The following is a 229,288-nucleotide window of genomic DNA, read 5'->3' as shown; positions in this document are numbered from 1 at the left end:
TGAAGGATCAGTAGATTCTGTACATTCAACCGTTGCATCAGCAGGAATCGTTAATGTTGGCGCAGTGGTATCAACTACAGATATGGTTTGTGTATCAGACACCGAATTTCCACAGTCATCAGTAGCAGTCCATGTTCTTGTGATTGTTTGTGTATTTCCACACGCATCAACAGCTGAATCAGTAAAAGTTACTGTTACATTTCCGCAGGTATCAGTAGCTGTTGCATTACCAGTAGCTGAAGGATCAGTAGATTCTGTACATTCAACCGTTGCATCAGCAGGAATCGTTAATGTTGGCGCAGTGGTATCAACTATAGATATGGTTTGTGTATCAGAAACCGTATTTCCACAGTCGTCCGTAGCAGTCCATGTTCTTGTAATTGTTTGTGTATTTCCACACGCATCAATAACTGAATCAGTAAATGTTACTGTAGCATTTCCGCAAGTGTCAGTAGCTATGGCATTACCAGTATCAGCTGGATCAGTAGATTCTGTACATTCAACCGTTGCATCAGCAGGAATCGTTAATGTTGGCGCAGTGGTATCAACTATAGATATGGTTTGTGTATCAGAAACCGTATTTCCACAGTCGTCCGTAGCAGTCCATGTTCTTGTAATTGTTTGTGTATTTCCACACGCATCAATAACTGAATCAGTAAATGTTACTGTAGCATTTCCGCAAGTGTCAGTAGCTATAGCATTACCAGTATCAGCTGGATCAGTAGATTCTGTACATTCAACTGTTGTATCAGCAGGAATCGTTAATGTTGGCGCATTTGTATCTCTAACTGTAATAATTTGTGTATCAGACACCGAATTCCCACAATCATCAGTAGCAGTCCAAGTTCTTGTAATTGTTTGTGTATTTCCACACGCATCAACAGCTGAATCAGTAAATGTTACTGTAGTATTTCCGCAAGTGTCAGTAGCTGTTGCGTTACCAGTAGCTGAAGGATCAGTAGTTTCTGTACATTCAACCGTTACATTAGCAGGAATCGTTAATGTTGGCGCAGTGGTATCAACTACAGATATGGTTTGTGTATCAGAAACCGTATTTCCACAATCATCAGTAGCAGTCCAAGTTCTTGTCATTGTTTGTGTATTTCCACATGCATCAACAGCTGAATCAGTAAATGTTACAGTAGCGTTTCCACAAGTGTCAGTAGCTGTTGCGTTACCAGTAGCTGAAGGATCAGTAGTTTCTGTACATTCAACCGTAGCATCAGCAGGAATGGTTAGTGTAGGAACTGTTGTATCTTCAATAGTGATTGTTTGTATATCAGACACAGAATTTCCACAATCATCAGTAGCCGTCCATGTTCTTGTGATGACTTCTGTGTTTCCGCAAGCATCAACAGATGTATCAGAATATGTTACAGTTACATTTCCGCAAGTGTCAATAGCTGTTGCGTTACCAGTATCAGCTGGGTCAGTAGATTCTGTACATTCAACCGTAGCATCAGCAGGAATGGTTAGTGTAGGAACTGTTGTATCTTCAATAGTGATTGTTTGTATATCAGACACAGAATTTCCACAATCATCAGTAGCCGTCCATGTTCTTGTGATGACTTCTGTGTTTCCGCAAGCATCAACAGATGCATCAGAATATGTTACAGTTACATTTCCGCAGGAATCAGTAGCAGTGGCTTCACCTGTATTAGGAGGCGTTGTATCTTCACCACACTCTCTTATTTTATTTGGAGGAATAATCAATGTTGGAGCAGTGGTATCAACAACACTAATGGTTTGTGTATCTGAAGCTGCATTACCACAATCATCAGTAGCTGTCCAGGTTCTTGTAATGGTCATTGTGTTTCCGCAAGCAGCATCAACAGCATCATCAAATGTTATTGTTACATTTCCGCAAGAATCAGTAGCAGTTGCATTACCAGTATCGGCAGGATCTGTACTTTCGGTACATTCTACAGAAACATCACTAGGAAGAGTAAGTGTAGGTGCTACAGTATCAGTAACTGTTATTGTTTGTGTATCTGAAGTAGCATTTCCACAAGTATCAGTAGCAGTCCATGTTCGAGTAATGATTTTACTATCACCACAATTAGTCACAGTTACATCAGTAAAAGTGATATCAACATTACCACAATTATCAGTTCCAGTGGCATAGCCAGTAGCTGAAGGTGCTATGTTTCCATTTTGAGAGCACTCAATAGTTACATCTTCAGGAACAACAATTGTAGGTGCTGAAGTGTCTATTATTGTTATAGTTTGAACATCAGAGACTGAATTATCACACTCATCAGTTAAAGTCCATGTTCTTGTAATTGTGTACTGATTATCGCAGCTTCCTGATGTAATTGTATCCACATATGTTGCTTGAAAATCTGGTGATGTTGAAGATGAAGTGCATCCATCACTTTCATCGGTTACATCTCCAACAACTTGCAAATCGTTTACATTCTGATCACATTGAATAGTAATATCAGCAGGTACCGTAAAAGAAGGAGCTGTAGTATCCTGAACATTAATAATTAAGGTTCTAATGGTTTCATTACCACATTCGTCAGTAGCTGTCCATGTTCTTTCTAAGGTATAATTGTTTTCACAATCACCATCAGTTCTTATTTCTTCAAATGTTACAGTTGCACTACCACATTCGTCAGTAGCTGTCAACGTTTCCGCAGGTTCTAAATCAGTACATTCTACTGTTATTTCATCAGTTGTGGTTTCTGGATTCGTATAGTTAGAAATACACGAGAATTCTATACTGTGTTGTCTTCCTGATCCTGAAACGTTATCTCTTCTTGCTTCAATACCTAATCTAAACATATACGAAGAGGCATTAATGTTTCTTGTTGTGATATTAGCTTCTGGGTTTACATTAGTAACTCCTGGATATTCAGATGTTCCAGCGGTAGCTACAATCCATTCTCCTTCCTCAGTAACAGTAAGGTCTGTTGGGTCGTTCACAGTGTAACTTGTTGAGAATTGTGTCCAGTTAACCTCACCAAAATTTGAATTACCATCAATATCATTGAAGTTGGTATAAAATTCTGGTAAACTCACAGGTGTTGATGTATTAGCTTGTACAAAATCAATTCTATATTCTGTGTAAGCACGGTCACCAGATGTTACAATATTAAATGCTGTTCTGGGTTTTAAGGCATTAGGATCAGTTCCATTATTATCATCTAAGACAGGAACTGTTGTGTTTACAGTTGCTACTATTGTAAGTAGTGCATCGATATCAGTTGATACATCGCTAAATCTAAAAGTTTCCCCTTCTAGAAAGGTTGAATTATTACCATCACCGGTTTCTTCTTGATAATTGTTAAATGATAATATTGGTACATTGACACATGAGGATATATCATTATTTGCATCAGAAGGAAAACCAACTAAACTAGGACCAACAGTATCTTCGATAGTAAATGTAGCTGTAGTACTTGTTGCATTTCCACAGTCATCAGTTGCTGTAAAGGTTACAGTAGCTGATCCAGTTTCACCACAACCATCTGATAGTTGTGTAAAATCGTTTGTCCATGTTACATCTCCGCAGTTATCAACAGCAAATGCATTTGCATTAGTTGTTAACCAATTGTCTAGAGCAGTCTGGCTGTCTTCATTACATTGAACTGTAAGATCAAGTGCAGCAGCATCTAATGTAGGAGGTGTAGTATCTTCAACAAAAATGTTTTGAACATATTCTTTAGTATCACCACAGGCATCAGTAAAGGTCCAAGTATTAGTATAAGAACCATTACTTGGGCAATTAGGATCTACATTAAACGTTCCAGATGTTTTAGTAATGGTCACATTACACTTATCCACTTCTGGTTCTAAATTTTGTGCGTTATTAAGAGCAGATGAATTAGAACACTCAACAGTAACATCTAATTCACCAGGAGCAGTTAGCCAATTAATTTCTGGTTGTACAACATCGATTTCCAATGGAAGTAGATCGCCTTGGTTACAATCTTTGATTGAAGCAGAACTCAGGGTTGTTTGTTGATTAGGATTTTCAACGCCATTATAAGTTGCTATGAATTGTAATTCAAAATTTAAATCACAATTAGTTTCAAGAAAATAGCATTCATCTTTTATTTCGAGTTCGAACTCTACATCTGTTAAATTTCCACCTACATTGAACATGCCATCTTCAAAGCTGAAAACCAGTTCGTTGGTATTAGTGTCAAAAGTGTAGCTAACACCAGTTGGTAAATTATTAGCAATGACATTACCAATTTGATCAGGAAGTACTGATGATACGGTAAGATTTACGGCATCATCATTTCCTCGATTAAACATATCGAAATTAAACCCTAAGACTTCTCCAGGAACAGCAGGATTATTCCCTGATTCTAAAATTAGGTCAATAGGCGCCAAGTCTGGAGCCCATACTTCAACAGAAAATCCTAAAAGATATAATCCATAGGTTTCTTGATTTGATGTAAGCCTGAATGTTGCAGAGGTTTGGTTATTATCTATAATTGATGTTCCTGGGTTATCAAGTGGAAATATAGCAGCATCAAAACCAAGTGTATTAGTACTTGCTGGGTTTCTATCTGTAAAATTATTATTACCATTACTTGGTCCAACTGTAATTCTACTATTAAAAAAGTTATTCGCATCTCTTAGAGGTGCAGTAATATCAACAAAATTACCAGCTACATTTTGAATTTGCAGCATATCACCAGATAGGTCTTGGTCTCCTTCCAAAGCACCAATAATAACATCGGCTTCGACGTTACCAACAGGTACCGTTTGAAAACCATCAAAAACAATATCAAAATTGTTTGTTGATTGCGTTACTTGAGCATAACCGTCAAAAAGACTAATATTTTTGGATGGAAGTTTCGGACTCTCGTAAACAAAAACGATTTGCCATCCACCAGAGGTTCCGATAGTTGTTTGATCATGACCAGTAAGTCCGCCAGATTTTGCTTCTACATTAGCCACCTGATATTTACCATAAACATTATTTAAATTTTGTACTTGAGTAGTAATATCTTTAAAGCAGATATAGGGATCATTATCAATATGGACAGCTCTATCTCTTCCTCTGTAAATCACATCATCTGCAGTTAGAGTAGTATAGGTTGTTTCACCTGGAAGCATGAGTTTTATATCATTGTAATTCCAGTTAGGTTGATTTTCAGAATTGATATCATTTGTAGGTTCTCTATCTGCAGCAGCCCAATATAAATATACTTTCAACATTGACAAGCAGGCAAGTTGAGGCTCTGGGTTAGAAAAGTTTGCACTACTGGAATTGAATGTGGTATTATCATTATCGATATCCACATACACATTGTCGTTGAAATTGTGATTGCCTTGATTACCGTTGTAATCTGTGGTTGCAGTTCGCGATAGCATATTATTAGCAATCATTGATACATCACCTTTTACGTTTTCACTAAAACGAGGCTCAAATGTATCCAATACTTGTGCATTGGTGAAATAACCAAAGCAAAGCACAAGCAGTACAATAACAGTGTTCTTGGTATTATGATTAATAGCAGTTTTCATAAATACGTATTTAGTTTATAATTAACTATGACTAGTTAAACTTTGTAGGATCTGGGATTAATGGTTTTATATACAGCTTATTACTAGATAACAGACAAGCTACAAGTCTAATGTTACCAGTTTTATTTTCTATCATAAATTGTAACACATGTTGTGTGTAAGTATCTAATGCACTTAGACCAACAAGTATTACCTTAGTAATTCTTTTCATAGTATATTATTTAAACTATAATTGTTTCGCTATGCGATGTTTAAAAAAAATAAATATTTCTGAAAGGGTTTTTGTAGGCCTTGATCAGATAAATATATTTTAGTGAGGGAAGAACATTGGTAACCAATGCTTGGTAAATGGATATATTAATATATTTTTGATTTGGGGTCATTAAACATTAATTTAACTTAACAAATGAACTGATAACTAATACGTTTGACAAATATAAATGATAAAGAGGGCAAAATACTCGTTAAAACGGAATTATGCAACATTTTATCGATAAAAAATGCATTTAATCGAATATATATATGAAAACACTAATACTCGTTAGACACGCAAAATCATCATGGGAATTTGATGTGAGTGATAAAGAAAGACCATTAAAAAAAAGAGGATTTAATGATGCACACTTGGTTTCTAATGCATTTAAAGATAAAGTTTTAGCTCCTGATATGGTGTTTTCAAGCCCTGCAAATCGAGCGCTTTCAACTTGTAAGATTTTTTTGAAAAATTTAGAGGTCTCCACTGAAAAATTGTCTATTGTAGAGGATCTTTATGATTTTGGAGGTGAAAGTGTTATTAATTTCCTCAAAAATTTAAGTGAAAATTATAAAAATGTTATGATTTTTGGACATAATCATGCTTTCACATCTATTTGCAATATATTTGGTGATAAATTTATTGATAACCTACCCACAAGTGGTTTGGTAGTTATAGATTTTGATATTGAATCATGGTCAGTTATTGGAAGTGGAACTACAAGATTGACAATTTTCCCAAGAGATTTAAAACAATGACAAAAGACAAGAATAGTTATATAAATAGAGAGCTAAGCTGGCTTCAATTTAATGAGCGAGTGTTACAAGAAGCTGCAGATGAAAGTGTTCCTTTAATTGAACGCTTTCGTTTTTTAGGAATTTTTTCAAATAATCTGGATGAATTCTTCAAAGTGCGATATGCCACTATAAAACGAATTGATGAAGCGGGAAAAGGAGGTAAAAGTCAATTAGGAATAAAGGCAGCAGATCTTCTTGAAATTATTACTCAGGTTGTAATTAAACAGCAAACTAAAAGTTTGGATATCTTAAGTAATATCCAGAAAAAGCTTGAAGATGAGAACATATTTATTATCAATGAAACTCAAGTTGATGAAGACCTGCATCCATTCATAAAAAATTATTATTTGCAACAGGTAAGTCCGGCTTTAGTAACCATCATACTTAATGATCATGTAGAATTACCATTGCTAAAAGATAGCGCTGCCTATTTAGCTGTAAAAATGGAGTTAACTACTGGAGATAAGCAATTTGCATTAATAGAAATACCTAAATCAATGGATCGTTTTGTTGTGCTTCCAGAGAAAGATGGTAAGAATTTTATAATGATTCTTGATGACTTACTACGATATTGTTTGAATGATATTTTTAACATTTTTAACTACACAAGTATTACTGCCAATATGATAAAAATTACCAGAGATGGTGAATTGGATTTTGATAGTGATCTCAGTAAGAGTTTTATTGAAAAAATATCTGATAGTGTAAAAGATCGCCAAATTGGAGATCCTGTGCGTTTTGTTTATGATAAAACAATTGATCTTGAAACTCTTGAGTATCTCATGAGTAAAATGGGTATTGATTCAAAAGATAGTGTGATTCCAGGTGGTAGATATCATAACAGACGAGATTATATGGGGTTTCCAAGTTTGGGAAGAACAGATCTATTGTATGACAAAATAACACCATTACAAATTAAAGGGTTGAGTTTGGAAAACAGTATTTTTAATACCATCGCCAAGCAAGACTATTTACTACATACGCCATATCAAACCTTCTCTTATGTAGTGAAGTTTTTACGTGAAGCCGCTCTGGATCCACAAGTAAAAACCATTAAGATTACCATTTATCGATTGGCTCAGATCTCACACATAGCAAGTTCTTTGATTAATGCTGCTAAGAATGGAAAAAAAGTAACTGTTGTTATTGAGCTTAGAGCACGTTTTGACGAACAGGCAAATATTGATTATGCTGAGCAAATGCAGGATGAAGGTGTTGACATGTTATTTGGTGTATCTGGATTAAAAGTTCACAGTAAAATTTGTCTGGTTGAGCGTGAAGAGGATAACATGATTAGACGTTACGGATTTGTGAGTACTGGTAACTTTAATGAATCTACAGCTAAAATTTATACAGACTTTACATTATTTACAGCAAACCAAAAAATACTAAAAGACCTTAATAAGGTATTTGGTTTCTTTCATACTAACTATCGTATACATCGTTATAAGCATATCATAACTTCTCCGCATTACACAAAATCAAAACTATTCACTTTGATTGATACTGAAATCGAAAATGTAAAGAGTGGAAAACCAGCATTTATTAAACTCAAATTGAATAGTATTTCCAGTTACAAAATGATCGATAAGCTTTATGAAGCGAGTAGAGCAGGAGTGAAAATTCAAATGATTGTAAGAGGTATATGTTGTCTGGTGCCTGGAATTAAAGGTATGAGTGAAAATATTGAAGTCATTAGTATCATTGATAAATTCCTAGAGCATACCCGATTATTTGTCTTCTGCAATGATAATGATCCTAAGGTTTATATATCTTCAGCAGACTGGATGACAAGAAATATTGAAAATAGAGTAGAAGTCAGTTGCCCTATTTATCAGGAGAATATCAAGCAAGAATTACTAGATATTTTTGATATTTGCTGGAATGACAATGTTAAAGCCAGAGTAATTGACAAAACCCAGAGTAATGAATATAAAAGAAATAATAATCCTAAAATAAGAGCACAATTTGCTCTATATGATTATTTTAAAGAAAAACTGAATTCTTAACATGCTAACCATAAAAAAATATGCAGCAATAGATATTGGCTCTAACGCTGTACGACTACTAATATCCAATATCATAGAACAAAAAGGACATCCAGTTAAGTTTAAAAAAAGCTCTTTAGTTCGTGTTCCTATCAGACTTGGATCTGATGTGTTTTTAAATGGTGAAATTTCCGAAGAAAACAAAAAGCGCATGTTAGATACTATGACAGCGTTTAATCTACTCATGAAGTCACATAAAGTAGTCACCTACAAAGCATGTGCTACCTCTGCCATGAGAGAAGCTGATAATGGTGTTGAGATTGCAGATTTAATTTCGAAGACAGCTAATATACATATAGACATTATTGATGGAGAGGAAGAAGCTGCTATTATTGCAGCCACTGATCTTCATTCCTATATAAAAGAGGATAAAACGTATTTATATGTTGATGTAGGAGGAGGAAGTACTGAGTTTTCTGTATTTCACCACGGAAAAACTGTAGCCTCAAGATCGTTTAAAATTGGGACAGTAAGATTATTGAATGACATTGTTAAGAAAGAAACCTGGTCAGATCTTGAACATTGGATAAAAGCGAACACTAAAGGTTATGATAAAGTAGACCTTATAGGTTCTGGAGGTAACATTAATAAGATATTTAAAATATCTGGCAAAGCGTTGGGTAAACCTTTAACCTATTTTTATTTAACGACCTATTACAATAAACTACAGACGTATTCTTACGAAGAGCGTATTACAGAATTAGAGCTTAATCAAGATAGAGCAGATGTTATTATTCCTGCAACACGCATCTATTTATCAGCTATGAAATGGAGTGGAGCCAAAGATATTTATGTTCCAAAAATTGGATTATCCGATGGTATTATTAAAAGTGTTTATTACAATACAGTTTCAAGTGTAAATATCTAATCATTAGTGATTTCGGCGTATTTTTAAGCCTAATAGCTAATATTTATTTCGTATTTTTAATTTTCATTATATATTAGCCAACTCAAATTTATACTATAAACAAGTGTGATTTATATACTAATTTCTCTGAAACGAGAACCCTAATACAATCTTTATGAAATCAACAGTACTTACTTTTTTATTTATTGCTTTTACAACACTATCTTTTTCGCAAGAGGTGAGTTATGGTGTTAGAGGCGGTCTTAATATTTCTAATCTGGATTTTGATCCTGATGCTACTTTTACAAATCAACATAGAAATGGTTTCGCTTTTGGAGGATTTGTAGATTATGGAATTACAGAAAACTTTTCTGCTTATTTAGAAATTCAATATTCTGCTGAAGGAGGTAAAGCCGACGAATTAAGAGCAGATTACATTCAATTGCCAATCATGGCGCGTTTTGCAATTGGTGATAAGTTTACTCTAGGAGTTGGGCCTATGGCTAGTTTAAAAACATGGAAAAATCAAGACGGTTTTTCTACGTTTACATTTTCCGGAGTTGGCGGTGTTGAATATATGATAAATGATGAATTGTTTATTGATGCTCGTGTACACTACGGATTAAGCAATATTCTAGATAAGGACTTAACTGATCTTGAAGCTCAGAATACAACCTTCCAATTTGGATTCGGGATTAAGATTTAATAAACAAACTACAAATTATAAAAAAAGCCTTATCAAATAATGATAAGGCTTTTTTTATGCGCTTTGTTTTATTCTTTGATGAATTTTATAGTTTCAGAACTTTTAGCTTTATTAAAAACTTTTAGAAAGTATAAACCAGATTTAAGTTGTGAAATATCTATCTGATCAGTATTGAGGTTTCCGCTTGCAATTAGTTGCCCAGTAATAGAAAATAATTCATAAGTATGCTCAGTCAAAAGTGATTGTGAGCTTATGAGATTGATAGTATTGTTTACCGGATTTTCTTTTAATTGAATTTGAAATGGTTGAGCATAATTATCATCAATAGAAAGCACTTGTCTACCATAAACAGCTACATTTCCGTTGGAAAGATTAGTAATCACTAGTGACATATCATCGCCTGTGCCAGTTATCTCATAGTTGAGTTCTGTTATCTCGCTCGTTGATAGCACAGAATTAAAATATAAATTTTCAAAATTATTTTCTTCAACTGTATCACATGGATCTCCAAGTGTTGTTCCAAAGAACGCTATGTTGAATGTCTGTTGAGGATTATAGTAGTAATCGCCAACATAACCTGTACAAATGGCAAAACCGTCAAAATGTAAGCCAGAATTATTAATGGAAGTGTCAAAATTTATAGTGGCTGCCGAAAGACCAGGATTGAATATTTGATTTGAATTTACTACTAAATAATGTAAAAACCAATCCCCTAACATATCAGGGGTTTGTTGGATTCTATTAAACGTAGCATAATTAGAGTTATCGGTATTTGTTAGCTGTAAAATCGCATTATTTCCTGTGCCTGTGATTTGATAGCTAAGTGTGGTTTCATTAACAAAACCTAGTACATCATCGATGTAGGATGATGAAAATGCATCGGTATTATCATCATCGCAAAAATTAAGTGTGGTTGAAAAATCTAACTTGGTAATGGTATTGTTGTCTCCTGCAATATAACTTCCAAAAAAATCATTGCAGCTTAAACCTGTATATTCAAGTCCTGTAGATGTACTATTTGTTGTAAATGAAATTTTTGGTTGACCATCACCATATTGCGCATTATATCTATTCAAACCTCCAACGTTAGTTGCAGTTAAATACCATGTGGTTTGTAGTTCGTTTACTGGTGGTGTTATTGGTTGCTCTCCAAATACTAATACCTCACCAATGGTATTGGTTAATGTGAGTGTTGAACCATCTGGTGATAGGTCATAACTAAACGGACCATTATCATTATTTCCTAACACAGAAAAATATAAGGGCTCATAAGTATTGTCATCACAAACCTCTAAAGTTTGATAGTCCACAAATATTCTGAATTCATTTTCGTTGGTCCAATACACATTATGTGCTCCAAACAATTCATTACAGCCTCCAAAGGCATTCACATCAAAAAGTTCAAATAAGATAGTTGACCCAGTTCCTAAATTTAGTGTTGGTAATATGTCTGTTGATACATTGACAATGCCATCGATAGTCTCCACGCTATGAGAATACCATGTCTTATCAAAGATGGTAGTTGTAGGAGCTTCCTTTCCATACACTATAAAGTCACCATTTGCGTTGATCAATGTGAGTTCTTGGTCTAATCCTTCTCCAGAGATTGCATATGTAATACTTTTACTTGTGCCAGAGCCGTCTGGCGACAATATATCTCTTGTTTTGCTCCAGTAATAGTCAACAACGTTATTACCATCACATGACGCAGATTCGCCTAATAAAATAAATGATATTGTATTATTGTCGAAAGCCGTATAGTCTCCAAAAAAGAAGCCGCATCCTGAATTACCATTGTATTCGTAAGTGCAATAAGGCGATAAGTTATCCATGAATTGAATAAATAAATCACCAAAATAGTTGTCATGTTGTGCACCGTCTGTGTTGATATGTTGTAAATACCACGTATCAATTAAGTTGGTCTCTATTGATGGGTTTTGCTGGGTGAAATAGCCAGTAACTTCAGTAGGAACATCATCAATAATTACAACATAATTAAGCTCTAAAGTGGTAATATTACCATTTTGAGTAATCTCATAAGAGATAGTTTTATTTTCATCTATCTCGCCGTCTAAAAGATTGTGTGTGGCAATTTCAAACCCTTGGTTGTCGTCTAAACAAACCTCTGGATTCCAGAAATCTCCGGTAATATCAAACGAATTATCAGTAAGGGATGCCAAATAAGGTATTCCATTTACACTACCGCAAAAACCGTCTAAATACATCATATTTGCTTCAGAACAAAATTTTAGATTAATACTGTAAGTCGGATTTTCCAACAATACATCATAATTAAAGATAGACTCCATCACCCAATCACCATTCAGTTCTTCTTGAGCTTGAGAATTGAAGACGCATAATAAAAATAAAACCGGTAAGTACAAATATTTCATAGTGAACATATAACTCACTACAATGTAAGAAATTTAACCATGAATTGTTTCTTTTTTACTCAAATCTTTCATAATGTCTGCTTCAAAATCAAGGAGTTGCTGCCATTTTTTATTCACCTCTTGTCTGTCGCCATATTGTCTAGCAAATCCTAAAAACATGGTGTAATGGTTAGCTTCACTTACCATGAGTTTTCTATAAAACTCAGCCAGTTCTTTATCTTTTAATTCTTCAGATAACAATCTAAAACGTTCACAGCTTCTAGCTTCAATCAAAGCTGCATATAATAAGCGGTGCACAAGTTGTGTTGTCCTGCTTCCGCCTTTAGGAAAGAATTTCAGGAGTTGTATGACATACTCATCTTTACGATCACGACCAAGCACCCAGCCTCTGGCAATGATCTTATCGTGTACCATTTTAAAATGACTAATCTCTTCCTTGACAAGTGCAGTCATTTCTCTTACTAGATCTGTGTATTCAGGGAAGCTTACAATTAGAGATATAGCAGTACTTGTGGCTTTTTGCTCGCAATAAGCATGATCTGTAAGAATCTCTTCAATGTTCTTTTCGACGATATTGACCCATCGAGGATCTGTAGGTAATTTTAATCCTAACATATTAACTATGATCTTCAATTAATGTTAAACGTTCATTTCCCAGTTGGTCAATTCGTATTTCGTAAAGTTTATAGGTTTCATCTTTTGGATTGATGAATGAAATGCCTAAAGATAACGTCTTCGTACTGGATAATTCCTCATTGACCCAAACATGTTCAAGTGTTGCGTTGGTCCAAAATTTATCTGAATTTAACCGACTAAAATTTGCTGCGGAAATATGAGAATTATAGATGACTTTATCTGCTATAGAAACTAAAATATCAGATTCAAAAGTACGATGAAATTGGGATGTTTTTTTAAGTTGTTTTGTAGATGTATTCATAAAGATTCCACGATCCATTGATGAGTAATTCTTTATGTTTACATGGAACGTATTGGAGATGATGGAATCTGTTTTTATTTCTGTATAACTTTCAGGATAGTAATTAGTTGCATTGTTAGACTTAATATTTTTGTTGAATTGAATAATTGCTTTTTCTAATCGATCTTTTTTACTTGTTCTAGAGTCACAAGACATAAAGATGAGTGTTAGAATACACGGAATTATAAACCATACTTTTTTCATCATAAATCTATTAAATATCTAAGCCAAATGTTTTTCTTAAGACTTCAATATTAGCATTTTTTTCTTTTAATTTTTCATACTTCTCCTGAGTTGTAAACGCATATTTTTTTGAAATCTCTTCATTGACTTTAATGTCGAGTTTTAAATCAAAATTTTGAAGTGATTTTCTAACAAATTCCATCAAAGGATATTGGGCTCGCTCAAGCTCTACTTTTAGTGTTTCATTAGGAAATGCTAATTGAATATCTGTTCCATTTAATTTTGGTTTATCCATTTCTAATATAGAGGCCATAATTTTTTCACCTTTTTTATGAAGTTGAGCAATGTAGGCGTTCCATGTGTCATGAAATTGCTCTTCAGTAAACTCCTCGGTAGGAAGATCATCAACATCTATAATCACTTCCATTTGCTTGATTTGATGCTCTTTTTTTGCTCTAATACTTTTTAGTGAGAGTCCAGATGTGCGTTGGTCTTTCTTCAGATCTAGTACAGGTCGAGGAGGTTCAGCTGTTATAGGAGTATCTATAACTTCTTTTTCTAGTTCTTTTGTATCAGGTTGTGCTTCCTGTATAGATGGTTTTGAAGTAGTTGTCTTCGGAATTTCAACAGGAATAGGAGTGATGCCTTTTGCTTCGAAGTAAGATGGTGGAATTATGTAATGTTTACTGTTTTTTTTTTCTCCATCAAAAGTGATAGAGGCAAGCTGCATGAGGCATAATTCAACCAATAAGCGTTGATTTTTACTGCTTTTATACTTTAAATCACAGTCGTTAGCCAGTTGAATCCCTTTTATAAGGAAATCATGCGGTGCTTTTTTCGACTGTTCCTGATATTTGAGTTTAGTGTCTTCACCAACTTCGAGCAATTCAATAGTTTTTTCATTTTTACAGACTAGAAGATCTCTAAAATGCGATGCTAGTCCAGCAATATAATGATGACCATCAAATCCTTTTGATAAGGTATGATTGAATTGTATGAGTAGTTCCGGAATCTTATTTTCTAATATAAGATCTGTGCTCTTAAAGTAAGTGTCATAATCCAGGACATTCAAGTTTTCAGTTACGGCCTGTCTTGTGAGTTCTTTTCCTGAAAAGCTAACCACACGGTCAAATATGGATAATGCGTCACGCATAGCGCCATCTGCTTTTTGTGCTATAATATGTAATGCATCATCCTCAGCAATAACACCTTGCTCTTCAGCTATATATTTTAAATACGCTTTCGCGTCTTTTACTGTAATTCTTTTAAAATCAAATATTTGACAACGTGATAATATTGTTGGAATGATTTTATGTTTTTCAGTAGTTGCGAGTATGAATATACAATGTTTTGGAGGTTCTTCTAAAGTCTTTAAAAATGCATTAAATGCCGCTTGAGACAGCATATGTACCTCATCAATGATATAGACTTTGTATTTTCCAACTTGAGGCGGAATTCTAACCTGATCGGTGAGACTTCTAATATCATCAACAGAATTATTTGAGGCAGCATCCAATTCGAAGATGTTAAACGCAAAATCTTCATCTTCAGTTTCACTACCATCACTATTAATCATCTTTGCTAAGATACGTGCACATGTGGTTTTACCAACACCACGCGGACCAGTAAATAAGAGGGCTTGAGCTAAATGATTATTCTCAATAGCATTTAATAAGGTATTTGTAATAGCTTGCTGACCAACAACATCCTTAAACGTTTGTGGTCTGTATTTTCGTGCTGATACTACAAAGTGTTCCATCAAATACTGAATTTCATTTAGTATTTTTCAATACCGAATATAACTTTAACAAAGTTAAAAATTAAGCATAAAAATAGGAATTATGAAGCTTGAATTTAAAAGGAGTTATTAACAATTAATTGTACTTTTGCCACAAGTAGATCGCCTTATCGCTGTCTCGATTTGTCGGGATGGAGGAAAGTCCGAACACCAGAGTGCAATCATAGTGGCTAACGGCCATCCACCGCAAGGTGAGGAAAAGTGCAACAGAAAGAATGTACAGGTTAAGCTGTAGTGAAATCAGGTAAACTCTATGAGGTGCAATGTCATGTATACTAACGCTTGAGCGCTGCACGTGCGATGTTAGAGGGTAGACAGCTAAAGTTTGCTGGTAACAGTAAACGTAGATAAATGATAAGGATTAAAGCTTTCGGGCTTTGATACAGAATTCGGCTTACAGATTTGCTTAAACATACAAAACCCTTTACATATCAAGATGTAAAGGGTTTGTTGTTTAATGATTTTCTTATACTAAGGTTAATTTTTAAACTTCTCCTAGTTTTTAGTTAGTAGGAGCAGGAATATAGCTTAGATCTGGACGTATCTCAGCCTCAACCTGATCGTATCTAAGTGCTAATTTAATGACATTGAACATTGTAGCCTGACCTTCATCTCCCATAGCGTCTCTATTGGCTAAACCACCTTGAGCGATTTCAATATCATCTTTACCTGCCACTGAAACCATAAAATAACTTTCTTCGCTACCAAATCCGCTGTGATAGACTTCATATCCATTTTTGATATTTTTAGCTTTAAATAGTGCTTTAACATTTGCCATAGCTTCTCTCATGGCTTTTCCGTCTTTTGGAGCATAGTAAATAAAATGATATTCGCGATGATTCTTACCTTCAGTGCTGTAGCCCTCAGGCATATAAGATAAATCATCAATACGATGTATAACTGAGTCACTATGCGAGTCATAACATTTGTTCATTTTCCCGAACATCTCGCCCAAAGCATCTTCTCCCATTTTCTCAGAAAGATTGCCCATAGGGTCCTTATCCAGATCTGCCATGTTATTGATTGGAGTTACGTAGACATAACGGCCATCCTCAACACTTATGGCGGTCCAACTTGCATCTTTAATACCGTGTTTTACACATTGATCTTTCAGGTTTTTAGCTTGTTCTTCATATTCAGGCATCATGTCAAATTTGACATTGTCTGTATGCACAGCAAACATGGTTGGTGCGTCTTGTGCATTTACAAAATTTAGTGCGAAAACTACAGCGCACATAATTACTAATCTTTGTTTAAGATTTTTCATAATTAATTGGTTTTTAGTTAATATGTTGATTGCATTAATAGCCGTTATCAACCATACTAAAAAGGATAGCACTGTAGAAGAGAGGATAAGCTATAGGTTAAATATGGGAGGATACCCAGAGTTGAAGACCTTCAAGTTAACGAAAAACTTTGATTAGGATTTATACTACAAAGAAATAGAGGAATGTTGTAAGATTTGAGGTGTTATTTACTAGTTTAGCAAATCAGGTATATTTACTCAAAAAAACTAAACATATTACCGCCGTAGCCTTTTGAGTGGGAATAGTGTTCAAGGTCTGATAGGTCAGTATGTTTGGAGTGTTCAACAATGAGTAATCCATCATTTTCTAATCTGTTATGATTAAATACCAGCTGTGGAATTTTAGCAAATTCTTCTTTTGGGAAATCGTAAGGAGGATCAGCAAAGATGATGGTATACTGCTGCTGTGTTTTTTCTAAGAATTTAAAAACATCACTCTTGATTGTGGAGATAGGCATATCAAAGCTTTCAGAGGTTTCATTTATAAATCTTATGCAACCGTAATTTTCGTCAACTGCAGTAATATGCTCTGTACCACGAGATGCAAACTCATAACTTATATTTCCTGTTCCTGAAAAGAGGTCTAAAACTGAAATATCATCGAAATAGTATTGGTTATTCAAAATATTGAATAAAGACTCTTTTGCCATATCAGTAGTAGGTCTTACGGGAAGCTTTTTAGGAGCAGTGATACGACGACCTTTATATAAACCTGAGATGATTCGCATTAATTGAAGCTATTTAAAATAATGAAATTATTATGACCTGTGTCTTTTGTTTCTTTCGTATCGTTATTGAAACTATAATTTGGAATTATAAAATCAACAAATCTAATATACTTGTAAACAATGGTGAACAATTCGTCATCTTTTTCAATGCGACCGGATAGTACTGTTTTTAGAGTTTCAGTATTTAAATTTAATTGTTCGACAGTGAATAATATATAATAGATGAAATCTTCTTTAGTTGAATAATCAAAAGTATTATAAAACACTAATTTATGGTCTTTAAGACAAATGATTTCAAAAGTAGAAGTATTAACATTGATATGCATTTTGGTAGCACTGTCATTGGTATTAAGCTGAAGAACAGACTCTATAAGTACAGTTGAAGAGTGTTTATAATCAAAACTACCAAACGTATCAAAAATATAATTGTTGATATTCACTAAGGGTACGTATACATTCATACTTTCGTTGGCAGGAAGCGTATCGTAGCTTATGTAATCGGTCTTTAAAATCTTGGCATTGAACTTTAAATAGTCTGCTAAATTGTTTTCATCAAATAGATCTTTGGGAACAAGGCATGATAATTCGTTTTGGTAAATACAGACTACCGAATCAAAATTTTGTTCAAAATCAGAGTTTGATTCAATAATGACTTTTAAATTATTTAACAATTCAAAAGGCGTTGCTTTTTTTTCAAGATGTACATGCTTAAGTAGTTCAATAGTGTTGGTAGAACGATTAAGAATACAAAAAGAAAGTCCATTCAAACTAATTTGAATGGACAGTGCTTTTATGCTATTTGGTTTCAAAGGTTTAGTCTTTGCTTAGGTTTTTAGGCCAGTTACCTTTTGTATATGGCTCTTCCATTGAACCTACTTTGATTGTTGGTCCATTTACTTCATCTACTGAAACAACCTCTTTTTCTTTAGCTACTAGGTTGACATCTTGATCCCATAAGATAAGTGCTTTATCTACAGAGGCCTCAAACACAGGAATGTTTCCTTCTTCTAATCTACCAGCTTGTAATTTAAACTTAGTACCTTCTTTTGCATATGGAACATTCATCATAGACTTGTATCTGGCATCTGCTCCAAAGAGTGAATCTTTAACAGGAACAAAACCTAATGTGTCTATTACAACAATATCTTTAGTCATTTCTACACCACCAAAACGACGTGTTAATTCTTCATCAATAATTGTAGAATCTTTACGTTGTGTAATGGTAAATTTAGCAGTGTCAATAAACTTAACTAAATTGTCAAAACTTCCTGTAAATTCACCTGTAACTGTTCTGTGAGCTAATTCTGCATCTCTAATGTCTACTAATTTGGCAATAACAGTATCGTATCGCTCATTTTTTAGCTTATTAAATTTGATTTCGCCATATACAGACATGAACGTGATGTATCCTAAAAAGACGATTAAAGCCCATAATACTAAATTTAATAATGGCTTTAGTTTTTTAGGCACATACTTATCAATTAACCAAACAATACCAATTGTAAGTAAAATAAGGCCTACAACTACAAGAATTACATTTAACATAGTTAGTTTTTTTTATTTTGTTAAGGAGTTACGCAAATCTACAATTTTTTTTTGTTCGTTAAAATAATGTAGCTAAAAAACAATCAAAGGTGAAAGATATAAAATTACTTTCATATTATACAACAAATTTTGTAATGTAAAGAGATATAAAGCTAGCGCATTAAACCTTATATTGCGTTTTTAATTGTATCTCAGTTATATAGATGAACGCATCAGATTTCTATAAATTATTAATTCAAAAGTTTGCATTTGAACCTACTACCAAACAACGCATTGCACTTGAACAACTTTCTCAGTTTATATTTAATGATTCTCCCAATGCTTTATATCTTTTAAAAGGTTTTGCTGGAACTGGTAAAACGAGCATTATTGGGACTTTGGTCTCAAATTTATGGGAAACAAAAAAAAGTGCTGTATTGATGGCTCCAACAGGTAGAGCTGCAAAAGTAATTTCTAATTATTCAAAAAAAGAAGCGTTTACAATCCATAAGAAAATTTATTTTCCGAAGAAAGATAGAGGTGGAGGTGTTAAATTTGTATTGCAACCCAATAAGCATAGAAATACAATTTTTATTGTTGACGAAGCTTCTATGATTCCTGACATTCCTGCCGATTCTAAAAACTTTGAAAGTACATCATTGCTAGATGACCTCATGCAGTATGTGTATTCCGGACATAAATGTAAACTGTTATTAATAGGTGATAAAGCACAATTGCCTCCTGTAAAAGCCGATTTGTCTCCAGCGCTAAACCAAGATAAACTAGACTTAAATTATAATAAGATAGTGACTTCTATTGAGCTTGATGAAGTTGTAAGACAAAATATGGATTCTGGAATTTTGATCAACGCTACTCGCATTAGAGAAGTTTTAGAAAACGAATTCTTTGAGTCTTTTAAATTTGACCTTAAAGGTTTTGATGATATAATTAGACTGATAGATGGTCATGAAATTATGGATGCCATAAACGATTCTTACAGTGCTCACGGACATGAAGAAACTGCTATAATTGTGAGAAGTAATAAACGTGCTAACCTTTACAATCAACAAATAAGAAATAGAATAATATTCAATGAAAATGAACTTACAGTTGGTGATTTTTTAATGGTGGTGAAGAATAATTATTTCTGGATCAAGCCAACTACAGAAGCTGGCTTCATAGCAAATGGTGATATCATTCAGGTATTGGAGATTTTTTCTATAACATCGCTTTATGGTTTTCGCTTTGCTGAAGTTAAAGTTCAAATGGTAGATTATCCTAAAATGCGATCTTTTGAGACCGTTTTACTTTTAGATACCATAGAAGCTGAGACACCATCGCTTACTTACGACGATAGCAATCGTCTGTATCAGGAGGTGCAAAAAGATTATGAAGACGAAACTTCTAACTATAAGAAATTCTTAAAGATTAAGAACAATAAGCATTTCAATGCGCTTCAGGTTAAATTTTCATATGCAATCACTTGTCATAAGTCGCAAGGAGGACAATGGCATACCATTTTCGTAGAGCAACCTTACTTGCCTAATGGAATTGATCGGGATTATATGAGATGGCTTTATACAGCTGTGACAAGAGCAAAAGACAAATTATATCTTATTGGTTTTAAAGATGAATTTTTTGAAGAAGACTAATTTTTTATATCATTTTCAAGGTTTATAAAAAGATTAAAAAAGTACGACCTAAAGTCCTCTAAAAGTTTTATTTTTGATATTCAACCTAATTGGTCAAATGAAGATAATCTCAATGATTCCTGCACGATACAGTGCGTCACGTTTTCCAGGAAAGCTCATGCAGAATTTAGCAGGAAAATCAGTCATTCTACGTACTTACGAAGCAACAATTGCAACAGAGTTATTTGATGATGTGTATGTTGTTACCGACAGCAAAATCATTTATGATGAAATCACATCGCATGGTGGCAAAGCCATTATGAGTAAAAAAGAACATGAATCAGGAAGTGATCGTATAGCTGAGGCTGTACAAGATTTGGATGTGGATATCGTTGTTAATGTACAAGGAGACGAACCATTTACAGAACGCGACAGTTTGGAAAAGGTGTTGGAGGTGTTTAGAGATGATTCTGAAAAGCAAATAGATTTAGCGTCACTCATGGTTGAAATTCATGATTGGGATGAAATAAATAACCCAAATACTGTAAAAGTCATAGTTGACCAGAATAATTTTGCTTTGTACTTTTCTAGAAGTCCAATTCCATTTCCAAGAGATAAACAAGCAGGAGCTCGCTATTTTAAGCACAAAGGTATTTATGCTTTTAGAAAAGAAGCTTTATTGGATTTCTATAAGCTTCCAATGCAATTCATTGAAGCTACAGAAAAAATTGAATGTATTCGCTATTTAGAATATGGAAAGCGAATTAAAATGGTTGAAACTACTGTTGAAGGTGTAGAAATTGATACACCTGAAGACCTCGAACGCGCAAAAAAACTCTGGAAATAACGTGAATAACGACTACCAACATATAAAAGTTATAGGTTTTGATGCAGATGATACACTCTGGGTGAATGAAACCTATTTTAGAGAGGCCGAATTGGAGTTTGCAAAATTATTGTCAGCTTATGAGACAGCCAACAAGATTGATCAAGAGCTATTTAAAAAGGAAATGGAGAATCTTCCATTGTATGGTTACGGAATCAAAGGTTTTGTGCTGTCAATGGTTGAAATGGCTATAGAGTTATCTAACAATGAAGTGTCTAGTCAAACCATATCTAAAATTCTCAATATAGGTAAGAATATGCTCAATAAACCTGTTGAATTATTGGATGGTGTAGAAGATATATTGAAGACACTTTCTAAGACATATCGTTTAATTCTTGTGACTAAAGGCGATCTTCTTGATCAGGAGCGCAAACTCGAAAAGTCAAATCTAACCTCTTATTTTCATCACATTGAAGTTTTGAGTGATAAGCAGGAGTCTAATTACTCAAAATTATTAAACCATTTGGATATCAATCCGTCAGAGTTTTTGATGGTTGGAAATTCATTGAAGTCTGATATATTACCATTAGTTAATATTGGAGCTAAAGCAGTACATGTTCCTTTTCATACCACATGGTTACACGAACAGGTTAATGATCATGAGGCTCAAAAAAAAGATTATAAGACGATAACTAGTTTGTTAGATTTAAAAACGATTTTAAATTAATGGAGATAATCGATTTAGATACATGGAAACGCAAACCTCATTATGACCATTTTCGGTCATTGAAAGATCCGTATTTTGGTGTTACTATTCCATTTGATGTCAGTAAAGCTTATAGATTTGCTAAGTCAAATGCCATATCTTTCTTCGGAAAGTATCTCCATGATTGTATGAAGGCAATTAATGATGTAGATGAATTTAAATTGAGAATAGAAGGTGAAGAGGTCATTAAATATAATACAATTAATGCTTCTGCTACCCTAATGAGATCTGATAAAACATTCGGATTTTCATATATTGAGTTTGATATGGATTTGAAGCAATTTTTAATCAATATAGATTTAGAGAAAAATAGAATTGAACATTCAAATGCATTATATCCAGAGCGTAATGATTTGGAGTGCATACATTGTTCAGCGCTACCTTGGGTGAATTTTTCAGGACACAAAGAACCTGTTTCAGGAGAAATTGAGTCCGTGCCTAAATTAGCGTTTAGTAAAATTGAACATCAACCCGATGGAAACATAGTGATGAATGTGTCTTTACATGTTAATCATGCTTTGGTTGATGGCTATCACGTTGGATTATTTTCCGAAAAATTCCAACATTATTTAAATAACTAAAGATAAATCCAACTATGTTTTTATTTTTGTTACACGAAGACAAGTAAATGAGTTATAAGAATTATCCAATGGTGTCCAGAGTTGTTTTTGGGCGAGGAAGCTTTGATCAGTTGGGAGATATTATTTCTCCTAAGCGCTTAAATAGAAAAGCACCATTTATATTTTTGGTTGATGACGTATTCAAAGGAAATGCCTGGTTAAGCTCCAGAATTCCAATAGCATACGATGATCAACTATTATTTATATCTGCCGATAATGAACCAAAGACGTCACAAGTTGATGAGTTGGTTGAGAAAATTATATTAACTCATAAAGACAGACCTTCTGGTATTATTGGAATAGGAGGTGGTACCATTTTAGATTTAGCTAAAGCAGTAGCTATAATGCTAACAAATGAAGGAGAAGCCAAAGATTACCAAGGATGGGATCTGGTTAAGACTCCTGCAATTTATCATGTAGGCATTCCAACAATATCAGGTACAGGTGCAGAGGTGTCTAGAACAACTGTTTTGACTGGTCCTGAGAAAAAATTAGGAATTAATTCTGATTACACACCATTTGATCAGGTTATTCTTGATCCGGAGCTCACTAAAGATGTTCCTAAAGATCAGTGGTTTTACACAGGAATGGATTGCTTTATTCATTGTATAGAATCTCTTAATGGCACGTATTTAAATGCATTTAGCCAAAGCTATGGTGAGAAAGCTTTTGAACTTTGTAAAGAAATATTCTTGGATGGCTCTCTTTCCGAAGAAGAATCTCAAGATAAATTGATGATGGCTTCTTGGCACGGAGGAATGAGTATTGCGTATTCTCAAGTAGGAGTAGCGCATGCAATGAGTTATGGCTTGTCTTATCTTCTTGGTACGAAGCATGGAATTGGTAACTGTATTGTTTTTGATCATCTCGAAGAATTTTATCCAGAAGGTGTTAAATTCTTCAAAGCAATGAAGAAAAAGCATAAAATTAAATTACCCCAAGGCTTGTGTGCAGATCTACATGATGATGAATTTGATATAATGATTGATGTGGCTTTAAGTCTTGTGCCTCTATGGGAAAATGCGATTGGTAAAAACTGGAAACAGGTGATTACCAGAGACGTGCTTAAAACACTATACCAAAAAATGTAATATGCAATGGTTAGCTAGATTTATCTATTTTAAACTATTGGGCTGGAAGGTTACAGGTAATGTCAATTTCTCCAAAGACACCATAAAAAAAGCTGTTATCATTGCTGTACCTCACACAAGTTGGCATGACTTTTTTATAGGAATATTACTTCGGAAAGTAGTTAATTTGAAAACAAATTTTGTTGGTAAAAAGGAACTCTTTAAATGGCCGTTTGGCTATTATTTTAGAGCAGTTGGTGGTGCACCATTAGATCGAACATCAGGGCAAAATAAAGTAGAAGCTATTGCTAAGCTTTTTGAAGATAAAGACGAATTTAGATTGACATTGGCTCCTGAAGGTACACGTAAAAAGGTTGAAGAGTGGAGAACAGGGTTTTATTATATAGCTAAAGCTGCACAAGTCCCAATCATTATGTTCACATTAGATTTTAAGAACAAGCAAAACCACGTCTCAGAACCATTTTATCCAACAGATGATGTTGAGTCTGACTTTGCTCACATGACCGCTTTTTATAAAGATGTGGTTGGTAAACGACCAGAATACTCTTAAGTTCTATCTATTAATCGGTATTCAAATTTTAGTCTGCTCCAACCCTAATTAATTACTAAATCTTTATTGTCTACTAATCTTTTAGTCCTAATAAGTTGTGTTGCACAACAGATTTTGGCACACATTTTGATTTAATTAGAATGTAATCAAAACTGAAACATAAAGTAAACTATTAGTCCCTAAAAAGAAACAGGATTTGATTATACAAAAGCTACTTGAGCCCTAAATAAGTAGCTTTTTTGTGTTGTAAACTACTTTCGTATTTGGTAAGTAAATTATTGGTTTGATATCTTAGTTTATTTTTGAAATAACGAGTTCTGCCAATCATAAACCCTTTTATTCCCATAGCTTGTCTAGCCCATTTGTGAAGATTAAAATGATCAGTATGCTTAATGATTTTTCCATCTTTAAATTCAAAATCTGCTTGGATTTTATTGTGAACTTTTCGTCCAGTTTTACTGAAGGTGTAGAATGCTTCCCATTTTGCTGATCCTTTATCAGAATTGGCTTCAATTTCAGAGTATATAATCTTAAAGTCTTTGTCTTTTTGAGAATCGCAGAGCATACGCCACATGTTTCCGGCACGTTTTCCTTTTAAAACTCCAAAAGCTGGGTCTTCAAAAACAATATCGTCGTGATAGCAAGAACACATAATCTCTGCATCCAAATCACCAAATGCTTTGTAGAAGGTTTCTATGAGTTTATCCATGTCTTAAAGTTAGTAAATAATACTTTAGAAAAGGTGAAACTATTATTACTAATGGTCATTTGTTTTTGCAAAAAGTTTTTGTAGGTAATTATTAAAGTACATAACTAATGCTAAGCTTAGATGATATACAGCAACTATGGTATGAAATGATGTTTTGTAATTAGATAAAAACCCATTTAACAACGCTGTAATTAAATGAAAAGCGACTAGGATAAATAGGGCAGTTCTTGATTTAAATTCCCAAATAAAGAAAATTAAGAACCCTTGAAATAATAATCTACCTATTTGAATTGGTAATCGTTCAGCACCAACTTTATTAAAAACTAAAATCATGAAAAGCAATTCGACAAAAACAGAAATACCAATTGCTATAAATAAAACGGATCTACCTTTCAATTAATACATGCTTTTTACCTTCTTGAGCTTCTGCACCCAAATAGACAAGCCTTTCTTATGTTTTTCAATGTTATTAATCACATCTTTTACCAAAGGATTGCTTTCATCAACATTTGAGAAAAACTGCATGTTGTTTTCCAGTTGATTGATCTCTCCTTTTATTTCTGAAATTTTCTTTCTAATAAAATTTTGCTCATTATCTAGAAGGCGAGTATCATTAGGTTTTGATAAATTCTCAAGTTTATTTTCAAACTTGATCATCTCTAATTTCTCTTTATCCATGTCTAACTTACCAAATAAGTTATCAAGTGCTTTATTGAATTTACCGTCTATATAACGTTTGTTTTGCGGAACGTGACCAATTGCTTTCCAAGCAGAAATTCTTTCTTTAATGGTTTCAATATCTTTCTCAGGCTTGCCAGATAGCTCAAGTGCATTTACTTCTTGTAGAAGAGCAGTTTTCTGTTCATATGCTGCCATCAATTCCTTGTTGGCTTCATTGCGTTCAGCGTGAAGTCTGTCAAAATATGCGTTACATGCACCTTTGAATTCTTTCCATATCTTATCGCTGTCTTTTCTTGGAACATGACCAATCTTTTTCCAATCGCTTTGGATTTTCTTCATTAGCGGAGTCGTCGCTTCAAAATCTTCATTGTCTTTGTTGTCAAGTGCAATTTGGATTAATGCTTTTTTCTTTTCAAGATTGTCGTATTGATCTTTCTTTAGATTCTTGTAAAAGTTGTTTTTGTTTCTATTAAAGACTCTAACAGCTCCTTTAAATTTTGACCAAGTGGCTTCATTGACTTTTTGAGGTACTTTTCCAGCATTAAAAAACTCTTCTCTTAAAGCTTCAATCGTTTTAATTTTCTTTTGCCATGATTGATGAGAATTACCTGTATCTGCAGCAACTGCTTCAATTTTTATTATAATTCCTTCTTTGAGTTCAAGGTTTTTTTCACGCGCCTTGTCTAAATCTGCATAATAGGCCTGACGCTTATCGTGAATGGTTTTTGTAGCATTACTAAAACGTTCCCAGATGTCATCACGATGTTCTCTGGCAACAGGGCCAAGATCTTCTTTCCATAATTTATGGAGTACTTGAAGTTCTCTGAATGATCGGTTAATGTTATCATCTTTAGCTAATTCTTCAGCACGTTCAATGATTTTTGTTTTTTGTTCCAGGTTGTGTTTGAAATCCATGTCACGCAGATCACGATTTAGATGCAATACGTCGTAAAAAATTTCTACATGGTGATGGTATGAATTCCAAGCGTTGTTATAGCGATCTCTGGGAATAGGTCCAGCATTTCGCCATTGTTCCTGCAAATCTTTAAATTGCTTATATGTGGTATTTATGTTTTCTTCCGCGTTTACAAGACCTTTAATCTCTTCAATGATTTGTAAACGTTTTTCCAGATTCGCTTTTAAATTGTTCTCACGTTCCTTGTAATAAGCATTGAGATTATTTCTATAAGACTTAAATGCATTATTGAATCGCTTTTTTACTGGAGATGCATAATAGAAATCTATTTCATTTCCACCTTCACTAAGAAATTCTTCCTTTTTTTCATCCAGTAAGGCGTCAAATTTTGAGTTAAACTCAGATTTGATCTCTTCAACTTGTGATTTGATATTTTGGATCTTGTGATTTTCTATCAATTGCTCAAACTCGATTGTGAGTTGCTCCATTGACATAGAATGGTAGTCTTTAGACTCTAATTCGTGACGCTCGGCATTGGCTTCATCTTCAGCATCTTCGGCATTTGACTCTTCAATTTCTTCAACATGCGCATCAGTTGCCTTTGTTTGTTCTTCAGATGCTGTTACAGTGTCTTCCGCATCAGCTTCGGTAGCTTCAGTATTATCAGTTGCTGCTGCTGTTTCAGACACTTCTGTTTCTGTAGACTCATTAGTTTCTTCTAAAACTTCTTCAGCTGTGGTGTCTACCTCTTTAGATTTTTGAGATGAGTTTGTAGCGTCTATTTCAATCTTTCCGTCTGCATCTTGCAGGTTTTCCTTCTCTGACATCTTTCAATGTGTTTAATGTTAAAAGGCTAATATACTAACAAGCGACTGATTTACAAAAAAGAACTTCTCAAATGACCTTTAAAAAGTTGAATTCCAAATTTCCCAGGCTTTTTCGGCTTGATATACTAGCATTTGGTAACCATTACTAATCTGAGCATTTTGGCGCTTTCCTTGTGCTAGAAATTTTGTTTCTTTCGGGTTGTAGATTAAATCGTAGAGTAGGTGTTGATCTGTAATTGCAGTATATGGAATATCTGGACAGGCTTCTATATCTGGATGTGTGCCAACTGGAGAGCAATTGATTATGAGTTTGTAAGTATTGATATCGTCAGCTGTTAAACTATCATACGTAAACTTTGCATGTTCTTTTTTTGTTCTCGAAACATAATCAAATTTTATGTTTAGCTTTTTAAGCGTGTAGGCTATAGCTTTTGAGGCGCCTCCTGTACCAAGAATTAATGCTTTTTTGTGATGTTTTTTCAGATAGGGTTTGATAGATTTTTTGAAACCGTAACAATCTGTATTATAGCCTCTCAATCGTCCTTTATTGTCAAAAGTTATAGTGTTTACAGCACCAATTTTTTTGGCCTTTTTGTCCAGAGAATCTAAAAAGGGAATGATTTGTTCCTTGTATGGAATGGTTACATTGAGGCCTACAATATCAGGATTGTTTCTAATGAGATTTGGAAATTCTGAAATAGCTTCCATATCAAAATTCTCATAGGTGAATGCTAATCGTTCTTCCTCAAATTTCTTAGTAAAGTAACCTGCAGAAAACGAATACGATATATCTTTTCCTAATAAACCTAATCTAGACATTATTTGATTTTATTTGTGCGTTGACCATACCACTCTAATGCCAGAACAACTAGTATACCAAGGGCAACATATCCAATAGCGATATAGGTTTCGGTATTAAACTCTGGTAAAAAGCGTTCATAATTGGAAATGATTTTTTCTCCTCTGGAATCCAATAAAAAAGAACCGTCTTCCTGTGTTTTATATAGTGTTCGTTTCCAAGGCCAAACCACACCTAACGAACCAATAATAAAACCAATTATTGAAGCTATGGTAATACTTTTATAATGATGTAATACATAATTAAGTACATGTGAGAATGTAACCAGACCAGTAACAGATCCTAAAGTGAACATTCCTAACACTTTTAGTAGTCGCATTCTTATTTCATTTTCAACGAAACTGAAATCACCAGTAAAAATTTCAGCAAAGGTATCGTATAAGGCATTGACAGAATCTACGAGTAATAATACATAGTTACCGAGTAGAATGAGAATAAAGGAGCCCGAAAATCCAGGTAATGTCATTCCTGAAACACTTATAATTCCACAAAAGAACACAAAAATTAAGTTGTCATTTTCTGTAGCTGGATCCAGAAAACTTATGCCAACTCCTAGAATGATTCCAACAGCTAGTGATATAATACTCTTGGTATTCCAGTCTTTAAAATCTTTATTAATGTAGTAGATTGAGCCTAATATCATTCCGAAGAATAAACTCCAAACATACAGTTCATAATTTTTAAGGAAGTAGTCTAAAATCTTTGAGACACTGAAGTAGCTTACAATCATTCCGAAGAACAAAAGCACTAAAAACTTACCATTAATATATTGATAGAAGCTTTTAAATCTACCGTTGAAAAGCAACTTAAAGGCTGTTTTGTTAACACGTTGCAACGAATAGATGAATTCTTCATAAAATCCTGCAACAAAAGCAACAACACCACCAGACACTCCAGGGACTTTATTGGCAGCTCCCATTCCGAGTCCTTTAATAATTAGGAAAATTCTATCTTTAAGAGTTCTGGTGCTTTGCATTTAATTAGTGTTTTGTACCAATTTTTTCAAGAATAAAAATGGTTAAAAAGCCTAAAGTCATTAATAAAATCGCGTACCAAATTTGAGAATCACCAGCATAAGACGATGACCAAATACTTTCTTCTAAAACGGTTTTATAGGTTTCAAAATCATTGGTTTGTTGTTGGTAAATGGAAAGCGTACCTACATCTGAAATCTTACTAAACTCTTCTACTGTACCAGTATCACTGTTCAATACTGAAATGGTTTTTTTCCAAGGCCAAACTTTATTTAAAGAACCAATTATAAATCCAGTTAGTAATGCTAAAGTAGTATTGTAATAGTTTTTAAATAGCCACTTTAAAACGCGACTGAAACTCAACAATCCAACAAGTGCTCCAATTATGAAAATCATTATTTTTTTGACATCAAAATCGTGTAGCGCATCACTTAAGGTTTTATACGCACCTAAAATGACTAAGATGAAAGAACCGGAAATCCCAGGTAAAATCATTGCGCAAATAGCGATTGCTCCTGCTATGAATAAGAAATAAGGATTGTCATTAGCACCTAACGAAGGTAAGGTAGAAACATAGAACGCTACAAGTGCACCAATAATTATAGCTGTAAATGTGCCAATATTCCACCGTTTTATTTGTTTTCCTACAAAAAATATACTGGCAATGATAAGACCAAAAAAGAACGACCAAATTAGGATAGGATGTTGCTCAAGTAGATACTTTGCAATACGCATAAAAACTACAAAGCTAATCCCGATACCAGATAGCAGTGCTAATAAGAAGTTCCCATTCAATTGTGTCCAAAACGCTTTAAAGCCTTCTTTTCGTAGTGTTTTCAGAAGAGATAAATCCACACTTCCAATTGTGGAAATGAGCTCTTCATAAATACCAGAAATAAGCGCAATAGTACCACCAGATACGCCAGGTACAGCATCAGCAGCTCCCATAGCAGCTCCTTTCAGTGTTAAAAAAATATAATCCTTGAGTTTTCTTTGCATTCTATGTTTTGATAATCTGGGTAAAGGTATGAAACATACACGAGTATTTTCTTACTTAAAAAGAATGATTTTTTTGCGAAATGCTAAGCAACGGACTTATTTTTTTGCCTCAGATATGATTTGCTTAACAGAAGGTTTCAAGAGTACATTTGGAAACAACTCTTCAATAATGAACTCATATTCTTTGTTAAGCAATAAGGCATTCTTCAAGTGGTAATGACCTTTTTGACTTTCATGAAGCGTAAAGTGTAAACCCGCTAAACGGAATTCAATCTCTGCTGTTTCCGGATAAAATTCTGCAGCTTGAATAAGATTAATGACTGAGGCATCATATTCACCTAAAGCTATCAAGATATCTGCTCTAGATAGCCATGTTTGTAGCTCATAATTCCCTAGGTCTAATGCTTTTTTATAACCACGTTCTGCTTCCTCCAGAAAATTTAATCTATGATTGATTTGTGCGTATAATTTCCAGTATACTACATTTTCCCCATCAATATTAATAGCTTTATTGATATAAAAAAGTGCTTTTTGATAATTTTGCTTCTTGTTGTAGAACTTGGTGATTGCAATCCAGCCTTTATCCAATAAAGGATCCTCATGTACGGTTTTATAAAAATACTGTACTGCTAAATCTTCATTACCTAGCTTCTCATAACAAAATCCGATTCTAAGTAATGCAAATGAAGTCGGTTCATCTAGTGCCAGCGTGATTTTATAATTTTCAATAGCTTCTGTATATTGCTTCTTCTTTTCTAGAACTTTTCCTTTTTCAAGGTATGCACCAACAAAGCTATCATCAGAAATGATGGCGAAATCAAAAGCAGCTAATGCCTTATCATATGCTTTTGTAGTAAAATATTGGCGACCTAATTGATGCCAGGCTACTTCGCAATATGGATTCTTGTCTAAATAGGTGTTAAGAAAATTAATTGCGTCTTCGTTTTCATCTAAGAAGTCATAACAATAGATCACATTGTATAGCGCAGAATAGTCTTCCATGTCAATTTCAAGACATTTTTTGAAATAAATTCTGGCGTTATTAAACTGATCTAGAAACAGGTATTCCATTCCAATAAGAGCGTATAAATCACCTATACCTTCATCGTCACTAGCTAAATCTAAGGCAATAAGTAAAGTGTTTACCGCTTTTTCATGCATATCCTGTTTGGACAGTACGTTTGCTTTTTGAATAAATATCTCTTCGTTATTCGGTTCTAGTGTATGTAACTTGTCTAATATTTTGTCGGCTTCTTCAAACTTGTTTTCTAAAACATAAATCTCTGTTTGAAATAATTTCAGATTAATAGAGGAAGGGTGTTGCTCAAGACCTAATTTAACAGCCTTTTTAGCCAAAGCTATTTTACCTGTCTCCAGGTAATGATGTATTATATTTTCGAATTCTGCAGAATCAAAGAACAAAACGTTGTTAGTTTTGAGCATTGATTCAAATCGTGTAAGCGAAATTTTATTGTTGTCCTCAGGTAGACCAAACTCCATAAGCAAATAGCGTTGTTCGTTTAAATAAAAGTACTCTTATCGACTAAAAATTTTGATTTTTTAGTTTATTGTTTTCAACAAAATAATTAACACTTGGAGTATAAATTAACATAGTGCAGTTATACGTCTTGTAAATCAGATCATTAACACTTTGGTTGTATTGCATAAACTATGCCGAAATAGAATCTAAAACCTGAGTTATAATCTTACATCCTTTAATAATTTCATCATTTGAAATAGTCAAAGGCGGCGTAATTCGGATTGCACATGGTTCAAAAAGTAGCCAAAACAAGATTAATCCTTCATCTTGACACTTCATAATGACCTCATTTGTGATATCAGGAGAGTTGGTGATAGCAGCTAACATTAAACCTCTTCCTCTAATTTCAGAAATTAAAGGATGTTGTAGATGCTTACGAATGAGTTGCTCTTTTTCTAATGTTTTAGCTATCAAATTACTTTCAGTGATTTCCTTTAAAGTAGCATGAGCAGCAGCAGCAATAACTGGGTGACCACCAAAGGTGGTAATATGACCTAGCTTAGGATTGTCTTGAAGTAAGTTCATATATTCAGCAGAGGATGTAAAGGCACCTATAGGCATTCCGCCACCCAGACCTTTACCAGTAACAAGAATATCAGGAATACAATTATAATGTTCAAAACCAAAGAGTTTACCAGTTCGTCCAATACCGGGTTGTATCTCGTCTAAGATCAATAGTGCTCCTACAGCGTCGCACTTAGCTCTAACGTTTTCTAAATAACCATTGACAGGCTCTATAAAACCAGCACCACCTTGTATGGTCTCTAAGATGACAGCTGCTGTTTTACTAGTTATGTGTGACAGATCGTTTTGGTCATTGAACTTGATAAATCGCACATCGGGAATTAGTGGTCTAAACACTTGCTTTCGTTCTTCAAAGCCCATGACACTCAATGCTCCCATTGTATTACCATGATAGGCATGATGAGCTGCTATGATTTCACTTCTTCCTGTCACACGTCTTGCTAATTTAATAGCACCATCTATTGCCTCAGTCCCTGAGTTAGTCAGGTATGTTTTTTGTAGTGATTCAGGTAGGTGAGAAGCTAATAGTCTAGTGAGTTTTACAGCAGGTTCCTGAATGTATTCTCCATAAACCATTACGTGTAAATAACGATCTAATTGGTCTTTAATCGCACGAACTACTTTTGGGTGTTTATGGCCAAGACTGCACGCAGAAACACCTGCAACAAAATCTAAATATGATTTTTGATTTGAATCGTAAATATAAGTCCCTTCAGCATGTGAAATCGTCATTCCTAAAGGGTGAGGTGTAGTTTGAGCTTGATATTTGAAGAAATCTTCTTTCATCAATTATCTTTTGTTTTAATCAAAGGTTTTATCTCTTGTAAAGGCTTAACATCCTTTTTCTCTTTTGGTTTTTTCTCTTCAACTGATATTCGCCTAGCAGCTTTATTGATCTTATCCTTGTCAACTTTTTCAGCTGCGTCAACACGTTTCAACAGTGCGTCATCTATAAACTCCTCGTCTTCCACATAAGGATCTAAGCCTTTTATCTTTGGAAGGACTAGAGGAGGATCATCGCTAAACAAATCTTCTACACTTTTGGGTTGTTCATCACCTCGCCAATCAAAACCACGAAATTTTCTAGCATTTTTCGGAAACTGGGATTCGGGATAAATATCGCCATCCACTTGATTGATAAGCGTTACAATCTTGTAAGGGCCATCAAACTGAAGATTAATGCTTCCAGATTTTGATTTATTAATACCAATTAGAGAGTCCTCATCATTTCTGGTGTAGAAAATGATTTCAGCATTTTTAATGATATCTACATTGTAGAGTTCATTATCTTTAAATAATCCTATTAATTTCTGACCTTTAATTTGATTAAAGCCATCGCCTAAGGAATCTTTACTTATGAGAAACGCATTATCAAACACCTTAAGTGAATCGAGTTCTTCTTTTTCAACGTTTGAGATCAGGTGAATTGAATCTCCTGTCATTTGATTTCCTAAATTCCAGAGGACTGGTCTGCGCTTTACTGAAAAATCATCACCTGTATTGAAACGTTTCAGATTGATCAATTGTGTAAGGCCTGTTTTGTGATCGGCGTGAATAGAGTCGGCTTTTCCGCTCATATCACTCTTATACATTTTTGCATTGAAATAGGCTCTGGTAATGCGATGTTCAGGTTTACCAGTAACCATTAAAGTATCGGCATGTATGTATATTGAATCGTTTTCCTGAACAGTTATCGCTAATGCGCGTTTGGTGATAAAGACTGAATCTTTAGCTCTAAATACTTCGGCGTAATGTCCTTTAACAATGCTTTTATTAATAGTATCTGTAACTTTAATGTTATTGGTGGCAGAGGCAAAACTTCGTGTTCTGTCAAAATACATACTATCACCTATAACCTCACGATTGTTATAATTGATTTTAGAATTTTTGAGAAAGTAACCAGTATCGTTATTAGTATTGTAGAATCCGCGTTCACAGTAAATCTTACTCGAGTCTCCTACTATGGTTGAAGGACCATACATGTAGGCATGTCCGCTTTCTGAATAAAAATCTAACTGATTGGTATTTAAAGTGTATTCAGGATTTACCAACACAACATCTTTTAAGAATCGGTATTTACTTGTATCCATGTAATAACGACCAATCTGACTGGTGATGGTTCCGGATGAGTCTCTAACGACCTTTCCTTTACTTTTATAATAGGCTTGTTGTGTTACTCTGTTAAAAAAAAGCGTATCTGTGGTTAATGTAGATTGTGGTTCGGTAAGTACAACATCTCCTGCTGCAAAGGCTAATTGCGTGATTCCACTATACTCCACATATTTGGACGTCATATTAATGGTATCGCCTTGTTGCATTCTAACATTATTGAACGCTTCAATAAAATCTTCTTTTTGGTAATAAATCGCTTTATCACACCACATATCAACACCTTCATGTACAATATGAATTTGAGATTGATCACTTCTAACAAAGGTAACTACGTTTGGACCTGAAAGCGTGTCTTTGACTGTAAACCCAGAATATTCAATGAAAATTTTCTTGGGTTCTTGAGAATAGGAGCGTACTGCTGAAAAACAACACAGAATAATAAGAATATATCTAAAAACTAGATTCAAGGTAACATGTTTTGCTCCAAAAATAACTATTATCTCTTGGTAATAGTATGCCTTAACAGATTTTTAATAGATGCGATCTTTGACTACCTATTGATGGTCTGAGTTCTATCTGGACCAACAGAAACAATAGTGATAGGTATTTCTAGTTCTTTCTCAAGAAACTCAATGTACTCATTTAGTTCTTTTGGAAACTGAGATACCTCTCGCATTTTTGTTAGATCTTCCTTCCAGCCTTTAAATTCTGTATAGATAGGAGTGACGTTTTCGTCTTCAATATTAAACGGTAAGTGTGTGATAGTTTCACCTTTGTATTTGTATGCAGTACACACTTTTAAAGTTTTAAAGCCAGAAAGCACGTCGCCTTTCATCATACTTAATTGTGTAACACCATTAACCTGACATGCATATTTGAGAGCAACAAGATCTAACCATCCACAACGTCTTGGGCGACCAGTAACTGCACCAAACTCATGACCAATTCGTGCCATTTCTGCACCTGTTTCGTCAAATAATTCAGTAGGAAATGGACCAGAACCAACACGAGTAGTATAGGCTTTGAAAATCCCGAAGACTTCACCAATCTTGTTAGGAGCAACACCCAAACCTGTACAGGCTCCAGAGGCTGTTGTGTTAGAGGATGTCACAAACGGATAGGTTCCGAAGTCAATATCTAACAGCGATCCCTGAGCACCTTCGGCTAAAATTGGTTTTCCGTTTTTTAAAGCTTGGTTTAAATATTCTTCGCTATCAATAAACTGTAATTCTTTAAGGCGTTCTACAGCTGCAAAGAATTCATCTTCCATTTCTTTAAGATCATATTGGATATCTACATTGTAGAATCCTATCATGGCCTCATGTTTATTAGCAAGTGTTCTGTATTTTTCTTTCCAGTTGTCTAATTCAAGATCTCCTATTCTAATTCCGTTACGACCAGTTTTATCCATGTATGTTGGTCCGATACCTTTTAAAGTAGAACCAATTTTAGCTTTCCCTTTAGAAGTTTCAGAAGCTGCATCTAACAAACGATGGGTTGGTAAAATAACATGGGCTTTTCTAGATATGATTAATTTTGACTTATAATCCAAATCAAATTTATCTAAGCCATCTAATTCCTGAACAAATACCACAGGATCAATAACAACACCGTTACCAATGACATTTATTGAATCATCGTGAAAAATTCCTGAAGGAATAGTTCTCAATACGTGTTTAATACCATCAAATTCTAGTGTGTGTCCTGCATTTGGACCACCTTGAAAACGTGCAATAATGTTGTATTTGGAGGTGAGTACATCAACAATTTTTCCTTTGCCTTCGTCGCCCCATTGTAATCCTAGTAGTAAATCTACTGCCATTGTATAAAATTAGTTAGTTGGTTTGTTCTTAGTTCCGTAAAAGTAGAGTGAGTGATTAGAAATAGAAATATCAAAGACTTCTTCAATAGTTTTTTTGATCGATTGGATTCGAGGATCACAAAATTCGATGACTTCACCTGTATCTGTTAAGATAACATGATCATGTTGTTTATCGAAGTATGATTTTTCATAATGTGCCTGGTTTTGACCAAATTGATGTTTTCTTACCAATGCACATTCCATTAAGATTTCAATCGTATTATAAAGTGTAGCACGACTTACACGATAGTTTTTATTTTTCATTTTAATATAGAGAGATTCTATATCAAAGTGTTCTTCACTATCATAGATTTCTTGAAGAATAGCATAGCGCTCAGGTGTTTTTCTGTGCCCTTTTTCTTCCAGAAACTGTGTAAATACATTTTTTACAATTTCCTGATGACTCTGTTCAATTTCTTTATTCATAATTCCGCCACAAATTTACACAATTTTTACACTCTGGTTACCTTATCGATACCATTAATTTTTTTAAGATTATCAATAAGTTTTTTCAGCATGTTATTATTAGTTACGACTACATTGATTTTACCCGTAAATACACCATCATCAGACTCAAAACTAATACTTTTCATATTCACATGCATGTTTGATGAAATCACTTCTGTAATATTATTGACCAACCCTAAATTATCTATACCTGAAAGCTTGATCTGTGTTGCAAATTCTTGTTGTGTTGAGTCAATCCATTTTGCCAGCATGATTCGGTAGGCATAGTTAGACTGTAAGCTTAGAGCATTTGGGCAATTCTTTTTATGAACTTTGATGCCATCATTAATAGTTAGAAAACCAAATACAGGATCTCCTGGAATAGGATTGCAGCATTCAGATAATTTATAGTCTAATTTCTGCTCTTCTTTACCAAAAACAAGCTGATCATATTTGGAAGTAATCTCATCCTTATTGATATCTGGAGCAACCGACGGTTTACGAATCTTATTCTTAATATAACTCATAAACATGTTGCTTCGAGAAGATGCATATTCTTTGAGCATTTTGTTGTCTATAGTACCAATTCCAATACGATAAAAAAGATCCAAACTGGTTTTTAGTTTGAAATGATTGACCATTTCATTTACTGTTTTTTCATCCAGTGTAATTTTAAGCTGTTTTAGCTTACGTCTTAGAATTTCTTTTCCATCTTCGGCAACTTCTTTTTTCTCTGCTTTAAGCGACGATTTTATTTTGCTTCTCGCTCGAGCTGTTGTAGCATAATCTAACCAGTTTCGATTTGGTTTTACGTTATCTGACGTTAGAATTTCAACTTGGTCGCCACTTTGCAATTCATGACTCAGTGGCACAAGCTTACCATTGACTTTGGCGCCTCTGGTTTTCATTCCAACTTCGGTATGTACACTAAATGCAAAATCTAATGGTGTGGCACCTTTAGGTAATGATTTAAGATCTCCTTTAGGTGAGAATACGAATATTTCTTTTGAATAGAGGTTGAGTTTAAATTGTTCAACGAAATCTACAGCATTGGTCTCATTACTTTCCAGAGCTTCCTGAAGTTTATCAATCCATGTGTCTAGAGCATCTTCAGCATTTCCTTGTTTATATTTATAGTGTGCTGCATAACCTTTTTCTGCAATTTCATTCATACGTTCACTTCGAATCTGAACTTCGACCCATCGATTCTTAGGTCCCATAACTGTAATATGAAGTGCTTCATAGCCAGTAGATTTAGGAGATGATATCCAATCTCTCAATCGGGTAGGATTAGGAATAAAATTATCAGTTACAATGGAATAAATTTTCCAGGCAATAAACTTTTCATTTTTGAAATCTGATTTATAGATAATCCGAACAGCAAACTTATCGTAGATCTCTTCAAAATCAACCCCTTGTTTTAGAATCTTCTTTCGTATGGAGTAAATTGATTTTGGACGTCCTTTAATCTCATAATTGAGCCCTTCTTTGTCTAAAGATTCTTTGACTGCTTTAGAAAATGTTTTGATGTACTGGTCCTGTTCTTCTTTACTTTCCTGCATTTTTTCAGCAAGATCATTGTAAACTTCAGGTTCGGTATATTTTAATCCGAGATCCTCTAATTCGGTTTTGATATTATACAAGCCTATTCGATGTGCCAGAGGTGCATAAATGTATAAGGTTTCCGAAGCAATTTTCTCTTGCTTATCACGACGCATGGAATCCATGGTTTGCATATTGTGAAGACGATCGGCAATTTTGATAATGATTACACGTACATCATCATTAAGCGTCAATAACATTTTTCTGAAATTCTCTGCTTGTGTCGATACATCTGCATCTTTACTAAGTGAGGAAATTTTTGTCAATCCGTCAACTATACGCGCCACAGTTTCACCAAATAAACGTTCAATATCATCTTTGGTGTAATCGGGATTATCTTCAACAACATCATGAAGTAGTGCAGCAGCTATACATGTGGCATCCAATCCAATTTCGCTAGCTACAATTTTAGCTACAGCAATAGGATGGAAGATGTAAGCTTCTCCAGATTTTCTGCGTTGACCGTTATGTGCATCTACAGCAACTTCAAACGCTTGGCGAATGAGTTTTTTGTCTTCTTTTGTAAGCGTTTGATAACTTACTTTTAAAAGCTCTTTGTAGGCTTTGGCAATCTCTGCATTTTCTTTTTCAATCTCTACTTCAGTCATAGAACTAAAGTATGAATAAGAAATTTAATGTGCAACGGGTTTATTTTAAAAATTAAATAGTTTTTTTGCTTAGAAACAGTAATGCTCTATTTGGTCATTTCCTTTGTGGTTGAATGCTAATTTTTAATGAGGTAGAACTTGATAGTGTTATTGCAAACCGATTATTGGACTATAATTTTTTTTATCAACCTCATAGTTTCGTTTTCTAGTGTAATAAAATAAATAGCAGGACTTAAATTGATTGCTAATGTGCTACCATTAAAATTACGGATAGTTTTGATACTTCGACCTTGAATGTCAACGATTGAAACTTTATCAAAGTAGACATAAGAATTAAAACGAATTACATTATTTACTACAGGGTTAATTAATTTTAGGGTATTTAGATTCAGGATATTAGTTGATAGCGAGGCTATGCAGTTTTCTGACATAGTATTATTGTTTTCAATGATAGTCTGAGGCGTCAAGTCTTGTCCAATAAATCCAGAATAATCAGCAGGATATTTTTCTGCTCTAAACACCGAATTTTCACTATTGGATATTTGATCAAACTGGTTAAAGATAGAAGTGCCGTTTCCTGTTGGATTTTTATAGACCCATGACAACTGACCAGTTTTAGTGATTTCTGCAAATTGGCCTTTTGAGGTTTGACTTATAAGTAGATTGCCATTTGGTAAGCTTTGTACGCCACTTTTTTTAAATTGATAAAACGTTTCTCCCAAAATTGACCCAGACCAAGACCAATCAAAATCTTGCGGATTAAAAACCGTATTTGAAAGGGTGTAACTTCCGTTATTAATTTCGGGTACCAACAAATTAATAGAACTAGATCCCAAGGAACCATCTCCTCCATTATTAAATACAGAAATCTTTCCTTGATCTAGATATCCTGAGTCAACCCATTTTGCATCATGTTGAGCAAATAGTTTTTGATCTGCCGCAGTCCCTCGCTTATAAACTCTTGGGTTTCCCCATCGCCATAAAATATCTCCTCCAAGATTAGAGTTACCTCCATTATGACCAGAAGCTTCAGAGGTTGTTGTACTGTGATCTATAATGTAAATTTCATTTAAACTCCTTGACGACAAAAGAATTTGATCTAAAGAAGCATTGTAATCAATACTATTTATATGAGTGTAATCGTTATTTTGAGTGGTATTATGTATGTAATTTAAATCGATTAATTCTGGATGTTCATTCACGATGCCATAATTGGGTTTTGTATTATCATAGTCTTGTATGAGATGGTCTATGAATTTCCATTCCCAAACAATATTTGCACTATCGAATCCTGAAGGTTCGAGTTCAATAACCTTATCTAATCTAAAAATTGCACCATTACTTGAAGGTACTTTACCTAAGGAGATCATTTCCGCTTCAGTATAGTTGTCGGAAACTATACATAAAACATTACCATTTGGCAAAGGTTCTATATCATGATGCTGATTACTAATACCGTTGGATTCTAAATTGAAAGTCCATATAATAGTATTGTTCCAATCCCGAATTTCGATATTATCAACTCCAGCTCTTAAAAGATTTCCATTTTCAAGAAGGTAACAGGTAAGACCAGGTGTTTCGTTAAAATCCCACTGATTAATTGTTTGTCCGCAATTGTCAATTAAGTATACGCTATTATTTTTTTCAGGTGAAAAGAGGGTATAGCCATCATAGGCTGTGTCATCATAAAACTTAAGCCCAATACTAGGTACTTGTGAGGACGCACATATCGAGTATAATAGGATCAAGATGAATAGTAGATGTTTCATTCAATGAAGTTTGATACAATATACAAACCAATACATAGACAACAAAAAACTGGAGGTAAGCTTTTGTGAAATTTTGATATCCTTATATGTCGATTAATGAGCCCAAATTATGATGATTGATTCATAGGGATTTAAATGCATAAAAGCTAATAAATTTGAATTTCGGCTGTATTAATTATAGAAATACTTGTACATCCAATAAGGTTTATTCGTTTTTGGATCGATTCGAATCTTTGCCTTTATAAGTCCATTATTATAATAGCTTGATCTCATAATAACCGTAGGAATATTATTGCGCGCATAGGTTGTTGATATCGTTTTACCATTTCTATATTGAAATGTTTCAGAGATGACTTCCAAATCACTATACCTGTAACGCTTAGCCAATTTTCCATTTTTGTAATAGATGTTATGAATGGTATAGCCTTTAGCTTTTTCGATTTGATCTGAAATATCCTCACCATAATATTGGTGATAAATAGCCACACTGAGGTAAGGCTTTTTATAGCGCTTATGGAAACCAATGGAGTCTGCCTCTTTCCTTATGCGTCCTTCTTTGGTATACCAATAGTATGTTACACGTTGTTGTTTCTCATTATTATCTAATGATGTAGTTTTAATCAATTGCTGTTTTTCATTGTATTCATAAATGGTTTTAAGGTATTTTTTGTCCTCTGAAGAGATATACTGTTTTAAAAGATTGCCTGATGAATCATATTCATAAGTTTCGATAAAATTCAAACTAATAGTACCAGTTGTACTCTTCTTATAATACTTTTTACTAGTTATCTTACCGTTTTCATATGAATAAAAGATAGAATCTTTATCAATTAATTCACAGTTACCTCTTTTATTATTTCTTTTGGTATCACAGGCATTAAGCTCGTATATTAATTGGTCATACTCGTCAAGTTGATAGCTAACAGCCGAATAATATAAATATGAAGGATTGTGAGACATGATCACTTCGTGCGATTCGAAGCCAGAAACTATTCTGTTGTTATGATCAACATCCATACGACTCCTCAATGTGCTGTCTTTTTTTATCCTGCCATTTTTTTTGAATTCATACTCATAAGTTTCAATAGTATTGATATGATATGTTTTTAACATTGTATAATCCCAGTTGCCACCTGCTGTAAATTGCTCTTGCGCATTCGAATTTAAGACTAGAAAGATGGTGAATAGGTAGAGTAGTGGTCTCATTGGTTAGCATTTAATACGTCTAATAATTGACCTAAAATACATCCAATGAAATCTAAATGAAATCTATAATGAGTGAACCTATGGTTTGAATTAGTAAAATGGAATTAATTACTATTTCTTTTGCTTTGAGAGTTTTTTATTCATTCTATATTCAATAATTAACTAGTTCAAAAAATTTTCAATTATCTAGCACTGAATAATTCATAATATGCTCTATCAGCGTTTATTACTAATTGGTTTCTAGAATGAAGGATCTTTACTTTTGGTAGTTTAACTTTTATATAATAGTTTATTATGTAAGTATTATTCTTTCTGCCTACAACCGCCTCATCAATATCAGCAATATGGACATAAGTTCCATTAATTGTAATGCCCTTCAACATACTTCTAAGAGCATTCGTGTAATTCGCATTTGTTGATTCTAATACGATCCATAAATACTTATCATTGGTTCTAATAGGCTTGGACCTTTTCAAGCTTGAGTATACACCGACTATTTTTGTAAATAGATACTCCTTTGCAGGATTTTTATTGACAGTTTCTTTAGTAACAACAGTCTCTTTTTTAATATTAGTTTTTGGAGCATTACGTATAGAGGAGTCAATGTTTTGAGTTGCTACAGTTGGTTTAGTTTTTTCAACCTTTGTAGAATCAAATTGAATTTCTTGTTTTTTTAATAGCAACGAATCTTTAGTTTTGACAAGATCATTTTTACGATTTATGATGTTTAAACCTTCTTTTTTCTTGTTAATGGAATCAAACTCAAGTTTTAGTTTAATTATTTCAGATGTCTTTGTGTCATTTTTCTCGAATAAATTAAGCAAAGAATCTATTCTTTTGAAGTCTTGTTTTAGCCTTTTAAGGCTATCTAGCTTTTTTTCATTAGAGTTAAAGTCATCTTCAAGACTGATAATGAAACGCTCTTGCTTGGCGATTTGGTTGGAAACATAAAAATAGTTGAAGGTAAGGCCAATTAAGTAAAGCAATAAGGCAACGTACCACAATGTTCTTTTATTCATCTTTATCACTATTCAACATTCCTGTAAGCCTACCTTGTATATTGGAAGTTACAACTTTAATCTCACTGAATTCCTTATAGAATTCTGTCCTGTGATCTGCTAAATCTTTACTAATTTCCTTGGTAATGTTAGTATTTTCTGAAATTTGTTCTTTCATATTAAGGAAAGTAACAAAGTGTACAGTGACAATTGAAACAATAGTAATCAAGCTGATTAAAAATTGTGGTTTTGAAGTAATACGAAGGTTTTCAATATCTAGTGGCTTATTTTTTTTACCCATTTTTTTGTCTTTAGTTTACCAAGCTTGAATAAATATAATAATTATATCATTGAAATTAGTTTTTATCGATATAACTACTTAATTATTAGATAACTTACATTAAAGTTCTCTGATTCATTAAAATTATTTTTTCAGATTCTCAACCCTCTGTTTGAGTGTAGGATGCGAGTAATGTGCAAACACATAAGCAGGATGTGGTGTCAAATTACTCAGACTATTTTTTGACAGCTTCTTTAATGAGGATATCATAGGTTCAGCTTTATACGTTTGCTTTGCATAATTATCGGCTTGATATTCAAAGGCTCGTGAAACATAATTCATTACCAATCCAGTAATTTCTGAAATAGGAGAGTAGAGCAAACCAAAGGCTATCAGTCCAACATGAAAACTAGGAATATCCACACCAAGAGCATTGGAGAGTAAAGGGTTGCTTATAAAGATGGAAAGAATATATAAAGTGAGTCCTGTGAGTGCTATTGAGGTTATAAGGTTGAAGATGATATGATTCTTTTTGTAATGACCAACTTCATGTGCCAAAACAGCAACAATTTCTTCTTCATCAAGATCTTGTATTAAAGTATCAAAAAGTGTGACACGTTTTTCACTGCCAAAACCAGAAAAATAGGCATTTGCTTTAGTGCTTCGTTTTGAACCATCGATGACAAAAATTTTGTTCAAATTGAAACCTACAGACTTAGCATACTCTGAAATCTTATCACGTAAACTTCCATCTTCCAATGGTGTTTGTTTATTAAATAGTGGTACAATTAGTTTAGCATAAAACATGTTTACAATTATGGTGAAGAGTGCGATAACTCCCCAAGCATAGAGCCAAAATTGTTCTTGGGTTTGCTCATAAATCCAGATGATAATTGTAAGTAATCCGCCACCAATAATAGCCATCATAAGTAGTCCCTTGATCTTATCAAGTATGAATGTTCTTTTAGTGGTTTTATTGAAGCCAAATCTGTCCTCAATCACAAATGTCTTGTAATAGCTAAAAGGAGTGGATACGATATCACTTCCCAGCATAATGATTCCGAAGAAGATCAAAGCAATTATAATGGGTTGCTCACTGTAACTTCTGGCAATGTTATCGAAATATTCAAATCCATCCAGAAATAGAAAACCTAAAGTCAACAAGATGGAAAATAATGAACTTAAAATTCCAAAACTATAATTAGTTTTTTTATACGCTTGAGATTTGATATAGTCTTCTTTATCATAAACATCATCAAGTTCAATTGGAATAGGATCATCATAATGTTTAGCATTTAGAGCGTCTAATATTTTGTCTATGATAAAGTTTAAAACAATAATAGATACAATGATGTAGAATAGGGTTGTTGCTGACATATATTATTTGAAATTACGCTGACGTTTTGCCTCAAACACAAGTATTCCAGCAGCTACAGAAACATTCATGCTATCAATGTCACCTTGCATTGGAATGACAATGTTTTGGGTCGAATTCTCTAACCATTCATGACTTAATCCAGTAGCTTCGGTACCAACAATTATAGCGGAAGCTCTGGTAAAATCTTGAGTGTGATATGCTACAGAAGCTTGTAATGCAGCACAATACATCGATACACCTTGTTGATTTAAAAATTGAATAATATCACTTGTAGATCCCATGGCAATTTGGTTGGTAAATACACAACCTACACTAGATCTGATAATATTTGAATTATAAAGATCACCTTTCGGGTTAGCAATGATTACAGCATCCACATTTGCAGCATCAGCGGTTCTAAGAATGGCACCAATATTACCTGGTTTTTCAGGAGCTTCAGCTACAAGGATAAGCGGATTTCCTTTCGGAAATTTTAAATCTTCAATGTTATGCGTTTTGCTTTTTACAATGGCAATAACACCTTCAGTAGTATCACGATAGGCTAATTTTTGAAATACTTCTTTTGAGATCTCAATAGGTTCTGCACCTGACGTTAATAAATGTTGAAGTTGATCTTCAGAAATTAATTCCGAATAATACAAAATGGTTTTAATCTCATAGTTTGCCTTAATAGCTAAAGACAGTTCGCGCTGACCTTCAATAATAAACAGACCTGATTTTTTTCGCTCACGAGATTTTTCCTTTAAAACAATAATTTGCTTTACCAATGGGTTTTGTGTACTCGTAATTTCTTTATGATGCATTAACTAGATATTCGGTATATTTGAATGATTACAAATTTAAGCTTTTATAGCTCAATTGCAATGTGTTAAATCAGAATGAATTCTCTCTTGAGGTAGGAAAATTCTAAATTGACTTGTTATACTATTGATATCAACCTATTGACAATTAACTTTTAAGGTGGTCGTCAATAACGCTACTAATCAAACTATTTTTTTATGAAAGTAAAATTACTATTTCCGCTATTTGCCCTTCTCTTTTCATTAACCACATTTGCTCAAACCATCAATACACAAATAACTCCTTTTGAGGCTTGTGATTTTAACAATGATGGCACAGAACCATTTGATCTAGAGCTTAAAGATGCCGAGATATTAAATGGTCTAAGTCCGAATGACTATGAAATCACCTATCATCTTACATTACAAGATGCAAATAATAATATGAGTCAGTTGCCAAGTCCTTTTAATAATGTTTCAAATCCTCAAACAATCTATGTAAGAGTGTTTGAAAATTCAACAGGTAATTTGGAAATCACAAACTTTGATCTTGTTTTAAATCCAACTCCAGTTGCAGTTTCAAATGAGGCTATAGTTTGTGATGACGAAGTTAATGATGGTATGACTACCTTTGATTTAACACAGTTTGATTTACAATTCATTATGGCAGAGGCTGATTTAACGGTTCAATACCATTTGACATTGGCAGATGCTGAAAATAACACAAACCCAATAGCTAATCCAGAATCGTTTACCAACACAATTCCATACTTTCAAGAGATCTATGTAAGAATTTATAATGTGGCAACAGATTGCTTTACAGCAGGATTTAATACTGTTTTGTATCTTAATGTTGTTGAACAAATAGACATTACTACACCTTCAACTTATGTTGTTTGTGATGATAATGATGATGGTTTTGGTTTTTTCGATTTGAGTACTAAAACATCCGAAATATTAGGAGGAAATCAAAACCCTTCAATTCTTGTAACTTATCATGAAACTCAGACAGATGCAGATCTAGGATCTAATATTTTAGATCCAATTTACACTAATACTACAGCCTTTAATCAAACACTTTTTGTACGAGTAGCTTCAGTATTTGAAGATTGTTATCAAACAACAACTTTAGACTTAGTAGTTGATCCAAATTGTCTTTCGGTATCTCCTTCTGAAATCACGTTTTGTACAGATGATCCAAATTTTGTTGGCGATGTTGACTTAACGTCTCAAAACGAAGAGATTGTGAATGGTCAGGATGTATCAGGATTTAATTTTAGTTATTATTTTACACAAAGTGATGCTGAAAATCAAAGTAATCCGATTACTAACCCAACAGCTTTTCAAACAGGTATTGACCTGCAAACGATTTACGTTTTAGTTGAAGAAATTGGCACTACTAATAGTGTTGTAACCACTTTGGAAATTGCTGGAGGTTTAAATCCAATCATCGCTTTCAATGGTCCTTATACGATATGTGGCGGACAAGAGATTGTGTTAACACCTTTTGTTAATGATGCTAGTGGTCAATATACGTATCTGTGGAGTACAGGAGATACATTCCCAGAAATAGTAGTCTTTACTGGTGGAACATATACAGTCACAGTTATGGATCCAAATACAGGTTGTTCAACTACAATATCTGTTGATGTTATCGAAAGTGATTCACCATTAGTAGAATCACCGGCAGATCTTACAAGCTGTGATTCAAATCCAACCTTTGATCTTACATCTACTATTGATGGGATTCTATTAGGAAATGATCCGCTCAACTTTGAGGTTTCCTTTCATACAGATTTTAATCAAGCCTTTAATGGTGTTAATCCAATTACAAATGCAAGTTCATATACACCAAATAGTTCACCAGAAACTATATACGTGAGAATAGGAAGCCTTGATAGTTTCTGTTTTTCAATGGTTGATTTTAATTTGATAAGCGAAAATTGTCCAATTGATGTGGTTTGTGGCCAGGAACCTGTTAATAATACCTATTGTTATGAACTCAATGATGCAACGCAATATACCTTTACAAGTTCTGATGGATCGCAACTGCAAGTAGTATTTAATGCAGGGCAAGTTGAAAATAATTGGGATGAATTGTATGTGATAGATTCAGATGGAACCACTAACTTAAATCCTGAGGCTACCACTTATGGAAATGATGGAGATCTCACTGGATTGACATTCACTTCATCTGGAGATACTCTAACCATATATGTAGACTCTGATGAGGTGTTTGCGTGCGCTAATCAAAATTACATACCTATTGACTATGATGTGAGCTGTGTAGATCCAAATGCTTTACCAAATTGCACATCGGTTTTAACATCTCCTGAAAATGGGGAAGACAATGTCAACGAAAATACTGACCTTACCTGGACACCTTCATCAGGAGTGGTAGACGGTTATAAACTATCCGTTGGAATCACACCTGGAGGAACAGAACTTCTCGATGCTGTAGATGTTGGTGATGTGCTAACGTATGATCTTGGAACACTTGATTTTGAAGTTACTTACTATGTCACTATCGTTCCTTATAATTCTAATGGAGATGCAATAGAATGTAACGAAGAAAGTTTTACAACTAGAGTCAATCCAAATCAAACAGTAAATTGTGAGGATGGTGTTCTCAATACAACGTACTGCTACGGAAATAATGATGACACCGAGTTTAGTTTTCAAAGTAGTGACGGACAACCATTAACCATAATTTTTAACGCTGGAGCTACAGAAGTTAATTTTGATGAAATATCTATTATTGATTCTGACGGATCATTATTGAATCCTAACTTACCTTATGGTAATTCAGGAAGTTTTACTGGATTGACCTACACATCTTCAGGAAGCACTTTAACTGTGGCTTTTGATACAGATGGTTCAATAAGCTGTCAGTCAGGTAGTAGTTGTTGTACCGAACAATTTGACTTTGATGTATTCTGTGCCTCAACTGTTGGATTTATTCAGGTGAATGCTTTTGTTGATTTTAATACGAATTCTGTATTTGATACCAACGAGCCTAATTTCTATAACGGATATTTTACCTATGAAGTTAATAACGATGGAATGATAAATACTGTAAACTCTTCAACGGGTAGTTTTCAGATCATTAGTACTAATGAAACTGATTCTTATGATATCACATTCAATTTATATGATGAGTCTGAAGCGTGTTATGATATCACTACACTAAGTTTTGATGATGTTAGTGTTTTAACAGGTGAAACGGTAACTCTTGATTTTCCAGTTGTTGAAGAACAAAGTTGTGAAGACCTTGCTGTATATCTTATCAATAATTGGACACCACCAAGACCTGGTTTTACACATAATAACTACCTGTATTTGGAGAATCTTGGGTTTACAACCATTGCCTCTGGTACAGTAGAGTTTACAATTGATCCGCTTTTAGTACTTAATAATACATTTAGTGTTAATCCTGCATACACCATTACCAATACACCAACAGGATTTACAGTCGATTTTGTAAACCTCCAACCTGGAGATCAGGAGAGCATTGGTATTTCTATTTTTTGTCCAGCGTCAGTAGATCTAGGGGAGATTGTTACCAATACAGCAGCATATATAACAGATAGTAATGATCTTGTTGCTAGTAATAATTATTCAACACTGTCAGAAATCGTTGTTGGGTCATGGGATCCGAATGATAAGATGGAAGCTCACGGACCAAGAATCGTATTTGATGATTTTGCAGCATCTGATGAATGGTTATACTACACGATCCGTTTTCAAAACCTGGGAACTTTTCCAGCAACCTTTGTACGAATAGAAGATGCTTTAGATGATCAGTTAGATGAAACAACATTCCAAATGTTACGCTCAAGTCATGACTATGTGGTGACAAGAACTGATAATGATCTGGAGTGGTTCTTTGATAATATTAATTTGCCAGCAGAACAGGATGATGCAGATGGAAGTCAAGGTTTTGTGTATTTCAGAATACAACCTAAAGCTGGTTATGCTATAGGAGATATTATTCCAAATACAGCATCGATTTATTTCGATTTTAATGCACCAGTAATTACAAACAGATTTGATAGCGAATTTGTAGAAGAAAGCTTATCGGTTTCAGAGGTGGATCTAACATCATTCAATATGTATCCTAATCCAGCTAAAGATCAAGTGACTATTGAGCTAAATACTAATACCTTCGGAAATGTAACAGTTCATGTTTACGACCTACAAGGTAAATTGATTATTGATAATCTAATTTCAGAAGATAACACGATGATTATGGATGTTTCAGATTTACATAATGGTATGTATTTCGTGAAGCTGAATACAAACAATAAGACCTTAGTGAAAAAACTTATTATCGAATAGTCCAAATTTTTAAATGTAGTTGCATATGAAGCCTCAGATTTATTCTGAGGCTTTTTTTTGTAAACTATTGGCATTACCTTCGTCTAAGCATAAAATCAAAACTTATAACTAATGAAACTCAAAACTGCACTCGTATGTTTACTCGTTGTTTTTTCGTCTTGCAAAGAGGATAAATCAACAACAACTGTTGAATCTGTTGATTACTCCAAAGAAGAACTAGATGTCACTACTAGTGTATACCCTGAAACAATTACCAAGGTTTTTGATGCCCATGGAGGAATTGATACTTGGAAAAAAATGCAAACTTTAAAGTTTACTATTAAAAAAGAATCTGGTGATGAGGTAACAACTACTGATCTTTACAACCGAAGCTCACACATTGATATGCCTAATCATATCATTGGCTATAATGGTGATAAAGTTTGGTTGTTTAATAAGGGCGAAGCAGAATACAAGAACAACCCTAGATTTTATTATAATCTCATGTTTTATTTCTATGCTATGCCGTTTATTTTAGCTGATGACGGTATCATTTACGAAGATGTAGAGCCATTAGTTTTTGAAGGCAACTCTTATCCTGGAATCAAAATTTCATATGAAAGTGGCGTAGGAGAATCTCCTGAAGATGAATATATTTTATATTACGATTCTGAAACTAATGAAATGGCATGGTTAGGCTATACTGTGACTTATTTTTCAAAAGAGAAGAGTAAAGAATTTCACTTTATAAAATATAGCGATTGGCAAACGGTAAACGGACTTAAATTGCCTAAAACCTTAACTTGGTATAATTATGAAAATAATATGCCAACCACGAAACGAAACGATCTTGAATTTGCAGATATTGTGCTTTCTAAGGAAAAAACAAAAGCAAGACTTTTTGATACACCAGATGAAGCTATCATTGTAGAGTAGTGTAGAAGAGAATAAAAATAAAAAAGACCTGTTATACATTGTACAACAGGTCTTTTGATATTCATATATCAAAAATTAATCCTGATTCTCATACTTTTCAGAGTAGCGTTTCCACAGTTTAGTTTGATGGGTTTCCAAACTTATGAGTCTACCATCAATAAAAGCATGCGTGATGATATTCGTTCTCATGTCTAATGCATCGCCTTCACTAATAAAGAGAGTGGCGCTTTTACCAACTTCCAGTGATCCATAAGCATCATCAATACCTAAAATCTTAGCAGGATTCAAAGTAATTAATTGTAGCGCCTGTTCTTTAGTTAAACCATAAGCCACAGTTGTTCCTGCATAGAATGGAAGGTTACGGGAATTCATACGTTCCATTTGTCCGCTGGTTTCCAGAGCTACAGTAACACCACTATTGTGAAGTAGCTTAGCTAATTTAAACGGCATATCGTAATCATCATCGGTTCGACCTGGACGTGAATGTACACGTTGTAGTAATACTGGGATATCATTTTTATTAAGCATATCGGCAACTTTATATGCTTCATAACCACCAACAATAACCATTGATTTTACATTATGCGATTTGGCAAAATTTACCGCATCAATAATTCCTTTTTCATTACCTACATTGATGTATAAAGTTTTACTACCATCAAATAATCCGTTTGTCGCTTCATATGGCAAATTTACAGTTGATCTGTCACCTTGCATATAGGCCTTTGTTGCATTAAAACAATCACTAATCTCATTCACTTGAGCATCATAGTTTTTATTGGGTTTTGATGCAGGATCTTCTCCTAGCCACCATCGTCCTCTTACAAATGGACTTGGCCAACTCATATGGATGCCGTCGTCTTCTTTAATGACTGCATCTTCCCAGTTCCAGGCATCAAACTGTACAACAGATGAGGTTCCTGCTATCCGTCCGCCTCTTGGTGTGATCTGTCCTATCAGCACACCATTTGGACGCATAGATTCTACAATCTTTGACTCAGCATTATAAGCAATTAAACTTCGTACGTGAGGCAACCATGATCCTAATTCTCTATCGTCATTAGTAGCTCTTACAGCACCAATTTCAACAAGACCTAATGTAGAGTTTGGTACAATAAACCCTGGATAAACATGTTTTCCACGAGCGTCAATTACATCCATTTTAGAACCATCAACTTTTACTGTAGTCCCATCTAATACCTGAGTGAGTTTTCCGTCTTCAAAAATGATCAAACTGTTAGTAATAACAGTACCATCACCAATGTGTGCAGTCGCTCCTGTAATGGCAATAGCTTTGCTTTGCTTTGGAGCAGGTGTTTGTTGTGCAAATCCTAAATACAAACTTAGAAGCGCAACAATTAATGTTATGTGTATATGTTTCATTGTCATAGTTTTAATGTTGTTGGTGATCTAAGTAGTCACAATGCATTTGTTCTTTTTCTTTCTTCTTGATTGGCTGTGTTTTCAAGCCTTTATTCTTGGCTTTCATCATCTGGTTGATCAATTCACTTTTCTCCTTTTTGATCTGAGCACGTAGCATTTCATCTCGTTTGATATCAAAATAGGTCACACCTTCAATAATTGTTTTTTCTGCTTTGGCATAGATTGACATTGGATGGTCAGACCATAGCACGACATCGGCATCTTTTCCAACTTTTATACTTCCAACGCGATCATCAATATGTAATAACTTGGCAGGATTTAGTGTTACAAATTTCCAGGCCTCTTCTTCACTGACACCACCATATTTAACCGATTTAGCAGCTTCCTGATTTAAACGTCTTGACATTTCGCTGTCATCACTATTAATAGCTACAGTAACACCAGCATTGTGCATGATTGCTGCATTATACGGAATAGCATCATTAACCTCGTATTTGTAAGCCCACCAATCACTAAAGGTTGATCCGCCCACACCATGTTCAGCCATCTTATCTGCAACTTTATAACCTTCTAAAATATGTGTGAATGTGTTCACTCTGAAATCAAATTTTTCAGCAACTTTCATCAACATATTGATCTCACTTTGTACATAGGAGTGACAAGAGATAAAACGTTCTTTATTGAGAATTTCAGCTAATACTTCCATTTCAATATCTTTTCTGTAAGGTTTTCCGCTTTTCTTAGCTTCGTCATACGCTTTGGCGCGATTGAAATAATCCATATACAATTGCTCAACACCCATTCGGGATTGTGGAAACCTAGCAAAACTTGACCAGTTGGATTGTTTTACATTTTCTCCGAGAGCGAATTTTATAAATTTCGGACTATCATTATAAATGAGATTATCTGCAGATTCTCCCCATTTTAATTTGATAATTGCTGAACGTCCGCCAATTGGATTTGCCGAACCGTGTAGTATTTGAATAGAGGTAACACCTCCTGCAAGATTTCTGTAAATCCCTATATCTTCTTCGTCAATCACATCTTCTATACTCACTTCAGCAGAAGAGTTATGTCCTCCTTCATTAATGGAAGCAGCAGCAATATGTGAATGCTCATCAATAACACCAGCAGTTAAATGCTTACCTGTAGCATCAATAACTGTAGCACTGCCATCGGATAGATTTGAACCTATTTTAGCAATCTTTCCGTTCTTGATCAGGACGTCAGTATTTTCCATGATGCCGTCATCCTCATTGGTCCAAACTGTAGCATTTTTAAAGAGTAAAGTTTCTGCTTGCGGAAGTTTATCAAAACCATAAGCCATATTTGGATAGGTAATAGGAACTGTTTCTTTAGCAGATTTCTGAGTCGCTTCTTTTTTATCATCAGCTGATGTTTTATCATCTTTTTTAACTGTTTTTGAAGCATAGAAGGTCATTTCATTGCCATCTGGAAATACAGCTTTACCATTTAAAGCATTCGGATTGGTAACATTGGCTACCAATCTGATAAATTTCTGCTCTGTCGAATCTTTTGTCGTCATAGAAATATGTACCCAATCATCAGCATAAGCCACTTTCGATCCACGAGTTTTGTTATCACTTGTAATTTCAGATTTCAGTTTACTCAATGATCCTTTTAAGGTCATCTTATAGGCTTCACCAGCAAGTGTAAATTCGTAATCACCTCGTATATCAGTAATATTCATGTCTTCAAGAACAGTCTTTTGTCCCTGAACCCAGTTTTCATAAAGCGTCGTTTTTTTGTCAAATATGTCTCCTGAAGTAATCAGAAAATTAGCATAAGCACCTTTTTGAAGTGAGCCAATTTCCGAAGATTTTCCAAGAACTTCAGCTGGAATTGTTGTCAACGCTTCTAAAGCTTTCTCTTTTGAAAGTCCGTATTCTATAGCTTTCATCACATTAGACATAAACATCTTAGGCGATTTAAGATCGTGTGTTGTAAAAGCAAATCTCACACCATTTTCAGCGAGTACTTTTGGGTTAGAAGGCTCTTGATTCCATGCTCTCATATCACTCAGCGCGAGAGATCGGCTTAAATATGCATTTTCTACATCATAGGCATTCTGAAAGTTTACAGGAATTAGATAAGTTGCATTAGTGGCTTTAACATCCTTGATGCGTTCATACTCATCGCCACCACCAAGAATGACAAATTGGATTCCGAATAGATCTCCAATTTTATCAGCACGAAGCGCATTGGCTCTACTACCAGCTCCAAAGATCTGAACCAGATTTTTATTAGCATTCAAAGCTTCCAATGACAGGTCTCTGGTTTTACTATTGCCTTTGGCATACCAGTCTGCATCATAATGCATTTGTTTTAATAAAGCAATACTACCCATAATTGAACCAGGATACGATTGTCTCGAGGTCACACTTTTACTAAAGGAAAAGTATTGACCAGAATTAGGATTAAGGATACGCATCGAATTATCAGCTTCAGAATTTAGTGCAACTAAAGTTCCGGTTCCTCTAATGATACCATTTTCAATATGTGTGTTCACAACACCAAATCCAGCTTTTATCAAATCTTTAGCCGATTTTGAATCAAAGTTGAATTTTTCGATGGCCTTGTTTTCTGGCATTACATGGTCATTCCAGTAGTAACCAGTTCGGCTTGGTCCATATTGCGGACCGTTACCTCCTCTGACGCGTTCAGGTTTCTTTACGCCAAAGGTAGAGTACGCATCAATAAATGAAGGATAAATACTCTTACCATCTAGGTCAACTACAGTTGAGTTTTTAGGAATACTTACCGTTTTTCCTGAAGCTATAATTTTGCCATCTTTAATCAATAAAGTACCATTCTCAATGACTTGAGTCGGTGTGACGTAAATTTTAGCATTCGTAAAAGCGTGGTAATTGGTGTTGGAGGTTTTTACACCATCGTTCTTGGGGAAATAGTCTTGTGCAAATAATGCAAAACTGCAAAAGCAAAGCGCTATTGCAAACTTTATTCTATTCATATAAAAAGGTTGATTGTTAATTCCTTCTAAAGATAAAAATTAAGAGAGTAAGTCTTACTAAAAATGAAAGTTTTAACGTTTACTCAATCGGATGCGTTTTATGGTAATTGACCAAAAGTGCTACAACATAACTGTAACTTTCCATGCCACCAGCTTGATTATTAGACTTTAAAAAGTTATTGTATGTGGCTTTGAATAAGGGTTCGGTCGGATTTTGATAAGCATCCCAGAAATCTCTAACCTCACGATAATTTAATAATACGCCTTTATTTACTGTTTCTATAAGTGTGTCGTACATCTTAGGATCTCGTTTGTAAGTTTCATGCAGACAATGACGTAGCGCAAAGGCATAGCCGGAATAATTAAAATAACGATCGGGATGATGCATAGCAGCCATACTACCAATAAAATTGGCTTCATTTTCGGCAGCATATCCTAATTGATGCGCAACTTCATGGCTTCCAGTGGTTGGAAACTTAAAGGTTGGGATCAAGCCATCAATTTGGGCTTCATTAGTAAACGGATTTAAATACCCCGAAAATCCCATATAAGTCAATGGTAAACTATAAATAGAACGTTTGATACTTCTGGGTTCATATGCTAAGTAAGGAAACACTTCCGATAACGCATCATAACCATCTGGTACCATTTTTAGAACTTGAGCTTTGGAGTAGGGCATGATGACTTTAGCCGAATCATGGTCAGCAACATCCTTATGGATTGTATTTACCTTAGTTATTAGCTGCTTTGTAAGGTCTATTAATTCTTCAGTGGAGTAGTCGTTTTCTATTTTCAACGACTCGTGTAGAGGCAATCGATAATAGTTAAAAGCCCAAAGGACATGAAACGCAAAATAGCCCACAGAAATAGCTGAAAGCACATCCAAAAGCCATTGCTTTGTGGTTTTGATCATGCGTCTTCTATTGGTAAAAAGCCATCTTAGAATGTACACTATCAATAAGGTGTAAAGCACATCACCAACAGAAAATGGCAACCAGCCAAACGCATATCGCATCCCTTTTGAGATCCAGATGTAGATACCATGGCTGTAGACTGATTCCACAAAATTTGGAAAATAGGCAAGGACCTTCAGTAGAATGATCTGAGGAATAATAGATAAGGCGATGATGAGCTTTTTATGTTTCAGCATGACTCAAAAATACTAATTTTTAGAACCCAAACCTCAGGATTGTTTGCCGATTTGGTGACCTGCTTTTCGTTATATCTTTTTGTGTGTTCTCGATACAATGCTTCCTGCGTCGCATCACTCAAACTGACACAAAAAGGATGCCACTTCAATCAGGAGTAGTGAGAGTGGTTCTTGTTTTTTTGTTTGCTTATCAGATTAATCACATCATGATCTTTTCAAAAACACTAAAAGAACGTACCTTTGTTAAACTAAAAAAATAAGATAATGAGCTCAGAAATAAGACAACTGGAACCTAAAGAACTCTGGAATAAATTTGCCGATCTAAATGCTGTTCCTAGACCTTCAAAAAAAGAAGAACGTGTGATTAAATTCATGAAAGATTTTGGTGCTGGTTTAGGTTTAGATACTATAGAAGATGAAGTTGGTAACGTGATTATCAAAAAACCTGCGACTGCTGGTATGGAAGATCGAAAAACCATCGTCATGCAATCGCATTTGGATATGGTACACCAAAAAAATAACGATACGGTTTTCGATTTTGATACCCAAGGTATCGATATGTATGTGGATGGCGATTGGGTAAAAGCCAAAGGTACTACGTTGGGAGCCGATAACGGACTAGGAGTTGCAACCATCATGGCTATTTTAGAAAGTAAAACTATTCCACATCCTGCTATTGAAGCTTTATTTACTATTGATGAAGAGACAGGTATGACTGGTGCTATGGGACTCAAAGGCGGATTGCTTAAAGGGGAGATCCTTTTAAACCTTGATACTGAAGAAGACGACGAAATTGGAGTAGGTTGTGCAGGTGGTGTGGATGTCACTGCCACAAGAACGTATGAGCAGGAGGAGACTCCAGAATTTAAAATCGGATATAAAATTAGTGTTAAAGGTTTACAAGGTGGACATTCCGGAATGCAAATCCATGAAGGACTCGGTAATGCCAATAAAATCATGAACCGCTTGTTATTTGATGGTTTTGAAAATTTCGGATTACGTATTTCAGACATTGATGGTGGAAGTTTACGTAATGCCATTCCCAGAGAGAGCAATGCTACAGTGGCTATTGATGCTATTCATGAGGACGCATTTGTGTCTGAAATGAACGCTCTTGCTAATGAGATCAAATTAGAATTCAAAACGATGGAGCCTGAATTGGTGATTGAGGTATCTAAAACAGAGACACCAACACATATCATGAATCTTGGTGTACAAGAAGGACTTACCAGAGCAATTTATGCGGCTTTAAATGGTGTGTATCGTATGAGTCCTGATATTCCAGAACTTGTAGAGACCTCAAACAATATTGCGCGTGTCATCGTTAAAGATGGAGATATCAAGATTGCGTGTTTAACGCGTAGTTCTGTTGAGAGTTCTAAATGGGACCTTGCCAATGCATTACGTGCTACTTTTGAATTAACAGGATGTGAGGTTGAGTTTTCTGGTGATTATCCAGGATGGAAACCTAATATGGATTCTGATATATTAAAGGTGATGGTTCCGCTATACAAACAATTAAACAATGGTGAAGAACCACATGTGGCTGCTTGTCACGCTGGATTAGAATGTGGAATTTTAGGGACTAATTATCCGGAAATGGATATGATTAGTTTTGGACCGAATATCAAAGGAGCACATTCACCTGATGAGCGCGCTCAGATTTCTTCGGCTGAAAAGTATTGGACCTTTGTTCTTGAGATTCTAAAACATATTCCGAAGACATAGATAACAGATTATCTGTCATTCAAAAAGCGCTTAGCGACTGAAGAATCTAATAAAAAAAGCCTTTCATTACGAAAGGCTTTTTTATGTTTTATAATAGCGACTTACTCTTTAATTTCAGTCATTTCCAAAATAAAAGTAAGATCGGTGTTTGGTCGTATACCACCACGTCCACGCTCGCCATACGCTAAGTGAGATGGTAAATAAAAGAATGCTTTTTCACCAGCACTCATAGACGCTATAGCTTCTTTAAACCCAGAAATCATTTGAGCATCAGGTTGAATAGGCATTTCTGATGCACCATACATTCCTGCATCTTCACGACGCTCATCGTACATGTCGTACTTTTTAGCAACTTCAGATCGATTACTATCAAATAAACGACCATCGGTAAAATAGCCTTCATAGATAATCATAGCACGATCACCAGTTTTGGCTTTTGCTCCAGTACCTTTAGTAATCACATATTTTTTAAGACCAGAAGGCATGGTTGTTGCCTTAGAGGCATAGTCATCTAATGATGGTTTTAATTCAGCTGCAGCCTTAGCAATGGTTTCTTCGCGCTTAATTCGTTTTTCTTCAGCAGCAAAACGCGCATCTTCTAAAAGGTCTTCGATGTTCTGTTCTACATTTGGTAATTCATCTTCAAATACTTTAGGTGCATTGAACGATTTTGCAGCCGATCCTTTTCTGATGATGTTGACTTTAGTCATGTACACATTCTCTAAAGGTTTGTTGCTGCCACGTTGTACAGGCACATTTGATATAGAATCCTGTACATCGATACCTTTTACCAATTCACCAAATACCGAATGACAACTCACTCTTGGTTGGTCACATGGTTTTAAATTTCCGTCGGCATCAAAAGCATCTCCTCTTGGATAAGGAGCCTCAGTGATGAAGAATTGTGTGCCATTAGTGTTGACTCCTCCAGAATTTGCCATAGAAAGAATTCCAGGTTTATCGTGTTTCAATTCAGGATCGAAATCGGCTGTAAAGCGATAACCTGCATTTCCACTACCAGTGGCCGTGTGGTCTCCACCCTGAATCATAAACTTATTCATGACGCGATGAAAGGTCAAACTATCATAAAATGGTTTTCCTTTGAATTCATCGGCAACCATTGGGTGATTTCCTTCAGCAAGTGCGACAAAGTTGGCAACTGTTACAGGTACTTTTTCGAAAAATAACTTAGCAATCATAGTGTCTTTAGACGTGATGATTTCTGCGTAGAGTCCGTCCTCAAGATCAGGATATTCTTCCTTACAAGATGTTGCTGATACTATCAAGCATAGCATTAAAATTTGGAGTGTTCTGCTTATCAATTTCATTGTGTATTGATTTCTTTTTGTTAATTAGTGATTTTTATTATTCGTTGTTTTTGATACTGTTTACGGTGACTCTACACATCAATGGGATGTTCGTTCCAATGCGGTTATTGTCACCATAGTAGCCATAAGCTTTTTGAGATGGAAATAAGAATGTTGCAGATTCGGTAGGCTTCATCAGTTTTAAGCCTTCTCGTAATCCCGTAAAAATTTCTTCCTGATCCATAGCATAGGTTTGAGGTCCTAACTCTTGCTGCGAGTAGATCACATTTCCGTTGAGATCTTTAACATCGTAATCAAAGTTGATGACATCTCCAAAGCCAGCAGTAATGGTATCGATTTCTACTTTCGTGTGGTAGTAATACCAAAATCCGCTTTCGGAAGCCACATAGTCATACTCAGGATTCTGACTCATGATGTCTTCAATACGTTTGCGTTCTCGTTCGTTGAGTTTTTTATTTCGTTCGGCAGATTCTTTAATAAACGAACCTGATTGTACCTGCTCTGGTTTACGAGCTTCAGGTGATTTGCAGCTCGCTACTAGTAGGAGTAAAATAATTAATTTTGATACTATCTTCATTATGCTTTGAGGTCTTGTTCGTATTGAGGCAAGATACTAATAAATTTTTCAATGGTATCCTTCATATTCATATCACTTTTTCCACCTGCAGCATTGGTATGACCTCCACCACTAAAATGCTGACGTGATAATTCATTTACCGAAAAATCACCTTTACTACGCAAAGAGATCTTAATAATATTTTCCTGTTGATTTTCAATAAAAATAGCGGCAAATACAATGCCTTTTAAGGATAAACCATAGTTGACAAAACCTTCAGTATCTCCTTTTTTGAAATTAAAGGTATTGAGTTCCTCTTGTGATAAAGTGATATAGGCAGTGCGATATTCTGGAATGACCTTTAAATTACTCAAGGCTCTTCCTAGTAGTTGCAAACGTTCGTAACTATTGGTGTCGTATATATTATTATGAATATCAGAATTACGAGCCCCTTTTTCAATCAACTGTCCGATAATTTGGTGTGTAGCACTGGTGGTTGACGGAAAACGGAACGATCCAGTATCTGTCATGATCCCAACGTAGAGACAGGTTGCAATATCACTATCGATCTTATCTACATCACCCAACATTTCAATGAAATTATAAACCATTTCACAGGTAGATGACATCGTAGCATCAGAGTACATATAGGTCGCATAGTCATCTGGCTGCTGATGATGATCGATCATGATCTTAATGCCTTCGGAAGCAGACACAGCAGCTTCCATATGTCCAATACGTCCAAGCGAATTGAAATCTAAGGTAAATATAATATCGGCATCGTTGATGTATGAATCACTGTCGTCTTTTTGTGTCTCATATTTCAGAATAGAAGATTCATCTGGCATCCATTTTAAAAACTCAGGATAGTCATTAGGTGCAATGACCATGACGTTATGCTGTCCTTTTTTGAGATAATGGTATAAGCCTAATGTAGACCCAATCGCGTCTCCATCTGGATTTTTATGTGGAATGATAACAATGGCTTTAGGTGAATTTAAAAGCGCTTTTATGCTATTAATGTCGTCTGTATTCATAGTCAGCGAAGATACAATTTTTTAATATTGGATTATACTGAATTTTTAAAGAAATGTATTACTTTTGCACCGAATTTAAAAAATACAAATGGCAACAAATAGAACATTTACCATGCTTAAGCCAGATTCTGTTGAAAAAGGGAATATTGGTGCAATACTAGAAAAAATTACAGCTTCAGGTTTTAGAATCGTAGCAATGAAACTCACACAAATGACGACTGCTGATGCTCAGGCATTCTACGCTATCCATAAAGAAAGACCTTTCTTTGGAGAGTTAGTAGAGTACATGACTAGAGGACCTATTGTAGCGGCGATCTTAGAAAAAGATAACGCTGTAGAAGATTTTAGAACCTTAATTGGTGCGACTAATCCTGCGGAAGCTGCTGAAGGAACGATCAGAAAATTATACGCAGCATCTATTGGAGAAAACGCTGTTCACGGAAGTGATAGTGATGAGAATGCTGCTATTGAAGGTGCATTCCATTTCTCAGGAAGAGAGATGTTTTAAGCAACCAAAAGCTTATACACTATAAAAAAGCGCAACTTTTGTTTGCGCTTTTTTGGTTTCCTTTAGATATTTACAATGTATGACTATGAAACGCATTTTATATTGTTTATTGATTTTTCCCATCGTACTGTCTGCTCAAATTAATGAGAGCGACACGCTTAAGGTTAAAGCTAATTTATCGATTACTGGATTCTTTCAATCTGGAAATGTGGAAACTGTAATTTTTAGAGCGAAATCGGATATTAGTGTTAAACCCTGGAAAAAATGGGTGTTTAAAACCAATAATTCTTACGTCTATCAGGAGTTTGGAAAGGAAAAAGCCGATGAGGATATCTTGAGTCTGAACTTTTTATATTTCAATCCTGAACGGAAATTATATCCTCTGGCACTCGGATTTGTGAGTACCAATTTCAGACGTAACATTGATGTGCGCTACCTTTTTGGTGGAGGAATAAGTTATCAGGTGTTTAGTAAAAACAAGAACTGGTTGAAACTCTCGCTGACTGGTGAATACGAGCAAACCCATTTTGCTACCTTCGATTTTAATATTGACGAGTATGATGGCAACGAATCCATCAACACCTTACGAAGTACACTTTGGCTCAATGGGAAATATCACCTTTTTAAAGACAAGCTCATTGTAACGCATGAGAGTTATGTTCAGCCGTCTTTAGAGAATAGTAATAATTATAGATGGCGTGCCGATCTTGGTTTAGAACTCCCTGTATGGACATTTTTAAATTTTAAAATCAATTACCTATATACTTTTGAAAGCATCGTGATTGAAGGTCAGAAACGTGAAGATCAGTTTTTAACTTTGGGCTTTACGTTGAAAAGTTATTGATAGTTGCTTTTGTTTTTTTCTGAATACTGTAATGATTACTTTTAAGATCTAAAACCTAAGGATGCAATTTACCTACCACGATACCAACCATACAGAACAGCATATTGACTTACCAATAACAACTGATCAATTTAACACCGTAAAGCTTGAGGTTGAAGGCTCTCGTTTGGACGATATTGATTACTGGTGGGCGTTTTGGGCCATACGCGATTCGCTATTCAAACAATTGCACTTTGATATTCATGCAGCCGAGATCAAAGCCTTTATCAAACGTTTACAGCTCAACCAGTTTGATTTTACAGATCCTAATGCTGACAATACAGTGAAAGTCGTAGATGTGTATTACAACGTCTATTACTGGGATATGGTGTTTGTGGCTGGTGAACCTGGGATTGGCTTGTATGACGGAATCACAAAAGACCGATTAGAACTCCACTTAGAGTTTGATGTAGATGAATTTGAACATCTGCTGGAGCAATTGCTCGATGCGTTTGGTGTTATAGATTATGAGGAATATCAAGAGGAAGATGACCTGGCGACTTTTGAATTGAGTGCCGACGCACTCTTTGTGGAGCTGTTTCGTGAGTGTTGGGCAGACGTTAAAGCCGACACCAAGTCTGATATGATTGGGATGCTGTTTCAAGCGACTGGCATTGGAGACACGACCGACTTAGATACACACGAGGCTGTGGACCAAACTGAAGACGGCTATCGTGAGTATTTGAAGGGTAGAGGGGTGGAGTTGTGAAATTCAAGAAGTCATATACAAGCTAAGAAATTATATCATAAATTGTATTTCCAAGACTTTCAATAAAGTTCACACTTCTAACTGTGTCATTATGAGTAATAGGCTGGAGATTTCCAGTCGACAAATCAAAATCTCCCTCATGAACAATTTGATTTCGTCTTAAGATTATATTTTTTAATTCAGTTTTTAAGTCGTTTTGATTTCTTCCCATTCTGTTAGCTATTACTTGCCATTTGTGTGTTTCCAACCAGATTAAGCTTAATGCTTCATTTATTTTTTCGGGTTCTTGAAATGATAAATGTTTATGTTTACTTGCTATAATCTCTTCAAATATGTATTCTGACGGAGGTATTGTTGCATAATTTATTCGATCGGTTTCATTAATTGTGAAGCTATAGTTTTTATAGGAATTTGTTTTAGACCGCAAACCATTATAAGTTTGTCGCATTCCTATTCTTACCAAATCATGTATAAGTCGATCAAAACTTGAAATTACGTAGACTATTTCACTCCTCAACAAATCTGAAACATCATCCCTTATAAATCCTTGATTTGCAATTAAATGCAGGTAAATACTATCTACGTTTCGAATTCTTATTATTCCAGAATCAAATAACTGTTTAGCTCGTAACATTTTCTTTGATTTCTTCTATTTTGCTTGCAAATTGAATAAACATTTCATCATACTCTGTTCTTTTTCCTATCATTTGTACTAATACAGTACCAGATTTTTCAATTTGATCGTCTGAAAGTGCGTAAACTGGAACTCCAAACTTATGCGATTGTGGTAACAAACTTTGAAAATCAGGAATTTCTGCTAAACAGTAGTTTTCTGGAATTACTGTCTGAGTATAAAGATCATCTTCTAATAGCATATTATACCTTCTTAATTCTGGAGCTAATTCATTTCGAACTACCGCAAGTATCTCATCCATATTATTACGATAAGGAGCTGAAGGTTTTCCACTTCTAATATTGAATCTTTGGATAACTACACCACTAAATTTTGGATTATGGGTTGGAAATGGATAAGAAGAGTTAGCAAAAGATATTCGCATTTGTTGAGAGGCCTGATACCATCTTGGCAGAACATCAGAGAGTGTTCGTACAGCCATTAAAGAAAAAGGATCTGGATTGGTAGGTACTATAAACAAATCCGATATCGAAAAGAAATTTTGATTGATAGCGCTTAGACCAGGGTTTAAATCAATTAGTACATATTCAATATCGTGATGTTCACAACATTTCTCAATTAATGCGTTAAATGCTCCAGGTAAATTTTGCATTGTGGCAAATGCATTATTCGATGTTTGAGAAAAACTTAGTGCTGGTTCTAACTCTGTTAAATTTGGGTGTCCAGGTAATAGAAATAGATTTTCATTATTTGGAACTTCATAGCAATCAAATGATTGAATTGGCTCAGGCTTTCCTTGAAATGCTGAGTTTACTCCATGCATTAGATTTTTATTCTTGGTAGCGTCATCAATGTAGTACTCTTCGAATAATTCCTGCATTATCAAACCTGAAAGATTACATTGTGGATCAGCATCAACTAGTAAAACTCTACTACCTCTTTCAGCTAATTTCCATCCAAGATGAAATGTAGTAGTAGTTTTACTTACTCCTCCTTTATGATTAAAAAATACTATTCTCATTATTTGAATATTTTAAAAATTACTAAAACATATTTCCTAGACCTGATTGAATTTCAATAAACCATATCTACAATCCGACAATATCACAAAATTCTAAACACCAAACAATACGTATATCTACGTATTTTTAATCCTTTTTTACCAGTACACTCAATTGCTTGCCTAACAAGGCCGAGATGCCTGCTGCGAGTCCGCCAATTACTCCTGTTACTGTGATGAGGGTGTATTCACTACCGCCTAAGGTTAAGAGATTGGAGATTTTACGCGATAAGGTAAAGTCGTTTTGCGCAGCACCAACATAAGCATACAGCGTCCAAAACACAAAAATGGCTAGAAACGGCACAAAGAAGACTGCAAATTTTTTCAGGCTAAAAAAGAGACTGGATACAAAACCTGCTACCATCACAGACCACCATGGCAAGAACTGTGCTAAAATTAAAGCGACTATGATTGTGACTACGAAATTTATAATTTGATCTTTACGTTTCATTATTGTGCTGGTGTTAAGGTTTGTGTGGATAGAATAGCGTCTGTAGTTTCGGCATTTTGCATGAATAGCAATTCGTGATACTTGCCCACAGCCCAATCGTCTATAAAATTATCGTAGTATTTACTACCTGGATTTCCAGATTGACCACCTGGATAAATCCCTAAGGCTTTTGGTGGAGAGCTCATTTCAACAATCATTCGCCATGAGGGTCCGTGATTATCGGTCATCGCATTCACGGTATTGCCGTCGCCACCAATAGGTAGATCAAATCGTGAAAATGCTGGTAAGGCCTGAAGCAGGTGACCAACATAGGTCCCTTTATACGCTTGGTAGTTATACTCGCCATTCTCAGCTTTCCAGTCTAGCAATGATTTTGCTGCATCCTTAAAACTCAGTAAAAACAAATCCTGAGCGGTTTCTTGTTCTGGTGTGTCTACAATATCCATAAATTCGTTGGTAGGATCATTGGTCAACATATAAATAGTTTGGTAAGTAAACGGTCGGTCTAAGGCCATATCATCGACTTTATATTCGTCCCAAACACTCATATATAATTTTGGCCACCAGTTTCGCCAGATGCTAGGAGCGAGCTTGTCAATATCACTATTAAAATCCCAATCTTTAATCTGGTTATAGACTTCAAGTTCCTCAGGAGTAAGACCAGAGGTATCCATCGTTTCAAACACATAGGGCAATAATTCCGAAGCTTTTAAATTAAAGGTTTTGTTCTGTAAGGTTTTAAAGTCTTCTACCGAAAACTGATGTTTAGCTCTAAAGAAATCATTAATAATACGACTGCGATAGGTGTCGTATCCATCATTAAACACATAGAACGGATAGCTTTCATCAACAGGATGCTGATTTGCAGAACTCACAAAACCACGTTCAGGATTCTTAGTATGCGGATTGTATTCCTGCGGAATAAAACTCTGCCAATCGTGATCAGGATTAGAGCCATCCATTAAGAATTTCCCTTGACCTTCCCATTTATTTGGAATCAAGCCTTGAATCCATAAAGCAATATCGCCTTCATGAGAGGCAAATACAAAATTTTGAGCAGGTGCCACAAAATGGGTGAGTGCTTTGCGATAATCTTCATAAGTCTTAGAACGGTTGAGTTCTAAAAAAGTACGTTGGGTATTGCCACCTATATGACCAATCCATTTCATAGCATAACCTGAGAGTTCACTATCACTTCTAAAATTATGATCGTAAGTTACTGGTCCGTGATGCGTATAAATCACAGTATCCATAATTGTTTTAGCATCTTTGATTTTAATTTCTTCAATTCGGGCTGTGGTGTTTTTCCATTGTCCGTCATACTTATACTGTGCTCTGGTATCATCTTTAAATTCAATTTTATACCAATCTAAAAGATCACGTGTAGCATTGGTCACACCCCAAGACACATCATTGTTAAATCCGGAGATGATGCCTAAGGCACCAGGCAAAGTCGCTCCCATGGCCGAGTGCTCAGGAGTTCCTAATTGCATAACATACCAGATGGAAGGGAGGTTCAAACTCAAATGCGGATCGTTAGCTAACATTGGGTGACCAGAAACCGATTTCGATCCTGAGACTGCCCAGTTATTACTTCCGTTATTAGGATGTGGTTTTTCCATAGTTTCGGTTACCGAAATCGTATCTGTAGGTAATTCACCAGCAGGTGTTTTGGTTTGTTCCACATCGATAAAACTCCAGTCGGTCTCTTTTGGAATGATAGGGTCGACGATATCAAAATAATCAGGATAAAGCATATCGAAACGCTCTTTTCCGAAGAGTTGCAGCGCATTGGTATATTCTAAATCATGCTCTCTACTCGCTAACATCTTGGTCATATACATAAGAAGTAACGTGGTTTTTTCAACGCTCCAAGCTTCAGGTTTATAATCGAGTAATTTGTATTCCACAGGAAGCGATTTGTCGTCTAGAGAATTGATGTAACTGTTCACACCATCGCTATATGCTTGTATGTAACGCATGGTTTCAGGATCTTCTTGTACTTTCGCTAGATTCTGTTCGGCACCATACACCATACCTAATCGTCGTTGAGCACGATCATAATTGACAGCACCTTCGCCAATAATCTCAGATAAGCGTCCAGCTGCGGCATAGGTTTGAAATTCCAATTGCCAAAGTCTATGTTTTGCAGTGACATACCCTTGCGCTTTATAGAGGTCTTCATCGTTTTGCGCAAAGATATGCGGAATCAAATGTTCGTCGTAATGAATGGTCACAGGTGCTGATAATCCGTCAATTGCAATGTCTCCAGAAATGGATTCGGGAGTGTCATTTTGCCAGACGCCATTGACTGGATCCAGAAATTTTCCGATAGGAGGAATGGACCCAAATTTTGTGTTTAACGCATAAAAAACAACTAAGGTAAGGACCAAAGTTATGATGAGTTTGAAATATTTCATATGGTTGGAACTTTAAGAGCTTGAATTTACTGAATTATTTCGAGAGTTAAAACAATGGTTCAGCTTTCAAAACTAATAATTCGATAAGATCGTTTTGATAATATTTGAATCGGTCTGGAATAGCGAGTACTTTTATTTTTTTTCTGAAATGAGAGCCTCCATTTTCAGTAATTATTTTCCGATGCTTTTCTTCCATTACAATCACTAAGTCAGCCCATTCCATCAAGTCTTCAGTTAATGGCTGTGTACCTTCTTTATGACATATTTTGTGATTTGTTTCAGTAGAATCAAAGTTGTATGATGAGAATTTTTCTGAAAAATAATCTGATGCAGTTTTAGAACGTTGTTTGTTGGCTGAGCAAACAAAGAGAATGTTTTTTATCTAGTATATCTTACCTTAAAACCAACTTTTTAATCACTTCCTTACCAACAGATTCGTTGAGCATATCGATGATTTTTTGTTTTCCGTAGCTCAATTCTTCACGGAGTACACTAGAACTAAGCGAGACATACAGCGTGTCTTTGTCTAACTTGATATCTGTGGTGTAGTTATTAACGCCATTTCCCATCATTTTGGTCCATGCATCTCTCACGTCAACCTTATCTAAGCCTTTTTGTAGCTTATTGGTATCAACAAATTCTTTGAGGATATCGCTTATTGGTAAATGATCATTTTGTCGTTTTGCCATTAGTCTAATTCTAAAGGTTGGTAGCGTTTATAAAGATACACATCTTTATTGGTATTATTAATAATGAGTAATTGCGTTTCGTTGGCATTTAAAACCGTTTCTTTCCAATTTGCATAAGGCGTTTCGTAATAGATATTTAGGCTATCATTCTCTATTTTTATTCGGAACGATTCTGCATCCTTAGAGGTTTCGAACTTACCAGTAAGATTAGGTTTAAGCTTCTTTCTGAAACCTGTTAGGCTGTCTGTGACTTCAATATAATCGATAGTGTCATTATAATTGTAATCGCGTTTTGTACCATCGCTAAGTGTGACTTCATCAATTTCCCAGTAGCCTTCAATATGTGTTACAAATGTTGTAGGATCTGGTGAGCAGCTGGTAAAACTCATCAAAAGGAATACGAGTATAAATGGTCTCATAGTTTAAATATTTTATAAGATTGGTGAATTTGCTTCACGACATCTTCAGTACGCTCAGCATGTGTATCACTAATGAATAGTTGTCCGAAATCGTCATTATCCACCAAACTGATAATCTGAGCCACTCGGTTTTCATCCAGTTTGTCAAAAATATCATCCAGTAATAATAAGGGTGTGACACCACTTTGTTGTTTGATAAAATCGAATTGAGCGAGTTTCAGTGCAATCAAAAACGATTTCTGTTGGCCCTGACTTCCGAATTTTTTAATCGGGTAAGTTTCAATTTGGAAATTAAGGTCATCCTTATGAATACCAACACTGGTGTATTGTAATGCCTTGTCTTTATTAATGACTTTGGCCAATAGCGAATTTAAATCATCATCAAATAGATCACTTTTATAGACTAAGTTAACCTCTTCATTGCCGTTACTAATAGCCTGATAGCGAGCTTTAAAAATAGGAATAAAGACTTTTAGAAATTCATCACGTGTTTTGAAAATCTCGGTTCCGTAGGTGTGTAATTGCTCGTTATAGACCTCTAAGGTTTGTGCATTAAAGGTATTATTAAGTGCAAAATATTTGAGTAAGGCATTACGCTGAGATAATACTTTATTGTAACTGATCAGGTTATTAAGGTAAGTTTTATCGCTTTGAGAGATGACACTGTCAATAAACTTTCGTCTGGTATCACTACCTTCAATAATCAGGTCACGATCAGCAGGAGAGATGATGACTAGAGGAATAAATCCAATATGATCACTAAATTTTTCGTAGGCTTTGGCGTTGCGCTTGATCATTTTCTTTTGTCCGCGTTTTAACGAAACAACGATCTTTTCGGTTTTATCGTTTTTGGTGAAAATACCATCCACCACAAAGAAGTCTTCGTTGTGCTTAATATTTTGCGTCGCTACAGGATTAAAGTAACTTTTTCCGAAGGATAAATGATAGATAGCGTCTAGCGCATTGGTTTTACCAACACCGTTAGAACCGACAAAACAGTTAATTTTAGCATCAAATTCAAAATCCTGACTTTCAAAATTTTTGTAATTAACTAAGCTTAACGTGTTTAAAATCATAAAACTAATAGAGAATATTGGTATTTGGTCGTGTTTATTGTAACAGGAAGTAAAAATAACAAATAATTTACCTTTTAAATCCCAATAAAAATTTTATTTTTGCGGGCACAAATACAGAATTATGGCAACATATAAGAAAAGAGGATATAAGCCGAAGCCAATTAAGGAAAAAGGCGAAAAGATAGACGTTTTAGAACAAGACTCAACAACAGCTGAAGTATTTAATACTTTAGATGAAAGTGCTAACAAAGCAGAGGATTGGGTTGCTAAGAATCAGAAAGGGATTTTTGTTGTTGTAGGATTAGCAGCATTGATTGTTCTTGGGTACTTAGGATACAACAAATACATTGCAGAGCCAAAGGCTGAAGAAGCAATGAATGAGATGTACACTGCACAAAAGTATTTTGATGAAGCTGTAAACGCAGCGACAGGAAAAGATTCTTTATATAATCTGGCTCTTAAAGGAGGAGAAGGTAAATTTGGTATGGTAGAAATTGCAGACCAATACAGTGGAACACCTGCTGGAAATTTAGCAAACTACTATGCTGGTATGGCGTATTTAAATACTAAAGATTACACAAATGCTGTAAAGTATTTAAGTGGTTTTAGTAGTGATGACAATGCCTTAAGTCCGATTGCTAAAGGAGGTTTAGGAGATGCTTTCGTTCAGTTAGAGCAATTACCTGAAGCCTTAGAATATTACGAGCAAGCAATTAAAGCTGCTGGTGATAATAGCTATACAGCACCTTTATATTTATTTAAAGCAGCCAATGTAGCACAGACTTTAGGTAACTCAGAAAAAGCCTTAGAGTATTACAAACGAATTAAATCTGATTTTTCATTATCAGATCAAGCTACAAATATTGAGACATTTATTGGTAGAGCAGAAGCTAGCAAATAATTAATTAATTTGAAGCATTATGGCAACTGCAAATCATAATCTATCAAACTACGATAAAGACACGATCCCAAACGCGAAGAATTTTCGGTTTGGGATTGTTGTTTCTGAATGGAATGACACTATTACAAATGGTCTTTTTCAAGGCGCTTACGATGCACTAATTGACTGTGGTGCTTTACCTAATAACATTCTGAAATGGGATGTGCCTGGAAGTTTTGAACTTATCTATGGTTGTAAGCATATGATTAAGCATCAAGTAGATGCAGTAATTGCTATTGGATGTGTGATACAAGGAGAAACCAAACACTTCGATTTTGTTTGTGAAGGTGTTACTCAAGGCATCAAAGATCTAAATGTCAATAGCGAAACACCTGTTATTTTCTGTGTGTTAACAGACAATACCATGCAGCAATCTATTGACCGTTCAGGAGGAAAGCATGGTAATAAAGGCACTGAAGCTGCTATAGCTGCTATCAAAATGGCTGATCTACGTCGAAACAAATAGCCATTGTATTTGCTTTTAAAATTTCCGAAGAAACTACTATTTGTTAACAATTTTTAGGACTTAAAAGGTCTATTTTCCTAGTAAATTCTGTACTTTTGAAATATAACATGAGTATATTCGATAGGTTTTAAATATGCTCAGAGACTAGATGAGTATTGAGTTTGTTTCAACAGCGTAAAAATAAACGCTTTAATTACATACCAAGACATCTTAAAGACACTCAAAAAGACGACGATCTTAAGTCGCACTGGGAATCTGTAAGAGGTCAAGGGAAGCATAAAAAACGGCGAACCATTTCGCTTCCTGTGCTTTTAGTAGTTTTAGGTATGATAATTGCACTATGGTTTATTTTAACTCACTACGAAAAATCATAGCATTATGGGAATTTTAAATACAAGAAAAAACAAGCGTTACAATTACCAGCCTCGTTATTACAAGGGAGAAGGTAATCCTTTTGAACTCAAGCATAAGTTTGACGATTTTCGAGTTACAGCAGGTGATAATAAGGGATTGAAAACAAAGCTCAACAATGCTGTTGAAGATTACAAATACAATAGTGACAAGAGTGGCGCTAATCGACGTGTGCTAATCATTATTGGTGTTTTAATTCTAGTCTTTTTGTTCATCATAGATTTCGACCTATCCATATTTTCTATTAATCGCTAATGTCAGACATCATTCAATTGTTACCAGATCATGTTGCTAATCAAATTGCAGCAGGTGAAGTTGTACAACGACCAGCTTCGGTTGTTAAAGAATTATTAGAAAACGCTATAGATGCAGGCGCTAGTTCTATAAAATTAATCATTAAAGATGCAGGTAAAACCTTAATTCAGGTCATAGACGATGGCAAGGGGATGAGTGTTACTGATGCACGACTCAGTTTTGAACGTCATGCGACGTCTAAAATACGTTCTGCGGAAGACCTGTTCAGTATAAATACAAAAGGGTTTCGAGGTGAAGCCCTAGCGAGTATTGCTGCTATTGCGCATGTGGAGTTAAAAACTAAGCAAGAGCAAGATGAGCTTGGAACGCTCATAGAGATTGAAGGTAGTACGATCAAAAATCAAGAGATGACTGTGACGCCTAAAGGCACCTCACTGTCAGTTAAAAACTTATTCTTTAATATTCCGGCACGACGTAACTTTTTAAAATCGAATACTGTAGAGCTTAGGCATATCATTGATGAATTTCATCGTGTAGCTTTGGCACATCCAGATATAACATTTGCTATGTTTCACAATGGAAGTGAGAATTTTAATCTTCCAGTGAGTAATTACAGACAACGAGTGGTTAATATTTTTGGAGGAAAAACCAATGAAAAACTAGTTCCTGTAGAAGAAGAAACCGAAGTACTTAAAATTTCCGGATTTGTTGGTAAACCCGAATTTGCAAAGCGCACTAAAAGCGAACAATTCTTTTTTGTCAATAACCGTTTTATAAAAAGTGCTTATTTAAATCATGCTATCAATTCAGCCTATGAAGGTTTGATTAAGGATGGAAGCCATCCAAGTTATTTTTTGAATTTAACGGTAGATCCTAAAACTATTGATATCAACATACATCCTACAAAAACCGAAATTAAGTTTGATGATGAACACACGCTATATGCTATTTTGCGTTCCTCTGTAAAACATAGTTTAGGACAATTTAATATTGCGCCAGTTTTGGATTTTGAGCGTGATAATAATTTGGATACGCCTTACGATTATAAAAACAAGCATGCCTCAACTCCTACAGTAGAAGTAGATCGAAGTTTTAATCCGTTTCAAGAGGATAAATCTGTGTCCAAATCTGCTGGCTCATCCTCAACATCTTACAGAAAGGAGCCAGCTGGGCAATGGGAAAGTTTATATGTAGGATTAGAATCGAAAGGCACCAAGACAGAACGAAACTTTAGTGAAGTAGAATATGAGAGTCAGCCAGAACACACATCGCTATTTACAGAAGACAAGCAAGTAGAGTCTGCGCAAACCACATATCAGCTGCATAATAAATATATCATTAGCACTATAAAATCGGGTATGATGATCTTGGATCAGCATCGAGCGCATCAACGTATTCTATACGAAGGGTTTTTAAAGCATCTAACAGTAAAAGAAGCTGTAAGTCAGCAATTACTATTTCCATTGACACTGGAGTTTTCTTCCACTGAAATGGAGCTTTTACAGCAGTTAAAAGAAGATTTAGAACATACTGGATTTATATTTTCCTCGTTTAAGGATAAAGCCATTGAGATCACAGGTGTTCCTGTAAATGTTCCAGAAAGCGAAGTCTCTATTATTTTGGAGCAATTGATTAGTGATGTAGAACAAGAAGTACCAGACAGTAATTTTAGTGCGACTGACCTTTTAGCGAAGTCGATGGCTAAAAGTCTTGCGATTAAAACAGGGCAATCATTAACGCCATTAGAACAAGAACATTTGGTCAATAGTTTGTTTGCGTGTAAAGAGCCATCAGTTTCACCTACAAATAGAGTTACATTCATCACGATGAGTGTTGATGATTTTGATAAAAAATTCGTGTAAAGATTATGATGAGAATAACTGATACGGTAAAACATATTATCATCCTAAATGTCATATTTTGGATTGGAACCATTGTTATAGGTCAATATGGAGATGTATTTACAGATCTATTTGCTATGCATTTTCCAATGAATGATAGTTTTAAACCATGGCAAATTTTTACGCACATGTTCATGCACGCTTCTTATGTCGGCATGAATGGAGGTGCATCGATATTTATATTTCACATTCTCTTTAATATGTTAGGAGTCTGGATGTTCGGGTCGCCATTAGAACAAATGTGGGGAAGAAATAAATTCTTGATCTTTTATTTCTCATGCGGTCTTGGTGCGACAATCTTACCACTTGCTATCGATTATTATAACTTTTATACCATCACAAGTTCTTTAATTGATAGTGGGAAATATACTATGGATTCTATTACTGGTATTTTAAATGAAGGGAAATTCTATGTTGAATGGAATACTATTGTTGGAGAAGAAAAGGTCTCAACATTGAATAGCTTATTTAATGGTCCGAGTCTTGGTGCATCGGGAGCACTAATGGGTTTATTAGTTGCTTTCGGAATGTCTTTTCCAAATAGCTCATTGATGCTAATCTTTTTACCTATACCTATAAAAGCAAAATATTTTATTCCATTATTATTAGGCTATGAGATTATATCTGGATTTACTGGTGGAAGTTCAATGTTTGGATTTAACATAGGACATTGGGCTCACGTTGGTGGAGCATTAACAGGATTCTTAATTTTTAGCTATTGGAAAAAAACACAGTTTAATAAAAACCGTTGGGATCGATGACATCGTTAACACACGACATTAAAGACAAGCTAAAACATTTAAACGTTTTTGAAAAAATTATAGCACTTAATGTTTTAGTATTTTTCATTGGTTGGTTGCTAACCGTAATACGACGTATTCCACGAGCTTACTCACTTGAGTGGTTGGAACTTCCTAATAACTTTTCAAGTTTTATTGTTAAACCATGGTCGATTATAACTTATGGTTTTACACATTATGGGCTTTTTCATCTGTTATTTAACATGTTGGTTCTTTATTTTATATCGAGAACTATGGTTAATTTATTTCCGAGAAAACAATCTTTAAATATCTATTTCTTAGGTATAATCATTGGTGGTTTTGCCTATTTACTACTTCATAGTGTATTCCCATCTATATTTACTAATAATGTTGGTCCCTTAGTTGGTGCTTCCGCAGGTGTTAATGCTTTACTTATTTTTATTTGTGCTTACATGCCTTACAGAGAAGCTCAGTTTTTTACTGTAAAGATCAAGCTTTGGTATATTGGTGTTGCTATTGTTGTGTTTGATCTATTAGGATTTTTTACAGGTGCTAACCAAGGCGGTAGAGTAGCTCATTTAGGTGGTAGTTTACTAGGTTATATCTACGCTACTCAATTATTAAAAGGTAAAGACATTGGTGTTGGATTTGGAAAATTTATGGATAGTATTGCTAATCTGTTTAAACCGAAATCGACACTAAAGACCGTTCATAAAAATAAAAAGAAACCTTTTGCTGGTCATAATAAAGAGGAGTTTAATGAGTTTAATAATCAGAAAAAAGTCGACCTTATCTTAGATAAAATTAGTAAAAGCGGTTATGATAGTTTAACCAAAGAAGAAAAATCATTTTTATTTAAAGCTGGTAAGGATTAAAACGCATGCGCAAACTTAAAGGTTTAGAGAAGCTTATAGTTGTTATCAATTCATTGATGGCATTTGCGCTACTGTTATCTTATGTCTTACCTTATATGGAACCTAAAAAGTTCGCATTCTTATCTGTACTTAGTTTAGCGGTTCCAACTCTTATTATCATAAACATTCTATTTTTTATTTATTGGCTAACTAAAGTGAGACGACAACTTTTAATCTCTCTGGTGGTTCTGGTCATTGGTTATAACTATGTATTCTCACTCTACAAGTTTTCATCCTCTAAAAATGTTAACGATAGTGAAAACTTAACTGTAATGAATTATAATGTCAGACTCTTTAATGTGTTTGACTGGATTGACGACCCAAATCTAAAAGCTAAAATTTCTGATTTTATTTCTGAGAAAAAGCCTGATGTATTGTGTATGCAGGAATACCGACCAGATCAGTCCGTTAAGCTGGATGGTTATTATAAATACGAAGAGCTTTCGGGTCAGAAAGTACAGAACGGACAAGCGATATTCACTAAATTTCCGATCATTAATTCTGGTTCTATAGAATTTCCGAATACATCTAATAACGCCATATTTGCTGATATTATTAGAAATAGTGATACGATACGAATTTACAATGTTCACTTGCAGTCATCTGGAATTGATCCCACAGTTGAAAGGTTGTCTAAGGAAAACTCTGAGAATTTATTCAAACGTGTGAGCTCTACGTTTAAATTGCAGCAATCGCAAACCGAGTTATTTCTTAAGCATAAATCTAAATGTCACTACCCAATGATTATCTGTGGTGATTTTAATAATACAGCATATTCTTATGTGTACAAGGAAATTAAAGGCGATTTAAAAGATGCCTTTGTGCAAGCTGGTAACGGATTTGGACGTACTTATGATTTTAAGTTTTTTCCGGTTCGAATTGATTTTATTCTGGTGGATGAAGGTTTTGAGATTAATGCCTTTAAAACTTTTGATGTTAAATATTCTGACCATTATCCTATACTGTCCAAGGTAAAACTCAGGTGATCACATCATTAAGCAATCGACCTGATCTGCTATGATATGAATCACTAATCCCAAACCAATAAGTCGAATTCTTTTAAAAAAAGTTAAGAGGATATAAATGCCTACAGCATAGTAGGAGTGAAGTGGATGAAAATTGATACTACATCTATTAGAATCAAACATTGGATTGGCCAGTAAATGATCAAGATCAATAAGGAATCCGCAGAGCATAATCAAATACGCTGTTTTCCAATTCGAATTAAAAAATATAAGCGCAACAATTAAGGGCAGAAAAACATGGATGCCATAATGAACGAGAGATTGAGTCATTATAGATTTAGTTTTTGTGAAGTGAGGTATAATTCGGTGTTTGGTCCTTCATTAAACAATAGATCTAAAATACTCAAATTAGACAAAAACCCATGTTTGTCGTGAAATACTTGAGCGTAAGAATCAAAATGCTGCTCAACTTCTTTTCTACAGTTTGCAAGTCCTCTGGCATCAATCACTCCCTCAGGCTTTAATTCAAAACTTTCAGTTTTAGAATAATTGAAAGGCAACTGTAAACAGTCAAATATAAGCTCTAAACACTTAAAGTTAAAGTCCACAATTGTATGCGTATCCATTTCAAAAAGTGGCATAAGATCATCAATATAAAACTCAAAAAATGGAGAGGTACGATAGGCAGATTCTAATGACTTTAAATGTTGTGTTTGCCAATTTTCGGTATTAAATATTTGAACATCTACAGATCGTTGTCTGTTTTTCTGAGAATAGACAACAGGCACATTGAGGTCTAGTTTTCCATTAGCTCCATATATAGAGGTACGATTTCTATAGGTTTGCTTTTGATAATTATCACATACTTCAAATACAATATGATCTGCTTGTAGCATTGCTACAAAATGAGCAATATTTGGAAAATAGGTAGGATGAATTAATAGGTTCATCAGTTATTTGTCAAAAATAGTTTAAGCGTTTTTGCGCTTTCTCCATTTATTAAAACCAAACCAAGCTAAAAGCAAGACAACAAATGGAATTAAATAAGACGTCGCTGTACCTGTTCCGCTAACAGTGGTAAACCAACGTTCCCATCTTGGATTTTTTAATCCATCCCAACTCATCCATATAAAAACAGGTTTTCCAACCACATGGTCAAATGGCACATAGCCCCAACCTCTGGAGTCTACTGAGTTATTTCTATTATCTCCCATCATCCAGTAATAATCTTGTTTGAAGGTATAAGATGTTGCTGGTTGACCATTAATAATAATTTGACTTCCATTAGTCGTTAGGGTATTGCTTTCATATTCTGAAATTAAACGCTTATACAACGGAAGGACTTCCATATTGAGTTCAATTGTTTCTCCTTCTTTCGGAATGTAAATTGGACCAAAGTTATCATAGTTCCATGGAAACTGTGGAGCTCTAGGAAAGACATTACCATCAATATTTTTAGGGTTAGCCTGTCTTGTGATATTTTCGAAATTAGGATGGTTTTTCGCCTGCTGAATGGCTTCATCGGAGGCGTGAACCAGAAGTCGGGTCTCTGACGCCATACCAAAATCGGTAATATCATAGCGTTTGAGAGCGTTCATTATTTGTGCACCAGAATAGTTGCCTTTAAGATCAATGCTATAAAGAAACTGAAGTTTGGAGCGATCAGGCATTTGACTTTTTTCTCCATTGATGAAAACATGTCCATCTATGATTTCGAGTGAATCACCAGGAATAGCAACACAACGTTTCACCAAGTTGGTCTTTTTGTCAATTGGCTTATAATAATTACGATCTGGTGTGAAATCGTTCATATCGAGCAACGTATCGGCAGGCTGATTAAAGACTACAATATCATTACGTTCAATGCTTTCAAAGCCAGGTAGCCTCATATATGGTAATTGTAACTTATTTTTTAAAGACGTTTTATTCTCTTCAAGTCTGTCATTATATAAATACGACTTGACCTTTAATATAGGAATTGTATCATGTACCATAGGAGCAGCAACTGTTGACATTGGTACTCTGGCTCCATAATGAAACTTACTTACAAATAGAAAATCACCAACCAGTAGCGATTTCTCTAACGACGAACTAGGTATGGTGAACGGTTGAATAAAATAGGTATGTACAATAGTGGCAGCAACAATTGCAAATAGGATAGAAGACGTCCAATCTCCAGAACTCGATTTAGGGTTGATGTCTCTGTTCTCAACATACGTTACATCAGCAACGTAATTGAGATAATAATTATAAAACCCAAGAGTTACAACTGCTAGGAACGTGTCTAAGTATTCATTCTTTCCAAAGCTTCGTGCTGTTTCTACCCAAACAACAGGCAACATGATCAAGTTAACAATAGGAACAAATAATAGGATGGTCCACCACCATTGACGATTAATGATTTTCATTAATATCACAGCATTATAAACCGGAATAAACGCTTCCCAAGCTTGTCGGCCAGCCTTTACATATAATTTCCATGTACCCAGACCATGAATGATCTGTATAATTAGAATAAAAATTAACCACTGAGTAATTGTCATATCTATGTTTTGAATTTTTTTATTGGTTGAAAAAGTATATAAAACGTAACATTATCTTAAAACATTAACTAATATTTAAGTCATCAGTCATTAATATTTAAGACGTCTTTCATCGTAAACACACCTTTTTTATTATAAATATATTCTGCTGCAATCACAGCACCCAAAGCAAAACCTTGTCTACTGTGTGCTGTATGTTTTATCTGAATGCTATCGACTTCAGAATCATAATTAACTTCATGAGTTCCAGGCACATTTTCAATTCGCTTTGCTAAAATACCAATCTCATTTTGTTTTGGCGACTCTAATGTCCAGTTTTTATAATCTGTTTGATCTATAATACCTTGAGCGAGAGTTATTGCTGTACCGCTAGGAGCGTCAAGTTTTTGTGTGTGATGAATCTCTTCGATACTCGTTTTATATTGTGGGAGTCCTTTTAAAAGTTTAGCCAGTGTCTTATTTAATTCAAAAAATATATTAACACCTAAACTAAAATTTGATGCATACAAAAATGTACCATTTTTAGATTTGCATAGCGATACTATATCATCGTATTGGTCTAACCATCCTGTTGTGCCTGACACCACTGGGACATTATGCTCTAAGCAGTTTGAAATATTATTTACGGCAGAATTAGGTAAGCTAAAATCTATGGCTACATCAATATGTTCAAGTGTATAACTTTCCGTTGCACTAGAAACTTTCAATACAATATCGTGACCACGTTCAACAGCAATTGCTTCAATTGCTTTACCCATTTTTCCGTAGCCTAAAAGTGCAATTTTCATAGTTTAAAATCTAAAATTGAGAGTAACACCAAGATCTGAAGTATTTTCCATTTGGTTATACTTAAAATGAGGACGTAATGATAAGTCTTCATCAACATTAAATTGAAGTAAGTGAGCGTCTACATTAGCATCAATGATATTTAAAGCATACATACCAATAGCTATAAGTAATGACAGCTCTTTATTTCGTCTTAGTTGTTGTTGCGCTCTTATGAGTCCGTCATCTGATACATTAGGAAACGGATCGCCTTCAGAACCTTGAGTAAAACCAGCTAAACGTCTTTTATAAGCGTCTCTGTACAGATTATAATCCTTATCATTTTGAATGTACAAATAAGTAGGTATTCCTATGGCTATATATACCAGAGGAATTTTCCAATATTTCTTATTATATGCTTGTCCGAGTCCTGGAAGAATAGCAGAATAAAAAGCAGCTTTTGAAGGCGCGAGTACATTTAAAGGCTCTCTTTTTGTGTTGATAGAATCTTTAACAACTATTAAATCGGTATCAACTTTTTGCGGTTTTTTATCATCTTGAGCAAATGAAAAACAACAGAAAAGGAGAGAAATTAAGGAGCTATAAACTAATTTATTTAGCACTTTGAACTAATTTTTTTATACGATTGAAATCTTCTTCCGAATGGAATGGGATCGTAATTTGACCTTTACCATTCTTAGATACTTTAACGCCAATTTTATGTCCAAAGTATTCTGAAAATTCCTTTATGCCTTTTTTAACAAATTTAGGTAGTTCCTGAGGTTTAGAGTCTGTTTTTGTTGTAGGGTTGTTATAATTTTTTACGAGTTGTTCTGTTGCTCTAACAGATAATTTATCAGTAATAATCTTTTCATAAATATCCAATTGAACATTTTGATCCTCAATAGTAATGATGGCACGACCATGACCCATGGAAATAAATCCGTCACGCATTCCTGTTTGGATAATTGGATCTAATTTTAATAAACGTAAATAGTTGGCAATTGTTGAACGTTTTTTACCAACACGTTCACTCATTTGCTCTTGGGTTAAATTGATCTCATCAATTAAGCGTCGATATGAAAGTGCTATTTCAATTGGATCTAAATCCTGTCGTTGAATATTTTCAACCAATGCCATTTCTAATGACTCTTGGTCATTGGCTATTCTGATATAAGCCGGAATGGTTTGTAAGCCAATTAATTTAGATGCTCTAAAACGGCGTTCACCAGAGACCAACTGAAACTTATTAAACTCAAGTTTTCTAACTGTTATGGGCTGAATAACACCTAGTTCTTTAATAGATGACGCTAATTCTCTTAGAGTTTCTTCGTTAAAATTAGTTCGAGGTTGAAATGGATTAATCTCAATTGCATCAATATCTAATTCTACAATATTACCTATGATTGTGTCTGCATTTTTATCCTTAGCAGAATTGATATCATTAGAAGGATCTTTCAGCAACGCAGATAACCCTCTACCTAAAGCCTGTTTTTTTGTTGCCTTCGCCATTATGAGTTCTTATTAATAATTTCTTTCGCCAAACTTAAATAATTTGTAGCTCCTTTACTACTCACATCATATTTAATGATGCTTTCACCATAACTAGGCGCTTCACCTAGTCTAACATTTCGTTGTATTATAGTTTCAAAGACCATATCACTAAAATGCTTTTGAACTTCTTCTACAACCTGATTTGATAAACGCAAACGCTGATCAAACATTGTGAGGAGCATGCCTTCAATATCTAAGTTGGTATTATGGATTTTTTGAACACTTTTTACAGTATTCAATAGTTTTCCTAAACCTTCTAACGCAAAATATTCGCATTGGATTGGAATGATCACAGCATCAGATGCTGTTAATGCATTCAATGTCAATAATCCCAAAGAAGGCGCGCAGTCTATCAAAATATAATCATAAGACGATTTCAGGTGCGTTATTGCCTTTTTCAGCATATACTCACGTTCATCTTTATCTACAAGTTCAATTTCAATAGCAACTAAATCGATATGTGCAGGTATGATATCTACATTTGGAGAATCAGTTTCTACAATAGATTCTTCAGCCGAAGCTGTGTGCTCTAATAATTGGTAGGTTCCAACTTCAACTTGTTCAACATCTATGCCTAGTCCGGAAGTCGCGTTTGCTTGCGGATCTGCATCTATAAGCAATACTTTCTTTTCTAAAACACCTAAAGATGCCGCTAAGTTGACAGATGTTGTTGTTTTGCCAACACCACCTTTTTGATTGGCAATTGCAATGATTTTACCCATTAAATGATTTGGTTTTAATAAGCTCAAAAATACAATTTATTATGGGTTTATGAAATGGAAGTTGTTAACAGTAGTATAAAAAAAAGCAGCTTGTGATAGCTGCTTTTTTTATTCTTAATCTCATTTTACTCCTCTTCAGGTAATAAAATTGCTTTGAGGTAGCCTTCTTGTAAATATTTTTTGGCAACCTTGTGTACATCATCGGTTGTTACAGCATTGATGTTTGCCTCATAATTCACAACATTATTGATATCTGACTTGTTGAAATCGACATTTCTAATGGTAGACATCCAAAAACGATTTTGTTCTAATTGTTCTTTTCTGGTCAATAGTAAAGCCTTTTTTACCTTGTCTAAATCTTTGGCTTCAGGGCCATTATCAATAATTTTTTGAAGCTCAGCGATAGATGCAGAAGCTAATTTTTCAGCATTTTCAGGTGCACAAGGGAAGGAAATACTAAAGCTATAGCTTCCATATGGTGTTTTTCTAATAGAACCTCTGGCTCCAGCACCATAAACGCCACCTTCTTCCTCTCGCAACTTCTCAATAAGTTTAATGCTCAAGATTTCACCTAAAATATTCATTGCTCTGGCTTCTTTAACATCATACGTTGCTTCACCACTGTAGATAAGGTTGACCTGACTTTTTGGTTCAGTACCTTTATTGAATATGAATTCTTTATTTGCATACTCAGGCCTGAATGCAGGAACCTTATACATTTCTTTTGATGCGTTTCCAGGTAGAGATGCAATGTAAGTCTCTGCAAAATCTTTTAGTTGCTCTTCGTCAATATTACCAACAAAGTAGAAGTTGAAATCGCCTGCATTTGCAAAACGCTCTTTAAACTTTTCATAGGCAAGATCATAATTAGCTTTATCTAGAGCTTCTTCGGTAGGGAAACCGGTATATCTTGGATTGCCTTTGTTTATATATTCACCTAAAGCAATAGAAAATGACACGTTAGGGTTTGACATGATGTTACCTAAAAATGCTTTTTGCTTACTGATAAATGACTGAAAAGCTTCAGGATCTTTGTCTAATTTGGTGAAATACAAATGTATAATCTGAAACATTGTCTCCAAATCCTTTGGTGATGCAGATCCTCGCATACCTTCGTCTAAACTTCCAATATAAGGTCTTACACGTGCTATTTTACCTGACATCATTTTGGTCATGTCATTCTTGGTAAGTCCATCTATTCCAGCTTCGAATAAACCACCATTTGCACTAGCTGTTTGTTTTAAAACGTCATCAGCATATAATGAGGTTCCTCCATAACTAAAAGCTTCAAAAAGAATTTCGTCATTCTTAAAGTCTGTTTTTTTGAAGGTTACTTTTGCACCATTACTTAGGGTCATGGTTGTTGTTTCATTAAGCTGCCCTTTATTATTTACTTCTACGTTAGTAATACTTCCTTTAGCAGGTTTGTTGGCCATCATTTCAGAACGAACAGCCTCATCTTCATAATCTTTTATATCACTTTTCTTAACTGCGTCTAGCAAATCAATTACCTCTTTTTCAGTAACTTTCTTAAGTCCATCTTTTTTAGGACCTGTAAGTACTACTAAGCGATTGTCATCATGTAAAAATTCATTGATAAGTCCGTTAACTTCATCAAGCTTAATTTTAGGAAGTTCAGATTGTGCATAGTTGTATGACCATTCGATCCCAGGAACTGGACTTTCCTGTAGGAAATTTTGAATGTAAGCGCCAACAATTCTGTTAGATTCTCTTTTGTCTCTATTTTTGTAAGAACGTTCAATTCTAGCCAAATAGTCTTTTTTGGCACGCTCTAATTCAGAGGCTTTAAATCCGTAACGCTTGACACGTTCATTTTCTTCAAGAAGTGTTTTAAGTGCTTCCAATTGACCAGTTTCATTGGTTTGAGCAACAGATTGATATGCATCTTTATTTCCTATAATTCCACCATGATATGAAAATCCATAAATGAAAGGCGGGTTAGGCTTGTTGCTATATTCACTTAGTCTGTTGTTAATCATTTGAGTAAACAGGCCTTCAACCATATTATCTCTGTAGTCTTTAACCGTTTTAGTCTTTTTAGACTTGCCTTTATCTTTGTAATAAATTTGAACTTGACTACCTGTAGCTTCTTCATCCCATTCTACAGCTACAAACGTACCTTCATGATTTTCAGATCCAAATTCCTCTCTTGGTTTTGGATTGTCAGGATTTTTAAGTCCGCTAAAATTGTCTTTTATTTTTTTCTCAAGAGTTTCAACATCTAGATCGCCAACAGCAATAACAGCCATGAGGTTAGGACGATACCAATCTTTCTGAAAGTTTCTAAGACTTTCATATTTAAAGTTCTCCAGATTTTCTTTAGTTCCGATAGGTAAGCGATCAGCATATTTAGAATTATATGCAATTTTGTCTAAATATTTAGATTGCATTCTAGTTGCAGCACCTAGACGTGTTCTGTATTCTTCAATAACAACACCGCGTTCTTCATCGATGTCTTCAGCAGTTAATAATGCTCCGCCAGCCCAATCTTGTAAGATTTGAAAGCCTTTGTCTAATTTTTCAGGGTCGTCACTTGGTATTGGAAGAATGTAAACTGTTTGATCAAATCCAGTGTAAGCATTTAAGTCGGCACCAAATTCAACACCAATACTTTGCAGGTAATCAACTAATTCATTTTTCTTAAAGTTAGTTGTACCATTAAAATTCATGTGTTCCATAAAGTGGGCTAAACCTCTTTGATCCTCAGTTTCTAATATGGAACCCGCTTTAATAGCTAGACGTAATTCTACTTTGTCTTCTGGTTTTCCATTATTTTGGATGTAATAGGTGAGTCCGTTACTAAGGACACCTGTTTTGACCTCAGGAGTCATTGGAATGGCCTCTGAAGGCGAAATTTCTTTCTTCTCCATGGTAGTTTCCTGTGCAAAGGAGACTACAGATAAAAAGAATATCATTAAAAGGCTTAAGATATTCGTTTTTGATGGTTTGTAATTCATGTGTTTAGAGTTTAATTGATTTAAAAAATGTGATATTGTAAATATAACTAAGTTTTTAGTTGAAATTGAATATAATTGTACTAAATTTCCTATGTATTTTTCGAAGATAGGAAACAAGTGTTTGATTAGGAGAAGTTTAACAGGTTTTAACGCTTTGTTGTAGTGGAAGAAGGTTATTATTAATTACAAGCTTTCAGAAATCAGCTGTTTGATGTTTGGTTTTAAATCTTCATAGACCACAGCGCTATTTGGATCCTTCAAATTATAAACAATGTAATATGAGTTAACAGCTTTATTTTTGTTTTTAAAGCTTACCTCATGGGTTTGTCCGTTTGCTTCATATTCAAAGAGATGAACATAAAATACAGAGGTTTTATTTGGCCTAATGCGCTCACTAAATTTCAACTCACCTTTTACTATCATTCCATTGTGAAGAATATCGATGATCTTCTTTTTCTTAGCATCCCATTTAATTACACTCAAAATGAACAATAGTTGGAACACAATTGCCATTCCTTTCCAAAAGAAACCTTCAGTTTTTAAAAACTTAGGCTGTGCACTAAATAGGTCTATATCAATAGCAATAAAAACGATTACTACAATATAAATCAAATAATTACGTCTATTGATTGCTTTGGTAATCTTTGTTCTATCTGTAATTCTAATGTTTCCTATTCTCAATATGGTAGTGTTTAATGCTGCTTTAAAAATTGGTTTAATTCTTTTTTGTGAGTATTGTATTTGAAAAGAGATCATGCATTCCGATGTCGTTTCCAAACATATAGGATAGCCAATCTAGGGGAAAAAGTCTTGAAATTGAACGGATTAGTATGCTTATGACATGAGGTTTAGAGCCGTCTTTGTTAACTACTTTTGTCTTTGTAATTAGTTTACCTAGAGTTTGAGATGTAAGGGCTTCAAACAAAAAATAGTAGAGAAACATAATAGCAGATAACAGAAAAACATTTAAATATCCAGTATTAGTGAATAGACTGACAATAATCCACAAGATATAGATTACTAAAATATCAATAATGTAATTGGATAGTCTTGTAGATTTATCAATATGTTTCAAATAAACGTATTTAATTAAAGGTAATATTAGTCTTTAGGTACTCTAGGAATAACAAAAGATATCAATTGATCGTCAATTGTTGCACCAACATAGCCATACCCTTTCTGATAATAAAAAGTAAAGGTTCCATTTTTAAATGTAGATTTTAAAACCAAAAGACCTTCATAGTTACAAACAGGAGTGTCTAATGTGCCATCTAAAGCTATAATTTCGTATGTACTGAGCTTATCAGCAGTTTGCCAAGTTTGTCCAACCTTTGTATTAGCAGTAAGTCTTACCGTATCTTCCTTACAGCAATCTTCATACTGATAAATGACTCCGTCATCCGCTCTTAAGAACATATCTTGAGAAGATCCGTTTTACCATGATTGATTATACTGAACATATTCTACGCCATCTATGGTTTTCATTCCCATTTTCTTTTCAGCATAATAGGTGTTTTCCCATACCACATATTTAGTGCCTCTGTGCAAAGTAAAGTAAGGAGCTTCAGGATCACCACCACAAAAGGTTTGACCTTCAGATTGTGAGAATGACATGGATGTAATAAACCAGAAAGCTAAAATGATTTTTTTACGCATGAGATTGAATTTATGCCAATAAAAATACAATTATTTAGGAGTTTCAGAAATTAATAGAGTATAGATTAAGAAATACTTTTTGTAATAAAAGTCTTAAATAGATATGTATTCAAAATACAAATAATTCTAGTTTTAAATAAAAGTTGTATCCAATCTTCATTTTGTTAAATTATTCGTAATGACAAAATGTCTTAAATTTATGTTAATTGTCAGTAAATATAGATTGGCATAATTTTTACAATAAAAAAAGAGTCCGCTGAACTGGAAATTCTGGACTCTTAATTATGATTAAACGGTTTCAATAGAAGTAGATACCGTTTTTGTTTGAGTTACAAATGTATTCTATTTTTTTTCTCTTACAAATTTTCGTGATTTCTTCTCGGTTTAACTCTCAATACCGATTGTGAAAATTTGGGGTTATTTAAAGATTAATAGCATGAGTTTTAAAAAATCAGATTACTTAAGTAGCGTTTTAGAAACGCACAGAATGACACACATTGAGTCATTAGTTGACAAGTTTAAAATTAAAAGAACAGAAATTAAGGAAAAGCTAGAGCAGAATTATGAAGATAAAATTTACTCTCCATTTAATTCTGGCTCTTGGAAAAAGCATACGGCTATAAACTCTAAGTTTGATTTAGATATAGTTGTGCCATTTAAAAGAAACTCATTTTCTACTATAACGGATATGTTTGACGATCTATATGATTTTTTAAAGGAAGAGTATAGAGGTGTTGCTGAGGTAAGGCCACAGAAAGTATCAGTTGGTATTCGTTTTTATACCGATGATGATGGAGATATAGTTGAAATAGATGTAGTTCCTGGCAGAGAGCTTAGTAAAGATGATTATCCAGAAACTTCTAGGCTTAATCTGAATATAAATACTTATGATGGTAACTATATTCAAACAAATATTGAAGCTCAAATAGAAAATATCAAGGGAAAGTCTGATGCTAGACAGATAATAAGGTTGCTTAAAATTTGGAAACAACAAAAATCTAGAGATGTTAAGTCATTTTTTATGGAACTTATTGTTATTAAAGCTTTTGACAACAAACTAATTACTGGTAATCTTTGGAATAAGCTTAAGACTGTTTTGGAGTACATAAGTGATGAGATAACTAGAGAAAACTTTACACTTAAGGATCCTGGAAATTCAAATAATGATATAGCTGATACTTTAGGTTGGTACCAAAAACAATCTTTGAAAAATGATTTTGATTACATTTTGTCTGATGTTGATAAAAAGGATGAGAATTTAAAAAAGCATTTCAAAGAGAATGAAAATTTTAAAGAGGAGGAGGATAAATCAGGCTCAGGTGGTTATAGAGTTGGTGATACATCAAAAGCAATTATTCCACCTAGTAATCATTTTGGGTAATGTCGAATAAAGCACTAATTGTTAATGACATATTTACGCAATTTTCTGAAGATCTTAAAATAACAGAACATTTTCAGTTTTCAGGTGATGAACTCCAAGGTGAAATAGAAGTTTTATGTAATTCTAAACCTAATATTAAGTTTAAGGTTCAAATTAATAATATTTATCCTCTTAAGAATGGTGATTTAGAGACTATACGTTTTGTAAATAAAGAATTGTTAAAATATTCTCATCTAAACAAAGACGGTTCTATATGTTTTACCTCTTTAACAAGTCCAACTTTAGAATATAAATTGGAGTGTGATGTTAAAGCTATGCTAGAGTGGGTTGATAAGTATTATATTCAAGAACTAGATGACGGACATTTTGAGTATCTATTGCATAATAGCATAGATATGAATAGTGTTTTTTTATTCAGTGATTTAGATAAACATCTTGATTATAATGATTTTGGATTAGCGTTCTATTCTAAACATTCCCAATCCGATATTAAAAAGACGTATTTATTGCAAGGGTTAAAGAGTAGATTGAATAATGAAAAGGCCAGTTTCAATTGGAGTAGTGGATATAACAATCCAGCGCAAATTTTCAAAGGATTATATTACATATCGAATAGTAGTCCAACAAGCTTAAGAAATTTTGCATTTGAAAATTGGCAAGATTTTGAGCAAACTTTAAGACCTGAATTTTTAAAACTTTTAAATGACATAAGGCGTCATATTGATAAGAAATATTTACTAGATGGTAAGTATATTATACTTTTTTATGGTTATCCAATGCCGAACGGAAGATTCAATTTTGAATCAATAAAAATTAATGTTTCTGAAATACCACTAATAAAAAACGGCTATATAGATCAGGAAATAATATGGGCAAAAACTGTAGATTCATCATATGATATTTTTTTTGGTAGAGGAAAGTTAAGTGATGATTTTACAGACAAAAAGATTATGATTCTTGGTGTAGGTGCACTTGGTAGTATTCTAGCAGAGGCCATGGTTAGAGGAGGATGCAGGCAAATTACGATTGTAGATGCAGACATGAAAGAAGTTGGGAATATATGTAGATCAAATTATAATTTTTTGAGTGGAGAAAAGCTTAAGGTAGATGAATTGAGGTTTAATTTAATGAGTATATCGCCTTTTGTTGAAATAGCTTGTCTACCTAATTTTTTATTGCCGAGTAATTTGTCGGATAAAAAAAACGGTAAGGATGATACTGCTGGATTTTTAAATGACTATGATTATGTTTTTAATTGTACAGCAAGTAATGATGTCAGTATTATTATAGATAGACTAGAATTGATGACTAATGTAACCTCAATTTCAATTTCAAATCATGCTAACGAGTTATTTTGCTATATAGGGAGTAAAAATATATATAACACAACATCAGAAGTTTTCAGCAAAATTAAACAAGACATGAGTGATGTTTTTAATCCACAAGGTTGTTGGTCACCTACTTTTAAAGCTTCTTATCATAATATTAGTGCTCTAGTCAATTTTGCATTGAGTAACATTGATTATAAACTAAAAACAGGAAAAATATTGACATCGTTTTTACTAGAGGTAGACAAGAGTGATAATTATACTATTAAACTTAAAGATTGATTATGAGTAGTGTAGTAAATGAAGAATTAGGCTTGAAAATTGATTATGATGAAAATGTAATTAATCAATTAACTGAAATAGCTTTAAAGCATTATCCCAATGAGATAGGAGGATTCATATTAGGAAAATATGCTGAAGAAAATAAAAAAGCAATAATAATAGAATGTGTTGTTGCAACTAATTATAAAAATTCACCTATCTCATTTAAACATAAAGTAGATTACGAAACTAAAGAGTTTTTTGTCAGAAAATTTAATGAAGATAACTTACATTATATAGGCGAATGGCATACTCATCCTGATTCTAACTCCAGATATAGCAGTACAGATTTTAATGCTTTACAAAGAGTAGCTAACAATAATACTTCGAATATAGAGAATCCAATTCTATTAATTCTTGGCTTTAGTAAAAAAGGGTTAAATGATTACAGTTTTTATGTAATAGAAAAAAATAAAATATCAAAATATGGGTAACAATAATAAAATAGATATGAAGAATCTCTTCTTGGGTTTACAAAAATCTATGAAAGAAGATTTAGAGCTGATAAGAGAAAATGTGCCACATGAGCCAACCAAGGGTGATGGCTCAGAGAATGTGTGGATTGGATTTTTTGAAAAGTATTTACCTAAAAGGTATTCTGTAGCAAAAGCTATTATAATAGATTTTGAAGGAAATAGAAGTGATGCAATGGATATTGTTATTTTTGATAAGCAATACACACCATTCATATTAAATAAAAAAGGCGTTATTTATTTGCCTGTAGAAAGTGTATATGCCGTGTTTGAAGCAAAACAAGATATTAGTAAGTTTAATTTAGAATATGCTGCTGACAAAATTGAAAGTGTTAGAGTATTGAAACAAACCTCTGCACCAATTGTAGCCAGAGGTATCTCAAAGAAAGCGGCTAAATTATTTGAAATTATGGGAGGGATTTTGTGTCTTGAAAATACTTGGGCTGATTCAATAGAAAACTCTAAGCCATTTAGTGATTGTTATAGTAATTTAAATGGGTTGAAAAAGGTAAACATTGGCTGTGTGTTAAATGATAAATCATTTGTTCTAGATAAAAAAACATTGAAGTATAGCACAAGCAACGAATCACTAATTTTCTTTTTTCTAAAATTTGTATTGGAACTTCAAAAACTAGGAACAGTTAGGGCAATTGACTTGAATAAATATATTAGTCAATTGGACTCCCAAAATTAGTCAATTAGAATATCCAAGATCTTAATGGCTGCGTCACTAATTTTTGTGCCAGGTCCAAAAACAGCAACAGCTCCAGCATCAAATAAATATTGATAATCCTGTTTCGGAATAACACCACCAACGATCACCATGATATCTTCACGACCATAATTTTTTAGTTCTTCTATTACTTGAGGTACAAGTGTCTTGTGTCCTGCTGCTAAGGAAGATACACCTAAAATATGAACATCATTTTCAACAGCTTGTTTTGCCGCTTCTTTTGGTGTTTGGAACAACGGACCAATATCAACATCAAAACCAACATCGGCATAACCAGTAGCGACAACTTTTGCGCCACGATCATGACCATCTTGTCCCATTTTTGCAATCATTATTCGAGGTCTTCGACCATCTTGTTCAGCAAATTGATCTGCTAATTCTCTAGCTTTTTTAAAGCTTTCGTCATCTTTGATTTCCTTACTATACACGCCTGAAAATGATTTAATTTGTGCTTTATATCGTCCAAATTCAGCTTCTAATGCATCACTGATCTCACCTAGAGTTGCACGTTCTCGAGCTGCATTTACAGCTAAAGCTAATAAATTTTCATGACCAGTTCGTGCTGCATCTGTCAATTTTGAAAGTGCGCTTTGAACAGCATCATTATCTCTGGTAGCTTTTATGTGTTTAATTCGCTTAATTTGTCCGTTTCTTACCGTTTGATTATCAACCTCTAAGGTTGTAATTGGGTCTTCTTCTTCCAATCGGTATTTATTAACGCCAACTATGATATCCTGACCAGAATCGATTCTTGCTTGTTTTCGAGCGGCAGCTTCTTCTATTCGCAATTTTGGAATTCCTGCTTCAATAGCTTTTGTCATTCCGCCAAGTTCTTCAACTTCTTGAATCAGCGTCCAGGCTTTTTGTGCAATGTCATGAGTTAGCTTTTCTACGTAATAGCTTCCAGCCCATGGATCAACAGTTTTAGTTATTCCGGTTTCCTCCTGTAAAAATATTTGTGTGTTTCTCGCTATTCTAGCAGAAAAGTCTGTTGGGAGTGCAATAGCTTCATCTAAGGCATTAGTATGTAAGCTCTGTGTGCCACCAAATGCTGCAGCGGCAGCTTCTACAGTTGTACGAGCCACATTATTGAAAGGATCTTGCTCAGTTAAACTCCAACCAGAAGTTTGGCAGTGAGTTCTTAAGGCAAGTGACTTCTGATTTTTTGGATTGAATTGACTAACTATCTTAGCCCATAACATACGAGCAGCACGCATTTTAGCGATTTCCATAAAGTGATTCATACCTATGGCCCAGAAAAAAGACAAGCGAGGTGCAAAAGTGTCAATGTCCATACCAGTTTCAAGTCCTTTTTTGATGTACTCCAATCCGTCAGCTAAGGTGTAGGCTAATTCAATATCACAGGTTGCACCAGCTTCCTGCATATGGTATCCTGAAATACTTATACTATTGAACTTAGGCATGTTCTTACTCGTATATTCAAAAATATCTGAAATGATCTTCATTGAAGGTGTAGGAGGATAGATGTAAGTATTACGCACCATAAACTCCTTAAGAATATCATTTTGAATGGTTCCTGCTAATTGCTCTGGCGATACACCTTGTTCTTCCGCAGCAACAATATAAAACGCCATGATGGGTAATACAGCGCCATTCATAGTCATTGACACTGACATTTTATCTAGTGGAATTTGGTCAAAGAGAATTTTCATGTCTTCAACCGAATCTATGGCCACACCAGCTTTTCCAACATCTCCAACAACCCGTTCATGATCTGAATCGTAACCTCTATGTGTAGCAAGGTCAAAGGCAACCGATAAGCCTTTTTGCCCTGCAGCTAAATTCCTTCTGTAAAAGGCATTACTATCCTCAGCAGTGGAAAATCCAGCATATTGACGAATGGTCCATGGTCTGCGAACATACATAGTTGAATATGGTCCACGAAGGTTAGGTGCTATTCCTGCAACAAAGTTTAAATGTTCAAGGTTTTCAATATCAGCTTTGGAATAGGATGATTTCAGAATGATGTCTTCAGCCGTTTTAAATTGACTGTCTGCTTCTGATTTCTTTTTATAAGCTTTTGAAGCTAAGGATAGGTGTTGTATATCTTTACGCATTATTTTACGACTATTTTTTCAATGAATGAATTATAGTTTTTATTAGTATTTGAAAATATACTAACAGAAAAGGTCTTATAGTTTGACGATATGAGATACATCGTGTTGTAATGATTATAAGCTTCTCCATCAGATATTTTATATGCTGCTTTAAATACTTTGGTTGTTGAACTTCCAGAATATCCAGCATTTAATTTTTCGCAATTCATGTTCAGAACCTCTGCATAACCACTACATGAGTTAGACATAACTCCTAATAAATAGGAGGACTCTTCCTTAGTGAAATTTATGTACTCACCCATTTTTACACCAATCAATGTTGATGATGCAACGTCTTTGAAGTAGTACATGTTTCCTTTTGAGTACTTCAAAAAATTAAAGCGTTTTCTTTCTATTCGCTTTTCTTCGGAATCTGGCATCTTTTCAATTAAAGCGTCATATTCATCTTCAGAAAATTCTCTAAAATATGCTGGCAAAAAAAGATTGATATTATCTTCTTTTAACGCAAAGTATTCTCCTGGCACGTTATCACTTTTCTTGGTTTCAGTGGTTTCATTACAAGAAATAAAGCTAGCTAATAAGAATAATATTGCAATCTGTAATCTCATTTATTAATGGTTATGATCATCATGTGATGAATGTTCTTCGGGCTTTTTAGCTTGTTCTGCATTTGCAGATTTCAGACTTAAATCCGTTTCATAAAATTTTCCGTAGAATAAATCTAAAGCCACATAAGTAGCAAGATATTTATCGTCTTTCATATCAAAAGTCTTGCGTCTCAATTGTCCGCCAAACATTCTCATACTCATGCTATTGGTTTGAATTAATGCATTAAATGTTTTTCTAAGAGGTTCATCTTTTATGTTTTTACCAATACATTCGAAAATAGGATGATTGAAATTGACTTTACTGCCATCTGGATTAGTAGTCCAAAGGTTTTGGTCTTGTTTTAGTGCTTCAAGAATGGTCTTAGAATGCTCAGACACCATTTTAGAATAATCAATTTTATTAGCAATGGCCTGACTAACAAACAAACTGTAAGCACGAGAATACACAGCCTGATCTGGTGTGTAATACTTTAGTATATCATCTTCAAATGATAGTAAAGCCTCTTGAAATAGAGCTGTATCTGTGTTTTCACAATTAAGTATACTTTGTTGTGAATATCTATAATCATCAAAGGTTACTTTTTGTTGTTCTTCTTTACAATTAAAAAGACATATACATAATGTCAATACTGCTAATTTTAATTTCATAATTAGTTTGATTTTATTCAGATTTAAGTCGTTCTTGTTCTAAGGTTTCAGCGAGTCGTTTCTCAACAATTGGAGCAATTAATGTTTTTACAGGGTTGTGTTTTACAAAAGGATACAGCTCCAAGTCATCTTTCATTTTGTCTTGGGGATTTGGATGCTTATTTGTACCTAATAAGACAAAATCACCTGCATCAAACTGCTTTTGTTCTTTATCAGCACTTTCTTTGATTTTCTTTTGAATAGTTCCTTCTTTAAGTTGAGCAAGAAAACCACCATTGGCTTCTATAAGTTTAAACACCTCTAGAGCTTTTTCACTTAATTGAGTAGTTAAGCTTTCAATGTAGTAGGCACCATCGGCTGGGTTGTCTACTTTGTCAAAATAACTCTCTTTTTTAAGAATTAGTAATTGGTTTCGTGAAATACGATTACCAAACTCATTGTCTTTATGATAAATTTCGTCATAAGGCATATTGGTAATTACATTGGCACCACCTAGAATAGCACTCATACATTCTGTTGTTGTTCTGAGCATATTCGTGTTATAATCGTAGATGGTTTTATTTCGCTTTGTGGGAATTGCGTGAATTTCACATTCTGGATTTATATCAAACTCTAATGCCAAGGTATGATATAGTGATCTTAACGCTCTAAGTTTAGCTATTTCAAAAAAGTAATTGGTTCCAACGGAAACATTAAAAACAACCTTTAGGCTTTCCTTTTCATTAATAATATTGTCGAAATGATTTAAATATTCAGTCAGATGCGCTAAAGCATAGGCTAGTTGTTGTACCATGTTGGCACCTGCATTTTGATAGGTGCTAGTATCAATTGAAATTGTATTTGTTTGCTTTACAATGGTTTCAAAGCGTGAGTGATCTTCATTTAAATTATGGTACCAATTACCTGTTTTTACAAGATGACCTATAATATCTACATTAATATTAGTGTTGTCTAGAGAAGAAATGGTCTGCACATAATCAGGAGATAAAAATTCTAACTTTAAGCGGATTGGAGTAGCAGAGAGGTCGATGTTTTTTAGAAGTTGCTCTACAGAAATATCTTTGGATGGAATTATAAATTCAATAACTTCTGCACCTCTGGAAATAGCATCAATCGCTTTAGTGTTGGACATTTCTGTATTGGCTACAAAAATTGACTGACAAATTTTAAATTGACTGGCTTTTGAGTTAGATATAAACGGTTGTTGTTCTACTTCATCTGAATGATAAAATGGTTTAACGTCAATTCCTTCATTGGTATGCCATATCAATGTGTCATTATAATCTGCGCCTTTAAGATCGGCTTGAATTTTTTGCTTCCATTGTTTTGAAGAAACTTCAGAAAAATCATTAAATAGTTTTTTACTCATCTTTTTTCTCTAGTTTAAGGCTGTCTTCGTATTCTATAATATAAATGTCTTCATTATCTTTCTTCATGTAATATTTTTCTCGGGCTAGTTTCTCGATACCATCTTCGGTACTAAGTTCCTTTATTGCTTTTTTATCTTTTTCGATTTCTTTTTTATAATACTCTTTTTCAGCCTCTAGATCGCTGATATCATTATTCAATTCATTATGAATGAGCAATGAATTAGAATCTATAAACAACATCCAGAAAGCAAAAACGATGAATACTATTACGAATATGTTCTTAAAGTATTTGAGCATTAGCTTATGAGTTTTTCGTTGATAATGGTTTTAACTATATCAACAGCAACAGTATTGTATTTATTGTTTGGTATGATGATGTCTGCATACTCTTTCATGGGTTCTATAAATTGTTGATGCATAGGTTTTAAAGTGGTTTGATATCTGCTTAATACTTCATCAATATCACGCCCTCGCTCAGATATATCACGTTTTAGTCGTCTAATCAGGCGTTCGTCACTATCAGCATGTACAAAGATTTTGATATCGAACATTTCTCTAAGTTCTGGATTGGTTAGAATCAAAATTCCTTCAACAATCATTACTTTTCTTGGGTTGGTCTTAATGGTGTCTCCAGTTCGGTTATGCTTAACAAACGAATATACTGGTTGATATATTGGTAATCCTTGTTTTAAATCTTTTAAATGCGCTTCTAATAATTCGAAATCTATAGATCGTGGATGATCAAAATTGATCTTTACTCGTTCTTCATAACTCAAATGCGAAGTGTCTTTATAGTAAGAATCTTGAGAAATAACACCAACTTCTCCTTCAGGTAATTCGTTAAGTATTTGATTTACAACCGTTGTTTTTCCACAACCTGTACCTCCTGCAATTCCAATTATAAGCATAAATAGTGATTGATTTTTAGTAAAACAAATTTAATAAATATGCTAGAACATTAACGTTCAATTTTTGAAACTTCTTCCTCAGTTATTAACTTATCATTAGAATTGCCCCAGCTATTGGTAATATAGTTCATGACATCTGCTATTTCATCATCTTCTAGTCCAAGTGGCGCCATAACATTATTATAAATTTCACCATTAACTGTAATTTCACCAGATTGCCCATATTTGATAGATTTGATGCTTTCTTCTCGATTATTCATAAGGTAATCAGATTTAGCGAGAGGAGGGAAGGCTTTAGGAACTCCCTTGCCGTTAGGCAAGTGACAAGTGACACAAAAATCTGTATAAATAATTTTACCACGCTCCATGCTGGCTTTTAGTTCTGAACTTTGATTAATAGAAGTTTCTTCAGAATTTTTAAGTTCTGTTATGTCTTTGTTTTTTTCTGAACGATTACATGAGATTAACAACAATGTAATGATAAGGTATCCTAAGCTTTTTTTCATTTTTTACCTTTGATGAGTTTTACAATTCCTAAATTTTCTATACCTACATATATAAAGCCATCCGGACCTTGATTTACAGATCGAACACGTCCGAGTCCATCGAGTAGCCGTTCCTCCTTAACAATTTTTCCATCTTTAATGTAGCAATTATCCAAGTATTGGAATTTGAGTGAGCCTACTAATAAATTACCTTTCCAGCCTTTATATTTGTCGCTTGAAATAAATGCCATTCCACTTGGAGCGATAGATGGCACCCAATAATGTAGTGGCTGCTCCATGCCTTTACGAGCGGTTTCATCTGTAATTTTAGTACCAATATAATTTATACCATAGGTAATTACTGGCCAGCCGTAGTTTCTACCTGACTTTATAATATTGATTTCATCACCTCCTTTCGGACCATGTTCATGGGTCCAAATCTCACGTGTCTCAGGGTGGATAGCCATTCCTTGCGGATTTCTATGTCCGAAAGAATAGATAGCAGTTTTTGCGTTTTCATCATTAACAAACGGATTGTCTGAAGGAATAGTCCCGTCATCATGTAATCGGTACACTTTGCCGCCATCTCGAGTAATATCCTGCGGATTAACATCTCGATTACCTCGTTCTCCAATAGTGAAGTAGAGATAACCTTCGTCATCAAACTCAATTCTTGAGCCAAAATGCTGTCCTCTGGTAGTATTTGGAGTAGCTTTGTATAAAACTTCAGAATCTACTAAAGTGTTATTTTTTAGTTGTGCTCGCATTAGCGCTGTATGACCGCCTTTTCCTTCTCCTTCGGAAGAGGCATAGGTAAGATAAATCCAACCATTTGTCTTGTAATCTGGATGTAATTTGACATCCAACAAACCTCCTTGTCCGCGATTGTAGACTTTAGGGACACCTTTTACAGAAGTTTTATTTCCATTTTTAAAGTGAATGATTTCACCTTCTTTCTCATTGATTAGCATAGAGCCATCTGGAAGAAACGCGAAACCCCAAGGGTTAGATAGCTCAGGAACAACAAGTTCGTAGGAGTGTTCATTGTTGATAGGATTTTTGTCTTGTGCACATGCAATAAGACCTAAAAAACTGAATATAAATACAGAATGCCTTAGAAATTTCATCAAAATAAATTTTATGCTTAAATTTAATAATAAAAGTTGTCAATTTTTAAAGAAAAAATATATATTTGCACCTCGAATTTTGAGAGAAATTAGTAACTCAAATTGAGATAACCAATTTCGGGGTGTAGCGTAGCCCGGTTATCGCGCCGCGTTTGGGACGCGGAGGTCGCAGGTTCGAATCCTGCCACCCCGACTAGTTCTTTGCAACTTAAGTGAATAAGAACATTTATTAGGGCTCTTAGCTCAGCTGGATAGAGCACCTCCCTTCTAAGGAGGCGGTCGAAGGTTCGAATCCTTCAGGGCTCACTTAAAGCTTCGTCAGTATTGGCGAGGCTTTTTTGTTTCAAATAACATTGTATTTTATGTGTCATACATATATTTTATTTTCTGAGACTATTGATACTTATTATGTAGGTTATACTTGTGATGATTTGATTGAGCGACTACGAAAACATAATACAAATCATAAGGGTTATACAGGAAGAGCCAATGACTGGAAGGTTGTTTACTCTGAAACATTTGTAAGCAAGACAGAAGCTTATAAAAGAGAGCGTGAAATAAAAAGTAAAAAGTCAAGGGTATATATAAAATGGCTTATAGATAGAGTATAGAGCATTCCGCAATTCTGCGGAACGGTCGAAGTGCTTGCGCCGATTTAATTCGGCATTCGAATCCTTCAGGGCTCACTTAAAGCTTCGTCAGTAATGGCGAGGCTTTTTTGTTTTAAATAACATTGTATTTTATGTGTCATACATATATTTTATTTTCTGAGACTATTGATACTTATTATGTAGGTTATACTTGTGATGATTTGATTGAGCGACTACGAAAACATAATACAAATCATAAGGGTTATACAGGAAGAGCCAATGACTGGAAGGTTGTTTACTCTGAAACATTTGTAAGCAAGACAGAAGCTTATAAAAGAGAGCGTGAAATAAAAAGTAAAAAGTCAAGGGTATATATAAAATGGCTTATAGATAGAGTATAGAGCATTCCGCAATTCTGCGGAACGGTCTAAGTGCTTGTGCCGATTTAATTCGGCATTCGAATCCTTCAGGGCTCACTTAAAGCTTCGTCAGTAATGGCGAGGCTTTTTTGTTTCAAATAACATTGTATTTTATAACATATTGATACAATAAAGTATATTTTGATTCTAGGTGTTGTAATTGCATTTTTATCTAAAAGTATTTATTATCAATTACTTAGATGTGTATTTCGTCGATGTTTCATAAAGAAATATGCATTTCATCGATTATATTTTACATTTAAACGATAAAATAGTTTGTTTTATTCATTTTTAGAATTACCTTTGTACCATAATTTTCATTAAACCCCAAATCGATGAAAAACCTACTTAAAAACGCAATTGCTTGTGCAATTGTGATAACTACGTGTTTTAGCTGTTCTGTTGAATCAATAGAAGAGCAACAATTACTCGACAATCAAATCGCACAAGATCCTTGTGCAGATCAGGATCCTCAAGCTAGGATTACTAACAATGGAACTATTGCTGTGACTTTGCAAATTGCTACTATAGATGGTACGATTTTGCATACTGTTCAAGATCTAGCTCCTGGAAATACTTCAAGCTATTTATCTTTTGCTTCTGGTGATATCATATTTAATGTAATTAAGAATACTACTGGAGTAAGTGATAATAAAGTTGTATTTGCTATGGATCAGTGTATGAGTTATGACATGGAAATCGATTCAAACAACGATTTATTACCAAATACGCCTGTTAATCTTTAAGGAACTTTATAGCAAACAATTACTATTTTTTCGTTGAAATTATTTGTCGTAAAGAACAGGTATGTATTACCTCCATCTTTAATGCGGTATTTTTTTCGAAGTTGTTGAACTGTTTCAGGGAAGTTTCTGGTAGTTACATTAGCTTTTGAGATATTCAAGACCTTTAGGTTCTTTTTATTATAATCAATTACCGATTTAACCTCAAAAGATCGACCTGGGAATTCAATGAGGTTCTCACTGGTATACAAATGTGAGTGCTGATGTAGTTTTGATAATTTTAAACTTTCAGATACGCTGTTAAATCCTCCAGATTTAAGAATTGCAGCATTAGGCTCATACAAATAATTTTGTGGAGACCCATATGTCACTTTGGCTATGGCCTCTGTATTTAGTTGAAAAGAGAAGACATTCTTTTTGTTTTCCATAATATTAACGGTTTTGACAATGACATCATTGTTAAAACCGTTTTCTAATATCCATAATAGCTCTTTTACTTCATTTTTTATAGCGACAATATGTATCTCTTTTACATATTTTAATTCATTCAATCCAACTGTTAGATCTAGTAATGGCGATGTTTTTACAGCAATGTTATGACTATACCTGAAGAGGTCTTCTAAATGACTCGGAACATCTGGTAAGCAATCTTTTAAAAAGAATACTTTTCCTTTGCTATCGTGTCTTCGTGAAGGGTCAATATAGATCCAATCATAAGTGTGATCATGAGAGGATAAATACTTTAAACCATCCTCAGTGATAGTATGTATATTAGTAACACCTAAATATTTGTAGTTGTGTTTTACAATTGAAGATAAGGTTTCATTGATCTCACAATGTGTTACATTTTTAAATTGTTTAGAAAAGTAGTAGCAATCTACACCAAATCCTCCTGTAATATCAATTATTGAGTTTCCAGACAGGAGTTGAGATTTATGTAAGGCTGCTAATTCAGACGATGTTTGTTCAATATTTAGTTTATTTGGGTAATAGATATTCTCAGTACCAAACCAGGTTGGTAATTTTTTTTTAGATTTTAATTTGGCTTCAATTTGCTCAATAAGTTCTTTAGTGCTTACCTGTTCAAAATCAGTGCCTTTGAGTAATAGCTTTGAAACCTCGCTATCAAGATTTTTATTGATAAACGCCTGGATTTCAATATTTAAAATTTCAGAATTCAAAATAGAACTAAAGACCTTGAGTTAGTTTTTTTACAACTTTGTTTTCAGATAAGAACTCTTTCAGAATCACTTTTATGGCTGTATAACTAGGGACAGCGACAATCATGCCTACCACACCAAAAAGAAGTCCAGCTATAATAATCACTAAGAAAATTTCCAAAGGATGTGATTTCACACTTTTTGAGAAAATAAATGGCTGACTGAAGAAATTATCGACCAATTGAGCAATTACAATAATGATTAATGTGTAGATGACATTTGGTAAGATCACCTCATTGAGACTATCTCCAAGATTATTGGTCATTACCAATAAGAGCATCAAAACTCCACCAATTAATGGTCCTAAATACGGAATAAGATTAATCAGAGCGCAAAGAAAAGCGATTACTACAGCGTTTTTCACTCCAATAATAAGTAAACCTATAGTGTATATGACAAACAGTATGAGAATTTGAAAGAATAATCCAACAAAATATCTAGAAAGTAAATCAGAGATTTTAGAAAATGAACGTTTTAGTCTGGTTTCTTTTTCATTGGGAACAAAGGTTAAAATACCTTGCTGAAACAGATTGCTGTCTTTTAAAAAGAAAAATGTAATGAATAAAACAGACATTAAACCAATACTGAAATTTCCTAAGCCAGACGCAATACTGTTTAGAAAATTTGGAATAATACTATAGTCTAAACTCGATAGCACCTTGGAGTCTTTTATAGCTTGTTCGGCATCTATATGATTTAGCTCTAAATAGCTAATACCTGCTCTGTAAAGCTCTTCTATGTTAGTTTTAAGTTGATCAATATCTAGTAGCGAAAGATTTTGACCCTGTTCTACCAACAAAGGAATTAATAAGCTTATAATACCTACAAATATGCCTACAAGAAAAACCATAGTTACCACTACAGCAATTATGTTTTTAAATTTTAAGCGCCTTCTCAGGAAAATGATAATTGGTCTGCCAATAAGTGAGATTACAGCAGCTATGACTATGTACACTATAACTGACTGTATCTTATATAAAAAATATAATACTAAAGCTACAGCGACTATAACACCTACAGCTCTAAGTATTCCATTGGCAATGGTTCTTGAATTCATTTGATTGATTTTACTCTATAAATATATTACTCTATAAATATATTACTCTATAAATATATAAAGACTTTATTTAAGTTGCTTAGTCATCTCGTACAAAGCTACACTTGTGGCTTGTACAACATTCATACTGCTGTTTTGACCATACATATCAATATGAATGATTTCATCGCAAAGGCCTAATATATCCTCTGATATTCCAAAATTTTCATCACCTATAATTAAAGCTAATGATTGATTCTTCGGAAATGTATACAACTTCAATGGCTTGCTGTTTGTTGTTATTTCAAGCGCTATCACAAAATACCCTTGTGATTTTAATTTATTGACGACGTCAAAACTAGATTCTGAAATACTATAATTCACAACCTTTTCAGTTGCTCTTGAAGTTTTAGTCATTTTTCGACCAAGTGGAATGTGTTTTCCACAAAAAATAAGTTCTGAAACACCAAAAGCATCTGCAGTTCTAAATAAGCTCCCAACATTAGGAGCATTGTTAACATTTTCGCAAACCAAAGTAATGGGAAAAGTTCGTTTATTGAAATTAGTAGAGTAGTGGTCGAGTTGCACTATTTAAATTGAATTAGTAGCAATTAGAATCGTTAATACATTATTTCCGCTAAGGTTGAAAATCATATTTTTAATCAGTTCTCAAAAGCATATTTAACAATATTAGCTCCCATTTTAAAGGCTTTCTCTCTTACATCTTCAGGATCGTTATGTACTTCAGGATCTTCCCAGCCATCACCAAGATCACTTTCAAAAGTAAATAGAAGTACCAATCGGCTTTCATAGAAAATCCCTAAAGCTTGTGGTCGCTTACCATCGTGTTCATGGATTTTTGGTAAGCCTTGCGGAAACTTAAACGCTGTATTAAATATCTCGTGATCTTTTGGCAATTCAATGAGTTCCAGATTGGGAAATACTTTTTTAAGTTCTTTTTTGATATAGGGCTCCATTCCATAGTTATCATCTATATGTAAAAAACCACCAGACGTTAGATATTTCCTCAGATTTTCAGCATCTTCATCTGAAAAAAACACATTGCCATGTCCAGTCATATGAAGCATTGGGAATTGAAAAATATCAATACTGCCAACTTCTACTACTTGAGGTTTGGTGTTCATTTTGGTCTTAATAGTGGCATTACAATAATTGATAAGGTTGGGTAAGGCAGTCGGATTACTATACCAATCTCCACCTCCTTTATATTTTACAATAGCCAGATCTTGAGCTATGCCAACAAAACCTGTTAAAGTTATCACAAGCGTGATTGCTAGTGTAAGCTGTTTAAAATATTTCGAACTAAACCTCATAGCTCAAAAATATAAAATAAGTATTATGAAACATATCGTTTTAACGTTATTTATGATCCCATTATTTTTTTCTTCGGAAACGATAGACACTTATCCTCCAGTTATTGTCCTAGAACTCTTTACATCACAAGGTTGTTCTAGTTGTCCGCCAGCTGATGAATTGTTAACACAGATTCAAAACAGAGACTCAGATACACCAGTGATTGCGATGTCTTATCATGTAGATTATTGGAACTATATTGGCTGGAAAGATCCCTTTAGTAAAGAAGTTTTTAGTAATAAACAGCGTTTGTACAGTCAGAAATTTAATAGTAGCTCCATTTACACACCACAAATTGTTATTAATGGTAAAGCGCATTTTGTAGGATCAAATTCCAGAGAAATGGATGTTAAGCTAAAACAGCATGCAAAAATATCAGCAGAAAACAAAATTGAAATTGCTAATCTGGATAAGAATGGTAATGAGGTTCGTTTTGATTATAATGTTATGGGACGGATTTCAAACAAGTTGTTACGAACTGTTTTAGTAGTTGAAGAGCGTATCACTAAAATACCAAGAGGAGAGAATCGTAACCGTACTTTAAAAAACTCCAATATTGTTGTGGCAGAGGATATTTCAGAGCTTCAAAACTCTAAAGGACATCAAAGTATTGCGATACCAAATATTGTAAATGATAAAGACGAACTCAAATTAATTTTTGTTATCCAAAATTCTGATTTAGATATAGTTGGTGCTAATCAAGTGAAGTTATAATTCATTAATAAAAGCCACAGAATGACACGCAACTATAGCTGCTGTTTCTGTCCGTAACCGTGTATCTCCAAGTACTACAGGTGTAAAATTATGTTGAAGTGCTTTTTGTATTTCTTGTGTGCTAAAATCACCTTCCGGACCTATAAGAATAGTAGTATCTGTATGAGGTTTTAATTCTTGTTTTAACGATTTTTTATCTGAATCCTCACAATGTGCAATAAACAGTTGTCCTTGATGTTCCTGATTTAAAAAGTTATCAAAGGATATAGCGTCATTAAGTTTTGGTAAATAGCAATTGAGAGATTGTTTCATAGCAGACTGCAAGATTTTCTGAAAGCGGTCCGCTTTTATTACACGACGCTCACTATTATCACAAAAAACAGGCGTAATCATGTCTATGCCTATTTCAGTAGCTTTTTCTAAGAACCACTCATATCTGTCATTCATTTTCGTTGGTGCTACAGCTAAATGCAGTGTATAGGTCTTTTTCGGCTTTAGTATAGAGGTTTTAATTACTGCAATACAATTTTTGATATCAGCTAAAGTGATTTCAGCAGTAAATAACCATCCTTTACCATTAGTGATATGAAGTATGTCTCCAACAGATTTACGTAACACCTTTACGATATGTCGACTTTCCTCTTTAGAAAACCGTATTTCAGAATTGTTTTCTGTAAGATCTTGATTAAAAAACAGTTGCATTATCGTCGTCTTGGTTCGGTCACTTTTAAGACTTTGGCTTCCTCTATAAGTTTTTTGCCTTGGGTCATAAGCACCACATAATAGGCCTTTTTCTCTGGAATATCAACAGTAAATATATCGTTTACACTATAGGTGCCATCTAAAATTTGCTTTTCAAGTTCTGGATGTAAATCGCCATAAGTAAACCAACCAAGATCACCACCTTGCTTTGCTGTATGATCCATAGAGTATAATTTGGCAAGATCTGTAAATCTATAGCCTTGATTATATTTTGAGATCACACTCTTTCGGATTTTATTGATCTCGTCTGTAGTCATTTTATTTCCGTCTAAATACACACAACTTGCTCTGTAATAAGGGATTTCATATTTTTCAATCACCTTATAAAAGGTTTTTTGAGGTGCGTCTTTAAAATACTTTTTTGCTCCAACTCTCATTTTTAGGATGTCAGATGCCATTTTAGTTTTGTGTTTCTCTTCATTGAACACTATCACTTTTCCTTTGGCTGTTTTATTCTTTTCAAAGAAGAGGTTGACATCGTCTAGTGTTTGAATAGAATCTAATGACTTTTCAAAATCATCTTGAGCTGTAGCGATTAGGCTAAATAAAAATAGCATACTAGATAGCAATACTTTAAGCATAGTAAGGTTGTTTTATAATTTGCTTCAAAAATAAAGCTCTGATGCAAGTATAAAACACTTGCACAATGAAGTTTTTAAGAATTAATTGTTTATAACTATTATGAGTGCTTATTTTACTGCAATCATGCTAATCTCAACATTGACAAATTTTGGCAAGTTGGCAACTTCTACAGTTTCGCGTGCAGGTGCTGTGTCAACGTCAAAATACTTGGCATAGACAGAATTGATCTTAGAAAAATTATTCATATCACTAATAAAAATAGAGCTTTTAATTACATGCTCAAAAGTCATATCAGCAGCAGCAAGAACAGCTTTCAAATTTTTCATCACCTGCTCAGTTTCCATAGTAATAGAATCTAAGACAAGCTCACCTGTCTTTACATCGATAGCGATTTGCCCAGAAGTGTACAAGGTGTTTCCTGAAAGAATTGCTTGATTGTATGGGCCAATAGGAGCAGGAGCATTAGGTGTGTTAATGATAGTTTTCATGATCATGTACTGTTATAGTTGTTGGTCGCGTTGTCTACGCTTATCGTATTTAAGATCTTTTAGTAAGCTTGATTTAATACCAATAAAGAAATTCCATGAGTTAAATGGTCCGAAGGGAACCCAAGAGAAATTCATACGCCAACTCAGTAGATCACGTTCAAATCTAAATTGTGTTTGTGTAAACCCTTTGTTTGCAAAATCATAACCTGAAGAGACGCCAACAGACCATCGAGGCGATAGTTCTACATCTCCAGAAAACATTAACGAGTTGTTAGAAATGGCATTCTGTCTTGCGGAATTGGTATAATTCACAGCATAGGCCAACCTCAGATTCCATGGGATTTTATAATTATAAAATTCGGAAGATGTGTCCTCTGAATCTTTTTTGTCATCATCAGTCAGACGCTGATCTGCAAAATCCTGAGGCCTACCAAATAAATCATCGGCTCGACCACCACTTCTAAGCGACTCCTGAATACCTGCATCTTGTTGGTCATCATCTGTACCACCACTTCCATCAAAAGTTTTATTGGAGAGGGAGTAACTAATGTTCAATGACGCAGAGGTTAGTCTGAATAAACTTCCACCATTATCTATATTAAAGGTATTGATCTTACGATTATTATTATCTAATGCATAAGGATCGAGTACCATTCCGAAGTTAACATTCATCTTATCTTTTAAGAGAGTTGTTCCTCCAGATACTCGCAACGGACTCCACTGCAAGGAGTCGCCAGCAAAATTATAAGAAGTAGAAAAGTTAAGGTTGTTCAGTAGTTTGATCTTCTTTGGTTCGGTAGCAGTACTATCTTTGTCTCGTACTTTAGCTTCAAAGTTGTTTCCTAAAGAAATACCCATAGAACTGGAAAATGTTCGGTTTGGCACTCCAAAAAGCGAGCCTTCAAATCGTGTGTACACCTCTCGTTCTGCCTCACCTGTTGTTGTTCCATCTGCGTTAACAATCTCAAAGGTGTCATAATATTCATCAAATGCTGGATTGATATTATAGCTAATTGACGGACGCATGACATGGCGTATTTTTTGAATTTTTCGACCTTTACCTTTTTTGTCTAAATCGAACATTCCATAGATAGTTGTTCCAATACTTGTGCTGAAATTATAAGTAAAAAAACGATCGAAGTTTGTTAATTCTTCGGTTACTATCTGTTCAGTATCTTCGTCGTAAAACCTATTGATTGTATTGAACGTCCAATTCTCTTCTAAATTAGCATTGGCACTCATACTGAAGTATCTGAAAACTTTAAAATTCGTAGATACAGGAATTGAATGTAAAGCACCTATTTGTGCATCTTCGAACATTTCAGATTTAAAGAAGAACTCGTCAGTTGTTTGAATTCTGTTTTCGCCTCTCACATTGTATTGAAGGTTAATATTTTGAATAATACCTTTTTTGGCACCTAATTTTGGAGCAAACGGAAATACTCGACCTACACTTGCTTGAATAGTAGGTAAAGTCATATTAATTTGTTGTGTATTCGTGTTTTGCGAATGTGTTGCTGTTACATTCATATTCACCTGTGGTTCTCCTTGAAAGGTTTTAGAGTAGGAGATAGAAGACGCTAAGGTGTTATTTTGTGTATTTGCTAAATTTAATTGATTGATCGATTGTCTAAAATACTGACTACTACCAAGGTTTACAGAAGCAGAAAATCGAGAACTTGGATTAGATTTTCCATCTTGACTATGCGACCACCTAATATTATATATTGTTGATTTTGCAAAATCAGGAAAGCCACGTTCACTGTTGATTAGGTTTTCATATCTAAAACTCAGATTACCTCTAAACTTATAACGAAGTGCATAGTTGCTTTCTAATCTTAGACCATAACTACCATTGGTATAATAATCACCCAAAACGGCAAGATCTACATAGTCGCTAATGGCAAAATAATAACCTCCATTTTGCAAAAAGTAACCTCTGTCGTTTCCTAGATCCTGTCCAGGTGTAGGAACAATAACACCAGAGGTTTGTTTTTTGGTCATAGGAAAATAAGCAAACGGTAAACCAATAGGTACAGGTACGTCATAAATGAATAGGTTTGTCAATCCGGTTACTACTTTTTTGTTAGGAACCACTTTAGCTTTACGCATTAAAAAATAATATTCAGGATCCTCTCTGTTTTCTGAAGTTGTAAATTTTCCTCTTTCTATAAATAGAATGGAATCATTCTCCATTTTAGTTTTTTCAGCATCAATCCAACCACCACTTTGTTCTGTTCGGGAATTAAAAACAAGTGCTTTTTTAGTTTCTGTATTAAAAATAATAGAATCAGGTTCTATAACACTTTGACCTTGGGTAAATACAGGTGCTTGAGAATACACACCAGAGCTATCTTTTAAACGTCCAGCATAAACCAGGTTTTTACTGTGATCAATAACTATGATACCAGCTTTGATGTTCATGTCTGTATAATTGACCTCTGCTTCATTAAACAACGTGGTACGATTCTCTCGCTGGTTGAGTCTAACATAGTCTTTGGCCTTGTAATTTACAATATCTGTTAGGAGCTCTTTTTTCTTAGGAACCGAATCTTGCCTGACACTATCAACCTCTTTATTGTTTTGTGGTGCAGCCAATACAGAATCTATAGAAATAACCTTTGTTTCTTTAGCAGGTTCTGGTTTAATAGGCTCTTTTGGTTTTGGAATTTCCTGAGCAAAGCAAAACATGTTAATAAACATGGTAAAACTTAGGGTGAAAAGTATGTGTAAGCTTTTTGTACGCAATGCTTTTAAATGTATTTTTGCTAAAGTATGGCTCGGTTTTTGAATTGCCAAAATTACATATATTTTTTATGATTAATTTATAATTCAATTAATTTATCAAAAGTATTCAGAGCTCATAAAACCTAGATGTTTGGATACTTAAAATAAACCCGGTTGATAAAACGTTAAACACATATGAAAACGACACCTCATTATATATTCGTATTGATAGGCTTGTTAATTACCAGTTTTTTAACATCTGCCCACGCATTTCAAAAAGAGGACGACAGATTTACAGTGGTCTTAGACGCTGGTCACGGAGGAAAAGATCCAGGCAGACCTACTAAATATGGGTACAAAGAAAAGAACATTGCACTTAAGTTAGTGCTAGCTGTTGGTGCTGAGCTAGAAAAGCATAACGACATTAAAGTTATTTATACCAGAAAAACAGATGTGTTTCTAGAATTGCACGAGCGTGCAGCGATTGCAAATAAAGCAGATGCAGATCTGTTCATCTCTATACATTGTAATGCGCACAATTCACAAGCTTATGGGACAGAAACTTATGTGTTAGCTACCAGAGCTAATAATAAGAATATTGAAATTGCCAAACGCGAGAATGAAGTAATCTTCTTAGAGGCAGATTACGAACAACATTATGAAGGCTTTGATCCTAATTCTCCTGAATCTTTAATCTCACTTAGTTTGCTTCAAGAAGAATACTTAGATCAAAGTATCAGACTTGCTCGTAATATTGAAGATAATTTTAAAGGAAAAATCAAACGAAAAAGTAGAGGTGTGAAACAAGCTGGCTTTTGGGTTTTACATAATACCTATATGCCTAGTGTATTGATCGAAACTGGGTTTATTACAAATAAGAGAGAAGGCGATTATCTCAATTCTAAAAAGGGACAGAGAGATATTACAAAGTCTATTGTAAATGCTATTGAAGATTATAAAACAGAATTAGAACTCAATATCGGTATGGATGTTTACAAGTCAGATAATGATACTACTGATATTGCAACATCTACTGACGAATCACAAATTGTTGAAAATGTAGTCTTTAAGGTGCAAATTGCTTCCAGTTCAAAAGCCCTTGAACCTAAGTCTTATAATTTTAAAGGTTTATCAGATATATCCAGAGAGAAAACAGGTTCTAAGTATAAGTACTACTATGGTTATACTTCAAATTACACTGAAATCAAACAGCTTCAACAAATCGCAAAATCTAAAGGTTATAGCGACTGTTTTGTAGTGGCTTACAAAAATGGAAATAAAATAGATGTTTCCGAAGCTTTAAAATCTACTTCCAATTAGAAAGGTTCTTTATATAATTATTGCTAATTTTGTTTTAACCCAAAATTGAAAAATTTGAAAATCTCAAGAGAAGTAAAAACAGCGGTACTCGTACTTTCGGGTATTATATTATTGATATTTCTATTCAATTATCTCAAAGGTGAAAATCTGTTTGAGTCACAAGACACCTATTATACAGAGTTTGATTACAATGCACTTAGCAAATCCTCACCTGTTACGGTTAGAGGAAATACCGTTGGTAAAATAAAAGGTATTAAATATAATTTTGACACAGGTAAAACAAGAATCGAGTTTACTGTAGATGAGCAATTAAAATTCTCCAAAGAAAGTACAGTTCGTTTATACGAAACAGGACTTATGGGTGGTAACGCTCTTGCTATAATAGTTAGCAATGAAGGTGAACAAGCAACCTCTGGTGATTACCTTAAATCTGAAGTAGAGGAAGGGCTAGTATCGAGTTTGAGTAAGAATTTCTCAGGTGTAGGTAGTGAGTTAGGAACCACATTGAAAGCTGCAGATACATTGCTTGTCAATTTAAATAATCTTGTTGCAGACGAATCTGAAGATGGATTAAAGAACGCCATTAAGGAACTCAATTCAACAATGAAATCTTTCAAGTCTGTAGCATATTCTATCAACAGCTTAGTCAGTAAAAATGATGACAAGTTAGCTGCTGTACTTACAAATTTCGATTCTATTTCTAAAGATTTATCGGTTGTAACCAGTGATTTAAAAACGATAGATTTTTCGCAAATGGTTGATAAGCTTGATCAAACATTAACCTCTGTTAATACATTGATGGCAACAGTCAATGGTGGAGAAGGTACAATTGGTAAGCTATTAAAAGATGAAGGTCTATATGATAATTTAGAAGCAGCTTCTAAAGAAATGGAAGAATTAATCAGAGATATTAAGTTACATCCTGCCCGTTACAGACGTATTCTGTCGAAAAAGGAGATACCATATACACCACCAAAAGAAGAAGACCAAAATAATTAAATTCTAGTATGGAATATTTACCACAAATAGTATTTGCTATTGCGCTAATTATTGGCGTAGGATATTTTGCAAGAAATGTAAAAAGAATAAAGCGCAATATTAATCTTGGTCGAGATGAAGATGTTAGTGATAATAAATCACAGCGTTGGAAGAACATGACAATGATTGCCTTGGGTCAGAGTAAGATGGTAAAACGTCCTATAGCAGGAATTTTACACGTTATTGTTTACGTAGGTTTCGTCATCATTAATATTGAAGTTCTTGAAATTATCATTGATGGTCTTACAGGGAAACACCGTATTTTTTCTTCGGCAGGTACCATTTATGATGTATTAATTGCATCTTTTGAAATCCTAGCATTTTTAGTTTTAGTAGCTGTAATTGTATTCTGGCTTCGAAGAAATGTAATCAAATTAAAGCGATTCCTAAGTTCAGAAATGAAAGGTTGGCCTAAAAATGATGGTAATATCATTTTATATTTTGAGGTTGTATTAATGTGTTTGTTCTTAACTATGAATGCCACAGATTTACAATTGCAACTCAATGGTGCAGAGGGATATGCTAACGCAGGTTCTTTTCCTGTAAGTCAATATTTGTTACCATTGTTTGACGGTTTGTCGAACGCAACATTAATCGCCATTGAACGTTCTGCCTGGTGGTTACACATTTTGGGTATTCTGGTGTTTTTAAACTATCTGTACTTTTCTAAACATTTACACATCCTATTGGCATTTCCTAACACTTACTACGGAAATTTAAAACCTAAAGGACAATTTGGTAATCTGGAAGAGGTTACTAACGAAGTAAAAATGATGATGGATCCTAACGTTGATCCTTTTGCTGCGCCACCAGAAGGTGCTGAAGCTGCTGTTCCTGCTAAGTTTGGAGCAAGTGATGTTCAGGATCTGAGTTGGGTTAACTTAATGAATGCCTATTCATGTACGGAATGCGGACGCTGTACAAGTGAGTGTCCTGCAAATCAAACTGGTAAAAAATTATCACCTCGAAAAATCATGATGGATACTCGTGATCGCTTGGAGGAAGTTGGTAAAAATATAGATGCAAATAAAGGTGAATTTAAAGACGATGGTAAACAGCTTTTAGGTGATTATATCACTAACGAAGAGCTTTGGGCTTGCACCAGTTGTAATGCATGTGTAGAGGCTTGTCCAATCAGTATTGATCCTTTAAATATTATTATGCAAATGCGTCAGTATTTAGTGATGGAACAAAGTGCTGCGCCAATGGAACTTAATAATATGATGACCAATATTGAAAATAATGGAGCGCCTTGGCCATACAATCAAATGGATCGTTTAAACTGGAAAAATGAGTAGTTATGAGTATTTTTCTTCGGAAATATCAACTCATGTTATCATTAATACTGTGTTTAAATACTGTGTTGCACGCACAATCTTATAAAAAGGATTCATTACAGATTAAATCATATACTCTCATTGAATATGCAAACAATGAAGTAAAACGTATAGAGCTCTTAAAAGTGATGTGTGATTATTGCACTGATATTCAAAAAGAGGCTATTGGTAAAGAAGCTGTCCGCAGATCTTATCTAGAACGCTTTGATCCAAAGAATAGATTAAAAAAAGGCAAGAAAAAACTTGCAATTTATATAAGAGTTGCAAAAAAAGATCTTGCAGCTATAAAAGAAGATTAAGATTAATTCATGCAACTTTAATAAGTAGTATGCTATTATTAACCTGTTAAGAACATAAGAAAAAATATATGAGCGATTTACTCAAAGTGCCAACCATGGCAGAATTTATGGCTGCAGGCAAACAACCCGAAGTTTTATTTTGGGTAGGTTGTGCTGGAAGCTTTGATGATAGAGCAAAAAAAATCACAAAAGCTTTTGTAAAATTATTAAACAAATCTAACGTTGAGTTTGCTGTTTTAGGAACGGAAGAAAGCTGTACTGGTGATCCGGCAAAGCGTGCTGGAAATGAATTTTTATTTCAAATGCAGGCAGTAACTAATATTGAGGTGATGAACGCTTATGAGATAAAGAAAATCGTTACAGCGTGTCCGCATTGTTTCAATACCATAAAGAACGAATATCCTGGTTTAGGTGGTACCTATGAAGTGATGCATCATACACAATTCTTAAAGTCTCTACTCAATGATGGTCGCCTTACTATTGAAGGCGGTGAATATAAAGGTAAACGTATCACATTTCACGATCCTTGTTATTTAGGGCGTGCAAATAACGTCTACGAAGCACCAAGAGACCTTATAAGAAAATTAGATGCCGAACTGGTTGAAATGAAAAGCTGTAAATCTCGTGGCTTATGCTGTGGAGCCGGAGGTGCGCAAATGTTCAAAGATGCTGAGCCTGGAAATAAGGAAGTCAATATTGAAAGAACAGAACAGGCATTGGAAACAAAACCAGAGATCATAGCTGCTGGTTGTCCGTTTTGTAATACGATGATGACCGATGGTGTTAAGAATAAAGAAAAAGAGGGACAAATAGCTGTTATGGACATAGCAGAACTCATCGCTAACGCACAAGATCTATAAATGGCTGAAATTAATAAAAAGCGAATTCTTACTGCTGCCTTTGTAGGTGGCACAATATTTTCTTTAGTTGTAATTCTTTTAGACTGGCTATTGGGTCGTGGGTTTTCATGGCCAAGATTATCATTCTATTTCATTTTTGGCGTTGTGATGTATGGGTTTTTAACCTATCGGAATTTTAAAAAGCAAAACAAGAAATAAACTTGCACAATAGTAATGACACCAATGGCTAAAGTCATTTTGAAAGCTGCAATGATCAATGGGTTGATTTGGTCTGCAGTATTACTGTTGCTAACGTATTTAAAAAACGGTATCATTTATACTAATTATTTGCCTTTGTGGTTTCCTTTTTTTGCAATTACAGGAGCACTTCGTAAATGGTATATGATTACAAAAAGCAATAAAGAATAGATGTTCTCTAATCAAATCATCAATATAGAAGCATTACCTAATGTTGATACTGCAACGCTTAAGCCTATTTCTAAAACATATTTGAAGGTAATTATTTTAAATAAGTTAATGCTATGTGTTGTTGTTCTTGCCATATTAACTGCAGCTAAGTTCTTTGTGACCAAAGCGATAGTTCAAGAGCGTTTTTGGTTTATATTCTTGTTAGTTCTTGGGTTATGGCTAATCAATTTGATCATAACAATTTTGGCGTTTAAAAAGCGGAAATATGCGATTAGAGAGCACGATGTCATCTATGCAAAAGGATTATTGGTAAACTCCATTACAACAGTTCCTATCTCAAGAATTCAGCATATCGAAGAATCGAGGAGTTGGTTGGCAAGACAGTTTGGTCTTGCAACACTTAATCTATATACTGCAGGAGAGTCTGGTAGCGATCTGAATATTAGTGGTTTGCCACATGATGATGCAAGGCAAGTTAACGATTTTATAAGCGCAAAGATCAATGCAAATAGCTGATTTTTCTCAACCCATCAGACAATCTGCAAAAGGAATCATTGTCATTTTTGCATTTAATACCTTCAAATTCTTTAAACGCTTTTTTGTTCTTTTTTTGGCATTCGGACTCTCATTAATGCGAAAAAAGATGCTGTTTAATATCAGTGCGTTAAACTTACTCCTAATTGTTATTGGTATTTTGATCTTGCTTCTGGTTTTTGCAATTCTCAAATACTTAAATTTTAAATTTCATCTCAGTAAAGATGATTTTTATTTGTCTACAGGCATCATAAATAAAGATCAGACCATTATTCCGAAGTCAAAAATTCAAAATGTATACATCAAGCAAAATTTTCTTCAGCAAATCATTAATGTTGTATCGCTAAATATCGAAACTGCTGGAGATAATAAATCTGAAATTGAGATCAGTGCATTAGACAAAGCAACAGCACTGCAATTAAAGAGAGAATTATTTCAAAAAACTCAAATCTCAGAAAATTCAGTACAAGATAATGTTGAAACTAAAAGAGATGTATTTTTTAAAGTATCACCTAAACGCTTGATTTTAGAAGGGATTTCACAAAATCACCTACGAAGTTTTACCATCATCGCATCTTTTGTGTTTGGTTTGTATTATGAATTTAAGGACTACATCAAGACCTACAGGTTAAAAGAACGCTTGGATACTTTTATTGACCTTAGTGAAGATACTATCGTGAATATAATGCTTACCAATCTTTTTATTGTCATTTTAGCGATCTTATTTTCTTTGTTGTTTTCAATCCTAAAAACGTTTATCACAAATTTCGGACTAGAAGTTGTTGAGAATAGAAAAACCATAGAGATCAATAAAGGATTGTTTAATAAAGTATCACTTAGTTTAACGCCTTCAAGAATTCAAAATATTGTTATTAAGACCAATCGTGTTAAGCAATATTTTGGTTTACATACCATGCAAGTAAAACAGGCTATGGTCAATGTGAAGCAACGCAAGAATTTTGTGATAATTGCTTTAGAAAAAGCTCAGGTTCGTCATTTAATAAATAAATTAATTACCAATTATTCTGAAGATACAGTACCTTACAAACCATTGCTTTTTTACAGGCGTGTACTAGCATTACGTGTGTTATTGTTAGCAATTCTTCTAAATATCATTACGTTTTTTATCTTCGGAAATGGGATATGGTGGATTAACTTGGTCTTGATACCTATTGCTGCCTTGTATAGTTATTTTGGCTATAAAAAAGCATTTTATAAAATAGATGATAACTTTATAACTATTGGGAGTGGTGTTATTGAAACCACATTGAACATATTAGAGATTCATAAAATACAATCGGTTAGTTTAAAACAAAACATATTTCAGAAACGCAAACAAATTGCATCTTTAGAAATCGCAACAGCATCTAAGTCGGTTAAGATTCCATATATAGCATTAAAGCAGGCAAAATACATCTATAACTTCTTGTTATTTAAAGTTGAATCACAGGATAGAGATTGGATGTAAAAGTGTATTTTTGTAACATGAAAAAGGAAAGATTATCATTAAAAACATCTCTAATGATAGGATTCATCAATGGAGTGATTTTTGCAAGTTTTATGGCTGTCTTTGATTATTTTGATGACTCATCATTTTCCTTGCTGAAATTTGCAGTAAATTTCCTGTTTTTTGGGGCTGTAATGGCTATGCTTTTTAGATACAAATACACAAAAGAATAATATAATATTATGCTTGTTAATTTTAATACCCTCCCAGAAGAATCACGCGTTTGGATTTACCAGGCTAACCGATCATTTACCGAGGCTGAACTTTCAGAAATAAAAGAAAGACTTGATATATTTATCACCAATTGGACAGCTCATGGAAGCGATCTTCAAGCTGGTTATACCATTGAATATAAAAGATTTATAGTAATAGGTTTAAATCAAAACTTAAATATTGCAACTGGATGTAGTATTGATGCATCTGTACATTTTATTCAGCAATTGGAAAAGGATTATAATGTTGATCTCATGGATAAGATGAACGTCTCTTTCAAGCAAGGGGAGTATGTAGCGCATAAATCATTATTAGACTTCAAGAAAATGGCAAAGGATAAAGCTGTGTCAAAAAATACTATTGTTTTTAATAATTTAGTGACCAATATTGCAGAATTCAAAGAGAACTGGGAAGTTCCTGTAAGTGAGAGTTGGCACAGTAGATTTTTAAAATAAGATAAGTTCCTTTTTAACATGACTCACGAAATTTTTTTACTGAATATATCCGGACAAGACAAACCCGGATTAACCTCTAGTTTAACAAATGTCTTGTCAGATTATGGTGCTAAAGTATTAGACATCGGACAAGCAAATATTCATGACACCCTATCTCTAGGGTTTATGTTTGAAATTGAATCTGGTGAGAAATCGGCTGATGTTTTAAAAGATTTGCTTTTTAAATCTCATGAGCTTGGTGTTACAGCTAAATTTACTCCTATCTCAATTGAGGATTATGAAAGCTGGGTAAAACTTCAAGGTAAAGACCGCTACATCATTACTATTTTAGGAGAAAAATTATCTGCTGAACAAATATCTAAAGTAACCAATGTCATTTCTGAAAAGAATTTGAATATTGATGCCATTAAACGACTTACAGGTCGTACCTCTCTTGTTAGAGAAGAAGAATATCCACGTGCTTGTATTCAATTGTCCATACGAGGTAAAATTGATTGTAAAGCTGATTTTACTGAACGATTTATGCAAATCTCCAGAGATTTAGATGTTGACATTGCGTTTCAGGAAGACAATATTTTTAGAAGAAATCGTCGTTTGGTTTGTTTTGACATGGATTCTACACTTATTCAGGCTGAAGTTATTGATCAATTGGCAGAATTAGCTGGTGTTGGAGCAGAAGTAAAGGCGATTACTGAATCTGCCATGCAAGGTGAAATAGATTTTAAAGAGAGTTTTAAAAAGCGAATGAAACTCTTAAAAGGTCTTAAAGAGGAGGTGCTTCAGGAGGTTGCAGTAAATTTGCCTATAACTAAAGGCGCAAAGCGATTAATCGACACTTTGAGAGGTTACGGATTTAAAACAGCTATTCTATCTGGTGGATTTACATATTTTGGTGAATATTTAAAGAAAGAACTAGGCATGGATTATGTCTATGCTAACCAACTCGAAATAGTTGATGGTGTTTTAACAGGTGGATATCTTGGAGATATAGTTGATGGTAATAAAAAAGCCGAATACCTTAAGGATATAGCTAATAAGGAAGGCATCGATATCAGCCAGACTATTGCTGTTGGAGATGGTGCAAACGATTTGCCAATGCTAAATCTAGCAGGTTTAGGTATTGCATTTCATGCAAAACCAACTGTAAAAGACAATGCACAAAACTCAATCTCCAGTATTGGATTGGACGGTGTATTATATCTGCTGGGTTATCATGATAGACACATAGACTTAATAGATTAAATCAATTATATGACCATTTTAGAACAATTAGCCTATCATGAAAACGACCAACTTGAAGAATGGTTGGATCTGGATGATAAAACACAAAAACGATTTCACAAAGACCTGATAAAGTTTGCAAAGTCAAATCCTGATGAATTTAAAAACTATTGCATCAATACTATTCCTACAGAGTTTTCTAGTCTGAGCATAGTATACACAGCACTTACTGAATATTCAACAGCTTGGAACGATTTTTTGTTTGAAGAAATTAAACGCGTCGTTACATTAGCGAAAAACAATAAGATCAAAGCAGAATATCTGGAGGTTCTGGAAGATATTGAATGTGAAGATATTTACTCTAAAGACGAAGATATCTATATTGAGATCATCAACTTTTTGATAGCACAGCTAAGCACATCTAATGACAAAGCTTTCAACCTTCATCTTTTAGAGATCATTGATTGGTATTTGATAGAGTACGATGAAGAGGCAGATGATATCGCTGAAGTTTCGGTCTGGATCAGTAGTCTCAGAAATATTGCAAACAATTCAACGCATTCCAGCGTTAGAGAAGCAGCTACGGAAGCTATGGGGAATTTAGATGAAAGCATAACATCGTCTTCTGGATCGCTTCTGGATAAGATTAAGTCATTTTTTTTCAATTAAGCTGTTGTTTACAACCTTCTTTATAAATCTATCTTAAAGTCTTTTTTTTCTAAGAACTAAAGTACTATTTTGGCATAGTTTTTAGTTCTATATCTGTTAGTCATGGAGCTCATTTAAAACACACATAGTTTATGCGATATATTTTGTCCCTCATTTGTTTACTTACCACTACACTACCTATATATTCACAGGAAGCCGGTCATCCTTTGGCACATTCAGATCTTGAAGCTCAGAAAAAATGGGTAGATAGTGTCTATAGTGTAATGTCAATTGAAGAGAAGGTCGGACAATTATTCATGGTTAGAGCGTTTTCAAATAATAAAAAGGATAATGAAAAGCAGATCGCTAACCTAATCAATAACTATCACATTGGTGGATTGATTTTTTCAACAGGTGGACCTGTGCGCCAAGCAAAATTAAATAATTTATACCAGGCCATTTCAAAAACACCATTATTGATTGGTATGGATGCAGAATGGGGATTGAGCATGCGATTAGATTCAACCTATGCTTTTCCATGGAATATGACCCTAGGAGCTATCAACGACAATACACTTTTAGAACGAACAGGGTATCATATAGGAGAACATTGCAAACGTATTGGTGTGCATTTTAATTTTGCGCCAGTGGTAGATATTAATACTAATCCGAAAAACCCAATTATTGGTAATCGCTCATTTGGTGAAGATCGTGATAATGTAACAGCTAAGGCCTCGGCGTTTATGAAAGGGATGCAAGATGCAGGAGTTTTGGCAAACGCTAAGCATTTCCCTGGACATGGTGATACTGATAGCGACTCACACAAAACATTACCTACAATCAATTTCAATAAAAAACGAATTGATTCTATAGAATTATATCCATATCGTCAATTGATCAAAGAAGGACTGTCCAGTATCATGGTAGCACATTTGAATGTGCCTAGTTTAGAGCCACGTTCTGGATTTCCATCATCGTTATCAAAACACATTGTTACAGATATTTTAAAGGACACACTAGGGTTTAAAGGTTTAATTTTTACAGATGCCTTGGAAATGAAAGGTGTATCAAATTATAGTACACCTGGCGAAATAGATCTTGCAGCATTTCAAGCAGGAAATGATGTGCTTTTAATTTCAGAAGATGTTCCAAAAGCAATAGCTAAGATCATCGAAGCATATAATAAAAAGGACATATCTGAAGACCGTCTTGCTCATTCGGTAAAAAAGATATTGATGGCCAAATTCAAGGTTGGATTAGATAAGTATCAACCTATCGGAATATCTACATTAGTCAGTGATCTCAATCGATTAGAAGACGATTTGCTTTATGAGGAGTTGATGGAGCATTCGTTTACTGTTCTAAAAAATAAATCCAGCTTATTACCTCTGCGAAATTTAGAGACAAAAAAAATAGCTTATGTCGAATTAGGAGATAGCAGTGGTTCTACGTTCTATAATGAGTTAAAAAAGTACACTAAAGTTCATAAAGTAAAAGCTGGAAAATTAGACGAACTGATTACAAAACTTCAAAATTACAATACGGTTGTCGTCGGATTTCACAAAAAGAATGATAACCCTTGGCAAGGTTACAAATTCAAGAATAAGGAATTGGTTTGGTTGCAAGAAATAGCAAGAACCAATACTGTGGTTCTGGATGTCTTTGCCATGCCTTACTCGCTTATAGACTTGTCTAGTATAGAAAACATTGAAGCCATTGTTATGAGCTATCAGAATAGCGATATTGCCCAGCAAAAATCTGCTCAAGCTATATTTGGAGCAATACCTGCTAAAGGTCATATTCCAGTGTCTCTAGGAGAACACTTTAAAGTTGGTGATGGGATTGACTACAATGCATTGTTTTCTTTAAGTTATGGACTACCAGAACGTGTTGGTATGAGCTCTAAGCTATTGGCTAGAGTGGATTCGGTGGCGCAACACGCAGTTGACCAAAAAATGACACCAGGAATTCAATTGTTAATTGCAAGAAAAGGAAAGGTGATTTACAATAAAAACTTTGGAAAGCACACCTATAAAGGAAAAGAAAAAGTAAAGTTTGAAGATATTTATGATGTTGCCTCGCTAACAAAGATTTTGGCAACACTCCCTCTATTAATGGAATTAGAGGAAAAGAAAGCGTTGTCTTTAAATACCAAGTTGTCCAGAATTCTTCCTGAATATTTAGACTCTAACAAAAAGAACATCACGATTAAACAGATGCTTTCCCATTATGCGCAATTGCGTCCTTGGGTACCTTTCTATGTGGCTACATTAGATTCGGTAACTAAAAAACCACTATCTAAATATTACAGACGTGCTAAAACGCCAAGATTTAGTATCAAGGTTGCAGATCAAATGTATTTGCGTCATGATTATCCAGATTCGATACAAAAGGTCATAAAAGAAACAGAACTCTTGTCTACGTTACGCTATCGCTACAGTGATTTGCCATATTATATTCTAAAAAAATATATCGAAGGTTACTATAATAAACCACTTGACAAATTAACTCAGGAACATTTTTATCAGTCGCTAGGTGCTAATTACACAACGTATAATCCGTCGACAAAATTTAGCGATAAAAATATCATACCAACTGAAATTGATGAATATTTTCGTTATCAGGAAGTACATGGTTATGTCCATGATATGGGAGCTGCCATGCAAAATGGAGTAGGTGGTCACGCTGGAGTTTTTAGTAATGCCAATGATGTGGCAAAAATAATGCAGATGTATCTTCAGAAAGGATACTATGGAGGTAAACGTTATTTACAACCCGAAACTATAGAGAAATTTAATACCTGTCATTTTTGTCATAAAAATGTAAGGAGAGGGATTGGTTTCGACAAACCACAACTAGGAGACGAAGGACCAACTTGTGGATGTATATCTATGACTAGTTTTGGTCATTCCGGATTTACAGGAACTTATGCTTGGGCAGATCCAGAGGAAGAGATTGTTTATATTTTCCTGGCTAACAGAACGTATCCAAAGGCTGGAAAGAATTTATTGTTACGTGAAAATATAAGAACTGAAATACAACGTTTAATTTATGAGGCTATTATTCAAGATGAAATTGATGATAGCCTAGCTGAAACCAGAGATTAAAGACATATATATGCGAATAGGAATTGTTTGTTACCCAACATTTGGAGGTAGTGGAGTTGTAGCCACTGAGTTAGGATTAGAATTATCCAAACGTGGCCACGAAATTCATTTTATTACTTACAGTCAGCCTGTACGCTTAGAGCTCTTAAGTCATAATGTACATTATCACGAAGTTAATGTGCCAGAATATCCTTTATTTCACTATCAACCTTATGAATTGGCGCTATCCAGTAAGTTGGTAGATATGGTAAAGCTTCATAAAATTGAAGTGCTTCATGTGCATTACGCTATTCCTCATGCTTATGCAGCATATATGGCTAAAAAAATGTTGCAGGAGGAAGGTATTTATGTGCCTATTGTGACCACACTTCATGGAACAGATATTACGCTTGTTGGAAGTCATCCATTCTATAAAACTGCAGTAACGTTTAGTATCAATAAATCTGATGCTGTTACGTCTGTCTCTCAAAGTTTGAAAGATGATACGTTGCGTTTATTTGACATTAAAAAGGATATCCATGTGGTTCCAAATTTTATTGATCTTGAGCGTCATGAACCAAATTTCACCGATTGTCAGCGTGCCATGATGGCTAATGATGAAGAGCGAATTATCACTCATATCAGTAATTTCAGAGAGGTCAAACAGATTCCAGATGTGATTAAGATATTTTACAATATTCAGAAGGAAATACCTGCCAAATTGATGATGGTTGGTGAAGGTCCCGAACGCGAACCTGCTGAGCTATTGTGTGAGGAATTAGGGATCACTGATAAGGTGATTTTCTTCGGAAATAGTAATGAAATTGATAAGATCCTCTGCTTTAGTGATTTGTTCTTGCTACCATCACTAACAGAAAGTTTCGGATTATCAGCTCTGGAAGCTATGGCATCGGGAGTTCCAGTAATATCTAGTAATACAGGAGGCATTCCAGAGGTCAATGTGCATGGTGTTTCAGGATTTTTGAGTGATATCAATGATGTTGATGATATGACTAAAAACGCACTGTATATACTAACAGATACTGATCGCTTAGCCCAATTTAAATCAAGTGCGAAACAAACCTCTACTAATTTTGATATTCATACAATCGTACCTCAATATGAAGCTATTTATGAAGACACCTTGAAGAAGTGTTTGATATTGTAAGCTCAATCTCTTTTATTATGCATACAACCCACTAACATATGTTTTAGTTAAAATATAACATATGTTTGGATTGCATTAAAATTATATCGATATTTGGTATGATTAATTCATCCTACTTATGTCATTCCAACGTATTCAAGAAAAACTTAAAATTTTAGCAGATGCTGCTAAATATGATGTGTCCTGCTCTTCGAGCGGAAGTAACAGATCCAATACCAATAAAGGTCTTGGTGATGCTACAGGAATGGGAATTTGTCATTCGTATACTGAAGATGGTCGCTGTGTCTCGTTACTTAAAATATTACTAACCAATTATTGTATTTTTGACTGTGCCTATTGCGTTACGCGTAAAAGTAATGATATTAAGCGTGCTGCATTTAAAGTGCAGGAAGTAGTAGATCTTACGATCAATTTTTATCGTAGAAATTATATTGAAGGTTTATTTCTTAGTTCAGGGATTTTTAAAAGTGCAGACTATACTATGGAACGCCTTGTAGCTGTAGCAAAAAAACTCAGATTAGAAGAGAACTTCAATGGTTATATTCATTTAAAATCCATTCCTGGTGCTTCAGATGAGCTTATGCGAGAAGCTGGTTTATACGCAGATCGTTTGAGTGTTAATATCGAAATCCCAACAAGAGCTGGTCTTAAAAAGTTAGCACCAGACAAAAATCGTGAAGACTTTTTAAAGCCAATGAAAAAAGTTAAACAGGAGATCATTCAGTACAAGGCAGAAAAGAAGATCATTAAAAGTACGCCAAAGTATGCGCCTGCTGGTCAAAGTACGCAAATGATTATTGGTGCTAGTGGAGAGAATGATTTTCAAATCATGCAAACTTCAAATTATTTTTATAAAAGTTTCAATTTGAAACGTGTGTATTATTCGGGATATGTTCCTATTAGTTATGATGAACGTTTACCGCAAATTGGCAGTGCTGTGCCTATGTTGAGAGAAAACAGATTGTATCAAACGGATTGGTTGATGCGTTTTTACGGATTTGACGTTAGTGAAATCCTTAATCAACAACATCAAAACTTAGATCTTGATATCGACCCTAAATTAAGTTGGGCACTTCGTAACCTGCATGAGTTTCCTGTAGATGTCAATACAGCTGATAAGCGCATGTTGGCCAGAATACCAGGACTCGGTATGAGATCTGTACATAAAATATTGAATGCGCGTCGTTTTAGACGTCTCAATTGGGACCATCTTAAAAAAATCGGTATTGCTTTAAACAGAGCACAATATTTTCTGGTTTGTGATAGCAACCAATTTGAACGACGTGACCTAACAGCAGAAAAAATTAAAGGACTCATCTTGCAGAATTCTAAAAGTAAATACACAAAAACCTTGAGTAACCAATTAAGTTTATTTGGATAGATGAAAGAGAAGAATATTATATATGATGGTAGTTTCGAAGGGTTTCTAAGTGCTGTATTCTATGTTTTTGAGCATAAGTTTGACGTTGTTAATATTCAAAATAATACATCAGTACAGAATGGATTATTTACCCAAAATGAAACAATACCAACTGAAACTATCAAAGCAAACCGAGTATGGAAAGGCTTAACATCTAAGTTGTCAGCTTCTGCATGCAATACTATCTATTACGCGTTTCTGAGTGAAAAACTCGGTGCGGAACAGATACTACTGGACTATATCAAATATGCGTTTTCTAATACACGAAAAATAGATAAGGATTTTTCACATCCTTCCGTTTTAAAAACATCACAAATAGCTAAAATGGTAGGACGAGAAAAACATCGTATGGAAGCTTTTGTTCGTTTTAGATTGACAAAAGATGCCATCTATTTCGCCAGTATTGAACCAGATTTCAATGTTTTACCATTACTTATTAAACATTTTAAAAACCGTTATGCAGATCAGAAGTGGATCATTTATGATATCAAGCGACACTATGGATTATACTATGACCTGAACACTGTAGATACTATTAATATTGAGTTTCCGACACATTTCGATTTTACAAAAACAGATGACAATTATTTTTCCGATCAGGAATTTGAATTTCAGAAGCTATGGCAGGACTATTTTAAAAGCACCAATATAGAATCTCGTAAAAACATGAAGCTACATATCAGACACGTGCCTAAGCGTTACTGGAAGTATTTAAGCGAAAAGCAACCCAATTAATTTTGCCACCAAACCAAAAAGCATTTACTCAATTCCTGACGCTCATTTTTCATCCAAAACAAAGGTGATTGTTGTTGTTCTAAAAATGCATTAACATCACTTCGGAAATCGTTAAAACTCAACCAATCCACCTTATGATGAGGCTCTAAAAACCAATCTAATTTCATTGGTATATAAAACTGACTATCCCTAAAGTCTTTCAATTGTGTGTTGGTAATGAAGAATCCGCATACACATCTCTCATCTAAAAGATTAAAAGAGACTTCCTGTTGATAAGGCACAAAGAGTTGTGCTTTAAATAGCACCTGTTGTTCAACAGAAATGGTATTGACACCAAACTTTTCTAGGTTTGCTTTACATGCGTTAGAATAGAGTAGTGGCAATTGTTTTTCTTTAAGTTTATTGAGTTTTTCAATCAGACTATCTTTTCGGTTTGGACCAATCCATTGCTCTAATTCAGATGAGCCTAAAGTATCATCATAAACATAAAACTTATACACGATTTCAAGATGAATAGGACTATGACTTACTCTGATTAAAGCATCCAGTTCGCCCAGAGTCTGTTTATCTTTTTGAATTTGAATGTTTTCAGCTAATAATTCTGCAGTATCACTAGTCTCAATTTGATTAAAGACAAACTGTTCTGCCAATTGTCCTAAGCGCAACTGCTTATCCAATTTCCGAAGAAATTGAGGATTGGATGCAACAGGTAAATGACATTGTTTGAGCTTAAAAACCCTATCGTTCATCCATAAGAAATGGGTTTTACAATAGGCTTGATATAGCAACTGAAGATGTTGATGAGATAAGTTCATATAACATCGAAATTACGAATAATAACAATACCTTTGCAGGCAATTATAATTGACATGGAACAAACATTTTACGATTTAGGAATATCTAAACCTTTGATAAAAGGGTTAAAAGAACTCAACATAAAAATACCGACTCAAATTCAGGAGGAAGCTATTCCTGTGTTGTTAAATAACGACACTGATTTTATTGGATTAGCACAAACCGGAACAGGTAAAACTGCAGCTTATGGCTTACCTATTTTGCAACAAATTGATCCTAAAAAAAATCATGTACAAGCTTTAATCCTTGCACCTACACGAGAATTGGTGCAACAAATTCAGAAGCAATTGTTCAAGTTTACCAAATATTGCGATGATAAGATCTTTGCTGAAGGTGTTTATGGAGGCGAGAAGATGGATATTCAGTTAAAACGACTACAGCGAACTACACATATTATTGTTGCCACACCTGGGCGTTTATTAGATTTTATAGAGCGTGGTGAAGTTAATATCAAACAGATAGACACCTTAGTGCTTGATGAAGCTGATGAGATGTTGAGTATGGGTTTTAAACAAGATCTCAATAAGATTCTAAAATATACTACAGGAACAAGACATACATGGTTGTTCTCAGCAACTATGCCTGAAGACATTCAAAAGATTATCAGAACGTATATGTCGGCAGATGCTGTTAAAGTTGAGATAGACAAAAACAGTCTGGTCAATGCCAATATATCACATCATTACATTGTTACTTCAATCAAAGAGAAGGTAAACATTATCACTCGTTTATTAGACAGCTATAACAATGATCGTGGCATTATCTTTTGCCGAACTAAAGCAGGAACCGTTCAGCTTGCAGAAAAACTCAAGAACGAAGGGTTTTCTGTTGATGCACTACAAGGCGACATGCAACAGAAAGAACGCGATAAGGTTATGCGTGCGTTTAAAAATGAATCTTTGCAGTATTTGGTGTCTACAGATGTTTCAGCCAGAGGAATCGATGTAAATAATTTAGCCTTTGTCATTCATCATCAGTTACCAGATCAGTTGGAGTATTATACACACAGAAGTGGAAGGACAGCTAGAGCAGGAAAGACAGGTGCTTCAATTGCTTTAATTATTTCTGGTGAAGAACAGGATATTCAAAAGCTACAAAAAGACTTAGATATCAAGTTTAAGCAAATGACGTTATAGTTAGGCTACATTACAAGTATTAGTTTATATATTTCAGAAATATCACTATACTTAATTCCGTTTCTTCAGATGTTAATATAAGTATAAGATTTTAAGTCTCTTTTGTGATTGATTTGTGTTCAGCTTATCTTTACACTATGAGACGTGAAGATTACAAAATACATATTATTGGAGCAGGAGTTAGTGGATTAATAGCAGCTAAAACATTAGAAGAAAATGGTTACAAGCCAGTAATTATTGATGCTTCAGATCGTGTTGGAGGTCGTGTAAAAACAGATGTTATTGACGGGTTTCAATTAGATTATGGGTTTCAGGTGTTATTGGATGCGTATCCTTTAGCACAAAAGCATTTAGACCTCAAAGCCTTGGAATTACAAAAATTTTTACCTGGTGCTGCTATTTTTAGTGAAGGCAAAATGCAAGTCATAGGAGATCCGCTTCGTAATCTTTCTTTGCTAGTTCCAACATTAACTGCTTCTGTAGGAAACTTTAGTGATAAGCTAAAGGTGTTAAAACTCAACAGAGCATTAAAAAAGAAAAGTATCTCTTCTATCTTTACTTCGGAAGAAACCACAACTCTAAACTATTTACAAGCTAGAGGATTTAGTTCACAAATGATTAATGATTTTTTTAAGCCTTTTTTCTCAGGTATTTTTTTAGAGCCAGACCTCGCCACATCAAGCAGAATGTTCGAGTTTGTCTATAAAATGTTTGGTGAAGGTCATGCAACGCTCCCAAAAAGTGGGATAGAAGCAGTACCAAAGCAGCTGCAATCACAATTGAGCGCCACAACATTCCTGTTCAACACTAAAATAAAGACTGTTAGTGACGATCATATACTTACAGAAGATGGTAAACGCATTGACACACACTTTACAATTATTGCAACCGAAGCTTCTAGTTTAATACGTAATCTAAATCAAACCAATACTTGGAAATCGTGTGATAATATTTACTTTAAAGTTGATAAGCGCTCTATTTTCAAGCCTTTAATCGGACTAATAGCAGATGGTGATGCATTGATTAATAATCTATTTTTTTGCAATAGTTTAGCTACATCGAGTACATCAGATCAAGAATTGTTATCGGTTACTGTGGTAAAAGATCATGAGTATGACGAATCAGAATTAATTGAACTCGTTCAAGAGGAGCTCCAAACACTATGTAATATTAACGATACTACATTTTTGAAGCGTTACAAAATACCAAAAGCATTACCAGAATTAGATAACTTACAACAGGATTGTTCACCAACTGAAACACAATTAAAACCAACAGTTTTTTTAGCTGGAGATCAAATGCTGAATGGATCTTTAAATGCAGCTATGCGATCTGGTGAGCGAGCGGCTGAGGGTTTAATTCTTGCACTTGAGGATGGACTTAAAGTTGATAATCTAACTTCAGAGTATATTTAATATGTTAAATGACAATGATTTATGAGAATAAAATGGTATCTTTTATGAACAAAAATTAAGCTTATGAAAACTAAAATGATAGCTTTGTGCCTTGTTGGTTTTTTCATGCTTGCATGTAGTTCTTCCAACACCAAAGCCACTCCAGAACAAATACAGGCCTTAGACGAATTAGTAGCCTCTCAATCTTTTATGATTGAATCTGAATGGGCAGTACCACAAACGTCAAGCAGTTTGATTGCGCTTCAGAATTCAGGAATATTAGCTCCTGGAGATAATGCTGGTCGAGTTAGCCTTATTGGAAACCCTAATTTTTTAAAACTCAAAGGAGACGCTATTGATTCTAAGTTGCCATATTTTGGTGAGCGTCAAATGGTCAACAGACGAAATGATAACGGAAGTATCGAATTTGAAGATACCATCAAAAATATTGAGATTGAGCAGCATAAAAACAGTAGTTATACTATAAAATTTGACGCCAAAAGTCATAACGAAAATTATAATGTCATAATTCGTCTCTATCCTAATCTAAGAAGTGAAATGCTCCTCAAAGGTGCTAAGCGTTTTCCTATTCGATATACAGGATATGTAAGTAAAATTCCTGAATAAAAACATGATTTGCACTTAAGACCTATTCGTTTACTAAACTTATCTGTGTGTCACATTTCGGACAAATACATTGTATTGCTTTTAAAAAGTTTACGGCTTCAATTTCAATAAAGTTTAAGCAGATTGGACAAGGGATGCTATTTTTCATTGCTATTATGTTTTGATTTCTATGCAAAATATAACAGACAAACGAGTTATTTAAGGGTGAAAATACCTGATTAAGAGTAGTTCTATGTTTTTTTCTAGTAAGGTAATTTGTATGTAATCACATTTCACATATATCAGTTTTAAGTTTTACGGTTTTGAAACGCTCCCAAATATCATGATCAAAGCTTTGTGGTGATAATCTAAATATTATTACCGAGGAGTCTGAATCCTTGCAGTAATTTACGTTTACAAGAACATTAAGTGTCATCATATCTTCGGAATTAAATGAGTCATAGACTCTTATTTTTCCTTTGAAATCAGTGTCTTCACCCTCGGTTTTGATAAAGAGAGCTGTTGTTTCAGGCACTTGAAAATTTTTCTTTTTATTAACAGCTCCCATTAAACCATCGTAATATAATTTGATATTGGTTTCTAAACCTTCAGCAGTTTGTGTTTCAATAGTTTTGACATGCCAAGCAAAGGTATAACACCAAAAATCTTCATGCTCCGTTTTTCGCCAATCCTTAGCAAACCTTAGATCTTCATAACCCTCATATTTAATTTCAGGAGCAAAACTAATAGGGAACTTAATGATTTCTTTTAGCCAGATTTCATCAGCTTGAAATGCTTCATAATCATGTTTCTCTTGTGTATAGGCTCCTGAGCAACAAAATAGAACTGCGATAACAATGATTACTTTTTTCATTTTTCAAGTGGTTTTAATTTCAATGTAACTTCAAATCCAATAGCATCTGAGATAGCACCATCTCTAAGTTTGCTATTGTAATTCACTCCCCAACGCATTCTATCAATTTTGAATCTGGTTGTCATTTGCTTTTTTTCAAAATCAACTTCAGCTTGAAAGTCTATTGGCAAGGTAATACCTTTTATAGTGAGATCTGCAAAAACTTTCATATGAGTACTATCGTGATACTTCACACGAGTGATGACAAGTTTTGCTTCAGGAAATTGTGCCACATCAAAGAAATCAGGATCTTTTAAGTGGTTTACAAGGCTTTCATTTGCATCTGCTTTTTCAATATCCTCACATGAAATTGAAGTCATGTCAATAATAAATTTACCACCACTAATAACATCATTGGTCTTTATAAAATGTCCCTTTTTAAAACTAATAGCTCCATGATGTCCTCCAAAATAAAAGGTGTACTCACCAGACCATTTTACTTCACTTTTTTTTGTGTCTATTTCAAGATGTTCCTGCGCATGACTGAGAGTTATTGAGCATACAGTCATAATAACTAATAAAATACGTAATTTCATGTGTTTATATTTATGATTAATATGAAGGCAAAACTATTTGTAGCTCAAGTAAAAAGTGTCAAAAAACTGTAAAAGAAGTGTCAACAGTTGTAAAAAGTCATAGAATTGTATGTTATTTACAAAAATTATGAGCAAGAAAAAGATTTATTTATACAGCATATTATTAATTGTGGTATGCATGGCGTGGTTGTTTTCTAATTCAGAGGAAAAAGATGACGCCTTTTCTGAACGTACAAAAATCTCATTACGAGAAGTTGGCAATCAATTATTATTAAGTAATCAGGATTCTACATCATTGATTTTGCCAATCATTGAGTTAAATAAATCGAAATACGAATTATCATTTGATAAACCGCTTTCATTTGAACCGAACAGCTTAGTTAGCATCATTGATAGTACGTTTACTAAAACAGACCTTCCCAGACACTATCTTGTAGAAGTGCTTCAATGTACAGATCAACAAGTTGCTTATAGCTATCAAATGAGTGTCGATAAGGAGCGTACTATTATTCCTTGTGCTGGTCGATCGTTACCAGAATCTTGTTATACCATCGAGGTCAAATTCAATAAGCGAGTCGCATCAGTTTTAAACAGGCAAACACTGGTATTTATTTTCTTTTTTATTTGTGCAGCATTTTTAATTCAGTTTTTGTTGAGTAGAACACATCAAAATTCAACACCAGAGTCTCATAATAGTAATGACTATACATCTATAGGTCGATTTCAGTTTTATCCTGAACAAAACAAACTGGTTAGAGAAGCTGAAGTGATTAGTTTATCTAAAAAAGAGTGTGAATTACTGGAAATCTTTGTTGCACATCCAAATCAGATTATAAAGCGAGATGAACTCACCAAAAAAGTATGGGAAGACAATGGTGTATTTGTAGGTAGAAGTTTAGATACCTATATTTCAAAACTTCGGAAAAAACTCAAAGACGATGAAGCTATTAAACTAACAAACGTCCATGGTGTAGGTTATAAACTAGAGGTTGAATAAATCCTAATTTCTGTTATTACCATTGTTTTTATACTTTCTGTAGCTGGTTCCTTTTGTACAGGCACAATTGCTTGCATTTTGCATAAAATCTAATCCTATAGTAATTGAATGAGTACCTGAATTAAACCCAGATAAATCATTAATAGTCAGTTGATAAGAATATGCAAAATACAATCTGTTTTTCATAATTCCTGCCATAGGCCCAACATTTAATGGTTTTAACAACTGATCATTTAAAAAGCGGTAGGAACCACCAATCCAATAGTAATCTCCATCTCTGTTAAACTTTCGATATTTGAAATTAATATCAGTTGCAGAACGTTTATCACTATTAAATAACTGGTAAAATACTGAAGGTTCAAATTCAACATTTTTATTACGCTTACTCTGAATAACATACCCAGAATATATCTGATAGTTTAAAAGTTTACTTGGCTCAAGCTCAATACCTGTAAAATTATCGATGTCTTTATCTAAAAAGTTATTCATATTAAAACTAGCATAAAATCTGTTCCATCGGTATAGAAAACCAACATCAAAGTTGTTGTTTGAAATAGCTCTATCATCTGTTATACTAGGATCTACAATTGGTGTTCCCTCGCCATTTTCGAAATTCTCAATATCGATTCTGAAACTATTGATATTGTATGATAATCCGAAAGACAAGTACTGCTTTGATTTGTAATCTAAAATGATATGGTGAGCGTAAGAGAACTTAATTCCTTTTTGTCGAGTATTACCGTTTCTATCATTATAAGCTGAGATTCCAACACCAGATTGATTTGCAATTCGGAAATCGGCATACAACGCCTGATTGTCAGGTGCATTTTTTATACCTACCCATTGGGTCAATCCGTTAGCTCTAATTTTAAAATTATCACCAATACCAGCAAAAGTAGGAGAGACGATAAAATCATTGTCGGCTAAATACTGGGTCCAAACAGGTAAATTTAATTCTTGTCCGTAACCATACGAAGCGATTAAAAAAAGTATATATAGTGTTATTTTTTTCATTTGAATAATTTTAAATTCTTCAGATCCTATTACCTGTAAAGTGTGAAATGTCCAACATATTCCTTATTTAAAATGGTACTATTTGGTCTTACAACATACCAATAATCACCTGTTGGAAGCTCGGTTCCATTATATCGACCATCCCAATATTCACCAACACGATAAGTAGCTACTTTTCGTCCATAGCGATCAAAAATATCAAACGTAAGATTTGGGTAATCCTCCACACAACCTGGAGCCCATGTATCGGTAACGCCATCACCATTTGGTGTAAAATAATTTGGAATACAAGGTCCTAAAATCTCAATTTCGATAACAGCTAAAGCTTCACAGCCTGCACTATCTGTAACAGTAATAGTATATGTACCTTCTTCGGTAACTACAAACACACTTGTGGTTCCGTAATCTTCACCATTCATAGTAAATTGATAATCGCCAGTACCTCCAGATGCATTAGCAATAATTTCACCTGGTGCTTCACCTTCATTCAATATTAAGTCAACAGGAACGTAATCACCAATATCAAAGAACTCAGTTGTTTGTATACAACCATTGGTATGTCTAACATCAATGTAGTGGTCTGTACCTGGAGCTACATCTGTAAATATGTTGCTCATTTGGTATGGGCCGCCATCTAAAGAATAATCTAATTGTGTTAGGTCTGTAATACTATCATCTACAGTTACTGTAACTGTATTGGTTAGAGAATTATCAACACATAGAAACTCAATCTCAACCATTGGGTCGATAAACACTGACTCTGGGAATGTAATGTTCCATTCAGATTCACAACCTTGAGCATCACGAACAAAAACAGTATGATCACCACCACCTAGTCCAGTAAAATCAAATACTGTTTGGTTTGCAGATCCTGTGGTATATGGTCCATCATAATTATCTAAACTCACACTGTATGGTAAATTTCCACCTGAAATGTCAATACTGAATTCACCATTTCCTTCACCTTCACAAGTTTCTTCAAAAATCGAATCAGGGACAATGGTTAAGATAACTTGTATTGGATCATTAATTGTAAAACTAAAAGTGACATAACAACCTAATATATCCTGAACAATAACATCGTAATTTCCAGGTGCAAGATTTTCAAACACATTGGTTTCAAAAAACTGATCCAATTGAGGTGATATGGCATATTTAATAATACCAGTACCTCCAGTAGCAGTGATCTCTAATCTACCATCATCATTTCCACTACAAGTTACATCATTGACTGTAAATTCCACTTCTAAAGGTGCTGTTGGCTCAGTTATAGTAATTGGTGCAGTTGCTGTTTCACAATCGCCACTTTCAACATGTACTACATAAGTTCCTGCTACTAATTCTGTAAATACACCAGGACTATTTTGAGTTGCAGGAATTGTATTTCCTGAAGTATCTTCTAGGGTATATATGTAATTACCTAATCCTCCTTGTGCTGTTGCCATTATAGTTCCGTTATTATCACCAGCACAATTAATGGTTGGATCAGTTGATTCTAAATTGATTACTAATTCAGGAAGTGGATCAATTGTTATTTCATTTGATACATTAGCCGCACAGCCGTTGGCATCTCTTACATAATATTGATATGTACCAGCAGCTACGGAAAAGGTGATTGATGAATTGAATGTTCCTAAAACAGTAGAAAAAGTACTGTCATTACTATAGGAATACTGACCAGTTCCACCAGTTGCACTCAATGTTAGTGTAGATTCTGTTAAACATGTTTGAGTAGTTGTAGTCACCAAACTTGCTTGAATTGGGGTTGGTTCCGTAATTACAATAGTTGCTGAATTCAATACACATTCATTACCATCGCTAACTGTTACAGAATATGTTCCAGCGCCAAGGTTTCCAAAAATATTTGAAGTTTGAGGTCCAGATGTACTTGGAGTAGGTAAAATTGTATTTAAAGTGTAAGTGTAATCTGTACCTTGTCCGCCAGTCGTATTTGTTATTGTGATAGACGCGTCCTGATCACCAAAACAAGCCAGAGTTGTCACACTTGGTGTAAATGTTGCGTTAATTGGATTAGGTTCTATTAACGTAATATTGGTAGATGCTACACAACCTTCGGCATCAATAACATTTACAGTATAATTACCAGCTGACAAATCAGTAAAGACATTATTTGGAGAATAAGCTACTGTTGATGCACCAGTCAATTCATATTGATAATCTCCCCAACCACCACTGGCAACTGCTGTAATAGTTCCTTGACTATTATCGCATGTCACATTTGATGTTTCAGTCGCTATGAGTGATAGCGTTTCTGAAGGCGATGAAATGATCACACCAGATGTTGCAGAACAAAATGGATTTTCAGTTTCAGTAATGACTACTGTAAAACTTCCAGCTTGCATTCCCGTAACTGTAAAAGGGTTAGTTGATGTATTGGCATTAACTACACCAGTTACTGATGTTCCCAAATTGTCAAACACTTCATAAGTATAAGCACCTGAATATCCACTGACATTAATTTCAAATGAACCAGAATTATCACCAAAACAAGTCACAGCCGTTGAAGTAGTAGTAAACGTTGGAGGTGTAGCTTCAGGTACAGAAATAGTAACTTCTTCTGTACAAGACGTCACTGTATCAGTAATTGTAATTGTATAGATTCCAGATGGAACACTAGAGTATACATTCCCTGTTAAACTTATAGACGCTGGATTTGGACTAATACTGTATGCATAAGATCCTGAACCATTTGTGCCATTGACTGTAATTTGTCCATCATCATTATTACAAGATGGTTCAGAGCTAATATCAGCAGTTATTTCTACAGGAGCAGGAATATCTATTGATACTAAATTTCCACAGCCATTAGCATCTTGAATTTCAATAGTATGTGTTCCAGAAAATAAATTATATATCGCAAATGGAGCTGTTAAGGTTTGAGGAGCGCCACCATCTATACTATAGCTATAAGGAGCTATACCAGGTGTGTCCAGAGTAACATCTATTTCAAAATCTCCTTCGGAAACTGTACATAAATTATTAACAGTTGCCGAAATTACAGGTGTTGGGTCCATTGGGACAATAACCACAGGACTTGATACAACACATCCATAGGCATCGAGCACATGAACATAATAGTTACCAGAATCTACATTGAACGTACTCGCAGAAGCCCATGATGGGTCATTCTCTAAAGGAGCAGTTGGAGTTGTAGTGATTTGGTATAAATAAGGTGCTGTACCATTTTCACCCACTGCACTTATAAGTCCGGAACCAGCATTACAATTTGCATTTTGATTAATAGAAACAAGCAAGTTTAATGCAATAGCAGACTCGGTTATATTGAAAGGCGCTGTGACAACACCACAACCTGAATTTGCTCCAGAAGTTTCACTAATTGAAACAAAATAGTTACCAAACGGTAAAGGCCCTAAGTCTGTTACTGTAAGTGATCCATTAGCTGGAACTGTGCCAGAGCCTGTAACACCAGTTGACGCTAAAGTTAATGTGTCAAATATTTCATAGTCAACGTTTACAGCAGAGCCATAAACACTATTGACAGTAAAAGACACATTACCATCTGCACTTCCTGTACAGGTAATATTATTTGAACTAACCGCACTTAATGTTAGTGTTGAGTTTGTTGGAATTGGAGTAGTAGCTGGTTCATAATAACTACAATTTGTAGATGCATCATACACAATAAATGTATATGTAACACCTGATGTTAAACCAGTAAACGTTGCGGTTTCACTACCAGGAGAATCCTCTGGAATCCATGATCCTGGAGGATTTGGATATACTGAAATTGGTCCTTGATAAATACTGAAGAAGAACGGCCCTGAACTTGTCAATGTAGAACCAATACTAACTACAGCTTCACCACCTGTAAGACAGTCCACTGTTGATGTAATCGTAATATCCAAGTCGGTAGGAGGTGATGCAACCAATACATCCTGTTCTAAAACTGAACATCCATTGGCATCGACTACATTAATCTCATATAAACCGAAATCTACAACATCAAAACTCACCGAAGTTGATCCTGTTGCATTAATTTCAGAATTTGAATATCCATTAGTACCTGTTACAAAGTAGTTATAAGGCGCTGTTCCTCCTGTTACTGAATTTATAATAACAGAACCTTGAGAAATCCCTCCTGGTCCACAAGTAATATCAACAGTTGCATAATCCACAACAATAGGATCTGGCTCATTTATGGTAATTGTATCTGTAGCTGTACAAGAATTTGCATCAGTAATAGAAATAGTGTATGTACCTGCTGGCAAGCCTGAAGTCTGAGTACCATAGTCCGTACCTGTAGTATCATTATTGACATTAATAACAAATGGAGGCGTACCAACAGTATTGTCAATAGTAATATCTATTGCACCATTAGAGTCTCCATTACAAAGGATATCTTGTGTTTGAGTAATCACACTTAAGTCAGGTAATGAAATTGGAGATACTGTGATTTCGCTAGTTTCCGCAGTACAACCGTTAGCATCAGTGATTTGGAACTGGTATGTTCCAGCAGTTCCAGTTGTATATGTAAATGTTGAACCTGTAGAACCTAGTGTTGTAAATGTTCCGCCATTTATAGATACTGCATAGGTGTATGGCGCCGGACCAGTAATTGTTCCTGAGATTACAGCATCTGGAGTTGCTGTACAGTTAAGATTTTCTGTCAATACAGCATTAACCGTTGGTGTAGGAATAGGATCTATAGTATATGATTCGCTATAAATACAGTTGTTAGCATCTCGAACCTGAAATGTATATGTTCCTGGCTCTAGACCAGTAAACACATTTGAAGTTTGATAAGGTGTTGCATTTATAGTTGGAGCAATAATTTGATACTCCAAAGTTCCGGTACCACCAGTTACTCCTGAAATAGTTACTGTAGTTGTATTTGTAGGACATGTTATTGGCGAATTATCAAAAGTAAGGTCAGTAGGTGGGTTTAAAGCATCTATGGTAACATCATTAGTAATGAATGTACAATCATTTGCATCTTGTATGGTTATAGTGTAAGTCCCAGCAGTCAAACCAGTAAATACATTACTAACTTGAAAGTTTACACCATCAATACTATAAGTGTAAGGTGCATCACCACCAGAAACTCCAGTAACAGTAATAGTTCCGTTATCAGTACAAGTATATGGCGCTGATAATTCTGCAGTACCTGAAATGGCATTATTTGCAATTATTGATATGGTTTGTGGGTTAGTTGTACATACAGAAGATCCAAGTGAATATTGAACAACCACATCATAATCACCTTCTGTAAGTCCGGTAAATACAGATGAATTGACAAATGTTGCCCCTCCATCAATACTATATTCTAAGCTACTACCATTTGTGGCAGTCACATTGATACTAATTATTCCCGAATCTGTGGCATCTGCACAAGCGATATCAGTTGCTGACACATTAAAATCTGGTTCTGGAATCGCATCTACCACTATAGATGTACTTGCACTACAGTTGTTAGAATCTACAACTGTAACATCATAAGTTCCAGGTGTTGTTACAACTATCTCAGGAACTGTTTGAAAATCTGTTGAGCCATTCACAAAATAGAAATAAGGAGGTGTTCCACCAACAGGATAGACAGTAATTTCTCCTTCAGTACATGTTAATGGAACTGTAATAGCTGCAGTAACTGTTAATAATGGTGGTTCAACAATGATAACATCTTCAGAATAGAAACACCCATTTTCTGTTTCTACAGTAGCTGTATAAGTTCCTGGGTTTAAATTATCAAAACTATACGTATTTTCTAGTATTGGACCAACGCTATTGACTAAGGTGCCACCTTCAAACAATGAAAACGAATATTGCGGATCTACATCATTAGCCGCTAATTGGATGCTTCCTAATTCACCATGGCAGAGAGGTTGAATGATTGTTGATGTCACTGTGAAATCCCGATCTCTAATCTGAACATCCGGAACAGTAAATACACATGGATTTGTGGGTACATCAATTTGTCTGATGTAAACAGTGTAAGTTCCAGGTGTATTAACTGTAAAAACATTACTTGTTTGATAGGTATTGTCATCTAAGCTATACTCATAGCCAGAAGGCACATCATTTACGGTAATACTTCCTGGTGTTGTACAAATAATGTCTGTTGCTATTACAGTTGGATTTAATAAGTTCTGGTAAACATTAAAATAGAACTGAACAAAGCAACCACCAGAAAAGTTGATAGTTAATCTGAACTGCCCCGAAGTATTTGCTAGAAAATCTGCACCAGTTCCAACTTCGTTCCAAACACATGAATCATCCTCATTTGCACAATCTGGATCTGTTACTGCTGCACAGCTGGATTCGTCAAGTTGTTCCCAAATAATTGAAGTTGCACTAGATATATTAGTTTGAATGAATCTTGAATCGTTAGCACCACATAGGAATATATTTGGTAATAGTTTTCCATCGTTAGGACAGGTAACTACTTCATCAGCGTAAGGAATCACAGGGTTTTCTATATCTCCACCAAATACTTCAACAACATATTGCTGTTCTATAGACTGACAAGGTGCTATAGCGGTGTTGAATGAATAATAGGTGCCTGTATTTGTTACTGTTATTGTTTGTGTTGTTCCAATAACAGGCGTTCCTGACGGATTTGTAGACCACGAATATGAATCGTAGCCATCTGCTGCAGTAAGATCAACACTATCTCCACAAAGGATAATCTCTTCTATAAATTCACAATCAAGATCAGCTAAAAAGTTAGTAGCTTGAGGTGATAACAGGCATCCAGTATTACTATTTAAACTAGGATCATCTGTAATTTGAAATGTCGGATTAAAAAAACCGTTATATGTCGCATATGCCTGATTATTGATAATATTTGAACAAGCGTCTGCCAATTCACCACAGGAGTCTACTACCTGTACTTCAATACGAATTTCATAAACCGGATCATTCTCCTCAACCAGAGAATTATCGATATTAAAAATGATTTCTCTTGTAGTTGGGTTATAACTTGCTACGGTAACTCCAGGTGGTAATACAAGATCGTCAGGGTAGTTAAAAATAATATTTATTGGAAGTATATCTCTAATTTGGAAATTAGTCGCATTGTCATTTCCCGTATTTTGAAAACCAATAACATAATTCAGTGAAGCACCAAGATCTACGGTTTGTCCTCCTATATCATTTCCAGCATCATCCTCTACAATTTTAGTAAGCACAATATTAGGTTCAATAATTTCAACAGCAAAAGCAAAGAAATATGGGAAATAGGTGTCACCACTAGTCTCTAGTCTGATAACTCCTGAAGTTGCATCATTAGCAATAACAGAGTTTCCTGGATTAGGAATAGCAATTGTACCAGTATCAAAACCTAGTGTATTGGTACTATTTGGGACTCTATTGTCTACTGGTGTTGCATCCAATCGTGTTACCGAACTATTAAAAAAATTGGCTACTGGCCGATCTGCTGTAGATAAACTCACACCGTTTAACCTTAAGCGGTCTCCTAAAATCGGGCTATCACCTTCAAGTGTAGCGAAAGCAAAATTTGCTCTAACAGGAGCAGGAGCAGGGACTGTTCTAAATCCGTCAACAAGAATGTCTAAATTTGGATTATTTCCAGGTACACTAATGGCACTAAACCCATCAAAACTAGTAATAGATTTACCAGGTAATGTAGGGTCTTCATAAACTATAAAAAGAGACCAACCTGCTGATTGTCCGGTTCCGTTATAAGGATCGAAATTAGCTGTTTCACCTAAACCTGAAGAGACATTTGCCACTGTATAAGTTCCTAAATCTGTACCAGAACCAAACGCAGTTACAATATCAGTAACATCAGCAAAACATGCATAAGAAAAACTATCACCACCATCAACAGTTGTTCCATTAGCATCATAGATAATAGTTCCTGTGATATCATTATAACCTCCAACTGGCCCTTTGAGTTTTACATTAGTAATTGGTTCATTACCTGGATTAACGGCTCCCCAATATAAACCTGCATAAATAATTCTATAACAATTAGGATTTGGAATTTCTAAGTCAGCACTTGATGAACTAAATGTAGATGCATCACCATCAATATCAATATAAGTCATATTGACATTGTGATTATAAACCGAATTATCATTAAATGCATTATTATCTGGCCCAAGAATATTATTACCAATAAGGACTATATCTCCTTTTAGATCCTCATTAAACCTAGGGGTGAAGGGTTCGTAATTTTGTGCATAGGATTGAAAACCTATGAACAATAATATAATAATTGTAAGTCTAGAAAATGTAGGTTTTTTCATGATACTCATTTTTTGTATTCCAGTTCTTCCATGGGCAGTGGGTGAATAGGAATGGGGCCTAATTACTTATTTAATTCTCTATTTTAACGAGGGACATATTTTTATTATACGGTCTGTTTCCTTTTGCTTTTAAAGCCTCATTGGCTGATTCAACACTATCAGTCTTCTCATAATAAATGTAATATTTACTAGTATTGACATCATAGAAGAAGTCAACATCTGTACGACCTGATGCTACTACTTTAGTCACGAAATCATTTCGTTTATCAATATCACTATGGACTGCCAAAATCAGATAATATCCGTTATCAATGTTTTTGACATTCTTTAAAATTTGAATATTACCACTTTGTTCTTCCCCAAAATCAAAATCTTCCGATTGTAATGTCTGGCTAGATAAAGTTGTTGTTTGCTTAATGTTTTCTAGTGTTGCTCTATCCTGTGCATAGCGTTCTTCCTCATTATCAAAGGCAGCACGTTTGATTCGTCTTCTTCGTTCAAATTCGGTAGCAACTCTAATATCTTCCAATCTGGTGTCTAATCTCGTTATTGCTTCAGTTGCATCAATTTGTTCTGACTCTAAACGTTTAATGGCCTTTTGATAATAGAGGTATACTTCATCGTTAGTAATTGTATCAGCATCAAAATTGTCTTCATATAATTTCTTAAGTTCTTCAATTTTCTCGCTTCTAATCTTTATGGTTTTATCTAAATCAGATTTAATAGCATTAAGTCTATTGTTTTCCTCTGTAATACTTTTGAATGCTTTTGGTTTTACAGTGATACCTTGTTCACTCAAGTCATTTTCCTCTTTTAAATCTTTAAGGTCTTGATTCTTGATTTCAACTATTTCATTTAATTTCTCTAATAATTCATTCTGAGTAGATTTAGTCGCTTCAGTCTGTTGCGCAAGTGCATACATAGATTTACCTAATTCGTCTTTAGGATTTGTAATCAGTTCTGCTTTAGCGTCAGCCTCTTCTTTAGCTTTCTGTTCTGCTAATCGTTTAGCTTGTGCTTCAGCCTCTTCTTTAGCCTTTTGCTCTGCTAATAGTTTGGCTTGTGCTTCAGCCTCTTCTTTAGCCTTCTGTTCTGCTAATAGTTTAGCTTGTGCATCAGCCTCTTCTTTAGCCTTTTGCGCTGCTAATCGTTTGGCTTGTGCTTCAGCCTCTTCTTTAGCCTTTTGCGCTGCTAATCGTTTGGCTTGTGCTTCAGCCTCTTCTTTAGCCTTTTGCGCTGCTAATCGTTTAGCTTGTGCATCAGCTTCTTCTTTAGCTTTCTGTTCTGCTAATAGTTTAGCTTGTGCATCCGCTTCCTCTTTAGCTTTCTGTTCTGCTAGTAATCTAGCTTTAGCATCCGCCTCTTCCTTAGCTTTTTGTTCTTCTTGTAGTCTAGCTTTGGCATCCGCTTCTTCCTTAGCTTTTTGTTCTTCTTGTAGTCTAGCTTTGGCATCCGCTTCTTCCTTAGCTTTCTGTTCTGCTAGTAGTTTAGCCTGTGTATCAGCTTCTTGTTGGGCTTTTCTCTCTGCGGAAGCTTTTCGATTAGCTTCTGCTGTAGCTTTTGAAATTTTTGATACAGGTTGTTTCCTTTTTTCGGTTGAAATCAGTCCACTAACTTCATCACCACCACTGTAGATATAATTCTCTCTGTTTTTAAATCTGAATGCCAGAGTAAACTCATGTGACGATCCAAAATTAGTTAGATCACCAATGGCTCTTTCATAATTATATTCAAGTGCTATTTGTGATGTAATATTAATTCCAATACCACCAGAAGCTCCAAACACAGAATTATAACCTACTTGAGCCCAGATTCCTTTTGGTACAGTAAGCATTGCAATGGCAGAAATAATAGTTTCATCTTTTTTGAATTCTGATCTTATTAATCCTGAAAACTTAGCTTCATCAAAGAACCCTCTGTTGTTCATGTATCCTGTATACATAATGTGAGCCTGTATACTTTGTTCTGGATTTTCTTCTATTAGAGTAGAGGATTCGAAATTATACAGTGCCAAATTATTGATAGACACTCCAAAATCCAGAAACACCGTTCCGTAGTTAATTCCCGGACTGATAGTCAACAAGAAATTTTCAGGAACATTCTGTAATGAAGGATCATCAAAATTTGTAATAACATTACCTGTGTTTACTCCACTTTTATAAGCGCCAACATTTAGTCCGAAAGTCAAGTTACTATCTCGATCTAGTTGCGCATTATAGGCAAAATTCAATACACCTCCAAAGGTTGTTAACACTCCGTAATTTTGCTGAAATAGTCCTAATCCAGCTCCTATATTTTCACTAAATCGACCTGAATAACTTGCCAAATAGGTGAGTGGTGCATCTTCAAATTGCACCCATTCTCTTTTATTAAAAATACTGATGTATTTATTTTGCTCTCTAACAAAACTAAATGTAGGGTTAATGGCATATCTGTTAAATGTTAGTGAATTTCTTACTGGAAGGCTAAGCGAAACCACTCCATCATCTTCTTGAGAATAGAACATCTGTATATAACAGATACATAATACTAAAACCAATAGATGTGTTTTCATATTATTTCACTATTGTTATTGAGCCTTTTTTTGTTTCATTATCTGCCGTTGTGATCACATAATAAAACACTTGATTTATGCTTGTTAGATTTAGGTCATTTTCTGGCCAATTATTAAGATAATCGTTGGTTTGTAACACTATTTTACCTCTATTAGTCATAATCATAACCTCCGTATTTGTACCACTAACATATTTCGTAGGTATTACCCAAGTATCATTAATGCTATCGCCATTTGGGCTAATTACATTGGGTATCTTTTCAACATCTGGAAAGGGATCTAAAGCTTCATTAATTTCAAAGAGAAATTCTCTAGAACCTGTACATCCACTTGTTTCATTAACTATAACTTTATAACTACCAAATTCTGTTGCCTCATAACTATTTTCATTAGCACCAGAAATAAGCATGTTATCTATATACCATTCGTACTCTGGATTGTTAGCAGTTGTTGTGACTAGAACAGATAAAGTTTCTCCTTCTTCTATTGTATTTACCTCGGAAACATTGATACTTCCTTCAAATAATTCGCTCTCCAGTTCAATGGATCCTGAGGCTGAACAATCTCCTAAATCAACTTGCACAGCATAGATTCCAGATTCACTGGTTTGCAGCATTTGATTTGTAGCATCTGGAATGGCTATACCATCTTTAAACCACTGGTAGCTATTACCTCCCAAAGTACTCAATGTTGTAGCTCCTTGAGCTGGACAAAATGGATTTCCTAAGCTAGATGAAATACCAGCATTAGCTTCTCCCGATGAGACTTCACTTATGGTAACACGATTTGAAAATGAATTCGAAGTACATGTTCCGTAGTTTGTTTCTACAAAATAGGTTCCTTCTTCACTGACTGTTAATGTATTTCCTTCAGCAACAAAAACTGAAGTTGTCTGTCCAGTTTCTTTATACCAATTAAAAGTAAGAGAAGGGTAGTTAAGAGGAGAATCATTAGATCCTGTACCAGGATTATCAATAGTCAAAAGATAACTTCCTCCAGTGCAATAAGCAGCAGTTGAAACTAGATTATTGATTGTAAATGGCGTATCTTGAATTTTATAATATGCAGCAAAAGAGCTTGATCCAGAACTTGTTGCTACTGGTGAACTACTCTTTATCCGAATTCTATAATTTTCTCCAGCAGTATCAGTTGGTAAAGAAAAATCTATAGTTGCTGGCGATACTGTTATAGTACCTGGACTAGAGGTATATATTACTGTTGCTTCTGAAAAATCACCTTCAGCATCAGACAGTTCTACAGAAAATTGATTAGACGCTCCTAAAGCAGTATCTGGAGAAAAAACGAATGTTGCACTAAATGTATTAAAGGATTCACTTGCACAAGCTTGACTAAACCCTAAATTTGGTGCACCAATGACTATTTGAGCGTTTGCATTTTCTTGCAAAACAAGAACAAAAAGAACAAGTCCAATAAGGGATTTATATGCTAATTTAGTGTAGTACATTTGGTTTGGGGCGTAAAGTTTTATCCTATAAGCAATTTGTTTTTAATGTGTTGATTAATAGCTTAGATATTGAGTTGATCATATATTTTAATCATCTTCTATATCATTTGAAGCAATAATTCTATTAATTCTAAGTCTGTAGTCTGGTCGCTTTGTACTTGCCGAATTAATAAATGTTTCAGAATCTGGACCTTTAGAGTAAACATTGTCAAAGGCTCTATTGCCATACCAATTTTCTAAATCTTCGTTGTTAGGGTTGTCTTTTACAAAGATGTTTCCCTTACAATTATTAAAGTATGTTCTTGTGAATTTGATTTTTTCCAGATTTTCGCTATTGATTTTCACGTTGTAATCGAAAATAACTGCGGGATTAAAACCAGAGATCACACTTTTATCAATATTAAAAGATACGTCTTGTCCAATATAAATCGCCTCGTTTACTAAACCTACTTTTATATCATGGTTAAGATTATCACTCAGGTTTATTAATGTTAAATTTTCGGCATTAACGGAAGTTTGGTTCTTTGAAAAATCAGCTTCATCTTTAGAATCATGACTTAAAACATACATGCATCTCGATATTTCAGCTCCAGATACGTAAGGAGATCTTATTGCTAGAGAGTTATTTATTTTACATTGTGTTCCATAGTTGAACTCATAATCATTGATACTAGATTTATAAGATACTAGCTTATCTAAAATTATATCGCCACCTAATACATTGAATGAATTTCCCTCGCAATAGCTTACCATTATGTTTTCAAGAATAGTTTGTTGACCAACTCCTGCTAAGGTTAACCCATTAAAATAACCATAATCCTTAGTTCTTTTTCCTGCATATTCAATTCTAACGTAACGTAACACTCCAGAATAACTGTACGGATTATCTCCACCATAGCTTATACTATTGGCATTAGATGGACGTAGCCCGTAATTTAGAGAACTTTCATTTCCAAATTTATTTGTTGGAGCATCTCCTAATATAAAGAGTCCTCCCCAATCACCTGGCTTTTTTACACTTCTACTAGAAGTAAATATAATTGGGTCTGTATGAGTACCATCAGCAATGATTTTAGATCCATTACTAATTGTGAGTGAAGCCTTCGTTTTAAAATCACCAATGATAACTGTTCCTGGTTCGATTGTGAGGGTTGTACTATCAGTAACAAACACATCACCTAATAACAAATAAACATCTCTCTTATACAATTTTGTATCAGTAGTGATATTACCTGTCAAGATTTGAGTTGGTTTGTTATATTCAACTTTATTTGGTCTGAATTCAGTCCAAGGATTTAGCCAATTGTTATAACCAGTAATTCCTTTTTCTTGCTGAGCAAAAGCATTGCTGTACACTAATAAAAAGAAGAGTGTAATTTGAGTAATTTTTTTCATAGTGGTTAAATTCGTTTGTTTAGATTAGTGGGTGCTAACATAATAGACCAAACATATAAATAATACTTATGAAATGCAAAAAAAAACGACGAAATGCATTATTTGATACTAAATTGAGTATTTTTCCTACAAAATTATGATTTTACATGCACTATCACCTTGGAATTAAAATAACTTCCAATAAATCAGCACCTTAAATCTGACCATTATCTATAAAAAAAACCTCAACATTATTTGTTGAAGTTTTTGAGTTTTTAGATTTATTATTGAGTACTAATCAGTTTTATAATCATTATAGGTATGTAATGATTTTAGAGTTTCTTCATAAAATAAAATTGCAGCAATTAAATCGCGAGTATCAGAATAGGGCAGTATGGATCTTTGAAATTCAACTGTACTATCAAAATATTTAATAGATGCATCTCGATTCGCTTCTAATGCTTTTTTATTTTCTTTAGTTTCTGGAATACCTAAAGATGACATGGTAACACCTGGTTTAGTAGCAAAAGCGATATTTGGTAGAATATTAACTATGACTTCTATACGTTCAATATATAATGATAGTAATTCTCCTTTGCTCATTCTACTTAATTCATCATGACTATGGTATTTTGCAATGCTAACTTTTCCAGCAATAATACTGATAGGTGCATTCTTTTTTTGAGCGAATCCCAAGCTTGTCATAAGAAAAAATATGGCAATAATTAAAGTAGGTTTTGTCTTCATTTTTATGGATTTTAGTTAATCAAGGACAAGCAAATCTATACAAATTATTAAAAAAAACAACTTTATTTTAACTTTTTTTCCAAACTTTTTTATCGTATGAAATGCACATTTCTTGGATAAACTGCGTATTTAGTGGATAAAACGCAAATTTTTACGACGAATTACTTTCGTGGTTTTTCAGTAATTGGTTTAAATAAAACAGTGCTTTTTTATCAATTTTTTACTGTTTTAAGTCTTACTGAAATCTCCTTACTTAAATTTTTATGTACTCTATAAAAGTATATGTGGATCTTCAAATGATATCTGTACATTCTATTTGAATATTCATGACCATAATGAATAGAATTAATTCACATTTTATTACTGATGATAAACTAAAGGCATCATAATTAAATAGATAACAGGTATACATTTCATCGATATATTTTGCGTCGAGATACATTTCAACGTAAAATTTGAGCATTGATACGATTTTTCATGATTTTCGGTATAATTCAATGAATTTTGGATATCTCAATAATACTTAACCTATGAAAAACTGTATTTTAATTTTTAGCCTTATCTGTTTAATGAGTCTAAGCCACAAAGGTTTTGCTCAGGATTCATCAGATGCTTCAGTACAGCTAGCAGATAATTATTTAGAACGTAGTCCATTATATGATTATGGAGACCTTCAATTAAATAATACCTTCACCATCCCAGATTACGAAACCAAAACTAACAAGCTTAAAATTTCAGGAACCATATATGAAAGTGATGGTGTAACTCCTGCTAAGGATGTTATTTTGTATATAGATCAAGCAGACGAGCATGGTGATTTTGATTTAAGAGAAGATAATGACAAACGTTATGTTCATCACAGAGGATGGATCAAGACCAATGCTGATGGCCAATACACTTTTTATACTTTTATTCCTGGTAATGATAGACGTTACAATCAGTTACAACAACTCTTTCCTATAATAAAAGAGCCTTCTAAACCAGAATATGAAATTGGCTCATTTCTTTTTGATGATGATCCATTATTATCAAAGCTTTGTCGTAAAAGAATGGCAAAAAAAGGAGATCCAAGCAGGATTCTTAAGCCTGTAAAGAAAGATGGAGTTTTTGTAGTTCAAAAGGATATTGTTCTCAATTCTACAAATAGCAACACTAAATAAGTACTAGTTATTTTTCAATTAACAGTTTTTGACCAACTCGTAATACAGAACTTCGTTTAATTGCATTGGTTTTACAAAGCGATGATATAGAGACACTATTTCGTCTTGATATTCGTGAAAGCGTATCTCCAGGCTTTACAACATAAATAGATTGTTGTTTAATCAGACTTGCAAGTGCGTCTTCTTCAGTTAAAAAGGTTTTGATTTTACTTTGACGTTTAGAGTTGTGCGCAATAGGTCGCGTCCATTTTCTTGTAACCCAAAGTTCTTGAGATCTTATCTTATTATGATTATTAAATTCAAACAGATATTCAGGATTTATAGACACTCCTTTGTAATTAACAACAAGATGAAGATGACTACCTCTGGCATTACCAGATACACCACCTTTACCTATGTATTGTCCGCGAGTAACCGTATCATTCTCTTTTACACCATAAACTGATAAATGTGCATACACAGTTTCAAGTCCGTTAAAATGTCTAACAACAACGGTTTTTCCATGACCTCTACTATATCTGGACATTCTAACTATACCATCAAACATAGAAAACAAACTGTCTCCAGTAACCAAGTCGATATCAATACCCTTATGCGGACGTCCTCTTCGCCATCCGTAACGAGAGGTAACTACTTTGTTTTTACTAATAGGAGAGAAGTAAGTAGAATCTTTAAACTCTAACTTTAAGGGAAATTCTAGTTCTACATCTTTATATGGATTATAGACCGTATGATCCCAAAATTCAGCTTTGATATCAATAGGAATAACACTATCTATTGTTTCAGATGTTTCTACTTTGATAGAGTCTTTAGCAGTTTCGATCTTAAATTCTGAAAGATCTAAAAGCAACTGTTCTGGGTCTTTTTGAGCAAAAGCACTAAAACACACACAGATCACAAGACAATTAATAAATAATCTCATAGGTAAAAATAAGTACTGCTTTTTTTTGATGGCCGAATTTAAATATTTTAAACGTTTAATTGTGTTAATGTATTGTTAGAGTTATCAACTAAATCAATAATGATCAAATCTACTATAGTTCATTTCATAAAATACTTGAGTTAAAAAAACATTTAAAAAAGATTCAAAACCAAACTTTTGTCATGTTTTAAGACTCAAATGAGTCGTATCTTTAATGGAGTAAAATTCAAGGAAACTTCTAACCAAGACGTCTCAAGATATATGAATCTGCAACATATAAATATCATTTTCTTCATAGGGTATTTAGTAGTGTTCAATGATTCAACAGACAATAAAACAATTCAATCATATGAAAGTATTTGACAATAAACACATTAAAAATGTAGCTTTTGTCGGAACCCATCGTTCTGGTAAAACTACATTATCTGAAACCATGCTATACGAAGCTGGACTAATTAACAGACGCGGCTCTGTAGAGCAGCAAAATACAGTATCTGATTATCATGAATTTGAGCACCAACGTGGTGCTTCTGTATTTGCAACCCCTTTACATACCGAATGGCGTAACTACAAAATCAATATTATTGATACACCTGGTTTAGACGATTTCATTGGCGAAATCATGTCATCCATTAGAGTTGCCGATACTATAGTAACGGTTATCAACGCTAAACATGGTGCTGATATCGGAACAGAAATTATTTGGAATTATGTCGACAAATATCATAAACCAACACTCTTCGTTATCAATAAAATTGATAGTGAAAAAGCTAATTTTGAACATAGTGTCAATAGCTTAAAAGAGCTTGTTGGAAATAATACTGTTCTTATTCAATATCCAAAAGTAATCGATGGTGCACAATGTATAATTGATGTTCTTAAAATGAAATGTTACAAATTTGGTCCTGAAGGTGGCAAACCAGAAAAACTAGCCATTCCTGAAAATGAATTAGATTATGCCAATCATTTGCATAATGAACTTGTAGAAAAGGCAGCAGAGAATGATGAAGAGCTAATGGAACTGTATTTTGATAAAGGCACTTTAAATGAAGATGAATTACGCCAAGGAATCAAACTTGGTATGCTTAATCATGATGTATTTCCGGTATTCTGCGTATCTGCTCTAAAAGACATGGGTACTGGACGATTGATGGGCTTTATTGATAATGTAGCACCAGCTGCTGCAGATCTTAAACCTGAGCAAACTATTGAAGGAGATATGATAGCACCAAAAGTAGATGGCGATACAAGTCTTTTTATTTTTAAAACCATTTATCAGCCTAATTTAGGATTGCTTACTTTTTTCAAAGTAATGTCTGGAGAGGTCAATGTTAATGATAAACTCTTTAACACAAGAACAGGAGAATCTGAAACATTGAACCAATTATATATCATGGATGGTAAGGAAAAGCATAGCGTTCAAAAGCTAACTGTTGGAGATATTGGTGCGACAACCAAATTAAAATATACCGAAACTAATGATACATTAGCGACTAAGGCAGAAGCAGGAACCATAAAACCTATCAAATTTCCACAGCCTAGATTGGTAAAATCTATAACAGCTGAAACCAATACAGAAGAAGAAAAACTAAGTGATGCACTAAAGCGTATTCACAGTCAGGATCTTACTGTTGATTTAAATTACAATTCTGAAACGAAACAAACATTGGTTGGTACTCAGGGTGAATTGCATTTAGCTACACTGAAATGGCTATTAGAACACGTTTATGATGTGAAAGCTAATTTTGAAAACCCTAAGATTTCCTACAGAGAAACTATTCAACGTAGTGCTACGGCAAACTACAGACATAAAAAACAAAGTGGTGGATCTGGACAATTCGGACAAGTACATCTAAAAGTAGAACCTTACTATGAAGGTATGCCAGAACCTGAAGGGTTTTCTCTAAGAGGCAAAGAAGTGGTAGATCTTCCTTGGGAAGGTAAACTGGTATTCTATAATTGTATCGTTGGAGGTGTTATCGATCAACGGTATCTGCCTTCAATTATGAAAGGTATTTTAGAAGTGATGGAATCTGGTCCATTAACCGACTCCTATATTAGAGATGTTAGAGTGATGGTTTACGACGGAAAAATGCATGCGGTAGATTCTAATGACATTTCATTTAAAATTGCAGGATCGCACGCGTTCAAAGAGGCGTTTTTAAATGCAAATCCAAAATTATTGGAGCCAACTGAACAAATGACACTTCGTGTTCCTGAAACCATGGTTGGTAATGTGATGACTGAGTTACAAAGTAGACGTGCTATCATTCAAGGTATCGAAACCGAAGCGCATTATCAAATATTGAAATGTATAATTCCTAGTGCAGAACTTTCTGATTTTTCTAGTCAGTTGCGTTCGGTTACTCAAGGTCGTGCTACTTATACTACCAAATTTGATGGTTATGCACCAGTACCTAACCACATTCAAAAAGAACTTATAAAAAAAGAACAAGTATTAACCGTATAAAATTAAAGATATGCAAAGCAAAATAATGTATTTAAGCGATTTAAAGTTTAATATCGAAACTTGGAAACGCGAGTTACAATTCCATTTTAATGAAATGGATACGTTTGAAGAAAAATTAGAGGAAATAGCTAAACGCGATCAAGATCCAATGGTCATGGTGAAGCTAGAGGTCTTTCAAAATCGAATTATGATTGAAAAAGATGCCATCTCAAAATTAAAACATCGTTGCCGTAATAAATTGGCAAATTTGATCAATGTTGATATCAATGAGAATATTAATGGTCGTTTCCAAAACGAACAACACACACTTAAAGAAGATATGCGTACTTACATAAAATTGCATTATGACCTTAAAGAGGAAATGATGGATTTTTTCTTAGAAGTATTGTAACTAATTCTTCCAACTAACAACAAACTAAATCAGTGAAACCACAAGCTATAATGGCTTGTGGTTTTTTATTTAAAGTTCTCTAAAAATTAATACTACGAATGACTAACAATGTAAAGGTTCAGAACTATTTGAATTGGCAGATTAAGCTAAAATACTCTCATGTCCAGAATCTCTAACGAACAAGCAACTGCTGTTAGTCTTTTCAGACATGTTTTTGATGAAATCATATGGTAAGGTATCTTGCATTCCAAAGATATTAAGATCGGCTGATGGCGCTTGAGTTACAATGTCGTTAAAGCTACCAACATAGACTTCGGTTAACGTTTGTGGTAAACGAGCCAAACTAATTAAGGAATGTAAAAACTTAATAGCATTGTGCTCTTCATTCTTATCTTCAACCACTGTAATTAACCTAATTCGTGCATTCCAATTGAGTTTTAGCTTATAAGCTACTAAAATGGACAAGTCTAAATTCCCAATATCCAATCCTCCAAATTCCCAGTTTCCTTTGCGATCACTTACCCAGACATTGATAGTGTTTCGTTGACCTAATAAAGCTGTAGTGTGAAGATTAAACAAAAGAATACCAATTTCCAAACGTATAGATTCCTTCATTACTGGCTTTAATTCATTATCATAATCATCATGATCCTGTAAATTCAAAAACATGATATTAGGTCTGAAAAACGCACCTTGTAAGGCTTGACTTCCGTAGTTAATTCCGTTGGCAAATTGATCGGTATGAATAACAGTCGACGAGGAGAATACTCCTTTTTTTCTGAATGACTTGGAAATTTCTTCAAGTTTGTCAGACAAATTATTATGTTCAGAATATGGTTCTATACCTAAAAGTTTTATAGAGCCTTTCGGGTTGGCGATACTTCTTAAAAATTCAAACGATCCTCTCAAACCATTCACATCTCGTACTGGAACCATAAGATTTGCTTTCCATGCACGTTGTTGCATTTTTTTCATTCCCCAGGTATGTTTGGCTGCCCATTCAGCAAACGAGACAAATAATCCTGATCGTACATCTTCAAAAGGAGTTTCCAGATTTTGACGTGATAAATACCAGTAAACCATCAATACAATGGCAATGGAAATCAGACTTACTGACGGATTGATGATAAACATGGCAAATATGGACGATATCAATCCAAACCATGGTACCCATTTATGGATTTTAAAAACCGGACGATAACTTATGAGTCCGAGTCGCTGTTCAATAATCACCACAATATTAATCATGGCATACGTTATAAGGAAAAAGAGCGTAACTAAAGGAGCTACTGCGTTTAAATTTCGAAGTAATAAAGTAAAAAATATCAAAACACCTGTAACCATCATTGCATTACGAGGTTGACCATTACTACTAGTACCAGACAGAATATTAGAGTAGGGAAGCACCTTGTGTTCTCCCATGGCATATAATATGCGTGATGATCCAACAATAGAAGCTAAAGCAGAAGAAAATGTTGCACCCAAAATACCTGCAATAATCAATGGTCCAAAATAGGCTTTATCAACCATGACATAATAATTGGTAAGAAGCTCTTGTTCTGTAGCACTCCTTGAGATCCAAAAGGCAAGAAGCATATAAATGATAAAACTCACGCCAATGGCCCAGAGCGTTCCTTTTGGTATGCTTTGCTTTGGGTCTTTCAGTTCACCAGACATATTAGCACCAGCCATAATACCAGTAGCTGCGGGAAAAAACACAGCGAATACGATCCAGAAATTACTACCACTAAAACCGTTTTCTATAGATCCCTTAAATGATCCCCAACTTAGAGAGTCACTCAATGGTTCTTGCATGGATCCATCGTAGGCAGCTACAACGATAGACACCAGAGAAAGTACAATGACACCCATAATCAAAAATTGAGTTTTTATGGCAAGATTTGCACTGATATAGGCAATTGTAAATAGCGATGCAAATACGATTAGATCCACAAGAAAAGCATTATGTTCTGGAAATATTCCTAACCAACCTTCTCTAAAACCAAAAATGTACATGGTGACTGCCAATCCTTGTGACACATATCTTGGAATTCCTAGACTACCACCAACTTCAAGTCCTAAAGCTTGAGACACAATGGCGTAGGCTCCACCAGCTCCAATACGAATGTTAGTAGTAATTGCCGACATAGAAAGTGCTGTACAAAGCGTAATTAAAAAAGAAATTAAAATAATGAGCCAAGCACCTAGTAAACCAGCATTACCAACGACCCAACCTAGACGTAAATACATGATAACTCCAAGTATGGTTAGCAAGGTTGGTGTAAATACACCTCCAAAGGTGCCAAATTTCTTGATGGTTTTTGGTTGATTACTCATGAAATTGATTTGCTGTTAGCCAGCATTAAGGTACTAATTATCTTGAAATTGGAAACAATAATTTTAGAGTTATGAAGTATTGTAAAAAAAATTTCAGGAGTTTTTAAACTTTGGTTGTTTTATATTTGAATCTAAACACCAATAATTATTATGAAAAAAGTCTTTTTAATTTTGCTAACCGTAACACTTTTCAATTGCTCGTCTGATGATTACAACAATGATGAAACTCAAACCATTCCAGAAGCTACGATTCTAGGTAGATGGGTATTGATGGGATTTGAAGACACCATACGCTATGAATTTACCGAAACCAAGCGCTTTTCAATTTATAGTGTTGATGGCACGTTTCCAACACTTGAAGAATTTAATCAACAAAACCCACAATTGACTGGTCATGATTGGTACTATGAAGGTGATAAAATCACTGTAGATCTTAACTTCGGGAATTTATCAACCTTAACTCCTGAATTCACTTGTGATAACTATGTTGTACGATGGTTAAATGATGATGGTGAGACCCATAGTGTTTATTACAGAGAGAACTTTGATGTCTCTGGTTGCTCAGACCTTGAATAGTCAATACATACTTACAGAACTCACAGGCGCTACAATGTTATATTGTAGCGCTTTTTTTTTTGTAACAAGTATTAGATAGGAGTTGTCATTTAATTTTTACTCTAACGGAATTATCATTTCGTCAGTATTTATCGCCTGGTTTACAGACATTAGCACTCTAATCATAATGTATATAAGAAATGAAAAAAAAGTATAAGATCCTGAAATGGACTCTAGGAGTAGTTGCAACAATAATCATTTTATTGGTCTCATTAGGATTTTGGATTAAGAGTTTAGTGCCTCCAAAAGATACGGCTATAGAAGCTAGTCAAGTTCAAAATTTAGCCTATGTAACTCAAAATGTTCCAGAACTAAGAGGAAAGATATTAGCAGTAGTTACTAGTACTGAGATTATGGGTAATACTGAAAAAGTTACAGGCTATGAATTGACTGAATTAGCAAGAGCATATTATGTGTTTAAAGCCAATGGTTTTGATGTTGACGTTGCTAGTCCTTTAGGTGGAGAAGCTCCTGTTGTTTTAGACGATGAAGATATGGGTGTTTATGATTATGCATTTCTAAATGATGCAGAAGCTCAACAAAAAACATTACATACGCTACAATTAAAAGACGTCAGCCCAGAAGATTATGAGGCCGTTTATTTTGTTGGCGGAAAAGGTGCCATGTTTGATTTTCCTGATAATACAAGTATACAATCTATAGTGAAGTCTTACTATGAAAATGGGAAAGTAATTGCTGCGGTATGTCATGGTCCAGCTGCACTTGTTAATGTAACTTTAAATAATGGCAAGCCACTAGTAGCTGATAAAACAATAAGTAGTTTCACCAATCAAGAGGAGTTATTACTTATCCCAGATGCCGACACTGTTTTTCCATTTTTATTACAAGATAAATTGGTTGAGCAAGGTGCAAATTTCAATGAAGGTGCTATGTACCTAGAACACATGAGTCATGACAATAATTTAATTACTGGACAAAACCCATGGTCTGTTTGGGTATTAGCAGAAACTGTAATCAAACAATTAGGTTATGAGCCCAAACATAGACCTATTACTAGTGAAGAACACGCTGTAAGCATATTAATAACTTATGAAAACAAAGGCAAAGCTGCTGCAAAACAGCATATAGAAAACATCATGCTCAATAAAAAAGAATCTGTAAGCAGATTACTTATTGCTAAACATGGAATTTTGGGTATCATGAAAGGAGATTTAAAACAATTTTCTAACGTATTGGACTTAGCATCTTACGCTAAAAAACTTGAGCAGGAAGAATAAATAATATCCTTAAATTTGAAGAAAATAAGTTAATTGGATTTATCAGATATACTCCTTATTATCATAAGTAGTGCAGGACTTCTTCACGGAATACTCTTCGCTACTTATTTGTGTTTTTTTAAAAAGAAACGAAAGCATACCAATATTTTTCTAGGACTTATGCTCTATTTTATGGCATTTAGGATAGGAAAGTCCGTTCTTCTAAACTTTGGTAGTGATTTGGAACCGATTTTTATTTTTGCTGGACTCTCTTTTTTATTGCTCATAGGACCTTTACTTAGGTGGTATTTACTAGCAATGACAAAACCCAATTTCAATTTACCCAAGTATTATCTTATTGAATTAATACCGTTCTTAATCATTTTTATACTGAGCTTTTTTGTTACCAAAATTTGGTTTGAAAGTAACAGTAAAGAAGTTATTATTGTATTTGCCAGCGTCATTATTTTCATTTATTTGCATTTAGCAACATATATATATTTATCATGGCGTGTGTTGCATTTTAATAAAAAAACATACAAAACAATATTATTAACTAAGTCACAAAAAGCTGTCTTTAGTTGGTTGCAATTACTCATCATTGGTTTTATACTGATTTGGATCTCTTACTGTTTAAATATCATTGAAGATACCATTCCATATGTTGTTGGTCCAATTGTGTATTCAATAGTGATATATTTTTTAAGCTATAAGGCCTTTGAATTAAAGATTTTGGATCTAGATGGGACCATATTTAAAAAAAGTGATGATGCAATTTTGTTTGAGCAAATATCTAAGTTAATTATTGAAAACAAACTCTATCTGGATGCACAATTAACTTTGTCTGGTCTGGCGCAGAGCCTTGGAAAGAGCACACAAAAAACCTCCGAAATCATTAACCAATATGCCCGACAAAATTTTAATGATTTTATCAATTATTATCGGATACAGGATGCTAAACAATTACTTGTAAAAGATGCTGTCCAGAATTACACAATTGCCTCTGTAGCTTTTGATGTTGGCTTTAGCAGTTTATCATCCTTTAACAGTGCCTTTAAGAAGTTTGAAAAAACTACGCCTTCAGCATTTAGAAAAAATGCATTATAAAACGCCGTATTACTGATTTATGTCATAGTATTCTTGCCTAATTAGTCTTAATTTAATAGACTAAATTCTGAAATTATGACAACTCAAAAACACTTCCATAGCTCCTTAAATTATATATATCCATTTATCATTTTTCTATTAGTATTCTCCTTCGGAAATGCACAAGTAGAGGAACAGGAATTTGTAAATAGCAATAAACCTGAAACCGAATTGCCACCAGATATTTTATGGGAAATTAAAGCTGTACGTCCTGAAGCAACTTTAAAAATTAAAGGTATAGATAGTGATGGTCATGTGTATGACGTAGTAGCAATTCAAAACTCTGAAGATACCAGTGTCTTAAATGTAAAAGTTCTTGACGATGATAAACGACTACCTGTTAAACTCATTGTAAAAGGTAAAGAACCGTACTATCCATTAAAGGCGATAAAAGAGGATGGCAGTCTCATTGCAATCAAGGCGGTGACACAATATGGGGATATTTTACCTGTAAAAGGGATAAGTAAAACTGGTAATATCATTCATATACGTGCTATAGATGATGGAATATATTATGACCTTATTGCAATATCACCCGACGGACAAGAAAATAGTATCAAAGGCTTAAAAATGCTCGACACCAGAGTAGAAACAATCATTCATGGTGTGAAAGTTTTTGCACATGTAAAATCTTTACAGCAGGATTGAGATCAAACTAGAATCAACATATACATTTCCGAAGAATTCTCACAAAATTAAACATTATTAGCGCATATGGATTCAAAATCAACGCTTATGGCTTGAACGCCTTCAAAAATATATTTTCTATGTATTTGTGTGGTTTATAAAGTTACTTTCCATAATTATTAATTAGAAATACTATTTTTAAGTTCATAATTAAAATCGTTAATTAGCTAAAAATATACCTGTTTGTTTTTCATGGAAGAAGTTATTACAGTGTATCCATAAACCCTTTATTTAGTTCATGAAAAATATCAAATCATCTGTTTTTATTTTAGTCTTAACTATGTTCTTTTCAATAGCTAGTTTCGCTCAGGAAGAAGCAGTAATAGATAGTTTAGAAAATGTCTTACGCCATCACAAAAAGAACGACACTACCAAGGTTAACTTATTAAACACACTTGCCTACGGTTATTCTAGTCGGGATATCAATAAATCTGATGAAAAAGTTCAAGAAGCTTACGATCTGGCCAAGGAACTTAATTTTAAAGCTGGTGAAGCAGAAAGCTTATTGAGGTTTGGTCATAATTATATAAAGAAAGCAGAACTGGAAGAGGCTGAAGTGTTTGCACTCAAAGCACTTACATTGTGTGAGGACATAAACGATCAGGACTGTATTAACTCATCTTACATCTGTCTGGCTGAAATAGCATATTATGAAAGTGATAATGATAAAGCTAAGGACTACTACGAAAAATTAGTAGCTATTTTCATTAAAGATGGAGATTCATTAAGTCAAGCAGATATGCTAAATAATTTAGGAATTCTTAGCTACAGAGAAGGAGATTTTGACGCGGCACTTAATTCGTTAAAAAAAGCATATACAATACGAGAAAAATTGGGTTATGAAAAATTAAGTTTAGGTACATTAAACAATATTGGAGCTATTTGCCTTAACCAGGGAAGGTATACTGAAGCTTTGAAATATTTTAATAAATGTTTGAGTATATATAGAGACGATAAAAACAAACGAGGGATAGCACAAGCTACTTATAATATGAGTGCTGTTTATTATGAATTGAAACAATATGATAAAACACTAAGTTATTTAGATGAAGCGTTAGACATATATAATGAATTGAAGGATAGGCGTCAGATAGCCAGTAGTTTGGTTAATAAAGGAGCTGTTTATGCCGATTTAAAAGAATTTACTAAAGCTCTAGACTACATGACGGAGTCTTTGAAGATATGTAATGAAATTAATCACATACCTGAGTTAAGTGCTGGTCATTTTCAACTTGGAGATTTGCGCCTTTTAATGGAACAACCTAATACAGCTTTAGAACATTATAAAACCTGTTTAGAGTTAGCTGAAACTATAGAGGATTTAGTTCTTGTTTGTCAGGCTCATGTTGGCTTGGCAAGAACTTATGTTTTACTTGAAAATTATCCTAGCGCCTTAGATCATGCACTCAAAGGAAAAAAAATAGCAGATGATTTAGAGCTTTTAGGACAACAAAAATTAGTATCAGAGACTCTAGCAACTATTTATAGTAATACTGGGGATTATAAAAAAGCATTTGAAAGTCATCAAGAGTTTAAGATAGTTAATGATAGTCTTTTTAATAAAGAGAACATTGAGAAAATCACACAATTAGAATACGAATATAAGTACAGGCAACAGTTAGACTCTTTGAGTATTAATGAATTGAGGCTCACTAAGACAATAAAAACTACCTCACAAGATTTAGAAAAATCACAACGGAATTACTTGTGGGCTACTATTGGTATATTGTTGCTTTCAATTCTATTAGGTGCTTTCTTTTTTTATCAGAAATTAAAAAATGCAAAGTCGAAAACACAAAATGCTTTAATGGAGCAAAAATTATTGCGTTCTCAAATGACACCACATTTTATCTTTAATTCATTGTCGGTATTACAAGGGATGATTTTAAACAAGGAAGAAAAGAAGTCGGTTAATTACCTATCAAAATTTTCAAAATTATTGCGCATTACATTAGAAAATTCCAGAGATAAAACGGTTTCATTATCTCAAGAACTCACAGCAGTTCAAGAGTATTTAACACTTCAAAATTTAGAAAACGAAGCCTATAAATGTACTATTCTAGTTGACGATTCTATAGATGTTGAGCTGTTTGAAATTCCTCCAATGTTGATTCAACCCTTTGTTGAAAATGCCATTGAACATGCGTTTGAAGACCAAAAAGAAGATCGAAAAATCGATATTCGCTTAATGTATTCTGATAAAAATTTAATCTGCACCATTGCAGATAATGGTGTGGGTATTAATTTTAAAACGGAAAACACAAATAACAACAAGAATTCTTTAGCAACTAGAATTACTTCAGAACGTTTAAGAGTGCTTTCTAAAGATTTTAATATGAAAGGTTCAGTAACAATTGAGGATCGAAAAAAATTCAACGAACAAGGAACATTAGTCACTTTAGTTATTCCGCATAAATTAATTGAAAGTTAATGAAAACACTACTAGTCGAAGACAAAGCTTATATTAGAAAAGGACTCCTTAATCTATTGCAATTAATTGATACTGATGTTGAAGTTATAGGTGAATGCGAGTCTGTTAAAGAGGCTGTGGTTGTGGCAAATGCGTGTAAGCCTGATTTGATTTTTCTGGATATTAATCTTGCTGATGGAAATGCGTTTGATGTTATTGATCAAACTCAAAATCTCGAATACAAAATTATATTTATCACTGCCTACGAAGAATACGCACTTCAGGCCTTAAAAATTGGAGCAGTGGACTATCTTCTAAAACCCGTAGATATAAATGATCTTGAAATGGCGTTACAGAAAGTTAAAAACACGCCTATTTCAGAACAAAAACAACAAATAAACACGGCAAAAGCGGTTTGGAATAATGAAGATTCGAAACTCATACTATCGCTTCACGACAGCTTTCAGTTTATTGATTTGAATGAATTGATGTATTGCGAATCAGATAAAGGATATACGTCATTTTATTGTAGTGATGGAAAGAAGCACGTTGTTTCAAAAACAATTAAAGTATTTGAAGCACAACTCACAGCATCTAATTTTACACGTCCGCACCAATCGTTTATGGTGAACTTAAAATTTATAGATAAATACGACAAGTCTGGAGTCATTCATTTAAAAAATGGAAAGAAAATTCCTGTGTCTTCACGTAAAAAAGATCAATTCGTAACGTCTTTTTTGAATAGAAATATAGATTAAACATCAAAAGCAACTTGTTTAGCTTTTCTCTTTTTGCAGATATTTCCTAAAGTATCACGCTTATTTATTTATACCTATAGAAAATAGGTTTCCTGTTTTTTTCTTCTCTGTTACCATATACATTTATCCCTATAACAGATAAATATTATGAAAAACAAGACTCCAAAATTACCTAACGTAGCTTTTCTATTTATAATGCTGGTATCTATAAAACTAGTATCATGCAGTGACTCAACCAGCAATCAACCAGCAAATGCTGAAGGCTTTACAGTCATGGAAAATGAATTAAAAAACAAGTTTGGTGATAACGCTTATTATACGGACTTAAAAATCCTATATATCAAAGGATTAGGAAATACTATAAGCACAACAGTTACTCAAGAACCAGAATCTTTAAAAATGGGTGAGTGGGATCTATCTCAAGACACCTGGACACAACGCTCAGAAGTAACGCTTGAAGTTCCTGAAGGTACAAAAGCTGCAGATTTTATGTTTCAACTAAGCAATAAGGTTAAACTAACCAAATTAGGTGGCTTAGTTGAAGAATCAATCACAAAGCTAACTACTGAGAAAAACATCGACAATCCAATATTGAGCATGGCATTTGTAAAATTCCCAAAAAACGGAGATATCTCTAAAACGGAATATGCTGTAAGACTAGAACCAGAAAATGGCGGAACCTCTTTTACTTATTATTATACATTAAATGGAGAACTTATAAAAATGGATTATTAAACAAATTTACTATAACCTTAAAATCAAATATTATGAAAAAACAACTACTTATTTTGATAACAATATGTATATCAGTAATTGTGCATTCTCAAACGTTTAATCAGACAGACAGTTTTGGTAATATTTTAGAATACAATGTAACATCAGCTACAACAGTTCAAGTAAATGGTATTACACAGAGTAATATAAATGTTAATATCCCTTCATCAGTTACGAATGGAGGCACAACCTACAATGTTACAAGAATTAATGATTTTGCACTTGGTGGTGGATCTGTGCAAATTTCAAGCATTAATTTACCTAACACTCTAATTAGTATTGGCCTGCAGGCTTTAAGTGGAAACAGTCTTACAGGAATTGTATTTCCGAATAGCTTAACAACTATTGATGATTATGCATTTCAGAATAATCAATTACAAGGAATTACAATACCAAGTAATGTTACAAGCATTGGAAATGGTGTCTTTAGAGGAAACCCATTATCTACAGTTACGTCGCTCGCAACAATACCACCTTCAATTACAACAGTTGCAGGTAATAATGATTCATTCGTTATTGGCGGAGACAGAAGTGGAATTAATTTATTTATTCCAGCAGGTACAACTGGAGCTTATGTTACAGATATAGGTGCATTATGGACAGGTTTTAACACCGTAACCGAAAATTTAAACGTTGGTGACACTTATGTAAATGGTTTTATTACTTATGAGGTTATATCAGTAGCAAACAGCACAGTTAAGGCTGTAGATTACAATACGGCAGGAGGAACCGTTGTAGATATACCAGCCACAATACCAAATGGTATAATTACATATGATGTTACTGAAATTGGAAATAATGCTTTTCAAAGTAAGAACTTAACGGGACTTACGCTGCCAAATACACTTACATATATTGGTGAAAATGCATTTTTTATTAACGATTTAACAACAGTTACAATTCCTGATAGTGTAGTTACTATTGATAATATTGCCTTTGCTCAAAACCAAAATATGACAAGTCTGGTATTAGGAAATAGTGTAACCAGTTTGGGTGATGCTTCTTTTCGTTTTACGTCTTTAAATACAATCATTATTCCACCAAGCATTACCAATATTGGTGTAGTTGCATTTGGAGGATTAGGTGGAATAAATGCTATTACTGATGTTTATTGCCAAGGTATCGTACCGCCAACAATTTCTACAAGTAGTGCACCAAACTCAGATACGTTTAGTCAGGCTCGTAGTACTATCCACTTACACATACCCGCTGGTACTTTAGGAGCTTATGTAACAGATCCTGGTGCTTTATGGACAGGTTTTAACCCTGTAACTGAAGATGCTCTAAGCATCGATGAATTTGAATTGGCCAAAGCAGCTAAAGTTATTACGACCGCAGATGCTATAAAAATTGTTACAAATCATAGTTTACAACTTCAAGATTATACGATGTATTCAATTTCTGGAGTGGAGATCGCTAGAGGTAAAGAAAGTCACATATCAACAAACGCTTTTGCCAGTGGTATCTATATCCTTAAACTCAATTTTGACAAAGGGACTACCACTAAAAAAGTGGTCTTTAATTAAATAATTAAACACTCAAAACAATGAAAAAAAGCCATTCTCTAATATGGTTACTACAGTTAGTGACCTTATGTATTTTTGCTCAAAACAAAATTGATTCTTCTGTTGTAAAATCGAAATTTGTTAACGAAAAAGGTATTGCACAATTTGTAACTTTTGATAAGGCTTCTAAATTGAATTTTGGAAATAGGTCTGATCTTTTTAAGGAATTTTTTGAAACACCTAAACACACCAGATTTGTAAAAACAGATACCAAAACAGACAAAATAGGATTCTTGCACGAAACATTTCAGCAGTATTACAATGCGATTCCCGTTGAATTTGGAATTTATAAAACGCATATAAAAAATGAAACGATATCTGCTATCAATGGAGACTACTTCCCAATTAGAGATATTAATACAACACCAAGTATTTCAGAAGCTAAAGCCATTTCTATAGCAAAAAGCCACGTTAAGGCAAGCTATAATTACGACCAATCTATGAATGCACTTGGTTATGAAGGACCAAACCCTACATTAGTAGTTTTTCCAAAAATGAAACATATTAATGCTGTAGATAGGCTGGCATTCAAGCTTGATATTTATGCAGAAAAACCATTGTATCATGCAGATGTTTATGTTGATGCGCATACAGGAGAACTTATTTTTGAAAATAACAAAATTCAGCACTCAAACCAACCTGCAAATGGGACAACGCTTTATAATGGGACACAAAATTTTACTGCCGACTCTTTTTCTGGAGGCTATAGATTACGTCAAACAACTCCACAAGGAACTGAAATACAAACGTTTGATGCAACAAGTGGTGTGCAAAATGCCACAGACATTATAAGTGCAACGTCAACATTTAATACCAATGCCGCAGCTGTTCAAGCGCATTGGGGAACGGAACAAGCGTATGAATATTACAGGCAAATGCATAACCGTATTTCTTTTGATGGCAATGGAGCACTCATTAAATCTTACATCACACCTCAAAGTCCAGATGGCTATGCGTCATGGACAGGAAGTGTTATGCATTACTCTATGGGATATGGGTCAACCTTTGGTCCGTTGACATCTTTAGATATTGTTGGACATGAATATACCCATGCAGTAATTGATTATTCTGCAGATTTGATTTTTTCTTACGAATCTGGAGCAATCAACGAATCGTTTGCAGATATTTTTGGTGAAATGGTAGAAAATTATGCCCAAGGAAGTAATGACTGGCTCTGTGGCGATGATGTTTTTACTGGTGGTGCAAGGTCTATGAGTAATCCGAAATCTAAAGGGCATCCAGACACTTATCAAGGTCAATATTGGCAAACTTCCTCTAGTGATAATTTTGGGGTGCATACTAACTCTGGTGTTCTTAACAAGTGGTTTTACCTTTTGGCTGCTGGAGGTTCTGGCATCAATGATAACAATTTAAACTATTCGGTAAACGGTATTGGAATACAAAATGCAGCAGATATAGTTTACAGAGCTCTAACAGTTTATATTACTCCGACAACTGATTTTTTTCAAGTTCGTAACCTTTTAGTTCATGCGGCATACGATTTATACGGCCAATATTCAACCGAAGCATTAGCTACCATTGAGGCTTTGAAAGCTGTTGGATTAGTAGTACAACAAACCGACTATTTATCGCCTACAGCGCCATTAAATCTTGTGAGTTCTAATGCAACTCAATATGTTATTCCTCTATCTTGGGATGCTTCAACAGATAATGTTGGTGTTTTAGGTTACACCATTTTATTAGAAGGATCAATTAACAAGTCATGGTCAACACCAAATACAAGTTTTACCGCACAAGGAACAGGAGTATATTTAGAACCAAACACAAATAATGAGTTTAAGGTAGTTGCTTTTGATGCAGCAGGAAATCTATCACAATATAGTAACACTGTAAATGTATTTTTTGACACTTTAGCTCCAACTAGTCCGACCAATCTTACAAGTTCTAATACAACTCAAAACACAACTGAATTAAGTTGGACTGCTTCAACCGATAATTATGGAGTGACAGGATATAAAATTTATCAAAATTATGAAGGAAACACAACTGAAATTCCAGTAACTGGTACATCTTACACGGTAACTGGATTAACTGAAAATAGTAATTATAGTTTTTATGTCAAAGCCATAGATGCTGCAGGGAATGAATCTAACCCTAGTAATACGGTAAATGTAACAACACTAATGTCGTCTTGTTTAGGTGGAAATGGAAACCTATCGTTAACAATAAACCTTGATTATGGATTAGGTTCAGCAATTTCCTGGACAATTAAGGATGCAACCACCTTTACTGTAGTAGATTCTGGGTCAGCTTATCCTGATGATCCTAGTTATTCGAGTTATACAATAGTTGAAAATATAACATTAAGTCCTGGAACATATATCTTTGATATTTTAGATTCTGCCTGGGGAAATAGTTTTGAATTAAAAAACAATAGTAATCAGGTCATAACTTCAGCAGCAGATACAACCAGCTATTTTCCAAACCCATTTCCGTTTTCATTTTGTGTAAACGTTTCCGGAAATAGAGAAGCTCTAATCCCTGGCAAATTGCCTAATAGCAGTTCTGAATTATCTGGTATAATCTACCCAAATCCAGTTTCAGATAGATTACATTTTAAAAATTTAGATGAGGGCTTTAAGACATTCCAAATTATAGATCTAACAGGTAAAATATTCATAAAAGGAATGCTTAATTCTGAAAATATAATTGATGTGAGTAAGCTAAAATCTGGATTGTATATACTTAGAATTCTCAATAAAGAAGAAACAGACAACTACAAATTTATTAAACACTAAATTCTGATTTACACTTTAAAACAATAATGGTCAAACTACTAGAAAAATATAAGCTAGAAGTGTTTTTGCTTCTATTTTACACTATCATTTTGTTGTTGTTTAGTTTTTGGGTTTTTTAGTTAAAAGGAAGACCGAGCAGTAACTTGAGGGTTAATTACTGCTAGTCTTCTTTTTCTTATCATTTAAAACATTTTAAAGCGATGGGTGGAAAAGTTAAAGTAGGACATTTAATCAGACTTATAGATGAGAATAAAAAAATCGATTGCACGAATCTTAGCAATACACATCTGGTCACAAATCTATAGGCGAATCAATCATAGAAGAAAAATAAATCTAAAATCATATATCATGAAAATTAAATTTTTGAACCAAAAAATCGTTTGTTTAAGTATTCTTTTGTTGTTTTCTTGCTCCATAGAAGATGAAAGTAATGAATACGACACCAATTCTGAAGAACTCATTCAATTAGAGCGAAAGCCAAGAAAAGATAAAACAGAATCTGCTCCCTTTGCTGTAGCTTCAATTACAGGTTGTGGCTATGGTTTTAAAGTAGATATGACCCTCTTTGCGCTCTCGTCTAGCCAACAATTTAATTACGAAGTATGGGATGTGTCAGGAACAAATTTAATTAACTCAGGTACTGTCTCACAAGGCATGAATACAGATTGGGTTTTATCTCCTTGTACAACATACCAATTTAGATTTTGGGGATGGCCATGGACAGGACCTCTTACAGGACATCAGCCATCACAAGTTTTAACCGCAACTACTGATGGTTGTGGTAATGTTTTTATTTGCTAATTAAATTTATCAGCATTCAACCTGTTAATAATAACAACAGTTATTACTCTGGTTGGATGTTGATATTGATATTAAAATGGTATTGATTGCAAATGAAAATTTATAATAAAACAACTCTCAAAAATCAAACAATACTATGCTTATGCATTTATTATAAAAAAGGCTACGCCTTACTTTCTTTACGGTTTTTCATTAGTGCTCCAATGTATATGTTTCATAGCTAGCATCTAAAATTACCAGAAGTGATAAGAACCAATACCAAACTTACACTTTTAAATCAAAAACTGAATTTAGAGTCGGCTTCTCATCACATTTCTGAGCTGGTCAAAAGGATTCAAAATACGTTACAACTGAGTTGTTTGGAAGAACCTGTACATGATTTGGATGCCATCAGTAATCCTAATGCTGTTGCAATAAGCAAAGACATAATTGATATTTCAGATTCTAAGCCACTTATCATTTCAGGAAAGGTTATTGCCTTGTATGGCTCTATATTAGTTTTAGAAAACAACGGATTGCAATATATGGTCTCTTTAAAAAAACTGATAGGTCATAAAATCAGAATATCAAACGATATTCAGTCCATCAACTTTGAGCCTAAACAAATTTCACTGTTTTAAAATTCTGATTAGCACTATCCTTTTTTTTAATTATAAGATCAATCACATTCAACATTAACTTATTTTGAGGCTGTAATTTCTGTATTGCCCATCGGTTTGTCTATCTATGACCACTCAAAAACATTTCTGAAATCTAACAACGGTATTTATCACTAAATGGCATTCAGGATTGAGAGTACTTACTATTCACTAGAATTAATATGATTTTTTAAAATACTTAAAATTATTTGTGTTATGTTTACCATATACTCACTGGCAATCCACTTTTATGGTCGACAATTCAACTACCAACTCATCTCACAGAGCATTGCAAAAAACCTTTTGGCGTTTTGTTCTCTTGTTTCTTATACTCCATATTGTGCCAAATAATCTTGGGTTTGGATTCACTTACGCGCTTGATGATTCTACATTTTGGGATAGACCAGTAATTTGGTTTGGAGAACAATTATTTGGATGGGATTTTGATCTAGAATGGTTGTATCGAGGCTTCGATTCTAAATATCAGTTATGTAAATATATTTTTATCATCTTATTAGCGCTAATAGGTACAGCGCTTTGGATGCTAATAGATAAGTATTTCAAGACCAATTATAACGACAAACTCAGAACATTTGTACAAACGGCATTACGTTATCATCTTGCAGTCATCATGATGAGTTATGGACTGTCTAAGGTGTTTATGCTACAGTTTGGCACCCTAGATCTTAATGGTTTGGAACGAAAAATTGGAGATTTTGGGCCTATGGGACTGATGTGGACGTTTATGAGTTACTCCAAAACTGTCGTTATGTTTGCAGGTTGGACAGAATGTATAGGTGCTGTACTTTTATTTTTTAGAAAAACCACTTTTTTAGGCGCATTAGTATTGTTTGGTGTTATGTTGAGTGTAGTTATCATGGATATTGGTTATGATGTGACTGTTGCCATGTATGCCATTCAATTGTTGCTGATGGTCATCGTATTGTTAAGTAGTCAGTTTAAAAATCTGTTTAAATTTATAGTCCTTGGTAAAAAGGTTGCCTCAGTTCCCTATAAATACTTATTTAAAGATTCAAAGTTTAGAAAAATAGCTTTGGCTTTAAAGGTATTGCTCATGGTCTCTTGTTCGGTGTTATGGTTCAAAGAGTATAACCAACGTATCAAGAGCCAAGCAAAAAGCGCATACTATTGGTTTTCTGCTAAGCATACTGTAGAAACGTTTATACTCAATGGGGATACGATTCCTGTATCAAATGAAGACCATCCAAAATTATGGAAAACAATTACCTTTGATGATAGTTTTTATTTTCCTGAAACCTTTGCTCTTGAAAAAACGAGTATAAGACCGTTCAGATTTAACTATGAGGTAGACTCCATATCACAAACCATTCGTTACAACACCGCAAAACCAAACTTTATAGGTAATGACAACGAAGACGAGGAAGATCAGACAGATCTAGAATGGCAAACTATTAACTACAAAGAATTAGAAGATAAAGTTTTTGAGTTCGAAACTATTTTTGAGGGTGACACGATATATGCTAAGACCAAAGTTAAACGGTTTGAAGATTATATATTGATTCGAAATAGTGGACACTTTTTGTTTGATTAAGTTCCGAAGATAAACAAGTAGAGCAGATATCAAATCTATTAACAGTATAACAACCTTACTTACTAATCACAGGCTCTAAAACTTCCCAAACTGTGTTAGCAACAATGTCATGTCCTTCAGCAGTGGGATGAATACCATCATTCTGATTGAGATCGGCAATACCACCAACATCTTTTAAAATAAAAGGAATAAACTCCACATCATTCGTTGCTGCTATTTCAGCATAAATACGTCTAAACTCACTCGTGTAATCCTGTCCCATATTTGGAGGCAATTCCATACCAGCCAATATGATGGTTGTCTCCGGACTTTTCGATGACACCACATCTATAATCGCTTGCAGGTTCTTACGTGTTTCAGATAAAGGCACACCTCTTAAGCCATCATTTGCTCCAAGTTCTAATAAGAATACATCAACATCCTGATTCATAACCCAATCAATCCGACTTTTCCCACCTGCTGTAGTTTCACCGCTTAATCCCGAATTAATGACTGTATAATTCAAACCTAAAGCATCTATCTTTCTTTGCAAAATAGCAGGATAGGCGTCATTAGTATCATCCAATCCGTAACCTGCTGTAATACTATCGCCAAAACACAATATGGTTTTAGTATCAGTTGCTGTGTTCTCAGTTTGATTTGTTTCTACTTCGGAAACTGTATTTTGAGTAGCTTTCTCAGTTTTACCATTTCCGCAGGACACCAGAAAAAGGGTCAGTATAAAATAACAAAACTTTAAGAATTTATGTACAAATGAATCTGGTGAAATTGAAACCAATTGTTTATTTTGAGCCTTCGACATGAGTTGTCCTTTAAATTTAATGAATATGTCAAAGATATTAAAGATTACTGGTCTGGAAAAGACATATACCAGTGGTAACAAACAATTAACGGTTCTACATGATATTTCTTTTGAGGTCCATAAAGGACAAACCTTTTCTATTGTTGGTCCGTCAGGTAGTGGAAAAACTACCTTATTGGGTTTATGTGCTGGATTGGATCAGCCCAATGCTGGTAGCGTCGAGTTATGCGGTCAGGATCTCAATAGTTTAAATGAAGACCAACGTGCCCAATTACGAAATAAGGAAGTGGGTTTTATTTTTCAGAATTTTCAATTGCTACCTACACTTACAGCACTTGAAAATGTCAGTGTGCCTCTGGAATTACAAGGTGATAAGGAGGCTTCGAAAAAAAGCATGGACTTACTAGAAAAAGTCGGACTTAAAGATCGTTTTCATCATTATCCGTCGCAACTTTCGGGTGGCGAACAGCAACGCGTAGCATTAGCCCGAGCGTTTGCCAATTCACCGTCTATTTTATTTGCCGATGAACCTACAGGAAATTTAGATGAAGACACTGGTGAGAAAGTGATTCAACTCCTTTTTGATCTCAATAAAGAAGCTGGAACCACTTTGGTCATTATTTCTCATGATATGGATCTGGCCAATCGTACTGAACAAATCCTGAGACTTAAAGGCGGACAAGTATTAACCAATCAATCTACTGCAACACTTTGAGTACATCGAACAGTAAAACCGGTTTAAATTTACCTTGGCTTTTTAAAATGGCATGGCGCGATGCTAAGGCTAGTCGTGTGCGATTACTCTTATTTATGGCGTCAATTATTTTAGGTATTGCTGCTGTGGTGTCTATACAATTGTTTAGCACAAATCTTAAAGACAATATACAGCGTCAATCTAAAAGTTTGATGGGTGCCGATTTCATTATCGATTCCAGACAGGTGCCTACAGAACGTGCTCAAGCTATTATAGATTCGTTGCAACCTGATGCGTCAGAAGTCAACTTTGTATCGATGATTGCTTTTCCGAAGAATGGAGGCACCAAACTAGTCCGTGTTCGTGGTTTAGAAGGCAACTTTCCGTTTTATGGTTCAATAAGCACGCAACCAACAACTGCAGCTACAAGCTATCAGGATTCTGGTGGTGCCTTGGTTGATGCAACCTTATTACTACAATTTGGCATCAAACCAGGCGATTCTATTAAAGTAGGAGAGGTGACATTACCAATTGCTGGTGCCTTAAAATCCATTCCGGGAAGTACTGCCATTTCAACATCTGTAGCACCTCCTGTAGTGATTCCATATCGCTATATTGACGATACCCAACTCCTTCAATTTGGGAGTCGTAAAGAATATCAATACTTCTATAAAGTGTCTGATACCTTAAATTTAGATCGGCTAGAAGATAAGATCGAGCCGCAACTGGATAAAGAAAATGCCGATTTAGACACACATACCAGCACGAGCAGACGTTTAGGTAGGCGTTACGACAATGTTGGTAAGTTTCTTAATCTCGTAGCGTTTATTGCCTTATTACTAGGATGTATTGGGATTGCGAGTTCTGTTCATATTTATATCAAAGAAAAACTAAGCGCTATTGCTGTGCTAAAATGTATGGGTGCTTCCAGACGACAAAGTTTTCTCATATTCCTGATTCAAATTGCAGGCATAGGATGTATTGGCGGACTCATAGGTTCGCTCATAGGTATTGGGCTTCAGGAACTTTTTCCATACTTTCTGAAAGACTTTTTACCGTTTACTGTAGACATCACCATTTCGGCCCAACCGATACTGATAGGTGTTGGTTTAGGAATCTTCATGTCTGTTCTATTCGCATTATTACCCTTACTTCGTACTTGGTATGTATCGCCATTAGAAGTATTGCGTGTTGACGAACAGGCCACTCAGGAACCCAAATCTGTTCGTTTGATTGTCTTTGGAGCCATTATCGTATTTCTGTTTTTATTTTCGCTCTGGCTGCTAAATAATGTCGCCTTTGCGTTCGGTTTTGTGATTGCGACGCTCATTACGTTTTCTATTCTGGCTGGTATCGCTGTGCTGTGTATAAAAGCTATCAGACGCTTTTTTCCGAAACGATGGGGTTTTACTGCGCGTCAAAGCTTGCTGAATTTATTCAGACCAAACAATCAAACGGTTGTTCTGGTAGTGGCTATTGGTTTGGGGACGTTTTTAATTAGTACGCTCTATTTCACCAAAGATATTTTACTGGCAAAAACAGAAGTCGGTCAGACCACTCAAAATGCCAATATCATCATATTAGATGTGCAGAGTACACAACGTGAAGCAGTCGCCCAAAGTATCACTGCTCAAGATTTACCTATTCTGAATGACATTCCGTTAGTGACCATGCGCATGCATCGTATCAAAGACCAATTAGTTAATGATTTGCGTCAGGATACCACACGTCAGGTTCGTGGCTGGATATTAAACCACGAATTTAGAACGACCTATCGCGATTCCATTATAGCTTCCGAAGAACTTGTTGATGGTGTATGGACTCCAGAATTGAAATCGGGAGCGCCTGTGGTGATTTCCATTTCAGATAATCTGGCAGCAGATGCTAAAGTAACTATTGGCGACACGATTGTCTTTAATGTTCAAGGTGTGCTTATGGAAACTACAGTTGGTAGCATACGACAAGTAGATTGGGGACAACTCCAACTTAATTTCTCCATCGTATTTCCAAAAGGTGTACTAGAACAAGCGCCACAGTTCAATGTGTTTACAACATCGGCACCAGATGAGATCAGTTCGGCAGCTTTACAGCGCGATTTGGTAGCACAATTCCCAAACGTGTCCATTATTGATCTGCGACAAGTCTATACGATTGTTGAGGATATTCTAGATAAAGTCTCGTGGATTATCAATTTTATGGCCTTCTTTAGCATATTCACTGGAATTATTGTACTAATTGGATCTGTAAGAACCAGTAAATACCAACGTATTAAAGAAAGTGTATTGTTACGAACCCTTGGTGCCAAAAACAAACAGATCTTGCAAATCTCAGCCTTTGAATACTTTTTTTTAGGACTGCTTGGCAGTCTAGTTGGTATTGTATTGGCATTGGTAAGTGGTTTCTGCTTAGCGCTATTTGTATTTAATGCGCCTTTTGTACCATCTATGATTCCTTTCGTGGTATTTCTACCAGGAATCACACTATTGGTATTAGCCATTGGTGTGAGTAATATTCAGAGTGTATTGCGAAGTTCACCTCTGGAAGTCTTGCGACGTGAAGGCTAGTAATTGGCAAGACTACAAAGTCAATACCAAAACATGAATTAGTTCCTTTTGTTCTAAAAGTGAGCAAATAGTATTGTCTACAGGTCTTCATATCAAAAATAAGGCTACCCCTTACTTTTTTTACGGCTTACAATTAGGAGTAGAGGAGGAGGCGTTTTATTTTTCGGGCAATTAATGACACCCAAACTATGACTACAGTAGAGCAACTCATCGAGGAGTTAAGCAAAATGCCGAAACAATTACCCATTTCATTAAATATCAAAAAACATGAAGGCGACTATGCCTTACGTTTATCTAAAATAGAAGTAGAGCAGCAGGACTTTGAAACCCCGTATTCTGATCCAGGAATGAAACAGAAGTTTGTGATATTGAATCAGAGAGGGACTTAGCTATTTTTGCCAGCCAATCCTTTTCTAACATTCCTTGATTACTTAACAAAACAACTAAACAAATGAAATCAATTATTACTCTATCAATATTATTCTTAGCAGTATGGACCACTAATGCACAAAACTCATCCATTAAAAAAGAATTAGATAGTCTAAAAACGGTTCATGCGGTTTGTATGATCGAAGACAACATTAAAACCTCTAATGGAGCATTAAACCAATTAATGCAAGAGAAACAAAAGTTGCTTAATCAATTAAGTGACATCCAATCGTTTAAAATAGGACGCACCAAACTAGAGAAAGAAAAACAAATGAAAGAGATTACTAATCTCATCAAAACAAACAATACGAAACTTAATGAGGCTACCCAAACTCATAATGCATTAATAGAAGAGTTGAAAGTGGCGAAAGAGAAGGTGAGGGATTTGTAGCATTGAGAAAGTATCTTCTGTAATATTAATGAAACCGAAGAATGAGTTTAGGCGATAGCCAAACTTATTTATGGTTCACGAGCACCTATTTATTGAAATAAATGTGATTATTTAGAATATATTTTGTTTTCATTACGGAAATCCACAAGAATTCAATTTACAGGCAAGTTATATTTACACCAATAATTTAATAAATGTTAATAACAATTTTATAACTAGTGGTTTAGAAATATATTATAAGTGTATGTAAAGTGTATATTTGTGTATGTTTTATAATTTATCTGATAAAGAATTAGAGGCTCTAAAGATTATTCGAAATTCAATTGTTCATCAAGGAAGAATACCAAGCGTACGTGAATTAATGATTGGGCTTGGCTATAAATCTCCTCGCTCATCAGCAGTTATACTAAATAGCCTTGAAGAAAAGGAAATTTTAAGAAAGAAATCTGATGGTACTTATCAGATTGTTGATTTTGAAATACCTGAATATTTTGGCTCTAGAGCACAAACTGTTAAAATACCCTTAATAGGAAGTGTAGCTTGTGGAATGCCAATTTTTGCAGATGAAAATATTGAAGCAGAAGTTTCCATTTCTATAGAAATGATTAAAAGTGGATATAAATACTTTTTATTAAAAGCAGAAGGAGATTCAATGAACGAAGCTGGTATCAATAATGGGGATTTGTTGCTAATCAGACAGCAACCAGATGCTAATAATGGAGATAGAGTATTGGCTCTAATTGATGATGAAGCAACCGTTAAAGAATATAATAAAAATGGTGGTATGGTTATTTTGAAACCAAAATCCACAAATAAATTACATCAACCGATAATACTAACAAGCAATTTCAGAATTCAAGGAATTGTCGAAGAAGTTATATCACTTTAAAATATAAAATTATGGCAAGACAAAGCAAAAGAGGTAGGGACGCAGGAACTGGAAGGTTCGTTACTATCAAAGAAGCAAAGAGAAGACCGAAAACTACAGTCATTGAGACTATAAAAGTTGGAAGGACAAAAAAAAGAAAGTAAATAGTTGAGTAATAAAAAATTTAAAATATTATCAATTGATGGAGGAGGTATTAAAGGCATATTTCCAGCCAAATTTTTAGAGTCTTTAGAGGAAGAAATCGGAGAAGGGCAAACACACAAACATTTCGATTTAATCTGCGGTACTTCAACAGGAGGTATTATAGCATTAGCACTATCATTAGGGATTCCAGCAAAAGAAATTCTAAAGCTATATCAAGACAATGCAAAAACAATTTTTGGTAGTCGTAATTTGAATATAGTTAAAAAACCATTTTATAGTAATAAACCATTAGAAAAATTAGTAAGAGACATTTTTAAAAAGTACCACGATGAAGATGAAGACCCTAGGATAAACGATGCATTAAAAAAAGCAAAATTATTAATCCCAATCTATAGTTTATTAGATGGCGGAACTCAAGTATTAAAAACACCACATACTCGAGATTTAATTTTAGATAAGCATATACCAATGTATATGGCTGCAATGGCAACCTCGGCAGCACCAACATATTTTAATGCTTATTCAAACACATTTAAACGTATGGATTCAGATACAAATGAAGATTTTTCTAATAAAGTAGATGGTGGTGTATATGCAAATAATCCTAGTATGCTAGGTATTATTGAAGCAACAACAAGGCTAGAGCAAGAGTTGGATAATATTCAATTGCTATCGCTAGGTACTGGTCAATATAAATATGAGGAAGCTAAAAGTAAAAAGTTATGGTCTGTTACTTATTGGGTGTGGCTAAAAAAGAAAAGAATATTTGAGCTTTTTATGCAAAGTCAATCTCAACTAGTGCATAATTCGGTTAATATTCTGCAACAATTTAATGATGATTTCCTGTACAAGAGAATCGATTTAGAATTTAATCACAATTTCAAGATTAAAATGGATGAAACTAACCCAATTAAATTAAAAACATTGTCTGAAAAGGCAGCAAGAATATTTCAAACAGAAGGAAAATATGTATTGGATACCTTTTGTAGCAGCAGAGTATCTCTTACTTAAAAACAAGAATAATATAAAGAAAAGAACATGGCAAATTGCAATAAACTGTTTTTAGATTATGATAATAATTTAAATATACCAAAAAAGAAAAAAGATAAACTTAAAGAATCAAAAGAGGTACTTCGTACTAGAATTCGAAAGCATTTTAAAGACAATCATCCAACCTATAAACCAGAATTTTATATTCAAGGCTCTTACAAAATGGGTACAACCATTCTAACAAAAGATGATGAATGTGATCTCGATGATGGTATCTATTTTAAAATAGAAGCAGATGTAACCGCCACAACACTTCAAAAATGGGTGAAAGATGCACTTGATGGCGCAACAAGTACACCTGTAGAACATCGTACTAAATGTTTAAGGGTAATATATCAAGGCGATTATCATATAGATTTTCCGGTGTATATCTTTCCAGAAGTTGATGACCACCCTTCTCTAGCAGTCAAAAACAACGGATTTGAAGAAAGTGATCCTAAAGAAGTAGTTGAATGGTACAAAGCTGAAAAAGTTAAAAACACACAACTAAATAGACTTGTAAAATATTTAAAAGGTTGGGGTGATTATAAAAGAAATAAAATGCCTAGTGGCTTAGCAATGACTATTCTTGCTGCTAATAATATACAGCCTAACGACAGAGACGATATTGCACTTAAAGATATATTAATTAAAATCCAAGAAAGACTTGATGCGGGTTTTGAATGTATTGTTCCTGCAACACCAGGCGACGATTTATTTGAAAATTTTGATAATACTAGAAAAAATAATTTTCTATCTAATCTTGATGATTTTATAGAAGACGCAAAAGAAGCAGTAGATAATGAGCCAAATCAGTTAAAAGCTAGTAGGCTATGGCGTAAACATTTAGGAAGTAATTTTCCTCTAGGTGAAGATGAAGATGTTGATGCTAAAGAAGCAGCTTTAAAAGCGATTTCAGAAAGAGTTTTGGCTGGTGCTGCATATTCTCAAAGTTCGGGTGCATTGACCACAGAGACAACAGGTGTAAAAAACAAACCACACACAAACTATGGCGGCGGTCAAGAAATTTCATAAAAATAGATTCAAATCACGTGGGCAAAATCTACCAATAAGAATAATACTTGTTAGGGAGAAAAAGCTCATTGAATCACATTATAAATTTCTAAAGTGTAGCATAAAACAAAACAAGTTAGTTTGTTTAGGGAAGGTTAAACCAACTGAATATTCTAAAGAGTATAGTATAAAATTAGTTTATAATGGTTTGGATGCGCCAAAGGTATATGTGGTAGAACCAGAAATTGAATATCACGATGATATACATATGTTTCCGAAAGAAAAAAATCTTTGTTTATATCATCCTGAAACAGATGATTTTTACTGGAATTTTAGAACGGATAACGTATATGATACTATAATACCTTGGGCACTAGAATGGTTTGTGTATTACGAATTGTATCTAATTACGGGTAAATGGGAACACCCATATGTGTCACATGATGCTATTAAATAATTAAATAAAAAAATATGTTTATAAAAGGAATACCTATTGGAGAAAAACAAATTGAAAAGGTAGTTAGCAACACAATTGATATGTATGGTTCGGTTAAAGGTATCGCTGGAAATGCAATACAATCAGTAAAGGCATTAGAATTACCAGAAGGAGATAATGAGCTAGATAATTAACTATATAAAATATTAATTTAATGTAATGACCACAAAGAAAGAATTACTAAAATTTTTGGAAAAATACAATGACGATGATTTAATTGGAATTAAATGCCAATATAAAGATGGTATTAACCTTAAAGGATTGGAAATTGTAGAGGAAAATTTGCCAATGCCTTGGATAGAACCAAATACAAAAAGGCTTGTCGTCGTAATACAAAATATTAAATAACAGTTTTTGGCCTCATAAAATTTTAGTTCATTGGTTCTTATTCTATTGAATAGGTATTCATGAATCTTAAATAAGATATTTGACTTTATTCTAAGTCGAATCTCCTTCGTCGATTTGGCTAAAACAATCCACTTTCGTTCTACTTCAGTGGGGACGTGTAGGAGAGAGGAGCATATGATTTATTTTAGCTATGTAACGCATTATGGCATTTATAACAAACGGACTCTAACCATTTAATGGGTTCTTTACCAATATTATATTTAGCATAGCGTGTATGATGCACTTGAGTTGCTTTATTACCACAATATGTACAACGCCAATTATCACGTTTTAAAACAACGTAGCGTTTACGTTTCCAAGCATCAGATTTTAAATACACGTTTCTATAATAATCGCGTCGTGCAATTCTTTGTTTATTCCATCTTTTTCTTCTGTATCTTTCTTTGAGAATAAAAATGATAATAGCAACAACAATTACAAACAAAATCTTGTAGTCTTCAGTATTTAAGTTTGATATAAGCTGTAGTGGATTTTTCAATTGATAATCAGATTATTACATTTAAATTTATGAAATTATCTGTACATTGACAACGAACTATTTAATTAAGTACTTTCAAATTCAATTAATTAATTTAGTCACAAGCAGGAGAGTAGCCCAACCATATTTTAGATCCTGTAATTCAAAATACTTGTTTACATTTACACATGTTTAAAAAACTCCTTTTTTCGTTACTAGTTTGTTTACAGGTTTCTATTTCAGAAGGTCAAATCTTTGTTGATGATGTAGACCGTGTGGCTGTTGTGGTTATTGATTATTGTGTCGATGACAAGGGAGAACGTTATGATATGGTTATCAATCAGGAGAAAAGCAGCTATACACATCAAGGTTGGCAAGAGGGCTGTCTCACACATTTTAAAGATGCAAAGCTCATGTTTCCAATGAAAATGGTCAATGAATGCTGGCAAGCGGTGTATTACTTTGTCAATTCTAAGTATAAAACCTATGAGCTGCCAGAGTCTGATAAAATTAAATGCCAGAAGTTCCATCTTGGTAAATACACCTATGAAAATCCAGCCTATAATGATGTTATTATCAACCGTAGAGCACACAAGCAAATTGAAAAAGGGGGTTTAAAAGGAGATCGACAAGTCTATAAGATCAAATGGTTAGCCGATCATATCTATGAGCTGGAAACCATCAAATTACCTTTAGAAAAGGACAAACATAAAGAAGGTAATATCATTAGAGTTGAAATTATTGAACTCATAAACGACAACACCTATTTGTATAAAGCTATTTTTACTAATGTAGAGGATAGTGACTATCTCTATGGCTTAATTACAAAAATTGAGTAATGATGTTTTGGTTCTATTTTACATATTATTTGTAAGAATCGATTGAGTATCAATTTTTTGAAATACTACAATTGTTGTCAATCGCTAAAAATCGCGTATTTCAAAATTTATGCATCATTGTCCAAGATTTTAAAATTATAAGAGTTGTAAATACAATTTGCTTGTACATAAGTTTGAAAACTGATTGAGTGTCAAATTTTGAAATCTGTGAAGTTGATGTTGTTGGGATAATAAATTGAACTTAAATGAGAGTATGGTACAATTTGCTTGACATAATTACAAACGATATAATTCGCGTGTGCGATATTATATCTGCAATTATGTCAAATACCTCATAAATGAGCTATTACGCAAATTGCTATAAATGTACTATAATGTTCTTGCGTTATGTAACTTGAGCTTTGGTAAAAAGCGAAAGTTGTTGCTGCTTTTCTTGAAAAAATTTATTCTAAAAGTTTCTTCTGCAATGTTAATGAAACACTTTTTATGCGACGAGGTAGGAGGGAAGCATAATGTGTGTGGAATGGAGAAGAATTACGTGGTTTTTTTATAACTCCAAACTGCTAATCCATTCATTATAAAAGCAAAGAGAAAGGTTTTTATGATTTGAGGAAGAACATCGATAAAGCTAGAACCTTTAAGCATAACCATACGCATGACTTCAACAAAGTATTTTATTGGATTAAATTCTGTGAGAATTTGAGCCCATTCTGGCATACTTTCAATAGGCGTGAACAAGCCACTCATTAAAATAAAAATAACGGTAAAAAACCAAGCAATAAACATGGCTTGCTGTTGTGTGTCTGTAAAATTTGAAATAAATAAACCTATTCCTAAAATGACCAAAATATAAATGGATGTATAGAAATACATAAGTACTAAACTACCAACCATTGGAACATCAAAAATTAGTTTGGCAATAATTAATCCTATAGTTAATAAGCCAATCCCAATCACCCAAAAGGGAAATAGCTTCCCAATAATAAACTGACTTTTTTTAATTGGTGTAACGTTAATTTGCTCTAAAGTGCCTATTTCTTTTTCCCTTACGATGTTCATTCCTGATAAGAATAAGGTAATCATAGTTACCAGCAAAACCAGTATTCCTGGAACCATAAAAGTTTTATAATTTAAGGTTTCATTATACCAGAATAGCGGAATAGTTTCAATAGTAATTGGTTGTATTTGTTTGTCTGAAACCTGTAATAAATCGACTTTTAAATTTTGATTAAAATTCTGTACAATTTGTGTCACATAAACATTTTCTACTCCAGCTGCTGCGCCATCAATAGCATTGATTGTTATACCTAAGCTGTTATATTTTTCTTTTTGTAAATCACGTTCAAAGTATTGCGGAATTTCCAAAACTACATCTACTTCGCCGTTTAACATGGATGAACTTGCTAATCCTTCAGATGGAAAATCTGTTAATACATCAAAATATGTAGATGCATTAAATTTTTCTACTAACGTTCGCGATGTTGATGTATGGTCGTTATCTATATAGCCAAATTTGATGTTTTTAACTTCAAAAGTTGCAGCATTAGATAATATTACTAGTTGCAATAATGGCAAAACAAAAATGATAGGAAGCATTCCTTTATTTCTAAAGATTTGCTTGAACTCTTTTTGTATGATGTAAAGAATTATTTTCATTATTCTAATCTGATTTTATATTTCTTTACACTCAATGCAATAAAAAGCACAGTCATTCCTAAAAGAATCAAGGTTTCTTTCCATACAAATTGCAATCCAACACCTTTGAGCATGATGCCTTTAATGATTATGATGAACCATTTGGCAGGAATAATATTACTAATCATTTGTAGAGGTAAAGGCATACTTGAAATAGGAAAAATAAAACCTGATAATAATATTACAGGAAGCATTAATCCCATTAAAGAAATCATCATGGCAGTTTGTTGTGTTGCTGAAATTGTTGATATTAAAATCCCTAAAGCTAAAGCTGAAATGATAAATAGAATGCTCTCTAGAGCCAGTAAAAACAAGCTGCCTTGAACAGGCATTTTGAAAATGAAAATACTCAACATTACAATGACTACTGCATTGATTATCGATAGAAAAATATAAGAAAACACTTTTCCAACAATCACCTGAAATGGCTTTAATGGAGAAACTAAGAGGATTTCCATTGTGCCTAATTCTTTTTCTCTTGTAATTGAAATAGAAGTCATCATTGCAGAAACTAACATTAAAATAATGGTCATTACTCCAGGCACAAACATGTACACGCTTTTTAATTCTGGATTGTAAACCATTCGTGTTTCTGAAACTATTTGATAAGTAATAGTGATGTCTTTGTTTAATTCTTTTTGGTACTGTAATAGTATAGCATTGATGTAATTACTTATTGTATTGGCTGTGTTTGGGTCTGTTGCATCTGTAATAATTTGAACCGATGCTTTGTGTTCTTTAATTAGGTTTTTACTGAAATCTTTTTCAAAGTTTAAAACCGCTTTCACATGACCTTTTTGAAAAACGGAAGCAATATCTGCTTCACGAGTTACTATTTGTTTGATACTGAAATATTTTGATGCAGAAATTTTATTAATGATTTCTTTTGTAGTTGCATCTTTTGAATGGTCTAAAATAGCAATATCAACATTGTTGATTTCATTGGTAATAGCGAAACCAAACAATAAAATTTGGGCAATTGGCATACCGAAGAGAATAAACAATGAGCGTCTATCTCTAAAAATATGGTAGAATTCTTTTTTTATAAAGCCTATAAAACGTTTCATCCTCTTGCTAGTTTTAAGAACACATCATTCATATTTGCAGCTTTGAACTTCTCTTTTAGTTTTTTTGGTGTATCTAAAGCTTCTATTTTTCCATTTACCATAATAGATACGCGATCACAATATTCAGCTTCATCCATATAATGTGTGGTCACGAAAACGGTTGTTCCTTGGTTAGCTGCTTTGTAAATCATTTCCCAAAACTGTCGTCTGGTAATTGGGTCAACGCCTCCTGTTGGCTCATCTAAAAACACAATTTTAGGATCATGTATTAAAGACACTGAAAAGGATAATTTTTGCTTCCAACCTAAAGGCAAAGATCCAACCAATGTATTGGCTACTTTCTCTAATCCTAATTCTTGAATCAATATTTCTGATTTTTCTTTGATACGTTTTATTGACAAGCCATAAATACCTCCAAAAAACGTAATATTTTCTTTTACTGTTAAATCGTCGTACAAAGCAAATTTCTGACTCATATAGCCAATGTTCTTCTTGATATCCTCAGCATTTGTAAACACATTAAATCCTGCAACATTGGCTTTTCCTGACGTAGGATTAGAAATACCAATTAGCATTTTCATGGCTGTCGTTTTTCCTGCACCATTGGCTCCTAAAAATCCAAATATTTCACCTTTTTCAATGTCGAATGTAATGGCGTTTACAGCTGTGAAATCACCAAACATTTTGGTTAATCCTTCTACTTGTATGACTTTGTTATGATTCATTATTTTGCTAATTCCATAAAGGTATCTTCAATTGTAGCTATTGTTTTTTCAATTTCAATATCAGTTAAGTTTTTTGTTTCTAAATACATCTTTAATTCTTTCTGATTAAAATCTGCTCTCTTATCTGTATAATGAACGAACTCACCAAATGGATATACACTATGGTTATATTCATAATCATTTAAACTATTAATTAGCTGATACATATTATTTGCACGTACGTTATAAATTGGCTTGGAATAGTGTTTTACAATCGCTTTAGGTGTATCAATTTCTAGAATTTTGCCAGCTTGAATAAGTGCAATTCTATCACACAAAGCCGCTTCGTCCATATAAGGCGTTGAAACTAGTATGGTAATTCCTTTTTGTTGCAAACGTTTCAACATGTCCCAAAATTCTTTTCGGGAAACTGGGTCAACTCCAGTTGTAGGTTCATCTAAAAACAACACTTTTGGCTTATGAATTAACGCACAACACAACGCTAATTTTTGCTTCATTCCTCCAGATAATTTACCTGCACGACGATCTTTAAAGGGTTCAATCTGTACGTAAATGTCTTTTATTAAATCGTAGTTTTCTTCGATTGTTGTTCCGAAAATAGTTGCGAAAAAGTTTAAGTTTTCTTCAACAGTTAAGTCTTGATACAATGAAAATTTCCCTGGCATGTAACCAACACTATTTCTAATCATTTTATAGTCTGAAATTACATCAAAACCTGCAACCGTTGCAGTCCCTTCATTTGCAATTAAAAGCGTAGTTAGAATTCTAAATAATGTTGTTTTTCCTGCTCCATCAGGACCAATCAATCCAAAAAGTTCATTTTCTTTTACTTCAAAAGAAATATCTTGTAAAGCTTTTACGTTTTTATAGGATTTTGATATGTTGGAAATTGTAATACTCATTTATTCAAAATAATCAGAATATGCATTCAAATTTTCAACTATACTTTGCTTTATTTTTGAAGCATCACTAATATCATTGGTTTCTGTTAAAGCAGTAACTTTTTCTATGAGTGGATACAACCAAATGTGTAAATTATCGTGAGAAGCACCTTTCATTGTACACTCTTTTACTACTTTGTTTTTTACCTCGTTTAAATTGTTTGCCAAAAAATGAAAGTCTTCAATAGTTGTAGTAGTTTGTGTTTTTATTAGCTTTTGCATTTTAATGACACCTTCAGTAGTTTCAATGTTTGCTTCCCATTTTGAACCATCATTTAATTGAATATCATTCATCCATTGCGTGCTTAAAATGGCATCTACTTGTGCTTGTACAGGTTCTTCAGAATTACTGTTTTTCTCTTTCTTTTCTGTGTTTTTACAACTTGCAACTACTGTTGTAATTATTAAGATAATGAATACTGACTTTTTCATAATTATATAATTAATTGTCATTAGAATTTTCGATCCATAGTTCTGCTGGCATACCAATTTTTAAGCTTCCATCATTGGTAACATCTATTTTCACAGCATAAACCAAAGCCACACGTTCTTCTTTAGTTTGAATAATTTTTGGCGTGAATTCGGCTTCTGAAGCGATCCAACTCACAACACCTTTGTACGATTTTATTTCGTCTGCATCATCAATTTTCACAGTAACTTCTTGACCTATTTTTAAGTCTGCTAATTGCGTTTCGCTAATGTAGACTCGTAATTGCATTGTGTTTACATCGGCAATTTTATAGAGTGGTTTTCCAAAAGAGGTAATCTCATTTGGTTCGGCATATTTGGTTAAAACTGTGCCGTTTATTGGATTTTTAATTTTACTTTTTTCAATTTGGTCATCAATTTGTTTTAGCTGAACATCAATTGATTTCAATTCGTTAACAACAGGAGCATTCTGGATTTCTACACTTCTTATTTGATTTTTAATCACATCAATTTCTCCAGTAACATCATCTAATTGTTTTTGTGTGCCTGCATTATCTTTAATGAGATTTTCAGTTCTTGCTTTATTCGTGTTTGCCGTTTTCAATTTGGAATTTAAAACAGCTATTTGTGAGAGTACACCTTTAGATTTTGAACTAATTACAGCTTTTGAAACTTCTAATTGCTCTTGTTTTAATGCTAATGGAATCGTATCGATATAACCAATAAATTGTTCTTTTTGAAGAACGTCACCTTCATTAACATCAAACTGCATTAATTTTCCATTATTTTCTGCTGAAATAGTGATTTCTGTAGCTTCAAAATTTCCGTAACCATCTGCTTTTTTGTTATCGTTTCCGCAGGAAAACAAGCTAAAAGTTAAGATGCTTAATCCTAATATATAGTTGTGTTTTTTCATTTTAATAAATTTACTGTCCTTTTATGACGTTGTAATTTGCTTTAGCAAGTTGTAACTGAATTTGATGTTTTACCAAGGTGTTCTCATCTTCGTATAAGTTGGTGAGTTCTGTAATATATGCAGAAGACGTAATGACTCCATTTTTAAGCTGTGAATCTGCAATTTGTAAGACTTCTTTTCTAAGATTAATAATCTGAGTATCTGATGCAATAATGGTCTTCATTTTATCAATTTCTTTTTGTTGTTGATTCAATTTAATATTGGTATTTAGTTTAAACGTTTCAGTTTCAGTATCTATAACGTCTTTGTTAATTGTTAATGATTTGCGCTGTTTTTTGTTAGAATTCCAATCGAAAACATTCCAATTCAATTTAACACCAACTGTATAAAATGTTTGAAATGAATTATCAAGCATATTTAATCCTGGGTTACCATAACCACCTACTGCAAAACCTTGAAATTTTGGAGCATTTTGTTTAGACATCAAGTTTTCTGAATTTTCAATTTCTTCTTTTTTAAGTTGAAATAATTCCAGTTCAGGTCTTTTTAATTCCGTTTGCAATTGCGTTTCTATAAGAGGATTTTGAAATAGGGTAGAAGTACCCAATGGTTTACTTATTAAACTTGAAAGCGTTTCTATGAGTACTATTTTATTGCTTTCCAATTCTTGAAATTGTTGACTTATTTTCAATAATTCAGCTTCCAAAATTTTATCAGAAGAAGGTAAAATAACACCAAATTTAATACCAGATTGAACTTCTTTAAGTTTAGCTTTTAATTGTGTTTCTTTAGCGTTCAATAATAACTCAGATTCCTGAGACAATAGAATAGAAAAATAAAGTTGGTTAATTTGCTGTTTGAGTTGGTACAAACTCACTTCAACTTGTTTCTGCTTGGATTTTAACTGCGTAGATTTTACCTTTATTGAAGCATCGACTAAACCTCCATTATAAATCAACTGATTTACAGAAACTGTTGCACGATATTGGTCTTTGTTTAACGTTTCTATGTCAACATTTGGAATTGGAATTTCAATAACATCAGATTGATACGTTGCTTGAGCATCTAAACTAAATTGAGGCAGTTTTGTATTGGAAATAATTTCTGAATCTAATTTGTTTTGTACTTCAAAGAGATGTGATTGTTTTGCTAATGGATAATTTTGAGCCATTAAACTGTAACATTCTTCTAATGTGATGCTTTGTTGCGCCACACTTGTTAGTGTTGTTAGGATTGTTATAATAATTATAAAGCGTTTCATTTTATGTGTTCTTTATAGAATTGATGATAAAGTTTGAAACTTCAGTTTTTCGGTCAATCATAAGTTGTTTAAAAGCTTTTTTATTAGTGTTTGTAAACGCTAAAATTAAAGGCTTCGCAACAAACGGAAATATGTTAAGCGCTAGAATATTGATAAATAATTGTTCAGCACTTATTGGTTTAATAATGCCTTTTTCAACTTCAATAGCAACTTGTTTTTTAAATTTTTCTAGATTTGGAAACCCTTTGTTTTCTTTTAATTTTAAAATGAAATCGGGTTTTCTATTTAATTCCTGAATAATAAAATTGGGTAAATAAGGATGCTTAACAATAAACGATATATAGCTTGCTGTAAAATGTTTAATTTTGTTTTCAATTGAAGAATCGTCATTTAAAATAGCATTTAATTGAGGTGCTAACAATGAAAATGCATTTTTAAAAACAGCTTCAAAAAGTAATTGTTTGCTTCTATAATAATAATGTAACATTGCTTTATTAATCCCAGCATTATCTGCTATTTCTTGCATACGCGCGCCTTCCATTCCTTTGGTTTGAAAGACGTTTTTTGCTGCATCCAATATTTGCTCTTCGGTATTTTCGTCTTTTGTTTGTTTCATAATTAACTATACGGTTTAACCATTTGGTTAACAAATATATCATGTTTTTTAAATTTATTATATGATAAATGTCATTTAAAATCAATTTTTAACTTGGCCTCATAAAATTTTGGTTAAAACAAAAGGCGAAAAGAGCGTACATATTTTAGGGAGTTAGTATTACAGTTTTTTAAGGTTTTCAATTATACAAGGGATTTCAAAGCAATCTTAAGCAGTTACAATCTTTCCTAAAATATAGCGAATGAGCCGTTAATTGTTTCCAAAATTATATGCAGCCTTGAATTTTTGTTTCTTTTGTTTCAAGACAAAAGACAGAACATAAAATAAATAATCCAGTGGATGATTTGATTTGTGTGCCAGTTGTTGCGTTGGCAAAAAAGAAAACTTCAATTAAAAGACTAATTATAACAAGTGTATGGAAATTTGCTCGCAGAGAAATTTTATACTCTTGTGGCAAGTTGACGAGAATCGCTTAAAATTTTTTATTGCTTACATTTTGTCGAATACGCGATTTTTAAAACATAGCAAAAAGGTTAGCTTTTATAATGCGCTGGCAAGCGGCTGGAATCCCGAAAGTCTTCGGGAAAGCGTTGGCAGCGGATATTTTACACTATTAAAAACTAATGATCCAGTGGATGATTAGTTTTTAATATAAAATGATATCGTATCACAATTCGCTTGTACATAATTGTATACGATATAATTCGCTTAAACGAATTTATATCTGCAATTATGTCAAATACCTCATAAATGAGCTATTACGCAAATTGTTATAATTGTACTATAGTTTGACGCAAATTACTTTTTACATAATTACTATCGTTATACAGCTAAAGCTCTAGAACTGCAATTATGTAAAATACTGCGTATACAGTAATTTGCTATAAATGTACTATAATTTATATTATGTAAAATAGAAATTTGTAGGTTGAATACACTTATACTCTGTCTTGGTCATAGTATTAACTGCTTTCTTATCTGTATTTATAACTCATTATAAACGTATCATTTAAAATAGCAACTGTTTGCAACATGCATTTCATCTAATATTTTAAATATTTCTTTGTTATTAGCAGTCATGTCCTATATTTATATCCCCAAATTTATAGAACCTACTATATGAAGACCTCACAAACACGCCCTCATTCGGAGAAATCCCGAATTCGATTACTTCATCAATACTATACGTATACCGGATTTTATGACTTTATCTGGATGGCTATTAAATCGGCTTTTCCTTATGTTGTCGCTTTTGTTGCTGCTGTTATTACTGCAAATCAATTTATAGATGTTAATACTGCACTAATTCGCCTTACAGAATTATTACCCATTTCTAGCGTATTGGCGGTTTTCTTTATCTCTGAAACTATTTTTGGTCTCATTCCTCCTGAAATATTTATTGCTTGGTCTGGAAAGACGTCTACACCTTGGCAATTCCTGAGTGCACTGGCCTTGTTATCCTATCTGGGAGGCTTGTTGTCCTATTGGTTAGGACAATTATTTACAACCATTCCTGCGGTTCATCGCTATCTAGAGCTAAAAATGGCAAAACAGCTTAAAAACTCAAAAAAATGGGGCGGATTTCTAATTATTATTGGTGCTTTACTCCCTGTTCCCTTTGCGATATCGTGCATGACTGCTGGGATTATTAAATATCCTTTTAAAGGTGTTGTATTTTATGGTTCCCTTAGAATACTTCGTATTTTTCTCTATGGCATTCTCATTTTTAATGTGCTGTAGGCATACAGATTATTTACAAATCAACACTTCCATATTGCGAATTTGAGACAACATAGTATGCCGTTAATCGGTAAAACCTAACAAGATCTCGTTTAAAGCGAATTTATCAGTCGTTCATCCCATAATTATCAGTTCATCACATTTCAATAGTAACTTAGATAGATCCCTCAAAACTATTAAACCTATGTATTATGGACGACAATTTAGCCTTATTCAACCAGATCAATAGCTTGTCATATTGGTTACTAAGAGAAAGTGATTATAAAGGATCAATCACCTTTGATGCTAATGACGATAGTTATTTCATCACTATTAAAAAAGGTATTGAATCTATCTATAAACACCATATTGAAGATTTCAGCCGAAAAGATCCACGACTATTAAAATTTGAGTTATCCTCTATTGTTAATCACTTGTTACAAATCAAACGATCTGTGCATTTTGATGAGCAACAACCTGCTTAAATCGGTATTAAGTTTCCTGATTTCAAAAACACGTAATTCTACGGTATTTTCAATGGCTTCCGCTCTGTAATTTTGGACATATTCTAAAACTAAAATTATGGGAACTATTGATCACTGCCGACTATTATGTGCTTCTGCTTCAGCATATCTTATCCAAACTACATTCAAAAATGGAGTGTATCGCAAAAATTTAAGACCTACACTCACCAAGCATCCTGATAATCATAATGTGATCAATCAATATGATGCTATCAAATTACTTAGCGATCCTTTTGTTGTTGTTGGATCTCCTTTGAAACCAAATAAATTCCTGAAAATTGAAGCGTGTTTCGTTGGAGAAACTGCCGAAGGGATTATCATTTCGTTTAGAGGAACCTTACCTCCTGTTCCTGTGGATGCCCAATCTATTGCAGATTGGATTGAAAATATTTTTTATGCAGATACAAAGCCTTATAACCCTAATGCTCCTGGTAAAGTCCATGAAGGATTCCTTGACGCATTGATTGCTTTGGAAACTGGAATTCTATATGCGCTTAGTCAGTTAGATCCAAACAACACCAAACCAATTTACCTTACTGGTCATAGTAAAGGTGGCGCTATGGCACCAATTGCAGCTATGTATTTTAAGGCTAAAAACTTATTTACAGCCAATCATGTGGTGACCTATGCTGGGCCTAAGCCTGGTAATGCTGTATTTGCTAAAAACTACAATGCAACATTTCCTAATAGTACTAATTATGAGAACTATTTAGATATTGTTCCATTCTTACCACCTAGCAAAAATACCATTGCTGTTCTTGATGGCATTATTCCCAAATCTTGGACATGGCTTCACAAACTTTTAAAAGCTGCGGAAGACTGGGATTATGAGCCTGTTAGTAAGGTCTTATATGTCACTGAAGATTCAAAGGTTGTCAAACCTAACCCGCTTCTTAGTGCTGAACGCTTAGTTAAGTTGGCAGAAACACTGGTTAGCAACCCGAAACTAATTGGTGAAGCACATCATGTGAGTTGCGATTATCGTTATATGAAAGGCATTTGCGCAGGAAATGTATGTACATACTAAGGCATCCTTAATACTCTATATATACTTTGAAGTGGCGATAATTAAACTGATTATCGCTACTTTTTTTTAATTTGCTATCACACGTTCTAGCTTAGCTTTTGCTTCAATTAAATCTTCATGGAAACTATCTATAATTCCTCCGTAACCACTAACCACTAAAAATCGTGAAGAGGCTATTCGAGATTTATGGTCATCATCATTCAGTAAATAGCTGATACAGTCGTTGCGACAAACAAAATCGGTGATTAATTCCACATACCAGTCTTGAGTTTTTTCAATTTCAGCAAGATTATCGGTCATCCTTTTAAAAATAATAGCTTCGATATCATCAACGCTTTTGAGGTATAATTTATACATACTGTTAATGTCTATAATTTCCTTGGAAGCCTGGCTATCATCTAACTTGGCGTTATCTACTAAATTATTAAAATGTCGATCTAAGGATAAGGTATTTACCTCAAATAACATGGAAGTAATAATCGCTCCTGTTTTGACTTTAGTGGTATCATATTCGCGATTCAAAACCCGTCTGTAAATTTGATTAATGGTATCAATATCTTTCTGAAAGGCTTCAATGACCAAAAGATCTTTGTCTATCTGCTCCAATACTTTTTTCTGAAGATCGACATTATCAGACCTTAGCTTGTTTTCCTGACTCATAGTATTAATCCATAAGGCTATTAAGATGCCAATAATTACTAATATGATTTCTCCTGTAGCATATAATATATACTTCTGAAATTGCTTACTCTTCATAAGTTTAAATCGTTGTTTATTAAATAGTTTCATTATCAGTCTTTAAAAATTCTAATAAGCCTTGTGTATCATTTCTATATTCCTGGATGGAAAACAAAAAGTTATCAAAAAATAAAGCTTCATAATAGGTTAAGCGGTTGATATAATCAGAACTTTCAAAATAGTCTAAGCAATCAGAATTGCAGTTAGTACCAATATAAAACTCTGAAAACCAACTGAAATTATTTCTAAGAAACTTCATGTTTTCAACAACTTCATCCAGAATTATTTTGTTCTGAATATCAAAAAACGCTTTGTTGTAAGTACTGTAAAAATTAAGAATAGAATCAGACAATTTATTTGATGTTTTTACATCTTTATTAAACTTTGATAATAACTCATAGCCTTTAGAGTTGAAATTTGGTAACCTGGTCTGTGTGAGCAAATATCTACACTCTAAACAATCACGTATGGAATCTTGAAATTTAGAATTGTACAAGATTTTTGTTATAAGTTGATAAGGTTTTTCAGATTCTTTTAGCATCAAATTGGCTTCGATTAAATCTTTATCCAGATCACTTTTAACTACAGCAATGATTCGATCTAATTCACGTTGATCTGCATTTGTAGCTTGCTTGTTATTAATCCATAAAGCAATTAAAATACCTATCACCACAAGAAGGATTTCTCCTAATGCATAAGTTATATATTTTGTCAAGCGAGATCCCTTTTGTAGTTTAAATCGTTGTTTATTAAATAGCTTCATACTTTATTTTTTGTTTAAGCGTTTTTCTAATAAGCCTAAAGTCTCTGTATTTGTAGATTGTATTTGTTTTAATAGTGGTTCCAAATTACCATATACTAGTGTTGAATGTACAGCCAATCGCGCTCTATAATAATCACTCGTGAAATAACTAATCATATCAGGATTAGTCAACTTTCCCATGAGTAAATCTGCTATCCATGGTTGATTTTCTTTGAGATATAACATGTTATTATCAATATCATCTCCTATACGCTGATTGGTTTCATTGAGTAAGTTGTTAAAGATTCTATGATTGGCCAATATTGAAGAGATTAAAGTGTCCTGCTCTACTTCGTTATCATTGACATAATTTTCCAAAAGGTTAATCCCTTTCTGCTGAAGCTCGAATGGCGAATACGATAGTATGAGTCCGTAACCTTGACGATTCTCCTGATAGGTCTTAGCTGAAACCGTATCACTTAGAAACAGTTTAAAAAATTCCTTTCGATCATCAACATATCTCAATACCTGTCCAACAACCAAAGTGTCTTGTTGCAGATCCTGCTGATACACCTGAAGATAACTTCTTAGTTTCTTTTGAGCTGCACGCTCCTGATTTTTATTATTAATACTTACAGCAATTAAAATACCAATAACCACCAGTATAATTTCACCTATACCATAGGTAATGTATTTGAAGATTCCTTTTTTTGATAGTAATGCCATACGTTTATTGTTAAAAATACTCATAAGCTCATGGTAAGAACACGATTCCATAAATATAGAGGAATGTTCTGACAATAAAAAACACCTTTCTGAACAGGTCAAAAAGGTGTTTATTAAGATTACACGTATGGTTTATTTCGGATCTAAAATATCCTCAATACGTTTTACAATATCTCTGTAATGGTATTTTGTCACTGTATTTACTGCTCTGTTTCCTGCAGCAGCAGCCTGACGTTTTAAGGTGTTTAGCTCTCCTCTAACCAATGCTCTAATATCAGATTGCGAGACATTGTAGTATTGCGCACTCCGTTGTGGATTCATCTCTTCGGTCATCAAATATGCCATTCGATCCACGTAAGCTCGCTGTAAATTACGACGATAAACATCCACATTCTTTGTGAGATTAACTTCTTTCCAAATGCCTTTTCTTAAATCCTGTATCATTGATAAAGCACTGTAATTAGACGCATCCAGTGCTTCATGGTCTATTAAGCGTCCTAAACGATCAAAACTCAATAAGCTATTTAAATACCTACTTTGTAAACGTCCTAAGCGAGCTGTATATCCTGCATAATCTATATTTTGTAATAGCGATTTGTCAACCAACCATGATGGTGTGTTAAATGCATTTTTATGCAACCATTGCATAGATTCCTGCTGCTTTTGCTTCGGAACAGCTTTATAGGCAATTCCACCTTGTTTTGGCGTAATGAGGTGCTCCTCTACGCCTCCAATATTACCAAGAACATGACCAATGTAACGATTATAACAGCCTAATAATTCGCCATATAATTCTTCTAAATCTTCATAGTTATTGGTTTGATCACTCGTCCATGCTGGTAAGTTCTGAGCAACATATTTTAAATTATTTAACGCATAATCTGATGCCTTAATAGCATCATTACCAATATCTTCAGTTTGTGATGTAGGATCGAAACGACTGCTTTGCTTTCCGAAGATATACTTTGGATCGCCTGCTTTATCCATAATCCATTTATCTAAAGTAGATAATTCAGCTTCAGGTGAATTGGCACCTGGAATCATTCGATATCCCCAATTTATGGCATAATTATCATAAGGTCCGATTTGACGAATAAATCTGATATTTTGATCGCCTGGTTGTGCAATGTAATTATAACGTGCATAATCCATGATGGTTGATGCGATACCAAACTCTTGAGTAAAAGCTCCATTTCGGTAGCTCTCTACGTCATAAGCTTTACTGGCACTCATATTATGTGGTAATCCGAGCGCATGACCAACTTCGTGAGCAATGACCATTTTCATCATCTCTCCTATGTCTTCTGCTGGTGTATCTAAAGTTCTAGCCGAAGGATTTGCAGCTCCTGTTTCTAATAAATAACGGTTTCTGTAAGAACGCAAATGATTATGATACCAGATAATATCACTTTCAATAATCTCTCCACTTCTTGGATCTGATACACTTGGTCCAACAGCATTTCGTGTTTCACTAGCCACATAACGCACAACGGAATAGCGTACATCTTCCGGACTAAAATCTGGGTCTTCTTCCTTGGTTGGTGGATATTTAGCTATAATCGCATTTTTAAATCCTGCTTTTTCAAATGGGCCTTGCCATAATTCGATACCTTCTTTGATATACTTACGCAAACTCTCAGGTGTAGCTGGATCAAGGTAATACACAATAGGTTTTACAGGTTCTACCAACTCGCCTCTCGCATAGGCTTCAGGGTCTTTAGGCTCTAAACGCCATCGTCTTATGTAAGTCTTACGGTCGGCTTTTAATTTCTGACTTCCATAATCAACCTGACTAAAGGTAAACCATCCTACTCGTTCATCTGCAAAACGCGGTTGCATAGGTTCTTCAGGAAGTAAGATCATAGATTGGTTCATCTGTAAACTGATAGTTTCAGCTGAACGAGCCGAAGGTGGTTGAGACGCATTATAAGTCATATCTTGAACGACTTCAATGTTCTGCGGAAAACTTTTCATTGAATTGATAAAACTACGCGATCCATCCAGATTACGAACTTTGTATGTTGTACGTAAACGACCTGGTAAACCACTTATGGCTTTTACATCACTACTGTAAAACTTAGTGACATCTACGACAACTGCCGATGAATCTTTACTAAATGCTGCAATATCAAAAGCAAAAAGCGTAGGTTCATAATTGTTAGATTTTACTGAAATACTAATTGGCAATTCTTCGTCGGCTACTGAATTGTAAGAACGCTCTTTAATCAATATCTTTTTATCAAAACGTTCCCAAGCAATGAGTCGTTCACCAGTTTTGGATCCAGCATTGATATAACCACCTCCTAAATTAGCAGGTAGTTTTGCAATTCTACTGACCAAAAGCATGTCTTTACCAAGATAATCATGAGGGATTTCAAAGAAATACTTCTCTCCTACTTTATGCACTTTAAATAAACCATCATCTGTAATAGCATCTTTAGTGATGACCTTATCGTAAGGTTTTATTTTTCCGTTGTTTTTCTTTGGAGCTGGTGTAACAGCTTCCTTTTTTTCATCTTTTTTCTTTTTTCTTTTAGATTGTGCCTGATGTGACATTGGCATGAAACAAAGCAGCAATGTCAGTGCAAGAAGCAATGATTTTCTCATGTTTATGTGGTTTGGTTTGATTATGCACTAAAATTAATCAAAGTTGCAGATATTATAAGGGATTTCACAAAATTTTAAGGACTTCAAATTTCAGTAATTAACAATGAGTGGTTAATAAAATTTCCGAAGCGAAAAGTCCGTGAGCCATTTCAGTGCGTACATATACACATAAACCAAAACTTTAATTAAAACATTATGAAAAAAATTTCAGTAGTAGTACTATCCGCTTTATGTCTTATGGCATGTGTTTCTAAAAAGAAATATGTAGCATTAGAGCAGGACAATGGTGAATTACGAAGTGAATTAACTAAAACTAAAGTCGAAAAAGAAGATCTGGAAGCAAAATTTTCAGCCATTCAAAAGCGCGTTGACAATTACAACTCAAAAATAAACGAACTTACTGAAGACAATGATTCCAAACTGGTATCGGTTGATGGAACAGTAATTTCTGAAAATCAGAAAAAAGCCATGCGTGAATCGCTTAAAAAAGTACCACCTGCATATATGGCTACAGCAAAAACATTAAAGGATTCTATGAATTTAGCCTTGCAATTCAATTTAAAATCGTCAATGGATAATATCGAAGAAGATGAAGATATTGCTGTTAATATTGAAGAAACAGTTGTGATGATCTCTATTTCAGATAAAATGTTATTCAACTCAGGGAGTTATAAAGTAAGCAATAAAGCCAATGATATTTTACAAAAGATTGCTAATGTGATCAATTCTGAGGAAAGTCTGGATGTCATGGTAGAAGGTCATACAGATAACAAACTGATGAAAAACACTGCTGCAGTAAAAGATAACTGGGATTTGAGTGTGCTTCGAGCTACTGCTGTAGTAAAGAAACTACAAAATGATTACAACGTTGCTCCTGAACAATTAATTGCTGCTGGACGTAGTTTTTATCAGCCATTAACAGATAATGACACTAAAGAAAATAGAGCTAAAAACCGTAGAACACGTATTGTCATTTTACCAAACATTGACAAGTTCTTCGCTATGATGTCAAAATAATTAATTGCTTAACCTATAAAAGTTCATGGTTAATTAATCCAGGAAAAGACTGTTGTTAACGACAGTCTTTTTTTATGTAATCGTGCTATTAATTAAAAAAGGCAGTTCATAATGAACTGCCTTTGTCTTTATTACAAATTAAATTTATTTACCACGTTTCACCACAAACTGTTTGCTAATGGTTTCTCCGTTGATATTTATAATGAGGTTATAAAGTCCGTCAGAGAGACGCGTTACGTCTATTTTGACCTCATTGTGACCTTCATTAATCTCCCATGTATTTTGGATAGACACCTCACCTCTCATGCTCGCAATAGAATAGCTTGCTTGAGTAGCTCTCGGACTCTCAAGTGCTACATTTAGAATGTCGACTGTTGGTACAGGATAAAGTTTGACTTTGTCTTCATCAATACTTAACTCGATATCCTCCTCGGCAATGTCTCTATTTAAACAAGATGGAGGGCCATCAGGAATTGGAGTTGAACTACATCCTGAAGCTGGATACCAATCGACAAAGAATGATGATTCAACATTTCTTAATGCAATAAATAATCCGCGCATTGTTGTTCTATTAAAGAATCCAGCACGTTTTACTTTAATACTACGCTTAGAATAAATGTTAGCATCTACGTCAGCACTTCTATCGATATGAACATCTTTTTCTACATAGAATATAGCGCCATTACCATTACGATCTATCGTATTATAACTACCAACTCGCATGTGTTCATCAATCATTACTGCTGATGACTGGTTAAATATGATTGTTACATTAGGATCTGTTTTGAACTTGTCAATGTAAACCTCTGGAGAATCAATAATCAACGTTCCTCCATAACGAACATATACATCATCATAAACCTCTTCATCTAGCACTACAGTTTGATAAGGTTGAACAACAATATCATCACCACAATGTGGATTCGCAGTGTTATTATAGAAAGTTGGTAGCGTTACATCAGAGTCACTATAAATTGGTTCCTCTATATAACTGAACCAATCTGTATAGATATAATCTGATTTTACAAATCCGAATACCTGACTAAACGCTCTTACTTGAGCCATACGACGATTATCAGTAACTCCTACACCACCAACAACTCGACTACCAAATAGTCTCACACCTCGTTTTCCAATCATTGTATAACCACTTAGAACATCTTCAGGATTAGTATTAGAGGTATAAGATGCTGTAGCCTGACAACCTGTTGCACTGCTTACCGTTACTGTATATGTTGCATTATTAGCAATAATAATTGAATCATCAGTGCTTCCTGTAGACCATACAATTGATAATGGTTGTGTAAAGTCTGATGCATTCGCAATATCAACACTTAACTCACCTAAACCTTGACAGAATCCTTCTAAAGGTGTTTCTGTAATGCTTATCATTGGTATTGCTGAAATGATCACGTCAAAACTACACATCGTACTATTTCCTGCACTATCCGTTGCAGTGTATATGACTTTTGTTGTTCCCACTCCGAATACATCGCCTGGTTCATGGGTACTCGTTAATGTCACATCACAGTTATCAGTGGCAGTTGGTACTGTCCAACTTACCGCCTGCTCTCCACAAAGAGAAATATCTGAAGGGCAATCAGTAATAACAGGATCAATTGTATCTTCAACAATCACTGTTTGTGTTTGAGTTGAAACATTTCCATTGCCATCATCAAACGTCCAAGTAATTGAGTATGTTCCCTGATCTGTATAACTCAAAGGATCAGACGTTGTTCCTATCACAGAACCTTTACAATTATCGGTTGCTGTTGGTGTTTCTGAAACAGTTACTTCACATTCTCCTGTTAGCGTATCAAGATTAGCATTATCAGGAATTGGTGCTTCAGTATCTTCAATAATTACATTTTGAGTGACATTATAACTATTTCCATTGCCATCATCAAAGCTCCATGTAATCAAATAGTTACCTTGTGTTGTATAAACTAATGGATCAGATGTGGTTCCTGTTACAGTTCCTAAACAATTATCTGTGGTTGTAGGTGCTGTAACCTCTGCATCGCATTGTCCGATAACATCTGCTAACACAACCGCTTCTGGTGCTGTTGTATCATTAATAATGACCGTTTGTGTTTGAGACACGGTATTGCCATTACCATCATCATAATTCCATGTTATGGTATATGTACCTTGATCTGAATAGGATAACGCATCAGTTGTAGTGGCCTGAATAGATCCTAAACAATCGTCTGTAGCTGTTGGTATTGTAGTAACGTCTAAATTACATTCAGCTGTCAATGTTGGCAAATTAGTGACATCTGGAATAGGATTACTTGTATCATCAACAATAACAGTCTGTTGCACTACGATACTGTTTCCGTTACCATCATCAAAGGTCCAATTAACGATATAAGTCCCTTGATCTGTATAATTTGTTGGATCTGTTGTAGTTCCCGAAATAACACCAGCACAATTGTCGGTTGTAGTTGGTGTTGGAATAGCTGCAAAACACTGATCTACAAAATCATTCAGTATTGGTGAGTCAGGTGCTGTTGTATCATCAATAATCACATTCTGTAACTGTTGAGATGTGTTTCCTGCGCCATCATCAAATATCCAAGTAATTACATAAGAACCTTGCTGTGTATATGTCGTTGGATCAGTTGTATATCCTACAATGGTTCCTTTACAGTTATCTGGTGCTGTTGGAGGTGTTACCGAAGCTTCACACTCTGCTATGATATCTGGTAAACTAGCTCCAGGTACAGGCGCTTCAGTATCTTCAACAGTTACTGTGAAATTACATATAGCTGTGTTTCCTGAGGCATCTGTAATTTGAAACTTGTTTGTTGTTTCTCCAATAGGATACTGTGCGCCTGAAGGTAAACCGTCTAATTGAACAATGGTTGCTCCCGGACAATTATCACTACTAGTAATGGTGTAAGTTACAGTCGCATAACAAGATCCTACGTCATTTCCTGTAAGAATATCAGACGGACAAGCAATTACTGGAGCTTGTGTATCATTTACTGTGACGTTAAAACTACAAGTATTAGTATTGCCAGCTGCATCTGTTACTGTATACGTGTTAATTGTAGTTCCAACTGGGAATAACGAACCTGAAGCAAACCCTGAAGTTTGATTGATGGTTGCTCCCGGACAATTATCAGCAAAATTAACCGTATAGTTCACTGTAGCGCCACATAACCCTGAATCGTTATCGACTACGATATCTGACGGACATGCAATTGTTGGTGCTTCCGAATCGTTGACAACCACATTAAATGAACAACTTGTTACATTTCCAGAAGCATCTTCAATTTCAAAACTATTGGTTGTGATTCCTATTGGGAAATTTTCTCCAGAGGCTAAACCAGCAATTTGAGTAATGGTAGAGCCTGGACAATTATCTGAGCCTGTTATGCTATAATTTACTACAGCACTACAAGATCCAGCATCGTTAGCGACAGTAATATCTGAAGGACAATTAATCATTGGTGCTTCAGCATCATTAACAATGACATCAAAACTACAGGTCTCTGAATTTCCTGCAGCATCAGTAATTACAAATGTGTTCGTGGTGACACCGATTGGGAACGCTGATCCTGGAGCTAAACCTGAAGTTTGCGTCACAATCGCTCCAGAACAATTATCTCCTGAAGTAATCGTATAGTTAACTACAGATGAACATGCTCCTAAATCATTAGTTTTTACAATATTACCTGGACAACTAATTGTTGGTGCTTCAGTGTCATTAACTGTTACTGAAAATACACATGATACACTATTTCCTGAAGCATCTACAAGATCATAAGACATTGTTGTTGTTCCTATTGGGAAAAACTCACCTGAAGCTAATCCAGAAGTCATTGTTAAAGTTTCATTCGGACAATTATCAGTTCCTGTCACATTATAAACCACTGTAGCTCCACATTGACCTAATTCATTATCCATGACGATATCTGAAGGACAATCAATAACAGGAGCTTCATTATCTACTACTGTCACATTAAAACTACATAATACTGAATTTCCTGAGGCATCTGTAATTGTAAATGAATTGGTTGTCGTTCCTATTGGGAACACATCACCAGAGGCTAAACCTGAAGTTTGAGTCATTGAAGCATCCGGACAGTTATCAAATGTAGGAATTGAGTATGCTACAACAGCACCACATTCGCCAGCATCATTATCAACTGTAATATCTGCTGGACATGTAATCGTTGGTACTTCATTATCAATAACCGTTACCGTAAAACTACACTCAACGCTATTTCCGAAGCTATCAGTAACTTCAAATGTATTTGTTGTAGTTCCTATTGGGAATAAAGATCCAGATTCTAATCCTGCTGTTTGTGTTGTTGCAACTCCAACACAGTTATCTGTACCTACTGGTGCAACAAAACTAACTAGAGCTCCACATTCACCTGCATCATTATTAACCACAATATTTGACGGACAAGAGATCTCAGGTAAGATATTGTCTTCAACAGTCACTGTAGCTGTACAAGAACTTGTATTTCCATTAGTATCAGTTACAGTTAATACAACTGATGTATTAAAAGTTAATCCTGAACTCGCACTGAAACCTCCAGCTGGAAATGGTGTAGTTGCTGTATTATTATCTGTTTCTCCATCTAATGCGTTAGTACCACTAAATGACCAGTTGCTCAATACAAATGTATCACCATCAGGTCCAGTATTACTTAAACGGTATGCCCAACCATCTAAGTATTCCCATGGTTGACCTGTTCCATCAACACCAACTTCTCCAAAAGCATCGATCACTGTTCCATTTTGGAATAATTCTAAAGCATCATCTCCGTTGACTCCTATAGCTCCTGAGGTATAATCAGGTGAGAATCCGAAGAAATTGATAAAACCTGCCGATTCTGAAGCAACATAAATATACGTACCCGCTGAAGCTGAAACTGACGGGAATGTAAAATCTGCTCCATTTGAATTTCCGCCATTGAATGCTGTTCCAATTCCAAAATCTGAAAGATCTGAAATATCTGCTAGTACATACAATTCAACTGCCTTAGGCACACCACCACTAAGCGGTCCATCGATAACACCAGAGATAACCAATTTTGGAACATCATTACAATCAAATGTTGTTTTATCAACAGATACAGATTGAATTCCGCAGTTATCAGTACTACCATTATTTATATCTGCTGCTGTCCAGGTTGCGATTCCGTTAGCATCAAGGCTAACAGTAATATCCTGACAAACCACTATAGGATCCGTAATATCATTGATTACTACATTTTGAGTTTGTGTAGATGTATTTCCATTTTCGTCTTCATAAGTCCACGTCACTACAGTTGTTCCTTGTGTTGTAATTGGCAACACAGCATCATTAGTGACCGTCACTGCTCCTCCACAATTATCAGTAGCTGTTGGTGCTGTTAAAGCAGACACTTCACATTCGTCAGTTATATCTGCAAGCGAAGCTACATCTGGTGTTGGCGCTAATGCATCAGTCACAGTTACTGTAGCAGTACATGTTGATTGATTTCCATTAGCATCCGTTACTGTTAAGGTAACTTCTACTCCTCCTCCATTAGCAAATGATTGTCCGTTATTAATTGCTCCAGCTGTATTGTTTGCAGTCGTCTCCCAACTAAAATCACTGCCAGAAACCCCAGAACCTACTTTATGAATTGATGAACCAACTGGTGTAGAACTGGTCTGAACTACTCCAACATCAGTTGATGTGATTCCACTAGCAACACCATTAGTTGCTGTAAATGAGCCTTCATAGCTTAAAAACTCAATCACAGTTGAACCATCAACTAATGCAAATCCGTCAGGAGCCCCATTTTGAATTCCACTGCCAGGCTGATCCACTCTATAAAAATTATAACCAGAATCTGTAGACAATAGTGTTAAACTACCTGTTCCGTAACTAGTTCCGTTACTTCCATTATAAAATACGATTTGATAAGCTGACGCATCAAAGTTTGCAACAACTTCCACAAACTCATTAACATCTGTACTTGAATTATCGTAATGAAATTCATTGATCCAAACTTCATTTGAAGTTGCACCTCCTCCACTAGACACATCAGCACAGCTGAATGTATCCTGACTTAATGCTAAAGTTACTGGTCCGCAATTATCAAAAGACCCATTATCTATTTGATCTGATGTAATCGTTGCCGTTCCAGAAGCATCTAATTCAACGGTAAGATCTTGACAAACTGCTGTAGGCGCTTCGGTATCTTCAATAATCACATTTTGAGTTTGAGTTGTTACATTTCCGTAGTCATCTTCATAGGTCCATGTCACTACAGTTGTTCCTTCTGTTGTAATTGGTAATACAGCATCATTAGTTACTGTTACCGTTTCACCACAATTATCTGTTGCTGTTGGTTCAGTTAAGCTTGTCACTTCACACTGTCCGTTGACATCTGCCAAATTAGCCACGTCTGGTGTTGGGCCTAAAAGGTCAACAACCGTTATTGTAGCCGTACATGTAGATTGATTTCCACTAGCATCTGTTACTGTTAAGGTAACTTCTACTCCTCCTCCATTAGCAAATGATTGTCCGTTATTAATTGCTCCAGCGGTATTGTTTGCAGTCGTCTCCCAACTAAAATCACTGCCAGACACCCCAGAACCTACTTTATGAATTGATGAACCAACTGGTGTAGAACTGGTCTGAACTACTCCAACATCAGTTGATGTGATTCCATTGGCAACACCATTAGTTGCTGTAAATGAACCTTCATAACTTAGAAACTCAATCACTGTTGAACCATCAACTAATGCAAATCCGTCAGGAGCCCCATTTTGAATTCCACTGCCAGGCTGATCCACTCTATAAAAATTATAACCAGAATCTGTAGACAATAGTGTTAAACTACCTGTTCCGTAACTAGTTCCGTTACTTCCATTATAAAATACGATTTGATAAGCTGACGCATCAAAGTTTGCAACAACTTCCACAAACTCATTAACATCTGTACTTGAATTATCGTAATGAAATTCATTGATCCAAACTTCATTTGAAGTTGCACCTCCTCCACTAGACACATCAGCACAACTGAATGTATCCTGACTTAATGCTAGAGTTACTGATCCGCAATTATCTGAAGACCCATTATCTATTTGAGCTGCCGTAATCGTTGCAGTTCCAGAAGCATCTAATTCTACAGTAAGATCCTGACAAACTGCTGTAGGTGCTTCGGTATCGACTAGATCACTATCGGCTGCATCAATATCGCCATCACAATCATTATCTAAACCATCACAAATTTCAACGGCATTAGGATTAATTGCAGCATTGTCATCAGCACAATCACCTCCAATGGCAATGTAACCTGCAGGTTGATCGCAATCATCAATAGTATCGTTATCATCTCCAAATCCGTCGCCATCATTATCAGCATACCAAGTTGTTGGCGTGTTAATAGTAAGTTCACCATTATTATTACCTGTACCATTCCAGAACCCATTATTGGTAGCACCATAGACGTAATCACATCCATCAAGAGCATATCGGAACGCATAGAATAGTGTACCACTAGCCATAGGTGTTACTGTAAATTGATACTCATCATTATTTTGATTGAAATCATATCCAGGGTTTGGAATGGCATTAGACCAGTTAGCCTCAGCCCATGTACTTGGATCTGTATTATCCAAGTTAGTTCCAAATTGTACTGTAATTCCAAGTGCTGCACCTGAATTAGTATCTGTTAACCCAGCTTCAAATACTTGTCCGAAGACCGTTAACGACTCTCCTAAACATATGGTATCTGAAAAAGGAAACTGAATGTTTGCAAAATCTACTGTCGCATTAAAATCGAATGTTGCACTGTAGTTGGCTCCATTGTTTGATGCGAAATGCGTACCACCACCATTTGCGGTATAAGTAGCTGTTGAATATATTTCAATAGTATAGGTTCCAGATTCGGAAAGTGATGCTAACAGATCAATATTAGCACCTAAATTATCCCATTTTTGATCTGCACCTCCACAACCATTGTTAAAGCCTGAATTAAATCCGAAGCCTATTTGATTGAATGCTCCTGGTGTATTACCATTTTTGTAGACACGATAAAATAGATCGTTAGCTGTAATGTCGTCTCCAGAACATTTGAAGACATTGTTCTCTCCACCATTGAGAATTAAATTATCATTACAATTGAATGATCCGATGGATTGATTGAATTGAAAATTGTCTGGATTTGGTGTGTTTGCCTGTAAATCATAAAACTGGTTATCGACAACAACAAATGTTGAATTGATACCAGAATTTTGAGCAATAATAGAAAAACTACAGAATAATAAACAGACAAGAGTCGTTAGAAAAAAGTAAGGTTTTTTCATTTGTGTTGGTTATTTAGTTAACTAATTAGTTCGAATGACCAAACATATCAGGCCGCAAACAACCATGTAAAGTACTCTTAAAGCGTGTACTTTACGATTCATGCATTTCTGTTTATTGTAAATTTTGGGAAATCAACGGAACAATTCTGTCGATTAATAGCATTTTAAATTTAAAAATAAATCTTAACAGAATTATTTTTTGTTAATAACTAGACGTATTTAGCTATCATTTTCGATGAGTTGCAAAAAAAAACGTTGAACTAATAAATTTATAACACCTACTACAACGATGTAGTGAATTATCTAATAGTTAAAAAGTAAATAAATATTGAGGCTATTAATCTTACTTAAGGTAATTTTGTATTAAATATTACAACGCAATGTTATCACTATTAAATAGCTTTAGGATTGTAGCACTTTTAGAAGGTGTCTCTTATATTCTTTTATTATTTTTTGCATCACCTTATAAGTACTTCACCGAAGACCCAACCTATGTGAAATTATTAGGAATGCCTCACGGACTCCTGTTTATACTATATTTGGTTTTGGCATATATGGTTAGTAAAGAGTTGAAATGGAATAGAAAAACACTGGCTATTGTTTTAATAGCTTCAGTTATACCTTTTGGCACGTTTTACATTGAGCGAAAATATTTAAAGAATAAGATCTCATGATGGATTTTAGACATATACTTTACGATTATCTCATTTCTGCAGGTTTAAGTGATACATCTGCTAAGTATTTAAATATGATCGGACTAACAATTATTTTATTAATTGTTGTATTCATTATAGACTATATCATTAGAAAAATTTTAGTCAATGCATTTAATGTATTTGCAATCAGATCAAAATCAAATTTTGATGACATTCTTGTACAAAATAAAGTCCCTAGAAATATAGCTCACATAATCCCGCTACTCATTCTAATAGAATTTGTGCCGATGATCTTTTATGACTTCAGTTATTTTGAAAACATTTTAGAAAAAGGACTTCAGGTGTTTGGGATTATCCTAACATTATGGGTTGTACGTAGTCTTTTAAATACTATTAAAGATTATCTCAAAACCTTACCTCGTTTTAAAGACAAGCCTATTGACAGTTACATTCAGGTGTTTATGATCTTTGCTTGGGTTATTGGTTTATTCTCGGCATTTGCAATCATAAGTGGCATATCGTTCTGGAAATTTGTAACCACTTTAGGAGCTGCTTCCGCAGTCATCATTTTAGTATTTAAAGATACTATTTTAGGATTTGTGGCCAGTATTCAGGTATCCATCAATGATATGGTACGGATTGGTGATTGGATCTCTTTTGAAAAGTATGGTGCTGATGGAGACGTGATAGAAATTACTCTAGCTACCGTAAAAGTTCAGAATTTTGATAAGACCATTACCACCATTCCTACTTATGCGCTCATTTCAGATTCGTTTAAAAACTGGAGAGGCATGCAATCTTCTGGTGGTCGCCGAATTAAACGATCTATCATTTTAAAAGCACAAAGCATCAAATACTTGACTAATGAGGATATTGATAAATTAAAACGTATTCAATTGATCAGTACATATCTTGAAACTCGACAGCAGGAAATCAATAACTTCAATAATGAAAAGCAGGCAGACAAATCGGTTTTGATTAATGGAAGAAATATGACCAATTTAGGTGTGTTTAGAAAATACATGCAAACCTATGTTGAAAAACACTCTGCAGTAAATAAAGAAATGACAATTATGGTGCGTCAATTAGCACCTTCAGCGCAAGGATTACCTTTAGAAATCTACTGTTTTAGTACTGATAAACGCTGGGAGAATTATGAATATATCATGGCTGATATATTTGATCATGCATTAGCTGCAGTTGGTTATTTTGATTTAGAATTATATGAGCTGAATGCTGTAATTTCAGAATAATTAATCGTCTAATCTATCTTTTACAAATTCTATTTCTGTCTTACCATGAGGCTTAGGTTTGCCATCTTTTCCAAGGTTGACCATAATAATATGATCTACTGTAAGAATGGTTTCTCTGGTCATTTTATTTCTGGCCTCACACTTCAATGTTAATGAGGATTTACCAAATTTGATGACTTCAATACCGATCTCAACAATATCACCTTGTTTTGCTGAAGACATGAAATTGATTTCAGATATATATTTTGTAACGACCCTAGAATTTTCAAGCTGTATAATAGTATACAATGCAGCTTCTTCATCTATCCATGATAAAAGTTTACCTCCAAAAAGTGTTTGATTAGGATTAAGGTCTTCGGGTTTTACCCATTTACGTGTGTGGAATCTCATCGTTTTTTATGTAAAGATTAGCATTAATTCGTAAAACATACAAATCTATTGTTAATCTTTTTCTAAACTTTTCTTAATCCGTCTGTAAACTATCGTCTGATTGGTACATTTAATAGACTAAATCAATGCATTATGAAATATCTTATTACTCTGGTGATGAGCACAACATTATTAGTGTCATCCTGTGCGCAATCGCAAAGCAAATTAGTAGGAGGACCATGTGAAGGCTGTGAGGCTGTAAATAATTATGGCGATAGGTTATTAAAAGCAACAGACACGATTGTTGGCTTTAACAAACGACCTGATAAAATCTGGATTAGTGGCACAGTTTACAAAAATGATGCAAAAACACCTGCGGAAAATGTAATACTCTATATCTATCATACTGATCACACTGGTCGCTATCCCAATAGACCATCTTCAAAAGGTTGGGAAAAACGACATGGTTATTTAAGAACATGGTTAAAAACAGACGCTAAAGGCCACTATGAATTTTACACCACCAGACCAGCATCTTACCCAAACTCTACGATTCCTCAGCATATTCATATCACAGTTAAAGAACCTGAGGTCAATGCATATTACATAGAAGATTTTTATTTTGCAGACGACCCAAACATTACACCAAATATTTTAAACAGAGCTAAGCCAAGAGGAGGTTCTGGAGTTATTCACCTTAAAAAAAATGGTGATTTTAAAATAGCACGACGAGATATTATTTTGGGTTTAAATATTCCTAATTATTAAAATAAGGTGTTATTATCCTCATTAGGAATCTTTAGATCGTAGCCCAATTCGTCATTGAGCTTTTTGATAAAGTAAGCAGATAACAAAGGAGATTCTTTTTCTATATTTTGATGAATAAAAAAATCGATCTCTTTTATACCTTGCGTTTTCCATTCTTTTAGTCTCACTACCCAATCATCTAAACGTGTATAATCGCTTTCATGATTAGCACCAACATAACGAACAAAAGCAGTTGGATTTGTAAGTCTCATATGCATTAGGTCTCTCCTACCTGCAGTATCTACTATAACATTAGAAATATTATGTTGCTCGAGCAAGTCGTATAATTGATTAGCAACAGCTTCATCGTTGTACCAATTTGTATGTCTGAACTCTATAGCCAAAGCAATTTCTTTGGGCCAATGTTCGACAAAATGTACAACTCTATCAAAATCTTTAGGAGCAAAGTTTGAATGCATTTGTAAAAAGATTGTTCCGAGTTTTTCTTTAAGATGAATCGCATTATCGAGATAATTATCAACCACAGCTTTCACATCGTTAAGTCGCTTCCAATGACTAATTTCCTGGTTGAGCTTTGGAAAAAATTTAAAACCTTCTGGAGTTTTATCATACCAGGTTGAAAATTGTTCCGCAGGAAAAATTCTATAAAATGTGGCATTGAGTTCTATAGAGTTGAATTGTCTGGAATAGTAAGTCAATTCATCTTTTGTACCTCTGGGATAAAACCCTTTTAGGTCTGCTTTATTCCACTTTGCACATCCAACATAGATTTCAGGAACATTATCATCTTTGACCTTAGTTAAGACTCTAGCAGTATCTATATGGTCTTGTGGCAAACTTAAATCTAAATCTTGTGGATTATCGACGCTTCCAAATTTCATAATCTTGTTTTTATCAAAGGTAAATGTTTATGGTTTCAAATAAAAAATAGTATTTCAAAAGATTAAGAAAATAGATTGCTATGATTGATTTGTTAATAACGTCGTTGACAACATATAATGATGGCTCAGTTTCACCTGCTGTTTATTTCTATTTTTAATAAAATTTAAAGCCATGAATGATCGATCTACAAACCTAAAGTCCATACGTCCTACGATTGCAAGTGCACAAGTAAATGATGATATGAGTGCTGATGAATGCTTTCAAAATGCAACATTACGTCCTATTATAAAAATGCAAAACCATCTATTAACGTTGGTATTTAGAAATTATATTGCTAAACGCAAGAATGTATTTTATGACCTGTCGTTACAAAAACAAATGGCCTATATTGAAAACGCCATTCATAAGGATATGAAGTTTAGAAATTCGGTTAAAGGAATGATTATCGGACAATTTACTATTGAAGAATATCAGCTGTATATTCAAAACTCGTCTGCGCTTAATAAACGGATGATGAATATTGTTAAAGAACGCTTAGTAAGTAATATTCAGCTATTCCAATTACCTGTTGCCAAGGCTGTATAATGCTTAAATTATAGATTCACCATTTAAATTTGTGGTAAGCACATCACTCATATAGTCAAAAAATGGTCGTATCGCTTTAAAAGAGGCATTTACATCATCTAAAAAGCCATCACTTATTACGTCTTTATCTGTATATTTCTTAACAAATATGTATTGTTTTTTTCTAATGAGATCTATAGCAGGATGTTCTTTATCAAAATCTCTAGGTGCAGTTTTTAATTCCTCACCCACAAATTCTCCCCAAACAGATTTAAATGTTTTATCATTGATTATGGCTCTGATCTCCTCATCATCCTGTTCAAATTCTCGTCGTATTCTGAGAAGATCATCTTTATTTGGCTCCCAGAATCCAGTAGCTATAAACGATTCGTTATTAGGTTGAATATGCACATAATAGCCACCTCTTAGCTCAGGTTTTTTTCTACTGAAAGATCCGCCAAAATGAGTTTTATAAGGCAACTTATTCTTCGAAAATCGGACGTCTCTATAAATTCTAAACAGTTTAAACCTATCTATGATATCGTGCTTATTTAACTGGTCAAAAATATACTGATAGGCTTCCTTTGCTTTAGATTCGTTGTCTTTGAACTCTTTTTTATGCGCGTTAAACCAATCTCTATCATTGTTCTTTTCTAATTTTTTAAAGAAGTTTAGTATGTCCTTCGTGAATTTTGGAGTTGCCATTGATGTGTGTTTTCAGCCTAAAAATACAAAAAAAAGTCCCGAGAGTACTCGAGACTTTTTTTATCTTAACCTTAAATGATTTAGAATTCTGAACTGACTTCAAAAGCTTCAACAATCATCATTCCTGTGTCTTTATTATAGTATTCCACTATAAAGTTTCCTTTTTTATCGAAATATCCAACACCAGAATTTGTATTTAGATCTAACAAATAATATTGTTTGTTAGTGGATTGAATGGCTAAACCGAAAGGTTTTTCATTTTCCTCAAATATTATAAAGCCTTTATCATTGGATTTAAAAGCAAATCTGTTATCACTTTTATTGTAATACATCATAGTATCCTTTGAATCATAAAATGGATCTCTATCATTATCGATACTAATTTCCTTAGTGACTTTTACTTTAGGAAACACTCTTGGCGCATCAATTGTGCCTTTATAATCAGGATCGGTTTTGACTTCCTGTTCTTTTGTGGTTACTATTTTTACTTTGTTTTCGACGATTTCGCCATCTTTATTGACTTTTACCGTTTTTACTTTGGTTTCTTTTACTCTGTCAACTGGTTTATTTTGAGCATAAGCTCCAGTAATCATTAGTAAAGAAAATACATATATTAAATGTTTCATTTTTGTTCTGTTATTTAATGGTTATCATAATTTTAAAATAATTAGACGATCTAATTATTGGTTATCACCCGACTCTTCTTTGACTTCTTCTATTTCATCTTTTAAGTCTTCTGCAGCATCTTTAACATCATCGGCAGCATCTTCCAGATCTTCTCCAACATCATTAAGTGCAGCTTCAACTTTTTCCTCAGGTGTTTTTTCCTCTCTACAGTTCGTAAATACAATACTTAGTGTAAATACGATTAGGCATATCTTAATTATATTCTTCATGACTTTTTTTATTTACTATCTACTGCATCTTCGATGTCATCTGCTGCATCTTCAACTGCATCTCCAGCATCATCTACAACATCTTCAACTTTTTCTTCAGTAGATTTTTCTTCTCTACAGCTTGTTGTAAGTAAACTGAGACTAAATAATGCGATAAATATGTATGTTAATTTTTTCATGTCTTTAAATGTTTATTGGTTAATAATTTTTTAGTGTCGATATCTATTTCTTTACTAATCCCTTTAATAGTGATAGTACAAATAGTATGATAAAAATGTAGAAGCATATTTTAGCTATTCCTGCTGATGCTCCAGCTATTCCACCAAATCCTAGGATTCCGGCGATTAATGCGATTATTATAAATGTGATTGTCCAACGTAACATGATTTTTATTTTTAAGATTAGTGATTAGAACGACTGACGTTCAGCCTTCTGAATTAGGCATTAGTATCCACCCCTAAGCACTCTTGTACTTAGAATTAGGCAACTAATGGACTTATTTTTAATTGTTTGAAAAGGCTTCCTGTAAGTCTGACGATTTAACATTCAGTTTATTGTCAAACTGAAGTGTACGAATTGGGAATGGAATGTTGATACCTTCATTGTCGTATGCCTTTTTGATTTCTATTATTGCTTTGGTCTTAGCCTTAAGTTTTTCAAGCATGCTTTCCGCATCTATCCAAAATCTACATAGATAATTGATTGAGCTATCTCCAAACTCTGTATAATAGAATTCAACATCATCTGGATTTTCAATCTGATCGAATGTATTGGCAATTGTATCTTTAGTTAGTTGTTCCACAAGTTCTAAATCTGATTCGTAGCCTACACCACATTCGATAAAAACTCTCATTCTGGTTGTCAAAGAATAATTCTTCAATGGGTTCTCCAGTATCATTTTGTTTGGAATAACGACCATATTGTTATCTGCTTCTTTAAGCGTGAAATCTTTAAGATTGATATCGATAATTTCTCCTGAATATCCATTGGTTTCTACCCAATTTCCAATCTGTATTTTTTTTCTGAAAGAAATTACAATACCAGCAATGGTGTTAGATAATGTACCTTGTAAAGCCAGACCAATTACTAATCCTGCAACCCCTGCTCCAGTTAATAATGAGGTTAATGTTTTACTCAGATCTAAGATTCCTAATGCTAGGAATAGTCCTAATAGTACTACAACTACAGCAGAAATTCTTGCAATGATACTACTAATAGATTCTTGTTTAACTCTTTTTGATACAAGTCTATGCGTAAGTTTGTTTACATATTTAGCAATGTAATATGCACTTATTAGTACAATTGCAGCTAGTATTAGGTTTGGTATGTTTTGTATGATGGCATCTAACCAACCTAACAATTTATCTGTTAGATTGCTAAATGCTGTTGTTAATTGCTCCTTCATTTTTATGTCGTTTCTAAATTAATATTTGGTTAGGATATGATATAAAAAACAATATCAAATCAATAGTACAAATTTGACGAAATTGATTTGATATGTTTAGCTCATATAGTTAAGATCTTAGTGCTTTTACGAATTTCACTACAATCTCATGAGACATTAAAATTAAGAGCTCAAGATATTTTGGTTAAGCTTTTCTGACGTTTTTTTTGTCCAAGCGTCTAACATCCAACTAGATTTTTCCAACTCTCTAATGTAGGCACCAATAAGATCTATGGTTCCTTCGTCATTAGCCTTGTCTGCTTTTTCAAGAACAGTACTCATTTGTTGTAATATTATCTTATGGTCATTAATTAACTCAGAGACCATCGCTTTATCTGTTTGTAGTGGTGATACCTCTTTTATTTCTGAAATTTCTAAATAATCAGATAATTTACTCATTGGATGGTATCTTAAGGTCAGAATACGTTCTGCAATCTCATCAATTTTTGTTCTTGCATCGGTGTATAATTCTTCAAACTTATTGTGAAGATCGAAGAAGTTTTCTCCTAGAATATTCCAGTGAAAATTTCTTAATTTTTGGTAATAAATATGGTAATTAGCTAATAGTGCATTTAATTCAACTACTACTGGGATTAACTTTTCATCTTGCATATTCAAATAACTCATTTTTATTTTGTTTTTTAGTGTTAATAATTAATTACACTATTTAAACTATGTGATATTTGAGATTTGTCAAGTGATTTAACAGGGTTTAACCCTTTTAAGATTCTTTTATCTTAAATTATGTTAAAGCCATCGCTTTCTTCTAAAATAAATTAACATTAGAACGAATAACATGAGCATGACTCCCCATAAATAATAATAGCCATTTTCAGCCTCTAACTCTGGTATGTTTTTAAAGTTCATGCCATAAATACCAGCTATAAACGTAAGTGGAATAAATATAGTCGCTATGATGGTAAGAACTTTCATGATTTCATTCATCTTATTACTAATCACTGTCATATGCATGTCCATTAAACTCCAGATCATTTCGCGATACAAATCAACAGATTCACTTACCTGGACAATATGATCATAAAGGTCTCTAATGTAACTGTGTGTTTTTTCTTCAATAAAAGCGCAATCTATTTTTTCCATTCTATTAATCACCTCTCGCAATGGATATATAGAACGTCTTATTTTCAATATTTCCTGTTTCAGATTCTGAATTTGACCAGGTGTAGAATCATCAATATTTTTAGCTTGAAACAAAAGCGATTCTAATTCCTCTACCTTATCACCAAATGCTTCAATAACTGTAAAGTAATTATCAACTACAGCATCAATGATTGAATACATTAAATAATCTGAACCCTGAGTCCTGATACGGCCTTTAGCATTTGATAAACGTTCTCTCAGATCGTTAAAGACATCCCCATCGGCTTCCTGAAAAGTGAGTACGTAGTCTTCTCCAACTATTAAACTAACGTGCTCATAATGTAAGTTGTCATCATTTTTAATAAAAAGCATTTTAAAAACAACAAATAAATAGTTTTCGAATTCTTCAATTTTAGGCCGCTGACTGGTATTAACTATATCTTCTAGGGTTAATGGGTGTAAATCATAATGCAAACCAACGGTTTCAATATCCTTTATATTATTAAGTCCATTGATATTGATCCATGTCACATGATCAGTACCCTTAAAATCAAATGCATCCTCGACACGATTAGAATTAAAAATCTTATAGTGATCTTTGTTGTAGTTTACAATTTCAATATCGGTAACTAAAGTTTGCTTCTTACCTCTGTAAGCCATAGTTCCAGGAGGTAAATTTGAAGCTTTATAAGATTTTTTTTTCTTTTTTACTGCCATAATTAGGGATTAACTCTGATATAATAAATGTATAAAAACTTTTTGTCATAGCAGACATCTATACAGCGATTAGTTTTCGATATGTAAATCACTGGTTTTTAGACCCTAAAACAATTACATTTGAATATTATATAAATCTCTTGCATATTGATTTTATTTTTATTAATATGCAAGACTATTACTACAAATACATATACATGGGAAGACCTCCAACAAGACCGATAAAATTCAGAGACGGATTTTACATCGAAATAAGAAATAAAGGAAAGAACACTGGAATTAAATTGCACAGAGATACCAAAGAGCAAATGATGCGTACAGTAAAAGAATATGAACTTACTAAAGACGTCCTCATTCTTGGTGAATCTAAAAACGGAAAATGGGTAAACAAAACACCTGTTTTGCATGTAGTAGAAGACTAGATATCTTTACTTTTTAAGTGTTAAGAACTCAACTTAGTTTTATGAATAACATAAAATTGAGTTGAGTTTTTTGATTTTATAATGTTAATTTTTATAAATTGTTAGTCAATTAACTAACTAAAATCAATACATTATGACAAATCACTCAAACACAAAACCACCTGTTTGGTTTTGGATTATCTCGGTAATTGCACTTATTTGGAATGCAATGGGAGTTATGCAGTATTTAGCGCAAGCTTACAGTACAGATAGTTTCAAAGAGCAGTACACGGCAGAGCAACTCGAAATGATTTCTAATGCTCCTGCTTGGGCAACTGCAGCCTTTGCGCTTGCAGTTTTTGGAGGACTACTAGGATCATTATTTCTACTTTTAAGAAAGAAAACAGCCTATATCTTCTTTTTAATATCATTGGTTGCTGTTATTGTTCAGTTGTATCACAATTTTGTTGTAGTAGACTCTATGGAAATCATGGGATCCATTGCAGCTGTAATGTCAGGAATTATAGTCGGTGCAGCAATACTATTATTATGGTATTCAAAGTATGCAATTAAAAAAGGATGGATAAAATAACGATCTAACCAACCCATTTTATCCAAAAAGGTATTAGGAAGCATTCTAATACCTTTTTTATTACAATATAAATATTAGATTTGTTACTCTAACTCCTCAATTACAATTATGACAATTTCAACACTTGATTGGATCATCATTATTTTCTTTTTAGTATTATTTGCTGGTATTGGTGTCTATGTATCTAAACAAGCAGGTAAAGATTCTAAAGCATTTTTCCTCTCTGGCCGAAATATGCCTTGGTGGCTATTAGGTGTAAGTATGGTAGCCACTACCTTTGCCGCTGATACTCCAAATTTTGTTGCAGGTGTCATTCGTGAGGATGGTGTCTTCGGAAATTGGATTTGGTGGAGTTTCTTACTCACAGGAATGTTAACCGTATTCTTCTATGCTAAGCTGTGGCGAAAAAGTGGAATTACAACCGATCTGGAATTTTATGAATTGCGATATAGCGGAAAGAGTGCAGCGTTTCTACGTGGATTTAGAGCTATATATCTGGGTGTGTTTTTTAATATTGTCATCATGGCAAATGTCTGTCTTGCTGCTATCAAAATTGGACATGTCATGTTTGGCTTCACTACTTTTCAAACTTTGTTCATTGCCTCTATCGTTACGGTTATTTATTCAACATTAGGTGGATTAAAAGGTGTACTATTAACCGATTTTGTTCAGTTTATTATTGCAATGGTTGGTAGTATTTGGGCAACTGTTCATATAGTAAACATGCCTGAGATTGGAGGGATTTCAAAATTACTCTCTACACCAGAAGTCGCCTCAAAAACCACAATGCTCCCTGATTTTTCAAACCCTGAACTATTAATTCCGCTACTTATTATTCCGTTAGCAGTACAATGGTGGAGTGTTTGGTATCCTGGTGCTGAGCCTGGTGGAGGTGGTTATATTGCGCAACGTATGCTAGCTGCCAAAGATGAAAAGCATGCTACTTGGGCCGTGTTATTCTTCAATTTTGCTCACTATGCCTTACGTCCATGGCCATGGATTATTATTGGTTTAGCGTCAATCATCATATTTCCAAACTTAGATAGCTTACAGGCTGCATTTCCAAATTTAGAAGCCTCTTTTGTAAAGAATGACCTCTCCTATCCTGCCATGCTTACATTTTTGCCTGCTGGTTTATTAGGCATCGTCATTACCTCATTGATTGCTGCCTTTATGAGTACCATCTCAACCCATTTAAATTGGGGAAGCTCTTATGTTGTCAATGATTTCTATGCGCGCTTTATTCGCAAGGAAGCATCAGATAAAGAGCAAGTACTAGTGGGTAGAATTTCAACAGTAGTAATGATGATACTCGCTGCATTATTAGCAACAGTTCTCGAAGAAGCAAGAGACGCCTTTAATTTAATGTTGCAAATTGGTGCTGGTACCGGACTATTGTTTATTCTAAGATGGTTCTGGAGCCGTATTAATCCTTACAGTGAAATAGCAGCAATGGTGATCTCTTTTGGTATAGCCTTATTCTTTTTTATAAACGGAAAAATGGACGTACCAATGATAGAACTTGCAGGCCATTGGCAATTGGTATTTGGTGTTGTAGCCACAACGCTTGGATGGATCATTGTTACCTTACTAACGAAACCAACAGATGAGAATACACTTAACTCTTTTAATAGTCTAATTTTTGGAAACGAGTCTAAATTTAAAGGCTTCGGAATGAAGATTCTTGGATTCTTTTGTGGTGTTATTGGTGTGTATTGCACCTTGTTTGCAATAGGAAACTTTATCTACGGAAAAACCTTGCTAGCGTTTGGCTTAGTTGCTGTAACCGTCCTATGTGGTCTGGTAATCATTAAATCGTTTAAAGCTAATCGCTAAATAGCCTTCATCAATAATTCTGCAGTAGCTGGATTTGTCGCTAAGGGTACATCGTGAACATCACAAAGTCTCAGCAACATCAATACATCTGGTTCATGTGGATGTTTTGCAAGTGGATCTCTAAAAAACAAGACCATATCGCATAGACCTTCAGCAACTCTAGCTGCAATTTGAGCATCACCTCCTAACGGACCAGATAGTAAACTCTGAACCTTAAAACCAGCCTTTATTGCTTTTTCACCAGTAGTTCCTGTGGAAACTAAGGTGATATTCTTTTGATGTAAGATTTGTTTATGCTCATTTAAGAACTGAACCATTTCTGCTTTCTTTCCATCATGAGCAATAATTGCAATTTCCATTATTGTAACGCTTTGATATGATAAGCAACAAGACCATCAATCGGTCGTCGTTCAAAATTACCAACAGTGAATCCCATTTCATCTGCTACCTCATGAATTTCAGCTTTCGCGAAATAAGCAATAGATCCAGCAAAATGAACAGGTACTGTTTTGAGCTCTTCCTCATATTGGAATATCATATTCTCAGCAAATAATCGAATTCCCTTTTTTATCATGTCCACTATATATCTTGAGTCTTTATTCAGAAACATAAACTCAGCAAAATTGGCCAGATAAGCATTAGGATTAGGTTGTTTGTATAAATTGTATTTAATAAAGTCGGCATCTAAGTTATATTTATGCTCAAAAGCCACTTTAATATCTCCAGGCATTTTATTGTAGTAGTAGTCACGTAGTAATGCTTTCCCAAAGTAATTACCAGAAGCATCGTCCATAACAGTATATCCAAGTGATAAAACGCGTTGATGAAGTTTATGACCATCAAAATAACTACAATTGGAACCTGTTCCCATAATACATACTACAGCAGCCTCATCATTGTGGTTTAAAGTTGCCCTAACAGCAGCCATAGTATCTTCCTGCACATCAATCAATGCATTTTTAAAGATAGATTCCAGGACACCTGTGAGGATTAATTTAGGATTAGTTGTACCACAACCAGCGCCATAAAAAAACACGTGAGTCACCTGATCTCTAATTTGCATTAACTCATCGCTCTTTTGTATGATTTTATAAAGCTTCTTTTCCTTTAGTATTGCTGGATTGAGACCTTTTGTACGAATCTTTTCGTAAAGCTGTTCGCCCTCTTTATCTACAACAATCCAGTCGCATTTTGTAGAGCCACCATCAGTGATTAAAATCATGATCTGAATGTAAAAATAAATCCGTAGCTGAAACAGCCACGGATTTAAAAATGAATATTATAATGAATGTATTTTCTGAGCCAGATCGACCAACTTGTTTGAGTAAGCAAATTCGTTGTCATACCAAGACACAAGTTTGAAGAATCTTGGATTTAACTCAATACAAGCTTCTGCATCAAAAATACTAGTACGTGTATCACTAACAAAATCTTGAGATACTACTGCATCTTCAGTATATCCTAGCACACCTTTCATTGAACCTTCAGAAGCTTTTTTGAAAGCAGCTTTAATCTCTTCTAACGAGGTTTCTTCTTTTGTTCTTACCGTTAAATCTACAACAGATACGTCAGCAGTTGGCACTCTAAATGCCATTCCGGTAAGTTTTCCATTTAATTTAGGAATTACTTTTCCAACCGCTTTTGCAGCACCTGTAGTAGAAGGAATTATGTTCATAATTGCAGAACGTCCGAGTCTATAATTTTTACGAGATGGTCCATCAACAGTTAGTTGAGTAGCAGTACTTGCGTGAATGGTAGTCATCAAAGCTTCTTCTAAACCAAAGTTATCATCAACAATTTTAGCAACTGGAGCCAAACAGTTTGTTGTACATGAAGCATTAGATACAATTGTATGATCACCTGTTAATTCGTCATCATTAACTCCCATAACAAACATAGGCGCATCTTTACTTGGCGCTGAAATAGCTACTTTTTTAGCACCTGCTTCAATATGATAATTCGCTGTTTCCAGAGTAGTAAAAATACCTGTGCACTCAGCCACAACATCTACACCTACTTCATCCCATTTTAAGTTTTTTGGATCTCTTTCTGCAGTAACTCTAACAGTTTTACCATCCACAACCAGATGCCCATCTTTAACTTCTACAGTTCCATCAAAGTTTCCGTGTACAGAATCATATTTTAATAAGTATGCTAAGTGTTCTACGTCTAGTAAATCGTTAATTGCAACAACATCTACATCATCACGCTTGACAGTTGCTCTAAAAACGATTCTTCCTATTCTACCAAATCCGTTTATTCCTAATTTCATGTGTTTAAATTTCTTTTGTTAGTATTAATTTTATTTTAATTACCTATATCGTCATGATATCAGATACACGCAATAATTCCATATTTATTTTTGATTTTCCTTTTACAGCAAGTTCAAGAGGTGTTAATTCCATAACGTCATTCTTGAGTCCGACCATACAGTTGGATTGCCCTGTTATTAAGCTCTCCACAGCCTTTACTCCCATTCTACTTGCTAGTACACGATCAAAACAAGAAGGCGATCCTCCGCGTTGCATATGACCTAATACAGATACTCTTACCTCATATTCGGTCATGTGTTCTTCAACATAATCTTTAAGCTCAAAAACATTTTTTCCTATCTTGTCACCTTCAGCAACGATGACAATACTTGAAGACTTACCTGATTGTTTACTTCGTCTTAAAGATTCTAGTAAACGGTCTAAACCAAGATCTTCTTCAGGTATTAATATTTCCTCTGCACCAGCTCCAACTCCTACATTCAACGCTATATGTCCAACATCACGACCCATAACTTCAATAAAGAACAAGCGATTATGAGAACTAGCTGTATCTCTAATTTTATCACAGGCTTCAACAACAGTGTTCAATGCTGTGTCGTAACCTAGTGTATGAGTTGTTCCGAAGATATCATTATCAATAGTTCCAGGTATTCCCATGACTGGCATGTCATATTCCTGACTAAAGATCATTGCTCCTGTGAAACTTCCATCTCCTCCAATAACGACAAAGGCATCGATACCAGCTTTCGTCAATTCTTCATGTGCTTTTTGTCTTCCTTCTTTAGTTCTAAATTCTTTTGATCTGGCAGATTTTAAAACGGTTCCACCTTTGTTGATAATACCTTTAACGCTACGAGCATCCATAGCTTTGAAGTCGCCTTCAATCATACCTTCGTAGCCTCTATAAATACCAACACACTCTATATTATGAAAAGCACAAGCTCTAACAACAGAACGAATTGCAGCATTCATACCTGGAGAATCACCTCCAGAGGTCATAACTCCTATTTTTTTAATCTTATGCAACATGAATTTTACTTTTGATATAGTAAAACTAGTAAAGAAAAACTACAATAAGAACGCTATTGGAGATAATTTAACAGGACTTCAAAAACTCAAACGTTTTCGTTAATAAAAAAAAGAAAAATTGTTAAAAATGAGTAGAATTAATTGCTTTTTGAGTCGCTTTTTGATTTGATAGTAATGAAGTCGGGAGTCATTTTTTCATCATCTTCCTTCTTCTTTTCTTCCTTTTTTTCTTCCTTCTTTTTATTCTTTCCAGAGAAGATAATCTGGAACAATTCTTTGAAAGTATCAAACTCGACATTATAAGTAATTCCGGCACCTTGAGTATAGCCTATTTCCTCACCGAAATTTCTAATACTATTTTCTCTATTGAAAAACGAAGCCTTTAATGTTCCTTCTTCATTTAGTAAGACATCAATTCTTACATCTCCTGCTATAACCGTTTGCTCAACGCCTCCAATTGGAACACCCACTTTACCGTTAATTAGCACACGATCACTAATTTTTGTACTGAGTGTTACACCCAATCTGTCGTCGGTTTGATAATCTGCTGTCTGCTCTCCGACCTGATAATCAAACCCAACTTTTAGTTTGTCGTTTTCATTGGATATTAAGCTATTAATAAGTGCATTAACTTTATCTGATACTGTACCATAAGCTTGTTGCCCTAGTCCTATATCACTTTGGAATGATCCAGTAACAAGCAAGAAAGTTCCTTGTGTAAAGCGGCTTTCTTTGGTTTCTAAACGATAATCTAACTCAGATTTTATTGTAGAATTTACATTTGGAAAATTAAAGGTGAAATCAGATTCTGGTTGCTCTAGTTGTCCGAGTAAATTAATTTCCACTTCAATTGGAATACTTCTATTAATTGGATTATCCAATAACACCGAAGGATTAGCCTCTGTTTTATAAATGGCTTTAAGATCGATATTAGCCTTTAGTGGATCACCTTCCCAACGCATACTTCCGCCGGGTTCTACCTCTAATTTCTTTTGTATAAATCCGCCATAAGCGAAATTGTAAGTTCCGCTTTGAATTTGAAAATCACCAAACATTTTAAACTTTCCGTTGGTATTGATATCAAACAAGAGGTTACCATTACCTTTACCCTGTATGGTACTTCCTTGGTTTCTATCAATTACAATTTCGATATCTGCATACGGGTTTACAAACAAGTTGAATTCAAGCTCCAGACCTTTGACCTCAGTCGTTTCAACAACTTCTCCTTTGAGTCGTGCTTCTTTTTCTTCTGGTGTTACAAAATGAATGTATGAATTCTCTCCATAGGTTTCATAATCGCTTAATGGTATTTTAAAAATGGTCCCTTCAGCTGTACTTCCGTTAAATTCAATTTTAAGTTCGTTGGTTGGTCCCGAAATATCAGCTTCTCCGTTTACAAAGGCTGTTCCGTAGTAAAGTTCATCCTCATCATAATCTGTATTCAATACCAATAATCGATCAGTATCTATGATGAGGCCTAATTTCCAATCTGAAAAATTCTGATGTCCAATATAGCCGTTCAATGTTGCTTTTGAGAAAAACTCAGAATCTGTGATTTCCACTTGCTGAAAAATGAATTTTTGAGATTCTAATTTCACCTGCGAATCAAAATCGAAACTATAGTCTACATTTAAATAAGGTATGGTTAGTCCTGCATTATCTAATAACAGTTGTCCATCAAATTGTGGTTTCTTTAGACTTCCTGTAACCTTAGCATTACCAGTTACTAAACCTCTAATATTGGTAATCACTCCTTCTCCAAATGGATCTAGAGGATCTAATAAGAATTCTTCAAAATTAACATCCAGATTGATGTTAGAATTATTAGAACTTACATCAATATCACCTTTTGCTGTGAGTGTTTTAAGGTTGTCGTTCTCAAGAGATAGATCAACAATATAGTTAGTTAAAGATTGATTTCCTTTTACAATAGCGTTGAGATCTCCAAGCTCATAATCATTGGCTTCCAAATCGCTAATTACGACAGTTGAATTGGGTAAATACACTCCGTTTTTCTGTAGCAACTCCAACTTACCATTAACACGTCCTTCCAAGAGTAAACTATCAATTCTTGGTGTGATCTTGGTAAGATCGACATCTGTAAAATCTAATTTAAGATCTTTATAATTATCATTTTGAATGATTCCTGAGAGTTCTATTTGCTCATTGAAATGACTCATGACCATTTGGCTGATATCAAAGTTTTTAAAGTCTCTGGTAAAAGCAATCTTATTAAGTTTATTCTTTTCCTGATTTACTGTCCAAGTGTTTCCTTTGAATTCTATATCAGACTTTCTGAATCCAACAACCGATTTATTGTTTTCATCAATTGTATAATACATGTTAAGATCGAAATCATCAGCATTTTGCTTTCCTCCTTTAAACTCAGATTTGATAAACAAGGTGTCTCTTTGTGTCACATTAATTAAACTAAACTTAGAGACATCATAGTATTTTGTACTTAAGGTATCTATTTCAACATAGGTATTGAATAAGGGGTTTCCATTATCAATTAACACTGAAATATCATTAGCAAAATAATCGAATAACTTTATTTGAGGCGACTTAAATGTAAGATTGAATTGCTTTTCGTCGGTTTCAATTCTTCCTTTAACTGTTGTGTTTGGACCTAACTGTAGATCATGATAAAAGACTTCTACGATCTTATTATAGATTTTAAAATCAAATTCCAGATATTGGTCTGTTTCAATTTTATTGGGTACATAATTGGTATAAATACTACCAATAGAGTTTTCAACAAGCTTTCCAATATCTTTAAACTTAAAGTTACCACTCATGGTCCCTTGAATGATATCGGGAGAATTAATAGTCAAGCTTCGTTTATCGCTATCAAATTTAGATTCTATTTTAAAATCTTTAAAATAGTATTCATCATTCTCATTGATATAAGTTGTGTTTTTGAAATTCAATGTACCAAAGGCATCATCAATTGAGGAGCCTTTCATTGATGTGGTTACATTTCCTTTAAATATTGAAATACTGTCTTTTGTCACAAATTTAAGCGCTCTTAAATCTGCATAAGCAACGTTAGCATTAAAATCAAAGGCTTTTATGTCCTTGGATAAATCGGCAAGTCCATTAAATTTAAATTTGAAATTTTTGTCTTTTGATTCTAATAACCCATTAAAAATCTGATTTCCTAATTTACCAGACACTTCTATTTCCTTATAGTCATAATCATTGTAAGTCAAATGAAATACTTGACCAGAAACTTGACTACTAAGATTTTCTAGGGTGAATCCTTTTCCATCAACATCCAGATCAAAAGAAGTGGTCTTTACCAGTGGATCGTTTATTAAGACACCAAGATCGAATTCATCAAAAACTACATTTCCAACGTAATCAGCATTATCAATATCGTCCACATGAGTCATTTTCATATCAGATACAATCAATCCTAATTGCGTATTAATCTTTAAATCGGCATCAATGGTAGAATCTGTAATAAAAGACGTTCCTGTGATGGTGAAATTTCCAAGTTTTGAAAATACCGAAGGAATAGATTCTCCTAGAATATTTGGCAACATGGCACGCAAATCGTAATAATTTGATGATAGGTTATCAAAACGACCAGTCATAGAAAAATCACCTTTAGCTTTACTAAACAGGTTTTTAAAATTAAGATCACCAAATATTTTGGTTCTACCGCTGGCATTAAGTTGAAGTTGTTCAGCATTTAGATCATTAAGTGTACCTGTTAGGTTGACATTAAGGTTTGCTCTTTGGTTAATACCAAATTCATTATAAAAAGAATTAAGCTCATTTAAATACACTTCAGAATCTGTAAAATTAGCCGTTACCTGAACTTTATCTTCAAACTCTTTGAAATCTTCACGATTGTAATCAAAGCGTAAATTTCCTTTTAAAATAGACTTCTCACTTTTAATACTTAAATTATCAAAAGTCATATGAGTTAGTGTATATTCAAAATCTGTCATCATGTTTTGAACATGAGCGCCTCTGCTATCCTTAAAGGCTAAGGTATTGATTCGAGTTCTGACATCACTTCCTGCGATTACAAAATTAGTTGCATTAATGTTGAGATCAAGAAATTTTAGAAGGTTATGATTTTCTTTATTTTCGTCTATTAGATTAAACTTACCATCATAAATTGATACGTCACTTGATGATAATAAAAATTCACTTTTTTCTTTTCTTGGGTTGTCCTCATCAAATCTAGCGACAAATATATCCAGATTGGTATCTTCTTCACCTTCGTAGGTTTTGATATTGAATACCAAGTCCATAATATCAATATCGCCAAAATTAAGTTTTCCGTTTGAGAGGTTTCTGAAGCTAAGAATTGAGGTATTCAACTCTTCAATAGCTATAAGTGTATCTTTTTTATAATCTTCAATGTATATTTCTTTGAGTTCAACATCACCATTAAATTGAAGACCTACCTTACCGATATTAATATTTGTTCCGAAGTCATCATTGACTCTATTAGTCACGTATTTCCCTAAACTAGTTTGTACAGCTGGAATAGATAATATCAACACCAAAATGATGAACAATAGCAAAATTATTGCTAATATCTTTGATACTATTTTTAGGAATTTCTTGATACGCTATGAAAGTTATAACTTTGACCTCAAAATTAACAATTATTGTGCCTAAATTATATTAATGAGCTCACAAAATATATATATTCTCGCTATAGAGTCATCTTGTGATGATACTGCAGCTGCTGTAATGCATAACGGTCGGATTCTCAGTAACATTGTAGCTAGCCAAAAAATACATGAGGAGTATGGTGGTGTGGTTCCAGAATTAGCCTCCAGAGCTCATCAACAAAACATTGTTCCTGTAGTAGATCAGGCTTTAAAAAAGGCAGGTATTAGTAAAGCACAATTAACTGCTATTGCTTTTACACGCGGACCAGGATTAATGGGGTCTTTGCTGGTAGGAACATCATTTGCTAAATCATTGGCTTATGGTTTAGATATTCCACTCATAGATGTTAATCATATGCAAGCGCATATTTTAGCGCACTTTATTGAAGAAGAGGATTTCACCAAACCTCCTTTTCCGTTTTTGGCAATGACTATTTCTGGAGGTCACACCCAAATTGTAAAGGTCAATTCGTATTTTGACATGGAGGTTATTGGAGAGACTATCGACGATGCCGTTGGAGAAGCCTTTGATAAAAGTGGGAAGCTTCTAGGTTTAGGATATCCAGCAGGACCAGAAATTGACAAACGAGCACGATTGGGAAACCCAAAAGCATTTCAGTTTACTAAACCAAAAGTAGATGGTTTAAACTTTAGCTTCTCTGGATTAAAAACTGCGATTTTATATTTTATTCAGAAACAAGTCAAAGCTAACTCTAACTTTATTGAGGAGCACCTTAACGATATTTGTGCATCCATTCAATATACGATTATTGGTATTTTAACAGACAAGCTAAAATTAGCGACCAAACAAACTGGAATTACTCATATTGCTATTGGAGGCGGTGTTTCAGCAAATTCTGGTATACGTGAAGCACTTAAAAAAGGAGAGCAAAAGTTTGGATGGACGACTTACATTCCAAAGTTTGAATACACTACTGATAATGCAGCAATGATTGCCATTGTTGGTCACTTAAAATATTTAGAAGGTAATTATGCTGATCAGAGTGTGATGGCCTCTGCGAGATTAAAAATTTAACCGTTGTTATATTTTAGGCAATAAAAAGAGAACCCAAACTAAAATAAATCATTCAAAATCTACGCTATTTAAGATCAAGCCTGAAGCAGGCGCAATAAAATCCATGACCTCATTGCTTTCTGGTTTTAGCGATGCTTTAATATATTTTAAATCAACTTCTCCTCTACCCAATTTAATTAACGTTCCCATCATAAGTCTGATTTGGTTTCTACCAAAGCCTTTTCCTTTCACAACGAGCGTGTAGCTTTGCTTCGGAAAGAAACTCGCAGTAAACAAAGTGTTCTCTGTAAGAACACAACTTTCAACAGTTCTCTTATACACACCGTTATTTGTGGCTCTAAAACAATACGGCTTAAAATTGTGTGTCCCTTCAAAAAGTTTTGCGCCTTCTTTCATGATATCTATATCCAAATCATCTAAAATGGTTGTCATTATTGGTGCACAAAATGGGTGACATTTTTGTCCGAAAGCAAACAAATAGATGTATTCCTTTATTTTAGAATGCTGAATAATATTGAAATCGGCATCTACTTGTTCAATTCCTAAAGCCCTTATATCCTGAGGAAGATTATGGTTAAATAAGGCTAAAAATGCTTCTTCGTCTTCAATTTTCTCATAGATGAATAATTCAAATGCAGTTTCGTTTGCAGACACCATAGCATCCGTACGACCAGAACCTAGAGTTTTAAATTCCTTACCATCTAGAATGAAATTTAAAGTTCTATCAATCATTAAATGGATGGTTTTAAGCTTAGGTTGTTTTTGCCAACCGTGAAACCTGTAGCCCAAATATTGGATTTTAATTAAATAATAATAGCGCTTATTAAACATATTAGCAAGAACGCTATTCTACAAGTTTTTACAAAATTTTTGAGAGATTTGTTATTGCCCATATAAGAATGAAGTTATATTTTTAAACTTTAAAATTGTCTGTGAATATAAAATACCCATTTGATCCATCTACTAAACACCATTTGCTTATTGCATTAGGTCTTGCTATTTGGATTTTTGTCTTTCTATATTTTACTGAACCACTAGACGTTAATGAATTTGGAGATTCTGAAAAGTTAATCTATTTACCAATTTATGGTGTATTGGGAGCGCTATTATATGTTGTCGTACTACCTTTTCAGAATTGGCTATTCAAAAGAAACCACACATCTTGGACTTTGCTAAATGAAGTGCTGTTTTTGGTTGTTTTTATTGGTATAACTATAGTCATCTTACGTCTATTTTACTTGCATTTTATAATAGAATGGCATCCAAATCGATATGGTCTTTGGTATCACATAAAAGCAATTATGTTGCCAGCGATACTCACCATATTACCTATTGTTATCATTGGTCGTTTTGCCTTCGGAAAATATAAAGACAAGAAACTTGAAGAACAAAAAATTGAAATACAAGGTGAAGGGCATTACGAAAGTTTGCGATTGCACCTTAACGATTTGATCTGTATTCAATCATCAGACAATTATATTGAAGTCATATACCTTAACGGACAAGCCCTGAAAAAAACGCTCATCAGAAATAAGTTGTCAACCATTGCAGACAGCTTTCCCAAATTATTACGAACACATCGTAGTTATATCATCAATCCGTATCATTTTCAAACATGGAATACAGAAAAAGGGAAACATTTCTTGTCACTTTCTCATGACATTGAAGTACCTATTTCTAAAACTTACCTAGAAGCAACAAAAGCACTATTAAATTTCACCACATGATAGGTGTAATTCACCCCAAACACGCATTATAATTGAGTTTTATTAGACTCGTTAAATACATTTGCCTCAGAAAGTTTAATCCGTAAAATTTAATTATTATGAAACCATTAGAGACATTTTGTATTGTTTTAATATTTACAATCAGTTCAACATTTGCACAATCATCAACCTGCGATTGCAAAGCCGATTTAGATTTTGTAGTTGAAAAAATGAAGAAAATGCCTTCATATAAAAAACAGATTAAAGGCAAAAAAGCTGAAGAATTTACAAACACTTATAACAGACTTTCAGCAAAAATGGAAACACCAATTCCTGTTGAAGCGTGTTACAAAATGTTATTAGAGCAAATGTTATTAGTAAATGATGTTCATGCGTCTATTCAAATGAATAATTCTTACCTATCAGAAGACATTGCAGAAGATGCTGACAAATTATCAAATTTTAAAGCCTCAGTATTATTTCAAAATCATCCAAAATCAGCATATAACCTTAGAGATCTGGAAAAAGAACTGGGCAATAAACCTGCTGAAAGTCTTGAAGGTATTTATAATTATCAAAAATCTCAGAAAATAGGCATTTATTATGCTGAAAATAAAAAGGACTTAATAGGCGTTGTTTTAAACAGTAGTCTGAACCATTGGATACCAGGAGAAATTCGGTTTTATGCAACGCATACTACTGATAATAAGTATAATGTGTATCAATATGATATAAACACCAGAATACCACATTTTGTAAAGAGTTTATCATTTGAAAATGGAAGACTATGGTCTTATAAAAAATTAGGAAATACAAATAATTTTGAATTCCCTGAAAATGACCAACCGCAATTAGAGTTTAAGCAGATTAATGAAAATACTCAATATCTGCATTTTAGAAATTTCAGTAATAGCGAAAAAGAAGCACATCTAAACTTCTACAAAGACGTCAAAGACAAGATTACTGCCAAACATATTATTGTAGATCTTAGAAGCAATAGTGGTGGAAATAAAAAATACTCTGACACGTTTTTAAAGCTATTAAAAAGCAAAAAAATCTATATCTTAACTAATTGTTTTACTGGTAGTAATGGAGAGCAATTTACAGTAAAACTTAAAAAGTTAAAACACGCTATTCATCTTGGTCAAACAACACGCGGCATTATTGCTTATGGTAAAAATTATGGATACCAATACAATACACCATCTGGTCATTTTAAAATGACACCAACAGATATGAATTTTCATAAGTATATAGCATTTGAAGGCAAAGGTGTTGCTCCAGATATCACATTGGATTATGACAAAGATTGGATGCAACAAACATTAGAAATTATAGAAAATCGTAGTAATTAATTCATCCTATAAAAAGTTCAAGTGTTTCTAATGCGCGATTAAACTTTAAACTTTTACATTAGAATAGCTGTCGTTAAATTAGTTTAGCGACAGTTTTATTTTTCTCGGCTTTTTAAAACATTGGCAATATCATCAAGCTTATAACCTTTAGCTTGTAATAAGATCAAGTAATGAAACAATAAATCGGCACTTTCATTAAGAAATAAATCATCATTGGTATCCTTAGCTTCTATAACGACTTCAACTGCTTCCTCTCCTACTTTTTGAGCAATCTTATTAATGCCTTTTGCAAACAATGAAGCCACATAGGATGTGTCCTCAGACGCTGAGTTTTTACGACTTTCAATTACATCTTCTAAATGTGATAGAAATCCATACTCCTGAGAATTATCTTCATTCCAACAGGTATCAGAACCTTTGTGACAAGTTGGTCCTTCTGGGTTTACCTTTATCAGAAGTGTATCATTATCACAATCTAATTTCACATCTACGAGATGTAACACATTACCACTCTCCTCACCTTTAGTCCATAAGCGTTGCTTCGTTCTACTAAAAAATGTGACCAATTTTGTATCTATTGTTTTTTTCAGTGCATCTTCATTCATATAGCCTAACATTAACACATTGCGAGTTGATGCATCTTGAATAATTGCAGGTACGAGTCCGTTATTTTTTTTATAATCTATGTTCATTATTACAATCTTACTTCTATGTTATTCGCTCT

Annotated in this window: 207 protein-coding genes, 2 tRNA genes and 1 other RNA gene (1 of these 210 running past the window's edge); 96 read left to right on the top strand and 114 right to left on the bottom strand. The window is 34.2% G+C overall.

What is annotated here, in order from left to right; all coding sequences use genetic code 11:
- Both Q0951_RS11285 and Q0951_RS11280 read right to left on the bottom strand, forming a co-directional pair.
- The coding region (locus Q0951_RS11285; protein ID WP_299336895.1) for a hypothetical protein at positions 1–5,487 on the bottom strand (5,487 nt) is incomplete at its 3' end.
- Between the two features lie 31 nt (positions 5,488–5,518).
- Complete coding sequence (locus Q0951_RS11280) at positions 5,519–5,698, bottom strand: hypothetical protein (RefSeq protein WP_299336893.1); 180 nt, start codon at positions 5,696–5,698, stop codon at positions 5,519–5,521.
- 311 nt (positions 5,699–6,009) lie between these two features.
- On the opposite strand from Q0951_RS11280, the gene Q0951_RS11275 reads away from it, so the two are divergent.
- The 4 genes from Q0951_RS11275 to Q0951_RS11260 all read left to right on the top strand — a co-directional run bounded on the left by Q0951_RS11275 (position 6,010) and on the right by Q0951_RS11260 (position 10,138).
- Entirely contained in the window at positions 6,010–6,498 is a 489-nt protein-coding gene (locus Q0951_RS11275) for a histidine phosphatase family protein (protein ID WP_299336891.1), read from the top strand.
- Positions 6,495–8,546 carry a polyphosphate kinase 1 gene (gene ppk1, locus Q0951_RS11270; protein WP_299336889.1) on the top strand — a complete coding sequence of 684 codons (2,052 nt, stop codon included), beginning with the start codon at positions 6,495–6,497 and terminating at the stop codon, positions 8,544–8,546. The genes Q0951_RS11275 and ppk1 overlap by 4 nt, the downstream gene beginning before the upstream one ends.
- A 1-nt stretch (position 8,547) precedes the next feature.
- The gene (locus tag Q0951_RS11265; RefSeq protein WP_299336887.1) at positions 8,548–9,453 is read left to right on the top strand and encodes a Ppx/GppA phosphatase family protein; all 906 of its coding nucleotides are present in this window, start codon (positions 8,548–8,550) and stop codon (positions 9,451–9,453) included.
- 154 nt (positions 9,454–9,607) lie between these two features.
- The gene (locus Q0951_RS11260) at positions 9,608–10,138 is read left to right on the top strand and encodes a porin family protein (RefSeq protein WP_299336885.1); all 531 of its coding nucleotides are present in this window, start codon (positions 9,608–9,610) and stop codon (positions 10,136–10,138) included.
- A 68-nt stretch (positions 10,139–10,206) separates the two neighbouring features.
- Here Q0951_RS11260 and Q0951_RS11255 read toward each other — a convergent pair whose 3' ends face one another.
- From Q0951_RS11255 to dnaX, 4 genes are read right to left on the bottom strand one after another with little or no spacing between them, the layout of a single operon-like run.
- A complete protein-coding gene (locus Q0951_RS11255; RefSeq protein WP_299336883.1) occupies positions 10,207–12,531 on the bottom strand; it encodes a T9SS type A sorting domain-containing protein in 2,325 nt (774 codons plus the stop codon).
- Between the two features lie 33 nt (positions 12,532–12,564).
- Positions 12,565–13,146, bottom strand: coding sequence for a tRNA-(ms[2]io[6]A)-hydroxylase (locus Q0951_RS11250; RefSeq protein WP_299336881.1), 582 nt, complete (start codon positions 13,144–13,146; stop codon positions 12,565–12,567).
- Between the two features lies 1 nt (position 13,147).
- Positions 13,148–13,711: a hypothetical protein gene (locus Q0951_RS11245; protein ID WP_299336879.1), complete on the bottom strand. Its 564-nt coding sequence runs from the start codon at positions 13,709–13,711 to the stop codon at positions 13,148–13,150.
- A 10-nt stretch (positions 13,712–13,721) separates the two neighbouring features.
- Positions 13,722–15,449, bottom strand: a complete 1,728-nt coding sequence (gene dnaX / locus Q0951_RS11240) for a DNA polymerase III subunit gamma/tau (protein ID WP_299336877.1) — start codon at positions 15,447–15,449, stop codon at positions 13,722–13,724.
- Between the two features lie 133 nt (positions 15,450–15,582).
- On the opposite strand from dnaX, the gene rnpB reads away from it, so the two are divergent.
- Positions 15,583–15,901, top strand: an RNA gene (rnpB, locus tag Q0951_RS11235) — RNase P RNA component class A.
- A gap of 89 nt (positions 15,902–15,990) precedes the next feature.
- On the opposite strand, the gene Q0951_RS11230 is transcribed toward rnpB, so the two are convergent.
- The 4 genes from Q0951_RS11230 to Q0951_RS11215 all read right to left on the bottom strand — a co-directional run bounded on the left by Q0951_RS11230 (position 15,991) and on the right by Q0951_RS11215 (position 19,067).
- Positions 15,991–16,755 (bottom strand): hypothetical protein, encoded by a 765-nt coding sequence (locus Q0951_RS11230; protein ID WP_299336875.1) that lies wholly within the window; start codon positions 16,753–16,755, stop codon positions 15,991–15,993.
- A gap of 233 nt (positions 16,756–16,988) precedes the next feature.
- Positions 16,989–17,522 (bottom strand): RsmD family RNA methyltransferase, encoded by a 534-nt coding sequence (locus Q0951_RS11225; protein ID WP_299336873.1) that lies wholly within the window; start codon positions 17,520–17,522, stop codon positions 16,989–16,991.
- A complete protein-coding gene (locus Q0951_RS11220; RefSeq protein ID WP_299336871.1) occupies positions 17,522–18,331 on the bottom strand; it encodes a DUF3822 family protein in 810 nt (269 codons plus the stop codon). The genes Q0951_RS11225 and Q0951_RS11220 overlap by 1 nt, the downstream gene beginning before the upstream one ends.
- 4 nt (positions 18,332–18,335) lie before the next feature.
- Entirely contained in the window at positions 18,336–19,067 is a 732-nt protein-coding gene (locus Q0951_RS11215; RefSeq protein WP_299336869.1) for a hypothetical protein, read from the bottom strand.
- 203 nt (positions 19,068–19,270) lie between these two features.
- Between Q0951_RS11215 and Q0951_RS11210 the strand changes: the two genes are divergently transcribed.
- The 6 genes from Q0951_RS11210 to Q0951_RS11185 all read left to right on the top strand — a co-directional run bounded on the left by Q0951_RS11210 (position 19,271) and on the right by Q0951_RS11185 (position 24,530).
- Complete coding sequence (locus tag Q0951_RS11210) at positions 19,271–20,698, top strand: AAA family ATPase (RefSeq protein WP_299336867.1); 1,428 nt, start codon at positions 19,271–19,273, stop codon at positions 20,696–20,698.
- A gap of 97 nt (positions 20,699–20,795) precedes the next feature.
- Positions 20,796–21,524, top strand: a complete 729-nt coding sequence (gene kdsB, locus Q0951_RS11205) for a 3-deoxy-manno-octulosonate cytidylyltransferase (protein WP_299336866.1) — start codon at positions 20,796–20,798, stop codon at positions 21,522–21,524.
- A 1-nt stretch (position 21,525) separates the two neighbouring features.
- Complete coding sequence (locus Q0951_RS11200; protein ID WP_299336865.1) at positions 21,526–22,230, top strand: HAD family hydrolase; 705 nt, start codon at positions 21,526–21,528, stop codon at positions 22,228–22,230.
- A complete protein-coding gene (locus Q0951_RS11195) occupies positions 22,230–22,850 on the top strand; it encodes a CatA-like O-acetyltransferase (RefSeq protein WP_299336864.1) in 621 nt (206 codons plus the stop codon). Before Q0951_RS11200 ends, Q0951_RS11195 begins: the two co-directional genes overlap by 1 nt.
- 47 nt (positions 22,851–22,897) lie before the next feature.
- Positions 22,898–23,980, top strand: a complete 1,083-nt coding sequence (locus Q0951_RS11190; RefSeq protein ID WP_299336863.1) for an iron-containing alcohol dehydrogenase family protein — start codon at positions 22,898–22,900, stop codon at positions 23,978–23,980.
- 1 nt (position 23,981) lies between these two features.
- A complete protein-coding gene (locus Q0951_RS11185; RefSeq protein ID WP_299336862.1) occupies positions 23,982–24,530 on the top strand; it encodes a 1-acyl-sn-glycerol-3-phosphate acyltransferase in 549 nt (182 codons plus the stop codon).
- A 211-nt stretch (positions 24,531–24,741) separates the two neighbouring features.
- On the opposite strand, the gene Q0951_RS11180 is transcribed toward Q0951_RS11185, so the two are convergent.
- The 18 genes from Q0951_RS11180 to Q0951_RS11095 form a co-directional block, all read right to left on the bottom strand.
- A complete protein-coding gene (locus Q0951_RS11180) occupies positions 24,742–25,239 on the bottom strand; it encodes a nuclear transport factor 2 family protein (RefSeq protein ID WP_299336860.1) in 498 nt (165 codons plus the stop codon).
- A 48-nt stretch (positions 25,240–25,287) separates the two neighbouring features.
- Positions 25,288–25,572: a hypothetical protein gene (locus Q0951_RS11175; RefSeq protein ID WP_299336859.1), complete on the bottom strand. Its 285-nt coding sequence runs from the start codon at positions 25,570–25,572 to the stop codon at positions 25,288–25,290.
- A gap of 63 nt (positions 25,573–25,635) precedes the next feature.
- Entirely contained in the window at positions 25,636–27,663 is a 2,028-nt protein-coding gene (locus Q0951_RS11170) for a DUF349 domain-containing protein (protein WP_299336857.1), read from the bottom strand.
- A 78-nt stretch (positions 27,664–27,741) separates the two neighbouring features.
- Positions 27,742–28,482 (bottom strand): shikimate dehydrogenase, encoded by a 741-nt coding sequence (locus tag Q0951_RS11165; RefSeq protein ID WP_299336856.1) that lies wholly within the window; start codon positions 28,480–28,482, stop codon positions 27,742–27,744.
- Positions 28,482–29,498 (bottom strand): DUF368 domain-containing protein, encoded by a 1,017-nt coding sequence (locus tag Q0951_RS11160; protein WP_299336855.1) that lies wholly within the window; start codon positions 29,496–29,498, stop codon positions 28,482–28,484. The genes Q0951_RS11165 and Q0951_RS11160 overlap by 1 nt, the downstream gene beginning before the upstream one ends.
- Positions 29,499–29,502: 4 nt before the next feature.
- Entirely contained in the window at positions 29,503–30,495 is a 993-nt protein-coding gene (locus Q0951_RS11155) for a DUF368 domain-containing protein (protein ID WP_299336854.1), read from the bottom strand.
- A 96-nt stretch (positions 30,496–30,591) separates the two neighbouring features.
- Positions 30,592–31,995 carry a tetratricopeptide repeat protein gene (locus Q0951_RS11150; RefSeq protein WP_299336853.1) on the bottom strand — a complete coding sequence of 468 codons (1,404 nt, stop codon included), beginning with the start codon at positions 31,993–31,995 and terminating at the stop codon, positions 30,592–30,594.
- 169 nt (positions 31,996–32,164) lie between these two features.
- Positions 32,165–33,346: an aspartate aminotransferase family protein gene (locus Q0951_RS11145; RefSeq protein WP_299336852.1), complete on the bottom strand. Its 1,182-nt coding sequence runs from the start codon at positions 33,344–33,346 to the stop codon at positions 32,165–32,167.
- Positions 33,346–35,139: an OstA-like protein gene (locus Q0951_RS11140; RefSeq protein WP_299336851.1), complete on the bottom strand. Its 1,794-nt coding sequence runs from the start codon at positions 35,137–35,139 to the stop codon at positions 33,346–33,348. The genes Q0951_RS11145 and Q0951_RS11140 overlap by 1 nt, the downstream gene beginning before the upstream one ends.
- Positions 35,140–35,222: 83 nt before the next feature.
- The gene (locus tag Q0951_RS11135) at positions 35,223–36,494 is read right to left on the bottom strand and encodes an adenylosuccinate synthase (protein ID WP_299336850.1); all 1,272 of its coding nucleotides are present in this window, start codon (positions 36,492–36,494) and stop codon (positions 35,223–35,225) included.
- A 9-nt stretch (positions 36,495–36,503) separates the two neighbouring features.
- Entirely contained in the window at positions 36,504–36,959 is a 456-nt protein-coding gene (locus Q0951_RS11130) for a Fur family transcriptional regulator (protein ID WP_299336849.1), read from the bottom strand.
- A 26-nt stretch (positions 36,960–36,985) separates the two neighbouring features.
- Complete coding sequence (locus Q0951_RS11125) at positions 36,986–39,190, bottom strand: RelA/SpoT family protein (RefSeq protein ID WP_299336848.1); 2,205 nt, start codon at positions 39,188–39,190, stop codon at positions 36,986–36,988.
- Between the two features lie 161 nt (positions 39,191–39,351).
- A complete protein-coding gene (locus Q0951_RS11120; RefSeq protein WP_299336847.1) occupies positions 39,352–40,959 on the bottom strand; it encodes an aryl-sulfate sulfotransferase in 1,608 nt (535 codons plus the stop codon).
- Between the two features lie 171 nt (positions 40,960–41,130).
- On the bottom strand, positions 41,131–42,165 hold the full coding sequence (locus Q0951_RS11115; RefSeq protein ID WP_299336846.1) for a hypothetical protein: 1,035 nt from the start codon (positions 42,163–42,165) through the stop codon (positions 41,131–41,133).
- A gap of 182 nt (positions 42,166–42,347) precedes the next feature.
- Positions 42,348–43,184, bottom strand: coding sequence for a hypothetical protein (locus Q0951_RS11110; protein ID WP_299336845.1), 837 nt, complete (start codon positions 43,182–43,184; stop codon positions 42,348–42,350).
- A complete protein-coding gene (locus Q0951_RS11105; protein WP_299336844.1) occupies positions 43,177–43,464 on the bottom strand; it encodes a hypothetical protein in 288 nt (95 codons plus the stop codon). Before Q0951_RS11105 ends, Q0951_RS11110 begins: the two co-directional genes overlap by 8 nt.
- Before the next feature lie 123 nt (positions 43,465–43,587).
- Entirely contained in the window at positions 43,588–44,820 is a 1,233-nt protein-coding gene (locus tag Q0951_RS11100) for a M48 family metallopeptidase (protein ID WP_299336843.1), read from the bottom strand.
- Positions 44,821–44,823: 3 nt separating this feature from the next.
- Positions 44,824–45,624, bottom strand: coding sequence for an RNA methyltransferase (locus tag Q0951_RS11095; protein ID WP_299336842.1), 801 nt, complete (start codon positions 45,622–45,624; stop codon positions 44,824–44,826).
- A gap of 195 nt (positions 45,625–45,819) precedes the next feature.
- Between Q0951_RS11095 and Q0951_RS11090 the strand changes: the two genes are divergently transcribed.
- Both Q0951_RS11090 and Q0951_RS11085 read left to right on the top strand, forming a co-directional pair.
- Positions 45,820–49,938, top strand: a complete 4,119-nt coding sequence (locus Q0951_RS11090; protein ID WP_299336841.1) for a T9SS type A sorting domain-containing protein — start codon at positions 45,820–45,822, stop codon at positions 49,936–49,938.
- Between the two features lie 111 nt (positions 49,939–50,049).
- Complete coding sequence (locus Q0951_RS11085) at positions 50,050–50,853, top strand: DUF6503 family protein (protein ID WP_299336840.1); 804 nt, start codon at positions 50,050–50,052, stop codon at positions 50,851–50,853.
- Positions 50,854–50,928: 75 nt separating this feature from the next.
- Here the strand turns inward: Q0951_RS11085 and Q0951_RS11080 are convergent, their stop codons facing one another.
- The 3 genes from Q0951_RS11080 to Q0951_RS11070 form a co-directional block, all read right to left on the bottom strand.
- The gene (locus Q0951_RS11080; protein ID WP_299336839.1) at positions 50,929–52,236 is read right to left on the bottom strand and encodes an amidohydrolase family protein; all 1,308 of its coding nucleotides are present in this window, start codon (positions 52,234–52,236) and stop codon (positions 50,929–50,931) included.
- A gap of 10 nt (positions 52,237–52,246) precedes the next feature.
- Positions 52,247–55,228 (bottom strand): amidohydrolase family protein, encoded by a 2,982-nt coding sequence (locus Q0951_RS11075; RefSeq protein ID WP_299336838.1) that lies wholly within the window; start codon positions 55,226–55,228, stop codon positions 52,247–52,249.
- A 79-nt stretch (positions 55,229–55,307) separates the two neighbouring features.
- The gene (locus tag Q0951_RS11070; protein ID WP_299336837.1) at positions 55,308–56,378 is read right to left on the bottom strand and encodes a DUF3810 domain-containing protein; all 1,071 of its coding nucleotides are present in this window, start codon (positions 56,376–56,378) and stop codon (positions 55,308–55,310) included.
- A 264-nt stretch (positions 56,379–56,642) separates the two neighbouring features.
- Here Q0951_RS11070 and Q0951_RS11065 point away from each other — a divergent pair, with 264 nt between their 5' ends.
- A complete protein-coding gene (locus Q0951_RS11065; protein ID WP_299336836.1) occupies positions 56,643–58,106 on the top strand; it encodes an aminoacyl-histidine dipeptidase in 1,464 nt (487 codons plus the stop codon).
- 101 nt (positions 58,107–58,207) lie between these two features.
- On the opposite strand, the gene Q0951_RS11060 is transcribed toward Q0951_RS11065, so the two are convergent.
- The 3 genes from Q0951_RS11060 to Q0951_RS11050 are packed head-to-tail and all read right to left on the bottom strand — an operon-like array spanning position 58,208 to position 61,027.
- A complete protein-coding gene (locus tag Q0951_RS11060) occupies positions 58,208–59,434 on the bottom strand; it encodes a peptidylprolyl isomerase (protein ID WP_299336835.1) in 1,227 nt (408 codons plus the stop codon).
- A gap of 37 nt (positions 59,435–59,471) precedes the next feature.
- On the bottom strand, positions 59,472–60,011 hold the full coding sequence (gene gldI, locus Q0951_RS11055; protein WP_299336834.1) for a gliding motility-associated peptidyl-prolyl isomerase GldI: 540 nt from the start codon (positions 60,009–60,011) through the stop codon (positions 59,472–59,474).
- On the bottom strand, positions 60,011–61,027 hold the full coding sequence (locus Q0951_RS11050) for a bifunctional oligoribonuclease/PAP phosphatase NrnA (RefSeq protein ID WP_299336833.1): 1,017 nt from the start codon (positions 61,025–61,027) through the stop codon (positions 60,011–60,013). Before Q0951_RS11050 ends, gldI begins: the two co-directional genes overlap by 1 nt.
- A gap of 88 nt (positions 61,028–61,115) precedes the next feature.
- On the opposite strand from Q0951_RS11050, the gene Q0951_RS11045 reads away from it, so the two are divergent.
- From Q0951_RS11045 to Q0951_RS11035, 3 genes are all read left to right on the top strand, one after another.
- Entirely contained in the window at positions 61,116–61,535 is a 420-nt protein-coding gene (locus tag Q0951_RS11045) for a nucleoside-diphosphate kinase (protein WP_298901600.1), read from the top strand.
- Between the two features lie 85 nt (positions 61,536–61,620).
- On the top strand, positions 61,621–62,379 hold the full coding sequence (locus Q0951_RS11040) for a DUF481 domain-containing protein (RefSeq protein WP_299336832.1): 759 nt from the start codon (positions 61,621–61,623) through the stop codon (positions 62,377–62,379).
- 61 nt (positions 62,380–62,440) lie between these two features.
- Complete coding sequence (locus tag Q0951_RS11035; protein WP_299336831.1) at positions 62,441–63,127, top strand: hypothetical protein; 687 nt, start codon at positions 62,441–62,443, stop codon at positions 63,125–63,127.
- A gap of 22 nt (positions 63,128–63,149) precedes the next feature.
- Here the strand turns inward: Q0951_RS11035 and Q0951_RS11030 are convergent, their stop codons facing one another.
- The 8 genes from Q0951_RS11030 to Q0951_RS10995 all read right to left on the bottom strand — a co-directional run bounded on the left by Q0951_RS11030 (position 63,150) and on the right by Q0951_RS10995 (position 69,876).
- The gene (locus Q0951_RS11030) at positions 63,150–63,761 is read right to left on the bottom strand and encodes a HEPN domain-containing protein (protein ID WP_299336830.1); all 612 of its coding nucleotides are present in this window, start codon (positions 63,759–63,761) and stop codon (positions 63,150–63,152) included.
- Positions 63,748–64,782, bottom strand: coding sequence for a ParA family protein (locus Q0951_RS11025; RefSeq protein WP_299336829.1), 1,035 nt, complete (start codon positions 64,780–64,782; stop codon positions 63,748–63,750). The genes Q0951_RS11030 and Q0951_RS11025 overlap by 14 nt, the downstream gene beginning before the upstream one ends.
- Positions 64,783–64,909: 127 nt before the next feature.
- Positions 64,910–65,272, bottom strand: coding sequence for a hypothetical protein (locus tag Q0951_RS11020; RefSeq protein WP_299336828.1), 363 nt, complete (start codon positions 65,270–65,272; stop codon positions 64,910–64,912).
- A complete protein-coding gene (locus Q0951_RS11015) occupies positions 65,272–67,692 on the bottom strand; it encodes a penicillin acylase family protein (protein ID WP_299336827.1) in 2,421 nt (806 codons plus the stop codon). Before Q0951_RS11015 ends, Q0951_RS11020 begins: the two co-directional genes overlap by 1 nt.
- A 46-nt stretch (positions 67,693–67,738) precedes the next feature.
- Complete coding sequence (locus Q0951_RS11010) at positions 67,739–67,915, bottom strand: hypothetical protein (protein ID WP_299336826.1); 177 nt, start codon at positions 67,913–67,915, stop codon at positions 67,739–67,741.
- 169 nt (positions 67,916–68,084) lie between these two features.
- Complete coding sequence (locus Q0951_RS11005; protein WP_299336825.1) at positions 68,085–68,381, bottom strand: DUF721 domain-containing protein; 297 nt, start codon at positions 68,379–68,381, stop codon at positions 68,085–68,087.
- Positions 68,381–68,800, bottom strand: coding sequence for a hypothetical protein (locus tag Q0951_RS11000; protein ID WP_299336824.1), 420 nt, complete (start codon positions 68,798–68,800; stop codon positions 68,381–68,383). Before Q0951_RS11000 ends, Q0951_RS11005 begins: the two co-directional genes overlap by 1 nt.
- Positions 68,797–69,876 carry a DNA replication/repair protein RecF gene (locus Q0951_RS10995; protein WP_299336823.1) on the bottom strand — a complete coding sequence of 360 codons (1,080 nt, stop codon included), beginning with the start codon at positions 69,874–69,876 and terminating at the stop codon, positions 68,797–68,799. The genes Q0951_RS11000 and Q0951_RS10995 overlap by 4 nt, the downstream gene beginning before the upstream one ends.
- Positions 69,877–69,997: 121 nt before the next feature.
- On the opposite strand from Q0951_RS10995, the gene Q0951_RS10990 reads away from it, so the two are divergent.
- The 8 genes from Q0951_RS10990 (at position 69,998) to Q0951_RS10955 (ending at position 76,510) form a co-directional block, all read left to right on the top strand.
- Positions 69,998–70,777 carry a tetratricopeptide repeat protein gene (locus Q0951_RS10990; RefSeq protein ID WP_299336822.1) on the top strand — a complete coding sequence of 260 codons (780 nt, stop codon included), beginning with the start codon at positions 69,998–70,000 and terminating at the stop codon, positions 70,775–70,777.
- Positions 70,778–70,796: 19 nt separating this feature from the next.
- Positions 70,797–71,282, top strand: coding sequence for a 6,7-dimethyl-8-ribityllumazine synthase (gene ribH, locus Q0951_RS10985; protein WP_299336821.1), 486 nt, complete (start codon positions 70,797–70,799; stop codon positions 71,280–71,282).
- A gap of 155 nt (positions 71,283–71,437) precedes the next feature.
- The gene (locus Q0951_RS10980) at positions 71,438–71,656 is read left to right on the top strand and encodes a hypothetical protein (protein ID WP_299336819.1); all 219 of its coding nucleotides are present in this window, start codon (positions 71,438–71,440) and stop codon (positions 71,654–71,656) included.
- Positions 71,657–71,660: 4 nt separating this feature from the next.
- On the top strand, positions 71,661–71,948 hold the full coding sequence (locus tag Q0951_RS10975) for a riboflavin synthase subunit beta (protein ID WP_299336817.1): 288 nt from the start codon (positions 71,661–71,663) through the stop codon (positions 71,946–71,948).
- Positions 71,948–73,810, top strand: a complete 1,863-nt coding sequence (gene mutL, locus Q0951_RS10970) for a DNA mismatch repair endonuclease MutL (RefSeq protein ID WP_299336815.1) — start codon at positions 71,948–71,950, stop codon at positions 73,808–73,810. The genes Q0951_RS10975 and mutL overlap by 1 nt, the downstream gene beginning before the upstream one ends.
- A 5-nt stretch (positions 73,811–73,815) precedes the next feature.
- A complete protein-coding gene (locus tag Q0951_RS10965; RefSeq protein ID WP_299336813.1) occupies positions 73,816–74,610 on the top strand; it encodes a rhomboid family intramembrane serine protease in 795 nt (264 codons plus the stop codon).
- A complete protein-coding gene (locus Q0951_RS10960; protein WP_299336811.1) occupies positions 74,607–75,485 on the top strand; it encodes a rhomboid family intramembrane serine protease in 879 nt (292 codons plus the stop codon). The genes Q0951_RS10965 and Q0951_RS10960 overlap by 4 nt, the downstream gene beginning before the upstream one ends.
- 5 nt (positions 75,486–75,490) lie before the next feature.
- Positions 75,491–76,510, top strand: a complete 1,020-nt coding sequence (locus Q0951_RS10955; RefSeq protein ID WP_299336809.1) for an endonuclease/exonuclease/phosphatase family protein — start codon at positions 75,491–75,493, stop codon at positions 76,508–76,510.
- On the opposite strand, the gene Q0951_RS10950 is transcribed toward Q0951_RS10955, so the two are convergent.
- The 12 genes from Q0951_RS10950 to Q0951_RS10895 all read right to left on the bottom strand — a co-directional run bounded on the left by Q0951_RS10950 (position 76,511) and on the right by Q0951_RS10895 (position 86,707).
- A complete protein-coding gene (locus tag Q0951_RS10950; RefSeq protein ID WP_299336807.1) occupies positions 76,511–76,819 on the bottom strand; it encodes a DUF6122 family protein in 309 nt (102 codons plus the stop codon). It abuts the gene before it with no gap.
- Positions 76,819–77,439, bottom strand: coding sequence for a WbqC family protein (locus Q0951_RS10945; RefSeq protein ID WP_299336805.1), 621 nt, complete (start codon positions 77,437–77,439; stop codon positions 76,819–76,821). Before Q0951_RS10945 ends, Q0951_RS10950 begins: the two co-directional genes overlap by 1 nt.
- Positions 77,440–77,460: 21 nt before the next feature.
- Complete coding sequence (lepB, locus tag Q0951_RS10940) at positions 77,461–79,032, bottom strand: signal peptidase I (protein ID WP_299336803.1); 1,572 nt, start codon at positions 79,030–79,032, stop codon at positions 77,461–77,463.
- Between the two features lie 83 nt (positions 79,033–79,115).
- The gene (gene dapB / locus Q0951_RS10935; protein WP_299336801.1) at positions 79,116–79,820 is read right to left on the bottom strand and encodes a 4-hydroxy-tetrahydrodipicolinate reductase; all 705 of its coding nucleotides are present in this window, start codon (positions 79,818–79,820) and stop codon (positions 79,116–79,118) included.
- Between the two features lie 3 nt (positions 79,821–79,823).
- Positions 79,824–80,420, bottom strand: a complete 597-nt coding sequence (locus tag Q0951_RS10930; RefSeq protein WP_299336799.1) for a DUF5683 domain-containing protein — start codon at positions 80,418–80,420, stop codon at positions 79,824–79,826.
- Complete coding sequence (locus tag Q0951_RS10925; protein ID WP_299336797.1) at positions 80,410–81,309, bottom strand: ParB/RepB/Spo0J family partition protein; 900 nt, start codon at positions 81,307–81,309, stop codon at positions 80,410–80,412. The genes Q0951_RS10930 and Q0951_RS10925 overlap by 11 nt, the downstream gene beginning before the upstream one ends.
- Positions 81,309–82,073 carry an AAA family ATPase gene (locus Q0951_RS10920; protein ID WP_299336907.1) on the bottom strand — a complete coding sequence of 255 codons (765 nt, stop codon included), beginning with the start codon at positions 82,071–82,073 and terminating at the stop codon, positions 81,309–81,311. The genes Q0951_RS10925 and Q0951_RS10920 overlap by 1 nt, the downstream gene beginning before the upstream one ends.
- Before the next feature lie 125 nt (positions 82,074–82,198).
- Entirely contained in the window at positions 82,199–85,051 is a 2,853-nt protein-coding gene (locus Q0951_RS10915) for a pitrilysin family protein (protein ID WP_299336795.1), read from the bottom strand.
- Between the two features lie 183 nt (positions 85,052–85,234).
- Positions 85,235–85,732: a hypothetical protein gene (locus Q0951_RS10910; protein WP_299336794.1), complete on the bottom strand. Its 498-nt coding sequence runs from the start codon at positions 85,730–85,732 to the stop codon at positions 85,235–85,237.
- A 34-nt stretch (positions 85,733–85,766) separates the two neighbouring features.
- Positions 85,767–86,126 carry an RDD family protein gene (locus Q0951_RS10905; RefSeq protein WP_299336792.1) on the bottom strand — a complete coding sequence of 120 codons (360 nt, stop codon included), beginning with the start codon at positions 86,124–86,126 and terminating at the stop codon, positions 85,767–85,769.
- A gap of 26 nt (positions 86,127–86,152) precedes the next feature.
- Positions 86,153–86,467, bottom strand: a complete 315-nt coding sequence (locus Q0951_RS10900) for a hypothetical protein (RefSeq protein ID WP_299336790.1) — start codon at positions 86,465–86,467, stop codon at positions 86,153–86,155.
- An 18-nt stretch (positions 86,468–86,485) separates the two neighbouring features.
- Positions 86,486–86,707: a hypothetical protein gene (locus Q0951_RS10895; protein WP_299336788.1), complete on the bottom strand. Its 222-nt coding sequence runs from the start codon at positions 86,705–86,707 to the stop codon at positions 86,486–86,488.
- A gap of 436 nt (positions 86,708–87,143) precedes the next feature.
- Here Q0951_RS10895 and Q0951_RS10890 point away from each other — a divergent pair, with 436 nt between their 5' ends.
- Genes Q0951_RS10890 through Q0951_RS10875 form a run of 4 tightly spaced genes read left to right on the top strand, consistent with a single transcriptional unit; the run spans position 87,144 to position 90,904 of the window.
- Entirely contained in the window at positions 87,144–88,088 is a 945-nt protein-coding gene (locus Q0951_RS10890; RefSeq protein WP_299336786.1) for a nucleotidyltransferase, read from the top strand.
- Positions 88,088–89,698, top strand: coding sequence for a ThiF family adenylyltransferase (locus Q0951_RS10885; protein WP_299336783.1), 1,611 nt, complete (start codon positions 88,088–88,090; stop codon positions 89,696–89,698). The genes Q0951_RS10890 and Q0951_RS10885 overlap by 1 nt, the downstream gene beginning before the upstream one ends.
- 2 nt (positions 89,699–89,700) lie before the next feature.
- Entirely contained in the window at positions 89,701–90,171 is a 471-nt protein-coding gene (locus Q0951_RS10880) for a Mov34/MPN/PAD-1 family protein (RefSeq protein ID WP_299336781.1), read from the top strand.
- Entirely contained in the window at positions 90,164–90,904 is a 741-nt protein-coding gene (locus Q0951_RS10875; protein ID WP_299336779.1) for a DUF6602 domain-containing protein, read from the top strand. The genes Q0951_RS10880 and Q0951_RS10875 overlap by 8 nt, the downstream gene beginning before the upstream one ends.
- Here the strand turns inward: Q0951_RS10875 and scpA are convergent.
- Genes scpA through Q0951_RS10835 form a run of 8 tightly spaced genes read right to left on the bottom strand, consistent with a single transcriptional unit; the run spans position 90,901 to position 98,167 of the window.
- On the bottom strand, positions 90,901–93,024 hold the full coding sequence (scpA, locus tag Q0951_RS10870; RefSeq protein WP_299336905.1) for a methylmalonyl-CoA mutase: 2,124 nt from the start codon (positions 93,022–93,024) through the stop codon (positions 90,901–90,903). The two genes, Q0951_RS10875 and scpA, sit on opposite strands and share 4 nt — an antisense overlap.
- Positions 93,021–93,629 carry a hypothetical protein gene (locus Q0951_RS10865; RefSeq protein ID WP_299336776.1) on the bottom strand — a complete coding sequence of 203 codons (609 nt, stop codon included), beginning with the start codon at positions 93,627–93,629 and terminating at the stop codon, positions 93,021–93,023. The genes scpA and Q0951_RS10865 overlap by 4 nt, the downstream gene beginning before the upstream one ends.
- A 3-nt stretch (positions 93,630–93,632) precedes the next feature.
- The gene (locus Q0951_RS10860; protein WP_299336774.1) at positions 93,633–94,277 is read right to left on the bottom strand and encodes a hypothetical protein; all 645 of its coding nucleotides are present in this window, start codon (positions 94,275–94,277) and stop codon (positions 93,633–93,635) included.
- Positions 94,278–94,290: 13 nt separating this feature from the next.
- Positions 94,291–95,646: a methylmalonyl-CoA mutase subunit beta gene (locus Q0951_RS10855; protein ID WP_299336772.1), complete on the bottom strand. Its 1,356-nt coding sequence runs from the start codon at positions 95,644–95,646 to the stop codon at positions 94,291–94,293.
- Positions 95,639–95,944, bottom strand: a complete 306-nt coding sequence (locus Q0951_RS10850) for a septum formation initiator family protein (RefSeq protein WP_299336769.1) — start codon at positions 95,942–95,944, stop codon at positions 95,639–95,641. The genes Q0951_RS10855 and Q0951_RS10850 overlap by 8 nt, the downstream gene beginning before the upstream one ends.
- Positions 95,944–96,555, bottom strand: coding sequence for a uridine kinase (gene udk, locus Q0951_RS10845; RefSeq protein WP_299336767.1), 612 nt, complete (start codon positions 96,553–96,555; stop codon positions 95,944–95,946). Before udk ends, Q0951_RS10850 begins: the two co-directional genes overlap by 1 nt.
- Positions 96,556–96,605: 50 nt before the next feature.
- Positions 96,606–97,061, bottom strand: a complete 456-nt coding sequence (locus Q0951_RS10840; protein ID WP_367179758.1) for a cytochrome c — start codon at positions 97,059–97,061, stop codon at positions 96,606–96,608.
- Complete coding sequence (locus Q0951_RS10835; protein ID WP_299336765.1) at positions 97,058–98,167, bottom strand: PQQ-dependent sugar dehydrogenase; 1,110 nt, start codon at positions 98,165–98,167, stop codon at positions 97,058–97,060. The genes Q0951_RS10840 and Q0951_RS10835 overlap by 4 nt, the downstream gene beginning before the upstream one ends.
- 118 nt (positions 98,168–98,285) lie before the next feature.
- On the opposite strand from Q0951_RS10835, the gene Q0951_RS10830 reads away from it, so the two are divergent.
- From Q0951_RS10830 to Q0951_RS10810, 5 genes are all read left to right on the top strand, one after another.
- Positions 98,286–98,360: transfer RNA gene (locus tag Q0951_RS10830), tRNA-Pro, on the top strand.
- A gap of 39 nt (positions 98,361–98,399) precedes the next feature.
- A tRNA-Arg gene (locus Q0951_RS10825) sits at positions 98,400–98,473 on the top strand.
- A gap of 56 nt (positions 98,474–98,529) precedes the next feature.
- A complete protein-coding gene (locus Q0951_RS10820; protein WP_299336763.1) occupies positions 98,530–98,778 on the top strand; it encodes a GIY-YIG nuclease family protein in 249 nt (82 codons plus the stop codon).
- Between the two features lie 131 nt (positions 98,779–98,909).
- Positions 98,910–99,158 carry a GIY-YIG nuclease family protein gene (locus Q0951_RS10815; protein ID WP_299336763.1) on the top strand — a complete coding sequence of 83 codons (249 nt, stop codon included), beginning with the start codon at positions 98,910–98,912 and terminating at the stop codon, positions 99,156–99,158.
- Positions 99,159–99,511: 353 nt separating this feature from the next.
- Positions 99,512–99,922 (top strand): hypothetical protein, encoded by a 411-nt coding sequence (locus Q0951_RS10810; protein WP_299336759.1) that lies wholly within the window; start codon positions 99,512–99,514, stop codon positions 99,920–99,922.
- Here Q0951_RS10810 and Q0951_RS10805 read toward each other — a convergent pair.
- From Q0951_RS10805 to Q0951_RS10790, 4 genes are all read right to left on the bottom strand, one after another.
- Complete coding sequence (locus Q0951_RS10805) at positions 99,919–101,100, bottom strand: class I SAM-dependent methyltransferase (RefSeq protein WP_299336758.1); 1,182 nt, start codon at positions 101,098–101,100, stop codon at positions 99,919–99,921. The two genes, Q0951_RS10810 and Q0951_RS10805, sit on opposite strands and share 4 nt — an antisense overlap.
- A gap of 7 nt (positions 101,101–101,107) precedes the next feature.
- Positions 101,108–102,196 (bottom strand): AI-2E family transporter, encoded by a 1,089-nt coding sequence (locus tag Q0951_RS10800; protein ID WP_299336751.1) that lies wholly within the window; start codon positions 102,194–102,196, stop codon positions 101,108–101,110.
- Positions 102,197–102,262: 66 nt separating this feature from the next.
- On the bottom strand, positions 102,263–102,763 hold the full coding sequence (locus Q0951_RS10795) for a TrmH family RNA methyltransferase (RefSeq protein ID WP_299336747.1): 501 nt from the start codon (positions 102,761–102,763) through the stop codon (positions 102,263–102,265).
- A 74-nt stretch (positions 102,764–102,837) separates the two neighbouring features.
- Entirely contained in the window at positions 102,838–103,509 is a 672-nt protein-coding gene (locus tag Q0951_RS10790) for a DUF4159 domain-containing protein (RefSeq protein ID WP_299336745.1), read from the bottom strand.
- A 25-nt stretch (positions 103,510–103,534) separates the two neighbouring features.
- Between Q0951_RS10790 and Q0951_RS10785 the strand changes: the two genes are divergently transcribed.
- Positions 103,535–104,263 carry a thioredoxin family protein gene (locus tag Q0951_RS10785; protein WP_299336744.1) on the top strand — a complete coding sequence of 243 codons (729 nt, stop codon included), beginning with the start codon at positions 103,535–103,537 and terminating at the stop codon, positions 104,261–104,263.
- Here the strand turns inward: Q0951_RS10785 and Q0951_RS10780 are convergent.
- The 4 genes from Q0951_RS10780 to Q0951_RS10765 all read right to left on the bottom strand — a co-directional run bounded on the left by Q0951_RS10780 (position 104,258) and on the right by Q0951_RS10765 (position 108,798).
- The gene (locus Q0951_RS10780) at positions 104,258–104,965 is read right to left on the bottom strand and encodes a 16S rRNA (uracil(1498)-N(3))-methyltransferase (RefSeq protein ID WP_299336743.1); all 708 of its coding nucleotides are present in this window, start codon (positions 104,963–104,965) and stop codon (positions 104,258–104,260) included. The two genes, Q0951_RS10785 and Q0951_RS10780, sit on opposite strands and share 6 nt — an antisense overlap.
- Positions 104,965–105,606, bottom strand: coding sequence for a peptidylprolyl isomerase (locus tag Q0951_RS10775; RefSeq protein ID WP_299336741.1), 642 nt, complete (start codon positions 105,604–105,606; stop codon positions 104,965–104,967). The genes Q0951_RS10780 and Q0951_RS10775 overlap by 1 nt, the downstream gene beginning before the upstream one ends.
- Before the next feature lie 108 nt (positions 105,607–105,714).
- A complete protein-coding gene (locus Q0951_RS10770; protein WP_299336740.1) occupies positions 105,715–106,095 on the bottom strand; it encodes a Rid family detoxifying hydrolase in 381 nt (126 codons plus the stop codon).
- 12 nt (positions 106,096–106,107) lie between these two features.
- Positions 106,108–108,798: a putative LPS assembly protein LptD gene (locus Q0951_RS10765; RefSeq protein WP_299336739.1), complete on the bottom strand. Its 2,691-nt coding sequence runs from the start codon at positions 108,796–108,798 to the stop codon at positions 106,108–106,110.
- A 219-nt stretch (positions 108,799–109,017) separates the two neighbouring features.
- On the opposite strand from Q0951_RS10765, the gene Q0951_RS10760 reads away from it, so the two are divergent.
- The 17 genes from Q0951_RS10760 (at position 109,018) to Q0951_RS10680 (ending at position 125,071) form a co-directional block, all read left to right on the top strand.
- A complete protein-coding gene (locus Q0951_RS10760; protein ID WP_299336737.1) occupies positions 109,018–110,142 on the top strand; it encodes an N-acetylmuramoyl-L-alanine amidase in 1,125 nt (374 codons plus the stop codon).
- Between the two features lie 54 nt (positions 110,143–110,196).
- Positions 110,197–111,141 (top strand): MlaD family protein, encoded by a 945-nt coding sequence (locus Q0951_RS10755; RefSeq protein WP_299336735.1) that lies wholly within the window; start codon positions 110,197–110,199, stop codon positions 111,139–111,141.
- A gap of 8 nt (positions 111,142–111,149) precedes the next feature.
- A complete protein-coding gene (locus Q0951_RS10750) occupies positions 111,150–112,478 on the top strand; it encodes a 4Fe-4S dicluster domain-containing protein (RefSeq protein WP_299336733.1) in 1,329 nt (442 codons plus the stop codon).
- 2 nt (positions 112,479–112,480) lie between these two features.
- Entirely contained in the window at positions 112,481–112,816 is a 336-nt protein-coding gene (locus Q0951_RS10745; protein WP_299336732.1) for a hypothetical protein, read from the top strand.
- Positions 112,817–112,884: 68 nt separating this feature from the next.
- A complete protein-coding gene (locus Q0951_RS10740) occupies positions 112,885–113,676 on the top strand; it encodes a (Fe-S)-binding protein (protein WP_299336731.1) in 792 nt (263 codons plus the stop codon).
- Positions 113,677–113,874, top strand: coding sequence for a hypothetical protein (locus Q0951_RS10735; RefSeq protein WP_299336730.1), 198 nt, complete (start codon positions 113,677–113,679; stop codon positions 113,872–113,874).
- A gap of 24 nt (positions 113,875–113,898) precedes the next feature.
- Positions 113,899–114,084 carry a hypothetical protein gene (locus tag Q0951_RS10730; RefSeq protein WP_299336729.1) on the top strand — a complete coding sequence of 62 codons (186 nt, stop codon included), beginning with the start codon at positions 113,899–113,901 and terminating at the stop codon, positions 114,082–114,084.
- Positions 114,085–114,600, top strand: a complete 516-nt coding sequence (locus Q0951_RS10725; protein ID WP_299336728.1) for a PH domain-containing protein — start codon at positions 114,085–114,087, stop codon at positions 114,598–114,600.
- Positions 114,587–116,086, top strand: coding sequence for a PH domain-containing protein (locus tag Q0951_RS10720; protein WP_299336727.1), 1,500 nt, complete (start codon positions 114,587–114,589; stop codon positions 116,084–116,086). The genes Q0951_RS10725 and Q0951_RS10720 overlap by 14 nt, the downstream gene beginning before the upstream one ends.
- A 17-nt stretch (positions 116,087–116,103) precedes the next feature.
- Positions 116,104–116,298, top strand: coding sequence for a hypothetical protein (locus Q0951_RS10715; protein WP_299336725.1), 195 nt, complete (start codon positions 116,104–116,106; stop codon positions 116,296–116,298).
- 9 nt (positions 116,299–116,307) lie between these two features.
- Positions 116,308–116,793 carry an ABC transporter ATPase gene (locus Q0951_RS10710; protein WP_299336724.1) on the top strand — a complete coding sequence of 162 codons (486 nt, stop codon included), beginning with the start codon at positions 116,308–116,310 and terminating at the stop codon, positions 116,791–116,793.
- Between the two features lie 18 nt (positions 116,794–116,811).
- Complete coding sequence (gene serB, locus Q0951_RS10705) at positions 116,812–118,035, top strand: phosphoserine phosphatase SerB (protein WP_299336723.1); 1,224 nt, start codon at positions 116,812–116,814, stop codon at positions 118,033–118,035.
- Between the two features lie 9 nt (positions 118,036–118,044).
- The gene (locus Q0951_RS10700) at positions 118,045–118,683 is read left to right on the top strand and encodes a hypothetical protein (protein ID WP_299336721.1); all 639 of its coding nucleotides are present in this window, start codon (positions 118,045–118,047) and stop codon (positions 118,681–118,683) included.
- 131 nt (positions 118,684–118,814) lie between these two features.
- A complete protein-coding gene (locus Q0951_RS10695) occupies positions 118,815–121,769 on the top strand; it encodes a glycoside hydrolase family 3 N-terminal domain-containing protein (protein WP_299336720.1) in 2,955 nt (984 codons plus the stop codon).
- 10 nt (positions 121,770–121,779) lie between these two features.
- Positions 121,780–122,916 carry an N-acetyl-alpha-D-glucosaminyl L-malate synthase BshA gene (bshA, locus tag Q0951_RS10690; protein ID WP_299336719.1) on the top strand — a complete coding sequence of 379 codons (1,137 nt, stop codon included), beginning with the start codon at positions 121,780–121,782 and terminating at the stop codon, positions 122,914–122,916.
- Between the two features lie 118 nt (positions 122,917–123,034).
- Positions 123,035–124,297: a putative DNA modification/repair radical SAM protein gene (locus Q0951_RS10685; RefSeq protein WP_299336718.1), complete on the top strand. Its 1,263-nt coding sequence runs from the start codon at positions 123,035–123,037 to the stop codon at positions 124,295–124,297.
- A complete protein-coding gene (locus tag Q0951_RS10680; protein ID WP_299336717.1) occupies positions 124,298–125,071 on the top strand; it encodes a TIGR03915 family putative DNA repair protein in 774 nt (257 codons plus the stop codon).
- Here the strand turns inward: Q0951_RS10680 and Q0951_RS10675 are convergent.
- On the bottom strand, positions 125,068–125,886 hold the full coding sequence (locus Q0951_RS10675) for a DUF1853 family protein (protein WP_299336716.1): 819 nt from the start codon (positions 125,884–125,886) through the stop codon (positions 125,068–125,070). The genes Q0951_RS10680 and Q0951_RS10675 overlap by 4 nt on opposite strands.
- A gap of 54 nt (positions 125,887–125,940) precedes the next feature.
- Between Q0951_RS10675 and Q0951_RS10670 the strand changes: the two genes are divergently transcribed.
- From Q0951_RS10670 to Q0951_RS10660, 3 genes are all read left to right on the top strand, one after another.
- Positions 125,941–127,062 (top strand): DEAD/DEAH box helicase, encoded by a 1,122-nt coding sequence (locus Q0951_RS10670; protein ID WP_299336715.1) that lies wholly within the window; start codon positions 125,941–125,943, stop codon positions 127,060–127,062.
- Between the two features lie 137 nt (positions 127,063–127,199).
- Positions 127,200–128,477, top strand: coding sequence for an NAD(P)/FAD-dependent oxidoreductase (locus Q0951_RS10665; protein WP_299336714.1), 1,278 nt, complete (start codon positions 127,200–127,202; stop codon positions 128,475–128,477).
- Between the two features lie 63 nt (positions 128,478–128,540).
- Complete coding sequence (locus tag Q0951_RS10660; RefSeq protein WP_299336713.1) at positions 128,541–129,083, top strand: DUF4251 domain-containing protein; 543 nt, start codon at positions 128,541–128,543, stop codon at positions 129,081–129,083.
- Positions 129,084–129,348: 265 nt separating this feature from the next.
- Here the strand turns inward: Q0951_RS10660 and Q0951_RS10655 are convergent, their stop codons facing one another.
- Together Q0951_RS10655 and Q0951_RS10650 are read right to left on the bottom strand one after the other, a co-directional pair.
- Entirely contained in the window at positions 129,349–129,936 is a 588-nt protein-coding gene (locus Q0951_RS10655) for a hypothetical protein (protein WP_299336712.1), read from the bottom strand.
- Positions 129,933–130,511 (bottom strand): YceI family protein, encoded by a 579-nt coding sequence (locus Q0951_RS10650; protein ID WP_299336710.1) that lies wholly within the window; start codon positions 130,509–130,511, stop codon positions 129,933–129,935. The genes Q0951_RS10655 and Q0951_RS10650 overlap by 4 nt, the downstream gene beginning before the upstream one ends.
- Before the next feature lie 127 nt (positions 130,512–130,638).
- Here Q0951_RS10650 and Q0951_RS10645 point away from each other — a divergent pair, with 127 nt between their 5' ends.
- The gene (locus Q0951_RS10645) at positions 130,639–131,508 is read left to right on the top strand and encodes a winged helix-turn-helix domain-containing protein (RefSeq protein ID WP_299336709.1); all 870 of its coding nucleotides are present in this window, start codon (positions 130,639–130,641) and stop codon (positions 131,506–131,508) included.
- A 3-nt stretch (positions 131,509–131,511) separates the two neighbouring features.
- On the opposite strand, the gene Q0951_RS10640 is transcribed toward Q0951_RS10645, so the two are convergent.
- From Q0951_RS10640 to Q0951_RS10615, 6 genes are all read right to left on the bottom strand, one after another.
- Positions 131,512–132,522: a type IX secretion system membrane protein PorP/SprF gene (locus tag Q0951_RS10640; RefSeq protein WP_299336707.1), complete on the bottom strand. Its 1,011-nt coding sequence runs from the start codon at positions 132,520–132,522 to the stop codon at positions 131,512–131,514.
- A gap of 29 nt (positions 132,523–132,551) precedes the next feature.
- Positions 132,552–140,771, bottom strand: coding sequence for a T9SS type B sorting domain-containing protein (locus Q0951_RS10635; RefSeq protein WP_299336706.1), 8,220 nt, complete (start codon positions 140,769–140,771; stop codon positions 132,552–132,554).
- 70 nt (positions 140,772–140,841) lie between these two features.
- Positions 140,842–143,325, bottom strand: coding sequence for a PorP/SprF family type IX secretion system membrane protein (locus Q0951_RS10630; RefSeq protein WP_299336704.1), 2,484 nt, complete (start codon positions 143,323–143,325; stop codon positions 140,842–140,844).
- 1 nt (position 143,326) lies between these two features.
- Positions 143,327–144,790: a gliding motility-associated C-terminal domain-containing protein gene (locus Q0951_RS10625; RefSeq protein ID WP_299336702.1), complete on the bottom strand. Its 1,464-nt coding sequence runs from the start codon at positions 144,788–144,790 to the stop codon at positions 143,327–143,329.
- A gap of 87 nt (positions 144,791–144,877) precedes the next feature.
- The gene (locus Q0951_RS10620) at positions 144,878–146,185 is read right to left on the bottom strand and encodes a hypothetical protein (RefSeq protein ID WP_299336700.1); all 1,308 of its coding nucleotides are present in this window, start codon (positions 146,183–146,185) and stop codon (positions 144,878–144,880) included.
- Between the two features lie 273 nt (positions 146,186–146,458).
- Entirely contained in the window at positions 146,459–146,911 is a 453-nt protein-coding gene (locus Q0951_RS10615) for a hypothetical protein (protein ID WP_299336698.1), read from the bottom strand.
- Positions 146,912–147,480: 569 nt separating this feature from the next.
- Here Q0951_RS10615 and Q0951_RS10610 point away from each other — a divergent pair.
- Complete coding sequence (locus Q0951_RS10610; protein ID WP_299336696.1) at positions 147,481–148,071, top strand: hypothetical protein; 591 nt, start codon at positions 147,481–147,483, stop codon at positions 148,069–148,071.
- Between the two features lie 7 nt (positions 148,072–148,078).
- Here Q0951_RS10610 and Q0951_RS10605 read toward each other — a convergent pair whose 3' ends face one another.
- Entirely contained in the window at positions 148,079–148,993 is a 915-nt protein-coding gene (locus tag Q0951_RS10605) for a peptidoglycan DD-metalloendopeptidase family protein (protein ID WP_299336694.1), read from the bottom strand.
- A 349-nt stretch (positions 148,994–149,342) separates the two neighbouring features.
- Between Q0951_RS10605 and Q0951_RS10600 the strand changes: the two genes are divergently transcribed.
- Entirely contained in the window at positions 149,343–151,463 is a 2,121-nt protein-coding gene (locus tag Q0951_RS10600; protein ID WP_299336692.1) for a translation factor GTPase family protein, read from the top strand.
- Between the two features lie 10 nt (positions 151,464–151,473).
- On the top strand, positions 151,474–151,854 hold the full coding sequence (locus Q0951_RS10595; protein WP_299336690.1) for a hypothetical protein: 381 nt from the start codon (positions 151,474–151,476) through the stop codon (positions 151,852–151,854).
- Between the two features lie 141 nt (positions 151,855–151,995).
- Here the strand turns inward: Q0951_RS10595 and Q0951_RS10590 are convergent, their stop codons facing one another.
- A complete protein-coding gene (locus Q0951_RS10590) occupies positions 151,996–154,191 on the bottom strand; it encodes an amino acid permease (RefSeq protein WP_299336688.1) in 2,196 nt (731 codons plus the stop codon).
- A 150-nt stretch (positions 154,192–154,341) separates the two neighbouring features.
- On the opposite strand from Q0951_RS10590, the gene Q0951_RS10585 reads away from it, so the two are divergent.
- The 12 genes from Q0951_RS10585 to Q0951_RS10530 all read left to right on the top strand — a co-directional run bounded on the left by Q0951_RS10585 (position 154,342) and on the right by Q0951_RS10530 (position 169,134).
- Positions 154,342–154,767 (top strand): hypothetical protein, encoded by a 426-nt coding sequence (locus Q0951_RS10585; protein ID WP_299336686.1) that lies wholly within the window; start codon positions 154,342–154,344, stop codon positions 154,765–154,767.
- A gap of 179 nt (positions 154,768–154,946) precedes the next feature.
- Positions 154,947–156,044, top strand: a complete 1,098-nt coding sequence (locus Q0951_RS10580; protein ID WP_299336684.1) for a type 1 glutamine amidotransferase domain-containing protein — start codon at positions 154,947–154,949, stop codon at positions 156,042–156,044.
- 33 nt (positions 156,045–156,077) lie between these two features.
- Positions 156,078–157,130, top strand: a complete 1,053-nt coding sequence (locus Q0951_RS10575; protein ID WP_299336682.1) for a helix-turn-helix domain-containing protein — start codon at positions 156,078–156,080, stop codon at positions 157,128–157,130.
- Between the two features lie 75 nt (positions 157,131–157,205).
- Entirely contained in the window at positions 157,206–157,817 is a 612-nt protein-coding gene (locus Q0951_RS10570; protein WP_299336680.1) for a hypothetical protein, read from the top strand.
- A gap of 277 nt (positions 157,818–158,094) precedes the next feature.
- On the top strand, positions 158,095–160,287 hold the full coding sequence (locus tag Q0951_RS10565) for a tetratricopeptide repeat protein (protein WP_299336678.1): 2,193 nt from the start codon (positions 158,095–158,097) through the stop codon (positions 160,285–160,287).
- Positions 160,287–161,024 carry a LytTR family DNA-binding domain-containing protein gene (locus Q0951_RS10560; RefSeq protein ID WP_299336677.1) on the top strand — a complete coding sequence of 246 codons (738 nt, stop codon included), beginning with the start codon at positions 160,287–160,289 and terminating at the stop codon, positions 161,022–161,024. The genes Q0951_RS10565 and Q0951_RS10560 overlap by 1 nt, the downstream gene beginning before the upstream one ends.
- 147 nt (positions 161,025–161,171) lie before the next feature.
- Positions 161,172–161,759 (top strand): hypothetical protein, encoded by a 588-nt coding sequence (locus Q0951_RS10555; RefSeq protein WP_299336675.1) that lies wholly within the window; start codon positions 161,172–161,174, stop codon positions 161,757–161,759.
- Positions 161,760–161,791: 32 nt separating this feature from the next.
- Complete coding sequence (locus Q0951_RS10550) at positions 161,792–163,324, top strand: leucine-rich repeat domain-containing protein (RefSeq protein WP_299336673.1); 1,533 nt, start codon at positions 161,792–161,794, stop codon at positions 163,322–163,324.
- 20 nt (positions 163,325–163,344) lie between these two features.
- Positions 163,345–166,122: a M4 family metallopeptidase gene (locus tag Q0951_RS10545; protein ID WP_299336671.1), complete on the top strand. Its 2,778-nt coding sequence runs from the start codon at positions 163,345–163,347 to the stop codon at positions 166,120–166,122.
- 348 nt (positions 166,123–166,470) lie between these two features.
- A complete protein-coding gene (locus Q0951_RS10540; RefSeq protein WP_299336669.1) occupies positions 166,471–166,923 on the top strand; it encodes a hypothetical protein in 453 nt (150 codons plus the stop codon).
- 242 nt (positions 166,924–167,165) lie between these two features.
- On the top strand, positions 167,166–167,543 hold the full coding sequence (locus tag Q0951_RS10535) for a hypothetical protein (RefSeq protein WP_299336667.1): 378 nt from the start codon (positions 167,166–167,168) through the stop codon (positions 167,541–167,543).
- A gap of 268 nt (positions 167,544–167,811) precedes the next feature.
- On the top strand, positions 167,812–169,134 hold the full coding sequence (locus Q0951_RS10530) for a DoxX family protein (RefSeq protein ID WP_299336665.1): 1,323 nt from the start codon (positions 167,812–167,814) through the stop codon (positions 169,132–169,134).
- A 55-nt stretch (positions 169,135–169,189) separates the two neighbouring features.
- Here Q0951_RS10530 and Q0951_RS10525 read toward each other — a convergent pair whose 3' ends face one another.
- Positions 169,190–169,936, bottom strand: a complete 747-nt coding sequence (locus tag Q0951_RS10525) for an arylesterase (protein WP_299336664.1) — start codon at positions 169,934–169,936, stop codon at positions 169,190–169,192.
- Between the two features lie 25 nt (positions 169,937–169,961).
- Between Q0951_RS10525 and Q0951_RS10520 the strand changes: the two genes are divergently transcribed.
- The 10 genes from Q0951_RS10520 to Q0951_RS10475 all read left to right on the top strand — a co-directional run bounded on the left by Q0951_RS10520 (position 169,962) and on the right by Q0951_RS10475 (position 177,934).
- Positions 169,962–170,651 (top strand): ABC transporter ATP-binding protein, encoded by a 690-nt coding sequence (locus Q0951_RS10520; RefSeq protein WP_299336663.1) that lies wholly within the window; start codon positions 169,962–169,964, stop codon positions 170,649–170,651.
- Between the two features lie 47 nt (positions 170,652–170,698).
- Positions 170,699–173,194, top strand: a complete 2,496-nt coding sequence (locus tag Q0951_RS10515) for an FtsX-like permease family protein (RefSeq protein WP_299336901.1) — start codon at positions 170,699–170,701, stop codon at positions 173,192–173,194.
- Positions 173,195–173,382: 188 nt separating this feature from the next.
- Positions 173,383–173,583, top strand: coding sequence for a hypothetical protein (locus tag Q0951_RS10510; RefSeq protein WP_299336661.1), 201 nt, complete (start codon positions 173,383–173,385; stop codon positions 173,581–173,583).
- Positions 173,584–173,645: 62 nt separating this feature from the next.
- Complete coding sequence (locus Q0951_RS10505) at positions 173,646–174,014, top strand: hypothetical protein (RefSeq protein ID WP_299336659.1); 369 nt, start codon at positions 173,646–173,648, stop codon at positions 174,012–174,014.
- A gap of 265 nt (positions 174,015–174,279) precedes the next feature.
- Complete coding sequence (gene lexA, locus Q0951_RS10500) at positions 174,280–174,903, top strand: transcriptional repressor LexA (protein WP_299336657.1); 624 nt, start codon at positions 174,280–174,282, stop codon at positions 174,901–174,903.
- 147 nt (positions 174,904–175,050) lie between these two features.
- Positions 175,051–176,058, top strand: coding sequence for a CBASS cGAMP-activated phospholipase (locus Q0951_RS10495; RefSeq protein WP_299336655.1), 1,008 nt, complete (start codon positions 175,051–175,053; stop codon positions 176,056–176,058).
- Positions 176,059–176,085: 27 nt separating this feature from the next.
- Positions 176,086–177,111: a CBASS cGAMP synthase gene (locus Q0951_RS10490; RefSeq protein WP_299336654.1), complete on the top strand. Its 1,026-nt coding sequence runs from the start codon at positions 176,086–176,088 to the stop codon at positions 177,109–177,111.
- A gap of 187 nt (positions 177,112–177,298) precedes the next feature.
- A complete protein-coding gene (locus Q0951_RS10485) occupies positions 177,299–177,547 on the top strand; it encodes a hypothetical protein (RefSeq protein ID WP_299336652.1) in 249 nt (82 codons plus the stop codon).
- Positions 177,548–177,561: 14 nt separating this feature from the next.
- The gene (locus tag Q0951_RS10480; protein ID WP_299336909.1) at positions 177,562–177,720 is read left to right on the top strand and encodes a hypothetical protein; all 159 of its coding nucleotides are present in this window, start codon (positions 177,562–177,564) and stop codon (positions 177,718–177,720) included.
- Between the two features lie 25 nt (positions 177,721–177,745).
- A complete protein-coding gene (locus Q0951_RS10475; protein ID WP_299336650.1) occupies positions 177,746–177,934 on the top strand; it encodes a hypothetical protein in 189 nt (62 codons plus the stop codon).
- Positions 177,935–178,118: 184 nt separating this feature from the next.
- On the opposite strand, the gene Q0951_RS10470 is transcribed toward Q0951_RS10475, so the two are convergent.
- A complete protein-coding gene (locus Q0951_RS10470; RefSeq protein ID WP_299336649.1) occupies positions 178,119–178,472 on the bottom strand; it encodes a hypothetical protein in 354 nt (117 codons plus the stop codon).
- A gap of 167 nt (positions 178,473–178,639) precedes the next feature.
- On the opposite strand from Q0951_RS10470, the gene Q0951_RS10465 reads away from it, so the two are divergent.
- Positions 178,640–179,290, top strand: coding sequence for a hypothetical protein (locus Q0951_RS10465; RefSeq protein WP_299336647.1), 651 nt, complete (start codon positions 178,640–178,642; stop codon positions 179,288–179,290).
- 534 nt (positions 179,291–179,824) lie between these two features.
- Here the strand turns inward: Q0951_RS10465 and Q0951_RS10460 are convergent.
- Genes Q0951_RS10460 through Q0951_RS10425 form a run of 8 tightly spaced genes read right to left on the bottom strand, consistent with a single transcriptional unit; the run spans position 179,825 to position 186,940 of the window.
- Complete coding sequence (locus tag Q0951_RS10460; protein WP_299336646.1) at positions 179,825–180,946, bottom strand: ABC transporter permease; 1,122 nt, start codon at positions 180,944–180,946, stop codon at positions 179,825–179,827.
- Positions 180,946–182,052 carry an ABC transporter permease gene (locus Q0951_RS10455; protein WP_299336644.1) on the bottom strand — a complete coding sequence of 369 codons (1,107 nt, stop codon included), beginning with the start codon at positions 182,050–182,052 and terminating at the stop codon, positions 180,946–180,948. The genes Q0951_RS10460 and Q0951_RS10455 overlap by 1 nt, the downstream gene beginning before the upstream one ends.
- A complete protein-coding gene (locus Q0951_RS10450; RefSeq protein WP_099569352.1) occupies positions 182,049–182,777 on the bottom strand; it encodes an ABC transporter ATP-binding protein in 729 nt (242 codons plus the stop codon). The genes Q0951_RS10455 and Q0951_RS10450 overlap by 4 nt, the downstream gene beginning before the upstream one ends.
- Positions 182,777–183,679 carry an ABC transporter ATP-binding protein gene (locus tag Q0951_RS10445; protein WP_299336641.1) on the bottom strand — a complete coding sequence of 301 codons (903 nt, stop codon included), beginning with the start codon at positions 183,677–183,679 and terminating at the stop codon, positions 182,777–182,779. The genes Q0951_RS10450 and Q0951_RS10445 overlap by 1 nt, the downstream gene beginning before the upstream one ends.
- Positions 183,680–184,150, bottom strand: a complete 471-nt coding sequence (locus Q0951_RS10440; RefSeq protein WP_299336639.1) for a hypothetical protein — start codon at positions 184,148–184,150, stop codon at positions 183,680–183,682.
- A gap of 10 nt (positions 184,151–184,160) precedes the next feature.
- Positions 184,161–185,063, bottom strand: a complete 903-nt coding sequence (locus tag Q0951_RS10435; RefSeq protein WP_299336637.1) for an HlyD family efflux transporter periplasmic adaptor subunit — start codon at positions 185,061–185,063, stop codon at positions 184,161–184,163.
- Between the two features lie 10 nt (positions 185,064–185,073).
- Positions 185,074–186,324 carry a TolC family protein gene (locus Q0951_RS10430; protein ID WP_299336635.1) on the bottom strand — a complete coding sequence of 417 codons (1,251 nt, stop codon included), beginning with the start codon at positions 186,322–186,324 and terminating at the stop codon, positions 185,074–185,076.
- A 1-nt stretch (position 186,325) separates the two neighbouring features.
- Entirely contained in the window at positions 186,326–186,940 is a 615-nt protein-coding gene (locus tag Q0951_RS10425; RefSeq protein ID WP_099569357.1) for a TetR/AcrR family transcriptional regulator, read from the bottom strand.
- 1,119 nt (positions 186,941–188,059) lie between these two features.
- Here Q0951_RS10425 and Q0951_RS10420 point away from each other — a divergent pair.
- The 3 genes from Q0951_RS10420 to Q0951_RS10410 all read left to right on the top strand — a co-directional run bounded on the left by Q0951_RS10420 (position 188,060) and on the right by Q0951_RS10410 (position 190,210).
- Positions 188,060–188,680, top strand: coding sequence for a VTT domain-containing protein (locus Q0951_RS10420; protein ID WP_299336632.1), 621 nt, complete (start codon positions 188,060–188,062; stop codon positions 188,678–188,680).
- Positions 188,681–188,871: 191 nt separating this feature from the next.
- Positions 188,872–189,144, top strand: coding sequence for a hypothetical protein (locus Q0951_RS10415; protein WP_299336630.1), 273 nt, complete (start codon positions 188,872–188,874; stop codon positions 189,142–189,144).
- 97 nt (positions 189,145–189,241) lie between these two features.
- Positions 189,242–190,210, top strand: a complete 969-nt coding sequence (locus Q0951_RS10410; RefSeq protein WP_299336629.1) for an Mbeg1-like protein — start codon at positions 189,242–189,244, stop codon at positions 190,208–190,210.
- Between the two features lie 66 nt (positions 190,211–190,276).
- Here Q0951_RS10410 and Q0951_RS10405 read toward each other — a convergent pair whose 3' ends face one another.
- The 4 genes from Q0951_RS10405 to Q0951_RS10390 all read right to left on the bottom strand — a co-directional run bounded on the left by Q0951_RS10405 (position 190,277) and on the right by Q0951_RS10390 (position 195,023).
- Positions 190,277–190,999 (bottom strand): hypothetical protein, encoded by a 723-nt coding sequence (locus Q0951_RS10405; RefSeq protein WP_299336627.1) that lies wholly within the window; start codon positions 190,997–190,999, stop codon positions 190,277–190,279.
- Positions 190,986–191,711, bottom strand: a complete 726-nt coding sequence (locus Q0951_RS10400) for a DUF6090 family protein (protein ID WP_299336626.1) — start codon at positions 191,709–191,711, stop codon at positions 190,986–190,988. The genes Q0951_RS10405 and Q0951_RS10400 overlap by 14 nt, the downstream gene beginning before the upstream one ends.
- Before the next feature lie 3 nt (positions 191,712–191,714).
- Positions 191,715–192,416, bottom strand: a complete 702-nt coding sequence (locus Q0951_RS10395) for a DUF6090 family protein (RefSeq protein ID WP_299336625.1) — start codon at positions 192,414–192,416, stop codon at positions 191,715–191,717.
- 132 nt (positions 192,417–192,548) lie between these two features.
- Positions 192,549–195,023: a zinc-dependent metalloprotease gene (locus tag Q0951_RS10390; protein WP_299336623.1), complete on the bottom strand. Its 2,475-nt coding sequence runs from the start codon at positions 195,021–195,023 to the stop codon at positions 192,549–192,551.
- Between the two features lie 195 nt (positions 195,024–195,218).
- On the opposite strand from Q0951_RS10390, the gene Q0951_RS10385 reads away from it, so the two are divergent.
- A complete protein-coding gene (locus Q0951_RS10385; protein ID WP_299336621.1) occupies positions 195,219–196,040 on the top strand; it encodes an OmpA family protein in 822 nt (273 codons plus the stop codon).
- Positions 196,041–196,184: 144 nt separating this feature from the next.
- Here Q0951_RS10385 and Q0951_RS10380 read toward each other — a convergent pair whose 3' ends face one another.
- Positions 196,185–204,344, bottom strand: coding sequence for an HYR domain-containing protein (locus Q0951_RS10380; RefSeq protein WP_299336619.1), 8,160 nt, complete (start codon positions 204,342–204,344; stop codon positions 196,185–196,187).
- 380 nt (positions 204,345–204,724) lie between these two features.
- Here Q0951_RS10380 and Q0951_RS10375 point away from each other — a divergent pair, with 380 nt between their 5' ends.
- Both Q0951_RS10375 and Q0951_RS10370 read left to right on the top strand, forming a co-directional pair.
- Positions 204,725–205,018 carry a DUF3817 domain-containing protein gene (locus tag Q0951_RS10375; protein WP_299336617.1) on the top strand — a complete coding sequence of 98 codons (294 nt, stop codon included), beginning with the start codon at positions 204,725–204,727 and terminating at the stop codon, positions 205,016–205,018.
- Entirely contained in the window at positions 205,015–206,253 is a 1,239-nt protein-coding gene (locus tag Q0951_RS10370) for a mechanosensitive ion channel domain-containing protein (RefSeq protein WP_299336615.1), read from the top strand. The genes Q0951_RS10375 and Q0951_RS10370 overlap by 4 nt, the downstream gene beginning before the upstream one ends.
- Here the strand turns inward: Q0951_RS10370 and Q0951_RS10365 are convergent, their stop codons facing one another.
- On the bottom strand, positions 206,254–206,643 hold the full coding sequence (locus Q0951_RS10365) for a hotdog domain-containing protein (protein ID WP_299336613.1): 390 nt from the start codon (positions 206,641–206,643) through the stop codon (positions 206,254–206,256).
- A gap of 132 nt (positions 206,644–206,775) precedes the next feature.
- Between Q0951_RS10365 and Q0951_RS10360 the strand changes: the two genes are divergently transcribed.
- Complete coding sequence (locus Q0951_RS10360; protein WP_299336612.1) at positions 206,776–207,390, top strand: intradiol ring-cleavage dioxygenase; 615 nt, start codon at positions 206,776–206,778, stop codon at positions 207,388–207,390.
- Here the strand turns inward: Q0951_RS10360 and Q0951_RS10355 are convergent.
- On the bottom strand, positions 207,387–208,271 hold the full coding sequence (locus Q0951_RS10355; protein ID WP_299336610.1) for a DUF72 domain-containing protein: 885 nt from the start codon (positions 208,269–208,271) through the stop codon (positions 207,387–207,389). The two genes, Q0951_RS10360 and Q0951_RS10355, sit on opposite strands and share 4 nt — an antisense overlap.
- Positions 208,272–208,443: 172 nt before the next feature.
- Here Q0951_RS10355 and Q0951_RS10350 point away from each other — a divergent pair, with 172 nt between their 5' ends.
- Entirely contained in the window at positions 208,444–208,857 is a 414-nt protein-coding gene (locus tag Q0951_RS10350) for a glyoxalase (protein WP_299336608.1), read from the top strand.
- Positions 208,858–208,860: 3 nt separating this feature from the next.
- Here the strand turns inward: Q0951_RS10350 and Q0951_RS10345 are convergent, their stop codons facing one another.
- The 8 genes from Q0951_RS10345 to corA all read right to left on the bottom strand — a co-directional run bounded on the left by Q0951_RS10345 (position 208,861) and on the right by corA (position 213,699).
- The gene (locus Q0951_RS10345) at positions 208,861–209,541 is read right to left on the bottom strand and encodes a DUF2461 domain-containing protein (RefSeq protein ID WP_299336606.1); all 681 of its coding nucleotides are present in this window, start codon (positions 209,539–209,541) and stop codon (positions 208,861–208,863) included.
- Between the two features lie 80 nt (positions 209,542–209,621).
- Entirely contained in the window at positions 209,622–210,167 is a 546-nt protein-coding gene (locus Q0951_RS10340) for a hypothetical protein (protein WP_299336604.1), read from the bottom strand.
- Positions 210,168–210,221: 54 nt separating this feature from the next.
- Positions 210,222–210,437 carry a hypothetical protein gene (locus Q0951_RS10335; RefSeq protein ID WP_299336603.1) on the bottom strand — a complete coding sequence of 72 codons (216 nt, stop codon included), beginning with the start codon at positions 210,435–210,437 and terminating at the stop codon, positions 210,222–210,224.
- A gap of 8 nt (positions 210,438–210,445) precedes the next feature.
- The gene (locus Q0951_RS10330; RefSeq protein ID WP_299336601.1) at positions 210,446–210,616 is read right to left on the bottom strand and encodes a hypothetical protein; all 171 of its coding nucleotides are present in this window, start codon (positions 210,614–210,616) and stop codon (positions 210,446–210,448) included.
- 43 nt (positions 210,617–210,659) lie between these two features.
- Positions 210,660–210,821, bottom strand: a complete 162-nt coding sequence (locus Q0951_RS10325; protein WP_299336599.1) for a DUF1328 domain-containing protein — start codon at positions 210,819–210,821, stop codon at positions 210,660–210,662.
- A gap of 118 nt (positions 210,822–210,939) precedes the next feature.
- Positions 210,940–211,842 carry a mechanosensitive ion channel family protein gene (locus Q0951_RS10320; protein ID WP_299336597.1) on the bottom strand — a complete coding sequence of 301 codons (903 nt, stop codon included), beginning with the start codon at positions 211,840–211,842 and terminating at the stop codon, positions 210,940–210,942.
- Positions 211,843–212,004: 162 nt separating this feature from the next.
- A complete protein-coding gene (locus Q0951_RS10315) occupies positions 212,005–212,508 on the bottom strand; it encodes a DNA starvation/stationary phase protection protein (RefSeq protein WP_299336595.1) in 504 nt (167 codons plus the stop codon).
- A gap of 120 nt (positions 212,509–212,628) precedes the next feature.
- Positions 212,629–213,699 carry a magnesium/cobalt transporter CorA gene (gene corA / locus Q0951_RS10310; RefSeq protein WP_299336593.1) on the bottom strand — a complete coding sequence of 357 codons (1,071 nt, stop codon included), beginning with the start codon at positions 213,697–213,699 and terminating at the stop codon, positions 212,629–212,631.
- Between the two features lie 167 nt (positions 213,700–213,866).
- Between corA and Q0951_RS10305 the strand changes: the two genes are divergently transcribed.
- From Q0951_RS10305 to Q0951_RS10295, 3 genes are all read left to right on the top strand, one after another.
- Positions 213,867–214,121 carry a hypothetical protein gene (locus tag Q0951_RS10305; protein ID WP_367179755.1) on the top strand — a complete coding sequence of 85 codons (255 nt, stop codon included), beginning with the start codon at positions 213,867–213,869 and terminating at the stop codon, positions 214,119–214,121.
- Between the two features lie 133 nt (positions 214,122–214,254).
- Complete coding sequence (locus tag Q0951_RS10300; protein WP_299336591.1) at positions 214,255–214,692, top strand: hypothetical protein; 438 nt, start codon at positions 214,255–214,257, stop codon at positions 214,690–214,692.
- 108 nt (positions 214,693–214,800) lie between these two features.
- Entirely contained in the window at positions 214,801–216,528 is a 1,728-nt protein-coding gene (locus Q0951_RS10295; RefSeq protein WP_299336589.1) for a sodium:solute symporter family protein, read from the top strand.
- Here the strand turns inward: Q0951_RS10295 and Q0951_RS10290 are convergent.
- The 5 genes from Q0951_RS10290 to Q0951_RS10270 all read right to left on the bottom strand — a co-directional run bounded on the left by Q0951_RS10290 (position 216,525) and on the right by Q0951_RS10270 (position 224,368).
- A complete protein-coding gene (locus Q0951_RS10290) occupies positions 216,525–216,887 on the bottom strand; it encodes a methylglyoxal synthase (protein ID WP_299336587.1) in 363 nt (120 codons plus the stop codon). The genes Q0951_RS10295 and Q0951_RS10290 overlap by 4 nt on opposite strands.
- Positions 216,887–217,750, bottom strand: coding sequence for an N-acetylglucosamine kinase (locus tag Q0951_RS10285; RefSeq protein ID WP_299336585.1), 864 nt, complete (start codon positions 217,748–217,750; stop codon positions 216,887–216,889). The genes Q0951_RS10290 and Q0951_RS10285 overlap by 1 nt, the downstream gene beginning before the upstream one ends.
- 57 nt (positions 217,751–217,807) lie before the next feature.
- Entirely contained in the window at positions 217,808–218,800 is a 993-nt protein-coding gene (gene gap, locus Q0951_RS10280) for a type I glyceraldehyde-3-phosphate dehydrogenase (protein ID WP_299336583.1), read from the bottom strand.
- 43 nt (positions 218,801–218,843) lie between these two features.
- Positions 218,844–219,830 (bottom strand): 6-phosphofructokinase, encoded by a 987-nt coding sequence (pfkA, locus tag Q0951_RS10275; protein WP_299336580.1) that lies wholly within the window; start codon positions 219,828–219,830, stop codon positions 218,844–218,846.
- 137 nt (positions 219,831–219,967) lie between these two features.
- Positions 219,968–224,368: a translocation/assembly module TamB domain-containing protein gene (locus Q0951_RS10270; protein WP_299336578.1), complete on the bottom strand. Its 4,401-nt coding sequence runs from the start codon at positions 224,366–224,368 to the stop codon at positions 219,968–219,970.
- Positions 224,369–224,480: 112 nt separating this feature from the next.
- On the opposite strand from Q0951_RS10270, the gene tsaD reads away from it, so the two are divergent.
- Positions 224,481–225,503, top strand: coding sequence for a tRNA (adenosine(37)-N6)-threonylcarbamoyltransferase complex transferase subunit TsaD (gene tsaD, locus Q0951_RS10265; protein WP_299336576.1), 1,023 nt, complete (start codon positions 224,481–224,483; stop codon positions 225,501–225,503).
- A 48-nt stretch (positions 225,504–225,551) separates the two neighbouring features.
- Here tsaD and Q0951_RS10260 read toward each other — a convergent pair whose 3' ends face one another.
- The gene (locus Q0951_RS10260) at positions 225,552–226,334 is read right to left on the bottom strand and encodes a tRNA pseudouridine(38-40) synthase TruA (RefSeq protein WP_299336574.1); all 783 of its coding nucleotides are present in this window, start codon (positions 226,332–226,334) and stop codon (positions 225,552–225,554) included.
- A 101-nt stretch (positions 226,335–226,435) separates the two neighbouring features.
- Between Q0951_RS10260 and Q0951_RS10255 the strand changes: the two genes are divergently transcribed.
- Both Q0951_RS10255 and Q0951_RS10250 read left to right on the top strand, forming a co-directional pair.
- A complete protein-coding gene (locus Q0951_RS10255) occupies positions 226,436–227,230 on the top strand; it encodes a LytTR family DNA-binding domain-containing protein (RefSeq protein ID WP_299336572.1) in 795 nt (264 codons plus the stop codon).
- A 98-nt stretch (positions 227,231–227,328) separates the two neighbouring features.
- Positions 227,329–228,564 carry a S41 family peptidase gene (locus Q0951_RS10250; protein ID WP_299336570.1) on the top strand — a complete coding sequence of 412 codons (1,236 nt, stop codon included), beginning with the start codon at positions 227,329–227,331 and terminating at the stop codon, positions 228,562–228,564.
- A 95-nt stretch (positions 228,565–228,659) separates the two neighbouring features.
- On the opposite strand, the gene hisIE is transcribed toward Q0951_RS10250, so the two are convergent.
- Both hisIE and hisF read right to left on the bottom strand, forming a co-directional pair.
- A complete protein-coding gene (gene hisIE / locus Q0951_RS10245) occupies positions 228,660–229,256 on the bottom strand; it encodes a bifunctional phosphoribosyl-AMP cyclohydrolase/phosphoribosyl-ATP diphosphatase HisIE (RefSeq protein ID WP_299336568.1) in 597 nt (198 codons plus the stop codon).
- Positions 229,257–229,258: 2 nt separating this feature from the next.
- On the bottom strand, positions 229,259–229,288 hold the 3' end of the coding sequence (hisF, locus tag Q0951_RS10240; RefSeq protein ID WP_299336566.1) for an imidazole glycerol phosphate synthase subunit HisF. The gene runs 726 nt beyond the window's last position; only the last 30 of its 756 coding nucleotides appear in the window; its start codon lies beyond the right edge, outside the window — the gene reads right to left on this strand; it ends in the stop codon at positions 229,259–229,261.

The organism is uncultured Psychroserpens sp. (genome assembly GCF_947501425.1).
Lineage (GTDB): Bacteria > Bacteroidota > Bacteroidia > Flavobacteriales > Flavobacteriaceae > Psychroserpens.
The sequence above is the reverse complement of the archived record's forward strand: the minus strand, read 5'-3'. Positions and strand labels throughout refer to the sequence as shown.

What these genes read in the sequence shown, in the direction of transcription:
- Q0951_RS10650 (WP_299336710.1), bottom strand. Translation starts at nt 130,511, where the DNA reads ATGAAATTACGTATTTTATTAGTTATTATGACTGTATGCTCAATAACT.
- Q0951_RS10615 (WP_299336698.1), bottom strand. Translation starts at nt 146,911, where the DNA reads ATGAAGACAAAACCTACTTTAATTATTGCCATATTTTTTCTTATGACA.
- Q0951_RS11250 (WP_299336881.1), bottom strand. Translation starts at nt 13,146, where the DNA reads ATGTTAGGATTAAAATTACCTACAGATCCTCGATGGGTCAATATCGTC.
- Q0951_RS11025 (WP_299336829.1), bottom strand. Translation starts at nt 64,782, where the DNA reads ATGAGAATAGTATTTTTTAATCATAAAGGAGGAGTAAGTAAAACTACT.
- lexA (WP_299336657.1), top strand. Translation starts at nt 174,280, where the DNA reads ATGTTTTATAATTTATCTGATAAAGAATTAGAGGCTCTAAAGATTATT.
- Q0951_RS10420 (WP_299336632.1), top strand. Translation starts at nt 188,060, where the DNA reads ATGAAGACCTCACAAACACGCCCTCATTCGGAGAAATCCCGAATTCGA.
- Q0951_RS10545 (WP_299336671.1), top strand. Translation starts at nt 163,345, where the DNA reads ATGAAAAAAAGCCATTCTCTAATATGGTTACTACAGTTAGTGACCTTA.
- lepB (WP_299336803.1), bottom strand. Translation starts at nt 79,032, where the DNA reads ATGACAATTACTCAGTGGTTAATTTTTATTCTAATTATACAGATCATT.
- Q0951_RS10740 (WP_299336731.1), top strand. Translation starts at nt 112,885, where the DNA reads ATGAGCGATTTACTCAAAGTGCCAACCATGGCAGAATTTATGGCTGCA.
- Q0951_RS10540 (WP_299336669.1), top strand. Translation starts at nt 166,471, where the DNA reads ATGAAAATTAAATTTTTGAACCAAAAAATCGTTTGTTTAAGTATTCTT.
- gldI (WP_299336834.1), bottom strand. Translation starts at nt 60,011, where the DNA reads ATGAAGATAGTATCAAAATTAATTATTTTACTCCTACTAGTAGCGAGC.
- Q0951_RS10610 (WP_299336696.1), top strand. Translation starts at nt 147,481, where the DNA reads ATGAGTCTAAGCCACAAAGGTTTTGCTCAGGATTCATCAGATGCTTCA.
- Q0951_RS10625 (WP_299336702.1), bottom strand. Translation starts at nt 144,790, where the DNA reads ATGTACTACACTAAATTAGCATATAAATCCCTTATTGGACTTGTTCTT.
- Q0951_RS10720 (WP_299336727.1), top strand. Translation starts at nt 114,587, where the DNA reads ATGCAAATAGCTGATTTTTCTCAACCCATCAGACAATCTGCAAAAGGA.
- Q0951_RS11125 (WP_299336848.1), bottom strand. Translation starts at nt 39,190, where the DNA reads ATGACTGAAGTAGAGATTGAAAAAGAAAATGCAGAGATTGCCAAAGCC.
- Q0951_RS10700 (WP_299336721.1), top strand. Translation starts at nt 118,045, where the DNA reads ATGACCATTTTAGAACAATTAGCCTATCATGAAAACGACCAACTTGAA.
- Q0951_RS10530 (WP_299336665.1), top strand. Translation starts at nt 167,812, where the DNA reads ATGGTCGACAATTCAACTACCAACTCATCTCACAGAGCATTGCAAAAA.
- Q0951_RS10525 (WP_299336664.1), bottom strand. Translation starts at nt 169,936, where the DNA reads ATGTCGAAGGCTCAAAATAAACAATTGGTTTCAATTTCACCAGATTCA.
- Q0951_RS10725 (WP_299336728.1), top strand. Translation starts at nt 114,085, where the DNA reads ATGTTCTCTAATCAAATCATCAATATAGAAGCATTACCTAATGTTGAT.
- Q0951_RS10855 (WP_299336772.1), bottom strand. Translation starts at nt 95,646, where the DNA reads ATGAGTAAAAAACTATTTAATGATTTTTCTGAAGTTTCTTCAAAACAA.
- Q0951_RS10670 (WP_299336715.1), top strand. Translation starts at nt 125,941, where the DNA reads ATGGAACAAACATTTTACGATTTAGGAATATCTAAACCTTTGATAAAA.
- Q0951_RS10785 (WP_299336744.1), top strand. Translation starts at nt 103,535, where the DNA reads ATGAAACATATCGTTTTAACGTTATTTATGATCCCATTATTTTTTTCT.
- Q0951_RS10300 (WP_299336591.1), top strand. Translation starts at nt 214,255, where the DNA reads ATGACAAATCACTCAAACACAAAACCACCTGTTTGGTTTTGGATTATC.
- Q0951_RS10305 (WP_367179755.1), top strand. Translation starts at nt 213,867, where the DNA reads ATGCAAGACTATTACTACAAATACATATACATGGGAAGACCTCCAACA.
- hisIE (WP_299336568.1), bottom strand. Translation starts at nt 229,256, where the DNA reads ATGAACATAGATTATAAAAAAAATAACGGACTCGTACCTGCAATTATT.
- Q0951_RS11170 (WP_299336857.1), bottom strand. Translation starts at nt 27,663, where the DNA reads ATGTCAGAGAAGGAAAACCTGCAAGATGCAGACGGAAAGATTGAAATA.
- Q0951_RS10655 (WP_299336712.1), bottom strand. Translation starts at nt 129,936, where the DNA reads ATGAAAAAAGTAATCATTGTTATCGCAGTTCTATTTTGTTGCTCAGGA.
- Q0951_RS11095 (WP_299336842.1), bottom strand. Translation starts at nt 45,624, where the DNA reads ATGCATCATAAAGAAATTACGAGTACACAAAACCCATTGGTAAAGCAA.
- Q0951_RS10315 (WP_299336595.1), bottom strand. Translation starts at nt 212,508, where the DNA reads ATGAGTTATTTGAATATGCAAGATGAAAAGTTAATCCCAGTAGTAGTT.
- Q0951_RS10865 (WP_299336776.1), bottom strand. Translation starts at nt 93,629, where the DNA reads ATGAGATTACAGATTGCAATATTATTCTTATTAGCTAGCTTTATTTCT.
- Q0951_RS10750 (WP_299336733.1), top strand. Translation starts at nt 111,150, where the DNA reads ATGGAATATTTACCACAAATAGTATTTGCTATTGCGCTAATTATTGGC.
- Q0951_RS10925 (WP_299336797.1), bottom strand. Translation starts at nt 81,309, where the DNA reads ATGGCGAAGGCAACAAAAAAACAGGCTTTAGGTAGAGGGTTATCTGCG.
- Q0951_RS10360 (WP_299336612.1), top strand. Translation starts at nt 206,776, where the DNA reads ATGAAATATCTTATTACTCTGGTGATGAGCACAACATTATTAGTGTCA.
- Q0951_RS10600 (WP_299336692.1), top strand. Translation starts at nt 149,343, where the DNA reads ATGAAAGTATTTGACAATAAACACATTAAAAATGTAGCTTTTGTCGGA.
- Q0951_RS10760 (WP_299336737.1), top strand. Translation starts at nt 109,018, where the DNA reads ATGAAAACGACACCTCATTATATATTCGTATTGATAGGCTTGTTAATT.
- Q0951_RS10330 (WP_299336601.1), bottom strand. Translation starts at nt 210,616, where the DNA reads ATGAAAAAATTAACATACATATTTATCGCATTATTTAGTCTCAGTTTA.
- Q0951_RS10815 (WP_299336763.1), top strand. Translation starts at nt 98,910, where the DNA reads ATGTGTCATACATATATTTTATTTTCTGAGACTATTGATACTTATTAT.
- Q0951_RS11245 (WP_299336879.1), bottom strand. Translation starts at nt 13,711, where the DNA reads ATGAAAAAAGTATGGTTTATAATTCCGTGTATTCTAACACTCATCTTT.
- Q0951_RS10580 (WP_299336684.1), top strand. Translation starts at nt 154,947, where the DNA reads ATGAAAAAAAAGTATAAGATCCTGAAATGGACTCTAGGAGTAGTTGCA.
- Q0951_RS10645 (WP_299336709.1), top strand. Translation starts at nt 130,639, where the DNA reads ATGAGCAAGAAAAAGATTTATTTATACAGCATATTATTAATTGTGGTA.
- Q0951_RS10840 (WP_367179758.1), bottom strand. Translation starts at nt 97,061, where the DNA reads ATGAAAAAAAGCTTAGGATACCTTATCATTACATTGTTGTTAATCTCA.
- Q0951_RS11080 (WP_299336839.1), bottom strand. Translation starts at nt 52,236, where the DNA reads ATGAAACATATACACATAACATTAATTGTTGCGCTTCTAAGTTTGTAT.
- Q0951_RS10250 (WP_299336570.1), top strand. Translation starts at nt 227,329, where the DNA reads ATGAAACCATTAGAGACATTTTGTATTGTTTTAATATTTACAATCAGT.
- udk (WP_299336767.1), bottom strand. Translation starts at nt 96,555, where the DNA reads ATGCTTATAATTGGAATTGCAGGAGGTACAGGTTGTGGAAAAACAACG.
- Q0951_RS11145 (WP_299336852.1), bottom strand. Translation starts at nt 33,346, where the DNA reads ATGAAAGAAGATTTCTTCAAATATCAAGCTCAAACTACACCTCACCCT.
- Q0951_RS11060 (WP_299336835.1), bottom strand. Translation starts at nt 59,434, where the DNA reads ATGAAATTGATAAGCAGAACACTCCAAATTTTAATGCTATGCTTGATA.
- Q0951_RS10390 (WP_299336623.1), bottom strand. Translation starts at nt 195,023, where the DNA reads ATGAGAAAATCATTGCTTCTTGCACTGACATTGCTGCTTTGTTTCATG.
- Q0951_RS10505 (WP_299336659.1), top strand. Translation starts at nt 173,646, where the DNA reads ATGAAATCAATTATTACTCTATCAATATTATTCTTAGCAGTATGGACC.
- Q0951_RS10630 (WP_299336704.1), bottom strand. Translation starts at nt 143,325, where the DNA reads ATGAAAACACATCTATTGGTTTTAGTATTATGTATCTGTTATATACAG.
- Q0951_RS10880 (WP_299336781.1), top strand. Translation starts at nt 89,701, where the DNA reads ATGAGTAGTGTAGTAAATGAAGAATTAGGCTTGAAAATTGATTATGAT.
- Q0951_RS11175 (WP_299336859.1), bottom strand. Translation starts at nt 25,572, where the DNA reads ATGATTTTAGTTTTTAATAAAGTTGGTGCTGAACGATTACCAATTCAA.
- Q0951_RS10345 (WP_299336606.1), bottom strand. Translation starts at nt 209,541, where the DNA reads ATGGCAACTCCAAAATTCACGAAGGACATACTAAACTTCTTTAAAAAA.
- Q0951_RS10355 (WP_299336610.1), bottom strand. Translation starts at nt 208,271, where the DNA reads ATGAAATTTGGAAGCGTCGATAATCCACAAGATTTAGATTTAAGTTTG.
- Q0951_RS11020 (WP_299336828.1), bottom strand. Translation starts at nt 65,272, where the DNA reads ATGAAACGTAAAGATCAAATTATAAATTTCGTAGTCACAATCATAGTC.
- Q0951_RS10885 (WP_299336783.1), top strand. Translation starts at nt 88,088, where the DNA reads ATGTCGAATAAAGCACTAATTGTTAATGACATATTTACGCAATTTTCT.
- Q0951_RS10335 (WP_299336603.1), bottom strand. Translation starts at nt 210,437, where the DNA reads ATGAAGAATATAATTAAGATATGCCTAATCGTATTTACACTAAGTATT.
- kdsB (WP_299336866.1), top strand. Translation starts at nt 20,796, where the DNA reads ATGAAGATAATCTCAATGATTCCTGCACGATACAGTGCGTCACGTTTT.
- Q0951_RS10400 (WP_299336626.1), bottom strand. Translation starts at nt 191,711, where the DNA reads ATGAAGCTATTTAATAAACAACGATTTAAACTACAAAAGGGATCTCGC.
- Q0951_RS11210 (WP_299336867.1), top strand. Translation starts at nt 19,271, where the DNA reads ATGAACGCATCAGATTTCTATAAATTATTAATTCAAAAGTTTGCATTT.
- Q0951_RS11165 (WP_299336856.1), bottom strand. Translation starts at nt 28,482, where the DNA reads ATGTCTAGATTAGGTTTATTAGGAAAAGATATATCGTATTCGTTTTCT.
- Q0951_RS11085 (WP_299336840.1), top strand. Translation starts at nt 50,050, where the DNA reads ATGAAACTCAAAACTGCACTCGTATGTTTACTCGTTGTTTTTTCGTCT.
- serB (WP_299336723.1), top strand. Translation starts at nt 116,812, where the DNA reads ATGACTCACGAAATTTTTTTACTGAATATATCCGGACAAGACAAACCC.
- mutL (WP_299336815.1), top strand. Translation starts at nt 71,948, where the DNA reads ATGTCAGACATCATTCAATTGTTACCAGATCATGTTGCTAATCAAATT.
- Q0951_RS10595 (WP_299336690.1), top strand. Translation starts at nt 151,474, where the DNA reads ATGCAAAGCAAAATAATGTATTTAAGCGATTTAAAGTTTAATATCGAA.
- Q0951_RS11050 (WP_299336833.1), bottom strand. Translation starts at nt 61,027, where the DNA reads ATGAATACAGACGACATTAATAGCATAAAAGCGCTTTTAAATTCACCT.
- Q0951_RS10640 (WP_299336707.1), bottom strand. Translation starts at nt 132,522, where the DNA reads ATGAAAAAAATAACACTATATATACTTTTTTTAATCGCTTCGTATGGT.
- Q0951_RS11180 (WP_299336860.1), bottom strand. Translation starts at nt 25,239, where the DNA reads ATGGATAAACTCATAGAAACCTTCTACAAAGCATTTGGTGATTTGGAT.
- Q0951_RS10960 (WP_299336811.1), top strand. Translation starts at nt 74,607, where the DNA reads ATGACATCGTTAACACACGACATTAAAGACAAGCTAAAACATTTAAAC.
- Q0951_RS11110 (WP_299336845.1), bottom strand. Translation starts at nt 43,184, where the DNA reads ATGAATAAAAGAACATTGTGGTACGTTGCCTTATTGCTTTACTTAATT.
- Q0951_RS11015 (WP_299336827.1), bottom strand. Translation starts at nt 67,692, where the DNA reads ATGAAATATTTCAAACTCATCATAACTTTGGTCCTTACCTTAGTTGTT.
- Q0951_RS11275 (WP_299336891.1), top strand. Translation starts at nt 6,010, where the DNA reads ATGAAAACACTAATACTCGTTAGACACGCAAAATCATCATGGGAATTT.
- dapB (WP_299336801.1), bottom strand. Translation starts at nt 79,820, where the DNA reads ATGAAAATTGCACTTTTAGGCTACGGAAAAATGGGTAAAGCAATTGAA.
- Q0951_RS10995 (WP_299336823.1), bottom strand. Translation starts at nt 69,876, where the DNA reads ATGATTTTAAACACGTTAAGCTTAGTTAATTACAAAAATTTTGAAAGT.
- Q0951_RS10465 (WP_299336647.1), top strand. Translation starts at nt 178,640, where the DNA reads ATGTTTAAAAAACTCCTTTTTTCGTTACTAGTTTGTTTACAGGTTTCT.
- Q0951_RS10715 (WP_299336725.1), top strand. Translation starts at nt 116,104, where the DNA reads ATGAAAAAGGAAAGATTATCATTAAAAACATCTCTAATGATAGGATTC.
- Q0951_RS10415 (WP_299336630.1), top strand. Translation starts at nt 188,872, where the DNA reads ATGGACGACAATTTAGCCTTATTCAACCAGATCAATAGCTTGTCATAT.
- dnaX (WP_299336877.1), bottom strand. Translation starts at nt 15,449, where the DNA reads ATGGAACACTTTGTAGTATCAGCACGAAAATACAGACCACAAACGTTT.
- Q0951_RS11155 (WP_299336854.1), bottom strand. Translation starts at nt 30,495, where the DNA reads ATGCAAAGAAAACTCAAGGATTATATTTTTTTAACACTGAAAGGAGCT.
- Q0951_RS10260 (WP_299336574.1), bottom strand. Translation starts at nt 226,334, where the DNA reads ATGTTTAATAAGCGCTATTATTATTTAATTAAAATCCAATATTTGGGC.
- Q0951_RS10455 (WP_299336644.1), bottom strand. Translation starts at nt 182,052, where the DNA reads ATGAAACGTTTTATAGGCTTTATAAAAAAAGAATTCTACCATATTTTT.
- Q0951_RS10460 (WP_299336646.1), bottom strand. Translation starts at nt 180,946, where the DNA reads ATGAAAATAATTCTTTACATCATACAAAAAGAGTTCAAGCAAATCTTT.
- Q0951_RS10780 (WP_299336743.1), bottom strand. Translation starts at nt 104,965, where the DNA reads ATGCAACTGTTTTTTAATCAAGATCTTACAGAAAACAATTCTGAAATA.
- Q0951_RS10285 (WP_299336585.1), bottom strand. Translation starts at nt 217,750, where the DNA reads ATGATTTTAATCACTGATGGTGGCTCTACAAAATGCGACTGGATTGTT.
- Q0951_RS10395 (WP_299336625.1), bottom strand. Translation starts at nt 192,416, where the DNA reads ATGGCATTACTATCAAAAAAAGGAATCTTCAAATACATTACCTATGGT.
- Q0951_RS11105 (WP_299336844.1), bottom strand. Translation starts at nt 43,464, where the DNA reads ATGGGTAAAAAAAATAAGCCACTAGATATTGAAAACCTTCGTATTACT.
- Q0951_RS10590 (WP_299336688.1), bottom strand. Translation starts at nt 154,191, where the DNA reads ATGAGTAATCAACCAAAAACCATCAAGAAATTTGGCACCTTTGGAGGT.
- Q0951_RS11225 (WP_299336873.1), bottom strand. Translation starts at nt 17,522, where the DNA reads ATGCGAATCATCTCAGGTTTATATAAAGGTCGTCGTATCACTGCTCCT.
- Q0951_RS10520 (WP_299336663.1), top strand. Translation starts at nt 169,962, where the DNA reads ATGTCAAAGATATTAAAGATTACTGGTCTGGAAAAGACATATACCAGT.
- Q0951_RS11075 (WP_299336838.1), bottom strand. Translation starts at nt 55,228, where the DNA reads ATGAATAGAATAAAGTTTGCAATAGCGCTTTGCTTTTGCAGTTTTGCA.
- Q0951_RS10430 (WP_299336635.1), bottom strand. Translation starts at nt 186,324, where the DNA reads ATGAAACGCTTTATAATTATTATAACAATCCTAACAACACTAACAAGT.
- Q0951_RS10660 (WP_299336713.1), top strand. Translation starts at nt 128,541, where the DNA reads ATGAAAACTAAAATGATAGCTTTGTGCCTTGTTGGTTTTTTCATGCTT.
- Q0951_RS10665 (WP_299336714.1), top strand. Translation starts at nt 127,200, where the DNA reads ATGAGACGTGAAGATTACAAAATACATATTATTGGAGCAGGAGTTAGT.
- Q0951_RS10365 (WP_299336613.1), bottom strand. Translation starts at nt 206,643, where the DNA reads ATGAGATTCCACACACGTAAATGGGTAAAACCCGAAGACCTTAATCCT.
- Q0951_RS10685 (WP_299336718.1), top strand. Translation starts at nt 123,035, where the DNA reads ATGTCATTCCAACGTATTCAAGAAAAACTTAAAATTTTAGCAGATGCT.
- Q0951_RS10620 (WP_299336700.1), bottom strand. Translation starts at nt 146,185, where the DNA reads ATGAAAAAAATTACTCAAATTACACTCTTCTTTTTATTAGTGTACAGC.
- Q0951_RS11010 (WP_299336826.1), bottom strand. Translation starts at nt 67,915, where the DNA reads ATGGAATGGGCTGACTTAGTGATTGTAATGGAAGAAAAGCATCGGAAA.
- Q0951_RS10730 (WP_299336729.1), top strand. Translation starts at nt 113,899, where the DNA reads ATGGCTAAAGTCATTTTGAAAGCTGCAATGATCAATGGGTTGATTTGG.
- Q0951_RS10775 (WP_299336741.1), bottom strand. Translation starts at nt 105,606, where the DNA reads ATGCTTAAAGTATTGCTATCTAGTATGCTATTTTTATTTAGCCTAATC.
- Q0951_RS10745 (WP_299336732.1), top strand. Translation starts at nt 112,481, where the DNA reads ATGAGTATTTTTCTTCGGAAATATCAACTCATGTTATCATTAATACTG.
- Q0951_RS11000 (WP_299336824.1), bottom strand. Translation starts at nt 68,800, where the DNA reads ATGAGACCATTTATACTCGTATTCCTTTTGATGAGTTTTACCAGCTGC.
- Q0951_RS11005 (WP_299336825.1), bottom strand. Translation starts at nt 68,381, where the DNA reads ATGGCAAAACGACAAAATGATCATTTACCAATAAGCGATATCCTCAAA.
- Q0951_RS10425 (WP_099569357.1), bottom strand. Translation starts at nt 186,940, where the DNA reads ATGAAACAAACAAAAGACGAAAATACCGAAGAGCAAATATTGGATGCA.
- Q0951_RS11215 (WP_299336869.1), bottom strand. Translation starts at nt 19,067, where the DNA reads ATGTTAAATGTAATTCTTGTAGTTGTAGGCCTTATTTTACTTACAATT.
- ribH (WP_299336821.1), top strand. Translation starts at nt 70,797, where the DNA reads ATGGCAACTGCAAATCATAATCTATCAAACTACGATAAAGACACGATC.
- Q0951_RS11260 (WP_299336885.1), top strand. Translation starts at nt 9,608, where the DNA reads ATGAAATCAACAGTACTTACTTTTTTATTTATTGCTTTTACAACACTA.
- Q0951_RS11100 (WP_299336843.1), bottom strand. Translation starts at nt 44,820, where the DNA reads ATGTCAGCAACAACCCTATTCTACATCATTGTATCTATTATTGTTTTA.
- Q0951_RS10675 (WP_299336716.1), bottom strand. Translation starts at nt 125,886, where the DNA reads ATGAACTTATCTCATCAACATCTTCAGTTGCTATATCAAGCCTATTGT.
- Q0951_RS10435 (WP_299336637.1), bottom strand. Translation starts at nt 185,063, where the DNA reads ATGAAAAAACACAACTATATATTAGGATTAAGCATCTTAACTTTTAGC.
- Q0951_RS10765 (WP_299336739.1), bottom strand. Translation starts at nt 108,798, where the DNA reads ATGTTTATTAACATGTTTTGCTTTGCTCAGGAAATTCCAAAACCAAAA.
- Q0951_RS10555 (WP_299336675.1), top strand. Translation starts at nt 161,172, where the DNA reads ATGAAAAACAAGACTCCAAAATTACCTAACGTAGCTTTTCTATTTATA.
- Q0951_RS10695 (WP_299336720.1), top strand. Translation starts at nt 118,815, where the DNA reads ATGCGATATATTTTGTCCCTCATTTGTTTACTTACCACTACACTACCT.
- Q0951_RS11040 (WP_299336832.1), top strand. Translation starts at nt 61,621, where the DNA reads ATGAAACGCATTTTATATTGTTTATTGATTTTTCCCATCGTACTGTCT.
- Q0951_RS10550 (WP_299336673.1), top strand. Translation starts at nt 161,792, where the DNA reads ATGAAAAAACAACTACTTATTTTGATAACAATATGTATATCAGTAATT.
- Q0951_RS10565 (WP_299336678.1), top strand. Translation starts at nt 158,095, where the DNA reads ATGAAAAATATCAAATCATCTGTTTTTATTTTAGTCTTAACTATGTTC.
- Q0951_RS10320 (WP_299336597.1), bottom strand. Translation starts at nt 211,842, where the DNA reads ATGAAGGAGCAATTAACAACAGCATTTAGCAATCTAACAGATAAATTG.
- Q0951_RS10585 (WP_299336686.1), top strand. Translation starts at nt 154,342, where the DNA reads ATGAAAAAAGTCTTTTTAATTTTGCTAACCGTAACACTTTTCAATTGC.
- ppk1 (WP_299336889.1), top strand. Translation starts at nt 6,495, where the DNA reads ATGACAAAAGACAAGAATAGTTATATAAATAGAGAGCTAAGCTGGCTT.
- Q0951_RS10325 (WP_299336599.1), bottom strand. Translation starts at nt 210,821, where the DNA reads ATGTTACGTTGGACAATCACATTTATAATAATCGCATTAATCGCCGGA.
- Q0951_RS10350 (WP_299336608.1), top strand. Translation starts at nt 208,444, where the DNA reads ATGAATGATCGATCTACAAACCTAAAGTCCATACGTCCTACGATTGCA.
- Q0951_RS10890 (WP_299336786.1), top strand. Translation starts at nt 87,144, where the DNA reads ATGAGTTTTAAAAAATCAGATTACTTAAGTAGCGTTTTAGAAACGCAC.
- Q0951_RS10820 (WP_299336763.1), top strand. Translation starts at nt 98,530, where the DNA reads ATGTGTCATACATATATTTTATTTTCTGAGACTATTGATACTTATTAT.
- Q0951_RS10850 (WP_299336769.1), bottom strand. Translation starts at nt 95,944, where the DNA reads ATGCTCAAATACTTTAAGAACATATTCGTAATAGTATTCATCGTTTTT.
- Q0951_RS10290 (WP_299336587.1), bottom strand. Translation starts at nt 216,887, where the DNA reads ATGGAAATTGCAATTATTGCTCATGATGGAAAGAAAGCAGAAATGGTT.
- Q0951_RS11030 (WP_299336830.1), bottom strand. Translation starts at nt 63,761, where the DNA reads ATGTTACGAGCTAAACAGTTATTTGATTCTGGAATAATAAGAATTCGA.
- Q0951_RS10800 (WP_299336751.1), bottom strand. Translation starts at nt 102,196, where the DNA reads ATGAATTCAAGAACCATTGCCAATGGAATACTTAGAGCTGTAGGTGTT.
- Q0951_RS10295 (WP_299336589.1), top strand. Translation starts at nt 214,801, where the DNA reads ATGACAATTTCAACACTTGATTGGATCATCATTATTTTCTTTTTAGTA.
- Q0951_RS10490 (WP_299336654.1), top strand. Translation starts at nt 176,086, where the DNA reads ATGGCAAATTGCAATAAACTGTTTTTAGATTATGATAATAATTTAAAT.
- Q0951_RS10710 (WP_299336724.1), top strand. Translation starts at nt 116,308, where the DNA reads ATGCTTGTTAATTTTAATACCCTCCCAGAAGAATCACGCGTTTGGATT.
- Q0951_RS11195 (WP_299336864.1), top strand. Translation starts at nt 22,230, where the DNA reads ATGGAGATAATCGATTTAGATACATGGAAACGCAAACCTCATTATGAC.
- tsaD (WP_299336576.1), top strand. Translation starts at nt 224,481, where the DNA reads ATGAGCTCACAAAATATATATATTCTCGCTATAGAGTCATCTTGTGAT.
- Q0951_RS10370 (WP_299336615.1), top strand. Translation starts at nt 205,015, where the DNA reads ATGATGGATTTTAGACATATACTTTACGATTATCTCATTTCTGCAGGT.
- Q0951_RS10975 (WP_299336817.1), top strand. Translation starts at nt 71,661, where the DNA reads ATGGGAATTTTAAATACAAGAAAAAACAAGCGTTACAATTACCAGCCT.
- Q0951_RS10920 (WP_299336907.1), bottom strand. Translation starts at nt 82,073, where the DNA reads ATGGGTAAAATCATTGCAATTGCCAATCAAAAAGGTGGTGTTGGCAAA.
- Q0951_RS10945 (WP_299336805.1), bottom strand. Translation starts at nt 77,439, where the DNA reads ATGAACCTATTAATTCATCCTACCTATTTTCCAAATATTGCTCATTTT.
- Q0951_RS10950 (WP_299336807.1), bottom strand. Translation starts at nt 76,819, where the DNA reads ATGACTCAATCTCTCGTTCATTATGGCATCCATGTTTTTCTGCCCTTA.
- Q0951_RS10480 (WP_299336909.1), top strand. Translation starts at nt 177,562, where the DNA reads ATGTTTATAAAAGGAATACCTATTGGAGAAAAACAAATTGAAAAGGTA.
- Q0951_RS11255 (WP_299336883.1), bottom strand. Translation starts at nt 12,531, where the DNA reads ATGAAATATTTGTACTTACCGGTTTTATTTTTATTATGCGTCTTCAAT.
- Q0951_RS11185 (WP_299336862.1), top strand. Translation starts at nt 23,982, where the DNA reads ATGCAATGGTTAGCTAGATTTATCTATTTTAAACTATTGGGCTGGAAG.
- Q0951_RS10515 (WP_299336901.1), top strand. Translation starts at nt 170,699, where the DNA reads ATGGCATGGCGCGATGCTAAGGCTAGTCGTGTGCGATTACTCTTATTT.
- Q0951_RS10860 (WP_299336774.1), bottom strand. Translation starts at nt 94,277, where the DNA reads ATGAAATTAAAATTAGCAGTATTGACATTATGTATATGTCTTTTTAAT.
- Q0951_RS10875 (WP_299336779.1), top strand. Translation starts at nt 90,164, where the DNA reads ATGGGTAACAATAATAAAATAGATATGAAGAATCTCTTCTTGGGTTTA.
- Q0951_RS11115 (WP_299336846.1), bottom strand. Translation starts at nt 42,165, where the DNA reads ATGAGACCACTACTCTACCTATTCACCATCTTTCTAGTCTTAAATTCG.
- Q0951_RS10450 (WP_099569352.1), bottom strand. Translation starts at nt 182,777, where the DNA reads ATGAATCATAACAAAGTCATACAAGTAGAAGGATTAACCAAAATGTTT.
- Q0951_RS10680 (WP_299336717.1), top strand. Translation starts at nt 124,298, where the DNA reads ATGAAAGAGAAGAATATTATATATGATGGTAGTTTCGAAGGGTTTCTA.
- Q0951_RS11160 (WP_299336855.1), bottom strand. Translation starts at nt 29,498, where the DNA reads ATGCAAAGCACCAGAACTCTTAAAGATAGAATTTTCCTAATTATTAAA.
- Q0951_RS10510 (WP_299336661.1), top strand. Translation starts at nt 173,383, where the DNA reads ATGACTACAGTAGAGCAACTCATCGAGGAGTTAAGCAAAATGCCGAAA.
- Q0951_RS10965 (WP_299336813.1), top strand. Translation starts at nt 73,816, where the DNA reads ATGATGAGAATAACTGATACGGTAAAACATATTATCATCCTAAATGTC.
- Q0951_RS10900 (WP_299336790.1), bottom strand. Translation starts at nt 86,467, where the DNA reads ATGTTCTTAAGAGCGGATGACGGAGTCATTTATCAGTATGAAGATTGC.
- Q0951_RS10445 (WP_299336641.1), bottom strand. Translation starts at nt 183,679, where the DNA reads ATGAGTATTACAATTTCCAACATATCAAAATCCTATAAAAACGTAAAA.
- bshA (WP_299336719.1), top strand. Translation starts at nt 121,780, where the DNA reads ATGCGAATAGGAATTGTTTGTTACCCAACATTTGGAGGTAGTGGAGTT.
- Q0951_RS11265 (WP_299336887.1), top strand. Translation starts at nt 8,548, where the DNA reads ATGCTAACCATAAAAAAATATGCAGCAATAGATATTGGCTCTAACGCT.
- Q0951_RS10955 (WP_299336809.1), top strand. Translation starts at nt 75,491, where the DNA reads ATGCGCAAACTTAAAGGTTTAGAGAAGCTTATAGTTGTTATCAATTCA.
- Q0951_RS10915 (WP_299336795.1), bottom strand. Translation starts at nt 85,051, where the DNA reads ATGAATTACAAACCATCAAAAACGAATATCTTAAGCCTTTTAATGATA.
- Q0951_RS10385 (WP_299336621.1), top strand. Translation starts at nt 195,219, where the DNA reads ATGAAAAAAATTTCAGTAGTAGTACTATCCGCTTTATGTCTTATGGCA.
- Q0951_RS10440 (WP_299336639.1), bottom strand. Translation starts at nt 184,150, where the DNA reads ATGAAAAAGTCAGTATTCATTATCTTAATAATTACAACAGTAGTTGCA.
- corA (WP_299336593.1), bottom strand. Translation starts at nt 213,699, where the DNA reads ATGGCAGTAAAAAAGAAAAAAAAATCTTATAAAGCTTCAAATTTACCT.
- Q0951_RS10340 (WP_299336604.1), bottom strand. Translation starts at nt 210,167, where the DNA reads ATGAAACATTTAATATATGTATTTTCTTTACTAATGATTACTGGAGCT.
- Q0951_RS11190 (WP_299336863.1), top strand. Translation starts at nt 22,898, where the DNA reads ATGAGTTATAAGAATTATCCAATGGTGTCCAGAGTTGTTTTTGGGCGA.
- Q0951_RS11135 (WP_299336850.1), bottom strand. Translation starts at nt 36,494, where the DNA reads ATGGCAGTAGATTTACTACTAGGATTACAATGGGGCGACGAAGGCAAA.
- Q0951_RS11150 (WP_299336853.1), bottom strand. Translation starts at nt 31,995, where the DNA reads ATGGAGTTTGGTCTACCTGAGGACAACAATAAAATTTCGCTTACACGA.
- Q0951_RS11130 (WP_299336849.1), bottom strand. Translation starts at nt 36,959, where the DNA reads ATGAATAAAGAAATTGAACAGAGTCATCAGGAAATTGTAAAAAATGTA.
- Q0951_RS10635 (WP_299336706.1), bottom strand. Translation starts at nt 140,771, where the DNA reads ATGAAAAAACCTACATTTTCTAGACTTACAATTATTATATTATTGTTC.
- Q0951_RS11035 (WP_299336831.1), top strand. Translation starts at nt 62,441, where the DNA reads ATGCAATTTACCTACCACGATACCAACCATACAGAACAGCATATTGAC.
- Q0951_RS11090 (WP_299336841.1), top strand. Translation starts at nt 45,820, where the DNA reads ATGAAAGTAAAATTACTATTTCCGCTATTTGCCCTTCTCTTTTCATTA.
- Q0951_RS11045 (WP_298901600.1), top strand. Translation starts at nt 61,116, where the DNA reads ATGGCAACAAATAGAACATTTACCATGCTTAAGCCAGATTCTGTTGAA.
- Q0951_RS11230 (WP_299336875.1), bottom strand. Translation starts at nt 16,755, where the DNA reads ATGAAAAATCTTAAACAAAGATTAGTAATTATGTGCGCTGTAGTTTTC.
- Q0951_RS10380 (WP_299336619.1), bottom strand. Translation starts at nt 204,344, where the DNA reads ATGAAAAAACCTTACTTTTTTCTAACGACTCTTGTCTGTTTATTATTC.
- Q0951_RS10405 (WP_299336627.1), bottom strand. Translation starts at nt 190,999, where the DNA reads ATGAAACTATTTAATAAACAACGATTTAAACTTATGAAGAGTAAGCAA.
- Q0951_RS10375 (WP_299336617.1), top strand. Translation starts at nt 204,725, where the DNA reads ATGTTATCACTATTAAATAGCTTTAGGATTGTAGCACTTTTAGAAGGT.
- Q0951_RS10990 (WP_299336822.1), top strand. Translation starts at nt 69,998, where the DNA reads ATGGCAACATATAAGAAAAGAGGATATAAGCCGAAGCCAATTAAGGAA.
- Q0951_RS10790 (WP_299336745.1), bottom strand. Translation starts at nt 103,509, where the DNA reads ATGAGGTTTAGTTCGAAATATTTTAAACAGCTTACACTAGCAATCACG.
- Q0951_RS10475 (WP_299336650.1), top strand. Translation starts at nt 177,746, where the DNA reads ATGACCACAAAGAAAGAATTACTAAAATTTTTGGAAAAATACAATGAC.
- Q0951_RS10770 (WP_299336740.1), bottom strand. Translation starts at nt 106,095, where the DNA reads ATGAAAACTATCATTAACACACCTAATGCTCCTGCTCCTATTGGCCCA.
- Q0951_RS10560 (WP_299336677.1), top strand. Translation starts at nt 160,287, where the DNA reads ATGAAAACACTACTAGTCGAAGACAAAGCTTATATTAGAAAAGGACTC.
- Q0951_RS11070 (WP_299336837.1), bottom strand. Translation starts at nt 56,378, where the DNA reads ATGCTGAAACATAAAAAGCTCATCATCGCCTTATCTATTATTCCTCAG.
- Q0951_RS11120 (WP_299336847.1), bottom strand. Translation starts at nt 40,959, where the DNA reads ATGAAACATCTACTATTCATCTTGATCCTATTATACTCGATATGTGCG.
- Q0951_RS11065 (WP_299336836.1), top strand. Translation starts at nt 56,643, where the DNA reads ATGAGCTCAGAAATAAGACAACTGGAACCTAAAGAACTCTGGAATAAA.
- pfkA (WP_299336580.1), bottom strand. Translation starts at nt 219,830, where the DNA reads ATGTTGCATAAGATTAAAAAAATAGGAGTTATGACCTCTGGAGGTGAT.
- Q0951_RS10835 (WP_299336765.1), bottom strand. Translation starts at nt 98,167, where the DNA reads ATGAAATTTCTAAGGCATTCTGTATTTATATTCAGTTTTTTAGGTCTT.
- Q0951_RS10810 (WP_299336759.1), top strand. Translation starts at nt 99,512, where the DNA reads ATGAAAAACCTACTTAAAAACGCAATTGCTTGTGCAATTGTGATAACT.
- Q0951_RS10570 (WP_299336680.1), top strand. Translation starts at nt 157,206, where the DNA reads ATGACAACTCAAAAACACTTCCATAGCTCCTTAAATTATATATATCCA.
- Q0951_RS10410 (WP_299336629.1), top strand. Translation starts at nt 189,242, where the DNA reads ATGGGAACTATTGATCACTGCCGACTATTATGTGCTTCTGCTTCAGCA.
- Q0951_RS10605 (WP_299336694.1), bottom strand. Translation starts at nt 148,993, where the DNA reads ATGAGATTATTTATTAATTGTCTTGTGATCTGTGTGTGTTTTAGTGCT.
- gap (WP_299336583.1), bottom strand. Translation starts at nt 218,800, where the DNA reads ATGAAATTAGGAATAAACGGATTTGGTAGAATAGGAAGAATCGTTTTT.
- Q0951_RS10895 (WP_299336788.1), bottom strand. Translation starts at nt 86,707, where the DNA reads ATGCGTAAAAAAATCATTTTAGCTTTCTGGTTTATTACATCCATGTCA.
- Q0951_RS10735 (WP_299336730.1), top strand. Translation starts at nt 113,677, where the DNA reads ATGGCTGAAATTAATAAAAAGCGAATTCTTACTGCTGCCTTTGTAGGT.
- Q0951_RS11280 (WP_299336893.1), bottom strand. Translation starts at nt 5,698, where the DNA reads ATGAAAAGAATTACTAAGGTAATACTTGTTGGTCTAAGTGCATTAGAT.